Annotated in this window: 212 protein-coding genes, 1 tRNA gene, 1 pseudogene and 1 riboswitch (1 of these 215 running past the window's edge); of the genes and pseudogenes, 132 read left to right on the top strand and 82 right to left on the bottom strand. The window is 38.8% G+C overall.

Annotation, left to right across the window (positions count from 1 at the left end; all coding sequences use genetic code 11):
• Positions 1 to 471: 471 nt before the first annotated feature.
• Complete coding sequence (locus tag LT090_RS13465; RefSeq protein ID WP_068545949.1) at positions 472 to 690, bottom strand: EF-hand domain-containing protein; 219 nt, start codon at positions 688 to 690, stop codon at positions 472 to 474.
• A 197-nt stretch (positions 691 to 887) separates the two neighbouring features.
• On the opposite strand from LT090_RS13465, the gene LT090_RS13460 reads away from it, so the two are divergent.
• The 6 genes from LT090_RS13460 to LT090_RS13435 all read left to right on the top strand — a co-directional run bounded on the left by LT090_RS13460 (position 888) and on the right by LT090_RS13435 (position 5,139).
• Positions 888 to 2,927: a GGDEF domain-containing protein gene (locus LT090_RS13460; protein WP_068545950.1), complete on the top strand. Its 2,040-nt coding sequence runs from the start codon at positions 888 to 890 to the stop codon at positions 2,925 to 2,927.
• Positions 2,928 to 3,024: 97 nt separating this feature from the next.
• Entirely contained in the window at positions 3,025 to 3,375 is a 351-nt protein-coding gene (locus LT090_RS13455; RefSeq protein WP_068545951.1) for a DUF6249 domain-containing protein, read from the top strand.
• An 11-nt stretch (positions 3,376 to 3,386) separates the two neighbouring features.
• Positions 3,387 to 3,905, top strand: a complete 519-nt coding sequence (locus LT090_RS13450) for an RNA polymerase sigma factor (RefSeq protein ID WP_068545952.1) — start codon at positions 3,387 to 3,389, stop codon at positions 3,903 to 3,905.
• Positions 3,905 to 4,231: a hypothetical protein gene (locus tag LT090_RS13445; RefSeq protein ID WP_068545953.1), complete on the top strand. Its 327-nt coding sequence runs from the start codon at positions 3,905 to 3,907 to the stop codon at positions 4,229 to 4,231. The genes LT090_RS13450 and LT090_RS13445 overlap by 1 nt, the downstream gene beginning before the upstream one ends.
• Before the next feature lie 106 nt (positions 4,232 to 4,337).
• A complete protein-coding gene (locus LT090_RS13440; RefSeq protein WP_068545954.1) occupies positions 4,338 to 4,727 on the top strand; it encodes a hypothetical protein in 390 nt (129 codons plus the stop codon).
• Positions 4,720 to 5,139, top strand: coding sequence for a hypothetical protein (locus LT090_RS13435; protein ID WP_068545955.1), 420 nt, complete (start codon positions 4,720 to 4,722; stop codon positions 5,137 to 5,139). Before LT090_RS13440 ends, LT090_RS13435 begins: the two co-directional genes overlap by 8 nt.
• A 125-nt stretch (positions 5,140 to 5,264) precedes the next feature.
• Here LT090_RS13435 and LT090_RS13430 read toward each other — a convergent pair whose 3' ends face one another.
• Both LT090_RS13430 and LT090_RS13425 read right to left on the bottom strand, forming a co-directional pair.
• Entirely contained in the window at positions 5,265 to 6,206 is a 942-nt protein-coding gene (locus tag LT090_RS13430; RefSeq protein ID WP_068545956.1) for a dihydroorotate oxidase, read from the bottom strand.
• A 139-nt stretch (positions 6,207 to 6,345) separates the two neighbouring features.
• Positions 6,346 to 6,696: a DUF2750 domain-containing protein gene (locus LT090_RS13425; protein ID WP_068545957.1), complete on the bottom strand. Its 351-nt coding sequence runs from the start codon at positions 6,694 to 6,696 to the stop codon at positions 6,346 to 6,348.
• Between the two features lie 173 nt (positions 6,697 to 6,869).
• Here LT090_RS13425 and LT090_RS13420 point away from each other — a divergent pair, with 173 nt between their 5' ends.
• The 3 genes from LT090_RS13420 (at position 6,870) to LT090_RS13410 (ending at position 8,724) form a co-directional block, all read left to right on the top strand.
• Positions 6,870 to 7,196 (top strand): hypothetical protein, encoded by a 327-nt coding sequence (locus tag LT090_RS13420; protein WP_068545958.1) that lies wholly within the window; start codon positions 6,870 to 6,872, stop codon positions 7,194 to 7,196.
• 48 nt (positions 7,197 to 7,244) lie between these two features.
• The gene (locus LT090_RS13415; RefSeq protein WP_068545959.1) at positions 7,245 to 7,736 is read left to right on the top strand and encodes an LURP-one-related/scramblase family protein; all 492 of its coding nucleotides are present in this window, start codon (positions 7,245 to 7,247) and stop codon (positions 7,734 to 7,736) included.
• A 139-nt stretch (positions 7,737 to 7,875) separates the two neighbouring features.
• Positions 7,876 to 8,724, top strand: coding sequence for a tetratricopeptide repeat protein (locus tag LT090_RS13410; protein WP_068545960.1), 849 nt, complete (start codon positions 7,876 to 7,878; stop codon positions 8,722 to 8,724).
• A gap of 43 nt (positions 8,725 to 8,767) precedes the next feature.
• Here the strand turns inward: LT090_RS13410 and msrA are convergent, their stop codons facing one another.
• The gene (msrA, locus tag LT090_RS13405) at positions 8,768 to 9,307 is read right to left on the bottom strand and encodes a peptide-methionine (S)-S-oxide reductase MsrA (RefSeq protein ID WP_068545961.1); all 540 of its coding nucleotides are present in this window, start codon (positions 9,305 to 9,307) and stop codon (positions 8,768 to 8,770) included.
• A 94-nt stretch (positions 9,308 to 9,401) separates the two neighbouring features.
• Here msrA and LT090_RS13400 point away from each other — a divergent pair, with 94 nt between their 5' ends.
• Both LT090_RS13400 and rmf read left to right on the top strand, forming a co-directional pair.
• A complete protein-coding gene (locus LT090_RS13400) occupies positions 9,402 to 9,620 on the top strand; it encodes a DUF3820 family protein (RefSeq protein ID WP_068545962.1) in 219 nt (72 codons plus the stop codon).
• A 405-nt stretch (positions 9,621 to 10,025) separates the two neighbouring features.
• On the top strand, positions 10,026 to 10,199 hold the full coding sequence (rmf, locus tag LT090_RS13395) for a ribosome modulation factor (RefSeq protein ID WP_068545963.1): 174 nt from the start codon (positions 10,026 to 10,028) through the stop codon (positions 10,197 to 10,199).
• A gap of 121 nt (positions 10,200 to 10,320) precedes the next feature.
• On the opposite strand, the gene LT090_RS13390 is transcribed toward rmf, so the two are convergent.
• The 11 genes from LT090_RS13390 to LT090_RS13340 form a co-directional block, all read right to left on the bottom strand.
• Positions 10,321 to 11,070, bottom strand: coding sequence for a HesA/MoeB/ThiF family protein (locus LT090_RS13390; RefSeq protein WP_068545964.1), 750 nt, complete (start codon positions 11,068 to 11,070; stop codon positions 10,321 to 10,323).
• 37 nt (positions 11,071 to 11,107) lie between these two features.
• A complete protein-coding gene (gene modC, locus LT090_RS13385) occupies positions 11,108 to 12,193 on the bottom strand; it encodes a molybdenum ABC transporter ATP-binding protein (protein ID WP_068545965.1) in 1,086 nt (361 codons plus the stop codon).
• Positions 12,193 to 12,885 (bottom strand): molybdate ABC transporter permease subunit, encoded by a 693-nt coding sequence (modB, locus tag LT090_RS13380; RefSeq protein ID WP_068545966.1) that lies wholly within the window; start codon positions 12,883 to 12,885, stop codon positions 12,193 to 12,195. The genes modC and modB overlap by 1 nt, the downstream gene beginning before the upstream one ends.
• Positions 12,872 to 13,750, bottom strand: coding sequence for a molybdate ABC transporter substrate-binding protein (gene modA, locus LT090_RS13375; RefSeq protein WP_068545967.1), 879 nt, complete (start codon positions 13,748 to 13,750; stop codon positions 12,872 to 12,874). The genes modB and modA overlap by 14 nt, the downstream gene beginning before the upstream one ends.
• Positions 13,744 to 14,196, bottom strand: coding sequence for a molybdopterin synthase catalytic subunit MoaE (gene moaE, locus LT090_RS13370; protein WP_068545968.1), 453 nt, complete (start codon positions 14,194 to 14,196; stop codon positions 13,744 to 13,746). The genes modA and moaE overlap by 7 nt, the downstream gene beginning before the upstream one ends.
• Before the next feature lie 3 nt (positions 14,197 to 14,199).
• A complete protein-coding gene (gene moaD / locus LT090_RS13365) occupies positions 14,200 to 14,448 on the bottom strand; it encodes a molybdopterin converting factor subunit 1 (RefSeq protein WP_068545969.1) in 249 nt (82 codons plus the stop codon).
• Positions 14,449 to 14,454: 6 nt separating this feature from the next.
• Positions 14,455 to 14,931 (bottom strand): cyclic pyranopterin monophosphate synthase MoaC, encoded by a 477-nt coding sequence (gene moaC / locus LT090_RS13360; protein WP_068545970.1) that lies wholly within the window; start codon positions 14,929 to 14,931, stop codon positions 14,455 to 14,457.
• A 13-nt stretch (positions 14,932 to 14,944) separates the two neighbouring features.
• The gene (moaB, locus tag LT090_RS13355) at positions 14,945 to 15,496 is read right to left on the bottom strand and encodes a molybdenum cofactor biosynthesis protein B (RefSeq protein ID WP_068545971.1); all 552 of its coding nucleotides are present in this window, start codon (positions 15,494 to 15,496) and stop codon (positions 14,945 to 14,947) included.
• 1 nt (position 15,497) lies between these two features.
• Positions 15,498 to 16,100: a molybdenum cofactor guanylyltransferase gene (mobA, locus tag LT090_RS13350; protein WP_082897124.1), complete on the bottom strand. Its 603-nt coding sequence runs from the start codon at positions 16,098 to 16,100 to the stop codon at positions 15,498 to 15,500.
• Positions 16,101 to 16,111: 11 nt separating this feature from the next.
• A complete protein-coding gene (gene moaA, locus LT090_RS13345) occupies positions 16,112 to 17,083 on the bottom strand; it encodes a GTP 3',8-cyclase MoaA (RefSeq protein ID WP_068545973.1) in 972 nt (323 codons plus the stop codon).
• A riboswitch (molybdenum cofactor riboswitch) is annotated at positions 17,071 to 17,261 on the bottom strand. Its footprint overlaps the gene before it by 13 nt.
• Positions 17,262 to 17,316: 55 nt before the next feature.
• Positions 17,317 to 18,525, bottom strand: a complete 1,209-nt coding sequence (locus LT090_RS13340; protein ID WP_068545974.1) for a porin — start codon at positions 18,523 to 18,525, stop codon at positions 17,317 to 17,319.
• 344 nt (positions 18,526 to 18,869) lie between these two features.
• On the opposite strand from LT090_RS13340, the gene moeA reads away from it, so the two are divergent.
• The 5 genes from moeA to LT090_RS13315 all read left to right on the top strand — a co-directional run bounded on the left by moeA (position 18,870) and on the right by LT090_RS13315 (position 22,498).
• Positions 18,870 to 20,114 carry a molybdopterin molybdotransferase MoeA gene (gene moeA, locus LT090_RS13335; protein WP_068545975.1) on the top strand — a complete coding sequence of 415 codons (1,245 nt, stop codon included), beginning with the start codon at positions 18,870 to 18,872 and terminating at the stop codon, positions 20,112 to 20,114.
• A gap of 33 nt (positions 20,115 to 20,147) precedes the next feature.
• Positions 20,148 to 20,666, top strand: coding sequence for a class I SAM-dependent methyltransferase (locus LT090_RS13330; protein ID WP_068545976.1), 519 nt, complete (start codon positions 20,148 to 20,150; stop codon positions 20,664 to 20,666).
• A gap of 101 nt (positions 20,667 to 20,767) precedes the next feature.
• Positions 20,768 to 21,037 carry a hypothetical protein gene (locus tag LT090_RS13325; RefSeq protein WP_068545977.1) on the top strand — a complete coding sequence of 90 codons (270 nt, stop codon included), beginning with the start codon at positions 20,768 to 20,770 and terminating at the stop codon, positions 21,035 to 21,037.
• A gap of 266 nt (positions 21,038 to 21,303) precedes the next feature.
• The gene (locus LT090_RS13320; RefSeq protein WP_193408704.1) at positions 21,304 to 21,792 is read left to right on the top strand and encodes a hypothetical protein; all 489 of its coding nucleotides are present in this window, start codon (positions 21,304 to 21,306) and stop codon (positions 21,790 to 21,792) included.
• Between the two features lie 43 nt (positions 21,793 to 21,835).
• The gene (locus LT090_RS13315) at positions 21,836 to 22,498 is read left to right on the top strand and encodes a DsbA family oxidoreductase (protein ID WP_226996484.1); all 663 of its coding nucleotides are present in this window, start codon (positions 21,836 to 21,838) and stop codon (positions 22,496 to 22,498) included.
• Between the two features lie 125 nt (positions 22,499 to 22,623).
• Here the strand turns inward: LT090_RS13315 and LT090_RS13310 are convergent, their stop codons facing one another.
• From LT090_RS13310 to napE, 6 genes are read right to left on the bottom strand one after another with little or no spacing between them, the layout of a single operon-like run.
• A complete protein-coding gene (locus LT090_RS13310) occupies positions 22,624 to 23,211 on the bottom strand; it encodes a cytochrome c3 family protein (RefSeq protein ID WP_068545979.1) in 588 nt (195 codons plus the stop codon).
• Between the two features lie 9 nt (positions 23,212 to 23,220).
• Positions 23,221 to 23,694, bottom strand: a complete 474-nt coding sequence (locus LT090_RS13305; RefSeq protein WP_068545980.1) for a nitrate reductase cytochrome c-type subunit — start codon at positions 23,692 to 23,694, stop codon at positions 23,221 to 23,223.
• A gap of 11 nt (positions 23,695 to 23,705) precedes the next feature.
• Positions 23,706 to 26,207: a nitrate reductase catalytic subunit NapA gene (napA, locus tag LT090_RS13300; protein WP_068545981.1), complete on the bottom strand. Its 2,502-nt coding sequence runs from the start codon at positions 26,205 to 26,207 to the stop codon at positions 23,706 to 23,708.
• 12 nt (positions 26,208 to 26,219) lie between these two features.
• The gene (locus LT090_RS13295) at positions 26,220 to 26,480 is read right to left on the bottom strand and encodes a chaperone NapD (RefSeq protein ID WP_068545982.1); all 261 of its coding nucleotides are present in this window, start codon (positions 26,478 to 26,480) and stop codon (positions 26,220 to 26,222) included.
• Entirely contained in the window at positions 26,458 to 26,982 is a 525-nt protein-coding gene (napF, locus tag LT090_RS13290; RefSeq protein ID WP_068545983.1) for a ferredoxin-type protein NapF, read from the bottom strand. Before napF ends, LT090_RS13295 begins: the two co-directional genes overlap by 23 nt.
• Before the next feature lie 6 nt (positions 26,983 to 26,988).
• A complete protein-coding gene (gene napE, locus LT090_RS13285; protein ID WP_068545984.1) occupies positions 26,989 to 27,150 on the bottom strand; it encodes a periplasmic nitrate reductase, NapE protein in 162 nt (53 codons plus the stop codon).
• A 271-nt stretch (positions 27,151 to 27,421) separates the two neighbouring features.
• Here napE and LT090_RS13280 point away from each other — a divergent pair, with 271 nt between their 5' ends.
• Genes LT090_RS13280 through LT090_RS13270 form a run of 3 tightly spaced genes read left to right on the top strand, consistent with a single transcriptional unit; the run spans position 27,422 to position 31,457 of the window.
• The gene (locus tag LT090_RS13280; protein WP_157726611.1) at positions 27,422 to 29,545 is read left to right on the top strand and encodes a tRNA(Met) cytidine acetyltransferase TmcA; all 2,124 of its coding nucleotides are present in this window, start codon (positions 27,422 to 27,424) and stop codon (positions 29,543 to 29,545) included.
• 19 nt (positions 29,546 to 29,564) lie between these two features.
• Positions 29,565 to 30,440 carry an ABC transporter ATP-binding protein gene (locus tag LT090_RS13275; protein ID WP_068545986.1) on the top strand — a complete coding sequence of 292 codons (876 nt, stop codon included), beginning with the start codon at positions 29,565 to 29,567 and terminating at the stop codon, positions 30,438 to 30,440.
• A gap of 9 nt (positions 30,441 to 30,449) precedes the next feature.
• Positions 30,450 to 31,457: an ABC transporter permease gene (locus LT090_RS13270; RefSeq protein ID WP_068545987.1), complete on the top strand. Its 1,008-nt coding sequence runs from the start codon at positions 30,450 to 30,452 to the stop codon at positions 31,455 to 31,457.
• 63 nt (positions 31,458 to 31,520) lie between these two features.
• Here the strand turns inward: LT090_RS13270 and LT090_RS13265 are convergent, their stop codons facing one another.
• Positions 31,521 to 32,057, bottom strand: a complete 537-nt coding sequence (locus tag LT090_RS13265; RefSeq protein ID WP_068545988.1) for an NADPH-dependent FMN reductase — start codon at positions 32,055 to 32,057, stop codon at positions 31,521 to 31,523.
• Positions 32,058 to 32,217: 160 nt separating this feature from the next.
• On the opposite strand from LT090_RS13265, the gene LT090_RS13260 reads away from it, so the two are divergent.
• Positions 32,218 to 33,123, top strand: a complete 906-nt coding sequence (locus LT090_RS13260; RefSeq protein ID WP_068545989.1) for a LysR family transcriptional regulator — start codon at positions 32,218 to 32,220, stop codon at positions 33,121 to 33,123.
• Positions 33,124 to 33,131: 8 nt separating this feature from the next.
• Here the strand turns inward: LT090_RS13260 and LT090_RS13255 are convergent, their stop codons facing one another.
• The 4 genes from LT090_RS13255 to tal all read right to left on the bottom strand — a co-directional run bounded on the left by LT090_RS13255 (position 33,132) and on the right by tal (position 36,884).
• Positions 33,132 to 34,211, bottom strand: a complete 1,080-nt coding sequence (locus LT090_RS13255; protein WP_068545990.1) for a ketoacyl-ACP synthase III — start codon at positions 34,209 to 34,211, stop codon at positions 33,132 to 33,134.
• Positions 34,212 to 34,342: 131 nt separating this feature from the next.
• Positions 34,343 to 34,996, bottom strand: coding sequence for a PAQR family membrane homeostasis protein TrhA (trhA, locus tag LT090_RS13250; protein WP_068546010.1), 654 nt, complete (start codon positions 34,994 to 34,996; stop codon positions 34,343 to 34,345).
• A gap of 589 nt (positions 34,997 to 35,585) precedes the next feature.
• Positions 35,586 to 35,753 carry a DUF3545 family protein gene (locus LT090_RS16850; RefSeq protein ID WP_082897277.1) on the bottom strand — a complete coding sequence of 56 codons (168 nt, stop codon included), beginning with the start codon at positions 35,751 to 35,753 and terminating at the stop codon, positions 35,586 to 35,588.
• A gap of 177 nt (positions 35,754 to 35,930) precedes the next feature.
• Positions 35,931 to 36,884 carry a transaldolase gene (gene tal, locus LT090_RS13240; protein WP_068547814.1) on the bottom strand — a complete coding sequence of 318 codons (954 nt, stop codon included), beginning with the start codon at positions 36,882 to 36,884 and terminating at the stop codon, positions 35,931 to 35,933.
• Positions 36,885 to 37,100: 216 nt separating this feature from the next.
• Here tal and yaaA point away from each other — a divergent pair, with 216 nt between their 5' ends.
• From yaaA to LT090_RS13225, 3 genes are all read left to right on the top strand, one after another.
• Positions 37,101 to 37,874, top strand: coding sequence for a peroxide stress protein YaaA (yaaA, locus tag LT090_RS13235; protein ID WP_068547815.1), 774 nt, complete (start codon positions 37,101 to 37,103; stop codon positions 37,872 to 37,874).
• Between the two features lie 116 nt (positions 37,875 to 37,990).
• Positions 37,991 to 38,506: a TIGR03546 family protein gene (locus LT090_RS13230; RefSeq protein WP_068547816.1), complete on the top strand. Its 516-nt coding sequence runs from the start codon at positions 37,991 to 37,993 to the stop codon at positions 38,504 to 38,506.
• A gap of 2 nt (positions 38,507 to 38,508) precedes the next feature.
• Positions 38,509 to 40,320, top strand: coding sequence for a TIGR03545 family protein (locus tag LT090_RS13225; protein WP_068547817.1), 1,812 nt, complete (start codon positions 38,509 to 38,511; stop codon positions 40,318 to 40,320).
• Positions 40,321 to 40,510: 190 nt separating this feature from the next.
• Here the strand turns inward: LT090_RS13225 and LT090_RS13220 are convergent, their stop codons facing one another.
• From LT090_RS13220 to fldB, 4 genes are all read right to left on the bottom strand, one after another.
• A complete protein-coding gene (locus LT090_RS13220) occupies positions 40,511 to 41,584 on the bottom strand; it encodes a DUF1254 domain-containing protein (RefSeq protein WP_068547818.1) in 1,074 nt (357 codons plus the stop codon).
• 299 nt (positions 41,585 to 41,883) lie between these two features.
• Complete coding sequence (locus tag LT090_RS13215; protein WP_068547819.1) at positions 41,884 to 42,912, bottom strand: S1C family serine protease; 1,029 nt, start codon at positions 42,910 to 42,912, stop codon at positions 41,884 to 41,886.
• Positions 42,913 to 43,128: 216 nt separating this feature from the next.
• Positions 43,129 to 44,397, bottom strand: coding sequence for an ATP-dependent RNA helicase SrmB (gene srmB / locus LT090_RS13210; RefSeq protein ID WP_068547820.1), 1,269 nt, complete (start codon positions 44,395 to 44,397; stop codon positions 43,129 to 43,131).
• 140 nt (positions 44,398 to 44,537) lie between these two features.
• Positions 44,538 to 45,062, bottom strand: coding sequence for a flavodoxin FldB (gene fldB, locus LT090_RS13205; protein WP_068547821.1), 525 nt, complete (start codon positions 45,060 to 45,062; stop codon positions 44,538 to 44,540).
• Between the two features lie 255 nt (positions 45,063 to 45,317).
• Here fldB and dsbC point away from each other — a divergent pair, with 255 nt between their 5' ends.
• The 10 genes from dsbC to LT090_RS13155 all read left to right on the top strand — a co-directional run bounded on the left by dsbC (position 45,318) and on the right by LT090_RS13155 (position 60,423).
• Positions 45,318 to 46,109, top strand: coding sequence for a bifunctional protein-disulfide isomerase/oxidoreductase DsbC (gene dsbC, locus LT090_RS13200; RefSeq protein WP_068547822.1), 792 nt, complete (start codon positions 45,318 to 45,320; stop codon positions 46,107 to 46,109).
• Positions 46,110 to 46,311: 202 nt separating this feature from the next.
• Positions 46,312 to 48,036 (top strand): single-stranded-DNA-specific exonuclease RecJ, encoded by a 1,725-nt coding sequence (recJ, locus tag LT090_RS13195; protein WP_068547823.1) that lies wholly within the window; start codon positions 46,312 to 46,314, stop codon positions 48,034 to 48,036.
• A gap of 126 nt (positions 48,037 to 48,162) precedes the next feature.
• Positions 48,163 to 49,260, top strand: a complete 1,098-nt coding sequence (prfB, locus tag LT090_RS13190) for a peptide chain release factor 2 (protein WP_068547824.1) — start codon at positions 48,163 to 48,165, stop codon at positions 49,258 to 49,260.
• Positions 49,261 to 49,309: 49 nt separating this feature from the next.
• Positions 49,310 to 50,848, top strand: a complete 1,539-nt coding sequence (gene lysS / locus LT090_RS13185; protein WP_068547825.1) for a lysine--tRNA ligase — start codon at positions 49,310 to 49,312, stop codon at positions 50,846 to 50,848.
• Positions 50,849 to 51,060: 212 nt separating this feature from the next.
• Positions 51,061 to 51,969 (top strand): 4-hydroxy-tetrahydrodipicolinate synthase, encoded by a 909-nt coding sequence (gene dapA, locus LT090_RS13180; RefSeq protein WP_082897278.1) that lies wholly within the window; start codon positions 51,061 to 51,063, stop codon positions 51,967 to 51,969.
• 417 nt (positions 51,970 to 52,386) lie between these two features.
• A complete protein-coding gene (locus LT090_RS13175) occupies positions 52,387 to 54,171 on the top strand; it encodes an LVIVD repeat-containing protein (RefSeq protein ID WP_198360709.1) in 1,785 nt (594 codons plus the stop codon).
• Positions 54,172 to 54,494: 323 nt separating this feature from the next.
• Positions 54,495 to 55,733, top strand: a complete 1,239-nt coding sequence (gene kynU, locus LT090_RS13170) for a kynureninase (RefSeq protein ID WP_068547826.1) — start codon at positions 54,495 to 54,497, stop codon at positions 55,731 to 55,733.
• Between the two features lie 53 nt (positions 55,734 to 55,786).
• The gene (locus tag LT090_RS13165) at positions 55,787 to 57,151 is read left to right on the top strand and encodes a sodium-dependent transporter (RefSeq protein ID WP_068547827.1); all 1,365 of its coding nucleotides are present in this window, start codon (positions 55,787 to 55,789) and stop codon (positions 57,149 to 57,151) included.
• Positions 57,152 to 57,570: 419 nt separating this feature from the next.
• Complete coding sequence (locus tag LT090_RS13160; protein WP_068547828.1) at positions 57,571 to 59,916, top strand: TonB-dependent receptor; 2,346 nt, start codon at positions 57,571 to 57,573, stop codon at positions 59,914 to 59,916.
• 75 nt (positions 59,917 to 59,991) lie between these two features.
• Complete coding sequence (locus LT090_RS13155; protein WP_068547829.1) at positions 59,992 to 60,423, top strand: hypothetical protein; 432 nt, start codon at positions 59,992 to 59,994, stop codon at positions 60,421 to 60,423.
• A gap of 447 nt (positions 60,424 to 60,870) precedes the next feature.
• Here the strand turns inward: LT090_RS13155 and LT090_RS13150 are convergent, their stop codons facing one another.
• Complete coding sequence (locus LT090_RS13150; protein WP_068547830.1) at positions 60,871 to 61,701, bottom strand: LysR family transcriptional regulator; 831 nt, start codon at positions 61,699 to 61,701, stop codon at positions 60,871 to 60,873.
• Positions 61,702 to 61,826: 125 nt separating this feature from the next.
• Here LT090_RS13150 and LT090_RS13145 point away from each other — a divergent pair, with 125 nt between their 5' ends.
• From LT090_RS13145 to LT090_RS13105, 7 genes are all read left to right on the top strand, one after another.
• A complete protein-coding gene (locus tag LT090_RS13145; RefSeq protein ID WP_068547831.1) occupies positions 61,827 to 62,105 on the top strand; it encodes a hypothetical protein in 279 nt (92 codons plus the stop codon).
• Position 62,106: 1 nt separating this feature from the next.
• Positions 62,107 to 62,442: a MaoP family protein gene (locus LT090_RS13140; RefSeq protein WP_068547832.1), complete on the top strand. Its 336-nt coding sequence runs from the start codon at positions 62,107 to 62,109 to the stop codon at positions 62,440 to 62,442.
• 164 nt (positions 62,443 to 62,606) lie between these two features.
• Positions 62,607 to 63,653 (top strand): glutathione synthase, encoded by a 1,047-nt coding sequence (gene gshB, locus LT090_RS13135; protein WP_068547833.1) that lies wholly within the window; start codon positions 62,607 to 62,609, stop codon positions 63,651 to 63,653.
• A complete protein-coding gene (locus LT090_RS13130; RefSeq protein ID WP_068547834.1) occupies positions 63,637 to 65,625 on the top strand; it encodes a flavohemoglobin expression-modulating QEGLA motif protein in 1,989 nt (662 codons plus the stop codon). The genes gshB and LT090_RS13130 overlap by 17 nt, the downstream gene beginning before the upstream one ends.
• Positions 65,626 to 65,747: 122 nt before the next feature.
• Entirely contained in the window at positions 65,748 to 66,239 is a 492-nt protein-coding gene (locus LT090_RS13125; RefSeq protein ID WP_068547835.1) for a gamma-glutamylcyclotransferase family protein, read from the top strand.
• A 162-nt stretch (positions 66,240 to 66,401) separates the two neighbouring features.
• The gene (locus tag LT090_RS13120) at positions 66,402 to 67,073 is read left to right on the top strand and encodes a hypothetical protein (RefSeq protein WP_068547836.1); all 672 of its coding nucleotides are present in this window, start codon (positions 66,402 to 66,404) and stop codon (positions 67,071 to 67,073) included.
• A gap of 1,020 nt (positions 67,074 to 68,093) precedes the next feature.
• Entirely contained in the window at positions 68,094 to 68,471 is a 378-nt protein-coding gene (locus tag LT090_RS13105) for a hypothetical protein (protein WP_068547207.1), read from the top strand.
• 124 nt (positions 68,472 to 68,595) lie between these two features.
• On the opposite strand, the gene LT090_RS13100 is transcribed toward LT090_RS13105, so the two are convergent.
• The 3 genes from LT090_RS13100 to LT090_RS13090 form a co-directional block, all read right to left on the bottom strand.
• Positions 68,596 to 69,126, bottom strand: a complete 531-nt coding sequence (locus LT090_RS13100; protein ID WP_068547206.1) for a hypothetical protein — start codon at positions 69,124 to 69,126, stop codon at positions 68,596 to 68,598.
• A 154-nt stretch (positions 69,127 to 69,280) separates the two neighbouring features.
• The gene (locus LT090_RS13095; RefSeq protein ID WP_068547205.1) at positions 69,281 to 70,243 is read right to left on the bottom strand and encodes a LysR substrate-binding domain-containing protein; all 963 of its coding nucleotides are present in this window, start codon (positions 70,241 to 70,243) and stop codon (positions 69,281 to 69,283) included.
• A 98-nt stretch (positions 70,244 to 70,341) separates the two neighbouring features.
• Positions 70,342 to 71,013, bottom strand: coding sequence for a malonic semialdehyde reductase (locus LT090_RS13090; RefSeq protein ID WP_082897229.1), 672 nt, complete (start codon positions 71,011 to 71,013; stop codon positions 70,342 to 70,344).
• Between the two features lie 181 nt (positions 71,014 to 71,194).
• Between LT090_RS13090 and LT090_RS13085 the strand changes: the two genes are divergently transcribed.
• The 7 genes from LT090_RS13085 to LT090_RS13055 all read left to right on the top strand — a co-directional run bounded on the left by LT090_RS13085 (position 71,195) and on the right by LT090_RS13055 (position 78,669).
• Positions 71,195 to 72,019 (top strand): sulfite exporter TauE/SafE family protein, encoded by an 825-nt coding sequence (locus LT090_RS13085; RefSeq protein WP_068547204.1) that lies wholly within the window; start codon positions 71,195 to 71,197, stop codon positions 72,017 to 72,019.
• A gap of 317 nt (positions 72,020 to 72,336) precedes the next feature.
• Entirely contained in the window at positions 72,337 to 73,269 is a 933-nt protein-coding gene (locus LT090_RS13080) for a fumarylacetoacetate hydrolase family protein (protein ID WP_068547203.1), read from the top strand.
• Positions 73,270 to 73,287: 18 nt separating this feature from the next.
• Positions 73,288 to 73,824, top strand: a complete 537-nt coding sequence (locus LT090_RS13075; RefSeq protein WP_068547213.1) for a VOC family protein — start codon at positions 73,288 to 73,290, stop codon at positions 73,822 to 73,824.
• Between the two features lie 62 nt (positions 73,825 to 73,886).
• Entirely contained in the window at positions 73,887 to 74,708 is an 822-nt protein-coding gene (locus tag LT090_RS13070) for an alpha/beta fold hydrolase (RefSeq protein WP_068547202.1), read from the top strand.
• 87 nt (positions 74,709 to 74,795) lie between these two features.
• Entirely contained in the window at positions 74,796 to 76,421 is a 1,626-nt protein-coding gene (locus LT090_RS13065; protein ID WP_068547201.1) for a thiamine pyrophosphate-binding protein, read from the top strand.
• Between the two features lies 1 nt (position 76,422).
• A complete protein-coding gene (locus LT090_RS13060; RefSeq protein ID WP_193408703.1) occupies positions 76,423 to 77,898 on the top strand; it encodes an aldehyde dehydrogenase family protein in 1,476 nt (491 codons plus the stop codon).
• A gap of 120 nt (positions 77,899 to 78,018) precedes the next feature.
• Complete coding sequence (locus LT090_RS13055) at positions 78,019 to 78,669, top strand: GntR family transcriptional regulator (protein WP_068547200.1); 651 nt, start codon at positions 78,019 to 78,021, stop codon at positions 78,667 to 78,669.
• 37 nt (positions 78,670 to 78,706) lie between these two features.
• Here the strand turns inward: LT090_RS13055 and LT090_RS13050 are convergent, their stop codons facing one another.
• From LT090_RS13050 to LT090_RS13030, 5 genes are all read right to left on the bottom strand, one after another.
• Complete coding sequence (locus LT090_RS13050; RefSeq protein ID WP_068547199.1) at positions 78,707 to 79,015, bottom strand: 2Fe-2S iron-sulfur cluster-binding protein; 309 nt, start codon at positions 79,013 to 79,015, stop codon at positions 78,707 to 78,709.
• Between the two features lie 8 nt (positions 79,016 to 79,023).
• Positions 79,024 to 79,752 carry a sulfite exporter TauE/SafE family protein gene (locus LT090_RS13045; protein ID WP_068547198.1) on the bottom strand — a complete coding sequence of 243 codons (729 nt, stop codon included), beginning with the start codon at positions 79,750 to 79,752 and terminating at the stop codon, positions 79,024 to 79,026.
• 31 nt (positions 79,753 to 79,783) lie between these two features.
• Complete coding sequence (locus tag LT090_RS13040; protein WP_068547197.1) at positions 79,784 to 80,227, bottom strand: VOC family protein; 444 nt, start codon at positions 80,225 to 80,227, stop codon at positions 79,784 to 79,786.
• 23 nt (positions 80,228 to 80,250) lie between these two features.
• Positions 80,251 to 81,063 (bottom strand): aspartate dehydrogenase, encoded by an 813-nt coding sequence (locus tag LT090_RS13035; protein ID WP_068547196.1) that lies wholly within the window; start codon positions 81,061 to 81,063, stop codon positions 80,251 to 80,253.
• 124 nt (positions 81,064 to 81,187) lie between these two features.
• Positions 81,188 to 82,471 carry an MFS transporter gene (locus tag LT090_RS13030; protein WP_157726647.1) on the bottom strand — a complete coding sequence of 428 codons (1,284 nt, stop codon included), beginning with the start codon at positions 82,469 to 82,471 and terminating at the stop codon, positions 81,188 to 81,190.
• 477 nt (positions 82,472 to 82,948) lie between these two features.
• On the opposite strand from LT090_RS13030, the gene LT090_RS13025 reads away from it, so the two are divergent.
• From LT090_RS13025 to LT090_RS12980, 10 genes are all read left to right on the top strand, one after another.
• Positions 82,949 to 84,427 carry a 2-hydroxymuconic semialdehyde dehydrogenase gene (locus LT090_RS13025; protein WP_068547194.1) on the top strand — a complete coding sequence of 493 codons (1,479 nt, stop codon included), beginning with the start codon at positions 82,949 to 82,951 and terminating at the stop codon, positions 84,425 to 84,427.
• Between the two features lie 68 nt (positions 84,428 to 84,495).
• Positions 84,496 to 85,323 carry a 2-keto-4-pentenoate hydratase gene (locus LT090_RS13020; RefSeq protein ID WP_068547193.1) on the top strand — a complete coding sequence of 276 codons (828 nt, stop codon included), beginning with the start codon at positions 84,496 to 84,498 and terminating at the stop codon, positions 85,321 to 85,323.
• A gap of 1 nt (position 85,324) precedes the next feature.
• On the top strand, positions 85,325 to 86,323 hold the full coding sequence (locus LT090_RS13015; protein ID WP_068547192.1) for an acetaldehyde dehydrogenase (acetylating): 999 nt from the start codon (positions 85,325 to 85,327) through the stop codon (positions 86,321 to 86,323).
• A gap of 10 nt (positions 86,324 to 86,333) precedes the next feature.
• Positions 86,334 to 87,380, top strand: coding sequence for a 4-hydroxy-2-oxovalerate aldolase (dmpG, locus tag LT090_RS13010; RefSeq protein ID WP_068547191.1), 1,047 nt, complete (start codon positions 86,334 to 86,336; stop codon positions 87,378 to 87,380).
• Positions 87,381 to 87,382: 2 nt separating this feature from the next.
• Positions 87,383 to 88,174, top strand: coding sequence for a 2-keto-4-pentenoate hydratase (locus tag LT090_RS13005; protein WP_068547190.1), 792 nt, complete (start codon positions 87,383 to 87,385; stop codon positions 88,172 to 88,174).
• A 29-nt stretch (positions 88,175 to 88,203) separates the two neighbouring features.
• Positions 88,204 to 88,635: a RidA family protein gene (locus LT090_RS13000; protein ID WP_068547189.1), complete on the top strand. Its 432-nt coding sequence runs from the start codon at positions 88,204 to 88,206 to the stop codon at positions 88,633 to 88,635.
• A 41-nt stretch (positions 88,636 to 88,676) separates the two neighbouring features.
• Positions 88,677 to 89,213 carry a 3-hydroxyanthranilate 3,4-dioxygenase gene (locus LT090_RS12995; protein ID WP_068547188.1) on the top strand — a complete coding sequence of 179 codons (537 nt, stop codon included), beginning with the start codon at positions 88,677 to 88,679 and terminating at the stop codon, positions 89,211 to 89,213.
• Between the two features lie 62 nt (positions 89,214 to 89,275).
• The gene (locus LT090_RS12990; protein ID WP_068547187.1) at positions 89,276 to 90,280 is read left to right on the top strand and encodes an amidohydrolase family protein; all 1,005 of its coding nucleotides are present in this window, start codon (positions 89,276 to 89,278) and stop codon (positions 90,278 to 90,280) included.
• 97 nt (positions 90,281 to 90,377) lie between these two features.
• Positions 90,378 to 91,001 (top strand): fumarylacetoacetate hydrolase family protein, encoded by a 624-nt coding sequence (locus LT090_RS12985; protein ID WP_068547186.1) that lies wholly within the window; start codon positions 90,378 to 90,380, stop codon positions 90,999 to 91,001.
• A gap of 45 nt (positions 91,002 to 91,046) precedes the next feature.
• Positions 91,047 to 92,354 carry an MFS transporter gene (locus tag LT090_RS12980; RefSeq protein ID WP_068547185.1) on the top strand — a complete coding sequence of 436 codons (1,308 nt, stop codon included), beginning with the start codon at positions 91,047 to 91,049 and terminating at the stop codon, positions 92,352 to 92,354.
• Positions 92,355 to 92,396: 42 nt separating this feature from the next.
• Here the strand turns inward: LT090_RS12980 and yciH are convergent, their stop codons facing one another.
• The 3 genes from yciH to LT090_RS12965 all read right to left on the bottom strand — a co-directional run bounded on the left by yciH (position 92,397) and on the right by LT090_RS12965 (position 94,511).
• Entirely contained in the window at positions 92,397 to 92,732 is a 336-nt protein-coding gene (yciH, locus tag LT090_RS12975) for a stress response translation initiation inhibitor YciH (protein WP_068547184.1), read from the bottom strand.
• Between the two features lie 103 nt (positions 92,733 to 92,835).
• Entirely contained in the window at positions 92,836 to 93,762 is a 927-nt protein-coding gene (locus LT090_RS12970) for an electron transfer flavoprotein subunit alpha/FixB family protein (protein ID WP_068547183.1), read from the bottom strand.
• Positions 93,762 to 94,511 carry an electron transfer flavoprotein subunit beta/FixA family protein gene (locus LT090_RS12965; RefSeq protein ID WP_068547182.1) on the bottom strand — a complete coding sequence of 250 codons (750 nt, stop codon included), beginning with the start codon at positions 94,509 to 94,511 and terminating at the stop codon, positions 93,762 to 93,764. Before LT090_RS12965 ends, LT090_RS12970 begins: the two co-directional genes overlap by 1 nt.
• A 377-nt stretch (positions 94,512 to 94,888) precedes the next feature.
• On the opposite strand from LT090_RS12965, the gene LT090_RS12960 reads away from it, so the two are divergent.
• The 3 genes from LT090_RS12960 to nqrM all read left to right on the top strand — a co-directional run bounded on the left by LT090_RS12960 (position 94,889) and on the right by nqrM (position 98,072).
• Positions 94,889 to 96,523: an electron transfer flavoprotein-ubiquinone oxidoreductase gene (locus LT090_RS12960; protein WP_068547211.1), complete on the top strand. Its 1,635-nt coding sequence runs from the start codon at positions 94,889 to 94,891 to the stop codon at positions 96,521 to 96,523.
• A gap of 262 nt (positions 96,524 to 96,785) precedes the next feature.
• Entirely contained in the window at positions 96,786 to 97,835 is a 1,050-nt protein-coding gene (locus LT090_RS12955; RefSeq protein WP_068547181.1) for an FAD:protein FMN transferase, read from the top strand.
• Positions 97,836 to 97,850: 15 nt separating this feature from the next.
• Positions 97,851 to 98,072 (top strand): (Na+)-NQR maturation NqrM, encoded by a 222-nt coding sequence (gene nqrM / locus LT090_RS12950; RefSeq protein WP_068547180.1) that lies wholly within the window; start codon positions 97,851 to 97,853, stop codon positions 98,070 to 98,072.
• A 73-nt stretch (positions 98,073 to 98,145) separates the two neighbouring features.
• On the opposite strand, the gene LT090_RS12945 is transcribed toward nqrM, so the two are convergent.
• Positions 98,146 to 98,718, bottom strand: coding sequence for a DUF4136 domain-containing protein (locus LT090_RS12945; RefSeq protein WP_082897226.1), 573 nt, complete (start codon positions 98,716 to 98,718; stop codon positions 98,146 to 98,148).
• A gap of 134 nt (positions 98,719 to 98,852) precedes the next feature.
• Complete coding sequence (locus LT090_RS12940; protein ID WP_068547178.1) at positions 98,853 to 99,656, bottom strand: MaoC/PaaZ C-terminal domain-containing protein; 804 nt, start codon at positions 99,654 to 99,656, stop codon at positions 98,853 to 98,855.
• Between the two features lie 134 nt (positions 99,657 to 99,790).
• Between LT090_RS12940 and dinB the strand changes: the two genes are divergently transcribed.
• The 3 genes from dinB (at position 99,791) to LT090_RS12925 (ending at position 102,378) form a co-directional block, all read left to right on the top strand.
• Positions 99,791 to 100,915: a DNA polymerase IV gene (gene dinB, locus LT090_RS12935; RefSeq protein WP_082897224.1), complete on the top strand. Its 1,125-nt coding sequence runs from the start codon at positions 99,791 to 99,793 to the stop codon at positions 100,913 to 100,915.
• A 139-nt stretch (positions 100,916 to 101,054) separates the two neighbouring features.
• Positions 101,055 to 101,915, top strand: a complete 861-nt coding sequence (locus tag LT090_RS12930; protein WP_068547176.1) for an MBL fold metallo-hydrolase — start codon at positions 101,055 to 101,057, stop codon at positions 101,913 to 101,915.
• Between the two features lie 25 nt (positions 101,916 to 101,940).
• The gene (locus LT090_RS12925) at positions 101,941 to 102,378 is read left to right on the top strand and encodes a MoaF-related domain-containing protein (RefSeq protein WP_068547175.1); all 438 of its coding nucleotides are present in this window, start codon (positions 101,941 to 101,943) and stop codon (positions 102,376 to 102,378) included.
• 82 nt (positions 102,379 to 102,460) lie between these two features.
• Here the strand turns inward: LT090_RS12925 and LT090_RS12920 are convergent, their stop codons facing one another.
• From LT090_RS12920 to serB, 3 genes are all read right to left on the bottom strand, one after another.
• A complete protein-coding gene (locus tag LT090_RS12920; protein WP_082897223.1) occupies positions 102,461 to 104,749 on the bottom strand; it encodes a S9 family peptidase in 2,289 nt (762 codons plus the stop codon).
• Between the two features lie 159 nt (positions 104,750 to 104,908).
• Entirely contained in the window at positions 104,909 to 106,291 is a 1,383-nt protein-coding gene (gene radA / locus LT090_RS12915) for a DNA repair protein RadA (RefSeq protein ID WP_068547174.1), read from the bottom strand.
• A 60-nt stretch (positions 106,292 to 106,351) separates the two neighbouring features.
• A complete protein-coding gene (gene serB, locus LT090_RS12910) occupies positions 106,352 to 107,395 on the bottom strand; it encodes a phosphoserine phosphatase SerB (protein WP_226996483.1) in 1,044 nt (347 codons plus the stop codon).
• A gap of 114 nt (positions 107,396 to 107,509) precedes the next feature.
• Between serB and LT090_RS12905 the strand changes: the two genes are divergently transcribed.
• Positions 107,510 to 108,124 (top strand): AhpA/YtjB family protein, encoded by a 615-nt coding sequence (locus tag LT090_RS12905; protein ID WP_068547173.1) that lies wholly within the window; start codon positions 107,510 to 107,512, stop codon positions 108,122 to 108,124.
• 51 nt (positions 108,125 to 108,175) lie between these two features.
• Here LT090_RS12905 and LT090_RS12900 read toward each other — a convergent pair whose 3' ends face one another.
• From LT090_RS12900 to LT090_RS12855, 10 genes are all read right to left on the bottom strand, one after another.
• Complete coding sequence (locus LT090_RS12900) at positions 108,176 to 108,808, bottom strand: 3D domain-containing protein (protein WP_068547172.1); 633 nt, start codon at positions 108,806 to 108,808, stop codon at positions 108,176 to 108,178.
• 33 nt (positions 108,809 to 108,841) lie between these two features.
• Entirely contained in the window at positions 108,842 to 110,344 is a 1,503-nt protein-coding gene (cysG, locus tag LT090_RS12895; RefSeq protein WP_068547171.1) for a siroheme synthase CysG, read from the bottom strand.
• The gene (locus tag LT090_RS12890; protein WP_226996482.1) at positions 110,344 to 111,207 is read right to left on the bottom strand and encodes a phosphoadenylyl-sulfate reductase; all 864 of its coding nucleotides are present in this window, start codon (positions 111,205 to 111,207) and stop codon (positions 110,344 to 110,346) included. Before LT090_RS12890 ends, cysG begins: the two co-directional genes overlap by 1 nt.
• 16 nt (positions 111,208 to 111,223) lie before the next feature.
• Positions 111,224 to 112,963, bottom strand: a complete 1,740-nt coding sequence (gene cysI, locus LT090_RS12885) for an assimilatory sulfite reductase (NADPH) hemoprotein subunit (RefSeq protein WP_068547170.1) — start codon at positions 112,961 to 112,963, stop codon at positions 111,224 to 111,226.
• Positions 112,963 to 114,816: an assimilatory sulfite reductase (NADPH) flavoprotein subunit gene (locus tag LT090_RS12880; RefSeq protein ID WP_068547169.1), complete on the bottom strand. Its 1,854-nt coding sequence runs from the start codon at positions 114,814 to 114,816 to the stop codon at positions 112,963 to 112,965. Before LT090_RS12880 ends, cysI begins: the two co-directional genes overlap by 1 nt.
• 282 nt (positions 114,817 to 115,098) lie before the next feature.
• On the bottom strand, positions 115,099 to 115,890 hold the full coding sequence (locus LT090_RS12875; protein WP_068547168.1) for a TatD family hydrolase: 792 nt from the start codon (positions 115,888 to 115,890) through the stop codon (positions 115,099 to 115,101).
• A 90-nt stretch (positions 115,891 to 115,980) separates the two neighbouring features.
• On the bottom strand, positions 115,981 to 117,720 hold the full coding sequence (gene argS / locus LT090_RS12870) for an arginine--tRNA ligase (RefSeq protein WP_068547167.1): 1,740 nt from the start codon (positions 117,718 to 117,720) through the stop codon (positions 115,981 to 115,983).
• 45 nt (positions 117,721 to 117,765) lie between these two features.
• On the bottom strand, positions 117,766 to 119,346 hold the full coding sequence (gene prfC, locus LT090_RS12865) for a peptide chain release factor 3 (RefSeq protein ID WP_068547166.1): 1,581 nt from the start codon (positions 119,344 to 119,346) through the stop codon (positions 117,766 to 117,768).
• A gap of 331 nt (positions 119,347 to 119,677) precedes the next feature.
• A complete protein-coding gene (rimI, locus tag LT090_RS12860; RefSeq protein WP_068547165.1) occupies positions 119,678 to 120,121 on the bottom strand; it encodes a ribosomal protein S18-alanine N-acetyltransferase in 444 nt (147 codons plus the stop codon).
• A 39-nt stretch (positions 120,122 to 120,160) separates the two neighbouring features.
• Complete coding sequence (locus LT090_RS12855) at positions 120,161 to 120,724, bottom strand: DNA polymerase III subunit psi (protein WP_068547164.1); 564 nt, start codon at positions 120,722 to 120,724, stop codon at positions 120,161 to 120,163.
• A gap of 260 nt (positions 120,725 to 120,984) precedes the next feature.
• Between LT090_RS12855 and purU the strand changes: the two genes are divergently transcribed.
• On the top strand, positions 120,985 to 121,854 hold the full coding sequence (gene purU, locus LT090_RS12850) for a formyltetrahydrofolate deformylase (RefSeq protein ID WP_068547163.1): 870 nt from the start codon (positions 120,985 to 120,987) through the stop codon (positions 121,852 to 121,854).
• A gap of 93 nt (positions 121,855 to 121,947) precedes the next feature.
• Here purU and LT090_RS12845 read toward each other — a convergent pair.
• Positions 121,948 to 122,024 (bottom strand) — tRNA-Trp (locus LT090_RS12845).
• A 249-nt stretch (positions 122,025 to 122,273) separates the two neighbouring features.
• On the opposite strand from LT090_RS12845, the gene LT090_RS12840 reads away from it, so the two are divergent.
• The 6 genes from LT090_RS12840 to secF all read left to right on the top strand — a co-directional run bounded on the left by LT090_RS12840 (position 122,274) and on the right by secF (position 128,222).
• On the top strand, positions 122,274 to 122,462 hold the full coding sequence (locus LT090_RS12840) for a hypothetical protein (RefSeq protein ID WP_157726646.1): 189 nt from the start codon (positions 122,274 to 122,276) through the stop codon (positions 122,460 to 122,462).
• 241 nt (positions 122,463 to 122,703) lie between these two features.
• Positions 122,704 to 123,753, top strand: coding sequence for a tRNA preQ1(34) S-adenosylmethionine ribosyltransferase-isomerase QueA (gene queA / locus LT090_RS12835; protein WP_068547161.1), 1,050 nt, complete (start codon positions 122,704 to 122,706; stop codon positions 123,751 to 123,753).
• 114 nt (positions 123,754 to 123,867) lie between these two features.
• Positions 123,868 to 125,004, top strand: a complete 1,137-nt coding sequence (gene tgt, locus LT090_RS12830; protein ID WP_068547160.1) for a tRNA guanosine(34) transglycosylase Tgt — start codon at positions 123,868 to 123,870, stop codon at positions 125,002 to 125,004.
• Between the two features lie 60 nt (positions 125,005 to 125,064).
• On the top strand, positions 125,065 to 125,400 hold the full coding sequence (gene yajC / locus LT090_RS12825) for a preprotein translocase subunit YajC (protein WP_068547159.1): 336 nt from the start codon (positions 125,065 to 125,067) through the stop codon (positions 125,398 to 125,400).
• A 9-nt stretch (positions 125,401 to 125,409) separates the two neighbouring features.
• The gene (secD, locus tag LT090_RS12820; protein WP_068547158.1) at positions 125,410 to 127,260 is read left to right on the top strand and encodes a protein translocase subunit SecD; all 1,851 of its coding nucleotides are present in this window, start codon (positions 125,410 to 125,412) and stop codon (positions 127,258 to 127,260) included.
• Positions 127,261 to 127,274: 14 nt separating this feature from the next.
• Positions 127,275 to 128,222, top strand: coding sequence for a protein translocase subunit SecF (secF, locus tag LT090_RS12815; RefSeq protein ID WP_068547157.1), 948 nt, complete (start codon positions 127,275 to 127,277; stop codon positions 128,220 to 128,222).
• 30 nt (positions 128,223 to 128,252) lie between these two features.
• On the opposite strand, the gene LT090_RS17215 is transcribed toward secF, so the two are convergent.
• Both LT090_RS17215 and suhB read right to left on the bottom strand, forming a co-directional pair.
• Positions 128,253 to 128,384 carry a hypothetical protein gene (locus tag LT090_RS17215; protein ID WP_257785270.1) on the bottom strand — a complete coding sequence of 44 codons (132 nt, stop codon included), beginning with the start codon at positions 128,382 to 128,384 and terminating at the stop codon, positions 128,253 to 128,255.
• Positions 128,385 to 129,976: 1,592 nt separating this feature from the next.
• On the bottom strand, positions 129,977 to 130,780 hold the full coding sequence (suhB, locus tag LT090_RS12800; RefSeq protein ID WP_068545587.1) for an inositol-1-monophosphatase: 804 nt from the start codon (positions 130,778 to 130,780) through the stop codon (positions 129,977 to 129,979).
• A gap of 349 nt (positions 130,781 to 131,129) precedes the next feature.
• On the opposite strand from suhB, the gene trmJ reads away from it, so the two are divergent.
• From trmJ to ribBA, 13 genes are all read left to right on the top strand, one after another.
• Entirely contained in the window at positions 131,130 to 131,885 is a 756-nt protein-coding gene (gene trmJ / locus LT090_RS12795; protein WP_068545588.1) for a tRNA (cytosine(32)/uridine(32)-2'-O)-methyltransferase TrmJ, read from the top strand.
• A gap of 231 nt (positions 131,886 to 132,116) precedes the next feature.
• The gene (iscR, locus tag LT090_RS12790) at positions 132,117 to 132,626 is read left to right on the top strand and encodes a Fe-S cluster assembly transcriptional regulator IscR (protein ID WP_068545589.1); all 510 of its coding nucleotides are present in this window, start codon (positions 132,117 to 132,119) and stop codon (positions 132,624 to 132,626) included.
• A gap of 33 nt (positions 132,627 to 132,659) precedes the next feature.
• A complete protein-coding gene (locus LT090_RS12785) occupies positions 132,660 to 133,874 on the top strand; it encodes an IscS subfamily cysteine desulfurase (protein WP_068545590.1) in 1,215 nt (404 codons plus the stop codon).
• A 46-nt stretch (positions 133,875 to 133,920) separates the two neighbouring features.
• Positions 133,921 to 134,304 (top strand): Fe-S cluster assembly scaffold IscU, encoded by a 384-nt coding sequence (gene iscU / locus LT090_RS12780; protein WP_068545591.1) that lies wholly within the window; start codon positions 133,921 to 133,923, stop codon positions 134,302 to 134,304.
• A 9-nt stretch (positions 134,305 to 134,313) separates the two neighbouring features.
• A complete protein-coding gene (iscA, locus tag LT090_RS12775; protein WP_068545592.1) occupies positions 134,314 to 134,637 on the top strand; it encodes an iron-sulfur cluster assembly protein IscA in 324 nt (107 codons plus the stop codon).
• 49 nt (positions 134,638 to 134,686) lie between these two features.
• On the top strand, positions 134,687 to 135,211 hold the full coding sequence (hscB, locus tag LT090_RS12770) for a co-chaperone HscB (RefSeq protein WP_068545593.1): 525 nt from the start codon (positions 134,687 to 134,689) through the stop codon (positions 135,209 to 135,211).
• Positions 135,212 to 135,263: 52 nt separating this feature from the next.
• Positions 135,264 to 137,129 carry a Fe-S protein assembly chaperone HscA gene (gene hscA, locus LT090_RS12765; RefSeq protein ID WP_068545594.1) on the top strand — a complete coding sequence of 622 codons (1,866 nt, stop codon included), beginning with the start codon at positions 135,264 to 135,266 and terminating at the stop codon, positions 137,127 to 137,129.
• 2 nt (positions 137,130 to 137,131) lie between these two features.
• Positions 137,132 to 137,470 carry an ISC system 2Fe-2S type ferredoxin gene (gene fdx, locus LT090_RS12760; RefSeq protein WP_068545595.1) on the top strand — a complete coding sequence of 113 codons (339 nt, stop codon included), beginning with the start codon at positions 137,132 to 137,134 and terminating at the stop codon, positions 137,468 to 137,470.
• Between the two features lie 209 nt (positions 137,471 to 137,679).
• Positions 137,680 to 138,936, top strand: a complete 1,257-nt coding sequence (glyA, locus tag LT090_RS12755) for a serine hydroxymethyltransferase (protein WP_068545596.1) — start codon at positions 137,680 to 137,682, stop codon at positions 138,934 to 138,936.
• A 99-nt stretch (positions 138,937 to 139,035) separates the two neighbouring features.
• A complete protein-coding gene (gene nrdR, locus LT090_RS12750; RefSeq protein ID WP_068545597.1) occupies positions 139,036 to 139,488 on the top strand; it encodes a transcriptional regulator NrdR in 453 nt (150 codons plus the stop codon).
• A 109-nt stretch (positions 139,489 to 139,597) separates the two neighbouring features.
• Positions 139,598 to 140,707, top strand: a complete 1,110-nt coding sequence (gene ribD / locus LT090_RS12745) for a bifunctional diaminohydroxyphosphoribosylaminopyrimidine deaminase/5-amino-6-(5-phosphoribosylamino)uracil reductase RibD (protein ID WP_068545793.1) — start codon at positions 139,598 to 139,600, stop codon at positions 140,705 to 140,707.
• Positions 140,708 to 140,752: 45 nt separating this feature from the next.
• A complete protein-coding gene (locus LT090_RS12740) occupies positions 140,753 to 141,412 on the top strand; it encodes a riboflavin synthase (RefSeq protein ID WP_068545598.1) in 660 nt (219 codons plus the stop codon).
• A 90-nt stretch (positions 141,413 to 141,502) separates the two neighbouring features.
• Entirely contained in the window at positions 141,503 to 142,612 is a 1,110-nt protein-coding gene (ribBA, locus tag LT090_RS12735; protein ID WP_068545599.1) for a bifunctional 3,4-dihydroxy-2-butanone-4-phosphate synthase/GTP cyclohydrolase II, read from the top strand.
• A gap of 230 nt (positions 142,613 to 142,842) precedes the next feature.
• Here ribBA and LT090_RS12730 read toward each other — a convergent pair whose 3' ends face one another.
• From LT090_RS12730 to LT090_RS12715, 4 genes are all read right to left on the bottom strand, one after another.
• Positions 142,843 to 143,769 carry a DUF808 domain-containing protein gene (locus LT090_RS12730; RefSeq protein ID WP_068545600.1) on the bottom strand — a complete coding sequence of 309 codons (927 nt, stop codon included), beginning with the start codon at positions 143,767 to 143,769 and terminating at the stop codon, positions 142,843 to 142,845.
• A gap of 118 nt (positions 143,770 to 143,887) precedes the next feature.
• Positions 143,888 to 145,753, bottom strand: coding sequence for a 1-deoxy-D-xylulose-5-phosphate synthase (gene dxs, locus LT090_RS12725; RefSeq protein ID WP_068545601.1), 1,866 nt, complete (start codon positions 145,751 to 145,753; stop codon positions 143,888 to 143,890).
• A 14-nt stretch (positions 145,754 to 145,767) separates the two neighbouring features.
• Positions 145,768 to 146,658: a (2E,6E)-farnesyl diphosphate synthase gene (gene ispA, locus LT090_RS12720; RefSeq protein ID WP_198360668.1), complete on the bottom strand. Its 891-nt coding sequence runs from the start codon at positions 146,656 to 146,658 to the stop codon at positions 145,768 to 145,770.
• Positions 146,655 to 146,903, bottom strand: a complete 249-nt coding sequence (locus LT090_RS12715; protein ID WP_068545795.1) for an exodeoxyribonuclease VII small subunit — start codon at positions 146,901 to 146,903, stop codon at positions 146,655 to 146,657. The genes ispA and LT090_RS12715 overlap by 4 nt, the downstream gene beginning before the upstream one ends.
• Before the next feature lie 223 nt (positions 146,904 to 147,126).
• Here LT090_RS12715 and thiI point away from each other — a divergent pair, with 223 nt between their 5' ends.
• On the top strand, positions 147,127 to 148,590 hold the full coding sequence (gene thiI, locus LT090_RS12710) for a tRNA uracil 4-sulfurtransferase ThiI (protein ID WP_068545602.1): 1,464 nt from the start codon (positions 147,127 to 147,129) through the stop codon (positions 148,588 to 148,590).
• Positions 148,591 to 148,769: 179 nt separating this feature from the next.
• Positions 148,770 to 149,975, top strand: coding sequence for a DUF4382 domain-containing protein (locus LT090_RS12705; RefSeq protein ID WP_068545603.1), 1,206 nt, complete (start codon positions 148,770 to 148,772; stop codon positions 149,973 to 149,975).
• A 160-nt stretch (positions 149,976 to 150,135) separates the two neighbouring features.
• On the opposite strand, the gene LT090_RS12700 is transcribed toward LT090_RS12705, so the two are convergent.
• The gene (locus tag LT090_RS12700) at positions 150,136 to 151,785 is read right to left on the bottom strand and encodes a dipeptidyl-peptidase 3 family protein (protein ID WP_068545604.1); all 1,650 of its coding nucleotides are present in this window, start codon (positions 151,783 to 151,785) and stop codon (positions 150,136 to 150,138) included.
• A gap of 257 nt (positions 151,786 to 152,042) precedes the next feature.
• Here LT090_RS12700 and LT090_RS12695 point away from each other — a divergent pair, with 257 nt between their 5' ends.
• The 4 genes from LT090_RS12695 to phoR all read left to right on the top strand — a co-directional run bounded on the left by LT090_RS12695 (position 152,043) and on the right by phoR (position 155,887).
• Positions 152,043 to 152,540 carry a glycine cleavage system transcriptional repressor gene (locus LT090_RS12695; RefSeq protein ID WP_068545605.1) on the top strand — a complete coding sequence of 166 codons (498 nt, stop codon included), beginning with the start codon at positions 152,043 to 152,045 and terminating at the stop codon, positions 152,538 to 152,540.
• 231 nt (positions 152,541 to 152,771) lie between these two features.
• Entirely contained in the window at positions 152,772 to 153,695 is a 924-nt protein-coding gene (locus LT090_RS12690; protein WP_068545606.1) for a porin, read from the top strand.
• Between the two features lie 156 nt (positions 153,696 to 153,851).
• Complete coding sequence (gene phoB / locus LT090_RS12685) at positions 153,852 to 154,544, top strand: phosphate regulon transcriptional regulator PhoB (protein WP_068545607.1); 693 nt, start codon at positions 153,852 to 153,854, stop codon at positions 154,542 to 154,544.
• Positions 154,545 to 154,594: 50 nt separating this feature from the next.
• Positions 154,595 to 155,887, top strand: coding sequence for a phosphate regulon sensor histidine kinase PhoR (gene phoR / locus LT090_RS12680; RefSeq protein ID WP_068545608.1), 1,293 nt, complete (start codon positions 154,595 to 154,597; stop codon positions 155,885 to 155,887).
• A gap of 42 nt (positions 155,888 to 155,929) precedes the next feature.
• On the opposite strand, the gene LT090_RS12675 is transcribed toward phoR, so the two are convergent.
• Positions 155,930 to 156,259 (bottom strand): phage holin family protein, encoded by a 330-nt coding sequence (locus LT090_RS12675; protein WP_068545609.1) that lies wholly within the window; start codon positions 156,257 to 156,259, stop codon positions 155,930 to 155,932.
• 67 nt (positions 156,260 to 156,326) lie between these two features.
• Between LT090_RS12675 and rdgC the strand changes: the two genes are divergently transcribed.
• The 4 genes from rdgC (at position 156,327) to LT090_RS12655 (ending at position 159,568) form a co-directional block, all read left to right on the top strand.
• Entirely contained in the window at positions 156,327 to 157,244 is a 918-nt protein-coding gene (rdgC, locus tag LT090_RS12670; RefSeq protein WP_068545610.1) for a recombination-associated protein RdgC, read from the top strand.
• A gap of 158 nt (positions 157,245 to 157,402) precedes the next feature.
• Positions 157,403 to 158,833, top strand: coding sequence for a prephenate-dependent tRNA uridine(34) hydroxylase TrhP (gene trhP, locus LT090_RS12665; RefSeq protein WP_068545611.1), 1,431 nt, complete (start codon positions 157,403 to 157,405; stop codon positions 158,831 to 158,833).
• Positions 158,834 to 158,858: 25 nt separating this feature from the next.
• Positions 158,859 to 159,116: a YfhL family 4Fe-4S dicluster ferredoxin gene (locus LT090_RS12660; RefSeq protein WP_068545612.1), complete on the top strand. Its 258-nt coding sequence runs from the start codon at positions 158,859 to 158,861 to the stop codon at positions 159,114 to 159,116.
• Between the two features lie 80 nt (positions 159,117 to 159,196).
• On the top strand, positions 159,197 to 159,568 hold the full coding sequence (locus LT090_RS12655) for a ribosome recycling factor family protein (RefSeq protein ID WP_068545613.1): 372 nt from the start codon (positions 159,197 to 159,199) through the stop codon (positions 159,566 to 159,568).
• Between the two features lie 263 nt (positions 159,569 to 159,831).
• Here LT090_RS12655 and LT090_RS12650 read toward each other — a convergent pair whose 3' ends face one another.
• Genes LT090_RS12650 through LT090_RS12640 form a run of 3 tightly spaced genes read right to left on the bottom strand, consistent with a single transcriptional unit; the run spans position 159,832 to position 163,912 of the window.
• Positions 159,832 to 161,346 carry a sulfatase gene (locus tag LT090_RS12650; protein ID WP_068545614.1) on the bottom strand — a complete coding sequence of 505 codons (1,515 nt, stop codon included), beginning with the start codon at positions 161,344 to 161,346 and terminating at the stop codon, positions 159,832 to 159,834.
• A 20-nt stretch (positions 161,347 to 161,366) separates the two neighbouring features.
• Positions 161,367 to 162,863 carry a sulfatase gene (locus tag LT090_RS12645; protein ID WP_068545615.1) on the bottom strand — a complete coding sequence of 499 codons (1,497 nt, stop codon included), beginning with the start codon at positions 162,861 to 162,863 and terminating at the stop codon, positions 161,367 to 161,369.
• Between the two features lie 32 nt (positions 162,864 to 162,895).
• On the bottom strand, positions 162,896 to 163,912 hold the full coding sequence (locus tag LT090_RS12640) for an aldose epimerase family protein (protein WP_082897093.1): 1,017 nt from the start codon (positions 163,910 to 163,912) through the stop codon (positions 162,896 to 162,898).
• A gap of 554 nt (positions 163,913 to 164,466) precedes the next feature.
• Here LT090_RS12640 and LT090_RS12635 point away from each other — a divergent pair.
• The 5 genes from LT090_RS12635 to LT090_RS12615 all read left to right on the top strand — a co-directional run bounded on the left by LT090_RS12635 (position 164,467) and on the right by LT090_RS12615 (position 173,886).
• A complete protein-coding gene (locus LT090_RS12635) occupies positions 164,467 to 167,085 on the top strand; it encodes a TonB-dependent receptor (protein ID WP_068545617.1) in 2,619 nt (872 codons plus the stop codon).
• A gap of 110 nt (positions 167,086 to 167,195) precedes the next feature.
• A complete protein-coding gene (locus LT090_RS12630) occupies positions 167,196 to 168,212 on the top strand; it encodes a LacI family DNA-binding transcriptional regulator (RefSeq protein WP_068545618.1) in 1,017 nt (338 codons plus the stop codon).
• 31 nt (positions 168,213 to 168,243) lie between these two features.
• Complete coding sequence (locus LT090_RS12625) at positions 168,244 to 170,514, top strand: glycoside hydrolase family 3 N-terminal domain-containing protein (protein WP_068545619.1); 2,271 nt, start codon at positions 168,244 to 168,246, stop codon at positions 170,512 to 170,514.
• A 58-nt stretch (positions 170,515 to 170,572) separates the two neighbouring features.
• Positions 170,573 to 172,027 carry a sulfatase family protein gene (locus LT090_RS12620; protein ID WP_068545620.1) on the top strand — a complete coding sequence of 485 codons (1,455 nt, stop codon included), beginning with the start codon at positions 170,573 to 170,575 and terminating at the stop codon, positions 172,025 to 172,027.
• Positions 172,028 to 172,080: 53 nt separating this feature from the next.
• On the top strand, positions 172,081 to 173,886 hold the full coding sequence (locus tag LT090_RS12615; RefSeq protein ID WP_226996481.1) for a sodium:solute symporter family protein: 1,806 nt from the start codon (positions 172,081 to 172,083) through the stop codon (positions 173,884 to 173,886).
• A 253-nt stretch (positions 173,887 to 174,139) separates the two neighbouring features.
• Here the strand turns inward: LT090_RS12615 and LT090_RS12610 are convergent, their stop codons facing one another.
• Positions 174,140 to 176,173, bottom strand: a complete 2,034-nt coding sequence (locus tag LT090_RS12610) for a M13 family metallopeptidase (RefSeq protein ID WP_068545622.1) — start codon at positions 176,171 to 176,173, stop codon at positions 174,140 to 174,142.
• 158 nt (positions 176,174 to 176,331) lie between these two features.
• Between LT090_RS12610 and LT090_RS12605 the strand changes: the two genes are divergently transcribed.
• Complete coding sequence (locus tag LT090_RS12605; RefSeq protein WP_068545623.1) at positions 176,332 to 177,129, top strand: enoyl-CoA hydratase-related protein; 798 nt, start codon at positions 176,332 to 176,334, stop codon at positions 177,127 to 177,129.
• Between the two features lie 79 nt (positions 177,130 to 177,208).
• Here LT090_RS12605 and ettA read toward each other — a convergent pair whose 3' ends face one another.
• Complete coding sequence (gene ettA, locus LT090_RS12600) at positions 177,209 to 178,885, bottom strand: energy-dependent translational throttle protein EttA (protein WP_068545624.1); 1,677 nt, start codon at positions 178,883 to 178,885, stop codon at positions 177,209 to 177,211.
• A 224-nt stretch (positions 178,886 to 179,109) separates the two neighbouring features.
• Between ettA and LT090_RS12595 the strand changes: the two genes are divergently transcribed.
• Together LT090_RS12595 and LT090_RS12590 are read left to right on the top strand one after the other, a co-directional pair.
• On the top strand, positions 179,110 to 180,549 hold the full coding sequence (locus tag LT090_RS12595) for a tetratricopeptide repeat protein (RefSeq protein ID WP_068545625.1): 1,440 nt from the start codon (positions 179,110 to 179,112) through the stop codon (positions 180,547 to 180,549).
• A gap of 285 nt (positions 180,550 to 180,834) precedes the next feature.
• Positions 180,835 to 183,165 carry a hypothetical protein gene (locus tag LT090_RS12590; RefSeq protein ID WP_068545626.1) on the top strand — a complete coding sequence of 777 codons (2,331 nt, stop codon included), beginning with the start codon at positions 180,835 to 180,837 and terminating at the stop codon, positions 183,163 to 183,165.
• A gap of 87 nt (positions 183,166 to 183,252) precedes the next feature.
• Here LT090_RS12590 and LT090_RS12585 read toward each other — a convergent pair whose 3' ends face one another.
• Both LT090_RS12585 and LT090_RS12580 read right to left on the bottom strand, forming a co-directional pair.
• Positions 183,253 to 185,412, bottom strand: a complete 2,160-nt coding sequence (locus LT090_RS12585) for a M3 family metallopeptidase (protein WP_068545627.1) — start codon at positions 185,410 to 185,412, stop codon at positions 183,253 to 183,255.
• 209 nt (positions 185,413 to 185,621) lie between these two features.
• Positions 185,622 to 185,867, bottom strand: coding sequence for a hypothetical protein (locus LT090_RS12580; RefSeq protein ID WP_068545628.1), 246 nt, complete (start codon positions 185,865 to 185,867; stop codon positions 185,622 to 185,624).
• A gap of 493 nt (positions 185,868 to 186,360) precedes the next feature.
• Here LT090_RS12580 and LT090_RS12575 point away from each other — a divergent pair, with 493 nt between their 5' ends.
• The 7 genes from LT090_RS12575 (at position 186,361) to LT090_RS12545 (ending at position 192,116) form a co-directional block, all read left to right on the top strand.
• Entirely contained in the window at positions 186,361 to 187,038 is a 678-nt protein-coding gene (locus tag LT090_RS12575; protein ID WP_068545629.1) for a TIGR00153 family protein, read from the top strand.
• 11 nt (positions 187,039 to 187,049) lie between these two features.
• Positions 187,050 to 188,315, top strand: coding sequence for an inorganic phosphate transporter (locus tag LT090_RS12570; protein WP_068545630.1), 1,266 nt, complete (start codon positions 187,050 to 187,052; stop codon positions 188,313 to 188,315).
• Between the two features lie 189 nt (positions 188,316 to 188,504).
• Positions 188,505 to 188,750, top strand: a complete 246-nt coding sequence (locus LT090_RS12565) for a DUF1161 domain-containing protein (RefSeq protein WP_068545631.1) — start codon at positions 188,505 to 188,507, stop codon at positions 188,748 to 188,750.
• A gap of 200 nt (positions 188,751 to 188,950) precedes the next feature.
• A complete protein-coding gene (locus LT090_RS12560) occupies positions 188,951 to 189,862 on the top strand; it encodes a LysR substrate-binding domain-containing protein (protein ID WP_068545632.1) in 912 nt (303 codons plus the stop codon).
• A gap of 99 nt (positions 189,863 to 189,961) precedes the next feature.
• Positions 189,962 to 190,510, top strand: a complete 549-nt coding sequence (locus tag LT090_RS12555; RefSeq protein ID WP_068545633.1) for an RNA polymerase sigma factor — start codon at positions 189,962 to 189,964, stop codon at positions 190,508 to 190,510.
• The gene (locus tag LT090_RS12550) at positions 190,503 to 191,192 is read left to right on the top strand and encodes an anti-sigma factor family protein (RefSeq protein WP_068545634.1); all 690 of its coding nucleotides are present in this window, start codon (positions 190,503 to 190,505) and stop codon (positions 191,190 to 191,192) included. The genes LT090_RS12555 and LT090_RS12550 overlap by 8 nt, the downstream gene beginning before the upstream one ends.
• 3 nt (positions 191,193 to 191,195) lie before the next feature.
• Complete coding sequence (locus tag LT090_RS12545) at positions 191,196 to 192,116, top strand: coiled-coil domain-containing protein (protein ID WP_068545635.1); 921 nt, start codon at positions 191,196 to 191,198, stop codon at positions 192,114 to 192,116.
• A gap of 144 nt (positions 192,117 to 192,260) precedes the next feature.
• Here LT090_RS12545 and LT090_RS12540 read toward each other — a convergent pair whose 3' ends face one another.
• The 3 genes from LT090_RS12540 to nadK form a co-directional block, all read right to left on the bottom strand.
• Positions 192,261 to 192,599: an outer membrane protein assembly factor BamE gene (locus LT090_RS12540; RefSeq protein WP_068545636.1), complete on the bottom strand. Its 339-nt coding sequence runs from the start codon at positions 192,597 to 192,599 to the stop codon at positions 192,261 to 192,263.
• A gap of 155 nt (positions 192,600 to 192,754) precedes the next feature.
• Positions 192,755 to 194,425, bottom strand: a complete 1,671-nt coding sequence (recN, locus tag LT090_RS12535) for a DNA repair protein RecN (protein WP_068545637.1) — start codon at positions 194,423 to 194,425, stop codon at positions 192,755 to 192,757.
• 216 nt (positions 194,426 to 194,641) lie between these two features.
• The gene (gene nadK / locus LT090_RS12530) at positions 194,642 to 195,523 is read right to left on the bottom strand and encodes an NAD(+) kinase (RefSeq protein ID WP_068545638.1); all 882 of its coding nucleotides are present in this window, start codon (positions 195,521 to 195,523) and stop codon (positions 194,642 to 194,644) included.
• Between the two features lie 173 nt (positions 195,524 to 195,696).
• Between nadK and grpE the strand changes: the two genes are divergently transcribed.
• Positions 195,697 to 196,335 carry a nucleotide exchange factor GrpE gene (gene grpE / locus LT090_RS12525; RefSeq protein ID WP_068545639.1) on the top strand — a complete coding sequence of 213 codons (639 nt, stop codon included), beginning with the start codon at positions 195,697 to 195,699 and terminating at the stop codon, positions 196,333 to 196,335.
• A 238-nt stretch (positions 196,336 to 196,573) separates the two neighbouring features.
• On the opposite strand, the gene LT090_RS12520 is transcribed toward grpE, so the two are convergent.
• On the bottom strand, positions 196,574 to 197,464 hold the full coding sequence (locus tag LT090_RS12520; protein WP_068545640.1) for a response regulator: 891 nt from the start codon (positions 197,462 to 197,464) through the stop codon (positions 196,574 to 196,576).
• Between the two features lie 122 nt (positions 197,465 to 197,586).
• Between LT090_RS12520 and LT090_RS12515 the strand changes: the two genes are divergently transcribed.
• The 5 genes from LT090_RS12515 (at position 197,587) to LT090_RS12495 (ending at position 208,072) form a co-directional block, all read left to right on the top strand.
• Positions 197,587 to 202,668 (top strand): response regulator, encoded by a 5,082-nt coding sequence (locus LT090_RS12515; protein WP_068545641.1) that lies wholly within the window; start codon positions 197,587 to 197,589, stop codon positions 202,666 to 202,668.
• Positions 202,661 to 203,725, top strand: a complete 1,065-nt coding sequence (locus LT090_RS12510) for an HD domain-containing phosphohydrolase (protein ID WP_068545642.1) — start codon at positions 202,661 to 202,663, stop codon at positions 203,723 to 203,725. Before LT090_RS12515 ends, LT090_RS12510 begins: the two co-directional genes overlap by 8 nt.
• A 148-nt stretch (positions 203,726 to 203,873) precedes the next feature.
• A complete protein-coding gene (gene dnaK / locus LT090_RS12505; RefSeq protein ID WP_068545643.1) occupies positions 203,874 to 205,796 on the top strand; it encodes a molecular chaperone DnaK in 1,923 nt (640 codons plus the stop codon).
• Between the two features lie 131 nt (positions 205,797 to 205,927).
• Positions 205,928 to 207,064: a molecular chaperone DnaJ gene (gene dnaJ / locus LT090_RS12500; RefSeq protein WP_068545644.1), complete on the top strand. Its 1,137-nt coding sequence runs from the start codon at positions 205,928 to 205,930 to the stop codon at positions 207,062 to 207,064.
• Positions 207,065 to 207,268: 204 nt separating this feature from the next.
• Complete coding sequence (locus LT090_RS12495) at positions 207,269 to 208,072, top strand: hypothetical protein (protein WP_157726601.1); 804 nt, start codon at positions 207,269 to 207,271, stop codon at positions 208,070 to 208,072.
• Positions 208,073 to 208,199: 127 nt separating this feature from the next.
• Here LT090_RS12495 and LT090_RS12490 read toward each other — a convergent pair whose 3' ends face one another.
• Positions 208,200 to 208,886, bottom strand: a complete 687-nt coding sequence (locus LT090_RS12490; protein WP_068545646.1) for a DUF3299 domain-containing protein — start codon at positions 208,884 to 208,886, stop codon at positions 208,200 to 208,202.
• 169 nt (positions 208,887 to 209,055) lie between these two features.
• Positions 209,056 to 210,516, bottom strand: a complete 1,461-nt coding sequence (locus tag LT090_RS12485) for a metal-dependent hydrolase family protein (RefSeq protein ID WP_082897095.1) — start codon at positions 210,514 to 210,516, stop codon at positions 209,056 to 209,058.
• A gap of 212 nt (positions 210,517 to 210,728) precedes the next feature.
• Here LT090_RS12485 and LT090_RS12480 point away from each other — a divergent pair, with 212 nt between their 5' ends.
• The 3 genes from LT090_RS12480 to LT090_RS12470 all read left to right on the top strand — a co-directional run bounded on the left by LT090_RS12480 (position 210,729) and on the right by LT090_RS12470 (position 212,815).
• Positions 210,729 to 211,451 (top strand): Crp/Fnr family transcriptional regulator, encoded by a 723-nt coding sequence (locus LT090_RS12480; protein ID WP_068545647.1) that lies wholly within the window; start codon positions 210,729 to 210,731, stop codon positions 211,449 to 211,451.
• Positions 211,452 to 211,482: 31 nt separating this feature from the next.
• Complete coding sequence (locus tag LT090_RS12475) at positions 211,483 to 211,944, top strand: RNA methyltransferase (RefSeq protein WP_068545648.1); 462 nt, start codon at positions 211,483 to 211,485, stop codon at positions 211,942 to 211,944.
• Between the two features lie 142 nt (positions 211,945 to 212,086).
• Complete coding sequence (locus LT090_RS12470; RefSeq protein WP_068545649.1) at positions 212,087 to 212,815, top strand: tetratricopeptide repeat protein; 729 nt, start codon at positions 212,087 to 212,089, stop codon at positions 212,813 to 212,815.
• A 111-nt stretch (positions 212,816 to 212,926) separates the two neighbouring features.
• Here the strand turns inward: LT090_RS12470 and LT090_RS12465 are convergent, their stop codons facing one another.
• Positions 212,927 to 213,394: an Lrp/AsnC family transcriptional regulator gene (locus LT090_RS12465; RefSeq protein WP_068545650.1), complete on the bottom strand. Its 468-nt coding sequence runs from the start codon at positions 213,392 to 213,394 to the stop codon at positions 212,927 to 212,929.
• Between the two features lie 111 nt (positions 213,395 to 213,505).
• On the opposite strand from LT090_RS12465, the gene LT090_RS12460 reads away from it, so the two are divergent.
• The 4 genes and pseudogenes from LT090_RS12460 to LT090_RS16845 form a co-directional block, all read left to right on the top strand.
• Positions 213,506 to 214,081: an elongation factor P hydroxylase gene (locus tag LT090_RS12460; RefSeq protein WP_068545651.1), complete on the top strand. Its 576-nt coding sequence runs from the start codon at positions 213,506 to 213,508 to the stop codon at positions 214,079 to 214,081.
• Positions 214,078 to 215,214, top strand: coding sequence for an ATP-NAD kinase family protein (locus tag LT090_RS12455; RefSeq protein ID WP_068545652.1), 1,137 nt, complete (start codon positions 214,078 to 214,080; stop codon positions 215,212 to 215,214). Before LT090_RS12460 ends, LT090_RS12455 begins: the two co-directional genes overlap by 4 nt.
• 36 nt (positions 215,215 to 215,250) lie before the next feature.
• Positions 215,251 to 215,535 (top strand): YfcL family protein, encoded by a 285-nt coding sequence (locus LT090_RS12450; RefSeq protein WP_068545653.1) that lies wholly within the window; start codon positions 215,251 to 215,253, stop codon positions 215,533 to 215,535.
• A gap of 332 nt (positions 215,536 to 215,867) precedes the next feature.
• Positions 215,868 to 215,999: pseudogene (locus LT090_RS16845) on the top strand (Txe/YoeB family addiction module toxin); the annotation flags it as partial.
• 104 nt (positions 216,000 to 216,103) lie between these two features.
• Here LT090_RS16845 and mnmC read toward each other — a convergent pair.
• On the bottom strand, positions 216,104 to 218,098 hold the full coding sequence (mnmC, locus tag LT090_RS12445) for a bifunctional tRNA (5-methylaminomethyl-2-thiouridine)(34)-methyltransferase MnmC2/FAD-dependent 5-carboxymethylaminomethyl-2-thiouridine(34) oxidoreductase MnmC1 (protein ID WP_157726603.1): 1,995 nt from the start codon (positions 218,096 to 218,098) through the stop codon (positions 216,104 to 216,106).
• A 219-nt stretch (positions 218,099 to 218,317) separates the two neighbouring features.
• Between mnmC and fabB the strand changes: the two genes are divergently transcribed.
• The 10 genes from fabB (at position 218,318) to purF (ending at position 230,373) form a co-directional block, all read left to right on the top strand.
• A complete protein-coding gene (gene fabB, locus LT090_RS12440) occupies positions 218,318 to 219,529 on the top strand; it encodes a beta-ketoacyl-ACP synthase I (protein ID WP_068545800.1) in 1,212 nt (403 codons plus the stop codon).
• Positions 219,530 to 219,676: 147 nt separating this feature from the next.
• Positions 219,677 to 220,858 carry a 4-phosphoerythronate dehydrogenase gene (locus LT090_RS12435; RefSeq protein WP_068545654.1) on the top strand — a complete coding sequence of 394 codons (1,182 nt, stop codon included), beginning with the start codon at positions 219,677 to 219,679 and terminating at the stop codon, positions 220,856 to 220,858.
• 22 nt (positions 220,859 to 220,880) lie between these two features.
• Entirely contained in the window at positions 220,881 to 221,897 is a 1,017-nt protein-coding gene (locus LT090_RS12430; protein ID WP_068545655.1) for an aspartate-semialdehyde dehydrogenase, read from the top strand.
• 146 nt (positions 221,898 to 222,043) lie between these two features.
• The gene (locus LT090_RS12425; protein ID WP_068545656.1) at positions 222,044 to 224,224 is read left to right on the top strand and encodes a FimV/HubP family polar landmark protein; all 2,181 of its coding nucleotides are present in this window, start codon (positions 222,044 to 222,046) and stop codon (positions 224,222 to 224,224) included.
• A gap of 148 nt (positions 224,225 to 224,372) precedes the next feature.
• A complete protein-coding gene (gene truA / locus LT090_RS12420; RefSeq protein ID WP_068545657.1) occupies positions 224,373 to 225,155 on the top strand; it encodes a tRNA pseudouridine(38-40) synthase TruA in 783 nt (260 codons plus the stop codon).
• A 261-nt stretch (positions 225,156 to 225,416) separates the two neighbouring features.
• Positions 225,417 to 226,280, top strand: coding sequence for an acetyl-CoA carboxylase, carboxyltransferase subunit beta (gene accD / locus LT090_RS12415; RefSeq protein ID WP_068545658.1), 864 nt, complete (start codon positions 225,417 to 225,419; stop codon positions 226,278 to 226,280).
• Between the two features lie 36 nt (positions 226,281 to 226,316).
• Positions 226,317 to 227,576, top strand: coding sequence for a bifunctional tetrahydrofolate synthase/dihydrofolate synthase (gene folC, locus LT090_RS12410; protein ID WP_068545659.1), 1,260 nt, complete (start codon positions 226,317 to 226,319; stop codon positions 227,574 to 227,576).
• Positions 227,577 to 227,585: 9 nt separating this feature from the next.
• A complete protein-coding gene (locus LT090_RS12405) occupies positions 227,586 to 228,224 on the top strand; it encodes an SPOR domain-containing protein (protein ID WP_068545660.1) in 639 nt (212 codons plus the stop codon).
• A gap of 91 nt (positions 228,225 to 228,315) precedes the next feature.
• Positions 228,316 to 228,798 (top strand): CvpA family protein, encoded by a 483-nt coding sequence (locus LT090_RS12400; RefSeq protein ID WP_068545661.1) that lies wholly within the window; start codon positions 228,316 to 228,318, stop codon positions 228,796 to 228,798.
• Positions 228,799 to 228,855: 57 nt separating this feature from the next.
• Positions 228,856 to 230,373 (top strand): amidophosphoribosyltransferase, encoded by a 1,518-nt coding sequence (gene purF, locus LT090_RS12395; protein ID WP_068545662.1) that lies wholly within the window; start codon positions 228,856 to 228,858, stop codon positions 230,371 to 230,373.
• Positions 230,374 to 230,510: 137 nt separating this feature from the next.
• On the opposite strand, the gene LT090_RS12390 is transcribed toward purF, so the two are convergent.
• Positions 230,511 to 230,686: the final stretch of a Yip1 family protein gene (locus LT090_RS12390; protein ID WP_068545663.1), read on the bottom strand. The gene runs 424 nt beyond the window's last position; the window shows 176 of its 600 coding nt (coding positions 425-600); its start codon lies beyond the right edge, outside the window; the stop codon is at positions 230,511 to 230,513.

Genomic DNA, 230,686 nt, shown 5'->3' with positions numbered 1-230,686 from the left:
TTGTTGTTAATGCGTTTATTGTTTACTTATAGGAGAATTTTGCCTAAATTAAATGTATTAGGTTTATTTAATAAGGTTCTAGTTTGCGGTCTACGCTTATTGTCTTTGGTTTATTTCTGTTGGCGCTAGCTGGCGGGTACTTTGCTATCTTTCACCCTGTATTTATTTTGCTAGCTACGCCTTTTTGTTATCAGGTTTATTATCTTGTTTTGAATTTGGTATCGCGCTTACTCGTTCGCAAAACATTAATAGTTCCGATACCAGGATTATCTAAACAAAGCCATAATTTTACTGATTGGATTTTTTTATTGGTGTTGATTGTACTGGGTGTTTACACGTGGGCAGCACTTGCCGAAACAGCAAATTGCTTAGCGGGAAGAGGATATTTTTATACATGGTACTATTTTTGTAATACTTAAATGCCAGTTTCTAAGTGGCTGGCATTAAAAATAATTACGTCGAGATTTGCAGTTAAAGAGCTAGCTCTATCATCATTTCAGTCAGTTCTTCTTTAGAAATACCATTGTCATGATTTTTATCAAATTGATGAAAAATACTTTCACACATTTTTATTCCGCGTTCGCGTAACAAACAATCGATTAATTCAACAAATTCACTGCGATTTAGTACACCGTCTTTGTTTTCATCAAATATCTCAAATAGCTCATCTACCCATTCTTTAAGTTGCATTTTTCTATCCTTAAATAATTAATTTTCGACTCAATATGATGTCAGCTTAATATGTCAGTTTGATGAAAGGAAGCGATTTAATGTAACCAGAGTTTTTTTGCCGTTTATTTCAACAAAACTCGGATTTTAGCCAAGGCTTAATATTCGATCAACATGGTGATAGACTGAAGTTTAAATATAAGAAAAATAAGCGCTTTATGACATTTAATATCGCTAAAAAGTATACTGAGCAATTAAAAGCACTGTTTGTTGTGCTGTTGCTTTCTACATTAGGGTATTTACTGAATTTATACCCAATTCCGTTATTTTCAGAGATGCATCTGATTATAGGTAACTTCGCGTTTGTAATTGTTGCAATGCGATTTGGCGTATTGTACTCGTTATTGTCGGCAATGATTATTGCCTCTTCTTTTGTTATTTCATTTGGTCATCCATTTGGCTATATCCTTTACGGTGCAGAAGCTGTTTTTATCGCTTTATTGCGTCAGCGTGGTTGGTATGTATTGTATGCAGATATGATTTTTTGGGTACTTATCGGCATGCCGATCACTGCTTTAGTCGTGTACTTTATGGTTGACTCGCATCAGCTATATACCTTGGCCATCATTAAACAGGCAATAAATGGCTTACTTTATTCTTGTTTTGCTGGAATGATTCTTTATTTTTTCCCTAAAACATTTGCCTTTAAGTTTCGCCAACAACCTAGATTTTTGCGTCCGTTTAAGGTGCAATTGGTTTACGCTACTTCATTGATCATTTTGTTTTCAGTTATGACGATAACGTTGTTGCTTGGAAGAAGTCTAATTAACAATCAACAGTTGCAAATAGAGCATACGATTGTTGAACAAAACCAATATATAACTCAGGCAATAGAGCAATACACAAGCACATACAAAAAAGCGCTGAGTAATGCTGCGGAAACGATTTCTTTGCTTGAAGATAAAAACGATGTAGAGCAAGTAATACTAACTTATAAAGAAAACTATAAGGATTTTTACCAAATTTGGATTAGCTCGCCGGAAACTGATTATAGAAAAGGGACTGTTGTCATCGCTGATGGCTCTTCAACGGTTACATTAACAGTGCCATTAACAGGGAAACTCGCTCAACCGCAATTATTACAAGCTAATATTAAACTTGACTCTTTGTTACGCTTTATTCCTCATAATAATTGGCAAAATATCGAAGCAGTGATTTTAAACGCAGGGCAGGTTGTTATTGCAACTCCTAGCTTAGAGTTGGAATTGAATAATGATTTACGTATTGTCAACAATCCCGACTTAAACCATTTAGTTCGTTTGGGTCAAAACGACAGAATGAATGAACAAAAATATTACTATGAAAAAAGTAAGCTCAGCAATGACTGGGATTTATATGTGCTGCTTAACGCTGATGAAGCAACCGAGATATTGGAACAGGAGTATATATATTTATTTGCAATGCTGGGCTTGGCATTTTTAATTACCATAGCCTTAACAGAGCGTGTTGGTTTGCAAATCACTAAACCATTGCGCTTTATTTTGAAACAACTGGATCGCTCTGAAGGTGATCGTAAGTTTAATTTTCCACCATTATACGAAAATTCAGCTACTGAGATTTCAGCTCTATACGAACAACTTCAACAACGAAAAAATGAGTTAAACAAATATTATGTGAACCTAGAATCTGAAGTTGCTACACGCACCGAAGAGTTAAAGCTGGCTAATGAAAAATTAACCAAGTTGGCGCAAAAAGACAAACTCACCGGTTTGTATAATCGCCATTATTTTGATGAACAATTTAAGCTTTTTCAAAAATTGGCGTTTAGAAATAACAGTAATTTGGCAGTGGTTTTACTAGACTTAGACCACTTTAAAGAAGTGAATGACACATACGGTCATTTAACAGGAGATAGATGTTTAAAGGTTTTTAGTCGTACATTAAGGCGAGAATTTTCTCGTTCTACCGATTTAATCGCTCGATTTGGCGGTGAAGAATTTATAATTCTAATCCATGATATTTCGGAGACCAATTTAGCTCACAAACTCGAAAAGCTAAGACAAAATATTGAGCAACTAAGCTTCAATAGTGAAAATAAAGAGACCTATAAAATTACTGTTAGTATGGGAGTATTGCATAGTTGCGCGTCATATAGTGGCGATGTAAATGATTGGATTAAAGTTGCCGATGACTGTTTATATATCGCTAAAAACTCGGGACGCAACAAAGTTGAAATGCAAATATTAGATAAAAGTTAAAATTTATTTTTATTTACTGCATCTAAAATTGGTTTAGAGGCGCTCTTACATAATGAAAGCAAAAAATTATTAATCAATATTATTTAAGGAATTTATTATGGATGGCGAAATGATCCCAATTGTTATGTTTATTATGATCGGATTTGTAGGTTTTGCGTACCTTCACTTTTCAAATAAGAACAAAGCAGAATTACAACGTACAATTCAATTGGCTATTGAAAAAGGCCAATCAATTAACCCGGAAACTATTGAGCAATTAATGCTGTCACAACGTCCTGTACGTAATGACTTTCCAAAAGCGGTTATCTTTACTGGTTTAGCAATTGCTGTTGCCTTATACGCTTGGATTGCGCACGATAGCGACCCTGATTTAATGGGCTTATCGGTTTTCCCATTAGTGATTGGCATTGGCTACTTTATTGTTCATAAATATAACCCAGTAAAATAGTCAGACTATTTATGCTAAACAAGCTAATCTCAGCGTTTAAACAAAACCCTGACAGCAAAGGCTTTAATGACATCGTTAAAGCCTGTCAGTCAGATTTACGGGGCTATTGCCGTCGTCTAACCGCCGGTGACTACGCTTTAGCTGATGATGTTGCGCAAGAGAGTTTAATAACTGCCTATCAGCAACTAGGTAAGCTTGAGAATATTGATGCTTTTAAAGGCTGGTTATATCGCATCGCTTATCGCAACTTTTTAAAACAAATTTCAAAAGTAAAAGAACTTGGCGAAGACCATATTGTCGAATTACAAACCGTTCAAGCTGATGATAATGAAGAGTTCATTATTCAATTAATGGCTTTTTTAAATGAACAACAGCGAGCCGTGCTATCTTTGCATATCACCTTAGGCTATAACCATGAAGAGATTTCAAATATATTGAATATGCCAATCGGCACGGTTAAATCTCATTGCAAACGTGGTAAAGATAAATTGATTGGTATTGGTCAAAAATTACAGTTAGGAGCAGCGTAATGTGTCCTTTTGATGAACAACAATTAGATCAGATGTTGGCAAAATCAATGCCGAAACTTTCGGCTGAAGAGTTTACCCAACACACCGTTGAGCGTTTGAATAAGATTGACGCTTGGCGCAAGAAAGTTTTACAAACAACGATAGTATTAGCGACATTAGTCTTGGCTTTCTTTATTCCAGGTAAGGAAGTTGTGCTTGAGCTGTTTAGTTTTAATGTGTTTGATATTTACGAAATTAATTTCAATCAAGTAAACAGCGTAATGCTTATTATCAGTCAGTTGATGTTAGCAGCAATGTTGGTATTTATTTTTAAAGATGAAATATAAAAGCCAATCATAATTCATCACTTTTTATCTTGTTAAAGCCCGCTTCTGTCGGGCTTTTTGTCATTTATTTATTGTGTAATGAACTCATAACTTTTGGAGACTTGTTATGACTTTACCCAATCAAAATAATAAACCATTTCCTAAATCTACAATATCGACCACATTGTGTTGGCTGTTATATCTGTGTTGCGGTAGTTTTTTGGTCAATTCATTTGTCGCTAATGCCGGCATATTGTTTGAGCAAGCACCGATTAAAGCAATCGAATATCAAAGCCTTGAAAAGCATGAAGGTATATTGGATACGCCGCAATTGACCGAAACAAATTATCAATCAACTGCGCTTTCACGTGCGTTTAATAGTGAACAAGTGAAGGTCGGTATTGTTGCATTGTTAATACTTGGCTTATGGGGGCTTGCCATCCATACGAGAAAGCAATATCAGCAACTTATCCAAACCGAAGCTGATGCTAACAAGAAGGATAATAGAGATGGTTAATATCGTTAAGAATACTAAGTTGGATTACATACCCATCGTTGACATTCGTAATTATAACGACACGTTCAAAGTTGAAAAGCGAGTCATGGGAGTATTAAAAAGAACACATTTTGTCGCTATTTTGTTGGTATTAAGCGTAATACTCATAGGAGGCAGTATTGGTGCTTATCTTTATTATAAACACAGTGGTAGCGTTAGTATTGCTGATAAAGAAAAACCGATCATGTGGTCAGGTAATGAGAAAAAGCTACCTGTTGAATATCAGAGTAAAGCTTTTGAACTTGCGAGCAATAGCGAACAACCTATTTTACTTTTAGAAACGGTTACTTCGCTAAATACCAAAAAACTTTCTTCGACAAAACAAATTGACCAATCTAAGCAATATTTAGCGAAACAAAATTATACATTCTGAAAATTCATATTGTTAAGGTATATGCCTTTTAAGACTTATATCTGTTTTGAGAAAACACTAACAAAAAATGCGCTAGTAAAGGTGATAATCTATACCTGCGCATAATTATTGATTAGAAAAGTCGACTAAATTGTTTGTAATTTTCCTTTCACTTCATTGATGTCTTTGTAGCCTTTACTGGCAAGTATTGTACTTAATTCGTTATTAAGGCGAGTAAAGCATTCGCTACCTTGTTCTTGATAACAGGTAGCTACTTGCACCGCATCAGCACCAGCTAATAAATACTCGAAAGCATCGATACCTGTGTATACGCCGCCGACACCAAAAATACAAATTTCTTTCGGCAACAGAGATCTAAAGGTTCGCACATTGGCTAAACCAATAGGCTTGATATAACTACCACATAAGCCACCTAATCCTGAGTTTGGCTTAATAATTGTTGATTCTGTATCGGCATCAATGACTAAGGTATTACCAATTGAATTTATTGAACTAATGAACTTTATTGGGAATTTTTTCAATATATTGGCCACTGTTTCAAAGTGATTCATATCAAAATAGGCGGGCAGTTTAATACCAAGCGGCTTATCGCCTAATTTGGTGATCGCCGCTAATGCTTTTTCTGTTTGTTCAAAATCATAGCCTAACTGCGGTTTACCCGGCACGTTTGGACATGAAAAATTCACCTCTAATAAGTCTGCTTCAGATTGCTGAAATTTACTTACCATTTCTACGTTATCACTGATGCTCAATCCTGAAATACTGACGATTACCGGTTTGTTGTATTGTTTAAGTCGAGGCAGCATATCTAAATAGGCTTGATAGCCTAAGTTGGGTAATCCCATAGATTGAACTGAACCATGCTCTAATGTTTGATATCTTGGCTCAGGATTACCAGAACGCGGTAACAAGGTGCATGATTTAGTCATGATTGCAGCAGAATCTGATTGTGCTAAATTGATCAGTTCGTCTTCAGTTGTGCAGCGTGGTCCAGAAGCATTGATTATATAGTTACTCAAATTGACTTCGGCGATTGTAGAGGATGTGTTTATTTGTTGTAGAGTCATTTTGCCGCCTAATTTGAAATTTAAAAATAAATTAATTTATTTTATCGTCATTAGGGCGGCAAAACCGTTTCGAATCGTTATTTTGAGGTAACTATTTGTTTAGCGAGAAATCGTAATACTTTAATTTTTAAATCTTTAATTACAAGGCTTTAACTAATAGTTTTGCGTATTCAATGGCATCCATTTCAACGCCATCTTGATCTAATTGCCAGTCGATACCAATAAGCACACCATCACTATGAAAATCAGAAATCCACTCTTCTAAAAGATCATCTAATTGAATGCTTGCGACTTTGTACTCTTGCCATTCATCAATACAAAATGCTTGTGCATCTTGCTTATTTGCCCAAAGCGGAAAAACATCGGCTTCTTCAAAATCGGCTGAATCACATACTACCCATTCACCGTCAGAATTTTGTAACGCATAGAGTGTTTCTTCTTCATTAATCGTGTCGATATACGAAGCGTATTGTTGTGCTAAATTAGACATAAAATTTCCTAAATGGGGTATTCAATAATAATGCTGATACTATAGTTTGTTCTTGTCTATTTTGCATTAACTACTGGTTAAATCCTTGATACAAAATCACAAATTTACTTGTTGAAGAAGAAATTGTTGCTAGAGTTAGTTATATAGAGATTTAGATTAATGAGTGCAATTAAATGAGTAAGCAGTTCTTAGTATTCTCAGCGTTTTTGTTAACTACGCAACTCGGCTGTGCAAACGCCACAGCTAATCAGCAAGTGCAGTTAGCGGAGCAAGTCGAGTTGGCTCTTGAGCCATGTTCTCCAGCATGGAATAGCTATGTCGAGGATATCTTGACTTCAGGCGATGACCAAGGTCACGGACCTGATATTGGCTCAGATGAGTGGAAGTCGGTAATAGAATTTAAACTCGATGTTCGTGGTAATAAAGAAGTTCCAAGTCGAAATAGCAAGGCTTGGTGTAGCTATATTGATAATCAAATTAAATCAAAATCTAAACCATAACCCTAAGCATAATCCTAAGCATAACCATAAGAGTAGTTGGAAGATTAAATGCAACGATATAAATTAAAGCAGCGGTTTTTATCTTTAACTGAAAAATTTGAAATAAAAAATGATCATGATGAAATTGTTTATCAAGTAGATGGTAAATTCTTCAGCATTGGCAAAACATTTCATTTGTTTGATCACGTTGGCGAACAACTAGCAACGATTAAACAGAAGCTTTTTACCTTAAGGCCAACATTTCATATCACTTTTACTAATGGCACCAAGGCGAAGGTGGTTAAAACTTTTTTACCTTTGTTTAGTAGCCGTTTTATTCTAACTTCATCGGGCAGAAAAATTACCGTTAGCGGCAATTTTCTGTCACATGAATTTGAATTTAATGAAGGCAATGCTGTAACTGCCACAGTAAGTAAACAGTGGTTTTCATTAACGGATACTTATGGCTTGGAGGTTGCAGACGCTGATTTTAGCGAACTGGCATTGTGTACGTTAATTGTTATTGATGCTATTCATCACGGCAGTGGTGATAATCAGTAATCACTATTATCAATCGCTATCACATTGTATACATAACCTTCATTGGGTCTATTTAATTATAGCTACCCCTTGTTTATTCATCTTTATGCCCATATACCATATACAAGTAAGCAACCTCATACCTTATTCGGAAATTTAAATGTCAGATAATATTATCGCCATTACCCCAGAAAACTTTCAACAAATCATCTTAGAACAATCAAAGACTAAATTAGTATTAGTGGATTTTTGGGCTGAACAAATGAGTGAAAGTGTCGAGTTACGCGATAAGTTGGCACTAAGGTTACAAGGGGCGCAAGATTTCATCATCTTAGCGACTGTTGATTGCATGACACAAAATGCTATAGCTCAACAGTTTGGCATTCAATCATTACCAACAGCGGTTATAGTCAAAGATGGTCAACCAATAGACGGTTTAGCTGGGCCGCAAACCGATCAAGCAATCGATGAATTTCTATCGAAATATTTACCAAAAGCTGAAGACACTTTGTTAGCGCAAGCACAGCAACTCGTTGTTGAAAAACAATTCGCTAACGCATTTCCACTGCTAGAACAGGCGCATCAAATAGATATTGAACGTGCCGATATTAAATTGATGCTGGCAGATGTATATATTGAGCTTGGTAAAGTTGAAAATGCCAAACAACTTTTAGCAACGATATTAATGGTCGATCAAGATTCAAACTATCATTCACTTATGGCTAAAGTTGAACTTGCAGAGCAAGCAAGCAATTCACCTGAAATACAAGCATTAGAGCGACAACTTAGTGAAAATCCCAATGATGTTGAACTGCGCCGTAACCTTGCAGTTCAATATTCACAAGTAAATCGTCAAGAAGAAGCGTTGGCGCTATTTTATCAACTGCTGCTTGAAAACAGTGGTGATAGTGACAGTAAAAAGTTATTGCTAGACGTACTTTCGGCATTGCCAGACGGCGATAAACTGGCGAGTACGTATCGCCGCAAGCTTTTTTCATTGATGTACTAATCTAAGTCAGATCTTAATCCTGTCAATTAATCGTTTCAGTGTGTCAATACTTTAGTAATGCGACATACTTTTCACGTAAAGCTTGAAGTTTTGGTTCAATGATAATTTGGCAATATGGTTGATAAGGATTTTTTTGGTAATAATTTTGGTGATGTTCATCGGCAAGATAAAATCTTTGAACAGCTTCTAAGCTAGTGACTATTTTGTCGGTGAAATACTGCTGAGCGTTTTTTATTGCCTGTTCGGCGAGTTGTTTCTCTTCATTGTTGGCGTAAAAAATCGCTGAGCGATATTGCGTACCTTTGTCATAGCCTTGTTGGTTTAATTGAGTTGGGTTGTGCAATAAGAAGAATACTTCCAATATTTGAAGGTAACTAACAATCTCTGCATCATAAGTGATGACCACGACTTCGGCATGGCCAGTTAAACCACTACAAATTTGCTGGTAGCTTGGGTTATCTACATCTCCACCCATGTAACCGCTAACCACATCGTGTACACCATTTATTTGCCTAAACGGAGCGTCTAAACACCAAAAACAACCTCCAGCGATGACTGCCTGTGCAAGTTTGCTTGAATTCAAAAATATCGCCTCTATAGCTATTAATCGTTAAAACATAGGTTTAGTATAAAACTAAATCGTTCTTTATATATTTAAATATTATTTTTTTGGACTTATGGATCAACAACAACTAATAATTGCAGTAAATCAGGTGATGCCATTTGGTAAATATGCTGGCAGAAAACTCATCTTTTTACCGGAGCCATATTTAGTATGGTTTAACAAAACTGGTTTTCCGAAAGGGAAGCTCGGCGAGCAATTAGCGCTCATCTACGAAGTAAAACTCAATGGTTTAGAAAAAATGCTGTTACCCTTAGTTATAGATGAAAAATAAAAATCGACAGTCAACAAAGCCCCAAAAAGTAGGCTAAAAATTGGAATTTATTTTTAGATTGATAATGAATATATTAATCTAAAAAATAAATCAACTTAAATACCTATATTCCGCAAACAGTAATCTAAATATAAACAAGGGATAATTTTAAGATGATGTTTTTATTACAATAAAAATAGCGGTTCAAACGTTGAGTGTTTTTCGTACAATCATTCACTTTCCTAAGAAAATATATGCATAAAAATATTTCCCTAAGAAAATTGAAAAATTGTGCAACTTAGTTACAAAAAATCATTTGCATCCCTGAGAAAATTGATCTTAAATAAATTGTCGACTTAAGATTTTTCGACCACCTCACATGGTAAGTTTTTGACTTACACATCTAACAATATAGAGGAGTCTTCAATGAAGAGACAAAAACGCGATCGTTTAGGCAGAGCACATTCTAACGGCTATCAAGCTGGTCTTAGTGGAAAACATAAAGAAAATTGTCCGTATCAAAATTTAGACGCAAAGTCAGAGTGGCTTGGTGGTTGGCGAGAAGCCATGGACGCCAGGAACATGGGATTATTTAAATAATTAATTAGTGAATTTGTATAATGAGAACGCCCGATAAATCGGGCGTTTTTTTTGTGATTTTTTAAATGGTCTATCACTGAGGTTGCATATAAAGTGAATAATTATTCACTCACGTTTCTTGCTAATTATTGTTTGAACAAACGCAATTTTGCTTTTTTGTGATATTAAATCGTTGCCATTGCATCGTCATACCGTCAAATATCATCACCTTATTATCGAGTGTCCGTTTAGCGGTTAAATGCTTTATTGCTAGCAGTGCTTGCATACTACCTATGATGCCAAGAACAGGTGCAATTACCCCTGCTGTTGAGCAATTTAAACTTGGTTCGCCTTTAGACTTAGGATAAAAGCATTGGTAACAACTAAAGTTATCGAGGTTTGGATTTACCATCATGACCTGACCTTCCGCTCGAATAGCCGCGCCGCTTATCAATACCGTAGAATGGGCAATACAATAATCATTGAGTAAATAGCGCGTATTTAAGTTATCTGTACAATCTAAGACAACATCGACCATAGGTAAGTAGTAGTCCAAAAATTCAGCATCGACCATATCATCAACGGCTTCAACGTCGATATCACTGTTAAGGCTGGTTAAGTGCGCAGCCATTACTTCAGCTTTACTTTGGTTGATGCTCTGTTCAGTAAATACTACTTGTCGTTGCAGGTTTGATAGCTCTACGTGATCGCCATCGGCAATAATTAGGCGGCCGATCCCTGATGATGCTAAATAGAGACTGGCTGGATTGCCTAAACCACCACAACCGACAATTAACACGGTTGCGTTTTTAAGCATTAACTGTTGTTCTTCACTAAAACCTTTTACCAGCATTTGTCGTGAGTAACGAATTTGTTCTTTATCACTTAACATATTGTTTTATTTAATTATAGTTGATAATGGCTAGGCTTTAGTATGTGCGAATAGCACTCGCTTTAAATTGTAAATATACTGGCTGTTCAAGAGTCAGTCGTAAGCGCTCTACAGAATAACGAGTAATGTTTACCATAAATGTATGGTCGAAAACTTGTACACACACTTGCGCTAAGTTTCTATTTAAACGTCTTATTTCAGTGATCTTGCCCGGCAAAATATTGTTTACCGAGGTATCTTCAGCTTTATTTAGCGAGATACCTATATCGCTGGCTAGGATATAACAGCGGACGTCTTCGTTAATTTTTCGCTGAATAAGGTTAGAAAACAAGCTTAGTTTGTGCTGTTTTTGGCCAACAAATCCAAGTTGCGTTAAGCCAAAATTAACTAACTGTTGTTTTACCTTTAACGTCAATGAGGTTTGCGCGATGTATTCATTGCTAATACTGCTATCTAAATGATTAATAACTTGATGCACGTGACCTTGCTGAATGATGCTACCGTCTTTCATCACAAGCACTTGATCTGCTAATTGTTGGATTTCTGTCACTGAATGACTTACATAAATCATCGGTAGATTTAATCGTTGATGTATCTGTCTTAATATCAGTACCATCTCGCCGCGGGCTTTATTATCTAAAGCACTCAAAGGTTCGTCGAGGAGCAATAAACCTGGCTCTGCAAGCAATGATCTTGCCAGTGCTACTCGCTGCTTTTCACCTGCTGATAAGTCGGTAACTTTGCGATCAAGCAGATGCTCCATCCGTGTGAGTTCAATGACTTCATCGATGGTTAATTTACTTTGAAGGCAACGAGAGCTAGCGAACTCTAAATTGCCTCTAACACCAAGGTGTGGGAATAATCGAGCGTCTTGAAAGACAAAGCCGATATTACGTTTAGCCGGCAGTATAAATTGGCTTTCATCGCTGTCCTGCAATTTATACCCTGCAAGTTCAACTTGACCATTTGCTTTATCGTTTAAACCAGCAATGATGCGTAATAGACTGGTTTTTCCAGAGCCAGAATGGCCTAAAATACCGGTAATACCGTTAAGCTCAATGTTATTTAAACAAGAGAGCTTAAAGCTACCATAATCGAGATGGATATTAAGGTGCAGGTTCATTAGTGCTCTCTCACCTTAATCGCTTTTTCAGACTTAAAATTCATTAAATATATCAGTGCTAACAATAATATTGAACCAACGAGTAAACTGCCAGCAAGATAGTGCGCGGTTTCATAATTCAATGCTTCAACATGGTCGAATAGGGCAATGGATAACACTCTGGTCTCACCAGGGATATTGCCACCGATCATTAAGACCACGCCAAACTCACCCACCGTATGAGCAAAGCCAAGACTTGCTGCGGTGATAAAACTAGCTTTTGTTAATGGCATAGTGATATTAAAGAAGCGGTCTAAGGGCCCGGCGCTGAGCATCGCTCCAGCTTCATTGTATTGATTGCCTAATTGCTCAAAAGCTTTTTGTAGAGGCTGCACAACAAAGGGTAAGGAATAAATAACCGAGCCAATTAAAATACCGGTAAAACTAAACGCCAAAGATGAGCCGAATGCATCTTGGAATAATTTTCCTGGACCATTCATTGGTGAAAACAATAAAAGCAAGTAAAAACCTAATACCGTTGGCGGCAGTACTAATGGTAATGCAACTAATGCTTCAATTAACACCTTGAAACGGCTCTCTAATCGGCTTAAGTACCATGCTAGGGGCGTACCGATAATGAGTAAGATAATGGTGGTAATTGCAGCAAGTTTTAGTGTTGTTGCTAAGGCTAGCCATTCATTATAATTTTCCATTGGCTACGTCCATTGGCGCTTTTTCTTTTTGTTTTTTTAGTTCTTCTCTATCGATACTTTGTTCTGTTGCTCTAGGTATATTAGGTGCTCGTTCATAGCCTTGCGTTGAAATTAGATGTTGTGCCTCATCGGTCAGTAAATAATTAAAAAAGCTCGTCGCTAATTCGATGTTCTCGGCGTTCTTTAATACCACCATTTGCTGTTCTAATGGTTTGTGCAATTTGCTATCAATAACTGTCCCAAAACCATGTTTTGAATCAAGCAGTTGACTGTGAGAAATAAATCCATAGCGAACGGCCCCAGTTAAAATTTGCTGATAGGTCTGATTAATGTTGTTGCCAGTAATGAGTTGGCGATGAAATTTGCTCCATAAATCCATTTTAATCAATGATTGCTTCGCAGCTAGACCATAAGGAGCAATATGTGGAGCAGCTAAAGCGATTCTGCCGTCATAGTGTTTTAAGTTTTCTAAAGAAACTGGTTCTTCCGCAATTGCTGACCAAATTGCAATTTGGCCTATCGCATAGGTATTGCGATAGTTTTCGAGGATCAAACCTTGTTCTTCTAGTAATTGCGGTCGACGTAAATCCGCGGATAAGAAAAGATCAAATGGGGCACCATGGCGAATTTGCTGATAAAGAACACCACTAGATGCTGATGAAATTTGAATTTTATGAGGATGAGTTTTATTAAACTCCGCCGATAAACGTTCAATCGGTTTTGCAAAATTCGATGCAACAGCGACGCGCAATGTTTCTGCTTGAGCCGTTGCACTTATGAGAGTTACAAATAGAATAAAAGCAATATTGATAATATTGCTTTGTTTATTGCCAAAATGAAATGAGAAGGGCGTTACTGCTACCACTTACTAGCCTCTTTATTATCTTTTTCTTTAGCGCTTACCCAACGTTCTCCGTGTTCTGTAAGTTCTTTTTTCCAAAATGGCGCTTGCACTTTCAAATAATCCATAATGAATTCTGCAGCTTGAAACGCATCTTGTCGATGTTTACTGGTAACACCCACAAACACAATTTTTTCACCGAGAGTTAGAGTGCCAAAGCGATGAATAACACTGATGTTGCCTAATTGCCACTTTTCTCGTGCTTGCTCGGTTATCTTGGTTAAACATTTTTCAGTCATCCCAGCATAGTGTTCAAGATGTAAATGTTCTACTTGGCACCCATCATTTTGGTTGCGCACACGGCCAACAAAAGTCACCAATGCGCCATCACTGATGTTTTCTTTTTCTAAGGTATCAACTTCCTTTGCAAAATCAAAGTCTTCAAGTTGAACTTTAATACTGTTAATCATTGTTTAGCCGCCAGTTACTGGAGGAAAGAAGGCGACCGTATCATTGGCTGACAATGGCGCGGTGTCTTCTGCCATATCTTGATTTAATGCGGCAAGTAGGGTGCTGTCTTGAAAAACTTGCTGCCAATCCTTGCCTTTAGTCGCCAACTGTTGCTTTAGGTCAGCGATGGTCTCTATATGTTCACTTTTGATTTCTAACTGTTCGCAATCCAGTTGTTCTCTAATGGCAGCGAAAAATAATACATTAATCATACCTGCTTAGCCTCTAGTCCAATGGCCAGATTTACCACCTTGCTTTTCTAATACTTTTATACCACCAATTTCCATTGCTGGATCGACTGCCTTACACATATCAAATAATGTTAACGCAGTAACGGATGCTGCCGTCAAAGCTTCCATTTCCACGCCAGTTTGACCGGCGAGACGGCACATGGTGATGATACGTACTCGATTGTTTTCACTGTCGATCTCAAAATCTACTTGCACTTTTGAAAGCATTAAAGGGTGGCATAATGGGATAAGGTCACTACATTTTTTAGCGGCCTGAATACCAGCAATACGAGCAACCGCGAAGACATCGCCTTTCGCGTGTTCACCACTTTTAATGAGTGACAGTGTTTTTTCGCTCATTGTAATAAAGGCTTCAGCCCATGCCGTGCGTGCAGTGATTTCTTTGGCACTGACATCAACCATGTTTGCTTCGCCTTTGGCATTTAAATGGGTTAAATCATTCATCTTACAAATCCTATTAGCCGCGACTGTTACATTTTTCTGCTAGGCCTAAATGAGGCACAAAATTACACGGTCGATGACTGGCATCTAATTGTTCTTTGATGGCCTTATCCCATGCAGTTTTACAGGCATTGGTAGAACCTGGAACACAAAATATAACGGTTTGATTTGCCATTCCTGCAAATGCTCTTGATTGCATAGTTGAGGTGCCAATTTCATCATAAGAAATTGCTCTAAATACTTCCCCAAAGCCTTCAACTTGTTTGTCGAACAATGGCAATATTGCTTCAGGGGTATTGTCTCTCGCAGTAAAGCCTGTGCCACCGGTTGAGATAACAGCATCAATATTGTTGTCTGCTATCCACTTCGACATAATTGCTCTAAGTTGATAAACATCATCGATGACGATGGCTTTGTCAGCTAAGTTGTGACCGCTTTCAACTAATCGTTCGACCAACGCTTTACCGGAGGTATCATTTTCTTCGGTTCGGGTATCGCTTACGGTAAGAACAGCAATGTTTAATGGTACGAATTCAGCACCGCTTAAATGAGAAGAAACCTTGGACATACTATAAATTGCCTTTTTTAAAATTTTGTTGAGTTAACTTAATCGCTTGTTGCCACTGTTCAGGAGTATTGGTGTTAAACAGAGCTTGCTTGTTGTCAATCGTTAAGGTTAAAGCATTGGTCATTTTAAACACTTGCTTAAACGATGGACCTCGATTGGTCGCGACAAAATTGTCGCTGGTAAATTGTTGTTGTAAAAAGTCAGTCAAAAATGCGTTTACAGGGATAAATGCGGGTAATGAACTGTCATTGTAGTGCGCACTGCGCGCTGATAAAGAGCCTTTTAATTTTAGTTCCAGCAAGTGCTTGTGGTGAATAAAAGGCATATCTATCGGTAGTACTAAAATCGATTTCGGATTGTATTTTTTAATGATGGAATAGATGCCTGCTAACGGGCCACCTTCGTTAACTAAATCAGCGACACCGCCGTTATTTTCGCCTGAAATGACGACGCGTTGTAGGTGGCAGTGTTTTAGAAGTTGCTGACAATGTTCCAACATAGTGCTGTCGTTGAAGGTAAGTTGCGCTTTATTTTCACCCATTCGTGATGATTGGCCGCCGGCAAGTATAATGCCTAAGCAATCTATTGGTGCTGTGTTCATCATTACTGCCTTTGTTATCCGCCAAGCATCGCTAAGTGTTTGGTTCCACCGGTTATACCTTCTTGTAAATAATGACTTAGTTTCTTGTCAGTCATCATATGAGAGATACAATCTTTAAGCCCTTGGCTATCATCCGTCTGTAAATGTTCACGCAGAGACAAACCGTTTTCGGTAAATAAACATAAATGAAGTTTACCTAACGAACTCACTCGCAATCGGTTACATGTAGCGCAAAAATCTTTTGAGTAAGGCATGATCAATCCAATCGTGCCTTGATAGTCTGGGTGTGAAAACACTTCTGCTGGCCCCGCATCTTTCTTGCGGATCACTGGCATCCAGCCACTTTCAAGTAACATCGCCTTAATATTGGCACCGCTGACATGTTGCTTCTCAAAAAACTCTTGGTTGTCACCTGTTTGCATGAGTTCGATAAAACGCAAACTAATTGGCGTGTGTTTGACCCAATCAAGAAACTGTTTCATTTCATGATGATTGTACTCACGCATCAAAACTGTATTGACCTTGATATTGTTAAAACCACGTTTTTGCGCTTTTTCAATACCATCTAAAATAGTTTGTAATTTGTCTTTTCCGGTTATAGCCTGAAATTGTCTTGGATCTAAGCTATCAATGCTTAAATTTAACGAATCGAGTCCAGCATCAATCCAATCGTCAATGTGTTCAGTTAATTTAAAGCCATTACTCGTCATAGCAACGGTTTTTATACCCGCTGTTTGTTTGACGGTACGGATGATTTCAGGAAGGTCTTTACGTAAACTCGGCTCACCGCCGGTGATACGAATTTTTTCGGTGCCCATTTGGGCAAAGGCATTAGCGATACGTTTTATTTCATTGACTTTTAGAAAGTCACGATCGTGATCGCACTCGTAACCGTCAGGCAAGCAATAATTACAACGGAAGTTGCAAACGTCAGTAATAGAGAGGCGCAAATAATAAAATTTGCGGCCGAAGTTATCTTGTAGCATGTTCACCTTTCCAAAGTCGGGAGGCTAGAAAGTTTCCTTGCTAGCCCTGGTGGCTATAACCGCAATTGACATTAATGTCACATTTGGAGTCATTGCCACGGCTTAGTATTCATAAATTATTCGACTAATGATTAGCTGAACAATACTTAGAAACCTAAGCTCGGCGATATAAGTTTGTTTATTAAGACTACCACTAATTTAGCATATCACCAATAAATGGGAGTCATCTTTTATTAAAAGTTTGCAGTAACCATAAACCATAGCTTGGTTGTATCTGTGGCAAAGTCATCAGCAGAGTAGCTGGCGGCTTTCACTAAACCAGATACTTGTTTGTTAAATTTGTATGCTGCGGCAATATTTGCTTCCGTACCATACTCTGCGTTACCTTCATCCGCTTCATACATATGGTAAGCCGCAGATAACCCTACACCACCTATTTTTGTTGACCCTTTAACGTAAGTATCAACAATACCTGTCTTAGGTGTATTTAAGAATATATCGGCAAAACCTTGGAACATATGCAAAGTCGCTAATGGCGTGCTAAAACCTACGTCATTATCACTACCTAGTGTCTCAATACCACCACCAACACTGAAACGTTTAAAGTTAGCCATTACTTCTAATACTGAATAGCTTGCTTCAAATGTTGTTGGGTTGTCACCGGCATCTTCTTGATTAGCAAAGCCAGCTTTAACAGCAAGGCCAGTGCCTCCTAGCTTGAACTTACCGTTATAAGTAGCCCCCATGGTGTTCGTTGAAGTGCCTGCAGCAGCGCCATCAAATTCTAAAGAATAATTATAAAGCGATACTGAATGTTGCTTATTTATCGCATATTTTGCATTTAATAGGATCAAATCGCCGCTTAGGTCTGACTTATCACTATCTTCGCCAAAAATTCGGTTTACATTGAAAACATAACTTGCGTCTAACGTTAATGCGTCTAATGGCTTAACTTGTAAACGGTAACCATCAAACGTTTGTTCGTTTTGACGCCATGCGACACCGCCGATAAAACGTTGATCATCTAAATTAATACGTTGACGACCTGCGGTTGCAGTGAATATGTTACCGCTGTATTGCAAGTAGGCTTGATTAATTTCGCTACCTTCAGGATCTGCAACTACTGGGTAAGTGCCTTTGCCGTTTACTGTCGAGTTGAAACTGTCGTTTCCGATAAAGCTGACATTGTCCGCTTCAACTTTTGCGCTTAAATTAAATACTTTTCCTGTACTAATTGTAATGCGGCTTTTCAAAGTCGAAGCTAGTGCGTCTTCATTTGTACCATCTTGATCCACTGTTTCTGCGCGATAACGCAAAGAAACATCGACTTTCGAATCTTTTACCGCTTTTGAGATATCATCTGTTATTGCAGCAGAAGAGTTAAATGCAGCGCCAACACCCAGTGCAAGAATACTTGCTTTAAAGAAATTACTGTTTTTCATTTTTTTCTCCGTTGATATTTTATTATTATTATCAATTACGCAATTATTGAACCATTATTATTTGTGGCGACATCAAAAATTGATAAATTTACAAACAAAATGAGTTACCTAGATTTTGATGGTTAAAGTAGCGCTTAGTTGTTAACGTGATGTTGATTTGCATCAACAAGTTAACGAATTGTTTCTAATTGTATACTCTTATACTAGACAAAATTTGCTAAATACCGCTAAATAGCTATTAATTCTCATTTAGAACATTGCAGATTGTTGCTGAGCACTCCAATGTCGCTATTTTTTTCACCTTACGTGTGGTCACGTAAATTAATTAAACCATAGAGATTGTTATGTCCGATTGTTGTTCTGCGCCAGGCCTAATGGCTTTTGAAGTAGCTTTAAGCCAATTATTAGATAACGTTTATACTACCAACAGTATTAAATCTATTTCAATAGAGAATGCCCTAGGTAAAGTGTTGGCTGATACCGTAACGTCACCTGTGTCTGTGCCACCGCACAATAACTCTGCGATGGACGGATACGCGTTTAAGTATAGTTCGCTAGAACAAATTGCAGCAGGAGGCGGATTACAACTAGCGGGTCGTTCTTTTGCAGGAGAACCATTTACAGGTGTGACCCAAAGCGGTCAATGTATTCGCATCATGACAGGCGCAAAATTACCAGATTGCTGTGATACCGTAGTGATGCAAGAAAATACACGTGTAGATAAAGATACCGTAGTACTTACCAAATCGCCGAGTGAAAAAGGCAATGTAAGATATAAAGGTGAAGATATAGCCCAAGGCGTGACGGTATTTGAAAAGGGCCATAAATTATCTGCGGTAGATATTGGAATGATCGCATCTTTAGGCATTGCCAAAGTAAAAGTTTTTGGCGATATAAACGTAGCCATATTGTCAACTGGCGATGAACTTCGTTTACCTGGCGAAGAATTAGCGGAAGGTGATATCTATGAAAGTAATCGCTTCGTACTTCGACCGTTATTGCAAAAACTTGGCGTTAATATATTGGATTTTGGCATCATTAGAGATGACAAGGAAGCGATTCGACAAGCTTTTACAAAAGCGGATCAACTTGCAGATGTGGTCATATCAAGTGGCGGCGTTTCGGTTGGTGAGGCTGACTACACAAAGGAAGTTTTATCAGAAATTGGTGAAATTAACTTTTGGAAAATTGCGATGAAACCGGGCAAGCCGTTTGCGTTTGGTAAGTTATCAAATAGTGTGTTTTTTGGTTTACCAGGAAATCCTGTATCAGCACTTGTTACTTTTTACCAACTGGGTGTGCCAGGCATTGAAAAGATGCAAGGCTTGAATGCAAAAGCGAAAACGCGTTTTAAAGCCGCCACCACTACTAAGCTAAAAAAATCTCCGGGCAGAATGGATTTTCAACGTGCAGTGCTTAGCTATGATGAGCAAGGGATGCCAATTGTCACCAGCACTGGCTCACAAGGTTCTGGCATATTAACTAGCTTAGGTAGAGCCAATAGCTTTATTGTCTTAGATAAAGACCAGGGCACTGTTGAAGCGGGTGAGTCTGTTTGGGTAGAACCATTCAGTCACTTGTTAATGTAGCCAATTACTATTCTTTTAAAGGAAAACCTAATATTGGCTCATTCATCATTATTAAAAGATTATCTAATTGAGTTGGCAGTTGCTGAAAAGTTAGCTCCGAGCCTTGATCTTGCTTGTGGTAATGGCCGAAATGGTCGCTATCTGGTTAGCCAAGGGCTTGATGTTGTGTTTGCAGATATCAAGCCTAGTGAGGACCCATTGCCATTAGATAAGGCAACATTTTGGCAGGTCGATTTTGAGCAGCCGTCAACCTCGCCACTTACAGGTAAATCATTTTCTTCAATTCTTGTGTTTAACTATTTGCATAGACCATTGATGGCGAGTATTAAACAAGCAATCCAGCCGGGTGGCTTAATAGTTTATGAAACATTCACAACCGAACAACCACAATTTGGTCGCCCAACCAATCCCAAGTTTTTATTAAAACCTAAAGAGCTATTAGAACATTTTGATGATTGGCAGGTATTGCATTATTTTGAAGGAATTGTTGATAAAGAAGACAGCTCAAACAAAAAGGCAATAGCGCAAATTGTTGCTCGTAAACCGCTTTAATATCGACTTCCTTTAGATTAATCATTATTGATCTAAATTAATATTTAACTGCCAGAAATATGCTTTAATCAACATTAGCCCATTTGTAAACACAGAGCAATATGAAACCGACGACAACCGAAGCGATGACAACATTGCTTAACCAAATTAATAAAGCATTACCGTTTGGCATGGCCGAAGCGGAAATTTGTGCTGGAAAATGTATCGGTTGTCCTAAAAAGTTAATGGAATATATGTCGATGGAAGTCGACTATTGGCAATGTCGTTTAGAACAAGATGATGCGCCAGATTTAGCTGAATTCACTAATTTTGCAAACCGAAGCAAACGGATTTATAAATCATTATCAAAAAATGGGTTAGTAAATCTTTAAATCGATAGCTCTGGCCTCTGTTGAGCAAATGATCCGATATCTTTTGTACCTTTACATTTGCTACTTGCATAAAAACTGAACTGTAAAATAAGCTGTTGCAGTTTTTCTCTTTCTTTACCAAACTATGTCTTATATCTAGAACATTAGACAGGCTTCATATGGTACACATAAAAACTTTCTTGTTAGTCATTTCATTTTCATTATTTGGTTGTACGAGCAGCAACCACACAAGTAACACGGCTAAATCGAATAACTCTAGCGTCGAAATGGAACGGATAAATATCTCTGATAAACAAGCAGTGCTTGATCCTAAGTTAGCCGTGTTTAGCAAGTTTGTCGGTACATGGGAATCTGTCTTCGAATGGGATGGTGATAAGCCAGAAGTACTTGATGTAAGCAAGAATGAAGTCGCATTAAATGGTAAAGCACTTCGCACTCTTCACTCTATTAATCAAGGTATGTACGGCGGTGAGTCACTTATATTTTGGGATAAAGCGCAACAAAAAATTATATTTTATTATTTCACTACTGCTGACTTTTATACTTCAGGCTATATAGAAGTTGTCGATGACAATCAATTTGTTGCGTTTGAAGATGTGGTTGGCAATGAGAATGGCATTACCAAAGTTAAATCAACGAGCACGTATAAAGACAATACGATTAAAGTAAGCACCGCTTATTTCAAAAACGGTGAATGGACTAAGCCTGAAAGTAGAACCTACACAGCGAGTGATAAGGCTGTAGTATTTAAATAATAGTGTCTAAATAAAATGTTCAAGTAAGAACGTTTAAGTGAGAATGATGAACAAGAAAGTCACCATAGAGTATTATTCCGATGTTCTTTGTATTTGGGCTTGGATTGCGCAACGTCGGTTGGACGAACTAAATCAACAACTTGGCGATAGAATTGAAATTCGTTATCGCTATATGAATATTTTCGGCGATGTATATCACAAAATTAACACCCAATGGCAAGAGCGCGGTGGTTTCCCCGGTTTTGCACAACACGTAAAGCACTCCGCCGAGCCATACGAAGATGCAATAGTGCACAATAATATTTGGCAGTCGACCCAGCCATCCACCTCTGCTAATGCACATCTGTTTTTAAAGGCGATAGAACTAGTTGCTGGTAGTAAATTAAGTGGTGAATTAGCTCGCCAAGTTCGTAAAGCCTTTTATTGTGACTGCCAGGATATATCTAACTTTTCGGTGTTAAATTCGCTAATCGAACCCTTTGATGTTGATAACGATTCTGTTTCACAGCTAATAAATAATGGTCAGGCAATGGCGGCATTAATGAACGATTATAAAGCAGCAAACGATCATATGTTAAAAGGCAGCCCGTCTTATATTATCGATAACGGTCGTCAGGTATTGTTCGGTAATGTAGGGTATCGAATATTACTTGCTAATGTTGAGGAGCAACTTAAAAATCCAGATAGTGAAGCAAGTTGGTGCTGATAATTTAGTAGAAATGTAATAAAAAATTGTACCGTTGTTCAATTGAAGTTAAGTAAAAAAACCGAATCAATAATAGATTCGGTTTTTTATTTTAATATCTAGCTTAGCGCTATATTAAAGCCAATTTACCAGCCTTCAACACCTTCCATATCAGGAAGTTGGTGAGCGATACCTTTATGACAATCGATACAGGTTTTTTCGCCACTTGCCAATGATGTTGAATGTTGTTCTTCTGCACGAATACTTTGTGCAGTAAAGTCCATATAATCAAAGTTATGACAGTTACGACATTCCAACGAGTCATTAGCTTTTAATCTTGTCCATTCGTTTTCAGCTAAATGTCGGCGTTTGGCTTCAAACTTTTCTGGAGTATTAATTGTACCAAAAATCTTGCCCCAAACTTCCTTAGAAGCTTGCATCTTGCGAGCAATCTTATCGGTCCAATTATGAGGCACATGACAGTCAGGACATGTTGCTCGAACACCAGAGCGGTTAGTGAAATGAATCGTTGTTTTTAACTCTTCATATGGATTGTTTTCCATCTCGTGACAACTGATACAAAACTCTTCAGTGTTACTCAGTTCCAACGCTGTGTTAAAACCACCCCAAAAGATGATACCTGCGACAAAGCCTCCAATGACTAAAAATCCTAAACTGTAATGAACGCTAGGGCGTCGAATGGTTTGCCATAATTTAATAATTAAACTTTTCATAGCGAGGCCTTATTCGTTTTCGTCTTGGTTAGCTTGCTTCTCTTTCATCATTGTATCCATGTCTACAAACGTGTTCTCAACCAGCGGTTTAGCATCGAGTTGAGGAACATGACATTGATTACAGAAGTAGCGTCTAGGAGATACTTCAGCTAAAAAATTACCGTCTCTATCCATATAGTGAGTCACACTAACCATCGGTGCTTGAGACTCTTCAGTGCGTTTTCTTGAATGACAAGACATACACGTATTAGCTTTTAGGTCGACTTGATAATTTCTCACTTTATGCGGGATCAACGGCGGCTGCATTGGATATGCACGGCTTTTCTTAATATCCGTGTTTGTCACATCTGGCATCTTATCCGGCGTTTTTTGCGTTTCAATACTTGTATTGTCACGCAAGGTTGCAATTTCATTAGCAAAGCTAAATAAGGCAACAGAGCAAAGAGCAACTGTTGAGATCAAAGTGATTATTGATTTTTTCATTGTTATTCTCCTTACACTTTCTCAATTCGAACTGCACATTTCTTGAAGTCCGTCTCTTTCGAAAGCGGGTCGGTAGCATCTAAGGTCACTTTATTTACTAAGCGAGACGCATCAAACCATGGCATAAATACTAATCCACGTGGTGGCTTGTTTCGGCCTCTGGTTTCAACTCGAGTTTGAACTTCACCACGACGAGACACTATTTTAATCAAATCGCCACGTCTTAAACCGCGATTCTTAGCATCGTCTGGATTCATATAAACAACGGCATCCGGCATTGCTTTATGAATTTCTGGTACTCGTCCAGTCATTGAACCTGAATGCCAATGCTCTAACACACGCCCCGTCGATAACCATAAATCGTATTCAGCATCAGGGAATTCTGCAGCCGGCTCATATGGCAAGGCGAAAATTACCGCTTTGCCATCAGGCTTACCATAAAAGTCGAAATCTGAACCTGGTTTACAGTATGGATCTGAGCCTTCTTTAAAGCGCCATAAGGTTTCTTTGCCATCCACAACAGGCCAGCGCAAGCCACGCTCTTGGTGATAACGGTCATATGGTGCTAAATCATGTGCTTTACCGCGACCAAAGGTTGCATACTCTTCGAATAAACCTTTTTGAATATAGAAACCAAAGTCACGAGACTCTTGGTTTAAACGATCATCTGGAATTTCATCGAGTTTGTATTTATTAACGTTACCGTTTTCGTATAGAACATTAAATAAAGTTTTACCACGATACTCGGGCTTCTTAGCTAACAACTCTTCTGGCCATACATCTTCCATGGCGAAGCGTTTTGAAAACTCAACCAATTGCCACATATCCGAGAATGCACCTTCTGGCGCACTAACTTGTTGATACCATGATTGTGTTCTCCGCTCAGCGTTACCGTAAACACCTTCTTTTTCTACCCACATTGCGGTAGGTAAAATAAGATCGGCTGCTTGTGCGGTTACGGTTGGGTAAGGATCTGAAACAACGATGAAGTTTTTCGGGTTGCGATAACCAGGGTAACCTTCCTCATTCATGTTTGCCGCCGCTTGCATGTTGTTATTACATTGCACCCAGTAGAAATTCAATTCACCGTCTTTTAATTTACGGTTTTGCAGTACTGCATGATAACCAGGTTTGGCAGGAATGGTGCCATCAGGTAGTTTCCATATTTTTTCGGCGTACTTTCTGTGATCCGGGTTATCAACCACCATATCTGCAGGTAAGCGGTGTGAGAATGTACCTACTTCACGAGCGGTACCACAAGCAGATGGTTGGCCTGTTAATGAAAACGGGCTATTACCTGGTGTTGAGATTTTACCGGTTAATAAATGAATGTTGTAAACTAAGTTATTCGCCCAAACGCCACGGGTGTGTTGGTTAAAGCCCATGGTCCATAGAGACATAACTTTAGTTTTTGGATCAGCATAAAGTTCAGCTAATGCTTTTAGTTTATTTTCTGGGACACCAGATAGTTTTGATGTGTACTCAACTGTATATGTACTCACAAACTTAGCGTATTCTTCAAAGCTCATTGGTGTTGAACCACCGGCTTTGCTTGCATCGCTATTTTTGGCTTTCTTCTCAAGAGGATGCTCTGGACGCAATCCATAACCAATATCAGCATTACCTAGTCTGAAATTTGTATGCTTGTTAACAAAATCTTTGTTTACACGATCAGTTTGGATAATATAGTTAGCAATGTAGTTTAAAATTGCTAAATCAGTTTGTGGCGTGAAGATCATGCCATTATCAGCTAAGTCGAAACTACGATGTTCAAATGTTGAAAGTACCGCAACTTTAACGTGAGGGTTACTTAAACGACGGTCAGTAATACGAGTCCATAATATTGGATGCATTTCAGCCATATTAGAACCCCAAAGCACAAATGCATCGGCATGTTCCATATCGTCATAACAACCCATAGGCTCATCGATACCAAAGGTACGCATAAAACCACCAACGGCTGAGGCCATGCAGTGACGAGCATTTGGGTCAATATTGTTAGAGCGGAAACCAGCTTTATAAAGTTTTACTGCGGCATAACCTTCTTGAACTGTCCATTGGCCTGAACCAAACATACCGACACCAGATGGACCTTTTTCTTTAAGCGTTGCTTTGGCTTTTTCCGCCATAATGTCAAAAGCTTGGTCCCAAGTAATAGGTGTAAAATCACCGTTTTTATCAAACTTGCCATCTTTCATGCGCAATAAAGGCGAGGTTAATCGGTCTTTACCGTACATAATTTTTGATAGGAAATAACCTTTGATACAGTTAAGGCCTTTGTTTACTGGTGAGTTAATATCACCATGAGTAGCCACAACTTTATTGTCCATGGTGGCGACGTTAACACTGCAACCTGTGCCACAAAAACGACAAGGCGCTTTGTCCCATTTTAATTTTGTCATATCACTTGAAGTGATAATATTTGAAGCAGCAGCCGGTACTGCAACACCAGCGGCCGTTGCCGCTACCGCGACAGCATTAGCTTTTATAAATTCACGTCGGTTCAATTTCATTAGTGTTCCCCGTTATTCTTCTAAATATTGATGATAGACAGGTGCAAGTGTGAATATGCCAGCCTGGTCCCTAACAATGTCTGCGTATTTGCCAATTTTTTTCTGGTTGTCAGCTTCAATGGTAAATACGATTTTTCCGGTATCTGAAGTCGCGTGAATTTCAGCGCCCGGAGTCGATAATATGCTTTCTTCTACCGCTTTTTTTTGCGAAATATCAATTTGTGCAATGAAGCTTGCGACATGATATTCGTTAGTTTTTACTGGTTGTTCCATTAAATGCTTCCTTCAGTACAAGCTCAGTTGAATTGCTCGGACAAACACTGATGCATGCGCCACAACTGGTACATGCGTCTTGGTCTATCACTGGTTTTGGTATGGCGTTATCGATAAACTTAAATGCGATTGCACGTGGTTCGCAAACATCTTTACAACTTTGGCAATATATTTGTTGTTTTGCTAAACAATCGTCTTTGATATTGAGATGAGCTGGCCATGCAGAGTGTTGCTTAGCCTCTACAAATAAATCTTGCTCACAGCTATCAATGCATTTTTCACAAAAAGTACACTCATCAATTGAGAAATCTACTTTCGGAAATCCATCGTCTGCTTTAATAATAATGTTTTGTGCGCAGTCTGAAATACAGTCGCCACATTGAGTGCAACCGTCAATAAAGGCTTGTTCTGATTTTATCCACGGTAAACGTATTTCTACCTTTTTTGGTAGCTTACGGCCACGTAGAAAATTGCGTTTGGATTTATCGATAACAACTTCCATGAATTATCAAACGCCTGGAGGGCCCATTATTAATTGACTAATCCAAATGGTAAATCCATAAGCGGCAACAATCGCAACCGCTAATATTGGACCTAAAAATACAGCGAGGAAAATAAAGGTATTACGTTCATCTTTTTTTTGCTCACCCGAGTTTGTTATTTCAGTCATGGCATCTCTCGTTTTTAAATATTATTAAGATATAAAGTTGCTGTTAATGTTTTGTTAATTGACTATATAAGATTATAGGCGTTAATTTGAATTAATTCGTAAAAATAATAGGTTTATTATTGATCTAGATTAAGTAAAGTCAATCTAAATTGTCGGCTGTTCAATAATTGAACAGATGTAAAGGGCGTTATATTTACTGTTAACTCTGGTACACTTATAAAATATCCATAATAATTAACTGTTTAGTGTCAATATAGCGGTGAGTGTCGATTTGAATAATTACCTTGAATATTTTTCTAAAAGCCATGTTGAATTTAGCGCCCAGCGTCTTCGTGGAACCTTGCTGATACAAGGCGACGAAACTTGGCTAAAGGAGCAACTTGCCGAAGTGTTTTTGGCCTTAAAAACGCGGACAATATTGCACTTTAGCAACAGTGAAAGTAATGGAAATATTGAGGCTGATAACCGAAACTTTAAACAGTTTTTAGGGCAAGAACACGACGTATTAGTGTTTGAAGCAGAGCAGCATTTTAATGTCGATGCGTTCGCCGCGCTTTCTGGCACCTTAGTTGCTGGTGGACATGCAATTGTTGTTTTACCCGAGCCATTGATTTCTAGCAGTTTATTTTGTCAGCGCTTTATTCAAATCGCGAAAACTTACGACAACGTTGATTTTGTTTGTCCTCAGTCGCCATTATCTTTACAACGATTGCCCAACACCAAAAAAAATGAACCAATTGCAATTAATCAATTAAAGCAAGTCATCCAAGACCAGTTTAGTGACGACTTTAAATCAAATTGTGTTACTGCTGAACAAGCCGTAGCTGTTGAGAAAATAATACAAGTGTTGACAGGCCATCGTGACCGACCTTTGATACTCACCGCTGATCGAGGTCGCGGTAAATCTAGTGCCCTCGCTATAGCCGTGGTAGAGCTATTAAAAAAGCAGGACAAGCGTATCATCATCAGCGCGCCGCATCCTGATAGTCTCAGTGTGTTTTTTAACCAAATTCAGCACTTTATGCCAAACTCTAAACGCACAGGCAATCAAGTATTTTATGGCTCTAGTGTCGTTGAATTTATTGCCATTGACGCCTTAGTTAAACATCAACCAAGTTGTCATCTTTTATTAATTGATGAAGCGGCCGGTATCCCATTGCCGCAGTTAAGACAATTGTTGGGCCACTATCATCGACAGGTTTTTGTTTCTACCGTCCATGGCTATGAAGGGGCCGGGCGAGGATTTAGTACTAAGTTTGTCAATGAAGTTAAACATACAAGGCCGAATGCTAATTTGCTGCATATTAAACAACCAATTCGTTGGGCTGAAAATGATCCGCTAGAGCGTTTTAGTTTTGACGCTTTGTTGTTAAATGCCAAGTTAGCAGATGCGAAGCAGGCGCAGTTAAGCATTCAGTCTATAAATGACATTGATCACCAGTATATTAGTGCTCAGCAATTATCTAGTGATGAGCCGCTATTGAGACGGGTTTTTGCCTTGTTGGTTACCGCTCACTATCAAACTAAGCCGAGCGACCTTATGATGTTGCTCGATAACCCGAAAGTGAGTTTAATTGTGCAATCGACTGAACAGCAACTTGTAGGCGTTGCATTATTGCTAGCTGAAGGGCAAATAGACGATGAATTGTCTGGCAAAGTAAAGCAATCAGTTCGACGCATTAAGGGACATTTAATTCCACAATCTTTATTAGTTCATAGTGGCATTGAGGATGCGTTTGAATATAGTTACCAACGAATTGTTAGAATAGCCATTCATCCTCAGTTACAAGGACAATCACTGGGTCATCAATTATTAGAGTATTGTCACAGCTATAGCCAGCGTTTAGGTTGTGATTTTGTCGCATCGAGCTTTGGTGCCAATAAACAACTATTAAAGTTTTGGTTAGATAATCAATTTTCAACCTGCCGTATTGGCTTTACCAAAGATAATGCTAGTGGCGAACATTCTGCTATCGTTTTACGTGCTATTTCCGATAAAGCTAGGCAGTTACAGGCGGTTATCAGCAAGCGCTTTTATAACGATCTAATTTATTATTTAGCCGATGAATATCAACATTTGGCCACAGGTTTGGTTGCTTTGATTTTAACAAATCAATCTAGCTCATCACACTTAGATGAGAATGACATTGAGGCTGTACATAGTTTTCAAGCGGGATTTCGTGTGTTTTCAAGTTGCGCTCCAGCATTACAGCGTTGGTTGCTAGCAACCATAGTAAATAAAGGCCCAGATTGGCTTGATAATAAGGTTGTCGAAATGATGATTGCTAAATTGTTACAAAAACATGATTGGCAGACGCTAGCAAACGACTATAGTTATACAGGTAAAAAGACCATTCATACGGCAATGAAACGATTCGTTAGCGAGCACGTATAAATTAGGGCAAAAATCATTAATGCAAATATTACAAGTCGAAGACCTTTGTAAACATTATAAGGATGTAAAAGCCGTTGATGGCGTTAGCTTTACTGTAAATAAAGGTCAATGTTTTGGACTGCTTGGTCCCAATGGCGCAGGAAAAACTACCACCATTGAGATAATGGAAGGAATTATCAAACAGACTTCTGGCGCGGTTAATTATGAAACCGAAAGTGGCGCCGATATCAGCCAAAAAATTGGCATACAGTTTCAAAATACTGCGCTGCAAGATTATTTAACCGTTACTGAAACTCTGCAATTGTTTGCCAGTTTTTATCAACAATCAGTCGCTATCGATACATTGATTGAACTTTGTGATCTTGGCGAGTTTACCGACCGAGATAACCGTTTGTTATCAGGTGGACAAAGACAGCGTCTATTGCTGGCGTTGGCACTGATAAATGATCCTGAAATTATTTTTCTTGATGAGCCGACCACTGGTTTAGATCCACAATCCCGTCGTCATTTTTGGCAGCTTATTGAGAATATTAAAGCTCAAGGTAAAACCATTATTTTAACGACCCATTATATGGATGAGGCTGAGCAGCTTTGCGACCAAATAGTTATTATGGATAAGGGCAAAGTGATAGAGCAGGGAACACCTAAGCAATTGCTATCAAAGCACTTTAGCCAGGTTTTCATCTATCTTCCGATAGCTAATATTCCTCAAGAATTAGTGATAGAGCAGGACTGGAACACGAGTCAGGAGCATGTAGAAATTAAAACTGATAATGTCGAAATGACAATGAAACAGCTTATAGATTTATCGCTGCCACTCACCGGTTTACATATAAAGTCGGCTAATTTGGATGATTTATTTTTGAAGTTAACCGGCCATAGTTTAAGAGGGTAACGATAATATATGTTTAGTTTGTCGCGTTTCTATGCAGTTGCCAAAGCTCGAAATATTGAATTTTTTAGGGACAAATCATCACTGGCTTGGAATATCCTTTTTCCAGTTTTGCTATTGGTTATTTTTTCCTTTGTCTTTTCTGGTGATGGTCGTGCCGTATATAAAATCGGTGTACTTGATCTTGAAAATTCGAAACACTCTTTTTTGCAAACTAAATATATCGACCACGTCAATTATGTCGACATTGATAAGGCACTAATAAAACTCAACCTTCATGAAATTGATTTAATTATTGATGATCAAAAACAGCATTATTGGGTTAATGAACTATCACCGAAAAGTTACATGGTAGAGCAAGTATTTTTAAGTCAAAGTGATGGTTATAAAAGACAGCAAACTTCCGGTAAATCGATTCGTTATATCGACTGGGTAATGCCAGGCATATTTGCCATGAATATGATGTTTAGTTGTTTGTTTGGTGTTGGTTATGTCATTGTTCGTTATCGTAAAAATTCAGTGTTAAAGCGACTAAAAGCAACACCTTTATCGGCGCTAGAGTTTGTCAGTGCACAACTGTTATCTCGTCTGTTTATTGTTTTATTTATGATCACCGTTGTTTACGTTGGTTGTAATATGTTTTTCGATTTCTTAATGCTTGGCAGTTATGTTGACTTAATTCTAGTAACAATTATCGGTGCGATGAGTTTGATAAGTTTAGGCTTGCTTATTGCAACGCGGAGTAAGTCGGAAGAACTCGTAGGCGGCTTATTAAATATGGCAACTTGGCCAATGATGCTGTTATCGGGGATTTGGTTTTCGTTAGAAGGCGCACCAGAAATGGTCAAACTTGTTGCAGAAATATTCCCGTTAACTCATTTGGTAACTGCGGCGAGAAGTATTATTACCGAAGGGGCAACGCTTGCTGATATCAGTTATCATTTGACCGTGTTGGTTTCGATGACTGTCGTATTTTTATTGATCAGTGCGAAATTATTTAGCTGGGATAGCGAGCGCTGATCCCTGCTTTATAATGATGTACTTTTATCAATAATCTTAGACTAACTAAAAAACAGCTAGGAACTAGCGAAGCAACGCTACCGCTTGCTCGATTTTGTCGTTGATATCGGCATCGTTTATTGTCGATGATCCCATATCAAAATTATCATAAAAGCTTGGTACTGAGATGCTTGCTTTAACGTCTGCCGCAAAAAATGGCGCTGATCCTGTCGCCGCCGCCAATACGCTTGAAGCGCCACCAGGTCCTGGTGATGTTGCTAGCATAATCATTGGTTTGTTCTGAAATACTTTCATATCAATGCGAGACGTCCAATCAAATAAGTTTTTGTAGGCCGCAGTATATGAACCATTATGTTCAGCAAAAGACACAACAATCGCATCTGCCTCGCCAAGCTTATTGTAAAATGCTTGCGCTAATTCTGGCTTACCGAGTTCTGCTTCACGGTCTTCACTAAATAATGGCAGTTCATAATCGTTGATATCAACAATTTCAACACTGGCATTTTCAACGCCGTTAGCGGCGATATTAGCAACATGTGTTGCTAGCGTTTTATTGATTGATTTACGAGAGCTTGATGCTGCAAATGCGATAATTTTCATGTTCATATCCTTTTTCATTAAACAATAGTTCCCTATTTGGAGGCACTAATTGTATAGGTATTCGTTCTAAAGACGCTAAGTCATTGTTGATTAATTGGGATTAGTATATATTTATTCCAATTGAATTATAATAGTTAAATTAAAATAGGACTTTTTCCAAATGGGTGGTAATTCACAGTTGTTAGATGGCATGGTTGTATTCGTCACTGTTGCGGAAACGCTGAGTTTTACTAAAGCCGCTCAAGTTCTCTCTCATTCACCTTCCTATATAAGTAAAGAGATGAATCAACTTGAACAGCGAATGGCGGTTCAATTGTTACATCGCACCACAAGATCTATAAGTTTAACCGAAGAAGGCCATCAATATTATTTGCGCTGTCGACAGATAGTCGATGATGCGAATCTTGCCCAAGCGTCGTTGAGCAGAGCTCAACACAAGCCTTCAGGTTTGCTTCGAATTAATGCACCTGAGATTATTGCCGAAAGTCACTTAAACGATTTAATAGGCGAATTTCTTAATCAATATGAAGATATCAATGTCGTTATCGATCTAAGTGATGAATTGGTAAATATTGTTGAAGAGTCTTACGATTTAGCCATTCGAATTGGTAAATTAAAGGATTCAAATTTAATCGCCAAAAAGTTAATGGATACAAGGCTAGTGACGGTTGCGTCGCCAAGTTACCTAAAACGTTATGGCAAACCAATAAAGCACAGCGAGTTGAATAACCACAAATGTATCAGTTACCGTTACCAGCCTAACCCTAAGGTTTGGAGTTACACAATTGCAAATGGTAAAGAGGTGTCGATACCAGTAACACCTAGAGTGGTTTGTAATAATGCGAGTTTACAATTATCGATAAGTAAAATGGATGCAGGGATTGTTAGAATGCCATTATTTTACTGTCAGCAAGCCATTGATAATGGTGAGCTTGAATTGATCTTTGATGATTATCCAAGCGCTGAAATAGGAGTATATGCGGTATACCCCCACAAACAGTTTTTAGCGACTAAAGTTAAGGTGTTTATCGACTTTATGGCTAATGCGTTAGCAGCAGATTACTAAGCAGATTACTAAGCAGGTTTTTGGGTACAATGCTTAATTGCCGTTGCGAGCAATTCTAGCGCTGTTTTTTCTGACGTTTGTTCTTGTTGAACATAGTCATTTACTGGGGTTACTCTGTTTCCCCATTTAATAAAGCCCGCACCCCATGTTAAACCCGCACCAAAAGCGGCGCTGATGATGTTATCACCGGGTTTTACTCTACCGCTCTCAAGAGCTTCACAAATGGCAATCGGTACGGTAGCTGCAGATGTATTACCGTAATTTTGAATATTAACCATAACTTGCTCGTCCTTTAACTTCAATTTTTGAGCGATGGTTTCGATAATACGTACATTAGCCTGATGTGGTATCAATAGATCGATATCTTCGACATTTAATTTAGCTTCTGACATTACTGTCTCAGTTGCTCCGCCCATACCACGCACAGCACGTTTGAATATTTCAGGACCAATAAAGTCTAGAGTTAATGGCCCTGGAGGGTTTTCATATCGATCCATATCGGTACCAAAATTCGATACACTTAAAATATCACGAGCTTTAGAATCACAGCCAAGTTTCGCATTTAATAAACCACATTCGATGTCGCTTGCCTCGACAATTACAGCCCCTGCGCCATCACCAAATAATACAGCAGAACTTCGCTCACTCCAGTTAACAAACCAGCTCATGCGTTCAGCAGCGACAACAAGTACCTTCTTCGCCATTCCTGAACGAATTTGAGCTGTTGCGTTTTGCAATGCATACAAAAAACCGGTACATGCGGAACTTAAATCGAAACAAGCAGCTTGGTTAGTACCCAGTAATTCTTGAACTTTCGATGCGGTATTTGGCACTAGCGTATCAGGGCAGCACGTTGCAACAATAATTAAATCTAAATCATCTGCTGTAAGACCCGCGCGAGCTAATGCTTGCTTGCTAGCAAGCGTAGCCATCTGTGCAGTATTGATATGTGATATACGACGCTGTCTGATACCTGAGCGTGATGAAATCCATTCATCAGAGGTATCCATGAATGTAGTTAATTCGTCATTGGTTAATACAGCTGGTGGAATATATTTTCCCCAACCCGTAATGTCTGCATAGATCATATTATTCGAGCTCTACTTATGTATTTGTTATTTTTTATATTCTATTACTATCTTCTACTTTAGTTTAGTAGCGTTGTAAATTGTAGAAATTTATTGATTGCACAAAAATAAACCTAAAAATTAGTTAGGTATCAGTCAATCACGTAAAGGTAAATGGCAAGGAAATGACATATGCTACCAGCCAATACAAAGACATGCCAAATAGCATGATTGAATGGAATTTTTTTAATCGCGTAAAAAACAGCACCTAAAGTATAAGCAGCGCCACCAGAAGCCAATAAAATTAGACCACCGGTTGAAACATTAGCAATCATTTGTGGAGCGGCGATTACGATCAGCCAGCCCATTGCTAAATAGGTAATAAGTGACACTTTTTTAAATTTATTGGTATGAAATAATTTAAAATAGATACCAACGATAGCCATTGTCCATACTACGGATAAGATTGAATAACCCCAAGCCCCTTTGATACTAATTAACATGAATGGTGTATAAGTACCGGCGATCAATAAGTATATGGCGCAATGATCAAGTAGTTTAAATACTTTCTTAAGAGGGGCATGGGTAAAGCTGTGGTAAAGCGTTGAAGCTAAGAATAACGCGATCATGCTAGTGCCATAGATAATAGCGCTAGTCATTTCAAAGGCATCATTTGCAACCACAACCATCAATGTCAGTGCCACTACACTTAGTAGCGCACCAATTCCGTGGGTAACGGAATTAACAACTTCTTCGGCTACTGAGTAACCTTGAGAAATTTTGTTCTTAATCGATTCTGTGCTCATAATGCTGCCGGTAAATTTATTTTGTTGAAACGCCAACTAGTATGACCAGTTGTAGAGCTAATTACAAATATAAAATGTATGTTTTTTGTACTGATGAGTGTTTTGTTATTAAACAACAGCATACTGCAGGAGGTTCCACATCTCGCTACGCTCGTGTGGAATGACGTGCATGGATGTATGAGATAAAAAAATGTCTGGAATATTTTTTCTTTGCGAAGCAGTCCGAAGGACCGAATACATGGATGTATGAAATAAAAAAATGTCTGGAATATTTTTTCTTTGCGAAGCAGTCCGAAGGACCGAATACATGGATGTATGAAATAAAAAAATGTCTGGAATATTTTTTCTTTGCGAAGCAGTCCGAAGGACCGAATAGATGAATGTATGAAATAAAAAAATGTCTGGAACATTTTTTCTTTGCGAAGCAGTCCGAAGCAGTCCGAAGGACCGAATAGATGAATGTATGAAATAAAAAAATGTCTGGAACATTTTTTCTTTGCGAAGCAGTCCGAAGGACCGAATACATGGATGTATGAGATAAAAAAGCCGCTAATAAAAGCGGCTTTTGCGTTGTGAATGTTATTAGCGTTTAAACATCTTCTAAGAGATGTTCAAAAGAGCCATCAAAAAACTCAATTTCTTTTTCTAATGCAAGCTTTTCTTTGAGTTGTTCGATTTCTCGCCATTTTCTTTTTTGTTTTGTTTTGGCTTTCGACTTACCTTCAATTAATTCAACTAAGCTATCAATTGGATCCATAGTAAAACTCCTTCTATTTACAACGTCATCTTTTTAATATCATAGTGATTTCAGAAAATAAACAATTTATTTACAAAAACACAATAAAAAAGTCGCGTTCGGCGACTTTTTGTTCAACTGTTATCTTTTGTTGTAAAATTATGCTGATTTGGTAGCAATAAAAAACAAACTTAGCTGCTAAAATAAACTTACAAGTAAGTCTTCAAGTTTTATTTGATCAGCGGTAAATCCTCTAATACCTTCTGCAAGCTTTTCAGTTGCCATAGCATCTTCGTTCATTTGCCATCTAAATTCACTCTCAGTGAGTGGAGCAGGGCGTTCTTGACTCGATACTTTAGGTGTAAGCTTTTGCTCAACCGGCTCATTGCTGCTTTCTAATTCAGCTAATAGTTGCGGGCTAATAGTTAAGCGATCACAACCGGCTAGTTCTAAAATTTCACCGACGTTACGGAAACTTGCACCCATTACAACGGTTTTATAATCAAAGCTCTTGTAGTAGTTGTATATCTTAGTTACAGAAAGAACCCCTGGATCTTCATTAGCAAGGTAACTATCTTTGCCTGTGGACTTTTTGTACCAATCTAAAATACGACCAACAAATGGTGAAATTAAAAATACGTTAGCTTCAGCACATGCTTGCGCTTGCGCAAAACCAAATAGTAAAGTTAAGTTACAGTTAATGCCTTGCTTTTCTAATTCTTCTGCTGCTCTAATACCTTCCCAAGTAGACGCCATTTTTATTAGAATTTGATCTTTATTGATCCCGTGTTGTTGGTATAAATCTATTAGTTTTTGTGCTTTTTCAATGGTAGCTTTGCTGTCAAAAGAAAGTCTTGAATCTACTTCTGTAGAAATTCGTCCAGGTACTACCTTTAATATCTCAACACCAATAAGCACAGAAAACATATCTGATGCGTCGATAACTTGTTGGTTTTTGTCATTTGATTGTTGCTTTGCCCAAGTTACAGACTTAGCTAATAATGATTGGTAACTATCTAGTTGTGCAGCTTTTAACAATAACGATGGATTCGTTGTTGCGTCATAGGGCTTATATTTTGCTATTGCATCTACATCGCCGGTATCAGCAACAACAGTTGTCATGGATTTTAATTGGGATAATTGGTCAGTCATAGGCGCCTCAGAACACGTATATCGAATAAAGTATTATTAATTTAGTGTTATAAGTAACAAAACTGTGAAAATTAGCAATAGCTTAATCGGTAAAATGGCAAATAATTGATAAAAAATCATCTAGATCCTTAAATTTCCCATTAGAGCCATTGTTTAAGCCACTTTTTTAGGTAGTATAGGTTCATTATTTTAAAACAATTATTTTAGTTTATTATTATGCTTATAGTCGTATCTCCTGCAAAAAATTTAGATTATGAATCAACGCCAGTCACTGACAAATTTACTCAACCTGAGTTACTTGAACATAGTGCTGAGTTGATAAAACGTTGTGTAAAACTCACCCCTGCTGGCATTTCATCGTTAATGGGCGTTAGTGATAAAATAGCGGGCTTAAATGCAGCACGTTTTGCCGAGTGGAAAATACCATTTAACAATGAAAACGCTCGACAAGCGGTGTTGGCATTTAATGGCGATGTATACACTGGTTTAGATGCTAGTTCTTTTACTGATAAAGACTTTGATTACGCTCAACAACATTTACGTATTTTGTCAGGTCTTTATGGACTATTAAAACCATTAGATCTGATGCAAGCTTATCGTTTAGAAATGGGGACTAAACTTGAAAATGATAAAGGCACTAATCTCTATCAATTCTGGGGTAGCATTATTACTGATAAAGTAAATACAGCGCTTGCAGAGCAAGGTGATGATATCTTAATCAACTTAGCATCGAACGAGTATTTTAAATCAGTTAAGAAGAAAGAACTCAAGGCTACGGTAATTACACCGGCATTCAAAGATTGGAAAAACGATCAATATAAGATGATCAGCTTCTTTGCTAAAAAGGCTCGCGGTCTAATGGCGCGTTTTATTATTGAAAATCAAATTAATGACATTGAACAATTAAAGTCCTTTGATGTTGATGGCTATAGTTATAATGAAGCATTATCAACGGATGCTGTTCCAGTATTTACTCGCAAGCAACTGTAACATCAAAGATAATTAATCTTGGCCAATTAATGCCGATTAAAGTTCTACAGCAGAAAATTTTGGTATATGCTTAATAGATAATGTTAATTTATTGTTAAGTATGTACCGGAGTTATTTTGTTAACCCTTCTTGCCAAATTATTTAAAGCGTTAAATTCGGAAAGTTCACCACGACAAATTGCCTTTGCCATTGCGTTAGGCATGATTGTAGGATTAACACCAACTTTTAGTCTGCATAATTTATTGGTGTTGTTTATCGCATTTATTCTGCGAATAAACTTAAGCGCATTCTTCTTGGGTTTCGCTGTATTTTCCCTGTTATCAATACCGTTTGCATCTACTTTTGCTGGCATTGGCGAGCAATTACTAACAAACGAAAGCTTACAAGCTTTGTGGCAATCTCTCTATCAATCGAGTTTACTTAAATTAGCTCATTTCCATAATACCCTTACTTTAGGCGCTTTAATTGTGTCGCTTGTGCTGCTTATTCCTGTCACCATATTGGGACAAGTCTTAGTCGTACGATACCGACATCACGTTAAAACCTTTATTGAAAAATTTAAAATTGTGCAGCTTATAAAAGGTTCTAAGTTTTACAAAATATATCAAAGCTTAACGGGGACGGGAGTATAACCATGAAAAAATATTTCCGTTGGCAAGGTATTGCTGGTTTCTTGATAACGACAGCATTGGTTTTAGCTTTACTTATGTTGTTATTACCAAGTTTAATTAAAATTGGCATCGAGCAAAGTGGGCGATGGTATATGGGGGCAGAGGTTAATGTTGATAATGTCGATGTTGGATACTCACCATTTGCAATTACGGTTGAAGGGTTTCAAGCAACTGACAATGCCAAGCCAAGCCACAATGTCATCCAATTTGATCGTGCAACAGCAGGTGTTGATATATGGCAATACTTATTTGGTAAAGTGTTAATTGACGAACTTGCCATCTCTGGTGTGAAACTCGACAGAGAAAGACAAAGTCTAGGTGAGGTTTATCGCGACGAAAATACCTCGTTATCTGAAGCAACTGGCGAGTCAATTAGCAAGCAATTGCCGGCGATTGAAAATAGCTTACCTGATGTTGAAGATATCCTAAATGATAGTGATTTACTCAGCGTTAAGGCATCCAAGCAACTTGAGCAAAGTTATAAAGCTGAAAAAGCGAAATTAAAAAAATTAAAGAGTGAAATACCGTCGAAGCAAACCCTAAAAAATTATGAAGCAGAGATTAAAAAGTTAACTAAAACCAAGATTAAAAGTTTGGGAGATATCAGTGCATTAGAAAAAAAATTATCTGCTCTAAATAAAAAATTTAAGCAAGATAAAGCGATTGTTAAACAGGCTAAGACACAACTGAAAAATAGTAAAAACATTCTCTCTAAAGCGGTAAAAGATACTAAGGAAGCACCAACTAAAGATTGGAATAACCTCAAAACTAAATACCAGTTAGACAAGGTAGATAATGCCGATTTTGCCCATATCTTATTTGGTGAAAAGGCAAGGGGCTATTATCAAAGTGCGGAAAAGCTGTACTTAAAAGTGAAGCCTTTAATAGAAAGTAGTAAAGCCGATAAAGAACAGAAAAGTAAATTGGTTGCGGAAGCAAAAGCACATGGTAGATTCATTCATTTTAAAGATGAAAACCCTTTGCCTCCTTGGTTAGTCAAGCAAGCTAATTTTGATATTGAGTTGGAAGCGGGAACATTTGCATTTCAGTTAAGTGAAGTTACGGCCGAACATTGGCATAGAAACAAGCCTACTATTGTTAAGGTCGGCAGCGATAACCTGCTTAAAGGTGGCAGTGGCAAGTTAACCTCTGAAATATTCAATAACAATGAGCAACTTTCTACAAAAGGAAAATGGCAGTTCAGTGGTTTACCTGTGAGTAATGCCAAAATAAGAAATAAGCCAAATTTAACTTTGAATCTAGATTCAGCAGCGATAACGGGCGTTGGACAATTTTCGACGTTAGATCAAGAACTGATCAGTGTCAGCGAATTTAGCGTTGAAGAAACTAAGTTTGTTGGTAGCTCGGATTCGAGTGTCGGTCGCTCTTTAGTTGATGTAATGGCGTCAATAGATAGTTTTTCATTAGCAGCTAATATTGATGGTGAGGTGACATCGCCTAATATGTCTATTTCATCTGATTTAGACAACTTGATTAATAAAGCAATTGCTCAACAATTAAAGAAAAAGCTAAATCAGTTCCAATCTAGATTACAGAAAGGCTTGAATGATAAAGTTGCTAAAGCGTTGAAAATTTCAAACAATGACGCCGCAGAAATTGCTGATGTGGAAGCGTTATTAGAAAACACTGATCAAGCCATAAATAAGTTACTAAGCTCTGACGTTGTGAAAAAGAAAAAGAAAGAATTTGAAGATAAAAAGAAAAAAGAGCTTGAAGATAAGTTGAAGAAAAAATTGGGTAAGTTAATCGGGTGATCTAGTTAGCTCTCCCCTGAGTGAATATCGATTTACTAAACGAGTGTTGGAGCTATTAGGGGAACGCTCGTAACTAGTGTTACGTGCCTATCTAGTCACAAGGGGTTATGTCTCAAGTTCAATAAAACAAAGCTCACAACCAATAATTTGGTTGTGAGCTTTTATACTCGATATCTCGATCAGAGAGTAACTATTTAATACCTTTAATGATGATATCAAACTTACTATCAATTACTTTTTGCGTAGCGCCGTAGTGACGTGTTGTGATAGTAAAGTCTTTACCATACGCTGAGGTATCAATATTATTAATTGCATCGTCACCACAGTTAAAAGATATCGTCACACTATTGTCAGGATTTACTTCCCAAGAGTACGAATTAATTGCTACTGCGCCTTCAATTAAATATTTTTCTGAGTCATATGCTGTTACAGATGTGAAGAACTTATTTTGTGGGTCTTCAAACGTTGTTGTTTTACATGTACTACCATCGATGAATGGTGAATTCACATATTTATTACCTTCAAGAGCTACAGGTGAAGCACCGCCCCAACCGGCAGCATTTTCTAAGTTCCATTGTTGTAGATCTGTAATTTCAGCAGGAGTTCTCGGGAACGTATATGTGAAAACACCATCACGCTCTACTATTTGGTCAACAACCCTTTTGCGCTTGTCAACTTCAGCATCTACTTGGGTGAAATCGTAGTTTGGTAGCTCGTAATTAGTTGCGAAGTTAAATTTAGATGTATCCACTTTCTTTAACTGTGTTAATGCATTTTTAATACCTTCTTCAGGGTTCGAACCAATTTCCACACCTGAGCGGTAAATTAAAAATGCTGTTTTTGTATCTGTTACCGATAAAGTATGTACACCGTCTTCAACAATTAGATATTCACCATGACCATTTTCAGTCACAACTTGAACTGAGAAATAGTTATTTGTTTCAGGGATGTCGAAAGTAACTTTGCCATCAACTGCTTTAATAATCGCTACACCGTATAAAGTGTCATCATTCATTTGAACGGTTGGCGCTTTATCGCCACGAGGCGGTAACGTCGGTAACATAGCAAATTGCTGATTAGCTTTACCACCAGCAATCCAGTTACGGTACATACGCGATGTTTCAGCGTGAGAAAAGTTTTCTTTTGTTACTGAAATAGTCGTTGGCTCAGCTGACGCTTCTTCACTGGTATTAAGTTTAGTGGTTGAGCAAGCAGTTACTGTAAAAGCCAAAACAATTGATAAAGCAAGTATTGATTTTTTCATGGTAGATCCTTTAATCGTAAAGATTAGTAAAATTAAAATTTATTTATATAAGCAGAGAAAAAGCTCTTTGCTAAAACTTGAAATAATAATAGCAACCACTCGTCATGAAAGCTAATGACTTAAAATCCTGTTAAATATGAATTTGGTTCATGGTTGTAAGTATGGAAATAGCGTTAATAGGCCGGTTAATCCTATCAATTAATGCTCAATGACTTAGGCGTTATTCTGAATGCTCAAACTAAAAAGCACCAAGCTAGTCGAATAGTTTGGTGCTTTTATTTGTCAGGATTAGGTGTTTGTTAGTCTACGTTCCAAACCAACTCTTTAAGCTTTCCATCACGTAAAAACTTGAATTTAACTTTATCGCCTTTTTTGTAATCACTAAATTTACGGTGAATTTCAAGGGCTTCTTTTACAGTTTTTAATTTAATACCGTCGACTTCTATTACGATATCTCCACCAAGTAGCACTGGTGTGCGACCCACAGTGACATTTAAATAACCACCTCTAAAACCAAGCTTATGGGCAAGAGTTGCTGGTACCACATGCTGAATCAACATACCGTAACCATATTGGTTGTTTATCGCCTTTGCTTGAACTTCGTTCAACAAGTGTGGGATAAAACCGATAAAAGCACTTGGCTCTGACTCCATTATATCTACGATTGTATCAACAGAAACAACGAAGCCTAAACCGTTGCTACCGCCTGATTTTGATAAGATGTGACTTACAATACCGATAATTTCGCCGTCTAAATTAAATAAAGGGCCGCCTGAGTTACCTTGGTTAATCGATGCATCAGTTTGCAAGAAACGTGGCGTAATATCCGTACCAGGGATTTGACCTCTATCACGTACGCCACTTAAGTAACCTACGGATAAACTGTGACTCACACCATAAGGCGCACCAATAGCGATAACTTGTTCACCAATTGTGTAGCTACCAGGTTTTGCTAACGTTAAAGGTTCAATTTTTTCAGGTACATTACGGGCTCGAATTAGTGCAAGGTCGATTAAATTATCTACCCAAACAACATGACCAGAAGTCTTGCTACCGTCAGTAAAAATGACTTCTATTTGAGTTGCTCGATTAACAACATGAGCAGCTGTTAGTATGTCGCCATTTTTATTAATGATTGCCCCTGAACCAAGTGAACCTTCTTGCGTTGTTTTATAAGTAACTTGGCCTGGTTTAGGTGCTGCAATGGCTTTAACATGAAGCTCAACAACTCCGTCATTTACTTTCTTAAAAAGTTGTTTTACTGAGCTATTTGCGCTTGTCGAAAAGCTCGCAATAATAAAGGCGCAAAGGATAATTTTTCTGATCATAGGGGTTCCAAAAAAGGTAACAATTAGTTGCAGTGTACTGATCTAAGAGAAAAAAGAAATCAATACTTTAAAAAGCGTGTAATGTTTTTGGAAGATTTTTGTAAAGTAGTTGCTCGAGGCAAGTTTAAATAATTCGGATAGACAATAAAAAAGCCCCAACTAACATATAGTTGAGGCTTAGCTGAGGCAGATTCATAGATTGCGCTTAGCTAGCATCTAAGAATTTGATTTCTTTTTCGCTTTCTTGGCTTTCTTAGCCTTTTTCGCCGCTTTTGCTTTTCTGCTTAAGCCAGCGTTTTTCTTAATCGCTTTGGTTTTGTTTTTCTTCACAGGTACACGCGCTTCTTTATGTTGCGGACGAAGCTCTTCGATTACTCGACGACGTAAACGCTCATCAATATAACGCTCAATCTTGCCAAGCGATAACATATCATGTGCTTCAACTAATGATACTGCTGTACCTTTTTTACCCGCACGGCCCGTGCGTCCGATGCGGTGTACATATACATCCGCTTTGCGTGGCATATCAAAGTTAATTACGTGAGTAATATCATCGATATCCAAACCACGTGCAGCAACATCGGTTGCTACCAAAATATTAACGCTGCCATTTTTAACTCGTTCAACGGCGCTGTTTCGTTTGTCTTGTGGCATCTCACCTTCAAGCCAAGCGTTCGATAATTCTTCCGATTGTAAAACCCCAGCGAGCATTTGCACAGTTTCGCGTTTATTGGCGAATACTACCGCACGTTTTACATCATCTTGTTTAAGAATGTTGACTAACAATTTTAGTTTATGCGCTTTGTCATCGGCTAAATGGATCCACTGATGAGTTTTTGCTTTTTCTTTACGTGAAGGATCTGATTCTAGGAATACCGGTTCATTTAATACGTCTTTAGAAAAACGAATAATACCGGCTCCGGCCAAGGTTGCTGAAAACAACATTGTTTGTTTACGCCATCTAGCTTCACCAGCAATTCTGCCAATCGTATCGTCAAAGCCCATGTCTAGCATGCGATCAGCTTCATCAAAAACTAATATTTCAATCTCACGAGCATCAAACTGTTCATTTTCAATGTAGTCTAACAAACGACCTGGCGTAGCAATCAGCATATCAGTAGTTTGCGTCAAAATTTCTTTGTGAGAGCCGTAATTAACACCACCAGTGATTAAACCAATTTTGATATCAGTCAGTTGAGTTAATAACTGTGCTTGTTCAAATATTTGCGATGCTAACTCTCTAGTAGGAGCAAGAATTAATACGCGAGGAAAGCCTGGTTGAGTTCTCGGATAATCCAATAAATGTTGTGCACAAGGCAAAATAAAAGCCGCTGTTTTACCGGTACCGGTTGGCGCAGAAGCTAATACATCTTTACCGGCCATCGCTTCAGGCAACACTAGTTGCTGAATAGATGTGGGCTTTTTGAAACCGGCTTTTGCACAGCCGCCTACAAGTTCATCATCAAGATCAAACTGATTAAACATGAATAGATTTTACCTTAGGAGTTTTTTTGTTAGTACGCCAAAGTGGATTATTTTCGCCGCTTTGTTGAATGTCTTGCGTAATTATATCGTATATTTTTCAAACAAGTTGAATTATTACGCTTTTTTACAGTTAATTGAATTTACTCGCTGAGTAACTCGGTTATTTCTTCTAGGATTTGTTCACACCATTGTTCGACACGAGTATCTGTTAGGTCATATTGAGTTTCGTCATCGAGAGATAGACCGACAAAGAAATCGCCATCTTCGGTTAATGCTTTTGATTCTTCAAATTCATAACCCTGATTTGGCCAATAACCTATTACGTTAGCGCCTTGAGGAATGATCTCATCGTGCAACATACCTAGAGCATCTTGGAACCATTGGCCATAACCTTGTTGATCACCTAAACCATATAAAGCAATTATTTTACCGCTTAGATCGAGTTGGTTAATATCATCCCATTTTGACTCCCAATCTTCTTGCAACTCACCAAAGTCCCAAGTGGAAATGCCAAAAATCAGAATGTCATATTGTTCACAATCAGCTAATGGCACATCTTTAATATTAAAAATGTCGATCAACTCTTCCCCTAATGCTGCCTGAATTTTTTCAGCCGCCATTTCGGTGTAACAAGTTGTAGAGCCGTAAAACAAGCCTATTTTCATTTTTAATCTGTCCAACAGTTAATTCAATCGCTAAATATCGGCGCGATTTTATCAGAAAATTATCAGTACGCTAAGAGGAATATCACCGAACATGCTTTAATTAAGTTAATAAAAGGTTAATAGTTGTCAAATTGAGGGAATTAATTGATGTTAACCGGGGTTTATCTTGCTTTTTTAACAATAAATGAGTAATTTTACCGCCCCTTGACCGGTCACTATATATTGAGTGACCGCATGAGTTTCAGGAACTGAATTATGATTAAAAAATTAATGAGTACAGCTGTTGTTGCAATGTTATTGATTGCCACCACCGCTTGTAACGAAGAAAAAAGTACAAAAGCTAATACAAACCAAGTGGCAAGTGATACTGCTCCTGGTGAGTATAATGATGCTGATATTAGAAACGCATTCGCTAAATTAGGCTTAGACGTTGAAACTATAACGCCATCAAAAATGGCCAATGTCTATGAAGTATTTACCGCTCAAGGCATGTTTTATAGCAGTGCCGATGGTACGTATGTTATCCAAGGTAAAATCTATGAAATTCAAGCCAACGGCGTAAGCAGCTTGACCGAAGACTCGCTTGCGAAAGTTCGCGTTCAAGGTATGAATGAGTTTAACGACTCTATGATTGTTTTCCCTGCTGACGATGAAAAATATCAGATGACTGTGTTTACTGATTTAACTTGTGGATACTGTCGTAAGCTTCATGATGATATGGAAGCGTTCAACAACATGGGTATTACCGTTCGTTATTTAGCATTCCCACGTGGCGGTGTTGCAAGTAAAGGGTATGAAGATATTCGCAGTGTATGGTGCAGTGCAGATCAGCAATCAGCAATGACGGCAGCGAAAGGTGGTGCTCAACTTGAACAGAAGATTTGTTCACAACCGGTTGCTGAACAATATAATTTTGGTCGTAAAATTGGTGTCTCTGGCACACCAGCAATTATGCTTGATGACGGTATGATGCTACCTGGTTATAAAACACCAGCACAAATGCAGCAAATCTTTCAAAACATCGAAGCGAGAAAAAAAACGAGTTAGTCACTTATTAGCTGGTTAAATCAGGCCGACTATAACGAAAAAAACGGATTTAAATAATCCGTTTTTTTATATCTTACTTTTGTCTAAAACGTTGTGCTGCACGCTATCTCAATCCCTGCTTCATTAGTTATTTCAATTGCTATCTTGCTGCGGTAGTATTTAACCCATCAATGCCACTTTCTAAAGCGCTACAGCCAAAAATATGCATAAACAAATAGCTCGACGAGAAGTCGCAAACATTTCTCAATTATCCGATCAGCTTCACCCTATATTAAGCGCTATTTATTCTGCGCGCGGAATTACCGGTGCAGAGCAATTACTGCAATCTGCCGATAAAATGCATAAACCTCAACAATTAAAAGGGTTAGACGAAGCATGCCAATTGCTGTTTTCGGCAATTAAAGATAATAAACGCATTATAGTCGTCGGTGATTTTGATGCTGATGGCGCAACATCGACGGCGTTAATGATGGACGGTTTAAAGCTTTTAGGCTCGACCAATCATGATTTTTTGGTGCCGAATCGATTTGAATTTGGTTACGGCTTAACACCACAAATTAGCGAAATGGCGGTGACACAAAAAGCTGCTGAAGTACTTGTGACTGTTGATAATGGCATTAGTTGTATTGCTGGCGTCGATAAAGCTAAGGAATTGGGCTGTACCGTTATTGTCACAGACCACCATTTGCCAGGGCAGTCTACCCCGAATGCAGATGCCATTGTAAACCCTAATCAACATGGCTGTACTTTCCCAAGTAAAGCCTTAGCAGGTGTAGGTGTTGCCTTTTATGTGATGGTTGCTCTGAGACAAGAAATGCGGGCAAATAATTGGTTTGAACAACGACAAATAGCTGAACCAAACCTTGCACAATTGCTCGATATCGTCGCCTTAGGTACAGTCGCTGATGTGGTCAGTTTGGACCAGAATAATCGCATATTGGTGGCTCAAGGATTAAAACGAATTCGCGCTGGCGCTACGCGCCCTGGTATTCAGGCACTAATTGAAATATCAGGTAAAAACCAGAAAAAACTTACCGCCAGTGACTTTGGTTTCGGTTTGGGACCGAGAATAAATGCCGCCGGGCGACTAGATGATATGAGTTTAGGTATAAAGTGTTTATTGGCTGATGATTTGTATCAAGCACGAATGATCGCCGCTGAACTCGATGATTTAAACAAGACTCGCCGGGAAATAGAGCAAGGCATGCAATCTGAAGCGGAAAATGTGTTGAAACAATTAAATGTCAATCAAGACAATTTACCGCCGGCGTTTGCATTGTATCATCAAGATTGGCATCAAGGTGTAATTGGTATTGTTGCTGGTCGTTTAAAAGAAAAATTTCACCGACCAACAATAGTTTTTGCTGCTGGTGATAATGGTGAAATAAAAGGGTCGGCCCGTTCAATACCTGGTCTCCATATTCGAGACTTATTGGAAAATATTGATTCCCAGCACCCAGGCCTTATTTTAAAGTTTGGTGGTCATGCAATGGCGGCAGGATTAAGCATCCAACACACTGATTTTGAACGTTTTCAACAATTATTTTCTGAGATGGCCGAGCAATGGTTAACTGCTGATATGCTCGAAAATGTTGTCCTTTCTGATGGTGAGTTAACCAACTCAGAGTTCAATCTCGATTTTACTCAATTACTAAAGGACTCAGGCCCTTGGGGGCAAAATTTCCCAGAGCCAGTGTTTGATAATCACTTTCAATTAATCCAACAACGCATCGTTGGAGAAAAGCATTTGAAAATGGTGGTTCAACATGGTGATTTAGCGATTGACGCTATTGCATTTAATGTTGATTTATCGAAATGGCCGAATCCAAATTGCCAACATGTGCATCTTGCTTACAAACTTGATATTAACGAGTTTCGTGGTCGCCAATCACTGCAATTATTGGTTGATTATATTCAAGCGGATTAGTTTTCAACAAAATTAACACAATTTCACCGTTTATTTTGTCTTCTTTGCCGGTTAAATCTATATTCTATTGTGCATTTAAGTTACAATGCGCGACTATTTTTATTTATAGAATTTTTGTATTTTTTGATGTTTGAAGTCAATCCATTAATAAACCAAATTAAAGATATCCGAGAACGTACCGATATATTGCGTACTTACTTAGATTATGAGTTAAAAGTTGAACGTCTTGTTGAAGTAAGTCGTGAACTTGAAGATCCGGAAGTTTGGAACGAACCAGATAAAGCGCAAGCCTTAGGTAAAGAGCGTTCGGCGTTAGAGTTGGTAGTGAAAACTATCGATGATATGGACAGTGGTTGTGAAGACGTTGATGGCTTAATTGAACTAGCCGTTGAAGAAGAAGACGAAGATACTTTAGTTGATGCTCAAGCAGAAATTGATGGTTTAGAAGCACAATTGGCTAAACTTGAGTTTCGCCGCATGTTTAGTGGCCCTCAAGATGAAAACAACTGTTATCTTGATATTCAATCAGGCTCTGGTGGTACCGAAGCACAAGATTGGGCACAAATGATCCAACGTATGTTTTTGCGTTGGGGTGATAGCCACGGCTTTAAAACTGAAATACTTGAAGAAACCGACGGTGATGTTGCCGGTATTAAAGGTTGTACCATTAAATTCACTGGTGAATATGCATACGGTTGGTTAAAAACAGAAACCGGTGTTCATCGATTGGTGCGTAAATCACCATTTGATTCCAGTGGTAAACGCCATACATCGTTTGCGTCTGCGTTTATCTACCCAGAAATTGACGATAATATAGAAATAGATATTAATCCTGCTGATTTGCGGACAGATACTTTTAGAGCATCGGGTGCCGGTGGTCAGCACGTTAACAAAACAGATTCAGCAATTCGTATTACCCACATCCCAACCGGGGCCGTAGTACAGTGTCAAAGTGATCGCTCGCAACATAAGAACCGTGCAGCAGCAATGAAATTGCTTAAAGCCAAATTGTTTGAATTAGAAATGCAAAAGCAAAATGAAGATAAGCAAGCCCTTGAAGATGGCAAATCAGATATTGGTTGGGGCAGCCAAATTCGTTCATACGTGCTAGATGATAGCCGTATAAAAGATTTAAGAACTGGTGTTGAGTCGCGTAATACGCAGCAAGTACTCGATGGCGGTTTAGATATGTTTATTGAAGCAAGCCTTAAATCAGGCTTGTAACAAAGAATCGTAAAAATTAGCAATATTAAAGTAATACTGAGAAATTAAAATGACAGAACAAGCTAAAGACGAAAACAAGTTAATCGCAGAACGTCGCGGTAAGCTCGAAAATATTCGTGAAAATTGCCCTGCAAATGGTCACCCGAACGATTTCGACCGTGAACATTATGCTGCAGATATTCAAGCTGAGCACGGTGAAAAAACCAAAGAAGAGCTAGAAGAGTTACAAGTAACTTATGCTGTTGCTGGTCGAGTTATGGCTAAGCGTGGTCCGTTCTTAGTATTACAAGATATGTCTGGTCGTATCCAAGCATATGCCGAAAAAGCAGTACAAAAAGACATTAAAGCTCGCTGGGGCATGTTAGATATCGGCGACATCATTGGTGTTAAAGGTATTTTACATAAGTCAGGTAAAGGCGATTTATATGTGAATATGGAAGAGTATTCACTATTAACTAAATCATTACGCCCATTACCAGAAAAATTCCACGGTTTATCTGATCAAGAAACTAAATATCGTCAACGTTATGTTGATTTGATCATTAACCAAGATACTCGTGATACGTTCCAAGTTCGTTCACAAATTGTTAGTGGAATTCGTAACTTCTTAGCACAGCGCAACTTCATGGAAGTTGAAACGCCAATGCTACAAGTTATTCCAGGTGGCGCAACAGCTAAGCCATTTGAAACGTTCCATAATGCATTAGATATCGATATGTTCTTACGTATTGCTCCTGAGCTTTATTTAAAGCGTTTAGTGGTTGGTGGTTTCGAACGTGTTTTCGAAATTAACCGTAACTTCCGTAACGAAGGTTTGTCGACTCGTCATAACCCAGAGTTTACTATGATTGAGTTCTACCAAGCTTACGCGACGTACGAAGACTTAATGAACCTTACTGAAGAAATGCTCCGTACTCTTGCACAAGACGTTATGGGCACAACTGTTATTCGTAATACCGTTAAAAATAGCGATGGTGAAGTGACTGAAGAGAAATTCTACGATTTCGGTCAGCCGTTTGAGCGTTTATCAATGATGGATGCTGTTATTAAACACGCACCACATCTAGATGCTGACGTGATTAAAGATCCTGAAGGTCGTTTTGACGAACTGAAAGCAATTGCAAAACAAGTTGGCGTTAAAGAGCCTGAAGGCACAAACGTTTGGGGGCCTGGTAAGTACCTTTGTGAAATCTTTGAAGAAGTAGCTGAGCACATGCTTGACCAACCAACATTCATCACAGAGTACCCATGGGAAGTATCTCCATTAGCGCGTCGTAACGATGAAAATTCATTCATTACTGACCGTTTCGAGTTCTTCGTTGGTGGTCGTGAGTTAGCCAATGGTTTCTCTGAGCTTAATGATGCAGAAGACCAAGCAGCTCGTTTTAAAAAGCAAGTTGAAGAGAAAGATGCTGGCGATGATGAAGCAATGCATTTTGATGAAGATTACATTACTGCACTAGAATATGGTTTACCGCCAACAGCTGGTGAAGGTATTGGTATCGATCGTTTAGTTATGTTGTTTACTGACTCACCAACAATTAAAGACGTTATTTTGTTTCCTCATATGCGTCCGTTGGCAGAATAAACTCACTTTGAGTGTTTGTTAAAAAGATAATAAAACCACCTTTTAAGGTGGTTTTTTGTTTTTACGGAACAAGCATAATTAAAAAGCATAAAATATTTACAATTATTAGCATCTTGTGGTCAAAGCGGTATTTAACCTAAGCGCAGTTGTTGTTAATATTGAGCCTATTAAAATATGTTACTAACCCCGCATTGATGCGATTTGAGAAGAATATGAAACGATTAAAGTCAGCTAGCTTAATTACTGCCATTAAAACACCATACAATCAGGACGGTGATATTGATTTAGCGACCTACGACACACTTGTGGAGCAACAAATTTCCGCGGGTGTAGATGGTATTATTGTTGGTGGAACAACAGGTGAAGGGCATTTACTTAACTGGGAAGAGCACTTAATGCTTATCGCCCACAGTGTTCATAAATATTCTGACAAACTGATTATTGTTGGTAATACTGGCAGTAACAATACTCGAGAAGCCGTTAATGCAACGCAGAAAGGCTTTGCATCAGGTATGGATGCCGCTTTACAAATCAACCCTTACTACGGCCGTACATCAACGGCTGGTGTTATCGACCATTTCAATCGTGCTTTAGATGTCGGACCGGCCTTTATTTATAACGTGCCTGGCAGAACAGGGCAGGATTTAACGCCTGATATTATCGAAGCAATTGCGTCACACCAAAACTTTATCGGTGTAAAAGAATGTGCCGGTAATGAGCGTATCGATTACTATGAAAAACAAGGCATTGCTTGTTGGTCTGGTAACGATGATGAATGTTTTGACGGTCGCCACAAATTTAACTCGCACGGCGTTATCTCGGTAACGTCTAATATTATCCCAGGCTTAATGCGTAAGTTAATGGATGACAATAATCCCGAGCTTAATCAAGAGCTGCAAGGCTTAATGGGTTGGTTATTCTGTGAGCCAAATCCTATCGCAATTAACACCGCTTTAATGATGACTAATGCCGTAGAAAAGATTTTCCGCGTTCCTTATCGTGCACTGACATTAGAGCAGCGCCAACAAGGCTTTGATTTATTATCAAAACTAAATCAACAAGATATTATTGGTAATAAATTAGAATTGTTAAGCGACAACGACTTTATATATAAGGTCTAGCTGACAACGCTATAATTGAATTTTTGAATAACTCCTTAAAAGCCATCTACTTCTAGATGGTTTTTTTGTACTTGTGTTCCATCCTGAAATAAGTTGATCTTGTAGGCCGATCAATTTGTACATTTTAAAAAACATCAGTTATTGTAATTTTTAAGACAACACTATTACTAACCGATTGAAGCTCTTGATATAAAAACTGTTCTCCTAGATTCCATAGGTAAACAATGAAAATAGTGAGATTAAAAATATCTTATCGTTTATTTAAAATTAAACTTAATTACGCCTTGGATATATAAAATTAATTATAACTGTAGTGTTTATTGTTATTATCTTGTTATATTTAGGTTGCTTAGTATAGAACCAAGTTTTATTAATATGTCTTTAAATAAGTGTCTGCTTATTTAATTGTGAGGATTTATGAACAAAAAAATCAAACTATGGCAAGGCTCTTTTAAACCTGTCTTACTTACTACAGTTATCGCCATCGCATGTTCAAGTGTAGGTTGCGCTGAAAAAGAAACGCAACATCACCAGCAAGAGAACAGCATTCAAGATAAATGGGTACAGCGTGCGGATAGCTTAAGTATTGATAAAACGCCTGCCGATCCAATTAAAGGTAGTTATGGTTTAGATCCTAAAACAGGTATTTTTACTCACCCTGTAGCGACTCGAGACAGCCATAGTAATGTGACATTTGAGGGTGAACTTGATTATTGGGATACCGAACAATACATTAAAAATATGACGGTAGAAGCGTATTACCCAATTACAGTTGAACCGTTTCATACCTGGCAAAATATTGTTGATTTTGATGGTCGTCGTTATTTATACCAATATGTTCGCCGAGATTTAAAAATATTCGATATTACTAACCCAAAAGATGCCAAGTTACTGTTAACTCGAGGCCATACTTGGGGCGCAAATGGCGCTGATGAGGTTGATCAAAATCCTTATGATGAAGGTGACATGTTTGGCGCTGCGTCTATTCAATATAATGAAACCTTAGGCAAATATGTCATGGTTCAAGCATTTGAGGTTCGTCGCTTCGGTTTGCTTAAAAATAAACGTACCCAGCCTGATAAGGTGGAAGCGATTCGCAATTCAAAACACTTAAAGGGCTTTAAGGTTTATGAAATGAACGGTCCTTTACCTAAAGATTGGAAGCTTCTGGCGGAGCGCACAACTGACGTTGAGCATCCTGATGCACCAATCGGTACGCAGCAAGGATCTGGGGTACGGGATCTACCCGCATACTTTGGTGGCGACACTATGTATGTTGCCGCAGCGCCTGATGCGAGTTACTCATTAACTGAATATCCTAATGATCTATACTCGGCAGGTTATCAGTCTTGGGATATGTCAGATCCAAGTAATCCTATATTTCTCGATCAATTAACTGTGCCAGGTCAAATCGCTTTTGATGAAGAGCACGAAGCAGCCTATAAAGAAAATCCACGTGCCGGTAATCGTACATCATGGATGGGGGCACGTATGTCGTTATTTATTCCTACGCCAGTTGAAGAAGGTGGAAAATACGGCTACGCAGCGATGGGCGGTTTAGGGTTTTATGTCGTTGATATTACCGACAGCAAAGATTTAAAGGTGGTAAGTCACTTAAACTTTGCTCCAAGCGTTGCTGGAACTGAAGGCGATTTTATTGATGTTTCGCAAGTAGAGAAAACAGGCATCGTTTACTTTAGTGGTTATCCGTTAAATGAAGATTGTTGGGAACCATACAAAGATGTTCACATGATTGACGTAAGCAATCCTGAAAAGCCGTTTAAAGTCGGCGTTTTACCACGACCAAAACCACCTGCAGAGGCTAAGTTCCAAGATTATTGCCAACGCCGAGGTAGCTTTGGCCCTAAACGCACAGGTTATTACACACAACCTGGTACACCTAAAGATAATATTTTACCATACGCATTTTATAATGCAGGTCTACAAGTGTTTGACGTAAGTGACATTAAAAATCCTGAGATTACAGCGTATTTTGTGCCACCGTTTAATTCTGAAAGAGTGGTTGAATATGCCCGCGGCAATCTATCGCATGGCGTTTATATTGAATACGACCGTAATTTATTCTGGTTATTTACGAATCATGGAATTTACGTATTGTCTAGCCCTGTGCTTGGTGAACCTAGCTTTACGGCGCCAACGGTACCGTGGCCAAAACGAAATATTAAATCTAGTAAGCCATAAGGTTAATATAGGCATTATTTATAGTTACCTATCATCAGAAAAGGCCCGGTTTACACCGGGCTTTTTGATCGCCGTTTCACTGCTTATTATTTCACATTAAACGCAATTAATTATTCCTTGCAGGAATATTTTCTCCACTTGGCTATAAGTTTTTGTATATACCAGTTGCTCTTTATATTATTTTTAAGTTATTTCTAGGCGCTATATGATGACGATATTAGTTATTGTGTATAGCCACGCAGATCGCGCAGTTAACGCTTAGCAGTCAAACTTAAATACTGGCAATACATAAAGATTTAAAATCGAGATAAGAGTAGTTCACTATGATCACCAGAGAAAGTTGTATAGAACGAGACAAGCAAGACGAAATAGCCTGTTTCAGAGATGAGTTTAGTTTGCCCGAGCATGACATATACATGAGCGGCAACTCGTTAGGCGCTATGCCGAAAAAAGCGATGGCGAAAGCAGAGCAAGTGATCCTTGATCAATGGGGAACTAGTTTAATTAAGAGTTGGAATATTCATGGCTGGTTTACTTTAAGTCAAACCATTGGCGACACGCTTGCTACGACAATTGGTGCTGACGCAGGTGAAGTCGTGGTGACAGATGCAACTGGTATCAATATTTTTAAAGTGCTCGCGGCCGCTTTAACATTAAACCCAACGCGTAAGAAGATCGTTATGGAAGGCAGTAACTTCCCTACTGATAACTACACAGCGCAAGGGTTAGTTAAGCTCTTAGGTGATAAGCATGAAATCGTGTTTGCCGAAACTGAACAAGGTATTCTTGACGCTATTGATGATTCGGTTGCCGTCGTATGTTTGACACAGGTTCATTATAAGTCGGGTCGTTTACTTGATATGAAAACGATTACCGAGAAAACGCAACAGTGCGGCGCTATTTCTGTTTGGGATTTGTGTCATAGTGGTGGGGCGTTGCCAATTGATTTAAATGCTTGCAATGTCGATTTCGCCATTGGTTGCACATATAAATACTACAACGGCGGGCCGGGTAGTCCAGCATTTGTATTTTGCGCTAAACGTCATCAAGGTAAGGCTTTGCAGCCATTGACTGGATGGTATTCTCATCAAGCGCCATTTGCATTCGAACGGGATTACCGTCCAGCCGATAACATTAATCAAATGCTTTCTGGTACACAAGCGATTGTGAGCTTAGCTATGTCGGAAATTGGAATTGATATTTCAGCGCGTGCAGACATTTACAAACTTCGTGAAAAGTCATTAAACCTCTCTGACTTATTTATCGAATTAATCGCGCAAGAATGTGCAGATTTTAATTTCAATGTGATCACTCCTAAACAACGCGAACGCCGCGGCAGTCAAGTTGCGATGAGTCATGAAAATGGCTATGAAATCGTTCAAGCTCTTATTAAAGCAGGAGTAATGGGGGATTTCAGAGCTCCAGATACGCTTCGATTTGGCCTCACTCCACTGTATTTACGATATGTTGATGTTTATGACGCGGTTGCTCGTTTGAAAAATATCATGCAAAACGAAACCTATAAACAGGCTGAGTTTAATCAAAGACAAGCGGTAACCTAAGTTAATTTTCGCTCCTATAAAAATCAAATAGTTATGTATAAGGGATAATTAATATGTCAGTGGGAAAATCTATTGTTTGGTCATCGAAAGCGAGCTTTTTGTTAGCCACTATTGGTATCGCGGTAGGGTTAGGCAATATTTGGCGTTTTCCATATGTTGTTGGTAGCAACGGTGGCGCCGCGTTTGTAATGGTATATATATTGACTCTACTGTTATTTGCAGCGCCAATCATGGTGGCAGAGTTAATGATTGGTCGTCAGGGCCAAAAAGACCCGTTCAGTACGATGCGAGTTCTTAGAGAAAAGTTTTCAGCCAACCCCGCTTGGCAGTTAATTGGCTGGTTAAGCTTGCTTATACCGTTTATCGCTTTAGCTTATTACAGTGTTGTTGCAGGTTGGACAGTAGATTATACCGCCAAGTCAGCATTAAATAGTTTTGCAGGCATCGATGGTGAGTCGTCAAAATCGATGTTTCAAGCGTTAGCGGGATCACCAATTAAAAGCACGGGTTTATTTTTAGGCTTTTTGCTGCTTAGCATGTTCATTATTTCTAAAGGCCTGAAAGATGGACTAGAAAAATGCGTTAAATATCTAATGCCAATGTTGTTCGTCATTTTGATTTTGCTTGTCGTTTACGCTGCTATTGCCGGCGATTTTGCTAAAGGGTTTAGCTATTTGTTTTCACCGGATTTAAGTAAAATTAATGCGGATGTTGTTTTAGCGGCAATGGGACAAGCATTTTTCTCTCTAGGTGTTGGCGCTGGTAGTGTAATGGCTTACGGTGGTTATTTAAGTAAAGATATTTCTATTCCGAAATCGGTCATCACTGTCGCTTTTGCAGATACCTTAGTTGCGTTACTCGCAGGGATGGCAATATTTCCATTTGTGTTTGCTTATGGGCTAGAACCAGCGAGTGGACCGGGGTTAATTTTTGAAACTCTGCCTGTCGCTTTTGGCCAGTTGCCTGGCGGTCAATTTATCGGGTTGCTATTTTTCTTTCTACTGGCAGGCGCAGCGTTAACAACCGCCTTATCTATGCTTGAATGTTTGGTGAGGTTTATCATTGAGCAATACCATTTAAGTCGCGGTCGAGCAACGATATACATCGGCAGTGCTACAGCGGTTTTAGGGTTAGGTGCGGCGCTGTCATTTAATACACTTTCAAACTTCACACCATTGGCGTTTTTTGATGCTTTTGCTGGCAAAACATTATTCGACATTATGGATTATTTAGTGGCAAACATTATGATCCCGTTTAATGCGTTACTGATAGTGCTTTTTTGCAGCTGGGTTATGCCACACAATACGGTTAAAAGGGAGTTTTCGGCATCACCATCTAGATGGTTTGCTCCGTGGTTAACGACAATGCGCTTTATCGCCCCTGTTGGCGTTATTGCAATATTAATTATTGGCTTGTAGTTAAAGTACTAAATAGAGAAAAAGAAGGCAGCTTAAAGCTGCCTTTTTTATTTCGCTAAATTTAATGGTTATAAATAAACAAAATAAAAAAAAACTATGAAATTATTTACAAGGTATTAACATGGGATTGAGTCAAATATTTGTCTAGATTAAATTATATATTTTGACTCTAATTAGTCCGTTAATCTAATTAAGTTATTGTATAATAAGGTTAATTATAGTTTTGTTAAGCGCTTTTTAAAATGGCTTGGTATATAAAAAAAACTATAACAACCTCAAAATAAATTATTTTTATTATATGGTTTGGTGCTTTAGTGTGATAACAGATGAGTAAAAACTAAACAAAGTACTCACTAACTTAAATTCACTCATAAAAATTATAAAAAATAAAATCCCTTTGAAAGGGAGGAGAACTAAAGATGAGCTTGCAACAATTATCAACACTAACAACCATGCGCAAACCTATCGCTTTAGGTGTTGCTCTTGCTTTAAGTATGTCGAGTGTATCGGCATTTGCCGAAGAGGCAGCAGCAACAGACGCCGAAGTAGACAAATTAGAAATTGAGCATGTAACAGTTACAGCTCGTCATAAAGTAGAAAGTTTACAATCAACTCCTGTCGCTGTTTCAGCTTTTGGTGCAGACCAGATTAAGGAAGAGCGTATAAATGGCTTAGAAGACATTTCAAGTCGAGTACCAGGCTTTCAAATGAACGCCTATAACTCTGCTGAACCTGAACTGTTTATGCGTGGTATTGGTAGTGATATTGAATCGGCTGGTGCCGCTGCTGCAATTGGTATGTATATAGATGGTGTTTACATTTCACGTGGTACAAGTGCAGTAATGGACTTATACGACTTACAAAGTGTTGAAGTATTGCGTGGCCCACAAGGGACGCTTTACGGTAAAAACGTTGTAGGTGGTGCGGTTAACTTTATTACCAAACGTCCTGTTGATGGTGATATGGAAGGCAGCGCAGAAGTGACTGTAGGTGATTATGGCCAGCTAGAAGCTAAAGGTTATGTAACTGGCTCAATTACTGATAACGTTGCAGGTAAAATATCAGTCGTAAGCAAAACTAGAGATGGTTACGGTAAAAATACTTATACAGGAAATGATGCCGACGTGGCAGAAAGTACTTCGGCTCGTGCACAGATTTTATATACTGCAAGTGATGATTTAGAAGTGTTATTTACTGCAGCAACATCAACAGCAGATGGTGTACCTAAAATTAAACATATTGGCTATAGTGCAGGTCGTAACGAGCCATTCATTAGTGAAGATCCACGTGAAGATTTAAGTAGTGTTGATAATGATGAAGAGTCAGATAGTAATACTTTTGCAGTGCAAGTAGATTACACCTCAAGTATTGGTCATTTAACGTCGATTACAGCTTATCGAGATAACGATTATACTATTTATGAAAATGCTGCCGCCGGTTTAGTTGACTCAACACAGAAATTTGAGTGGTGTGGTGATTGGAGCACGGGTAACGTTTTTCCGTGTGAAGACAACACCGTAGAAAATCAAGATGAACTTGCCTTAATTCAGCCAGATGATGAGTGGTTGTCCTTAAAAGCTGAAGAGTCAGAACAGTTCTCACAAGAATTTCGTTTAGCTGATGTTAGTGATGGCCCATTAGGCTGGTTAGTTGGTGTATTTTACATGACTGAAGATATTGATCGTAATGAATCGGTTGATTATTGGTTTGATACGCAATGGGGCACAACAACAGGTAATATTTACAATACAACGGTAAACGAAACTACCAGTTATGCGGTTTTTGGTCAAACAAGCTATGAGTTTACTGACAAGCTGTCTGCAACAGCGGGCTTACGTTGGTCTCGTGATGAAAAAGACTTCTCTGGTACTGCTGGTGGTCGTCGCTTTGATAACTGTTGTGGTCATCATTATGACTTAGATGGCAATTGGGTTTTTGATGAATATGCTTTCGAAACAAGTGATTCTTGGGATGAGTGGACTCCGAGCTTTAACCTAGATTACCAAGCATCAGACGATGCCTTCTATTATCTATCGGTTGCTAAGGGATATAAAGCAGGTGGTTTTAACGGTGAAGGTATGGAAAAAGCAGAAGAGGCAATTATTGCATTCAAACCAGAAACTGCTTGGAACTATGAAGTTGGTTTTAAACTTCAAGGATTGGAAGATCGCTTACAAGTAAACGGTGCCGTATTCTTTACCGAATACACTGATATTCAAACAACGGTTTGGGTTGAAACCGGTGAAACAACACCAGATAACCTACAAGTATTTAATGGTACCGGTGAAGTATCAGGTCTTGAACTAGAGATGATTGCACTAGTTACTGAAGGGTTAACGTTGAGAGCATCATACGGTTTCCTTGATTCAGAATTTACTGAAGACTTTGAAGTTGATGGCGAAAACTTAAAAGGTAATAAGATGCGCCGTACCCCAGAGAACACCTATAGCTTAAATGCTAAATATGAATGGGGAATGGGTGATTTTGCTGAAGCAAGCTTGAGCGTTAGCTATCAATATCAAGACGAGTATTTCTTCGATAATTCAAATGACCCACTTACTCAAGTCGATTCAGAAACGAATTTAGATGCGGTATTTATGTTACGTAGTTTCGAAGACACTTGGTCTGTACAAGTCTGGGCTAAGAACTTAACAGACGAGTTAAATATTGCTTCAACTACTTTGTATGCAGCGATGGATGATACCGTATATAACTCATACAAAGCACCACGCACTTACGGTGTAACGTTTGGTTATAACTTCTAATTTAATCTACCTAAAAACATAGAAACTAAGCCCTAAAATCGACTGGTTTTAGGGCTTTTTATTTTAAGGAATATTATGAATATTATTAAGTCACTTTTGATCGCTGTCGTTGTAATCGTTAGTTTAAATCAAGCATTGACCAAGCAAGCGCATGCGGTTGCCGATCCAAACGCTATTTATACAATCACCGTCTGGAAAATTCATCCTGGTAAACATGTTGAATTTATAAAATACATGAAAGAGTGGGAAGAAGTATTTAAAGAGATAAACGAGCCACCAATGAAATGGTATCGTAAAATTTCTGGCGACAGTTACGACTTTGTCAGCATTAGCCCACCATTTAACTATGAAGCCGAAAAAGCAATGGAGGCGGCTGGGAAAAAGCGCGGCTTGCCAATTGGTTATAATTACACCCTTAAGCTAAACGAATTTGCAGATAGCTATACCAGTACCATTGTTGAAGGGCCGCAATCAATGGCTGATTTACTTGAACAGGTTAATCAGTAAGTACTTGATGTGAGCAACATAATGTTGACCTAAATAGTTGAAAAGCATAAGGCCTGTTAGGAGCGAATTGCCACCCTCGGTGACCGACCGTTTTGTGTCATTCAGAGACAGTCACAATATCAGAAAAAGAGCACCAAAGAAGCCCGCACACAATAAGAAAAAGTACAACGTCATTGTGGCGAACGACTGCATGGATGCAGGAGGTAGAGCGAAGCAGGATGCCAGAGCCGAGGCCACAACCTCCTCAAGCGCAATGAGAGTATAAGTTCGACTTCCTGAACTTGTTTCAGGATCTGTTTTGGTTCTGCTGTGACCGGCTAAAAAGTGCCAGGAGGTGCCATACAATATTAAAAAAATGCACCGTCCTCCCACCATGCTTTTGGGTGGGTTCTCCTCCAGTTTTAAGGTGACTATGGACGGCAAGCTTGTGCAAGCGGCCGTTCATGTTTATTGAATCGTGGCGAAGAGCTTTCTGAACTCCTGAAGTAACTCTTCATTAGATGTGTTTTTTCTATAAACCATATAAATAGGTCGTTTTATTTGTAGAGGTGATTCGATCAAGAATATACTTTCCTCCTCTAATAGAGGAGCGATAAGCTCTGATGGTAAATAAGCAAAGCCACCTTTCGATTGAATTACTTCAAGGGCAATCATTGCGGTACTGGTTTTAAAACTCGGTGTCACCTTGTGGTGAAACGCGTGCTCTTTTTGGAAAGTAATACCCCAGTCCACCCATATATAGTCTTCAACATTTGCGTCAAAGGTTGAGCGACTACCTACTAATGCCAAATCAAAGTGTCCAATTAGCTCATTTGAAAAGTCATCTTCTTTTATAGGGTCAGTTAACAAACCAACATCAATGCTTCTATCATCAAGTTTGCGCTGTATTGCTTCTCGAACTGATATTTCTGTGCCTAAAGCCAGATTCTCAAAAAGATCTAGTGCATCATGAATTCGGTTACTAAAAAAAGCGTCCCAAACATTAGGCGTTGCCGCGATATTAAAAGAGAGCTTTTGCTGATTGGCAATGGAAATAGCTACTTTAGACTGCTCCATTTGGCTAACCATTAGATAAGCATGAGCAAGTAATGACTCTCCAGGTGGTGTCAATCGTAAATTATTTTTATCACGGATAATTAGCTGTGTCCCGTAATATTCTTCCAATTGCTTTATACGCGCACTAACCGCAGCCTGCGTGATATACAGCGTTTCTGATGCTCGGCCAAAATGTTTGTTCTCAGCAACTGCTATGAAGGTTTTAAAAACTCTGATATCCATCTAAATATCCCATTTAGGTACGGCACGAATATAAATTAATCTTGTCCTATCGACAAATATTTTTTGATTTTTTTTATTGACAGAATCTCATAAATTTAGTCAAAAGTTTCCTTTTGAGAAAGATTATGAAAAAAACACCACTAAAAACCTTGGCTTTATTGCTTAGCTTAACTACTCCTCCAACATTTGCAGAGGATAACGACTTTGAAGTAACTCAACCAGATGTTAGCTATGTGTCTGCCATTTTAGACAACTGCACTTATGTCACGGATACACCTGAAGCGACTAATAGCGAGCAAGCCATCTTGGCTTGTGTAAACAGCGAACTAAAATTGTCTGCATACTCAACATTTAGCAGCTATAAAAAATTAATTGAATTTATTACGCCAAAGGAAAGTAGTTAATATGAATACCAAGATACGCAAAAGCAATAAACGCTTTTATGGTGATACGATGTTTGCAAGAGGATTATCACGAAGCGGTTTTTTTAGTAAAAGAGAATCACTTGAGCTTGAAGAGTATGGCGTTACTTTTGTTGGATTGGCGGATGGAACACTGACTCCAGAAAACGAAGATGAAGAATTATTTATTAGAGAGATAACAGCTAATCAACCAAGTCAGTTTTACCCAGCAAAACTTTGGCAAAAATATTTGAATACGCTTGCTAAGAGTAAGGTACATCACGGCTTTGCTAAAAGTAGTGGCAAAACGAGTCAAATTGAAGATTTAGCAACAGATTAACGTGAATTCATACCTCCCCTTCTAAAACATTTATTTAAAGGGAGGTATATAAAAATTAATTTCCTGTACGACAAAAATTTTTTACAAGCATAATTCTCTACTATTATTTATTCTACGCAAAAATTGACAATGGTTGTCGAATTTACTTTTTAGAGATATAGCAAATGAAGATTTGTTTTATTATGTACCCTTGGGAACGTATCGAAGCTGAGACAGACTCAACCTTACGTTTGATTCATGAATGCGTAAAACGTGGGCATACTGTTGCACTTGCAACGGTTAATAACCTTACCATTCGAGATAGTGTTGCCAGTGCTTTTTGTGATGTTTTTTTAAAAAAAGTTAAGGCTTCAGATAATATCCCAAGTTTTTATAAAAATGCTCAGTTTAAACGCGCTCAACTACCTTTAGCAGGTTTTGATGCCATCATTATGCGAGCGAATCCGCCTCTCGATACCTTAGCCTTAAATTTTTTAGACTCTGTTCGCGGCGATACATTTATAATGAACGATCTTGATGGTTTGCGAATCGCAAATAACAAGGTCTATACAGCATCTTTTCAAGACACCGAAAGTGAGTTTATTCCAGCCACTCATGTATCTAAAAATCGAGATTATTTAGAACGTATTTTTAAAGAGTCGGGCAGCGATAAAATGATCTTAAAACCACTTGATGGCTATGGTGGCCGTGGTGTGATTGTTTTAGAAAAAAGTGCACAACAGAGTTTCCGCTCACTCCTTGACTTTTATATCGGCGGTGATGAAAACGGCAAAGGCAGCAACTACGTTATTTTACAAGAATATGTCGAAGGAGCTCATGAAGGTGACGTTCGTATATTAATGTTAAATGGCGAGCCAATTGGCGCTATGAAACGTATCCCTGCTTCAGATGACGTTCGTTCAAATGTTCATGCAGGCGGTGCGGTTGTAAAACATAGACTTACTGCACAAGAGAAAAAGCTATGTAAATACATAGGGCCAAAACTTGTGCGTGACGGGCTGTACTTCACGGGTATTGATGTTATCGGCGGAAAGCTTATTGAAGTAAACGTATTAAGCCCTGGTGGTATTGTCCGTATCAACAAACTTAATCGAGTAAAACTGCAAGCTCAAGTTATCGACTTTGTTGAAAGTGTTGTTCATGCCAAAGAACTCGTTATGAACCGAAAAAGTGAATTCAGACAGGTAATTGAAGATGCTAACGCTGTCTGAGCAAGAGTGTATTGCTAAAATTAGAAAGCAAGAATGTTTTCATGCAGAAGTTGCTGATGGCTCTTTTATCATAAAAATTGAAGAATATTCACCAATTATTTGTGCGGCAATTCACAATGGCCATAAACTGAGAAAAGAACTAGAAAAGTCATTTCTTTTATCCAAAGAAGAACGATTTTTTGAAGAAGATCCTTACACCGATGAGCTGATCTCATCATTCCCAATTCAGCTTATCGGTAATGACTCTCGCTTTGAGTACGATTTAAATCGTGCAAAAACGTTGTCAACGTACTTTAAAACCGCATGGAATAAGCAAGTTTGGCAAAAGCCGCTTACACCTAAGCAGCGTTCTATCAGTCATGCTAAACATCAAGCATTTTATCATGTCTTAGAAGCTATTATCACGGTGGTGGAACAAGAGTTTCGTAATGCTATTGTCTTTGATATTCACTCATACAACTATAAGCGTATTGAAAAAGATTCACCTACTTTCAACATTGGTGCAGGCCAAATAGATGTTGAACGATGGGGGAATATTGTTAGTCAATTTGAACGCCAACTCAATAAAATTATTCTACCTAACCTTGATGTAAGAGCTGCGACAGACGAAGTTTTTCATGGGCGCGGTTATCTAATTTCTCATGTTAACGCTCATTTCGATAATACCTTAGTGTTACCCACTGAAGTGAAAAAAGTCTTTATGGATGAGAGTACAGGTGAGGTTTACCCTCTTGTGCTAGAGGAATTAAAAACTGGTTTTAAAGATGCTATTAGTGAAACTGCGGCTTTTTTTGTTCGTAGATACGGTAAAAAGAAGCGAACGCAAAAAGCGGACATACTTTCATCAAACATCAGTCCAGAAATCATCACGTTAGACAAAAAATTATTCTCACTTTGTAAAAATATTGAAACGCTGAATTTTATTAATCCGATTAATTTGGGGGCAGAGCGTACTCGCTTCTTAAAGCGTAATAGTTATATAGCACCTAGCTTCAATTACAAACAATTGAACATCAACCCTTATCAGTTTCGAGAAAACCTTTATAAACTGCCCGTTGATAATGTCAATGATGTCGGTATCCAGCAATTATATCGCCATGTAGTTGATAATTTGGCCTGTAAAATAGATTTACTAACTTCTGTTGGTACTGAAGACTTTATGTATAACTCTTTGAAGTATTATGGCGAGCCAAGTAAAACAGATATTGCTAATGCCAGATTTTTACTCCATTTAAACGATGACGAGTTTGAAGAGGAAGCTTTACTCAGTGCAGAACATGCGATTGATTACTTCAAATACCAAGCAAATGAGTGGGGGTTAAATTGCCGTATTGAAAAATCGAGCAAGATTGTCGCTAAGGCTATGGTAAATAACGAGAAAGCATTATTGCTTATCAATAAAGATGCATTATTTACTGAAAAAGAACTACACGCTTTTGCCTATCATGAATTAGGCATTCATATGTTAACGACCTTAAATGCGAAAAAGCATCAGCTTAAAGTCTTCAGCTTAGGACTAACGGGGAATACACATACCCAAGAAGGTATCGCGCTGTATAGTGAATATTGCTCAGGTAGTCTGACAATAGAAAGATTAAAGACAATAGCATTGAGGGTAATAGCGGTTCACTATATGCTCAAGCATGGCGACTTTGTTAAAACTTACCATGCACTAATGAATGAATTTGAACTTGATAAACAGGTTGCTTTTACCATCACTACTCGTGTTTATCGTGGAGGTGGATTTACAAAAGACTATCTGTATTTGAAAGGATTTAGGGATATTCTCACGATAGCGAAAGGGCAGATGATAGATAATCTATTGGTAGGAAAAACGGGGTTGTTAGACTTTGACGTAATATCAGAAATGGTTGAGCGTGGTTTACTTAATAAACCCGAACCACTGTTCGATATTTCTTACACCTCATCTGGCGATAAGGTGCTAGATTATATTGTGAATTCAATTAAATGATTTCAAACGCTCATACACTCGCTAGGGGATTTGAGCGTTTAATTTTCTTATCTAAAACCTTTTCAATTATTAATTTTTTTCGGTAGCCTAATACAACTCCCTAATAATGTAGAGGTGTTAAAGTGAAGTATTTTGCATACGGCTCCAATATGTCGATTCGCAGGTTATCCGCACGCGTACCAACAGTAGAGCGCCTTGGTACTTATCGATTAGTTCAACATCAATTACGTTTTCATAAAAAAAGTGCCGATGGCTCAGGTAAATGTGATGCCTTTTTCACTGGCAATAGCAATGACACCATTATTGGTGCACTTTATGAGATCAATTACGAAGAAAAGCATATGCTTGATACGATTGAAGGGTTAGGTAAAGGTTATGATGAAAAAATTGTCATTGTGGCTAATGAAAATGGCGAACAGTATGAGGCTATAACATATTACGCAACTGACATAGACACAAGACTACTACCTTATACATGGTATTTAAATCACGTCATTATTGGTGCTAAGGAAATTAACGCTCCAATTCATTACCTCAACGGCATTACATCGACTAATTCATCAATAGATCAAAATAAAGAAAGAAGCCTTAGGGAGTTTAATATTCATAGGTGAAGATGATAACTTCCGTTATTCGCTCAAACCCGCCGTTGGCAATGTTTAAAAATTGTAAATACACAATACATGATGTTATTGTACAAAAACAAGGTTTTTGATGGTCGTGACCGACCGTTAAGAGCGAAAAGCCGCCATTGGTAAATGATAAAGGATATGTGAATGAAGTTAATACTTTTACCAGGCATGGATGGTACTGGTGACCTTTTCAAGTCTTTGCTAGACGTATTACCCGCCCACATAATCTATAAAGTCATACCGTTATCGCAAGAGTGTTTAAATTATACTGAACACGCATCTCTAGTTGCCGACCAAATTGGAACTGATGAAGTCATCATCTTTGCTGAATCGTTTTCGGGTAAAATTGCTTATGAATTGTGTAAACTGAATTTGAATATCAAGCACATAATCTTCGCATCTAGCTTTATAAATCGACCTTCTTCAATCAGCAAATTTGCGAACCTATTACCAGTAAACTTAATAAAGAAAAAATTAATACCCAACCAGATATTGAGCAAGATATTTTTTGATTCATATAATATGTCCAATAAAGTATTGGAAGTCTTTGAGTCGTTAAAGAAGGTAAACAATAGAACACTGAGCAGTCGTCTAGATTTGATTTCGTCCTTAGATGAAGCAAGTGATAGCTTTGATATAGAGGCTTCGTATATCAAACCAAATAATGATTTATTTGTTATGGCTGAATCCATTAAACCTTTTCAAAGTGCATTTCGAAATCTAGAAGTGATAAACGTCATTGGTGGGCACTTTATAGTGCAGTCTAATCCAGAAAAATGTGGTGAAATAATACAAGCCAAATTTGATATATGTTGACCTAACTATCTGATATGGTTAAGGTCTGTTAAGAGCGAATAGCGGAAATCGGCAGAATAAGGAATTAGTTATGTATGTGATAAGGAATGTTGGAATTAGCTTTCTAATTTGCTTTTTTATGATTGGCTGCGTTGCTTTGCCAAAAGAAGACAAGGCACATATCGATACTTGTGATCTTGATAGCAAACGAAAAAGGGTTGAAATAGTTGGATTAGGTAAGAATCTTGGGCACGCTAGCGATTCAGGTTCCCTTATACTAATTGGCCCTATCACGAGCGTATTCACTACTATTTATGTGGGAGTCAACAATACCTATCATTACGGTGAAGAACTATTGAAGTGCAGTGAGACGTAACAACCTCAAGGCGTTAACAGCAGAGAATGTCGTATTTGCTTCGGTCATGAATCTAGCGTAAATTATTGATTAATAAATGCAGAGGCGAGCGACCGCTGCGAGCGATAACCAGCCTCTTAACTATGATAATTTAACGGATTAAAATGACTGAATACTTGTTAGGTTTAATACTCTTCTCGGTTGTATTACAAATGTATGTATATTTCTCCTTAAAGAATAAGTTACCTAGTTTGTACAAAGATATATTTGATGGAGCGTTTGCAAAGTCAGACATCAACCACACGAAGAAAGTATTCTTTTTTTATTACAATCCATTGAATTTAATGAAGACCTTTACAGAAATAAGTATTGTAAGCTTAAAGCTAGTTTTAGCACTAAACTGTATCCTTTTTTACTTGATAGTTGGCATTGTTTTAACTTCGTAGGCAAAGATAAAAGTTTAACCAACAGCAGTCCCAAATTCTTTATTAAATTTCTCTTATATTAGAGGTTGCTAACGGGCAGCTAATGGCACATTTGCGTCATACGAGAAATTAACGTAAGTTAAATCAAAAGCCTAACGGCTGAAAAGAGCGATAACCAGCCGTTTCCGAGCTAAAAATCACCTACTCTTAGCTAGATGAACCAATTAGCTGTTTAATGATATAAGTGAATCGAGGTGCGAATTGAAGTTATTCTTTATATTATTATCTATTATCGTACTTAATGGATGTGCAGTTGGTCATGAAGACTTTATTAATTTTAGAAATGACTCTATTGGTACTAAAGAAATAAATACTAAGCCATATAAGTGGGAAAATTCTGGTGAGCTTATTAGAGCAGACTTTTTAATATCTGGACAAGGGCTTACTGATATCTCAGAAGATGAAGAAGGGAACTTTATTTATCATTACAGTGAGCAAGAAGTTCTTTCTAACGCACCAAATAAAGAATGGATTGGTAAGTGTTTATTTTATTATGTAGTAGACCCTAAGACTTTAATCATCAAATCATGGGCATTTGATGAAGGAGGCAACCCCTTAAGTTGTAGAACTTGGCCATAACGAATAATTTAGCTTCAAAATACTCCTTATTACTAATTTTACGACTGTCTCTGATTGGCACAAAAGCGACGGTCGAGCACTCTCGAATCTGGAAGATCCCATCTGCCAGAGATGAGATAGCTATTTATAGTGGTTTATATGACAGGCCGATGTAGGCTTGTCCTTTCCATGTGTTGAGTACAAAACTGATATTTGAGTTGTCGGTAGTCCACTTGCTCTCAAGTTGATATACACCATCTGCGGCATGTTTACACAACTGTTCTTTTGGCGTATTGGTCAAATCAGTGTAGGTATTGCTTGCAGTTTCAACTTTACCGTATTGCTGTTCTACTAATTTCTTTATGCTTTCGTAGTCGTCGACGCAAGTGCTATTATCTTTGCTGATGCCTTTGTAAAACAAAACATTTTTTAATTTACCTTGGTCGTCGAAAAGGAATTCTTGGTGAAATTCAATATCAAATAGTTCACTTTTGTAGGTCAATCGATTGGCCAATTCATCTTCAGGTTGCTGTGATTGGTCCTGCTTAACTTGGTTTAGGTTTTGTAGCCAGTTAACTTTTGCAAGCGGTTGTTGTCTCTCTGTTGCCTGCGTTAAAGTTGAGGTAAACATTGTCGCTATCAGCGTCGTTATAATAGATGCATTCACAGTTTTCATCTTCTATCCCAATTGTCATGTTAGTTGATATTGATAGTTACATAGCCAAGGATGGGAGTCTTATAAGTAATTACAGTATTGTTAGCTCATTTTCGTTATAGCCAAAAAAAAGCTGCACTAGGCAGCTGTTTTTGATGTTTTATTTTCTTACAGATTAATATAAATCTTTATATCGTGCGGTGAGTTTAGCGGCTTCCTCACGCAACGAGTCGAGCAAATAATCTGCAGCAGGAGGTAACTGTCGATGGGCTCGTAGTGTAACCCCAATTGGACCAGGCTCTATAATTAACGGCATATCTAATCGTTTCAGTAGCCCAATTTCTTCATAAGTTAATACAACTTGCAGTGGTAGGGCGGTGATCATGTCTGAGTTCTTTAATAAAGTACGGTTGGTCAAGATCGACACTGATTCGATCGGGTTGACCGGCACATCTAAACCGTCACGATGAAAGGCCATATCGATTTCCTTTCTTAACATTGTTTCTCTTGGCGGTAATATCCATTGTTGGTCTACTAAATCAGCTAGCGCTAAATTCTTTTTGCCCTGTAGTGGGTGATCAGCACGGGTAACAATTACAACTGGCTCATGATACAAAATCTCATTAGTGAGGCCGTCTTCATCTGGGACTTCTGGAATACGACCCACCATGATATCTAAATCGTCAATTTTCAACGCGTTAAGTAACTTATCCCCTGTACCTTCCATTAAGGAAACAGATACATTTGGACGGTTTTTCTTCAAGCGATTAATCGCATTAGGTAATAACGTCGCACTAGCAGCTAATAAACTACCAACGGTAACTCGGCCTGATAATCCACCGTGTAATGATGATAATTCTTCACTAGCATGTTTTACTTGCGAAAGGATGAGCTTGGCATGCTTAATTAAAACCTCACCATAAAGCGTCGGGGTTACCCCTCGAGATGAACGGTCAAATAATTCGATATTAAGAGCAGATTCGATATCTCTAATAATTTTGGTTGCCGCAGGTTGTGCCATGTTATGTATTTGTGCGGCTTTAAATATATTGCGTTGCTCGCCGACAGTCACCAATAATTGTAAGTATTTAAACTTAAGGCGTGATACCAAATGGTGCTCTAATATATTCGGATTCATTTAATCTCCTCTACAACTTGTTTGCTATTTTTATTAATTCTTGCGCTTATTTAACTTAATATAGCAAATTGGTTGTTTATAGCAAAAAGGTTATATCATTAAATGAGTTCACATACTTCATCAAACTCAAATCGTGGTAATCGCTGAAATATTTTACTGGTATCACCATAACCTAAGCTGCATAAAAAATTACTTTTTATATTGGTACCGGCAAAGAACGCTTCATCTGCTGCTGCATTATTAAAACCTGACATGGGTCCTATATCTAAGCCTAATGCTCTAGCGGCAATCATTAAATAGCCACCTTGTAGTGTGCCGTTGCGAAATGCCGTATCAAGAGTTAGCTTCTCATTGTTTGCAAATAACGATTGTGCATTTGGATTATGTGCAAAAAGTTTAGGCATATGTTGGGCAAAATCTAAATCATAGCCAATGATAACGGTAACGGGAGCAGCCAACACCTTATCCACGTTGAGTGGCGCTAAACATTTTTTCAAACGTTGCTTGCCTTGCTCGCTGCGTATAAAAATAAAACGAGCTGGGCAGGTATTCATGCTGGTCGAGCCCATTTTGACAATATCGTAAAGCTGCTTAAGTAAGTCATCACTTACGTCTTTTTTTAACCAGCCATTATGACTACGTGCTTCTCTGATAATTAAATCAAGCGCATGCTCATCTAGGGTAGTGTTGCCTTGTTTTAGTTCAGAGGCGAGTTTTTGCGCCGACTCGATTGCTGCTAGTTGCGCATTAGTAAACTTAGGTGTTGTCATAATCTGTCTCTATTACTCTTTTCGATTAACCCATTCTCTAGGTTTTTAAGTCAAAAGAAAATTAAATTAAATTGGCTTAGGTATAATTTTTTTATTATGTCAGTGGGTGTTTTTATAGCGTTGTATAGATATTGACGGTTAAGTATACTGTGTTCAAATGATGTTACGTGAGGATTCGTTAATGGAATTAGTTATGGATATATTACCATTTGCTCTAATGATGCTAGCAACTGGTGTGGTAGCCGGAATTTTAGCTGGCTTACTCGGTGTTGGTGGCGGTATTGTTATCGTACCGGTTTTAGATACTGCGCTTGGTATTTATGGCGTTGATTCAGCCATCCGTATGCATATTGCTGTAGCAACTTCTCTAGCTTGTATTATCTTTACCTCGATATCCTCCTCAAAAGCACACCATGCTAAAGGAGCGGTCGACATAGATTTAACAAAAATTTGGGGGCCAGCTGTTTTTATTGGTGCATTTATCGGAGCGCTGGTAGCAAGTTCAGTAAATAGCCAAGTGTTATCTGCTATTTTCGGTATTGTTGCCTTGCTTGTTGCCATTAAAATGGTTATGCCTTTCGATGATGTGGCAATTACGCAAGATGTCCCTCGTGGTGCGATAGCGCCGGTTACCCCACTAATGATAGGTGGATTGTCATCAATGATGGGAATTGGCGGTGGCACTTTAAGTGTGCCAACGTTAACGTTAATGAATCAACCTATTCATCGTGCAGTCGGTACTGCTGCGTTTCTTGGTTTATTAATAAGTATCCCAGGTGCCTTAGGTTTTGTTATCTCAGGAATAGGCGATAGTCGCTTGCCACCAGGCAGTGTTGGATATGTTAATTTAATCGGCTTTATTCTAATTACACCAATTACCGTATTAACAGCTCCTATCGGTGTGAAAATCGCCCATAGCCTAGATAAACGAGTGTTAAGTAGTGTATTTGGTGGTTTCTTATTTATCGTTGCTTGTCGGATGATTTATCGAACATTTGTTGGCTAGTGTCTTGGTTAGTATTGTCTAAGTTTCTCAACCTTAAAACTTAATATAGATTTTTAGCTCTATTGAGTAAATAAACGGCGTTAATCACTTGTTGATTAACGCCGTTTTTTATTTTCAATTCTCTATTTCTTAACTTTAGCCACTAGCTTTGCCGCTTGTGCGTCCAATATATGGCTATATCGCAATAAATAGCAGGGGGGAAATAGGTATAACTAAATGTGTATATCTGGAGCAAAATTATTTAGTCGATTTGTATATCAAAAAGTCGCACATTATATCTATCGAAATTAAATCAAACCTTATTGGAGAATGTAGCAATGACAAATTATGGTTTAGCTACTTATGAACTCAATAACGATCGCAAAAGCGCATTAGTTATTGGTGATTCTTTTTATGACTTAGCAACCGCTTACAAAGCGTTGAACAACACAGATAATGAATTACCACAGTGGGTTCATTGTAACACTGCAGCCATAACCCAATGGCAAGAACATAAAGATGCGATTGAAGCATTCTTAGAGACTGCTGTTAACCAGCAACAGTCGTTGCAATCTTTACCGAATGAAATAAAGGTTTTAGCGCCATTCAATCCTACAACCATTTTTGGCACGGCATCGAATTATCATGAACATGCCGAAGAAATGGAAACCGAGCTGGCAGCGAAAGTCGATAGCTCACCGTATGTCTTTATGAAAGCGGTCACTAGTGTAGTGGGAACTAATGATTTTGTTGTATTACCGCCAGAGACCAAAAATCTTGATTGGGAAGTCGAATTAGCGGTGGTTATTGGTAAGCCGGCTCGTCGAGTAAAAGCTGAGCAAGCAATCGATTATATTGCAGGATTTACTGTGGTAAACGACATATCTGCAAGAGATTTAAACCGCCGTAATGATTACCCATTTAAACATGATTGGTTTAGAGGGAAAAGCTGGGATACGTTCTGCCCATTAGGACCCGCTTTTGTGCCTAAATCGGCAATCGAAGATTTACATAACGTTAAGCTGTCATTGTTTTTAAATGGTAAACAAATGCAAGACGGTAATACCAGTGAGTTAATCTGGGATGTATTCGAGCAAATTGAATATATATCAAGCATGTTAACACTTCGTCCTGGTGATGTGATCATGACCGGAACACCGGCAGGTGTGGGCAAGGGCATCGGTCTATTTCTCAAAGATGGCGACGAGCTTGTTGCCTCTGCTGAAGGAATAGGAAGCATTAAAAACACGGTTCAAGCGGAACAGGTTTAAGGCGCAGAGGGAATGAAAATGTATACACCAAAACCAAAAAAGTTAGGCCATCTAGTGTTAAAAGTTAACGATATTCATGAATCAGTAAAGTTTTATCAAGAAGTGGTCGGTTTACAAGTATCTGACTGGATTGATCAGCACATGGTGTTTCTTCGTGCATCAAAAGATCACCATGATCTAGCGTTATTGCAGCTACCAAAAGATGCTATTAGTGAACACGATCCTGCTAAATCACGAGTGGAACATTTTTCTTATCAAGTTGAAGATATTGAAGAAATTCGCCAGATAACAGCGATGTTAATTGAGCGAGGTATTGAAATAGATCGTGGTATTGGTCGTCATGGGCCTGGCGACAATACATTCATCGTGTTTAAAGATCCCGACGGCAATAATGTTGAATTCTATTCCGACATGGTGCAAATCGATGAACAGCATCCGTATACCGCTTCAGTATGGAAAAGTGATGTATTAGAAACATTTGACCAGTGGCAACTTAATGACTTTGTTGTTGAGCCACCAGCGAGAATAACCGCTATTTTGAAAAAAGACGAATAAACCTAACTAGTTACATAAAAACTATCTAACCGAGTTAATGCAAGAATAGTACAGGAAAAGCTATGCCGATTTTAAACATTAAATCAGAACAATTTTATTATCAAATTCACGGTGAAGGGGAGGTTGTCGTACTTGCCCATGGTATGGGAGGCAACCATGCAACTTGGTATAAACAAGTTAGTGTTTTAGCGAAAGCATATAAAGTCATTACCTTTGATCACCGTGGTTTTGGACTATCAACTGATAATGAACAGTCAGGTCGCGCTGGTTTTGTCAGCGATTTGTTGGCATTGCTTGATCATTTAAATATTGAAAAAGCTGCGTTAGTCGGCCAGTCGATGGGCGGTGGTACAGTGATAAACTTTGCACATCAATACCCTCAACGAGTATCTGGTTTAGTTATCTGTGATTCGTTGCATGGCCTAGTAGAGTCAAACGATATCGCAGAAATAATGGATAAAGCGCGTCTTGAAACTAAAGGTTTAAGTCAGTTAGAAAGGGTATTAGGTTTAAGTTTTCAAACAAAACAGCCAGAGCAAGCGTTACTTTATCAGCAAATAAACAGTTTTAATAAAACCGATAAAAGTAACTTATCAGGCAATTATGCCGATGAAAAAGTATCTGCTGAGCAGTTAGCTAATCTAAATGTGCCTATTATGTTTGTTAGCGGTCAAGACGATATTCTCTTCCCAATTGAGGCGGTACGTTTAATGCAAGAACAAGTAATCGGCTCGTTCATCGTTGAATTTGACAATTGTGGTCACTCGGCATTTTTTGAAAAGCCAGAAGAATTCAACGATAGCATTCTTAGCTTCTTGCAAATGGCGGGTTTAAATCCAAGCCAAAGTGTACACAGTAATGCCAGTGGTTACGTAGCCCAGTAACCTTTTAAAAATACGAGAAATAGTTAAGCCATTAGCTTAATAAATTGTCTTAATGAAATTTAACCTTAAATTTAGTTGGTAATTCAAATGAGTAAAAAATTAGTCGCGCAACAAGTTGTCGATGCCTTAAAAGACTTGGGCGTTAAACATGTTTTTGGTGTACCTAGCGGTGGCTGGGTAGACTATATGGAAGCTATGCGTAAAACCGATGGCATTGACTTCATTCTTGCAACCCATGAAGGGGGCGCAGGATTTATGGCTGATGTTTGTGGCCGGGTAACTGGCGTTCCTGGTGTTTGTTTTGGTACTTTTGGACCAGGCGCAACTAATCTAGCAACGGGAGTTGGTAGTGCTTATTTAGATAGGTCACCTATGATCGCTTTAACTGATGAAATGGCGCCGAATAAGCGCGATCGCATTGTGCAAATGAACGTTGACCATCAAGCATTATTCGCCCCAATTACTAAAAAAACCACGCGTTTAGAAGCAGATAAAGTTAGAGAAATAATTTTTGACGCGGCCAAGGTTGCATTAGAAGGCGTACCAGGACCCGTTCATGTTGGCTTACCTGCTGGTATGAGTGCTGAATTAACCGAAGAGCAAGATATTAAGCCTTATCCAGTTCCTGGTGCCAACAAAGCCGATAAAGCATTAATTAAACAGATGCAGCTATTATTTGCAGAGTCGAAAAAGCCTGTCATTGCATTAGGCATGCGCGCAGTAACAAGTGGTATTGATGAGCAAATTATAAATTTCGCTGAAAAATACAAAGTACCTATGGTGATAAGCCCGATGGCAAAAGGTATGATCCCCGAGTCTCACCCATGCTATACCGGCGTACTATTTCATGCATTAAGTGATGTTGTTGGTCAAACGCATCAGCAAGCCGATTTAGTGTTAAGTATTGGCTATGATGAAATCGAATTTAATTATGAAGATTGGATCCCGAATGTGCCATTGGTTAGTGTTGATATTGTCGCTACAGACTTAGACACCAATGAATACACCTTAGCTTGTGATGTAATTGGTGATATCAAGTACTCGATTGATCAACTGGTTAAAGGTAAATTTAACGAAAAACACTGGGATTTACCGGCCATTGCAATTCGAAAAGCTGATATGTTTGCGCAAATGACTTCGCAAAAAGGGGCATTTGGACCATGTGCTGCGTTAGATATCTTACGAGACAAATGTCCACAAGATGGCATTATGACGTGTGATGTTGGTGCTCATATCCACTTAATTGGTCAGAAATGGCCGACACCAGCATTTGGCAAACAAATTATGACCAACGGTTGGTCGGCGATGGGCTTTGCAATTCCTTCTGCAATTGCAGTGAAATTAAATAATCCAGATACCGAAGTGTGTTCAGTTGTTGGCGATGGCGGATTTTTAATGACCGCCGGTGAGCTTGCTGTTGCTGTTCGTGAAAACCTTAAGATTGTATTTGTGTTGTTTACCGATAATGACTTGGCGTTAATACGCATTAAACAAGAAAAGAAAAGTAACCCAATTTATGGTACTCCAATTAGAGAGCGTGGCACTATTGGTGGTGACAATATTTTCGGCGTGCCAGTTGTTAAAGCCTTTACACCTGATGAGTTTGATCAGGCATTAACATCTGCCTTTGATCGGGACGGCCCAATTATCGTAGAAGCAATATTAAACTCTCGTGAATATGATGACTTAGTTCTGAGAAAGGATAAACCTTAATATGCAAGCTTTAGTCACGTCTTTGAACGAAAAACAAAACTGTCTTAGTTACTCTAGTGATACCATTTTAATTGATGGCGTGTGGCAAGGTGCCAAACGCACCATGGACATAACTAACGCCTTCGATGGTGAATTAATTCAACGTGTGGCTTGTGCTGACGTTAATCATGTAGAGTTAGCTATTTCTAGCGCATGCAAAGCGTTTAAAGCAAATCAAAACCAGGCAAGTCATGAGCGCGCTTTGTTATTAAAAACTGCGGCATCGAAAATAACAGCACGTCTTGAAGAGTTTGCATTAACCATTGCGGTTGAAACAGGCAAGCCAATTGTTGCCGCTCGCAAAGAAGTGACCCGTTGTGTAAATACACTTAATTTGTCAGCAGAAGAAGCAACGCGTTTAACTGGCGAAACAGTTAAATTTGATAGTTTTAGTGGCGGAGAAAACCGAATTGGTTATTACGAACATGTCCCTTTAGGGGTTATTGTTGCAATCACTCCCTTTAACGACCCATTAAATTTGGCAGCGCATAAGCTTGGACCTGCGCTTGCTGCGGGTAACTCAGTTATATTAAAACCTTCGCAGCAAGCACCATTATCTGCTTTGAAATTGGTTGAAGTACTCATTGAAAGTGGCTTGCCAACAGGGCAAGTGAATGTGTTAACCGGTTATGCCAAAGATTTTGGTGACCAATTGGTGGCAAGTAAACATGTGGCAATGGTCACTTATACAGGCGGTGAAGCTTCTGCAGAAATCATTGCTAAAAATGCCGGCATTAAAAAGTTAGCAATGGAGTTGGGCGCAAACTCTCCTGTTATTGTTATGGACGATTGTGATTTAGATAAAGCTGTTGAAAGTTGTGTTTCTGGCTCCTATTGGGCGGTAGGTCAAAACTGTATCGGCGTACAACGTATCTATATCGAACAAGGAATTTACCAGCAATTTAAACGCAAATTTATCGAGCAAACCGAGCGGCTTAAGGTTGGTGATCAATGTCTTGATAAAACCGATGTCGGGCCTATGATCAATGAAAATGAAGCAATACGTATCGAAAATTGGGTAAATGAAGCGGTTAAAAATGGCGCTAATTTACTTGTTGGCGGCAAGCGCGAAGGGGCTTGTTATCACCCTAGCGCCCTTGATAATGTTGCTATCGATGAAAAGCTCGTATGCCAAGAAGCATTTGGTCCTGTGGTGAGTTTATTTCCCTTTAGCAATCTTGAGCAAACAATTGCACAAGCTAATGATGTCGATTTCTCCATTCATGGAGCCATATTTACTAGCAATATCAATACCGCTATGCAGGTCTCTAAGCAATTAGACGTTGCAGGTGTAATGGTTAATGATTCTAGCGATTATCGATTGGATGCGATGCCATTTGGTGGTGCAAAACGCGGCAGTATGGGCAGAGAAGGCGTAAAATTTGCGATTAAAGAAATGACGCAAACAAAAGTATTTTGTATGAACTTAGATAGTTAACCCAAAACCCTACCCTTATAGCAAGCGTTGTATGCAATATGCAACGTTTGTATTTTTCTCTTGCATGTTAGTTAGGTTTTCGTAAACTAGCTTATATCTCTAATAATCATGGCTTTTCTGATGGCTGGTATCACCATATCTGACAAAATATATAATCAACTTTGTAGTGCGATAATCTCTGGCGAGATTAAACCTGGACAGCGTTTAGAAGAACAGGATATTGCTGATAAATACGGTGCTTCACGAACCCCGATCAGAGAAGCGTTTAGGTTACTACATAATAGCGGATTAGTAGAGTCAAAAGCACATAAAGGCGTCACTGTTATTGAGCTTAATATAGAGCAGCTGGCTGATATGTATGAAGCACTTGCTGAGTTAGAAGCTCTTTGTGCTGGGCTAAGCGCCACTCGTATGAGTGTTGTTGAGCGTAAGCAATTACAACGGTTGCATGAACAATCTAAATTAGCAGTAGAAGTGGAAGATATCGAAACGTTTGCATCAATTAATAATCAAATTCACTCAGCAATTCATATGGGCTCTCGCAACACAACGCTAGAGCAATCTATTTCCACCTTAAGAAAGCGCTTAAGTTTGTATCGTCAACCTTGGTTATTCAAGAAAAGAGATAGATTAGAAACGTCTTTTGCAGAACATCAACAACTGGTTGATGCGGTAATTAGTGGAAACCAAGAACAAGCAACTTTGGCAATGAAAAACCACATCTCCAACACCAGTATGGGGACTTTAGATTACTTAATGGCGCAAAAATAAAGCAAGTTTTCAAGCCGCGAATGGATTAATGTTAACGTTAGTTAACGGATACTTTCATGCCATTTAAATCCTCTTTAACAATGACTTGGCAAGCTAGACGGTGTTGTGGTTGTTGTTTATTCAATTTACTTAGAACCTGCTCTTCGCCTGAATACTTTGTCGATGTATGCGCGATAAAACGGTTTTCAATCGATACTAAACAAGTACCGCAACTACAACAGCCATTGCAAATTGCTTGAATACCTTTAACGTTATTTTCAACGGCAGCCACCATTAAACTTAAGCCTGCTTCGGCATTTACCACTTTTTCACTGCCATCGGCTTCAATAAAGGTTATTTTAATCATAAGTTTCCTTAATAAAGTGCTATCAGCGATTTGCCGATGATAATCAATGCAAGAATAGTCAGTATTGATTTTAGTAACACCATGAAATAGTCGTTGTTAATCTTGTTTCGAAGTTTATTACCAATCAAAGAACCCAAGGTTGCGCCCAAAATAGAGGCTAAGATGAGTGTCCAGTAATCGCTAAATATAAAACCAATAAACAGATAAACTAGCACCTTATTTAAGTTTGTTATCGCCATCAGCAATGACGCTGTCGCAATAATCTGCTCTTTATCGGTTAAATTTTTATAAAGTAAGGTTACTGTGATTGGCCCTGGTGCGCCAACAAGTAAACCAAAACCGGCTTGAAATGCCCCCGCCATATACATATTTTCAAATTTGCTAATTACGTTTTGTATTGGTTTAAACCACAAAGACAATAATAAATAACAAGCGATAAACAAGGGCAGAAATTGGCTCGATAAGTTTATTAAAAGTGCGCTAAAAATTGCGGTACCAAACACTGCTCCAATAACAAATTGACTGACATATGGCCAACAAATCGCACTGAAGCAAAATATTAACCTTGAGCTATTACTGGCAAATTGAGCGATTCCATGAATTGGAATGATTGCGCTAGCCGGTACGAAAAATGGCAGTACTAACACTAAGATCATTCCACCTCCCATAGCGCATATGGCTGCTAAGGTCGATGTTAATGTGCTAATAATAAATAAGCTTATCTCTGTCGTTAGCATGCCAAAATTCTAGTGCCCAATCGATAATATATTACAATGTTTTGTATGTTTCAGTGCCAACCCAGCCACGTTCAGAAATATCGATCATAATATTTTCCGGGCCGTTCATTTTATATTCGGCATTATCTTTAGCCGGATTTTTGCCTAAACCTTGCGCTAAATTAACGTCGTGTCTCGGTTGATAACCATTGTCTTGGAAGTCTACAACCATTTGCTCGATGTCATCACATTGGAAGCCAATATGGTGTAGACCGACATAGCCTTGTGGAAACTCTTTACCTGCGGCAGGACCATTTTTAAAATTTAAAATCGCTAAATTAACATTACCGTCGGTAACGTAATAACCGTTAGCATTTCTGCTTGCAACAACGCCAGCTACTGACCAGCCTAAAACGTTAACAAAGAAATCTCTGCTTTTATCTGGATCTTGTGATGCCATCGCAAGGTGTTTTAGTTTAATTACTTTTTTCGTCATGTTTTTCTCCAAAATTAAATTTTTTAACTACCAACTCTAATTGACGAGGTAATGGCTCTTACCGCTGCAATAACGCTTAATGCAGTAATTTTACCGGTACCTGGATTTTCCAGAGTTGGTACATTTTCAATAGTTAAAGCAAAGCTGGCGCTATCGGCGTCAACATTGATGTAATGGGTGTTTCTGGTTTTTGTCGGATCAGCCCAAATTTCCAATTGAGTTTTGTCAGCACCTACGCCAGCTAAACCAAGAGCGGCAGCAACATTTACATTAGAAGGGAATTTTTCCGCACCTTCACGAGCACTGCCTTTAAATACTTGTAAAGGCTCCTGCAAGTTAGATAAGTCGATATTTTTTTCAACAATATATTTAGCTGTTTTTAACGAAGTTGGCGGCTTTCGCGTGACCATGTTGACCGAGTGAATTGTACTTTCTGCTGCCGCACGCACGGCGTCGAGCCCTAACAGTGCACCAGTCGCAAGAATAATTTGGCCTCCATTTTGTTTGGCAATATCGATGATTTCAGGGTGTTGTAAAATTGCCGCTCCACTAACCGTAACTAAGGTTTTACCTTGTTCTAAAGTTGGTTTGGCAATATTCATGAATGCCGAAGTTGGTGCGCATTCGATAACAATGTCGACGTTTTCAACCATTTTGGCAGAACTTATTACATCTGCACTTGAGTTTATAGTAGTTAAATTTTGTTTTGCTTTATCTAAGTTTCCAGACGTGACTGCGGTTAATTTTAAGCCGTCGATACCGTCTTCTAGGGCTTTTGCTACGACTAATCCGATAGTACCTAATCCAGCAATTCCTACATTTAATGTTTTGTTCATTGTCTTTACTTTGTTGGTTTACTTTTAATGTACGCAAAATGAAGGTTTTGTATACATGCCAAAATGGCGGATCAATAACAATAAGGCTGCGTTATTGATCCTGGGAGTTTAGATTGATTAAAATTTAGGTTTTTTCGATAGTGCGTTTTGGTAATTGTGGATATTTACCCATCATTAAAATACAGACACAAGCGATGATCATAGTGGCAGACATTGCCCAAAGTACTTCGGTATAGCGACCATTTACATCATATGCGATACCCATAATTAATGGGCCAATACTCGCACCAAGTTTAAAGCCTGAGTAGCCATAGCCATAAATAACACCAAAACTTCGTTGACCAAAATAGCGACTGGTAAAGTAGGCCATAACGTCAAATTCAGCACCAATGGCAATACCAATTAATCCAGTACATAGTGCCGCTGCTTCACCAGTAGCCCCCATTGCAAATGCCGCTAATCCGATTACTGGGCCAAACATAAAGACTACCACCACAAATGGTGCGAAAAACTTGTCCATTAGATAACCAGCAAGTAAGCGACCACCGATAATAGACATTCCTAAGTAAGCAAAGGTACCGACAGCTTGTTTTAGTGTTAATCCTTGGTCCATCATCATAGGTACCAAATGTACTAACAAGGTTGAGGTTGTTAAACCGGTAATAACAAAAGATGCGAACATTAACCAAAATGTTTTTTGTTTTAATGCTTCCTTGGCGGTGAAACCAATTTTAACGTTTTTATCTTTCGCATTATCATTTGCATTTTTAAGTGCTTGCTGCTCAACTTCTGCCGCTGAATCGCCATCAGGATGTAGTCCGAGATCGCTAGGCTGTTCTTTAAACACCCATTTTACAATAGGAAAGGCGAGACAAAGTATTAGCACGCCAATTGCAATATATGCCTCACGCCATGTATAAAGTTCGATAAACTTCGACGCAATAATCGGTACTAACGTGGTACCGAGTCCAACACCAGCAAGACCTATACCTAATGCAAGACCGCGTTTTTTATCAAACCAGCTTACCAATAATTTTGAATAGGTGAGTGGGGCAGTACCTGCGCCAAGAAGTGGGATTAAAATACACATTGCATATAAATGCCAGATAGAGGCGGTAAGCAATGACATTGAAGCAATGGTAAAAGCAAATAGAAAGGTAGAAGGGATCATCACCTTCTTCACCCCATACTTATCGACTAACGTGCCGACATAAGGAAAAAACAAAATAGCGGTAATACCAATAATGGTAGAGCCGAAAGATATTTGACCACGACTCCATCCAAATGACGTTTCAAATTCTTTTATAAATGTGCCGAAAGACATAGCGATAACACTATAGCCCAAAGATATACCTATAATACAGCCTAGAACTATCCACCAACCGTAAAATATATTTTTTGTTTTCATTGTTTTATCCGTGTTGTGTGTATTAGATGATTCGATAGATCCTGTTGACATAATCGCCTCTCTCAAATTTATGTATGCAATAAAATCTAATTGTATACAATCTGACTGTCAAGCATCTAATTTTACAAAAACATAATTTTAGAAATTTATGAGCTTAATAAATTAACGATAAAACCTCTGTTTTAATTTCAATCCAATGCCTATTTGGCGCCTAATTAATATCATGGTTAAAAAATACAATAACCATAATACTTTATATATAACAGGTGCTTAGGTTTTATTTTTGCAGCTTGAATGTCTAATTTTAGCGTTTATGTATTAACTTTACTTGCTCTAGAGTAACGTAATTTTAACAACTTAGATAATGTTTCAGTTATAACTAAATTATTATAAATGAGTGATTAAATATTATTTTTATATTATGCCTTGGTTGCATAAAGTGTGGATATCGAAACATGCTCCTATTGAGAACATTATATGAATACTCCAATCCCCCACGCAGATGCTGTACTGAGAAACTATATAAACGGTGAGTTTATTAGTTCTGCCATGTTGTTTGATAACATTAACCCGGTCGATGGCAGCATAATTAATCAAGTTGCTGAAGCTGACAAAACCATGGTTGATGATGCGGTAATGTCGGCTAAAAGGGCACTAAAAGGTGAATGGGGACAACTTTCTGTTGACCAACGTTGTGCACTTTTGCATAAAGTAGCTGATGGAATAGAAGCTCGCTTTGATGAATTTGTCGCAGCTGAAATGGCTGACACCGGTAAATCCTTTTTTCAAGCAACTACAATCGATATTCCACGCGGTGCCGCAAATTTTAGAATTTTTGCGGATTTAGCAAAATCTCAATCAACCGAATGTTTTCACACCCATACGCAAGATGGTAGTAAAGCGTTAAATTACGCAGTTAATAAACCGCTTGGAGTGGTTGCCGTGATTGCACCATGGAATTTACCGTTATTACTAATGACTTGGAAGTTAGCGCCAGCGATGGCCGCTGGCAATGTCATTGTTGCTAAACCATCGGAGGAAACTCCAGCAACGGCTACGTTGCTTGCCGAAGTAATGCACGATGCTGGAATTCCTAAAGGTGTGTTTAATTTATTGCATGGCTTTGGTCATCAGTCGGCTGGCGAGTTTCTAACTCAACATGAGCATGTCGACGCGGTTACCTTTACTGGCGAATCTAGAACAGGCTCGGCCATTATGAAAGCCTCGGCGGATGGCGTAAAAGCATTGTCGTTTGAATTAGGTGGCAAAAATGCGGGAATAATTTTTGAGGATTGCGATTTTGATGAGGCTGTTGCGGGTACTGCTCGTTCGGTTTTTACTAATGGCGGTCAAGTTTGTTTATGTACCGAACGTTTGTATGTACATCGCTCAATATTCGATAAGTTTGTTGCTGCATTAAAAGATAAAGCTGAACAATTAAAAATTGGTTGGCCGTTAGATCAAAGCACAGATATGGGGCCGGTAATTTCCCATAAACATCGTGACAAAGTTGTTGCTTACTATGAAAGTGCGATTAGTGATGGGGCGACAGTTGTCACCGGCGGCGGTGTTCCTAAGTTTGGTGACGCTCGTGACAATGGTGCATTTGTTGAACCAACCATTTTTACTGGTTTAAGTGAACAAAGCAAAATTGTAAAAGAAGAAGTGTTTGGCCCTGTTTGTCACATAACACCGTTTGATGATGAAGATGAAGCGATCAATATGGCAAATGACAGTCGCTATGGTTTAGCTGCAACGGTTTGGACGACAAATTTACAACGTGCCCACCGCGTTGCTGAGCAAATGGATGTCGGTATTTGTTGGGTTAACGCATGGTATCTTCGTGATCTACGCACGCCATTTGGCGGAATGAAGCTTTCTGGTGTTGGCCGTGAAGGTGGCGTTCATTCGCTCAATTTCTACAGTGAACCAACCAACATTTGTATCAAGCTTTAAGTGAGCCGAACTCGCCTTGAGCTAACGTGAATCGTCAAAACAATAGATTAACAAGTCAGGAAATCATCATGACAGACAAGATTAAACAATTAAGCGAGCGTGAAGACATAATTAACGCTGCGAAAAATATTAGAACGGCTTATCAACAGGGCGTGCCTTGTGAGCCGGTACGAGATTTATTACCCGAACAGTGTCTGGATTCTGCCTACGCAGTGCAGTACATCAATAGTCAATATTGGCAAAAAGCAGGGCGCCGAACTGTTGGGGTTAAGGCTGGGCTAACGTCTAAAAGCGTACAAAAGCAATTAGGTGTAGAGCAACCAGATTTTGGTGTGCTTTATGCGGATATGTTTATTGGTGATGGTGAAACGGTTGCACTTGATGCAATTATGCAGCCTAAAGTTGAAGCCGAAATTGCCTTGGTACTTAAAGCAGATATTGATGTTAACAACCCAACGGTTGTCGACATTATTAATGCCACCGCTTACGCCTTACCTGCAATTGAAATTGTCGGCAGCCGCATTGCTGATTGGAATATTAATATTGTCGATACGATTGCTGATAATGCGTCATCTGGGTTGTTTGTGCTGGGCAGTAAACCTGTTGCATTAGACGATTTAGATTTGCGTTTATGCGGCATGGTTATGGAAAGACGTGGTGAGCAAATATCGACGGGTGCTGGTCAAGCGTGTTTGGGTAACCCCCTAAATGCCGCGGTATGGTTAGCTAAAACCTTCGTTGAAAACGGTGCGCCTTTAAAAGCCGGTGATATTTTATTGACCGGTGCGTTAGGCCCTATGGTGGCGGTGCAGCCAGGTGACACTATCGAAACTCGCATCTCTGGTTTAGGTACAGTTCGCGTAGCGTTCGCGGCAGACAATAGCAAGGATAATTAAAATGACAGTAGCAACCAATACAACCAAGGCAACTGAAAAAGTAAAAGTTGCGATTATCGGTTCAGGAAATATTGGCACTGATTTAATGATCAAAATAATACGCACATCTCAAAACTTAGAGATGGCGGCAATGGTTGGCATAGACGCTGATTCCGATGGTCTTGCAAGAGCGAAGCGACTTGGCGTAGCCACAACCCACCAGGGGATCGATGGCTTAATCAACTTGCCAGAATTTGAAGACATTAAGATAGTTTTTGATGCAACTTCTGCCTATGCCCATAAGCATCACAATGATGTTCTGCAAAAGCACAACAAACAAGTCATCGATTTAACGCCGGCTGCAATCGGCCCTTATACGGTACCGGTAGTAAATATTGAAGATAACCTGGAGCAAGGCAACGTTAATATGGTCACCTGTGGTGGCCAAGCAACAATCCCAATGGTTGCTGCTATTAGTCAACTTAGTAAAGTTCATTACGCAGAGATCATAGCATCAATCTCATCTAAATCAGCCGGTCCAGGAACACGAGCGAATATTGATGAATTTACACAAACAACTTCGCGTGCCATTGAACAGGTAGGCGGCGCAGTAAAAGGTAAGGCCATTATCATTATGAATCCGGCAGAGCCGCCAATGATGATGCGCGATACGGTATTGGTGTTAAGTGAACTACCTGAAGAGAGCGGTACGACTGAAGCCGAAATTGCTAAATCAATCGAAGCAATGACCGAAAAAGTACAATCATATGTACCCGGCTATCGATTAAAACAACAAGTGCAATTTGAGCGATTTGAAAAAGATGCACCACTGCATATTCCAGGTTATGGCGATTTCTCTGGTTTAAAGTCGTCGATATTTTTAGAGGTTGAAGGTGCTGCTCACTATTTACCAGCTTACGCAGGAAATCTCGACATTATGACTTCGGCGGCACAGGGCACAGCAGAACGTATTGCGCAGTGTAAATATAGTACCGAGCAAAGCAACTTCGTTATAGCGTAAGGACTTAATTATGGCTAACAAAACAAATGATACAAGCAATGACACGGCTAAAAAACTTTATATACAAGACGTGACATTAAGGGACGGTATGCATGCGATACGTCACAATTATTCCATTGAACACGTGCAAAATATTGCCAAGGCTTTAGATCGCGCCGGTGTTGATGCAATTGAAGTTGCCCATGGTGATGGCTTAGGTGGTTCAAGCTTTAACTATGGTTTTGGCGCGCATACGGATAAAGAGTGGATTGAAGCGGTTGCGGATGTGATTGAGTCATCGAAATTAACCACTTTGATCTTGCCCGGTATTGCAGTGAAAGAAGATTTGAAATGGGCATGGGATAGCGGCGTTCGATCTGTGCGTGTTGCTACTCATTGTACCGAAGCTGATGTTGCCAAACAGCACATTGAATATGCTCGTGAACTTGGCATGGATACGTGTGGTTTTTTGATGATGTCACATATGAGTGAACCAGAGGCTCTAGCACAGCAAGCTAAATTAATGGAGTCGTATGGAGCCCAGTGTGTGTATATAACGGATTCCGGTGGGGCAATGAATATGGATGATATTGCCGCTCGAGCAAGAGCTTATAAAGAGGTGTTAAAACCGGAAACTGAGCTAGGTATTCATGCTCATCATAATTTATCTCTTGGTGTTGCCAACTCAATTGTTGCGGCTCAGCATGGTGTTACTCGTATTGATGCATCACTTGCTGGTATGGGCGCCGGTGCTGGCAATGCACCTCTTGAAGTGTTTATCGCCGCCGCGGCTCGCCTTGGTTGGGACCATGGAACAGATTTATATACCTTAATGGATGCGGCAGACGAACTAGTGCGCCCATTACAAGACAGACCGGTACAGGTTGACCGTGAAACTTTGTCACTAGGCTATGCAGGAGTGTATTCAAGCTTTTTACGCCATGCTGAGCAGGCAGCGAAACATTACGGACTAGATACCCGAGAAATATTAGTAGAGCTTGGGCAACGAAAAATGGTAGGTGGACAAGAAGATATGATTGTTGATGTCGCCTTAGATTTAATAAAGCAAAGAGCATAATTATGACTGACATTACAACGAATGAAAAACTTTCAAAATTAGCTAAGCAGGTTGATGATGCCGCTTTTAATGCCGTCGCCATTGAGCAGCTTTCTAGTCAAGGTGAGCAATTATCACTTACGCAAGCTTATTTGGTGCAGGATATGTCGTTGCAGCGTCGTCTTGATCGAGGCGAGCAGCAAGTCGGCATAAAAATGGGTTTTACTAGTCGCGCTAAAATGATCCAAATGGGGGTTGATGATCTTATTTGGGGGCCACTAACCGATGAAATGTTTATCGAAGAAGGTGGTGAAGTAGCGTTTGATAAATTCATCCATGCTCGAGTGGAACCAGAAATCGCATTTTTACTGAAAAAACCGTTATCAGGGAATGTCACCATGACAGAAGTGATGGCTGCAGTTGAAGCGGTCGCACCAGCATTAGAGATTATTGATTCTCGTTACAATAATTTCAAATTTTCATTAGAAGATGTGGTTGCTGACAATTGTTCTTCTTCAGGTTTTACCATTGGTGCATGGCAACAAGTAACGACTGATATTTCTAACTTAGGTATGGTTATGGAATTTGATGGAGAAGCGGTTGAAATAGGTTCTACTGCCGCTATTTTAGGGAATCCCTATCGTTCTTTAGCTGCCGCGGCGAGAGTTGCTGGCGAAGCTGGAAAAGTGTTACCTGCCGGTTCAATCGTATTAGCCGGTGCGGCAACAGCAGCGCAACCGATTAAACCTGGTGTTCATGTCAAACTTCATTGTGAAAAACTTGGCGTTGCGGAATTTACTGTTACTGCCGGTTAATAAAGTAAACAATTTTAAAGGTTCTATGTATGACCAAGATAACAAAACCAAACGATAGCCAAGTGATTTCAGGCAAGGCTAAACCAAGAGGTCGCTTTCCACACTTTAAACGAGCAGGGGATTTCATTTACGTATCGGGTACTAGTTCGAGACGACCTGATAATAGCTTTATTGGTGTTGAAGTTGATGAAATGGGAGCGACCAATCTGTCGATCACCGAACAAACACGTGCAGTGATCGATAATATAAATGAAATATTGAAAGCAGCAGGCGCTGATTTATCGAATGTTGTTGAAGTAAGCAGTTACTTGGTAAACATGAACGACTTTGCTGGCTATAACAAAGTATATGGTGAATATTTTGATGAAACAGGACCGGCAAGAACGACGGTTGCAGTGCACCAATTGCCGCATCCACATCTTTTAATCGAGATAAAAGTAGTTGCCTATAAACCTTTATAGGTTTTATAGAAATAAATAATTGATCAAATAAGGAAACACCGATGAGTAATGAGTTAATCGACAACGTCAGTAGTTTACGTGGCTTTAATTTTCAGCAATGGCTTAGAGAACACGAGCATTTATTGAAACCGCCAGTCAATAATGCGTTGATTTGGGAAGATGCCGATTTAATGGTTACTGTTGTTGGCGGTCCTAATGAGCGTTATGACTATCATGTTGATCCGGTTGAAGAGTTCTTTTATCAATTTAAAGGCAATGCATTTTTACGAATTATGACGGCAAATGGACCTGAAGAGGTGCATTTAAAAGAAGGCGACGTGTTTCTTCTTCCTCCGTTTGTTCGCCACTCTCCGCAGCGTCCGGAAGAAGGAAGTTTATGTTTAGTGATCGAACCAAAACGCCCTGCAGGTGCAAAGGACGCTTTCGAATGGTATTGCCAAGAGTGTAATCATTTGGTGCACCGAGCAGAAATGATTTTGAAAAATATTTCGAAAGATTTACAACCGGTTTTTAAGGCATTTAAAGAAGACGAAAGCTTACGCAAATGTCCAAATTGCTCGGCAATACATCCTGCCTAGCAAAGGTGTACGAAAAGTAGAAAACACAAACCATACGTTCAAATAAAATAATAGGAATTATCATGCCTGTAGTTGATATGCATACTCACTTTCTGCCAAAACAATGGCCAGATCTAGCAGCAAAGTTTAGCGCTGAACCTAGCTCGAATCCTTGGCCTTCGATGCGCCATACAGAACCAGGTAAAGCAATGTTGATGCTTGGCGATAAAGATTTTCGACCTGTCTATGAGGCTTGTTGGGATCCTGCTGTTCGTCTTGCAGAAATGGATAGAGATAATATTGATATTCAAATTATGAGTGCCACTCCTATTTTATTTGCCTATGCAAAGAAAGCTGAGCAAGCTCACTATTGTGCGCAATTATTTAACGACTTAGCATTAGATATATGTAGCCATGATAGCAATCGCTTAAAAGCACTTGCGCAAGTACCATTACAAGATATAGATAAGTCTTGTGAAGAAGTCAGCAGAGCGGCTAAAAACGGCCATGTTGGCGTGCAAATCGGCAATCATGTTGGTGATAAAAACCTAGATGACGAAGGGCTCGTAACCTTTTTACAACATTGTGCGAGTGAAAATATTTCAGTACTAGTGCATCCCTGGGATATGCTTGGTGGTGACCGCATGCCAAAATACATGCTGCAATGGTTAGTGGCAATGCCTGCTGAAACCCAGCTTTCTATTTTGTCGTTGATCTTGTCAGGTGCCTTCGAGCGAATTTCCAAAGATTTGAAAATTTGTTTTGCTCATGGTGGTGGTAGCTTTGCCTTTCAATTAGGCCGTGTAGATAATGCATGGAAGCATAGAGATATTGTTCGCCAAGACTGTCCGAATATTCCATCATCTTATTGCGATCGGTTTTATGTTGATTCTGCTGTTTTTAGTGATGATTCATTACAACTTCTTACTAATGTAATGGGCGAAGATAGAGTTTTACTAGGCTCAGATTCACCATTCCCGTTAGGTGAGCAGCGAGTTGGTACCTTAGTTCGTGAAAATAAGGTATTAAGTGAGCAAGCGAAAACAAAAATATTAGGTGCTAATTCGATGTCATTCTTTAATTTATAAGCAGGCTGTGTATTATAGTGGCAGTTTAGTATTGCCAGTTATAACCTAGTGTCGCAGGTTTAATGTGTGGCACGGGCATAAATTTACCGAGCGAATAATGAATACAGTTAACTTTGAAAATCAAAAAATCACACCGTCAAAAGTACTTTGCGTTGGTCGCAATTATGTTGCTCACATTGAAGAATTAGGCAATGAAATTCCAACCGATATGGTAGTGTTTTCAAAACCTAATTCAGCAATATCTAGTACGTTAAATTCGTTTCATCAAGAAGCACTTCATTATGAAGGTGAGCTGTGTTTTTTGTACCGACAAGGTAAGTTTGTGGCTGTAGGCTTTGGCTTAGATTTGACTAAGCGCGAACTGCAATCAACATTGAAAGCAAAAGGTTTACCGTGGGAGCGAGCCAAAGCATTTGATGGTGCCGCGGTGCTGAGTCACTTTGTCGCTATTGATAATATTGAACAGCAATTAGTTCAGCAATTAACGTTGCAATTAAGCATTGATGGCAAACTAACACAGCAAGGTGGTGTTGAGCTAATGATGTATAAACCCGATGATATTCTTGCTGAATTACAAAGTTTTACCACCTTAGAAGATGGCGATATCGTCATGACTGGCACGCCTAAAGGGGTTGGTATTGTTAAATCGGGCGCGGTATTTGAAGGTAAAGTTTTCTTAGGTGAAAAATTATTATTAGCCAAATCTTGGCATGCGGTATAAAGTAGCTAGCCATACTTTTTACATTCAAATTCTCTTTCTCGTTTTATGCAAAGTGATGTTTCTATCAAACGCTTAAAACAATTTCCACGGCTGATGTGGATTTTGTTATTTGGCTCATTTATTACCCGTGGTAGTTACTACATGGTATGGCCTTTTCTGGCCGTAATTCTTTATGAAAAATTCGCACTAAGCGCTACTGAGATTGGGCTCATCCTCACCAATGCAGCAATCATTTCTGTATTAGTAAGCTTTGTTGGTAGTCTGCTATCCGATCGCATTGGTCGCAAAAAGCTGATGTATTTGAGCGGCGTTCTTTACATTATTTCATTTTCTCTATTAGCCGAAGTTACCACCGTTACTGGCTATGTTGTGGTGATGACCTTGTGTTCAATCGCTACAGCACTTTGGCGGCCGCTAGTTTCGGCACTTATTGGCGACATCATTGATGAAACAGAGACGCGAGAATTAGCAATGCAGTCGCTATATTTTGCCGTCAATGTCGGTTGTGCTATTGGGCCTATGGTCGGGGTTTGGATGGGCTTAACGGGAGAGCAATCCAGTTTCTATTTAACTGCTGGGGCGTTTGCGTTTTTACTCGTCCTACTTTGCTGGGGTTTTAACCATCATCAAAAACTCGCTTTAGATAATGAGCAAGCTCGACTAGACAAAGAACAAGCTTTACTCAGCAATACATCTAACGATGTTAATGATAAAGATGGTGAACAAGCATCACCTAAAACAAGTTTTCATCAGACTATGCGGGTACTGATGCATGACAAGTTGCTGCAAGTTCTGATCATCGCCAATATCTTGTGTATGTTTATCTATGCACAAATGGATAGCTCATTAATTCAGTACCTAACTCGTGCTGAAGTACCAAAGCTAATTGAATTAATCTCTTCTATGATATTTGCAAATGCTTTAGTGATCATTTCGACACAGTTTTTACTATTAAAACTGATGGCAAATATGACACTGATAAAACGCATTCAGTTGAGTTTGATTTTATTGATGGTTTCACAAGTTTGGCTGGCGCTAAACCCGCTTGATTGGTTCTGGGGCTTTATTAGTGCCATCATTGTGATGAGTCTGGCGGAAGCGATATTATTCCCAACCATGAATGTTCATATTGATAGGTTGGCACCGCAAAATCTTCGCGGCGCATACTTTGGTGCCGCTTCGTTTTACGAAATCGGTTATGCGTTTGCCCCGCTAGGCGGAGGCATAATATTAGATTTGTTTGGAGGATTCTGGTTGTTTATGGTCGCGGCAGCAATGGCGTTAATTGTATTTTACTTGTATGCCAATCTTGAGAAAATGCCGAGACCGGATTTTGACAATTTGAAGATTTAGTTCTTAGCTTTAACGCAAATGTTTATTTAAAGAAAGTGACGTTTATCCACCGATAAATTTCACTTTGAAGCCTTCTTTTTCTAGAACTGTTTTAATTAGATCTCGTTTATCACCTTGGATCTCGATCACTTCATCGATCACCGTACCACCACTGCCACAGGTTGTTTTAAGCTTTTTCGCTAACGCTTTTAATTCTTTAGGAGCTAAACCTAAGCCTGTAATGGTGATAACACCTTTGCCTTTACGACCTTTTGTTTCTCTTCGAACTTTGGCAAAGCCATCGCTTTTGGTGACTGTTGGTTCAGCTTTCTCTTCTTTAATTCGACCACCGTCGGTTGAATAAACGAGCGCCGATAATTGATCTTGTAATGATGACATAATGATTTCCGAGTTATTTCAAATTGATTATACAAAAAAACCAGCAACTAGGCTGGTTTTTTTATTCATCCTGAACTTATTCAGGACATCATTTAAACTTTGATTAAAGCTTAGCTTCTAGTTCTGGAAGTGCGTCAAACAAGTCTGCAACTAAACCGTAGTCAGCAACTTGGAAGATTGGCGCTTCAGCATCTTTGTTGATAGCAACAATGATTTTAGAGTCTTTCATACCAGCTAAATGTTGAATAGCACCAGAAATACCCACTGCGATGTATAGGTCTGGAGCAACGATTTTACCGGTTTGACCTACTTGCATATCGTTAGGTACAAATCCAGCATCAACAGCTGCACGTGATGCACCAATTGCTGCGCCTAGCTTATCAGCAATACCTTCAAGCATTGAGAAGTTTTCGCCATTTTGCATGCCACGACCACCAGAGATAACAACACTTGCTGCACCAAGGTCAGGACGTTCTGAAACAGTTAACTCTGCGTTTACGAAGCTAGAAGTACCTGCATCTGTTGCATTATCAAGAACAACAACGTCAGCAGAACCTGTAGTTTCTACAGCATCAAAACCTGTAGGGCGTACAGTAATTACTTTTGTTGAATCTAGTGATTGAACAGTCGCAATGGCATTACCTGCGTAGATAGGGCGAACGAATGTATCAGCACTTTCAACAGCGATGATATCTGAAATTTGAGCGACATCTAATAATGCAGCAACGCGAGGCATAAAGTTTTTACCTGTTGTTGAAGCCGGCGCTAAGATGTGGCTATAGTCGCCTGCAATCTCAGCAACTAGTGCAGAAACGTTTTCTGCTAATTGATGTTCATAAGCTGCATTGTTTGCAACTAATACTTTGCTAACCCCTGTCGCTTTTGCTGCTTCAGCAGCGACAGCGTCACAGTTATTACCGGCAACTAATACGTTAATGTCACCACCAATTGCCGCTGCTGCAGCAATTGTTTTAAGAGTGTCAGCATTAAGGCTTTCATTGTTATGTTCTGCAATTACTAAAATAGACATTAGATCACCTTCGCTTCATTTTTTAATTTTTCTACTAACTCGTCAATTGACTCAACTATGATACCAGCTTGACGCTCGGCAGGAGGAGTAACCTTAATTAAGGTAGTACGAGGGCTTAAATCGATACCAAAATCAGCAGCTGATTTAACATCTAAAGGCTTACGTTTAGCTTTCATGATGTTAGGAAGAGATGCGTAACGCGGTTCGTTTAAACGTAAGTCAGTAGTTACGATAGCTGGTAAGTTTAATGCAACAGTTTGTAGGCCGCCGTCAACTTCACGAGTAACGTTAACTTTATCGCCTTCAACTTTAACGATTGAAGCGAATGTACCTTGTGGCATACCTGTTAGAGCACCTAACATTTGACCAGTTTGGTTGTTATCTGAATCGATTGCTTGCTTACCAAGCATTACGATTTGTGGTTGTTCTTCTTCAACAACTTTTTGTAATAGTTTAGCCACATTGATTGAATCAAGGCTCTCTGCCGTGTCAATTTGAATCGCACGGTCTGCACCAAGTGCTAATGCGGTACGAAGCTGTTCTTGGCAAGACTTGTCGCCAATTGAGACAGCAACGATTTCAGTAGCAACGCCAGCTTCTTTTAAACGAACTGCTTCTTCTACTGCAATTTCACAAAATGGGTTTATTGCCATTTTAACGTTTGTTAAATCAACGTTTGAATTGTCTGGCTTAACACGTACTTTGACGTTGTAGTCAATAACGCGTTTGATAGGTACAAGTATTTTCATAGCAACCTCTAGATGGATTAAAACAATAAATTTTCGCTTTATTGTGCTTTATATAAATATTTTTGTTTATTTATATCCTGATTTGTAGATAATAGTCAAACGCTTGTTTGAAACTTTCGTTTGAATGCACTAAAAGCAGGATAATGTAATTTGGCTCGAAAGACTACTAAGTCAGTTACAAAAGGTCAATGATAAATGCTAGAATATGTGACTTTTGGCAAATATAATGCCTAAATTGCATAGGTTTGCTGCCAAGAAAATGCTATAAAAGTGTAAATATTAAAATTACTCATTATCGTGAATTTGTGGATTTTAGATATTGAGTACAAAATTTAAAGAAAATAAATTGTAAGGGGAAGCACGTGGAACGTGAGTCTATGGAATTTGATGTCGTAATCGTCGGCGCCGGCCCATCAGGATTATCTACAGCTTGTAAGTTAATGCAGATGGCACAAGAAAAAGATCAAGAATTAATGGTCTGTGTTGTTGAAAAAGGCTCTGAAGTTGGCGCCCACATCTTGTCGGGTGCAGTTTTAGAACCTCGTTCTTTAACTGAATTATTTCCAGACTGGAAAGAGCGTGGTGCACCGCTAAATACCGCAGTAACTGGCGATGATATCTATTTATTAAATAGCGCTGAAAAAGGCATTAAATTGCCTGGGTTCTCTGTACCAAAAACTATGCACAATGACGGTAATTACATTGTCTCTATGGGTAATGTATGTCGTTGGTTAGCTGAGCAAGCTGAATCAATGGGCGTAGAAATATTCCCTGGCTTCCCTGCCCAAGACGTTATATACGAAGATGGTAAAGTTGCAGGTATCATTACTGGCGATATGGGTTTAGATGCCGAAGGTAATCAAAAAGATTCTTTCATGCCAGGTATGGAACTTCGTGCTAAATACACAGTGTTTGCAGAGGGTTGTCGTGGTCACTTAGGTAAAGAACTTATTAGTAAGTTCAACCTAGATGAAGGCAAGCAGCCGCAACATTACGGTATTGGCTTTAAAGAGATTTGGGATATCGATCCAGCTAAGCACCAAGAAGGTTTAGTGGTTCATTCTGCAGGTTGGCCGTTAGAAAGCGATACAACAGGTGGTGGCTACTTATATCACGCCGAAAACAATCAAGTGTTTGTCGGTTTAATTATCGATCTTAATTATTCAAATCCGCACTTAAGCCCATTTGATGAATTCCAACGTCTAAAACATCATCCGAAATATGCTCAATACCTTGAAGGTGGCAAGCGCGTATCATACGGTGCTCGAGCAATCGCAAAAGGTGGCTTCAACTCTCTTCCTAAAATGACGATGCCTGGTGCGGTTATGGTAGGTTGTGATGCAGGTACCATTAACTTTGCCAAAATCAAAGGTAATCACACAGCGATGAAGTCTGGTATGTTAGCAGCGGAAACTATTTTCGACGCGCTAGTTAGCGGTGATGAAGGTGGTAATGATTTAACCGCATTTACTGATAACTTTAAATCAAGCTGGTTATATGAGGAGTTATACAATACTCGTAACTTTGGCGCAGCAATGCACAAATTAGGCACATTTTTAGGTGGCGCTTACAATACGATTGATCAAAATTTCTTTGGTGGTAAATTACCATTCAATTTTGCAGACAATAGTTTTGATCATGAGACTCTGAAGTTGGCTTCTGAAAGTACTGTAATTAACTACCCTAAGCCTGATGGCGTGATAAGTTTTGATAAACTAAGCTCGGTATTCTTATCTAATACTAACCATGAAGAAGAACAGCCGTGTCACTTGAAACTTGCTGATGCGTCAGTTCCTGTTGCTGTTAATTACGCGAAATGGGCAGAGCCTGCGCAACGTTATTGTCCAGCAGGCGTTTATGAGATAGAAGAAGCAGAAGACGGAGATAAGAAATTTGTGATCAATTCGCAAAACTGTATTCACTGTAAAACCTGTGATATTAAAGACCCAAGCCAAAATATTACTTGGGTAACACCAGAAGGTACTGGTGGACCAAATTACCCGAACATGTAATTTGCATAGTGAATTTAAAAAAGGCGCCTAGATGGCGTCTTTCTTGTCTCTAACACTTTATTTATTGCTCACCATATCGATGATTATAGAAAGCCGTAAATGTACTGCACTAATATTTTTTGGAGCATCACATATACTTACGACCGATTATCAATGGGCTAGAACGATTGTTAACACAAGGGATGAATTAACCCGATATTTTGTTTATAATGCGCCGACTTTTTAGCCTGTGCTTGTTCAGTACTAATGTGAGAATCACTTGATGCCAATTTTCAAACACGTATTTGTTTTTTCCCTATTGTTTTTATTAATCGCTTGTGGCGATCAAAAGGTTGCAGAGCAGGACACTCAAGATGAGTTAATGTTAAGCGGTTATACCATGGGACCTATTGTTTATTCAGTGAAACTCATGGGTGAAAAAACTGAAGTTGAAAAATTACAGTTGGCCAAACAAGTGGATGACCTGTTGGTTAAAATTAACAGACAAATGTCGACCTACGATAAAACTTCTGAATTGTCTTTATTCAATCAACATCAAGGTCAAGATAGCCGTTCGGTGTCGAAAGAGCTAGAGCAGGTGCTTGCAGAATCGATTCGTCTAGCACAAGTGAGTGAAGGCGCTTTAGATGTTACCGTTGGGCCTTTAGTTAATTTATGGAGTTTTGGCCCTGAGAATCGCGCCGAAACAGTGCCATCTGCAGAATTGATTGCTCAGAAAAAAGCGCAAATAGGCATTGAAAAAATTCGTTTAATTGACGGCCAATTGTCAAAAATGCAAGACAATGTGTATGTTGATTTATCGGCAATTGCTAAAGGTTTTGCTGTCGATAAAGTTGCTGAATTATTAGAAGCTAATGGATTTCATCACTATCTTGTTGATATTGGTGGAGAAATGCGACTCAAAGGCAGTAAGGCAAATGGACAAAGTTGGGTAGTTGCTGTTGAAAAACCAATTGCTGGTACTCGTGCCGTACAAAAGGTTATAATACCGGGCGATAACGCGGTGGCTACATCGGGTGATTATCGTAATTATTTTGAAGAGAATGGCGTACGTTATTCTCATACCATAGACCCGAAATCTGGATGGCCAATCAACCATCGTTTAGTTTCTGTGACTGTGATTCATCCTTCTGCAATGACTGCCGATGGCTTGGCAACGGCGATTGAGGTGATGGGACCTGAAAAAGGTTATGAATTTGCTACAGCAAACGCTTTAGCGGTGTATTTGATCACTAAAACGGATGATGGCTTTAGTGAACAGGCTACTGAACAGTTTAATCAGTATTTTGCCAAGTCGCAAAATGAGCAGTAATTAAAGAGAACTAACATGACTATATTTTATTTAACCTTCGGCTTTTTCGTTGTAATGTTTTTGGCAATGGCTGTCGGTTATATTATCCAACAAAAAACATTAGCAGGTAGTTGTGGCGGTTTAGGCAGTCTCGGTATTGATAAAGCCTGTAACTGCGATAATCCGTGTGAGAAACGTAAAGAGCGAGAGCGCAAAGCTGCGCTAAGTGAAAACTCGATAGACGTTAAAAACATATAATCTATACAAACAAAACTGGGGTCAGAGTCAAGTTATTTAATAACTTGACTCTGACCCCAGTTTTGTTTGCGATTTATTTTTTCGGCGGGTAGTTTGCCATAATGTTGGCTACCGTCGCGTTAATTTCTTTCTCTCTTTCTTGTGGTGTTACATCAGAATCAGTTTCATAACTGTCAATCCCTCGCCAAATCAACTTATCTTGATGATAGATATCAATGGTTATTTGGGTAATGGTTGAGGTGTCAGAACTTATCGGTACCGAAGTTCCAACGCCAACCCCTGTTGAAGTGTTACCACCAATTTTTGCTCCGCCAATTCTAATACCTAGAGACGACTTATTTTCTTTTTGCTCTGTTGCGGTAAAATAACTCACTTGCAACTCAGCTTCTGCATCCATTTTTGTTAATGCTTTTGCTTTGAGTTGTGACTCGATAGCAGAACTGATTCTATCAGCTGTCATTTGATCCATTGGAGGTTGCTTCTTATTGGTTGGTTGTTTCGAAGTAACCATTTGATAGTGTTTAAATTGATTGAAATTGGTATCTGTATCGTAGTCAACTGTAGAGCTCGTACTTTTACAGGCGCTGATTATCATGGTGCTAAACAGCAGAGTGATTAATGTTCTTGTTCTAGTGGTATTTTGCATACGAAGCCTTAGTCATTATATTGTTATTAATGTATCTGTGATTGCTTAACATATAGTAGTTAAGTGTTTAAAAATCCACGTTATAAAGAAAAATATTAGTAGGATTTATTGCCTGTAATTTTCCGCATTTAGTATTAACTACAAACCAGCTCTAAATGAAGGTTGTCCGGCAATGAATATACCTGAAAGGTTTTGTACTTTTCAGTATTGGCGTCGATATCGGTGGCTTCATCGCTATTAGTTAAAATGCCTATTTGGGTTGGTAAAAAGCAAGGTTTTTTAAACTTAATTTCAACCTGCTTTGCTTTCACATCATTATTAATTAAAACTAAATGACCAAGGTACATACCGTGCATAATTGCATCTTGCATTCCAAATAGCTTCGCTAACCAACTACTTATATGAATTGGGTTATAGTCGTCGCTTACTTTTGCATATTGTCGAGCAAGTGTTTTATCAACCAATAGTGAGCATTTGCCATCAAAGTGAGGAAGTTCTTTGCGAGTGGATTTTTGAGTTTTAGTTTTTTTCAACATGGTATTGGTATTGATTAAGCACTCTTTATCATTTTGAAAAAAATGTGACGTCACCGTAATAATGTGGCCCAATGGATGTATTCCACTTTGGTCAACTTTAAACCTTATCGCAAAAGGTTGTGAGTAATCTAATTTCGAATTAAGACTAAAATTGGCGCTAATATGAATGAGTCCTAGCGGTGAAAAAGCAAATTTCTTATCGGACAGCACTTTCATCAATGGCTTAAATGACGCGATAAAAGCATAGCTTATTGGCAGCTCTTCACCACGCGCAATATTAAACAGGTTTCGAAAACGATCGATTTTCTGCTCTGCAATAGCATTAACATTAAAGATTAACTCAAAGCTATCTTGCCAAGTTTTACGTTCTCGCTTTGCCAGTAGTTTTAAATATTGAAACATGGTGTTTAACAGTGTTATCGACTTATCTAGGTTTATATAATTTATACAATAGCAAAGATTGCATTGCATTAATGCTTCACTTAAACTGTTTATATATACAGTGTTTGGTTGCCTGTGAGAGATCACTTTACGTTATGAGAAAAATTATTCACATAGATATGGACTGCTTTTATGCAGCTGTAGAGATGAGAGATAATCCAGAACTTGCTGATAAACCAATCGCGGTTGGTGGCAGGCTTGCGCGCAGTGTTGTTGCCACATGTAACTATCAGGCAAGAGCGTATGGCGTTCGATCAGCTATGCCCGTTTCTAAAGCTTTAAAATTGTGCCCGCAATTAGTGCTAGTGCCTGGCCGGATGGACGTTTATAAAGCAGTATCGAAGAAAATCAGTGAAATATTTTCCCGCTATACAGATAAAATCGAGCCCTTGTCTTTAGATGAGGCGTTTTTAGATGTGAGTGATTGCCAGCAATGTTCAGGTAGTGCCACCTTGATTGCTGAAAAAATTCGCAGTGAAATTCATAATGAACTTAATCTAACGGCCTCAGCAGGAGTTGCACCAAATAAGTTCTTAGCAAAAGTAGCTAGTGATGAAAATAAACCTAATGGTCAGTGTGTTATTCCCCCCGACAAAGTATCAGATTTTGTCGAAAATTTGCCGTTAAAGAAAATCCCTGGCGTTGGACCAAAAACCATGGCGCGTTTACAAGCGAAAGGTTTTTATACTTGTGCCGACGTGCGCAGCAGCAATCTCACAACCATGCAAAAATATTTTGGTAAGTTTGGCCCTTCGTTATTTAATTTATCGTTCGGCAAAGATGAGCGAGAAGTAGTCAGTACAAGAGTGAGAAAATCACTAGCCATTGAAACCACCTTAATGGAAGACATAGAAACAGAAGAGCAATGCTTAGAAGTAATCGACAATTTATTGCCGAAATTTGAACAGCGATTAGAAAAAGTTAGAAACCTTAAAGTGATAAAACAAGGCATTAAAATTAAGTTTGCAGACTTTACTCAGACTACGGTCGAAAATTCACAAAAGGGCGTTGATAATCAATTGTTTGCCAAATTACTGCCGCAAGCGCTGGCACGTGGCGAGGGTAAAAAGGTAAGGCTAATAGGAATTAGTGTTGGCTTTGCTGAATTGGAAGATTCACTCAATAAAATAGAAAATAATGATGATAGCGACAATCAGCTGCATGAGCCGCAGTTAAGCTTTGATTTAGGTTTTGATTTAAACCTAGATGAGAATAACTAGCTCTTAGTGTCACTGGTAAATTACAAGATGTTTGTTAGGCTTGTATCTATAGGTGTTTAGCGTTCAGTTAAATAACTAAAACTAAATAAAAAATTAAATAAGAAGCTAAATAATAATTTAAAAGAATGCGGAGAATAAAATGCGAATAGCTTTATCAGGTTTTATGGCAGCTTTGTCCTTGGTTATGTCGATGAGTTGTATGGCTGCCCGAGATTTCTCAGACGCTGAAATTAAAGCGGAAAATGTAGCGGGGGATGTTTATGTTTTAACTGGCCCTGGTGGAAATATCGGTGTTTTAGCAACTGATGCCGGTTTACTTTTGGTGGATGATAAATTTGCGCCATTGGCAGAAAAAATCGAAGCGGCAATGAAAACATTAAATAAAGCTGAGCTTAAATACATTATAAATACGCATTACCATGGTGATCATACTGGCAGTAATGGCTATTTTGGCAAGCAAGCGCCGATTTTTGCTCACGAAAATGTCCGCACTCGTGTCAAAGAAGACAATAAGCAAGCTGACGCAGATTTACCGGTTGTGACCTATGAGCAAGGTATCACCATTCATTTACACAATGAAGAAGTCAAAATAGTACATTTTCCTCATGGTCATACTGATGGTGACAGTATTGTTTATTTTAAAAACACTAATGTTTTACATATGGGCGACTTATTCTTTCAGGGGCGATTCCCTTATATTGATTTAGACCATGGCGGCTCAGTTAAAGGTTATTTAGCTAACGTTAAAAAGGTCACAGAATCGTACCCAAGCGATGTGGTTATTATTCCTGGTCACGGTGACATTACTGATTTAAAAGGATTACAACAAGTTGTAGCCATGCTTGAGTATTCAATTGAGCGAGTGAGCTCAGCTTTAGCTGCTGGTAAAAGTAGTGAACAGATTTTGAAAGACGGTATAGGTGAAAAATATAAAGATTGGAGTTGGGGTTTTATCAATGAAGAGCGTTGGTTAAAAACGCTCATTAAAGACCTAGGTTAAAAGCTTGGATTAAAGGCAAATAATTATGAACAAAGTAATATATCTTTATTTCACGCTCGCTATAGCCGCATTAATTTCCGCTCCGCTGCAGGCGTCAACAGATGCATCCGATAAATACGCCGTAGCAGAGCACTTGCTAGACGGCGTTAGCTTTGAGTATTTTTATCAAACCGGTGGAGGACTCAAGATTAGTTTTGATGACGGCTTATTAGGTTACGAATGGATTAGTGGGCAGCGTAAAGGCAATAAGGCAAGTAATATACCTTACCAATCTAGAAAAATCGGCGAGCGTTTGTTCATCGTCAATTGGCAAGAAAAAGACAAACCTGATTTTGTAACACTAGTCATCGACTTAAAGCACAACACAATGTATTCATCTGCAATATTACGTTATGGAACAGAGCAAGAAGTTATACATTTCAACGGCGCGATTATCGAACGACTTGAAGTAGACTCTAAATAGAGTTGTCCAGAAAAATAGTGCAACAATGCTTAATTAAAGTGGATAGCTCAAATCATTTTTCAATGAATTGAGCTATCCACTATTATTTCTTTAGCTGGTTGTCGAAAAACTTTTCAATAGTACTATAAAGGTGCATTTTCACCTTTTTACCACGCATCGAATGTTTACTACCAGGGTAGGTCATCAATTCAAATTGTTTGTTATTGTTTTGCAAAGCTTTAATAAGTTTGGTGGTGTTAGTAAACAATACATTATCATCGGCCATACCGTGATAAATGAGTAACCCTCTATCGTCATTAAAGTTTGCCACATAAGGAAATACCGAGCTGTTTGTGTAGCCGTCAGCGTTGTTTTGTGGATGGCTTAAGTATCGCTCGGTGTAATGTGTATCATACAACAACCAATCTGTTACGGGTGCGCCACTTACCCCTGCTTTAAAATACTCACTACCATTAAACATTGCCATTAACGCCATATAGCCACCATAACTGTGGCCATAAACACCAATATTGTTCTTATCGACAAAAGGTAAAGTGCGAAGATATTTTACGCCGCTGATTTGATCGCGTAACTCAACAGCACCAAGTTTATCTTTAATAATAAACTCGAACTCGGTACCTCGATAGTTCGAACCGCGATTATCCAATTGAAAAATCACATAGCCTCTATTGGCCATATACTGGTTAAAGCCAATGTCTACCCATTTGTTATTCACTCGTTGAGCGTGCGGTCCGCCATAAACACTTACAATTACAGGGTAGCGCTTTCCTGGTTGCTTATTCGTTGGTTTGTAGAGACGGTAAAACAGTTTTGTTTTGCCATCATCTGCTATTAAAGAGCCGAATTCAGGCGTCACTAAGTTATCTTTATATGTAAACAAAGGATGTTCTTCGTCAACTTTGTTTTCTAATAAATAGTCAAGATGGGCACCGCTGACATTATGTAAACTTAATTGCCACGGCGTATTGATGTTTGAGTAATTATCAATATATGTTTGCTTATCCGCAGCGAACGTTATCTGATGAAAACCGCCTCGTTTTGTCAAAGGGATCACATGCTCTGGCGCTTTACCGTCAAGCGTTGTTTTATAAAGGTGCTTTTCCATCGGCGTATCAGCGCGGCCGGTAAAATATACTAAACCTTTACTCTCATCTACAGCGACTAATTTGTCTACCACCCATTCACCTTTGGTCAATTGAGTGATCATTTCACCATTGTTTTTATAAAGGTATAAATGCTTAAAACCGTCTCGCTCTGAAGCCCATATAAATTGCTCGCCGTTGGATAAAAATTTTAAATCATCGTTTATATTAATCCAGTAATCAGAACTCTCGGTTAAGATCGTTTTTGTTTTTTTAGAATTGAGGTTATGAAACCTTAATTCTAACTTTTTCTGACTGCGATCTTGCCACTGATAACTAACCGTTTTCGAATCGGGCAGCCATTTTACCCGGGCAATATATATATCCTTCTCAGTACCTAAGTTGAGTTTTTTAATACTGCCATCGCTTACTCGGACAGTGCGCAAAGATATGTCGACATTGTTGCTGCCGGCACTAGGATATCGTTGCTCTATCAGTTTAATGCTGTCCGCATAAATTTCATTACGAATCACCGTAGGTACGGGCGATTCGTCTACTCGTAAAAATGCTATGTATTTTTCATTCGGCGACCACCAATAGCCGCTCATTCGGTCCATCTCTTCTTGCGCGACAAACTCCGCCATACCATTTTTGATGGTACCACTGCCGTCTGTGGTCAGTGCTTGTACTGTCTTTTCATCTAAATCAATAATGTAGATATTTTGTTGCTTAATAAATGAAACAAAATTACCTTTTGGCGAAAATTTAATATCGGTCTCAAAATCATCGTCGTCGGTAAGGCGAGAAGTTTTCTTTGTATCAAAAGTATAAAGATATAAATCACCATTGATTGGGAAAACAACTTTATTGCTGTCTGCTGATAAGAAGTATTCGATAATTCCGCTTCCACGCAGACGTAAACGTTCGCGGCGATATTTTTCTTCCTCGCTTAACACCTCAATACCTGAAAAAATCGAGTCAGCATCAACAATTAAACTATGTTGAGCTGTTGCAATATCGTACTGCCACAAGTCATAACGACTTCGATTTTCTTGCTTGGTTTTTAAATAAGTAATTTTTTTGCTGTCTGCGGTGTACTTTAATTTAATAACCTTTTCACCAGCTAATGCCGGTGAAGAATACATACGTTCAAGTGTTAACGGCTCATTAACTTCGTTGCTTGAAGTGGCATCCGCTAAGGAAGATTGAGCATTTACAAGCGAAGAGAAAGTGATTGCAAAAGTAAGACTAGATATAAATGTAAATATCTTAAAAAACGAGTACGGCATGGTTAGTAATGATCTTATCTGAGTAATTTAAACATGTGCAAAAAAGCGGCTATTCTACCTTTGACTGCTCGACCTGTCGAAGGAAATAACAAATTAGATTGCATATCAGCATATTTCAAGCCAAATTATTCGCGGTAATGATAAAGATTGCTCTGTTCTTTAACTGATCAGGGTCATTAATTCATGGATAGTTTTGACCGGAACAATTCGTGCCCCCAATCCTTCCATAGATTTATGATAATTTCGATGAGGAATATATATTTCAGTGAAACCATGCTGTGCGGCTTCTTTGACTCTTGGAACACCGCTATCAATTGGTCTGACATCGCCGTTTAAACTTAACTCGCCCATAATGCAGGTGCTACGCGGCATGATAAATTCATTTAAGCTACTCAATAGAGCAGTGACTAATGCCAAGTCGATACAAGTTTCAGACTCGTCAATTTTTAAACCACCTACAATATTAAAAAACGTGTCATGGTAAATTTTCGTCTTAGTATGTTTACGCAATATGCCGGTAAGCATTTTGATACGGTTCATATTAAGACCAACACAAACACGTTGTGGAAATTCTGCTTCTGTTTCTGTGGTTAAACACTGAATTTCAAGTAACAGATTGCGATTTCCTTTACGAATACAGGTGATTGTGGAACCTGGAGATTCAGTCGATGAACCGGATAAAAATATTTCACTTGGATTGTCGACGCTAGTCATACCGCGTTCAGTCATTTTGAAGATACCAACCGTATCAATATCGCCAAAACGGTTTTTATTAGCGCGTAAGGTCCGTACCTGACCGTCGTTGGTGTCAATATGCAATAACGCATCGACGATATGAACAAGGGTTTGAGGGCCAGCTATTTCATTGTTCTTATTGACGTGGGCAATAAGAAACATGGTGACATCATTTTGCTTACAGTATTGAGTTAATGCTTGAGCAGCGCTTTTTACTTGCGAAGGCGAGCCAGGACTTCCATTGGCGTTATCAGTAACAACCGCTTGAATTGAATCGATAACGGCAAATTTAATCTGATTAGATTCAAGTTCTTCGATAATCGCTTCGACACTAGTTTCAGATAATAAAAATAAGTTATCTTGATTGTAATCTAGCTTTAAACGGTCAACTCGATTTTTAAACTGAGATAATGATTCTTCGGCAGTACAATATAATGACGCAGTATCTGCAGACATGCGAGCGACAAGATCGGATAATAATGTGGTTTTACCAGCGCCAGGGTCGCCAGAGATAATATTTACTGAACCTTTAGTGACACCGCCACAAAGGACGCGATCAAGCTCACCAATACCACTTGCTCTTTTTTCAGCATCTAACGACTCAATTTCGTTAATCTTTTTCGAGCCGCCACCAATGCCACCAGCATAACCAGATAAGCTTTTGTTATTGGCTGCTTTCGCCTTGCTTGGCGAAATTTTCATTTCAACTAAGGTATTCCATGCTTTACAATCGGTACATTGTCCCATCCAGCGCGGAAAGTCCGAGCCACAGTCATTACAAACAAAAGTGATTTTTGGTTTAGCCATTTATGTTCTAGCCACTAGCAATTAGATTGATAAATATTTTTAGTGTATAAATATACAGTGTTACTTTAGCCAGTGCAACATGCAATCAAGACCTGAGAAGTTTATCGCACAGCTCGCTTGTTTTAATACCACAGGCTTGGCTTCAAATGCGATGCCTAAGTTTGCCGCTTGCATCATAGTTAAATCATTAGCGCCATCGCCCATCGCCACAGTTTGTTGATTGCTGATGCCATATTCAGACGACAATTTGGTCAAGGTATCTGCCTTTACTTGTGCATCGGTAATACTGCCCAAAACTTTGCCGGTTAGTTTACCATCGACAATTTCTAAATCGTTTGCTTGCGTTGCGTCTAAGCCTAACTGCGCTCTAAGAATTTCGGTGTAATAAGTAAACCCTCCGGAAGCAACGGCAACTTTCCAATTGTGTTGTTTAAGGATTTTTAATAACACTTCTAAACCGTGCATAAGCGGCAAATTATCTGCAACCTGTTGTAAAATAGATTCCGGCGCATCTTTTAAAGTTGCTACACGAGCACGAAGACTTTCGGCAAAATCAAGCTCTCCTTGCATTGCTAATTCGGTCACTTTACTGACTTCTTCGCCGACACCTGCAAGTTTTGCAATTTCATCGATACATTCTATTCGAATCGTCGTTGAGTCCATGTCCATGACTAATAGACCAGGTTCGTTTAACGATGGCGCGTTTTTTACTAACGCTAATTCAAAGTTATTTTTGAGTGCATATTCATCGAGTGCCGACTTTATCTGTTCAACATTATTTAACCCGGTATCAAAGCGATAACTTACTTTGTCAGCGCGAGAATTGATTGCATTAAGTATCATCGAATCAATGTTTAGCAGCGACATTATTGATTTTAAGTGGGCTATGTTGGTATCGCCAAACAAAACCAGTTCGTAGCATTCGTTAGCGCCGGTCGTACTGTTCTCCATAGCTGATAGTTGTGCGTTAGCTACAAGGTTAAAACTATTTGCTGATAGTGTTAGCGATACAGGTAAGTTTTCTGCTTGCTCATTAAACATGGAAGCAAGTTGAAGTTCATTGTTGGTGATCGAATAAGAGCTTGAAAATGTTGGCGACGTCATAATTTAATTAAACTTTGGTTATACCACTAAAAAGTGATTCTATAATCGCAAAAATCCCTCTATAGTGTATATATCTTTTTTAACTTTTTTATTACTTATTAAGTTGTATTGCTGATGACAGATACAAATGAAATAATTTACCCACAAGTAACGTCAATCTATAACAAGTTGATGCAAATTGGTGTCGCAATTATTTTATTGCTCATGATTTTACATTTATCAGTAACGGGTGTCAGTGACAGTGAAGACGGGCTAGATAAACACGTAAGTGAGGTGTCGACCCAATTTTTACAGCAAGCAGTCAATAGCGCGGCTGTGATATTAAATACTGGAAATAAAAAGCAAATCCGTCAATTTGTAGAATCATTGGCCAATAGTGATTTGGTCTTATCGGCAAGATTGTATGATAAAAATGGGCAAGTCATTGCTGAATCAGAACTGGCAACACCGGTAAAAGAGTTATACGGCATTGAAGGCGGCAGTACTGATGAGAGTGATCAATACTCACCTTTTATCGCCGAAATACGTAACGATAACTTAGTCGGCTATTTACGTTTAACTTTGGTGGAAGATACTTTAACCAATACCATGGAAAAACAAATACGCGGTCAATTTGAATTATTTAGAATTATGTTGTTAGTGGCGGTGCTTGCGGGGTTCTTATTCACCCGAGGCTTCAGTCGTTTTTCTCGTCAAGGATTGAGGTTAGGTAAAAAGGTCGCAAGTTAGTTTTTTATGTAAAACTTTACATTAAACGGCAATGATAAACACTTGCGCTGTCTATAACGAAATCACTGGTGCAGGACTTAAACTATTGAAACAGACTTGGTGGTTACCTGTTACCGCATAAGTTTTTTGTTTCGCGCTTAAACCTTCGCCGGTATAAACATCAATTCGCTTTTGTTTAATCGCACTGCCTACATCAACAGCAACAAATTGGTCGATATTAAGTATCGATTCTAATCCTTGGATTTTGACCACGCTATCTTTAGCAATTAAGTTTTTATCTACGGCAATTGCACCTTTCGTTAACGCGCGACCATAAGCATTTAAAGGTTTTGATTGTTTGTGCCAAGTTTTGCCGTAATATCCGAGATACCAACCAAATTTGGTTTTCCCCCAACCTTCAATTTTTACCGCGTTGACAAAGTCTTCATTCAGCATATAACTTTGCGTTGATGAAATACGAATAAGACGTGTTTGCTTTGATTTGAAGTCGAGCTCTATCGGCGTGTAATAACCAGTGATCTTCCAATTATTTTCGCAGTATTCAGCGGAACGTGAATTTAAGTTTGAACAACTAAATACTGTAAATAACGCTAAACTATAGACACCTATTCTACATAGGGTTTGCGCAGTTTGGTAAAAATTAGCTGTAAATGATTTTAAGTGCATGTTGGTAAAATAAAACATGCACCTAATATTGCAAGCTTTTTTAAGCGAATTTTATGCAGCTGGATTAACTAATGAAATTGTATTTTCAGCGCCCACAATACCATTGATGTCAAAGTCTGCATCTAAACTTCCTTTGTATAACTCTCTATGCAGGGATACTACTTCACCGATAATGGTTAGGGCAGGAGAGCCTATATTGTGCTCTTCAACAAGAATATCCAACATATCCAATGTTCCTGTTATAACACGCTGATCGGCGCGAGTACCTTTTTCAATGATGGCAACAGGGGTGTGTGGATCACGGCCATATTTAATCAGTTGCGTTTTAATATTGGTACTGCGCATTACCCCCATATAGATGACCAGGGTATTATTACTTAGCGCTAACGACTTCCAATTCACTTCTTGATTGTCATTCCCTTGATTAGCGGAATTACTAATTTGTTTTGCATGACCAGTAACAAACTGAACCGATTGCGAATAATCTCTATGAGTTAAAGGGATACCGGTTGAGGCTGAACATGCTGCTGCTGCCGTAATTCCTGGAATAACTTCAAACGGTACGCGATTATCTGCTAATAGTTGTGCTTCTTCACCACCACGACCAAAAATGTAAGGGTCGCCGCCTTTAAGACGACAAACGATTTTACCTTGTTTTGCTAAATCGACTAAAAGCTGATTAATGTTTTCCTGAACCATAATATGATTACCAGCTTGTTTGCCAACTAAAATCATTTCCGCATCTTTGCGACAAAGCGCCAATACTTCTGGCGAAATCAACGAATCGTAGACAATCACGTCGGCAATTTGCATGCTTTGTAATGCTTTTATGGTTAATAAATCCGGATTTCCTGGACCACCACCAGTAAGGAAAACTTGTCCCATATTAGGACGTTTTTGTTTATCTTCAGTGCGCTGTTGTTTCACCGAATTTTTTAATTCTGCTTTGCAGTAAGCGTCGACTTTTTTCCAATTCCCCATCGCCGCTGCTTGACTTGCTTTACCTCTAAAAACTGATTCCCAAAAATGTCTACGTGATTGGAAGCTGGTAATTTTTTCTTTCACTTCAGCTCTATATTGCGCTGCGACAGTGGCCAACTTCCCAGTCCAACGAGGAATAGACTTTTCTAGTTGTTCTTTCCACAAACGCGCTAATACTGGTGCTTTACCATTACTACCAATAGCAATCATTAATGGGCTACGATCAATGACCGCGCCAAAAGTGAATTCGCATAAATCGCTTTGATCGACAACATTTACCCATATGTCGGCAGCTTCGGCTTGGTCGTGGATCAAAGTGTTTACTGCTAAATCATTCGTCGCGGCAATAACTAATCGCTGGTTTTGTAAAAATGATTGTTGATATTCGCTAATAACAATCTTTAAATTAGGCTCTTTAATCGAAAGTAACTGCTCACATACTTTGGTTGCAACTACGGTTACCATTGCATTTGCGTTTACTAAGCTTTGCACTTTTCTTAACGCAACATCGCCACCACCAACAACCAATACTGGCTTGTTAGTTAGTTTAAGAAATAATGGTAACGTTTCCATTAAATACCACCTCCGTCATTGTATTCATGTAATCCACATTCACGAGCTAAACCAAAGAATCGAGTTTCTTCTTCACTCATGCCTGCTTCTAATTTTTTCGTTGTCTGCTTATCACCAACAGAAACATAACCTTCTTCCCATAATGGGTGATAAGGTAAATTATGCTTTTGTAAGTACTGGTATATATCACGGTTAGTCCATTCAAGGATTGGGTGCAACTTGATTGCGGCTTGTTGCTCACCCTTGATGAAACTGTATTCTGCAATTGATTTATTTGCTCGTGATTGTGACTGGCCTTGGCGTATGCCACTAAACCAAGTATTAACTTGCAAGTCGTTTAACGCACGACGCATCGGTTCTACTTTGTTTATTTGATTGTATTGCTTAATACCATCTAAGCCATTTTCCCATAACTTACCAAAACGTGCTTCCTGCCATGCCGGTGAAATATTGGCTTGGTAAATCTTCAAGTTCAGTTTTAATCGTTCGGTTAGTTGGTCTATAAATTGGTATGTTTCGTCAAATAAATAGCCACTATCAATTAAAATAATAGGTAAATCAGGCTGTTGCTGAGTCACTAGATGTAACATTACCGCAGATTGAATACCAAAGCTAGACGACAATACCGCTTGACCAGGTAAATTTTCTAAGGCCCAGGCGACACGTTGTTCAGCAGTTAGATTAACAAGTTCTGAATTTACTTTTTCTAAATCGAAATTTGCTGTTAACGATGACGCACTTTTGAGTACTTTATCGTCAATTCGTTCATCGTTAACCAGCTCTTTGTTAACCAGCTCTTCGTTAACCAGCTCTTTGTTAACTACTAGGGTGTTAGTACCGTTCGCGCTCATAATGTCATTCATCTAAAGATTTTCACCATTATTGGTGAAAGTCTTTTCCTTCAATCGTTGCTTTGATAACGCCATAACGAACAACAAAATCACCAAATCGTTCTGCTTCCAATCTATGCTCTGCAAACAATGAAAATAAGCGATCTAATTCAGCTAAAATATCGTCTTCACCAATATTTTCTAAATGTAATTTGTTTAAGCGAGTACCTAAGCCATCGGCTCCTAGGTACATGTTGTATTTACCAGGCCCTTTACCAACAAAGGCGATTTCTGCGGCAAATGGACGAGCACAGCCGTTTGGACAACCTGTCATTCTTAACACGATATCTTGTTCGCTAATATTGTGTTTAGCGGCTAAACCATCAACCTTATCGATTAAAGTTGGCAGGTAACGCTCTGCTTCGGCCATTGCTAAAGCACAAGTTGGCAACGCGACACAAGCCATTGAGTTGCCACGGATAGGACTAACGCCACCTTCGTTAAATGTGCGGTATAAGCCGTATTGTTTGGCCATGCCTTCAATCATTACTTTTTCATCTTCAGGAACATTAGCGATGATAACGTTTTGATTTGCCGTCATACGGAAATCGCCTTTATGAACTTTTGCGATTTCTTTCATGCCAGTTTTTAATTGACGAGTATCGGTATCAATAATACGACCGTTTTCGACAAACAGAGTTAAGTGCCAGTTATTATCAACACCCTTAACCCAGCCTAAGCGATCACCTTGTAAGGTGAACTTAACCGGTTTTGAAGGTTGCATCTTAAAGCCCGCGTGCGCTTCAACAGCGTCACGAAATGCATCAAGACCAATGCGATCAACGGTATACTTTAAGCGAGCATTTTTTCGAACCACTCGGTTACCTAGATCACGCTGAGATTTTAACACCGCTTCCGATACTTTGATTGCATCTTTAACTTCAACAAAACCTAGCTCTGACGCCAAACGAGGATATGTTTCTACATCGCCATGAGTTGAACCCATACCGCCACCAACAGTGATGTTGTAACCGATGATTTTGGCTGTTTCGCCTTCACCTTCAGTAATAGCTACTAATCCAAGATCGTTGGTATATACATCAACATCGTTGTGCGGAGGCACTGCGACTGCAATTTTGAATTTACGCGGTAAATAAGTTTCACCATAAATAGGCTCTACTTCTTCAGCTGGCACGTCGTTCAGATCTTGTTTCTTACCGTCTAACCAAATCTCACTATAGGCTTTGGTTTGCGGTAGTAAGTGCTCTGAAATACCTCGAGCCATCTCAAACGCTTCTTGGTGCAGATGCGATTGAACTGGGTTAGTGTTACAGGTAACGTTACGGTTTACATCACCACATGCGGCTAAAGAATCTAAGCCAATATCATCCAAACCTTGGATCACATTTTTAATGTTTGGTTTTAACATGCCGTGATACTGGAAAGTATTACGAGTTGTTAAGCGCAATGAACCATAAATGGTGTAATTATCAGCCATGCTATCAATTGCTAGCCATTGCTCTGGCGTAGCAACACCACCTGGTACACGCGCACGCAACATAAAACTAAATAGTGGTTCTAGTTTTTGTTCGCTGCGTTCTTGACGAAGATCACGATCGTCTTGTTGATAAAAACCGTGAAATTTAGTTAATTGGGTGTCATCTTCCGCTAAACTACCGGTAACTGCATCTTGTAAACCTTCGCTAATAGTACCGCGCAAAAAATTACTTTTGGTTTTAATGCCTTCATTAACGGCAAGTTTTTGTGTTTTCGTGTCAGTACTGCTCATTAGTACACGTCCTTTTGGTATTTGCGTTGTTCGCGTAGGTTATCTAAAAATTCTTCTGCTTGTTCAATTGACTGTTTACCGTGTTCGCAAACCACACTAATTAGTGCTTGATGAACATCCTTTGCCATACGATTGCCATCGCCACAGATATAAAGATGAGCGCCCGAAGATAACCATTGAAATAGCTCTTCACCTTGCTCTTTAATACGATCTTGAACATAAACTTTTTGTTCTTGATCTCTTGAAAATGCAACATCAAGACGTGTTAATAAACCGGAATCACGATAGCTAATAAGCTCTGATTGATATAAGAAATCATCAATAAAGTGTTGGTTACCAAAGAATAACCAATTTTTACCTTCAGCTTCGTTTGCTTCTCGTTGTTGTAAAAATGCTCTAAATGGCGCGATACCAGTACCAGGGCCAATCATGATAACGTTAGTGTCGTTATCTTGAGGTAATCTAAAGTTTGAGTTTTCTTCGACATAAATATTAATGCCGGTGATACTCTCGTCGTCTGCTCGGTGTGCTAAGAAACCTGAAGCGCCGCCTAAGTGACGTTCGCCATAAGCTTCATATTCCACTACTGCTACTGTTAAATGTACTTCTTCTTCAACTTCCGCTTGGGCACTGGCAATTGAATAAAGACGTGGGCTAATTTTTCTCAGTGATGCAACCAATTGCTCGGCAGTAATACTCGAATCTTTAGCTACTGGGTATTGACTAACAACGTCAATAACTTGTCGCTCAGTAACAAAACTGCGCAACGCCGCTTTGTCAGCTAATAACGCTGCCAATTCGTCGTTGGCGTTAAATTGTGCGTACTTCTCAATAAAACCAGGGTGCAATTGGGTGAGTTCAAAGTGCTTCACCAATGCAGTTTTAATTGAAATTTGTTGGCCTTCAAAATCAACCGTTTGGCTTTCTTCAATTGACAGCAGCGCCAATAATTTATCAACCAATTGTGGATCGTTATCAAACCAAACACCTAAAGCATCACCGGCTTGGTAGCTGATATCACTATCTTCAAGAGATAGTTCGATATGACGAACATCCTTTGATGAATTACGAGAGGTAATTTTTTGGTTGGCTAACAACTCAGCACTAAAAGGCGTATTACGAGAATAGGCTGAGCTTGATGCAGCAGCATTCGCCGCAAGACCGGTAAATGGTACAACCGGTGACTGACTGTTATTGGCATCGCCATTAATTTGTTTTAATTGTTCATCAAAAAGCGCTAAAGATGCATCTACCCATGCATCTGCACTTTCTTCAAAATCAACATCACATTCAACAATGTCAGATAATCGACTTGCGCCTAACTCTGCTAGTCGTTGGTCAAAATCGTGACCTGTTTTACAGTAAAACTCGTAACTTGAATCACCAAGTGCTAATACCGAATATTTTAAGCCATCTAACTTAGGTGCCTTTTTACCGTATAAAAATTTATGCAAAGTAATCGCATCGTCTGGTGCATCACCTTCACCATGGGTACTCACTACGATGGCAACAAACTGCTCTTTCTTAAGTTTCGCTGGCTTGTAGTCAGACATATTGACTAATTTGACCGCTAACCCATGGCTGCTTGCTTGTTCATGTAATTTAGTCGCGATAGATTTTGCATTACCAGTTTGTGAACCAACTAAAATTGTAAGTTCCGCTTGCGCAGTAGGCTCTGCTGCAGTCGGTAAGCTTAATGTGTTTGATTGCGATATAGCCGACAAGTATCCACTAACCCAAGCTTGTTGAATTGGCGTAAGTTGATCGACTAATTGTGATAACGCAGCATTTTGCTGAGTTGATAACGGTGATGCCGTCTGAATTGCTTGTTGCACTAGTTGCGCTGAAGTCATAATCTTTATTTCGGTAGAGTGATTGTTAACGGGATGTTAGTGGTGTTTATAAAGCAATAAAAGGACTGTTATAAACAAACTTATTCCAATTTGTTATATACACCTTGTTTTTTCACTCAATATCGATAATCCCCTTTTAAAACAAGGGATTGATGTTTTTACTTGGTATGAAAGTGGATTTAGTGCAATTTGTTATTTCTTATAGGTAAAAGCTCTTAAATTGCATTTTTAGTATTGTTTGTAAGAAATTTAGCTGTCTGTTATAGGAAATTTATTTTTGTTTTATTCGCACTTTATTTGAATTTTATTAAATAAGCTTTCGATATTTTGCTCTATTTTTTGTTTTATTTCTGCCACAGATTCTTGGCGAATTTTACAAAGCTGCTCGAATATTATTGGTATGTTAATTGGCGAGTTATGCTGGCCTTGAAAACCATTAAGTGGCATCGCTGGCGCATCGGTTTCTAAGACAATGTGTTCAAGAGGGATCCGACTGACCGCTTTCAGTGTTTTTATTGCTCGCGGATAAGTAATGGTACCGCCGATGCCAAGCTTAAAGCCCAAATCGATATAACTTTTTGCTTGGTGATAACTGCCAGAGAATGCGTGGATGACCCCGCCCTGTTTAAGTGCTGTTTTTTGCAGGTGCGGGATTATTAAATGATGGCTTTTGCGATGGTGAACAATAACAGGTAAATTATGCTGTTTAGCAATATTGAGTTGTTGGACAAAGTATTGGCTTTGTTTTGCTATGTCTTGTTCGCCTTTATTCAGACCTCCATCAATACCTATTTCACCGACGGCAACAATGGTGTTTTTGTGTTTATCTAATAGTTTCTCAAGCAGCAGCAAATCTTCAGGCGTCGCTTTATCTATCCACCAAGGGTGTAAACCAAGGCTCGGTAACGCTGCTTTATAAGTGCTGCATAACTGCAATACCCTCGGCCATGTGTTAGCCGTTATACCTGGCACGATAAAACGATGAATATCGGCTTTTGCACATTGCTCGATGAGCTCGTCACGATGTGCGTCGAACTCTTTAAAATCTAAATGGCAATGACTATCAGTAAACATCTATTGACTGTATCTTAGATTGCTAATTTTATAAACAAAAAAGGCCTGCATTGCAGACCTTTTATTGGCTTCATATTTTTAAAGCTAGAATTACATTCTATCCATTACTTCAATACCGAGAACATCTAAACCGCTATATAATGTGCGAGCAACAACATTACATAAACGTAGACGTGACAGCTTAGTTTCTTCTTCAATGCCTTCTTTCAGAATTGGACAGGCTTCGTAGAAACTCATATAAAGTGACGCTAATTCATATAAGTAATTACACAGTAAGTTTGGTGTACACTCACTGATCACAGCATCTAATACTTCTTCAAATTGTAGCAACTTAACTGCTAATGCTTTTTCTTGCGGTTCGTTAACTAAGATATCATTAGTTAGCGTTTGTTGATTAATACCCGCTTTTTTGAAGATACTTTGTACACGCGTATAGGCATATTGCAGGTACGGCGCCGTTGCACCTTCAAAACTTAACATTGTTTCCCAATTAAAGATGTAATCAGAAGTTCTGTTTTTAGATAAGTCTGCAAACTTAACCGCACCAATACCAACTTTGCGCGCGATTTCGCTGCGCTCTTGCTCAGAGAAATCAGCAATTTTATCTGCCATTAAATCCGTTGCGCGACTAACTGCTTCTTCAAGTAATTCAGCTAATTTTACCGTGCCACCAGTACGAGTTTTAAATGGCTTACCGTCATTACCCATCATCATTCCAAATGGACAATGATCATAAGCGGTTGTACTTGGTAAGAAGCCAGCTTTACGTGCAGTAATTTCTACTTGTTTAAAATGTAGTGCTTGACGTGCATCTGTGAAGATAATGATGCGATCGGCACCTAACTCACCGCTACGGTAGCGACATGCGGATAAATCCGTTGTTGCATATAAGAAACCGCCACCTGATTTTTGTACGATAAATACTGAAGGCTCACCATCTTTGTTGGCCATTTCTTCAATAAATACAACTTTAGCGCCTTGGTCTTCAACGGCAATGTTTTTTGCCATTAACTCATCAATAACTACTGGTAAGTCAGGGTTGTATGCGCTTTCGCCCATGATGTCATCACGAGTTAAGGTAACATTTAGTTTATCGTAAATTTCTTCAGAATGATGAATTGAGATATCGATGAATTGCTGCCACAACACTAAACAATCACTGTCGCCGCCTTGCAAACGAACAACGTAATCGCGGGCACGATCAGCGAAACCATCTTCTTCATCGAAACGAATTTTTGCTTCACGATAAAAGTTTTCTAGATCAGCTAGGGCAGTTTCAGCCACTTCATTACTGGCTAATTTATCACTCAAATGAGCGAGCAACATACCAAACTGTGTACCCCAATCGCCCATATGGTTTTGACGGATAACCTTTTCACCGCGAAACTCTAATGCACGAACTACTGCGTCACCAATAATGGTAGAGCGTAAGTGACCAACGTGCATTTCTTTTGCAAGGTTAGGTGCTGAGTAATCGACAACGACGGTTTGCGGTTGAGCATTTTGACTCACATTTAAATGTTCATCATTGCTTGCTGCAACTAATTGGTTTGCAAGCCAAACTTTATTCAAGTGGATGTTGATGAAACCAGGGCCCGCCAATTCAATATTGTCAGCAATATCGTCAAGTTCAAGACACTCAACAACTTTGGTCGCTAATTCACGTGGGTTAGTTTTAAGTTTCTTCGCTGCACCCATAACACCATTGGCTTGGTAATCACCAAACTGCGGTCGGTTTGAAATGCTAACCGCTGGATTAGTATCTTCAGGAAGACCTGCTGCAATCATTGCAGCTTTAACTTTTTCATTTAAAAGTTGACGAATATTCATATTTTATAAAATCTCTGTTTCGCGTTTGCAATTACCAATTGGTATTTAGTGTTCACGGGTTTTATGGAATGTTACTTCTGGGTAACGTTCCATATTTAAATTTAAGTTTACCATTGTTGGTGCGATATAAGTTAAGTTATCACCACCATCAAGGGCTAAGTTGTCGTAGGCTTTCTTCTCGAATGTCGCCATGATTTTTTCATCATCACAACTTACCCAACGAGCAGTCGCTACTGAAATTGGTTCATATAACGCATCGACGTTATATTCAGTTTTCAAGCGATGAACAACAACTTCAAACTGAAGCACACCAACGGCACCTACAATCATGTCATTGTTTGATAACGGTCTAAATACTTGCACCGCACCTTCTTCTGAAAGTTGAATTAAGCCCTTCTGTAACTGCTTAGCTTTTAGTGGATCACGAAGACGAATGCGACGGAACATTTCAGGAGCGAAATTTGGAATACCGGCAAATTTCATTTCTTCACCTGAAGTAAAAGTATCACCAATTTGAATCGAACCATGGTTATGTAAACCTATGATGTCACCCGCGTATGCTTGTTCTACGTTTGAGCGATCACCTGCCATAAAGGTAACTGCGTCAGCAATTTTGACGTCTTTGCCAATACGCACTTGGCGCATCTTCATGCCTTTGCTGTAATTACCCGAACAGATACGCATAAAGGCAATACGGTCACGATGTTTAGGGTCCATGTTTGCTTGGATTTTAAATACAAAGCCAGTGAATTTTTCTTCATTTGCCTGTACTTCACGAGTATCTGTTAAACGAGATTGTGGCGTCGGTGCCCACTTCGTTAAACCGTCAAGCATATGGTCAACACCAAAGTTACCAAGTGCAGTACCAAAGTATACTGGCGTTAATTCACCAGCTAAAAATTCTTCCAAATTAAACTCATGACAAGCACCTTGTACAAGCTCTAATTCTTCACGGAAATCTTCGGCAAAATGACCAATCGCGGCATCAAGTTCAGGATTATGCAAACCTTTGATAACGACTTTATCTTGAATGGTATGGCCTTGACCTGTGGCATATAAGATAACTTCGTCTTCAAGCAGGTTATATACACCTTTAAATTCTTTACCCATACCTATTGGCCAAGTGATTGGGGCACACTTGATTTTCAAGATATCTTCGACTTCGTCCATCACTTCAATCGGATCACGTACATCACGATCCATCTTGTTCATAAAAGTAATGATTGGCGTATCACGTAAACGAGTAACTTCCATTAATTTAATGGTACGATCCTCTACACCTTTTGCCGTATCGATAACCATCAAACAGGAATCTACCGCTGTTAAAGTACGGTAAGTATCTTCTGAGAAATCTTCGTGACCTGGAGTATCTAATAGATTTACCAAACAATCAGCATAGGGAAATTGCATTACCGAGGTTGTAATTGAAATACCACGATCTTTTTCCATTTCCATCCAGTCAGATTTTGCATGCTGACCTGACTTTTTACCTTTTACTGTACCTGCTTGTTGGATCGCTTGACCGAACAATAGTACTTTTTCAGTAATGGTTGTCTTACCCGCATCCGGGTGAGAAATAATGGCAAACGTTCTACGTTTGTCTACTTCTTGCTGTTGAATTGACATTGGTTACAATTACTCGCTGTGTTTGGCTTACAAATATCAATTTTAGCGGGCCAAAATTGATATTAAAAATTTATTGTTAGTCTGTATTTATGAGAAAAACGTTATTAAACCGTTTATTAACAAACTGCTTAGTAAAAAGTAAAAGCAGTTAAATACATCGAAAGTTTAATGATTAAAAATCATACAGACATAAAAGCGCAACATTATACCGAAAAGGTGAGGGAAGAGCAGTAGTTGAATGGCCAAAAATGCTGTTTTTTTGTATTTATTAATGCGAATTTGAGCAATTGCTAGTTTTTGAGGTGATTTAAGTCACATAAATTTAGAATATTTAAAGACTAAGAGTCATTACTAGCGCATCTTCATAGCCAATGGCAGCTGGGTAGTAGCCAGTGCGACGATGCACTTGAATAAAGCCGTTTTTCATATACATCATTTGCGCTGCGATATTTTTTGCGCGAACCTCTAAGTGGCAGGTAACGACATTTTTTGCTCGCGCAGTTGCAATAAAATCATTCATTAAAACTTGCCCTAAGCCTTTACCTTGAAAGTCCGGATGAACACATATCTCCATGAGGGTGAACTCATCAATGACTAAGTCGCCAACATAAAAACCAACAACGCTTCCATCGACACTGACTTGTTTAGTGATGTATCGGCCGCCAATACAGCTAAGCAGTGTTTTCTTGGTCCATGGGAATGGATTACTTGCCGTTTCGATGGCATAAATTTGTTCAGCATCTTGCTTGTCAAAAGTACTAATTTTGTGAATCATTATGGACCGTTTATCTTTTAGAGTATCAGTAAACTGCAGCTATTGTGTTTCTGCGGGTTTGCTATTTAGGTATTGGCTTAGGCATAACCAAAGCGCACGTTTTAATTCAGCATTGTTGCTAAAGTCTTCAATAGCAGGCGTTGTTAAAAGGTTTTGCTCAAGTTCACAATGTTCACTTTGGCCGATCTGCCAGCTTAGCCCATCAAGGTCAAGTCCAAAGGCATTTAAACTGATTTGAGCAATATTTACGTTTAAGGCAATAGCAACATCATTGACAATACTTTGCTTTAATAAATTATCACTAAAGGTAATTTTGACTTCTTCGGTAGTTACTAATGTTTCCGTTTCCTTTTCTGCAGCAGTGTCGGTTAGCCTCTCCGTTAGCTTGTCATTTGGGTCAGCGGAGGTTTGAGCTGTTAACGGTACATCAGTTGCATTGTCTTTACATGCATTATCACTGCTGTCGGTCGGAGTACTTTTGGTTTTACTATTATCGGCCTTAACACTCTCGTCTTCAACATTAACAAAAACACCGCTACGAGATTGCCATAAGCTCACTCCCATCGTTTGTAATTGTTTAAATTGACGCTCGTTGATATTCATTTTATCCGACTGTGACTCGATATTTAAATAAGCTTTTAAAGCACAAATGGCTTTATAAAAAAGTATTCATAGTTGGTCAATTATGATGACAGATCGAAAGCGCCAATACAACGACATCAGCGAAATATCACCCGTTAACGGTGGCTAAATTATTGCCGAACAAAGAAAAAGTTGAGCAACAGCATAAGCTAGCGTTGATATTTACAGCAATGACAAGTAACGTGTAGCGAAAGCATGAGTAAATATAATTAGAGTAGAGTATGACTAGCGCGAAAAATCTCCTTACCATTTGTTCAGTAATATCTTGTCCTGATGGCGTCGGTATCGTCGCTGCGGTGACCCAGCATTACGCCGATATGGGTGGTTCGCTTATTGAGTCCAATCATCATACCGATGTTGAAAATAAATGGTTTTATATGCGTAATGTCATTGTTATTGATGCCGACAAGTATGATCTTCAAAGTATTCGAAACTCGTTTTCGCCATTAGCAGAAAAATTTTCGATGAAATGGCATATTCGCGATTTTGAATCACGTCAGAAAATGGTAATTTTGGCGAGTCATGCGTCCCATTGTTTAGCGGATTTACTATATCGTTGGCAAACCAAAGAACTGCCATGCGAGATTTCGTGTGTGATTTCAAACCATGAAAATTTACGCAGCATGGTTGAATGGCATGGCATTCCATTTCACTACGTACCAATTGACAAAAATAATAAACAGGCAGGGTTTGATAAAACGTCTGAGATTATTGAAAGGCACAATGCACAAAGCATTGTACTGGCACGTTATATGCAAATTCTACCGGCTCAAATGTGCGAGCAATATCGCGGTAAGTTAATTAATATTCACCATAGCTTTTTACCTTCTTTTATTGGCGCCGACCCTTATGCGAAAGCCTTTGAGAGAGGAGTTAAGCTTATTGGTGCAACCAGTCATTATGTGACAGAAGACTTAGATGAAGGGCCAATTATTGAGCAAGATGTTATTCGTGTAAATCACAGTTGTACATTAGAAGATATGAAACGTTTAGGTCGTGACGTTGAAAAAGCGGTGCTTGCTCGAGGTCTCAGATATCATCTAGAAGATAGAGTTATTGTCAAAGGAAATAAAACGGTAATATTTGAATAGCTAAATACGCTGTTATTAAACACTAATTTAAATAATTAGTTTATTTGATTTTACTTTAACTGGTTGAGTTTAATTTGATTTAAAAAGAAGAGATGGCAGGGGTGGAGAGACTCGAACTCCCAACCGTCGGTTTTGGAGACCGCCGTTCTACCAATTGGAACTACACCCCTGCAATGGCTTCGCATTATACTTATGCTTTTCAGGCTGTAAAGGGAAATTTTAATAAATTTGTTCAAGCGCTTAATTAATCGCCAACAAAAGTACTTTGAAGCAGAAAATTAAAAATGCCATAGTTGAATTTGCATAATTGAAAATAGCGACTAAGCTGAGACTTCGAAACAAATTTTAATGTCTGCGCTAACTATAACTAAGTTCATTATAAAATGACTTATACAAACCAACTTAAAGGGAGCTTAAGTTTGAAAATCCTAGATCTACTCGGTAAAATCATTGGCCGCAGTAAATTAACAAAACCCAAAACCGCCAAAAACAGTGTTGTGAAGGTCGAAATAGACTATATTCAAAGCGATTATGAACCAGACCGATTCTTCGGTGTTCAATCTTCAATTCAAAACAAACAAACTACAACCGCTAAAAACAACGATTAAAATGCGCTTTAGGCCCCCAACTAAAGCGGCTATTAATTACACCGAACAACAACATTGTTGCACTTTTTCAAGATAACTTTTCCTTGCTTTTAAGCCTTGTCAGCACTACACTGACGCGTTTTTTATTAGTTTAATTTTGTGCCTGTCTAATTACAGAGTTTTTAAACCTATTTTGTTGTCATTCAAAACAAGGATTTAGAGAAATTTATGACGGTAATTTAGATAAGGTTTGGTGTGATTTATGCGAGTTTCTGATTTTTCTTTCGAACTTCCTAACGAGTTAATTGCTCGTTATCCGCAGGCTGAGCGAAGTGCATCGAAATTGATGTCTGTTGATGGCAATAGCGGCGACTTAGAACATTTAAGTTTCGATCAAATTATTGATCAATTAAATGCCGGTGACTTATTGGTTTTCAATAATACTCGTGTGATCCCTGCTCGTGTATTCGGTACCAAGGCCAGCGGTGGAAAATTTGAAATGTTGGTTGAGCGTGTACTCGATCAACATCGCGTACTTGCCCATGTTCGTTGTAGTAAGTCACCTAAACCTGGCAATGAATTATTACTTGAAGGCAAAGTAAAAGCGACCATGGTTGCCCGCCATGATGCCTTGTTCGAGATTGAATTTTCAGGTGAAGAAAGTGTATTCGATATTTTAGAAGATATCGGTCATATGCCGCTGCCTCCGTATATCGATCGCCCAGATGAAAACTCGGACAAAGAACGTTATCAAACGGTTTACAATGAAAAGCCAGGCGCGGTAGCGGCGCCAACTGCCGGATTACATTTTGAGAATCAGTTACTAGATAGATTAAAAGAAAAAGGCGTTCAACTAGCATTTATTACTTTGCATGTAGGTGCAGGAACTTTTCAGCCAGTGCGAGTAGACAAAATTGAAGATCACGTAATGCATTCTGAATATGTTGAAGTGAGCCAAGAGGTTGTTGAAGCAATCAATGCCACTAAAGCAGCAGGAAATCGAGTAGTAGCAGTTGGTACTACATCGGTTCGTTCATTGGAAAGCGCAGCGCAATTTGCATTACAAAACGATAAGCCGTTAGCTGAATTTTATGGTGATACCGATATTTTTATCACCCCAGGTTATGAATTTCAGCTAATTGATGCGCTGATCACAAATTTTCATCTGTCAGAGTCAACACTATTAATGTTAGTCAGTGCCTTTGCCGGATATGAGCATATGATGAATGCCTATAAAGTCGCGATTGAGGAAAAGTATCGTTTCTTTAGCTACGGTGACGCTATGTTTTTAACGCGCCAACAGGCGAAATAGATAAAACTAGTTAATAATTAGACTCGCTAATTATTAATAAAACGGCAATTTAGAAACTAGCTAAATTGTTAAAACAAACCTGTGGCCTGTTTCGCTACATGGTAAGGAAAAAAAATGAAATATGATTTAATCAAAAAAGATGGTAAAGCTCGTCGTGGTCGCTTGACGTTTGACCGAGGTGTTGTTGAAACACCTGCATTTATGCCCGTCGGTACATACGGTACTGTTAAAGGTATGAAAACCGAAGAAGTAAAAGCAACTGGCGCTCATATCATTCTCGGCAATACTTTCCATTTAATGTTGCGTCCTGGGACTGACATTATCGAACAGCATGGCGGTCTTCATGGCTTTATGAATTGGGATAAGCCGATCTTAACCGATTCAGGTGGTTTCCAAGTATTTAGTCTTGGCCAAATGCGTAAAATTACGGAAAAAGGGGTAGAGTTTCGCTCGCCAGTGAACGGTGAGAAGATCATGCTTACTCCAGAGCGTTCGATGGAAGTTCAACGTAGCCTTGGTTCAGATGTAGTGATGATTTTTGATGAATGTACGCCGTACCCTGCAACGCATCAAGAAGCTAAAGATTCAATGGAGCTTTCGCTTCGTTGGGCTAAACGCTCAAAGTCAGCTCACGGTGATAATAAATCGGCTTTGTTTGGTATTGTTCAAGGCGGCATGTATGAAGACTTGCGTGAAGTGAGTGCTGCCGGACTATTGGATATTGATTTTGACGGTTATGCTATCGGTGGTTTATCGGTAGGTGAGCCAAAAGAAGAGATGATCAAAATATTAGATCATACGCCAGACTTGATTCCTGAAAATAAGCCCCGATATCTAATGGGAGTGGGCAAGCCTGAAGACTTAGTTGAAGGTGTGCGACGCGGTATCGATATGTTCGACTGCGTAATGCCTACACGTAACGCTCGTAATGGACACTTATTCGTTAGTACGGGTGTGATAAAAATCAGGAATGCGGTTAATAAAACACATACTGGACCATTAGATCCTGAGTGTGATTGCTATACCTGTAAAAATTATTCGCGTGCCTATTTACATCATTTAGATAAGTGTAATGAGATATTAGGTTCGCAATTGAATACCATGCACAATTTGCATTTTTATCAAAAAGTAATGCAAGGATTGCGCGATGCTATCGAGCAAGGTAAATTAGACGAATTTGTTGCAGAATTTTATGCCCAAAGAGGGCTTGAAGTTCCACCATTGAAGTCAAATACAAACGAAGAAAAATAATAACGATAAAGTTTGTTTTTCATTATTAAAATTTAATTAAAATAGAAGTTAGAGGATCATATGGATTTATTTATTAGCAAAGCTTATGCAGCCGGCGAACCAGCACAACAAGGCGGTGGCATGGAAATGTTGCTTATGTTGTTAGTGTTTGGTGTGGTATTTTATTTCATGATTTACCGCCCACAAGCAAAGCGTGTTAAAGAGCACAAAAACTTAATGGCAGCAATTGCTAAAGGCGATGAAGTACTAACTCAAGGTGGCGTTGTTGGTAAAGTATCAAAAGTATCAGACGAAAAAGACTTTATTAAAGTAACTGTTGCTGAAGGTATTGAGCTAACAGTACAAAAAGGTGCAGTTTCTGCAGTATTACCAAAAGGGACTATGAAGTCTCTGTAAGGAAAAATTGTGTTAAACAAATACCCATTGTGGAAGTCGTTAATGGTGGTGATTATCATCGCCCTTGGCTCGCTTTACGCATTACCCAACTATTATGGTGAAGATCCAGCTGTACAGATTTCTGGTACAAAAGGTGTAAAAGCTGACTTAGCAACACTTGATTTAGTGAAAGCTGAGCTCGATTCATCACAAACAACATATCAAAGTGCTGCACTTAAAAACGGCCAAGTTATGGTTACGTTTAGTGACTATGAAGCACAGCAAGCAGCGAAAAAGTTGATATCTAAAAAATTAGGTAATGAATATTCAGTTGCTTTAAATTTAACTCCAGCAACACCTGACTGGCTAGCTAGTCTTGGTGGTGTGCCAATGAAACTTGGTCTCGATTTATCTGGTGGTGTTCACTTCTTAATGGAAGTAGACATGAAAACAGCAATGAATCGTGTGCAAGAAGACATGGTTGGCGATTTTCGTACTCAATTACGAAATGCAAAAATTCGCTATCGTGGTGTAAAAGAGTTTGGCAACGGCGTTGAAGTTATATTTAAAGACACGGCAGACTTAAGCAGTGGTGAAGACGTTTTAAAACGCACCTATGGCGACTATTTATTTGTTGATAACGAAGATAATCTTTCGTTACGAGTAACAATGACTGATGCCAAGTTAAAAGAAACTCGTGAATATGCTCTACAGCAAAACATTACCATTATACGTAATCGTGTAAATGAGCTAGGTGTTGCTGAACCTTTAGTTCAACGTCAAGGTGCAAAGCATATTGTTGTTGAATTACCGGGTATCCAAGATACTGCATTAGCGAAAGAGATTTTAGGTGCAACTGCAACCTTACAATTTCATATGGTTGACCAAGAGCACGATGTTTATGACGCTGTAAACGGTCGAGTTCCTCCAGGTTCATTTTTAGTTTATGAACAAGATGGTCGTCCTCAGTTATTGAAAAAGCGCATCATGTTACGTGGTGAGCACATCATAGGTGCAACATCATCACTTGATCAACAAACTAGCCAACCGCAAGTTAATATCGATTTAGATAACAAAGGTGGTAGCTTATTCTCAAATGCGACCAAAGATAATATCGGTAAGCCAATGGCGACGGTATTTATTGAATCAAAAGCAACTGGCGAGAAAAATGCCGATGGCAGCTTGAAGTTTACTCAACATCAAGAAGTTATCAGTGTTGCAACTATTCAAGCTCGTCTTGGTAAGAGCTTCCGCATTACTGGTCAAGACTCACCTGCAGCGGCTCACAACTTGGCACTTTTACTTCGTGCTGGTGCCTTGATTGCACCAATTGCGATTGTAGAAGAGCGAACAGTTGGTCCTTCACTTGGTGCTGAAAACGTTGAGCTAGGTATGCAAGCCATCTTATGGGGCTTTGCTTTAGTATTATTATTTATGATGGTTTACTACCGTAAATTTGGTGTTATTGCTAACTTAGCACTTGCAGCAAACTTGGTATTAATCGTTGGTATTATGTCATTAATTCCAGGAGCGACTTTAACGCTACCAGGTATGGCAGGTATCGTTCTTACTGTTGGTATGGCGGTCGATGCGAACGTCCTTATCTTTGAGCGGATACGAGAAGAAATCAGGGCAGGAAAAACTGTTCAGCAGTCGATTCATCAAGGTTATGACTCTGCGTTCTCGACAATTTTTGACGCCAATATTACAACGCTAATTGCTGCTTTAATCCTATTTGCTGTAGGTACTGGCCCAATTAAAGGTTTCGCCGTAACTCTTTCAATCGGTATTATTACTTCAATGTTTACCTCAATTATAGGTACACGAGCGTGTGTGAACGCGCTATGGGGTGGTAAGAAAATTGATAAGCTTTCAATTTAGGCTAGGAATTAATTATGCAATTATTAAAAATTAAAGACACATTAGCCTTTATGTCATACAGAAAGGTAGCTTCAATAATAAGTATTCTCTTAGTTATTGGCTCACTTGCCTCGTTGGCAACCAATAAATTAAATTGGGGCTTAGATTTTACTGGTGGTACGTTACTTGAAGTTGGTTTTGAGCAACCTGCCGACCTTGGTAAGATCCGAGCGGTAATGGAAAGTGGCGGTTACGATGATGCGATTGTTCAACTTTTCGGTAACGCAAATGATGTATTGATTCGATTAGGTCAACGAGACGGCGTTAAAGCTGAAATGTTAGGTAATCAGATCTTAAGCATTCTAGAGCAAGGTACTGGTGATAACATCACTATGCGTCGTATTGAGTTTGTAGGTGCTGGTGTTGGTGATGAACTAACTGAGCAGGGCGGTTTAGCAATGCTAACAGCACTTATCTGTATCTTAGTGTATGTTGCGTTTCGATTTGAATGGCGCTTTGCATTAGGTTCAGTAACGGCACTTGCACACGATGTTATTTTAACTCTCGGCTTGTTCTCAGTATTGGGTTTAGAGTTTGACTTAACAGTATTAGCCGCGGTACTTGCGGTAATAGGTTACTCGCTCAACGATACAATTGTTGTATCTGACCGTATTCGTGAGAACTTCAGAAAAGTACGTAAAGGTTCGCCGGAAGAAATCATTAATATTTCTTTAACGCAAACGCTTAGTCGTACCATGATCACCTCTTTAACGACATTCCTAGTATTGCTAGCATTGTTCTTTAAAGGTGGCGCCCTAATTCACGGTTTCTCAACAGCATTATTGTTCGGTATTATCATTGGTACATACTCGTCAATCTATGTTGCTTCAACGGTAGCATTAGGTTTAGGTATCTCGAAAGAAGATCTTATCCCTGAAGAAGTTGAAAAAGAAGGTGTCGATCAAGAAGGTTTCCCTCTATAACGGGTGAAAACAGATAATGATAAGGCAGCGTTAGCTGCCTTTTTTTTGGGTACAGGATGTACCTACATCGAATTCATCAGGGATGATGGTTTGTTCGTGTGCCTTACCCGAACCAGTCGCCGTTCCTTCACATCCATGTGACCACGGCACTAGTGAATCCATTCAAGTCAGCGACGCTCTCTATTATTTCCTAATTATGAAGGTATGCCAAAACACCAGGGATGGTATCGTTTCGGCGCTTCAGTTTGATTCTGGGAGCAAGTCGACCCTGTGCGCAAATTTTATGTTTTATATTGTGGGTTTACATCCTCATAATTTTCACTAGGATAGAGTTAAGTAAAGCGGAGGTTCTGCTTCCAGTTAGAGCGATTAGACGAGCTAAAAAATATCCGATAAAGAGCGCCAAAGAAGCGCGCTCAGAATAAGAAAGTGCGCACCGTCATTGCGTTGCAGAACGCAACCTCCTCCAGTAATAGCGAGCCGTTAAAAGCGCATATAATAAAGCCACTTCGAACCTGAAAGGGGTTACGGCCTGCGCCGTAATGACGGTATAATTTTTCTGAATATGCATACGCTGCTTTGGCGTTTTTTAACCGGTTTATTGACCGTCTCACAATGGCACATTTGCGTCGTACTAGAAAATAACGTAAGTTAAATCAAAAGCCCAAGGGCTATAATGAGCGATAAGCGGAAGTAAAATAAAGCTTAACCTAAACTCTTTTAATGCCAATAATAAAAATCACTAGAATAATAAATAATGTCTAAATCACCTGAAAAATCCAAAACTCACTGTCTTGTTTGTGACAGGCATATCACATTAGTAGATAGGATTTCTTATATGAATGGATTTGGGGTTGAATGTCGAACTTGCCAGTCAATTTTAAAAATTAATTATAGCGATATGTATCCCGCTTGGGCTGTATGTGCAGTCACCGTTTTAATACTAATTTTAAAGCAAGATATTATCTACTACTCAAACTGGTGGGTGTTTTACATACTTTTATGTATCTCTAATATTATAGCTTTATCCTTGTACTATAAGGCTCCATTCTACCTGCATTGGCAAAACCCACGTTGGAAGAGAGATAACGATAACAAGTTAGCCAAAGTTGAATGACGGCAAGTGGCACATTTGCGTCGGTCTAGAATCTAGCGTAAGTTATTGATTAATAAATGCAGTGGCGAGCGACCGCTGCGAGCGATAACCAGCCTCTTAACTATGATAATTTAACGGATTAAAATGACTGAATACTTGTTAGGTTTAATACTCTTCTCGGTTGTATTACAAATGTATGTATATTTCTCCTTAAAGAATAAGTTACCTAGTTTGTACAAAGATATATTTGATGGAGCGTTTGCAAAGTCAGACATCAACCACACGAAGAAAGTATTCTTTTTTTATTACAATCCATTGAATTTAATGAAGACCTTTACAGAAATAAGTATTGTAAGCTTAAAGCTAGTTTTAGCACTAAACTGTATCCTTTTTTACTTGATAGTTGGCATTGTTTTAACTTCGTAGGCAAAGATAAAAGTTTAACCAACAGCAGTCCCAAATTCTTTATTAAATTTCTCTTATATTAGAGGTTGCTAACGGGCAGCTAATGGCACAAAGCAGAAGTAGAACCGAAAACTCTTATAAGAAATCTTTCTCAAAATAAAAAGCCTAGATGCATACAACATCTAGGCTTTAGAGTACCAAATTAACTACTTAAGCGTTAGACGCTTTAATAGTTATAATTCAATTATTGTTACTACAGTTTCATCGCTGGCGATAAATGAGGGCGCATAACCGTTAACATTTCTTTTGTTAAACGCGGGCTTGCAGCAACGATATTACCAGATTTAGAATGATTGTGACCGCCAGTAAAGTCTGTTACCAAACCACCAGCTTCAATTGCCATTAATTCACCGGCAGCAGTATTCCAAGGTTTAGTACCCATTTGGAAGTAACCGTCAACACGACCTGAAGCTACGTAAGCTAAGTCTAACGAAGGGCAACTGCCACTGCGAACATCAGCAGCTTTTAAGAATAAGTCTTTGAACATACCCATGTATGCGTCAGTACTTGCTTTTTGTTTATGTGGGAAACTTGTTGCTAAGATTGTACCGGCTAATTCTTTATGAGCTTTAACACGCACACGGGCATTGTTAAATTGTGCACCGTTACCGCGGCTTGCAGTAAATAATTCGCCACGAATTGGATCATAAATAACAGCTTGGTCTAATTTGCCTTTTACTTTTAAAGCAATAGATACAGCGAAGTGAGGAATGCCTTTAACAAAATTTGTTGTACCATCGATAGGGTCGATGATCCATTGGTAGTCATTATCTTCACCAGTAATGATGCCACATTCTTCACCAATGATGGTGTGCTTTGGATACGACTTTTGAATCGTATAAATAATTGTTTGTTCAGCGTCTTTGTCTACGTTTGTAACAAAGTCGTTGCTGCCTTTTGCTTCTACTTCCACTTTATCAGCGTTTTCGAAAGCGCGTGCAATTAAACTACCGGCTCCACGCGCAGCGCGCACGGCGATATTTAGCATCGGATGCATATTCAGACTACCCTATTTTTATAAAGAACAATTTCAATACCAACTCATTCGTCAGTATTTTGCGGCGCGCATTATAACAAATAAAAATTTAATAAGCGAATCGCAAGTGAAATTGCAAAGATGATGATTATTTATAGTCGATAAATGCAGGTTTTGCTCAAAAACATAAGTGAAACAGTAGGTTTACTTATATTAAACATTTTTAAAATATTGATTTTACGGTTGATTAAGCGAATAAAAAATTTGTTCTAATTTGTAATCAATTTCGCTAATTTTTGCTAACAATCGAGTGTAATTGTGATAAAATCGCCGCCAAATTGAACAACCCATTAAAATTAAGATTGCTGCTATGTTAGAGAATGTTCGCATTGTCCTTGTAAATACTTCCGATTGCCGAAATATAGGTAGTGCCGCCCGCGCCATGAAAACCATGGGCTTAAAGAACTTGGTTTTAGTTGACCCGATCGAATTGCCTAACGGTCAAGCGCAAGCATTAGCGGCAGGTGCAACTGATGTATTAGCGAACGCCAAAGTTGTTGCGACAATGGAAGAAGCGATAACGGATTGTGGTTTAGTTGTTGGTACTAGCGCTCGCTCTCGTACGCTTCCTTGGCCGATGTTAGAGCCAAGAAGTTGTGGACAGAAGTTCGTCGAAGAAGGTCAGAAATATCCTGTTGCTTTAGTGTTTGGCCGTGAAAGCTCGGGTTTGACTAACGAAGAATTGCAGCTTTGTCATTATCACGTAGCAATTCCGGCAAACCCAGAATACAGTTCGCTTAATTTAGCTATGGCGGTACAAACCCTTAGCTATGAAATTCGTATGAATTTCTTAGAAGCAGAGCAAGCACAATTCGAAAAGAAAGAGTCAGATGTTGTTGCAGAAGAAGAAAGTGAATATCCGTTAGTAGAAGAAACTGAGCGTTTTTATGAGCATTTTGAATCTGCGATGAAGAAAACTGGTTTTGTGCAACCAAAGCACCCTGGCATGATAATGACAAAAGTTCGTCGACTATTTAACCGTGCCCGACCTGATGGTAAAGAATTAAAAATGCTACGTGGCATTCTCGCGTCAATTGATCGAACTGCTGAGGCAAGAAATAAATAATTGTTTATAGCCAATTCATCTAACCCATTTCGTAATTAATATTGCCAATCAAGGAATACCTGAGTAAAATGGTTGGGTATTTACTTGACTAATTTACTTGGTTATGTAAAATGCGCGCTACATCCCTTGTTATTGCTCGAAAATTTAGGGATTTAGAAAAACGAAAAAATGAAATTTATTAGTTAATAAACTGCTTTTTTTACACGAATTGTAGAAAGTCAGGGTGAAAAAATGAAACTTACATCTAAAGGCCGTTATGCGGTTACAGCAATGCTTGACGTGGCTATCCACGCTGAAAGTGGTCCTGTACCTTTAGCAGATATTTCTGAGCGCCAAGGTATTTCATTGTCTTACTTAGAGCAATTGTTTTCACGATTACGTAAGAATGGCCTAGTCAATAGTGTACGTGGACCAGGCGGTGGTTACCGTCTTGGACGCTGTAGCGCTGCAATTGCAGTCGCAGATGTAATTAGTGCGGTCGATGAAAGCGTGGATGCAACTCGCTGTCAAGGTAAAGGCAATTGCCAAGCCGGTCAGCAATGTTTAACCCATAACTTATGGCACGGTTTAAGCGAACGTATCGCTGATTTTTTAAGTAGCATTACCTTGAGTGATTTAGTCAATCAAGGTGACGTTCAAAAAGTATCAAGTCGCCAAGATGCGGAGCACGAGAGTACAGCTCATGCCACTAAAGGCTTAAATACTTTAATATCAACACGAAATATTATTAACGAGTGGTAATAAAACCACCGTTTAGTTGGAGAAAAACAATCCATGAAATTACCAATTTATCTTGATTATTCAGCAACAACACCTGTAGATAAGCGTGTTGCCGAAAAGATGATGCAATATATGACGAATGATGGTTTCTTTGGTAACCCAGCATCTCGTTCGCATAAGTTCGGCTGGCAAGCGGAAGAAGCTGTTGATATCGCTCGTAACGATATTGCAGATCTTATCAACGCTGATCCTCGTGAAATCGTTTTTACATCAGGTGCAACTGAATCAGATAACCTTGCTATCAAAGGTGCTGCCCATTTTTACCATAAACGTGGTAAGCACATCATTACGTCAAAAACAGAACATAAAGCGGTTTTAGATACTTGTCGTGAATTAGAACGTCAAGGTTTCGAAGTTACCTATTTAGATCCAGCAGCAGATGGCCTTATTAGCGTTGAAATGCTAGAAGCAGCAATGCGTGATGATACGGTTTTGGTAAGTATCATGCATGTAAACAATGAAATTGGTGTTGTTCAAGATATCGAAGCAATTGGTGAGCTTTGTCGTTCTCGTAAGATTATTTTCCATGTAGATGCGGCTCAATCAGTAGGTAAAATTCCTGTTGATATGCAAGCAGCCAAAGTAGATTTATTGTCTATTTCAGCTCATAAAATGTACGGCCCTAAAGGGATAGGTGCACTTTATGTTCGTCGTAAACCTCGTATCCGTTTAGAAGCTCAAATGCACGGTGGTGGTCATGAACGTGGTATGCGTAGCGGCACGTTAGCAACACATCAAATTGTAGGTTTCGGTGAAGCTGCTCGTCTAGCTAAAGCGGAAATGACACAAGATTTAGAGCATGTAACTGCAATGCGTGACCGTTTATGGAACGGCATTAAAGACATGGAACAAGTATTCGTAAACGGTGATTTCGACCAACGTTATCAAGGTAACTTGAACGTGAGCTTCAACTTCGTTGAGGGCGAATCATTGATTATGTCTCTGAAAGATTTAGCGGTTTCTTCAGGCTCTGCATGTACATCTGCAAGTCTTGAACCTTCATACGTATTACGTGCGTTAGGTTTAAATGATGAAATGGCGCACAGTTCAATTCGTTTTAGTTTCGGTCGTTTTACCACAACTGAAGAAATAGATTACGCAATTGAATTAATTAAAAAAGCAATTGGTCACCTACGTGATATGTCACCTCTTTGGGAAATGTTCCAAGATGGTATCGATTTAGACACAGTAGAGTGGGCTGGTCACTAATCTTGCTCGCAGCGATTAGTGCAACAATATAAATTAGGGGTAAATTATGGCTTATAGTGAAAAAGTAATCGATCATTATGAAAATCCACGTAACGTGGGTTCATTTGACAAAAACGATCCATCAGTAGCAACCGGTATGGTTGGCGCACCAGCTTGTGGTGACGTAATGAAGTTACAATTAAAAATTGATGACGAAGGCATTATCGAAGATGCTAAATTTAAAACTTACGGTTGTGGTAGTGCTATCGCCTCAAGTTCTTTAGTAACTGAGTGGGTTAAAGGTAAATCTATTGAAGAAGCTGGCGAAATTAAAAACACTGATATTTCAGAAGAATTAGCCCTTCCTCCAGTGAAAATTCACTGTTCGATTTTAGCGGAAGATGCAATCAAAGCTGCAATTGAAGATTACAAAGCGAAACAAGAAGGCTAGGTAGTAAACATGGCTATTACAATGACGCCAGCGGCAAGTGAACGAGTACGTTCGTTTCTTGCTAATCGCGGTAAAGGTTTAGGATTACGTCTTGGTATAAAAACCACTGGCTGTTCTGGACTTGCCTATGTACTTGAGTTCGTCGACGACTTAAATGCTGACGACGAAGTATTTACTATTGATAATGTGAACATCATTGTTGATGGAAAATCATTAGTACACATCGATGGTACCGAACTCGATTTTGTTAAAGAAGGCTTAAATGAAGGCTTCAAATTCACCAATCCAAACGCCAAAGGCGAATGTGGTTGCGGTGAGAGCTTTAACGTATAACGTTGAATGGCTAGAGATTTATTCTAGCTATTTTTTTGGGAATTAAAGTTTGAATTATTTTCAGTTATTTGGCATTGAAGCCAAATTTAGCGTTGATTTAACTGAGTTGTCTGCAACATATCAAGCGTTACAAAAAACGGTCCACCCCGACCGTTTTGCGCATTCTTCGGCTCAAGAACAGCTTCTTGCTGTGCAAAAATCCGCTCAAATTAACGATGCATATCAAACGATAAAATTACCTATCGCTCGTGGTGAATATTTACTTAAATTAAGAGATACCCAGTTACCTTCTGAACAAGAAACAGTGGGTGATGTGAGCTTCTTAATGGAGCAAATGGAACTGCGCGAAATGCTGGCCGATATTAGTGACGCGTCTGATAGTGATGCAGCGTTATTTGCAGCACAAGAAACGTTAGATGTGCAGTCTCAGCATTTATGGCAACAATTTGAACAGCTTATTCTTATTGATGAAAAAGAAAGTAATGAAAAAGCGGGCGGACTGCTGCGTAAACTGAAGTTTTATCAAAAGCTGCAAATTGAACTTGAGCGAATTGAAGATAGCCTGTTTGACTAAACAGTCCCTGAAGTAAATAAAGAACAAGCAAATAAAGAACTAAGAACACACTATGGCATTATTACAAATTGCAGAGCCGGGACAAAGTACCGTTCCTCATCAACATCGCTTAGCAGCGGGCATCGATTTAGGTACGACTAACTCTTTGGTTGCTAGTGTTAAAAGTGGCCTTCCGGAAACATTAGTTGATGAAAGTGGTAATGATATTCTACCGTCAATTGTTAGCTATCAAGCTGAACAAGTTTTAGTTGGTAATGCTGCTAAAGAATTGTCTATTGAAGATCCTGCTAATACTATCGTATCGGTAAAACGTTTAATTGGCCGTTCAAAAGCAGATATCGAAAGTAAATATCCAGCGTTGCCTTATGTGTTTGCTGGCGATGATAATCACCCAACGATTAGCACTCGTGCTGGTGAAATTAATCCAGTGCAAGTATCAGCACAAATCCTGTCTAATCTTGTTGAACGTGCCAAAGCGGCTTTAGGTGGCGACTTAGAAGGTGTCGTTATTACCGTACCTGCATATTTTGATGATGCACAACGTCAAAGTACTAAAGATGCTGCAACGCTTGCTGGTGTCAATGTTTTACGATTATTGAATGAACCAACAGCTGCCGCTGTTGCTTATGGTTTAGATAGCGGTCAAGAAGGTGTGATTGCGGTTTATGACTTAGGCGGTGGTACATTCGATATCTCAATATTAAGACTGTCTAAAGGGGTCTTTGAAGTATTGGCGACCGGTGGTGATTCTGCCTTAGGTGGTGATGATTTTGATATCGCCTTAGTCGACCATATTTTGTCGAATACCTCTTTAGAAAGACCACTAAATGCTTCTATGGAACGCCAAGTTCTGCACACTGCTTGCCAAGTTAAAGAGCAGTTAAGTAATAAAGATAGCGCCCAATATACGTTAGTCGATGAAGACGGTGCTGAGCACTCAGGTACGGTAAGTCGCACTGAGTTTGATGCATTGATTAAGCCATTAGTTGCTAAAACATTGCGTGCCTGTCGCCGCTCATTAAAAGATGCAGGCGTTAGCGCTGACGAGGTGCAAGAAGTTGTCATGGTTGGCGGTTCTACTCGAGTGCCATTAGTACGAACTGAAGTAGGCAGCTATTTCAAACGCCAGCCATTAACGTCAATTGATCCTGATAAAGTTGTGGCCATAGGCGCAGCGATTCAAGCAGATGTTTTAGCTGGAAATAAACCTGACAGTGAAATGTTATTACTTGATGTCATTCCATTGTCGCTTGGTTTAGAAACCATGGGTGGATTGGTTGAAAAAGTAATCGATCGAAATACCACAATCCCTGTCGCTAAAGCGCAAGAATTTACCACCTTTAAAGATGGTCAAACAGCGATGGCAATTCATGTATTGCAGGGCGAACGTGAACTTGTTGAAGATTGTCGTTCGTTAGCGCGCTTCGAATTACGTGGTATTCCTGCAATGACAGCTGGAGCCGCTCATATACGAGTTACTTTCAAAGTGGATGCGGATGGCTTACTAAGCGTTACTGCCATGGAAAAATCGACAGGTGTTGAATCATCAATTGAAGTCAAACCGTCGTTTGGTTTAGGCGAAACTGATATTATCACCATGCTTAAAGATTCGATGACTAATGCTAAAGAAGATATGGCTGCTCGAATGTTAAAAGAGCAGCAAGTAGAAGCGGCACGAGTATTTGAAAGTGTTACAGCAGCATTAGCTGTTGATGGAAAAAATTTATTAACTGAAGAAGAATTAACAACCATCAATCATGAGTTGGCTAATATGAATTCGGTTTCACAATTAGACGATATTGCTGCCATTGAGGAAGCAATTGAAAAAGTAGATAAAATTACCGCGACTTTTGCTGAGCGTCGTATGGATTCTTCAATCCGCACCGCATTAGCAGGTCACTCGGTTGACGAGGTTTAATCATGCCACAAATTATTTTTCTTCCTAATGAAGAGTTGTGCCCTGACGGGTTAGTAGTAGAAGCGGATACTGGTGAAACAGTTTTAGACGTCGCTTTAAAGAACAATATTGGTGTAGAACATGCTTGTGAAAAAGTATGTGCTTGTACTACTTGCCATATGATCGTGCGTGAAGGTTTTGATTCGCTTGAAGAAAGTGATGAACTTGAAGATGATATGCTAGATAAAGCCTGGGGTTTAGAACCTGAATCTCGTTTAGGTTGTCAGGCGATTATTGCTGATGAAGATCTGGTCGTTGAAATTCCAAAGTATACGGTAAATATGGTGTCTGAAAACCACTAATTGTTACTGTACTAAAAGTAAATCGTAACGTTTTTAAGGGGCCTTTAGGCTCCTTATTTATTATCGGAATATGATAGTCATTAGACCTCAGTAGAAAGTCATATACAAGCGCTTTACGATCGGGCAAAATACCCGCCTAAATAAATTACACTTTTAATGCTTAAATGATCACTTAAGCGTTGATAAATAATTAAACCAGAGGAAATCCCATGCTAACTCGTGATATGAATATTGCTGATTTCGATGCAGAATTACATCAAGCAATGACTAATGAAGCTGAACGTCAAGAACACCACATTGAACTTATTGCTTCAGAAAACTACTGTAGCGCTCGTGTACTTGAAGCTCAAGGTTCGCAATTAACTAACAAATACGCAGAAGGTTACCCTGGTAAGCGTTATTACGGTGGTTGTGAGTTCGTTGATATTGCAGAGCAATTGGCAATCGATCGTGCAAAAGAGTTATTCGGTGCAACTTATGCAAACGTTCAACCTCACGCAGGTTCACAAGCAAACGCAGCGGTTTTCCAAGCACTTGTTAAGCCAGGCGGAAAAGTACTAGGTATGAGCCTAGCGCACGGTGGACATTTAACTCACGGTTCTCATGTAAACTTTTCTGGTAAGTCATACGAAGCATTTCAATATGGTCTTCATCCTGAAACAGGTGATATCGACTATGAAGAACTTGAGCGTCTAGCATTAGAGCACAAGCCTGAAATGATCATTGGTGGTTTCTCAGCATTCTCTGGTGTTGTAGATTGGGCAAGAATGCGTGAAATCGCTGATAAAGTAGACGCTTACTTTATGGTTGATATGGCACACGTTGCCGGTCTTATTGCTGCGGGTCTTTACCCTAACCCTGTACCACACGCACACGTTGTAACAACAACGACTCATAAAACTTTAGCGGGCCCTCGTGGTGGTTTAATTATTTCTGGTTGTAATGATGAAGCAATTGAGAAGAAATTAAATTCTGCAGTTTTTCCTGGTGGTCAAGGTGGTCCTTTAATGCACATCATCGCTGCTAAAGCGGTTGCATTTAAAGAAGCTTTACAACCTGAGTTTAAAGTTTACCAGCAAAACGTATTAGATAACGCCAAAGCAATGGTTGCTGTACTACAAGAGCGTGGCTACAAAGTTGTATCTAACGGCACAGAAAACCACTTATTATTATTAGATTTAATTGATAAAGATATTACTGGTAAAGATGCTGATGCAGCATTAGGTCGTGCTTACATCACAGTAAACAAAAACTCAGTTCCAAACGATCCACGTTCTCCGTTTGTAACATCTGGTCTTCGTTTAGGTACGCCAGCGATTACTCGTCGTGGTTTTGGTACTGCTGAAACAAAAGAATTAACAGGTTGGATTTGTGATATTTTAGATGATATCAACAACGAAGATACAATCAATTCGGTACGTGAAAACGTGAAAGAATTGTGTTCTCGATTCCCTGTTTATGCTTAATGCAAACTAAGCTAAATTAGATTAGAATGGTCGCTATTAGCGGCCATTTTTTTTAATAAATTTTGGTCATATACAACAAGTAGATACAACAGGAATTTTATGCATTGTCCATTTTGTGCAGCGGTAGATACCAAAGTAATAGATTCTCGTTTGGTATCAGACGGGCATCAGGTTCGTCGTCGTCGCGAATGCCTTGATTGTCGTGAACGTTATACAACGTTTGAGTCAGCTGAATTAGTTATGCCTCGTTTAATTAAACGTGATGGCTCTCGTGAACCATTTAACGAAGAAAAAATGCGAAATGGTTTATTACGAGCATTAGAAAAACGCCCAGTGAGCATCGAAAGTATTGAACTGGCAATCAATCATTTGAAATCAAAATTGAGAGCAACTGGCGAGCGTGAGATCTCAAGTGAGATTTTAGGTAACCTAATTATGGATGAACTCAAAGTTTTAGATAAAGTGGCTTATGTGCGCTTTGCATCAGTCTATCGTTCATTTGAAGATATCAAAGAGTTTGGCGAAGAAATTGCCCGACTTGGTGATGACTAACAATACATTTTGTTTATTTTATACATTCATGGCATAACGATGGATAGTGAGAGTTTTATCTGTGAACACTGAGCAAATAGCTAGCAAAAAATTAACCAACGAATCTTATATGCAGCGTGCCGTTGAACTGGCAAAGCGTGGCCAATATACGACGTCACCAAACCCGAATGTTGGTTGTGTGCTGGTTAAAAATAATCAAGTGATAGGTGAAGGGTGGCATAGAAAGGCTGGTGAAGGCCATGCCGAAGTTAACGCTATCGCTAATGCTAAAGAATTAGGTCATGACATCAATGGTGCTACTGCCTATGTAACGCTCGAACCGTGTAGCCACTTTGGTCGAACACCGCCATGTGCTCAAGGTTTGATTGATGCAGGCATTAAGCATGTGGTTATTGGCATGGTCGATCCTAACCCTTTAGTTTCTGGCCGTGGCGTTACTATGCTACAGAATGCTGGCATTAGCACAGAATCAGGCGTATTAGAGTCTGCGTGTCGCACCTTGAATCCCGGATTTATCAAACGTATGAGTCAAGGCAAGCCATTACTTCGTTGTAAAATGGCGGCAAGCCTTGATGGCAAAACTGCCATGCAAAGTGGTGAAAGTAAATGGATAACAGGAAGTAAAGCAAGACAAGATGTGCAAAGGTTTCGCGCAAAAAGTTGTGCCATTATAAGTGGTGCAGATACGGTTTTAGTGGATGACGCAACGCTTAATGTGCGTTATCAAGAACTAGGGTTTGCTAAAGATTCTATTGAACAGACAAATCTGCGACAACCGACACGAGTGATTATTGATAGTCAAAATAGGTTAACCCCAGTTTTATTATTAACATTAGCGCTATTCAAACAACAATCATCAATAATATTAGTACGCACGTCACTTGAAAAAACCGCCGAGTGGCCTCACTTTGTAAGTGAACTTAATGTTAGCGAGATTAACGGTAAAGCGAACCTAACCGAACTTATGTCAAAGTTAGGCGAAATTGGTTTTAATGAGTTGTGGTTAGAGTCTGGTGCTCGACTTTCTGGTGCGTTTATTGGTGCCGGATTGGTTGATGAATTGATACTCTACCAAGCGCCGAAGTTAATGGCTGAAAATAGTTTTGGATTATTTGATATACCAACGCTCACTTTGCTAAAAGATGCTGTACAATTGTCGTTTAAAGATGTTCGTATGGTCGGTGATGATTTAAGAATTATCGCTGACATTTGTAGCTAAAAACTATAGTTAATATTACTCAACGTAATTTGCGGAAAGGAATTAATGTTTACCGGAATTGTAGAAGCCGTTGGCAAAATCAACGCAATTAATTTAAACGCAGCTGGTGCGCGTGTCGTTGTCGATAGTTCAACCCTTGATATGTCAGATGTAAATCTTGGCGACTCAATTGCAACCAATGGCATCTGCTTGACTGTCGTTGCATTTGACTGCAATAGCTATAGCGCCGACGTCTCAAATGAAACATTAACTCGTACTGGCTTTGCTAACTATAAACCTGGGCAAATGGTTAATCTGGAAAAAGCGATGTTACCAACGACACGCTTTGGTGGCCACATGGTTAGTGGTCACGTTGATGCGATTGGTAAAATTGAAGCGATTAAACATAACGGCAACTCGATAGATTATTGGTTAGAGCTGCCAGAGCAAATCAAACAATACGTTGCTGAGAAAGGCTCTATTACTATTGATGGTGTTAGTTTAACGGTAAATAGTGTTGAAAATAACCGTTTTCGTTTAACGATTGTGCCACATACGACAGAACAAACTATCATTAGTAGTTATAAAGTGGGACAGCTGGTTAATCTAGAAGTAGATTTAATCGCCCGCTACATTGAAAGATTATTATTTTGTAAGCAGCAAGATCAAGCTCCTGCTGCTGGTGTTACAGAAGAGCTGCTATTAAAAAGCGGTTATATTAAGTAAGCATTAATTTAATTCAGTTTAACTCAATTTAATTCCGTTTAATTTAATGCAAAACGTGCCAATGTGCATACGTATAAAGGTTTATAAGATATGAATTTACACACCCCACAAGAAATCATTGCAGACATTAAAGCCGGTAAAATGGTTATCTTGATGGATGATGAAGATCGTGAGAACGAAGGCGATTTCATCATGGCAGCAGAAAAAGTTACGCCAGAAGCAATCAACTTTATGGCCACTCATGGTCGTGGTTTGATTTGTATGCCAATGTCTCGTGAAAAGTGTGAGAAGTTAGATTTACCATTAATGGTTGATAAAAACGACGCGCAATTTACCACAAACTTTACTGTTTCAATCGAAGCTGCTCGTGGTGTCACAACTGGTATTTCAGCTGCAGATCGCGCAACAACAGTATTAGCTGCCTGTGACGCCAATGCCGATAAGCGCTCTATCGTGCAACCAGGTCATATCTTCCCATTAATTGCTAAAGATGGTGGTGTCCTAAACCGTGCTGGACATACTGAAGCCGGTGTTGATTTGGCTCGTATGGCAGGTTGTGAACCAGCAGCTGTTATTGTTGAGATCCTTAACGAAGACGGCACCATGGCAAGACGTCCAGATTTAGAAGTGATTGCAGAAAAGCATGGTGTGAAAATGGGGACCATTGCTGATTTAATCGAATATCGAAACGAGACCGAAACCACAATTACACGCGTTAGCGAATGTAAATTACCAACACAGTTTGGTGAGTTTGATTTAGTTGCATTTACCGACACCATTGATGGTCAAACACACTTTGCCTTAACTAAAGGTGAAATTAAACCGGATCAGCCAACACTCGTTCGTGTGCATTTAGAAAACACATTCCGTGATTTATTATTCTCGACACGTGATAGCAAAAATACTTGGCCGATTGGCAATGCTTTAGAGCGCATTGGTAAAGAAGGCGGCGTATTGGTATTACTAGGCAAGCACGAATCACCTCAGCAGCTAATTAAGCAGGTTGAAAAGTACGCACAACAAGATGCCGGTATCGAAGTGAATGAGATTCAAAAACACGTTGGCTCACGCAACGTCGGCGTTGGTTCGCAAATTCTTGCTAACCTTGGCGTTCACAAAATGCGCCTATTAAGCTCACAAACCAAATACCATTCATTAGGTGGCTTTGGTTTAGAAATTGTTGAGTATATTTCTGAATAATAGTGCCCATTTAAACATAGATAAAAACCTGCTCTTGCAGGTTTTTTTATGTTTGATTTTTAGTGTGCTAGGACTGTGCTAGGACTGTGCTAGGACTGTGTTAGTGCAGGAACAAACAGTACGGAGGATGTAGAATATTCAGTCAGCCGATCGTTTCTTTTCACGGTACACTGAAAGGGGCCATCCAGAAGCACTATGGAATGATGGGCTCTTTTCTATTTTCGTGCATATTAAGGCTTAAATATTGTCGCTATTTTACTTACTGCTTTAAACAGCAATAAAGCTATAGTGCCTGCAATAATACCCGTCACTGCATTAAATGCTGGTGCTGCAAACCAAGCTGCGACAGTTGATTGAATTCCAGCTTCGATATCAACCAACATATGATGAGCAAAAGGTAATCCATGAACTAAGATACCACCGCCAACTAAAAACATTGCAGCGGTACCAACAATCGCTAACGTTCTCATTAATTTAGGAGCAAAGCTAAGTAGGAAGTTTCCTGTGGCTTTTGCCATTTTGCTGGCATTTTCTTTAGCGACTAAGTAAAGCCCCAAGTCATCGAGTTTAACGATTGCTGCAACTAAGCCATAAACACCAACAGTCATTAATAATGCAATCAAGGTAACAACGCTTGTTTGTTCGAGAATCCCTTTATCCTGTACGGTACCAAGTGCAATAACGATAATTTCTGCAGATAGAATAAAGTCTGTTTTGATTGCACCTTTTATCTTGTCCTGCTCATACTCGAGCATATCGATATTTTCATCAACTAGCGCCTGAATATCATGTTGATGCTCTTCTTCTTTTTCAGCCTTTGAGCGAAACAGGCTATGGGTAATTTTCTCAACACCTTCAAAACAAAGATATAAGCCACCAATCATCAGCAATGGGGTTATCAGTACTGGAATAAAAGCACTGATCAGCAAGGCACTTGGTACTAAGATGACTTTATTGATAAATGAGCCCTTAGCAACGGCCCATACAACTGGCAGCTCTCTATCTGCCCTAACACCTTGAACTTGTTGCGCATTGAGTGCTAAATCATCTCCTAACACCCCCGCAGTTTTCTTAGCAGCGACCTTAGTCATTAGTGCGACGTCATCAAGAACAACGGCAATCTTATCAATTAAAGCGATGAGGCTAGTACCAGCCATAATATTTCCTTTATAGGGGAGCTAATTTTTCGAAGGTATTCACTTTAATATAGCGAAAAAAGCCTGATGTTAAAACATCAGGCTTTGTAGATGTGTATCAAATTGTCAGTGATGGCAATTATTTAGCGATAAATTCGCTAATTTTAGCTTCGATACCGGCAGCGTCTAGACCTAACTCTTGATGAATTTCTTGCTGCGTACCATGCTTGATAAAGGTATCAGGTAAGCCGATATTTAATGTTTCGATACTAAGTTTTTGTGACGCTAAATATTCATTAATTGCCGAACCTGCGCCACCGGCAATCGCATTGTCTTCGACAGTAACAAAACACTTATGTGATTTCGCTAGCTCGTTAATAAGCTCAATATCAAGCGGTTTCACAAAACGCATATCTACGACTGTGGCATTTAGTTGTTCTGCAGCAGTGTTTGCTTCTGTAAGCATTGTTCCGAAGTTTAAGATAGCAATATCTTTGCCGTCTCTAACCTTTAAACCTTTACCAATTTCGATGGTTTGATCAACGTTTGGTAGTTCAACACCGATACCGTTGCCACGAGGATAACGCACCGCTGCCGGACCGTTATGCTTATGGCCTGTGGTAAGCATTAAACGACATTCTGCTTCGTTTGCTGGCGTCATTATGATTAAGTTTGGTATACAACGCATAAACGATAAATCAAATGAGCCTTGATGAGTAGGGCCATCAGCACCAACAATACCCGCTCTATCAATAGCAAATAATACTGGTAAGTTTTGAATACACACATCGTGGATCATTTGATCGTAAGCTCGTTGTAAAAAGCTCGAATAAATAGCCACGATGGCGTTATTACCACCAATTGCCAGACCTGCAGCAAATGTCACTGCGTGCTGTTCAGCAATAGCAACATCAAAGTATTGATCTTTATAGCGTTGGCTAAATTCAACCATGCCAGAACCTTCTCGCATTGCTGGCGTAATTGCCATTAGCTTTTCATCATTTTCAGCAGTTTCACATAACCAATCACCAAATATCTTAGAGTAAGTTGGTAAACTTGGCGGTGATTTAGGAAGCTGTTGTTCACTAGGATCAAATTTAGGAACCGCATGATACTTAATAGGATCTTGCTCTGCTTGCTCGTAACCTTTACCTTTTGTGGTGATCACGTGCAATATTTGCGGGCCTTTTAAGCTGCGCATATTACGCATGGTATCAACTAGGCCATTAACATCATGACCGTCAATTGGACCAATGTAATTAAAGCCTAACTCTTCAAAGAACGTTGATGGTACAACCATACCTTTTAAATGTTCTTCTGCTTTAGAGGCTAATTCTTTAATTGGCGGAATTGACCCTAGAATACGTTTAGAGCTTTCTCTTAAACCGGTATAAAGACTACCTGATAATAATTTTGCTAAATGGTTATTCAACGCACCAACATTTTCAGAAATACTCATCTCATTATCATTGAGTACAATCAGCATATCTTTTTTGATATCACCACCGTGGTTTAATGCTTCAAAAGCCATACCAGCGGTCATTGCTCCGTCACCAATTACGGCAACAGTTTTGCGATCTTTATTTTCTTTTTCTGCGGCAACGGCTAAGCCTAATGCGGCAGAAATTGATGTACTTGAATGACCAACGCTTAATACGTCATATTTACTTTCTTCGCGCCATGGAAATGGGTGTAACCCATCTTTTTGTCGAATACTGTGTAATTGATCACGACGACCGGTAAGAATTTTATGAGGATATGCCTGATGACCAACATCCCAAATTAGATTATCAACCGGTGTGTTATACACATAATGCAGTGCAACAGTTAGCTCTATTGCACCTAAGCCAGACGCAAAATGACCACTACTTTTACTTACCGAGTTAAGTAGGTAGCTGCGTAATTCATCACTGATTTGTTGTAATTGATCTTGCGAGTATTCACGCAATTGCTCAGGCGAATCAATTGTTGACAGTAATGGGTAATGTGACAAATCTATGGTCATAAATAATCTATATTCTAATGGGCACGTTCAATAATAAACGTCGAAAAGTTCGATAAATTGCGTGTATTGTAGGGCAAAGTATCCAAAGTCGAAAGTGCTTGTTTAAATAACTGCTGTTCTTTTTCCATTGCACCTTCTAATCCAAGCAGTGCAGGGTAAGTTGATTTATTACTTTCTAAGTCTGAGCCAGCAGGCTTTCCTAGTGTTTCTTCATTGCTAGTAATGTCGATAATATCATCGTGCACTTGATAGGCTAAACCTATGTCTTCAGCAAATTGCTTTAAATTATTAAACGTCTCTGTAGATAAATCTTCACGACATAATGCTGGCATTAATATCGACGCTTTCAATAATGCACCGGTTTTTAATTTATGAATAAACTGCAACTGTTCTAGCGCAACATGTTTATCCGTCGCAGCCAAATCCATCGCTTGTCCGCCACACATACCATTATAGCCAGCAGCATTACTTAACATTTTGAATAACTGAATGTGACTTTGAGCACTAATAGACTTAAATTGGTGATTTGATAAAATTTCAAACGCTAAGGTTTGTAGACTATCACCTGCCAATATAGCTGTGGCTTCATCGAATTTCTTGTGGCATGTTAGTTGCCCGCGACGCAGATCATCATCATCCATTGCCGGTAAATCATCGTGTAATAATGAATAAGCATGGATACATTCAATTGCCGCCGCAATAGGATCAATATCATCTAGTTCAAGATCAAGCATTTCAGCGGTAGCATAGGCTAAATATGGTCGCATGCGCTTTCCGCCAATTAGCAAACCGTAAGCCATTGCATCATACAGGCGCTGATCGTTCACTTCGATGTTCGCCAGTTGTGCTTTTAAGTAATCATTAATGCGTTGTTGATAAACAGCAAGGTTCTCAAGATTGATCACAATTCTTCGGCCTCACCGTCAAACGGTTCAAGAGTCTGATCATTATTTTTATCGAGCAAAATTTGAATCTTCTGCTCAGCATTGTTGAGTTTGGTTTGGCTAGCTTGCGATAAACCTAGACCGCGCTCGAACAAAGCCATCGACTGCTCTAGAGATAAATCGCCTTGTTCTAGGCTATCAACAATCCCTTCGAGTTCTTGCATTGATTCTTCAAAGCTTTGATTTTCAGGTTTTTTCACAGTCACCGTCCAGAAGGCTTCGCCTTCATTAAGATCTTTATATTTGTAGCGTTTCATCAAGCACTACATCAATTAAGAATTTATAAAGTTATTACATATAGTTCTATTTTAACCTGTAATTCAACTAAGATTAAAGCAGTCATTGCAATATAATTGTGTCGAAATAATTTTCTGTTTCGCTTTATCGTTGTGTATAATGCGCGCAATTCTAAAATAGTTGGTTTTATTAATGAAATTTATCATCAAATTACAGCCGGAAATAACCATTAAGTCACGTCCGGTACGCAAGCGTTTTACTAAAATATTGGATTCAAACGTACGAAATGTATTACGTCGAATTGATGAAAATGTTCGCAGTAAAATGAACTGGGACAATATTGAAGTTACCAGTACTGATCACAGTGAAGAAAATCGTCAGCGCTTAATACAAGGTATTAAATGCATCCCAGGGATCACTCATTTCCTTGAAGTTCAAGAGTTTGAATTCACCGATCTTCACGATATCTTTGAAAAAACGTTATCAGTACACGGAAAAAACATTGAAAATAAAACCTTCTGTGTTCGAGCTAAGCGTGTTGGCGAACATGAGTTTACGTCAATCAAGTTAGAGCAATACGTTGGTGGCGGCTTAAATCAAAGTGTTGAATCAGCAAAAGTTCAACTGAAAAAGCCTGACGTGACGATTCGCCTTGAAGTAAATAAAGAAAAATTATTTATTGTTACAGAGCGCCATAAAGCATTGGGTGGTTTCCCGATCCCAACACAAGAAGATGTGCTATCGCTTATGTCTGGCGGTTTTGATTCAGCAGTATCAAGCTACCAAATGATCAAAAAGGGCGCACGTACGCACTTTTGTTTCTTTAACTTAGGCGGCTCTGCTCATGAGGTTGGTGTTAAACAAGTGAGCTATTACTTGTGGAATAAATTTGGCGCATCACATCGTATCAAATTTTTCGCGGTTGATTTTGAACCGGTAGTCGCTGAAATTTTAGAAAAAGTTGAAAATGGTCAAATGGGCGTCGTGCTAAAACGTATGATGATGCGTGCTGCAGCACAAGTCGCTGACAAAATGGGTATCCAAGCCTTGGTGACAGGTGAAGCGTTAGGTCAGGTTTCAAGTCAAACATTAACCAACTTAAATGTGATTGACCGAGTAACTGAAAAGCTGATCTTACGACCACTAACGGTTTACGATAAGCAAGATATTATTGATATTGCTCGCGAAATTGGCACCGAAGATTTCTCGAAAACTATTCCTGAATATTGCGGCGTAATTTCGAAAAAACCAACGGTAAAAGCAGTTCTATCGAAAATCGAAGCAGAAGAAGCGAACTTCAATTTTGATATTCTAGATAAAGTTGTTGCCGAAACCCGTGTTATGGATGTACGTGACATTGGTAAAGAAACTGAAGAAGAAGTATCAACGGTAAGTGCGGTAGAAACTGTCGACAGCGCGGGTCATGACCAAGTTGTTATTGATATCCGCAGCCCTGAAGAAGAAGATGCTGCGCCACTTGAAATTGATAACATCGAAGTTAAACATATTCCATTTTACAAACTAGCCACTCAGTTTGGCGATTTAGCATCAGACAAGACCTATTTATTGTATTGTGATCGCGGAGTAATGAGTAAATTACAAGCGTTGTACTTACATGATAACGGTTTTGACAACGTCAAGGTTTATCGCCCTTAAGCATTAGAATATCTGCAAAACGTTATCAATATTCTGAAAAATCCCGAATATTCTATTCGGGATTTTTATTTTTATTGTGGTCTTTCTATTTATCTAGATTACAAGTCAAGGTTTCAAGCGAATAGTTCGCGATTATACTAAACTTTACTATACACAAATCATTTTGTAGGAGTTCAATCATGATTCATTCCAAACTTACAACAGTTGCTGTCGCCGTATCTCTTACTCTTGGCCTTAGCCATTGTGGTGGTAGCAGTAATGATGAAGAACTTGCCGAGATTGACGTGCCGTTTTCGCTAGGGATCTCCGATGCCTTTGTTGATGACGCGATGCACGTTGTGATCACTATTGATGAGATTCGGTTAATTCCAGTCAATGATTCTGACGATGACGATGACGATGACGATGATTCAGATGACGATGACTCTCGTGAGACTATCATTATAGATAGTTTCTCTGGTGGAGAAACAGTGTCTATTGACTTGCTGCAATATACTGGTAGTGACCAGTTAACCGTTATTAGTGAAGATGACGATATTGAAGTACCTCTAGGTGCATACCGAATGGAACTTGTTGTGGTAGATGAAAGCTCTTATGTGGTTTTGAAAAACGATGCAAATAACTGTGATGTAGGCGATGATATTTCATTTGCAGAAGGACCAGGCTGTTATGATATTAAGGTGCCAAGCTCGCGTTTACGCTTAGGTAGTTTTGATGTTGTACTTGGTGCAAGTGAAACAGCATCAGGACCTGCTTATACCGTTGAATTCGACTTAACACAGTCGTTAGTCCTGCGCGGCAATGAACCGGCAAAAAATGGTTTTATAATCAAACCACACGGTGTAAGAATTACCGGTAGTACCAGCAGCGGTCACATAGAAGGTGATGTCGACTTAGCGGCTATCTTGGCGTTATCAACCGATTTAGACCCGTTATGTACCGGTGATGTCCATACCGTGTATTTATACCAAGGTGATCAAAGTGAAAATGCCGAAAACTTAGTTGATAACTATGATCCAGATGATGTTGATTTTGATGACTCATTAATGCCTGTTCCTGCAAATGCTGTCGCACCATTTGCTAGTACTTTAGTGGTTATGGATGACGACGATGACGATGATGACGAACAGGATTCTGAGTATGAATATGAGTTTGGTTTTGTCCCTAACGGTGATAGTTTTGATGAACAAGTCGATCCTGAAGATGCAATTTATACTGTAGTATTTGCTTGTAACGTTGGCGATTTATCTCTAAAAGATAACCCGGTGCAATATGATGGCTTGGTTATTCCTAATCCGAAAGAGCAGATGGCTGTTGTTGAAGTGATTACAGGTGAAGAGGTCGAGCAAGATTTCCCTGTCGGAGAAAAGGACGATGATGATTAATCATTGAAGTTATTATTAGTCATTACTGAAGTGATAAGTTGAAACGATAAGTTTAAATAATAAGTTGAATCTATAAATATGAAAGCGCCACTATTTGAGTGTTCCCGAATAAAGGCGCTTTTTAGTTTTTTTAGTTTCTTAGATGTTGTAATTTATTAGATTACAAATCTAAAACCATTTTTCCTTGTTTAAAGACAATATCTACCGGAATATTGGCGCTTTCTAGTTTCGCTAAGTCATCGGCTAAATCTTGACGAACAATCCCCATATCGGCGACTAATTTGTCCACACGTTGGTAATCACCATCACCTTGAATGGTCAGAATTAATTCTGATAGAGAGTCGATGGCCGCAGTCATTTTTTCCATATCAACTTTATAAAAACCTTGCTCGTCTTTAGTAAATGCACCGTTGTCGGCAAAATAATTAAAGCGAACCATATTGGCTTTACCGTGGGCACTTGTTGCACCAAAACGTACTGAGCGGAAAATACCGGTCATAAACGTGGTGTAATAGTCTTTTAACTGACCTTCAGTGATTTCACCTTTTTTCAGTAATTGACGCACCATATAAAGCCCTAAAATATCAGCTTTACCTTCTTCTAATGCTGATGCATGTTCTTTCAATGATTGGCGTACCGTACCTTTGTCATTGATGGTGTTTTTAATACCTAAGCCATGGGCGACTTCGTGAAACATAGTATTGGCAAAAAAGGCAGTAAAGGTAACGTGCTTGCGATCTTCTTCACTAATTAGTTGCTCTGCAATTGGCAACATAATGGTATCGAATTTCGCTCGCATAGCATTTTTTAACTGTAATCTACGAGTACCTTTTTCAAGCTGTACTTGTTCATCATTAGGCAAATTGATTGCAATTGTTTTACTACCGGCATTACTGTGACCAGCGTAATAGATAACATCGTAAGCGTTTAAATCGGCATCAGAGCCTGGCACTTCTTTTTTATATTTTTTCGCTACAGGCAGTTCTTTTTGCAACTCAGGTAAGAAAGCCGCATATTTTGCTAAACGCTCACTCCAGTTTAAATCTTTGATCAGCACATAAGATTCAAAGCCTGAACGGTAACCAAATAACAAGTCTTCATAGGTTTCAATTGGACCGATAACCACATCAATTGGATTAGTCTTTATGTCCATCCAAGCAAAATCAGATGCTTGGTAATCGTCATTGCGCATAGCTTTAGCACGCATATTTAAATAGTTGCCAAACTCTTTATGATCGGCAAAGGTTGCCGCCTTTTCTAATAATAATGCAGCTCGTTCGATTTCTTCACTGAATATTTCGGAATAAGGAATCGAATAAAGCTCACCTTTTTCGTTTCGTCGTACGACTGTGTATAGTGATCTTTTGCCTTCAAAGTCAGCCGCTTCAAATTCTTCTTTGGTCATGTCCGCCGGGTAAAATTGCGCACCATGTGGTTTGTCGTCGACACCTGTTAATAAAGGCTTATCACTATTAAGTCGATCCCAAGGACCGTAATTTATTTCGACAAAACGTCGTGTTTGAGGGTCTTTGATGCTGGCTAAAAATTGTTTTTTATTGTCGCCATAGGCTTGTCGCCAAAACAAATTGTCCATAATTTTTGATGCATCAATTAGTAATGAAAGCATTTGTTTTTGATTATCACTTAAGTGGCTTAGGTCAGCATCTAGAGTGACTTCTTTATATATGCCTAAACGAGGCTGAGCATCAGCAAGTAATTTTGGTTCTTCATTTGCTGTTTTATTGTCGCCACATGCAGTTAGTAGTGAGGTAGCCAGAACGATACCGGCGGCTATTTTGGTAAATTTCATAATTATATATTCATTGTTGTTTATGGTATTGCACAGCGATTCGCTATGGTTGAATAATTTTTCTGTATATCTGTGCAAAAGAGTAGATAATTTTACAGGTGACTGCAAATGATTAATTTTATCAATAAACCGCTAAAAGTCTTTGCGCAATAGTAATTGGTCTGTTATTACTTAAGTAAGTGATTGAAAACACTAGTTGAAGATTAGCGTTCATAACTAGTTTGTCGCAATGTTTAGAATTTGAAAGAGGATGATTTATGAGACACGTAGTAATTTCGATTTTGGGTAAAGATCGTCCTGGTATTGTAGAAAACCTTGCTGGAATTGTTAAGGATCATCATGGTAATTGGCAAACAAGTAGCCTTCGTCATATGTCGGATATTTTTGCCGGTATCGTAGAAATTGCGGTAAGTGATGAACATGCCGAGAAGATGGTGGCAGAGTTAACCGCGATTGATAACCTCAATGTTCAAGTTGAAGTTAGCCAACCAAACGAGCGAGCAGACAATGTGGTTACCCTCGATGTAACCGCGAATGACAGACCAAGTATCGTTGCTGAAATATCTGCCATAATCCATAAAAATGGTGGCAATTTAGTTAAGTTAGTGTCGACGCAAGTATCTGCAGCCGATTCTGCTCAGCTTTTATTTAAAGCCCACGCAAAGATTGCAGTGGAAAATAGCGAACAAGTTGATGTGTTGGTCGAAGCCTTGGAGACGATTTCAGACGATCTGATGGTAGATATTGAAACTTAGGGTAAATCTTCACAGATATCGATATAGAAATACACAAAATAAGCGACCTATTTAGGTCGTTTTTTTTGAATAAATTACAAGAATTCTCTTTTCTGCTAGGCTCTAAATTGACGTTAAACATTTAAGTTAACGAAAATAACAAAAAAAATTTACTTGTCATAAAACTGTAATACTTTACTGGCAGACTAGCGTCAACTTAAATACTTATTATAAATTTACAGGGTAAATACTATGAACTTAGTTAAAACTTCAATTGCACTTTCTATGGTTGCGGCATTTTCTGCACCAGTAATGGCAAATGACGAAATCAATTTTTACGGTAAAGCAAATGTTGGTATTCAAATTGCTGATGAAGGCGATGGCGCTTTCTCTGAAGTAAAATCTAATGCATCTCGCTTAGGTGCTGCTGGTGGTTTAAAAGTTGATGACTCACTTTCAGTTGTTTATAAAGTTGAAGTGCAAATCGATATGGATGGCGAAAGTGACGACAACGTTACTGCTCGTAATCAATATGTAGGACTAAAAGGCAATTTTGGTGAAGTACTACTTGGTAAAAACGATAGCGTAATGAAGCAGTCGTCATCAAAACTAGACATTTTCAACGATTATGAAGCCGACCTTAAGGTTCTTTGGAAAGGTGAAAACCGTGTTGATGAATCAATAACATATAAATCACCTAAGTTTAATAACTTCCAACTTGGTGTTACTTACGCAACAGAAAGTGATGCTGACCAAGATGCAGGTATTTCTACAGCATTAACTTGGGGCGATCAGAAACTATCAAAATCTAAGTATTACGCGGCAATTGCAGCTGATAGTGAAATGAATGGTTATGATGCTGTACGATTTACCGCTGGTGCTAAATTTGGTGACTTGAAATTAGGTGCGATGGTTCACACTCAAGAAAATGTTGATACCGGTGAAGAACTTGACGGTTTCTTTGTAAGTGCAGCATACAAAATCAATGACTTCACTATCAAAGGCCAAGTGCAAACTGGTGAAGTAGATGGCGGCGATGAGAATACTGGTGTTAGCGGTGGTGTTGATTATGCTTTAGCAAAGAACGCAACAATTTTTGCTTTCTATACAGCATTTGATTTCGATACTAACGGCGAAAAAGATTACTTTGCAACGGGTATTGAATACAAGTTCTAAGTAATTGATAGAAATAAAATAAAACAGGCTGCTATCTTTAGCAGCCTGTTTTGTTTATGGTATTTAAAAATGCATTTATTATGGTTATTGTCATTAAACTGTCACATTGTTTGGGCATCATAACCATGAATATTTCACCATGAGTCGGAAATTAAGATGAATCGACAAATTTTAGTCGTTGAAGACGAAGCACCCATTCGAGAAATGATAGCTTTTGTACTTGAGCAAAATGGCTTTAATGTAATTGAAGCTGAAGATTTTGAGCAAGCTAAAGAAAAGCTTGTTGATCCTCTGCCTGATCTTGTATTACTAGATTGGATGTTACCTGGTGGCAGCGGTATTCAAATTGCGAAAGAAATTAAACGCCAAGAGTATACTAAAAATATCCCTATCATTATGTTGACGGCTCGCGCGGATGAAGACGATAAAGTAAAAGGTTTTGAAGTTGGCGTCGATGATTACGTGACTAAACCATTTTCACCTAAAGAGTTAATCGCCCGCATCAAAGCTGTGATTAGACGAGTGGTACCTACTGCACTAGAAGAAGTGATTGAGTGTAAAGGCATGGCCTTAGATCCACAATCACATCGTGTCAGTATTGACGATGTTGCTTTGGATTTAGGACCGACCGAATTTAAGATGTTACATTTCTTTTTAACACATCAAGATCGAGTTTATTCACGCGAACAATTGCTCGATAATGTTTGGGGACGCAATGTTTATGTGGAAGATAGAACTGTCGATGTGCATATCAGACGTTTAAGAAAAGCAATTGCTGGTAAAGGTCATGAAGAGTTTGTGCAAACGGTTCGTGGCGCTGGCTATCGCTTTTCTACGAAAACAGCATAGTAATCAACTAATTCACAATAGCTAATACCATTAACTAATTTTATAAAACTATGACCAATCAATTAACTAAATCGATATATATTCAATTTATAGCGATTATCATAAGTGCCTTAATCGGTGTTTATTTTGATCTACTATGGATGTGCTTAGCGGCTACGTCATTGATTTTATTGGTTGGTAATTTAAACCAATTGTTGCAATTAAGTACCTGGTTGCAGAATAAAAGGTTGCCAAGCCCACCGTCAGTTAATAGTGCATGGCAAACAATTTATGATGGTTTTTTTAAACGCGTAGAGCGCCATAGGGAAAAGCGTAAAGAACTCAATTTTCATATTCGAAAATTCCGTGAAGGTGCCGAATCTTTACCTGATGCCACGGTAGTACTAGGTCCTGAGTTTCGTATTGAATGGTCAAATACTAATGCCAAATTATTGTTAGGTATTTCGTGGCCAAAAGATAGTGGTAAAAAACTAATTAAGGCGATAAATAGCCCTGAGTTACAGGAGTTTTTATTAACATCGACGTTTTCCGAAGTGCCAAGTATTTTTGTTTACTCAACTGAGCATCAAGAATTGGAAATGCGTTTTACCACCTACGGTGAAAAACAGTTTTTGCTCATGGTTCGTGATGTGAGTCAATTAAAGCGTATTGAAAAAATGCGTAGAGACTTTGTTGCTAACGTTTCCCATGAATTGAAAACGCCGCTCACTGTAATGCGCGGCTATGTTGAGATCCTCAGCGATGATGACGGCTTACCTGAGATTTGGAAAAGTTCTTTCTCTGCGGTGGAACAACAAGTCTCGCGCATGGATCGTTTAGTAGAACAGTTGTTAACTTTGTCGAGAACTGAAATTCACGGTGAGCAGGAGAATCGACAACGCATTAATGTGGCTAAGCTGATCAATCGAATTGTTGAAGAGAATAGTTGGCTGATTAATGAGAAACGACATAATATCGTTGTTGATGTCGACAAGCGAGTATCACTTTGGGGCATTGAAGTTGATATTAAAAGTGCATTTACCAATTTGATAGTTAATGCGGTCAACTATACCCAAGCGAAAGGCAAGATTGTAATCAGTTGGCGAAAAGCTGGTGAGCAATGCATCTTTAGTGTTCAAGATAACGGCTGCGGCATACTCGATAGTGATATTGATCGATTAACCGAGCGTTTTTATCGAGTTGATAAATCACGCTCTCGTAATACTGGTGGTTCGGGTCTTGGCCTTGCTATTGTGAAGCATGTAGCGAATTTGCATAATGCTCGTTTAGTTATCGATAGTGACTATGGCAAAGGCAGTAACTTCCGCCTTATCTTCGACGCAAAAGACAGTTATGTTCAGTAATTGAAACAGTCTTTCAATTAAATGTCTTAATTACCATTAGTGCTAATGAAATATTGCTGTTAGCACAATATTTATCAAAGAAATAATACACGCCGCAATAAAAGTCGTTTTTAAGCTTTTAATCTCAAAATCATCAATAAACTGGTCTGTTAGCCACAACATAAACGCATTTATCACCAGCAAAAATATACCAAAAGTTAATATAATCATTGGCATAGCGAAAAATACTAAGATCCACCATAAAAATAGGTCAACAACCGAATAGACAATGGCAACGACAATAGCGGTGCCAAAGCTTTTTAAACGAATACCATCCATCAATCGAGAAACTAAAAAAATAGATATACTTAACAGTATTAGCTTGGTTATCATAAGCGCCTTAAAAAATTAATTATTATCATCGATAGATACTCTAATCGGTTAGCCAAGGAATTTCACCATGTGGTTTAAAAATTTATATATTTTTGCATTTACCCGCCCATTTACGCAAAACGAAGAAGAGCTTGAAAAGGCATTACAAGAACATGTCTTTGCACCATGTGGTAAAACAGAATTATCACGTTTTGGTTGGAGCACTGCCCTTGGTAAACATGGTGAGCGCTTATTACACCATGCCAACGGATGTTTCTTAATCAACGCTCGTAAAGAAGAGAAAATTTTACCTGCATCAGTGGTTAAAGAACAGTTAGAAGAAAAAATTTCTCAGCTTGAACATGAGCATAGTCGTAAAGCAACAAAGAAAGAAAAAGAACAATTCAAAGAAGACATCACTTTTGAGTTATTACCTCGTGCATTTTCTCGTATCAATGATACCCAAGGCTATATTTGCCCAGAGAAAAATATTATCGTCATTAACACCAGTTCACGCGGCAAAGCAGAAGACTTTTTAGCCTTATTGCGTAAATGTTTAGGTTCATTGCCAGTAACGAGTTTCACCCCAGATGCTGGCGCTGAAACTACGATGACGAATTGGTTATTAGAGCAAACATTGCCTGAGCGTTTCACTATCGGTTTTGAAGGTGAGATTAAAGCGATGGGTGAAGATGCCGCAGTTCTTAAATGTAAAAACCAAGATTTATTATCCGATGAAATCTTAGCGCATTTAGGCGACAAGCAAGTGGTTAAAATTGCCTTCGATTGGGACCAAACATTATCTTGTATCCTAACCGATGAACTTAGTGTAAAACGCGTTAAGTTCCACGACAGCGTATATGAGCAAAACGAAGATATTCCAAAAGACGACATGATGGTAAAAATCGATGCTGACTTTACCTTAATGACCGGTGAAATAAACCGTTTTGTTGACGATATGTTAGCGCAATTCGAATTAGCGACAAATTCTTACCTGGAAAGTTAAAACTTTAAAAATCATAAGTTTTTGATTTTTAAATAGTAAATAAAGTGCATTACACATGGTTACAACTGTTAACTTGATGTGTATTGCACTTTTTTTTTGAACCATTAAAATACCGCAACTTTCAAATATCCTTACAGTTTATAAGGTTGGTACTTATTATGTTTACACCGGAATTATTATCTCCTGCTGGTAGTCTTAAAAACATGCGTTATGCATTCGCCTACGGTGCTGATGCTGTGTATGCCGGACAGCCGCGTTATTCTCTGCGTGTACGTAATAACGAGTTTAACCTTGCCAACTTAGAAATCGGCATCAATGAAGCTCATGAGTTAGGTAAAAAGCTTTATGTAGTGAGCAACATCTCACCTCATAACTCGAAGCTGAAAACCTATTTACGTGATATTGAACCTGTTGTTCAAATGAAACCTGACGCGCTTATTATGAGCGATCCTGGTCTGATCATGATGATCCGTGAAGCTTACCCAGATATGCCTATTCATTTGTCAGTACAAGCGAATGCTGTGAACTGGGCGACAGTAAAATTTTGGCATCAACAAGGGGTAGAACGAGTAATTTTATCTCGCGAATTGTCTTTAGACGAAATTGAAGAAATTCGCATGCGTGTACCGGAAATGGAATTAGAAGTATTTGTTCACGGTGCATTATGTATGGCTTATTCAGGCCGTTGTCTATTATCGGGTTACATTAATAAGCGCGATCCAAACCAAGGTACATGCACGAACTCATGTCGCTGGTCATACAATGCTCACGATGCTAAAGAAAATGAGCATGGTGATATCATTGCAGTACAACCGCAACAACAGATTGTTGGTAGCGAAGAGCCTACTATTTGGACACCAGAAACGCCGCAGCAAGAAGAGTTTAAGCCAACTGACGAAGTGTATCTTTTACAAGAACAAGGTCGTCCTGGTGAGTATATGCCGGCATTTGAAGATGAACATGGCACATACATTATGAACTCAAAAGATTTACGCGCAATTGAGCATGTTGAACGTTTAGTGAAAATGGGTGTGCACTCATTGAAAATCGAAGGTCGTACTAAGTCGTTTTACTACTGTGCACGTACTGCGCAAATTTATAAGCAAGCAATGAAAGATGCCGTCGAAGGACGCAGCTTCAACGAGCGTTTAAAGCTTGATCTTGAACACTTAGCAAGTCGTGGTTATACCGAAGGTTTCCTTTCTCGTCACCGTCACGATGGCTTGCAAAATTTTGACTATGGTTACTCTAAGTCAGATTCTCAGCAATTTGTTGGTGAGGTATTAGGTCGTACGGAAGATGGATTAATTGAAATCGAGGTGAAGAACAAGTTCTTAACTGGCGATTATATTGAATTGATGACACCGAACGGCAATATCAGCTTTACCCTAGATTACATGCAAAACCGTAAAGGTGAAGAAGTCACTGACGCTAAAGGCTCAGGCCATTTTGTGCAAATTAAACTAGATACAGAGCTTGATTTAGAGTTTGGTATTATCATGCGCTATTTAAACGACGGTGAGAATACCCGACATCCGTTTGCGCAAAACCAAACTGCAGATAAAACAGATAGCAAAGCAAACGTTTAACCTTGGCTTTACGGAATAATTTATCATGGCTTTGAAAATATTAGACACTTGCATCAACTGCGATATGTGTGATCCTGAATGCCCAAATGAAGCAATTTATATGGGCGATGAGATCTATGAAATTGATGCCGATAAATGTACTGAGTGTGTCGGTCATTATGAAAAGCCACAATGTGTCATTGCCTGTCCAATCGATTGTATTAAGCCTGATCCTAATCATGTCGAGTCAGAAGAAGACTTACTGGTTAAATGCTACGAAATGCATGGCATTCCGCAGGGCTAATTTAAGCCCTAAAAGCCAATAATTGAGTCACTCAGTTTATTTGATATACTAACTACTTTCATTTTTAATCGAGCTAATTGATGTTGAAAGTCCATCACATTTTATTGCCTTCATTTTTGCGCAAATCAATGCGTGCCTATGAGCTTAAGGCTTTGATCCGTGAAACCGGTTGTGAGCTAAGCCGGATAGGGCGTTCACGTAATTGGCGATTAAGCGCGACTCGTGATCAAATGACCGAAATTATTAGCGGTCTTGAACAAGTATCAGAGCCCACATGGGCATGGCTTATCAAATTGATTGAACAACAACGTGGTCAGTTTACCGAAAAAGAAATTTATGCATTTGTTGTTCGTAACCCTAGCATCAGTGTCAATGAACTAGTGAAGTTAGCAAATTGCACAATAGCTGAAGCGCGAAAGGCAATAGATGAATATGAATGGCACGACGATTAAGTATTAAAAATTGATTTCTTGAACTAGTTTTAAGAGCTGTAAGGGCGTCTTATAACTGCCATTTTTCGTCAGATACTTAAGTAGTAATAGAAAAAATTAACCACGTCAATTCGGCTAACATCTGCATGAATATATAGAAGGTAGAGTGAAGCAGGATACCAAAACCAAGGTCACTGCTAGACTCTTATTGATACTATGTAGATTTGGGCTGCAGGAAATCTAGCCCAAACCATATTGAAAAGTACTTTATGAAAAGCTGGAAATTACCATTTAAATTTACCGTCAGTATTTTCTAACTTTTCTCCTGCTTTGGGAATATCCCATTTCATCTTATCACCGGGCTTACGATATTGTGCGTTTGCATCAATTAACCAGCTATTTAATTGCTTAGACAATGTTTTTACTTTTTCTGGGTGTTTATCAGCAAGGTTTACCAGTTCTTCTTTATCTGAAACTAAATGAAATAATTCAAATAAATTTTCATCGTACCAGTGGATAAGCTTCCATTCACCGTCGATAATAGCAGAGCTATTTCTATCACCGGTGGCTCCTGGACGTGCTATTGGAGAATGAAAATACATCGCCGGTCGTTTCACCTCTTTTCCTTTTAGAGCGTTCATATAGCTGACGCCATCTAAATGGTCTTGTGGACTTAAAGGTAGACTGCCCATTTCAAGCATTGTAGGGAAGTGATCAGAATTCATTACCTGTGTTTGGCTAACTGAACCAGCTTTGATTTTTCCCGGCCATTTTATTATGAAAGGCACTCTAATACCACCGTCATATAGCCAGCCTTTTCCTTGTCTATAAGGTAGATTAGAAGTGGCTAATTCTCTTGTATTTGGTCCTCTAGATGATAGGCCACCATGATCAGAAGTAAACATAATAATGGTATTATCAGTTAATTTTAAACTTTCTAATTTTTTTAATACTTTACCAACACTTTTGTCGACAGATCCAACCATTGCAGCATAGACTGGATGGTTCTGTTTTGTTTTGTATTGTGAAATACCATCGCCGCTGTCAATAATGTCATATGTTTCTTTTTTACTTGCAGCCTTTACCCCCATATTGTCTAGCTTATTTTTATAATATTCGACATCTTTTGGGTGGGCTTGTATAGGGGTATGTACTGAGTAGTGCGAAAGTACCATTAAAAAAGGTTTATCTTTATTACGTTCAAGAAAAGACTCTGCTTCTTGAGCCAATCGATCAGTTATATATTCACCTTTTGTTCCTTTAATATGAGCAAAAGTTTCTTTACCATTTTTTGATCTAGCGCCCCAAGGGTAAAAATAATTGTCAGGCGCACCGGCAGAGCCTGCAAGCATATTTTCTTCAAAGCCTTGGTGTTCTGGCCAGCCGCCATCTGATTTTCCTAAGTGCCATTTACCAATATATCCGGTGTGATATCCAGCATTTTGGAAATGCTCAGCAAATGTTACGTTTTCAGGAGGTAAAAAATGTTTACGATTTATTAATTCACTTCCTAGTCTTGTTGGCGCCATTCCGCTTAGCAATGCTATTCGTGAAGGAACGCAGCGTGGGTGGGCAACATAAGCATTATCGAATCGCATCCCTTCCATTGCGAGTTGATCAATATTGGGAGTTTCATATAGCTTACTGCCATATAATGAAAGATCTTGGCGCCCCATATCATCGGAAATAATCATTATGATATTTGGTTTTGTTTCTATGCTTAAATCATTTGCTTTACTATAAGCAAAAATTGCAGTACCAATCACCATTAATAGGCTGACTGCAGATAGTAATTTCATTTTGAACCCCATATTATTTATTATTCCAATTCTTTAATGCGAGTTTGAGCTTTTTTAACAGCATCATCTAGCTTCCACTTTAAATTAATTCTTATTCCTTCAAGGGGAACTTTGTCAGCAAGGTTGTTTAATTCCTCAGGATCATTTTCATGATCGTAAAGCTCTGCCCCGAAAAGACCATTACCCCACTCGGTATAACGATAACGTGTTGTTCGAATGGAGTGGCCGCGTATTTTTTTATAAGAAAACTCCCTGTTCTCTCCTTTGACCCTACTGAGTATTGCGGAATAAGCACTGTTTCTCACGCTAATAGAAACATCATCTAAACTCGGAGTTAGATCTAAGCCTTGTAAGTACTGCGGAGCATTTAGTTTGGCAAGCTTCGTTAAAGTAGGGTAAAGGTCCACTAGTTCTACTGGAGTCTCAACTGTACCGCCGTTATCTTGTGCATTTGGGGCGTAAATTATTAATGGTGTACGAGCCGAACCTTCAAATAAACTGCCTTTTTGCCATAAATCATGTTGACCTAATTCATAACCGTGATCAGATAAAAATACTACAATAGTGTTGTCCGATAAACCTTGCTGTTCTAGAGCATCAATAACCCTACCAATTTGAGCATCAACATATGATATTGCAGCGTAATAGCCTTGGATAATTTTCTTTCTTTGCTGCAGTGTAAGTGTTTTTTGATATGGACGGTCAGTTAACGCGATTTTAGGAATGTCATTACGATCATTTTTAGGTGCAATGTAAGGCGTAATTTTATCTAATGGATAAAGATCGAAATACTTTTTCGGAGCGACAAATGGGGTATGAGGACGATAAAAACCCACACCTAAAAAGAAAGGTTTTCCAGTTTTGTTAGGGTGATGCTTAGATATTAAATCTATGGCAGCACTAGCAACTTTGCCATCGGTATGCTCTTCATCTTCGCTCTTTATTGATAAAAAGCTTAAAACACCACCAAATGATTGCCTTGCTAAAGCGTCTGGATTGAAAGCTTGTATTTTATCTTCTACAAATTTATCTAGCCCTATTGGGTTGATAACTTTGTCCCAAGATATTGCATCGTCAGCGCCATCAGTACCTATTTGATTAGGTACACCTTGATGATAAATTTTCCCCACTCTTGCTGAAAAATATCCCTGTTCTTTAAATAACTGAGGCAAAGTAACTACGTTAGGAATATGATCTCGAAAGTTAGATGTTAAACGCGTATGAGAGGCATGAGCAATAACACCTGTTTGATCAGGGTAAAGACCGGTCATAAAACTTGCACGACTGGGTGTACACATTGGTGATTGGCTATATGCCTTGTTAAATAACACTCCTTTTTTCGCGATGGAGTCAATATTAGGGCTTATCACCAATGGGTGACCGTATGCTCCTAAGTCGTTATTCATATCATCTACAGTAATAAACAAAATATTGGGTTTGATAGCTTCTTTGGCTATAGATGAAAAACAAATAGCTAACATAAAAATGCCCACTAATAGAAACTGGATAAACTGCATTATATTTCCTGAATACTTAATAAATATAAGTTCTAATTTTCGTTGATATCAATCTTTATTGACCATTGCCATTGCTCGCCAGGCAACAGTTCTATAAGCCCATAACGGGAATTCAACGAGTTTTGTGCACCTACCCATGGTTCAGGAGAAATAAACCCGAATGCTTCACTAGCCCACATGTTGTATTCAATTACAGGTTGTTTCGGCCAGTGTGTGGCAAAGTGAGAAATATCAACATTTAAACCACTTGAATCTAAAAGTGTGACTTTTTTGTCATCACCACAGTCTGTTAATGAAATAGACTTCCTTTCTGGAAGATCTTTCATTGATTTAATGCCTATTAATTGGTTCGAGGTTAGATTTCCTGTTGGGAACCCCTGACTATTTCGTTCGACTCTTTGCTGGCACGGCGTTGAAAATTTAAAGTCATTTATAGACGAAGTATTTAATAGAGGGGCATTAAATGTAATATGGTTGCCTATTGAAAAAGGCATTGATGATGTATTCGCTGCTTTTGCAAATATATTATACTGAATCAAAAGCTGTCGATCTCTTAATTCATACTTAACATCCACCTTAAAACCAAAAGGAAATTGTTTTTGGGTTTCAGCAGTGTCTTCTATACTGAGTGCAATGCTATTATGATTTTTGTTCAGCAATCGCCAATGTAAATTTTGGGCAAAGCCATGAAATGGCATGCTATAGATATGTTTATTAACTTTATATTGACCGCGTTTAACTCCTTTTTTGGAAAGCCCATCTAGCGTCGTAGCCCCCGTCGCAGGCCACAACAAAGGAGCTTTTCCACGCCAGCCTTTTTTCGGGATATAGTCTTTACCTTTATAAAGCAATTCATGCCATTCATTTAAATGCTTTACTTCAATGCTTGCTAGTTCCCCCCCCGCTTTTGGAGACACTGCAATAGATACGTTTTCGTTTGATAAACTTAATAAGTCAGATTGATATGAATAAGATGTATTCGCATGTAATGCTCCCCATGAAAGCATACCAATTGTGCATAATTGCTTTATCTTCCCTTTAGAAAACATGACTAGTTATCAACCTTTTTATAATAAACAGAATAATACTGTAGCAATCCAGACTAAAAATGTAAACGTTATATGTTTTGATTTTTTTGGTTGTTTTGTGCTGGTTTTGAGCTGTTCTTGTAAGTTATTTATAGATGTAAACGTTCTTTTGTGTTTGTTGGTTTGACTGTTTCAAATGATAGCGATGAAAACACTAACAAATAACTTAAAAGTATTAAGTTATTAATAATAATACTGCATTAAAGTGGACTGTTAATCTTAAGTTATACGCAGAAATTAGTTCAGATATAGGCCAGAAATAATTGTATTAATAAACTTTCGCTATTTATTGTAAACGTTTACATAAAAATAAATTAGCATCTTCTTTGTCTTTGTAAGTTGTTGATTATTATGCTTAAAATGGTTGTCTGTGTGCCTTGTTTTATTGTAAACGTTATAATTGGGAGTTGACTTTAGCTTTTGTTGCTTATAATTTAACCGTCTAGTAACAATAATGTTACATAAAAATAATAAAAATAATCATATAAAAGAAGAAACAAACAATAGGGGATAGCATGAAAACTGTTTTTACAACAAGAACATTGTTAAATGTAAGTATTATGGCTGTTTTATACGGCACCACTTCTTTTGCTGTTAAAGCTGAAGAGAACAGTGCTGAAAAGGTAGCTGACGGTATCGAAGTTATTGAAGTGTCAGGTACAAGAGCAAGCTTGAAACGCGCTTTGAATGCAAAACGTTTTTCTGATCAAGTTATGGATGGCATATCAGCTGAAGATATCGGTAAACTGCCGGACAACAATGTAGCAGAAGCTTTATCACGCGTAAGTGGCGTTTCATTAAATAGAGCCGATGGAGAAGGAGAATTCGTAAGTATACGTGGCATGGCGCCAGGGTTAAACTTAGTAACTTTAAATGGACAGACTATGTCTTCTTCAAGTAATGGTAGCGGTAATCCCGGAGATTTTGGTGGCAGTAGAGGTTTTGACTTAAATGCGATTGGATCTGAAATGGTCAGTGCATTAGAGGTATTTAAAAGTCCAACAGCGAGCATGATTGAAGGTGCAATTGGTGGCACAGTTAACCTTAAAACTCGTCGAGCTATTGAGGTAGGTGATAAGCTTAATATTGCAGTTAAAGGTACTTATGATGATACTGCCGATGAATATGGTTCTGGCGCTAGTGCTTTTTTAGGAACAGTTAATAGCAGTGAAACATTTGGAGTTTTAGCTTCTTTAAACTATTTTGATCGTACAACACAGCGTAATAGCTGGGAAAGTCGCGGTTGGACTCAAAAGCCTCTTTCTACTTATGTTGACGGCCTTGATCCTAATGCTGATGAAGATGTTTGGTTAATTGAAGATATTCGTTCAAATTTTCGTAATGATGATCGTGAGCGATTAAGTGGTAATGTAAGTTTTCAATGGCTGCCAGCAGAAAATATTGACGTTAATTTAGGTGGCTTCTTTTCTAATCAAGAAAGGACATTCATGTCAACTAACTGGGATGTAGATATAGGTAAGTCGAATCCTAAGTTTGCCGCAGACTCAGTGGTTGTTGATAATGGAAATTTAGTTTCTGGCCAGTTCACCTCTAAAGCAAAATTTGAAGAAAGTGGTTTTGAGCGTTTATATGATGATAAATCATCAGCAATAAATTTAACCGTGGATATTGAGCAAGGTAACTGGATGTTCACACCTGCCGCTGGATTTAGCTCGTCAGAAAGTCAACTCGATTGGTTATGGGGAATTTTTCGCTCTAACTTAACTCAAGGAGCAGTTGGATTCGAACTTCCTAATGGTAGTTATAGTCCTGTAGTAAACTATGATCAAAATGAGCCTAATATATTGCCCGAAAATATGGCTATGAACCAGGTTCAGTTCCGTCATATGCTAGTTGAAGAAGATAAAAACTTTGCTCAATTTGATGTGGATTATGACCTAGAACATGACTTCTTTAGCAGTATTGAGTTAGGTGTTCGTGTCAGTAGTGCTGAGCGTTCGCTTGATTATCAAAATACAAAATATAAAGCTAAGCCTGCGCCAAGTTATAGCGATTACCACATTCCAGTGAGTGTTGACGGAATGTTAAGCGAAGCGCCGGTAAGTTCTTGGGATAGACCTGACTTTGATAAACTTGAAGCTGATTTTAGCCAGTATGACACAAAAACTGTAGATCCATCAAAAGAATGGTCAATAGAAGAAGATATCCTTGCATTCTATGTTCAAGCTAACTTTAACGGAGAGCTTTTTGGTAAAGCCGTAACGGGTAATATTGGTGTGCGCCAAGTAGAAACTAACAATGATATAATGGGGTATCAATTACCTGAATCAGGAGAGGTGTTAGCTCGTAAAGTATCTAATGATTACAACGATACCCTACCAAGCGCTAACTTCAATATCACGATGTCGGAAGACGTTATAGTCCGTCTTGCCGCAGCCAAAGTAATGTCTAGACCTGACTATGCAAAACTTTCACCGACTCTCAAAGAAGACGTTAACTCTCCAGGTGATTTTAATGGAGGAAATCCTGAGCTAGAACCATATCGAGCAAATACTTTTGATGTAAGTGCTGAGTGGTACTTTAATCCTGAAGGACTATTGTCACTGGGCTTATTTTATAAAGATGTTGAGTCATTTGTTACTACGGCGACAGAGGATGGATTAATAGATCCTGACGTAAATGATGGCCAGCCATACTCGTTAAAGCAACCAATTAATGGTGAAGGTGCGACCGTAGAAGGCTTTGAATTTAGCTACCAACAGGCATTTAATAACGGCTTTGGTGTTGTATTGAACTACACATATAACGATAGTGACTCTACAGATATTAACCCAGACACTGGTGAAACATTACCTTTACTTGGTTTATCGGAAGATACCTATAATATCATTGCCTATTATGACAAGGCAGGTATAAATTTCCGCTTAGCATATAACTATCGTAGCGCATATTATGATAAGTTTGCTGCAACGAGTGAAGCTCACTTTATTGATGACTTTGGTCAACTAGACTTTGGTGCTAGCTATGTTATTTTAGATAACCTAACAGTATCATTTAATGCGACTAATATAACGGATGAAGTATCAGAAGAGTATGTAGGTAATTCTTCTCGTGGTTATGCCGTTAGACAAAATGGCAGTCGTTATGAACTAGGAATGGCGTATAAGTTTTAAAAGTATGACTTCTCAGGTGCATTTGTTATGTACCTGAGAAGTAGAGTACTATATTCGAAGTTTAGAATTGTTCATTACGTTGAATTAGCGTAGGTATATAGAGTTTACACATGGAAAAAGTAAATATTAAAAGTGTTGCGATTAAGTCTGGAGTATCAATCGCGACAGTTTCACGCGTATTAAACAATAAAGCTAATGTAAAGGAGGAAATAAAACAAAGAGTTTTAAATACAATTGAAGAAACAGGATATCAACGCAATTTTCAGGCAAGTGGTTTGCGAGCAAACCAATCTTTTAGTTTTACATTATTATATTCTGATCCAAGCCCTAGTTACGTTACTCAATTACAAAAAGGAGCTTTAGCTGAGTGCGAACGACAACATTATAGTTTGACCATATATCCTTGCGATCATCGACAAGATGATTTTTTAAAGAAGATTCACAGGTTAGTCTGCCATACAAAAAGCGATGGGCTGATCATTGCCCCACCTATTTGTGATAACCAAGACGTTATCAATTTGCTTGATGAAAAAAAAATACCTTACGCAAGAATTTCTCCATTTCAAGTCCAATCTGACCTGCCAAGTGTTTTGTGTGATGATTTTTCGGCCGCTTATAAAATGGCTAGTTACTTGATCTCTCTTGGCCATGAACGAATCGCTTTTATAAGAGGTACTGAAGGGCATAGTGCAAGCTTGAATCGTTTGAATGGATATCTAAAAGCGTTGAAGGAAAATGGTATTCCTGCAAACGATGATTATATCGAGCAGGGCGCTTTTTCTTTTGAGTCAGGAGAGCAATGTACACGTCGATTATTGCGTAAAAAAAATCGGCCTACTGCGATATTTGCTTGTAATGATGAAATGGCAGCAGGGGTAATGAAAGTTGCTCGTCAAATGAACATAGAAATACCCGTTGATTTGTCTGTTGCAGGTTTTGATGACGATCCCATTGCTCGCCATATGTGGCCAGCGTTAACCACAATTAAACAGCCTATCTCAGCTCTAGCTTCGGAAGCTGTCCGGATGTTAATTAATCATAACACTGAACTATCAGAGAAGAGTTCACAGTCAGATTTTGACTGTGAGTTAGTAATAAGAGAGTCGACATCAACTTGTCGAAGATAAAAATTTCCAATAAATAATTAGGCATAAAACTATGTATTATAAACTGAAAACATTCAGTGTTGGCCTTATTTTGCTTGCATTTCAAGCTAATGCCAATACAGACGTTGACAAAAGAATTCAAAAATTACTTAACTCTATGACAATAGAAGAAAAAGTAGGGCAAATGACTCAGTTAGATGTGCGTCAGGTAACCAACACTAGCCCTGAAGGCTTTGCAGTTTTAGATAAAGAAAAGCTATCTACTATCATTCACAAGTATAAAACAGGCTCTATTTTAAATGCGGCGGGTAAGCCCATGTCGATTTCACAGTGGCATACGCTGATTAGTGGCATTCAAGATGAAGCTTTAACAACATCTAATAAAATACCTGTGCTTTACGGTATCGATGCTATTCATGGTGTTACATATACCACAGGTTCAACTTTATTCCCTCACAATATTGGTATTGCCGCCAGTATGAATAATCAGTTAGGAGAAGACATTGCTCGTGCAACTGCAATGGAAACTCGCGCATCTGGTATTCGCTGGAACTTTGATCCGGTATTAGATTTGGCTCGCCAACCTTTGTGGTCTCGATTTGAAGAAACCTTTGGCGAAGATCCTTATGTTACCCAAGAAATGGGAGTAGGGATGATTAAAGCATATGAAGAAGGCGGCTTAGATAAACCTACCGCTGTTGCATCTACAATGAAACATTTTGTTGGTTACTCTGCTCCGACAAATGGTAAAGACCGTACACCAGCCATTATTTCAGATAAAGACTTGTGGGAATATTATTTACCACAATTTGAAGCGGCGATAGAAGCTGGCTCTTCAACTATTATGATTAACTCAGCATCTATTAACGGTGTGCCAGTGCATGCAAGTAAGCACCTTTTAGATACCGTACTAAGGAAAAAGCTAGGATTTGAAGGCTTAGTCTTAACTGACTGGGAGGATATTATCCGTTTACATACTCGCCATAAAGTCGCTAAAACTCCTCGCGAGGCAGTAAAAATTGCGATTAATGCTGGTATTGATATGAGTATGGTACCGAATGAAATGTCATTTTTTGAGCATTTAACTGATTTAGTTAAATCGGGTGAAATTTCTGAGCAACGAATAGATAAATCAGTTGCCATTATATTACGACTGAAGTTCCGTCTAGGTTTATTTGAAAATCCTTACCCTGAAAAAGAAGCAATTAAAAATTTTGCAAAGCCAGAATTTAAGCAATTAGCATTAGAGGCCGCTCGAGACAGTATGACACTGTTGAAAAATGAAAGCTTGGTAAAAAATGGAGCAGCTACTTTGCCATTAAGTATCGATAGCAAAGTACTTGTTGCAGGTCCAGGTGCTCATAATTTAGGACCTTTACACGGTTCTTGGTCATATTCATGGCAAGGCAGTAATGAAGAGCGCTATCCAGAAAGCACTAAAACGTTAATTGAAGCATTTGCTGATCGAGTAGGCGCAGATAACCTTTCCACTTTTGCTTTTGAAGGGTACAACAACTTAGCAAATTATGATGTCGATGGGCTCGCTAAAGCGGCTCAGTCTGTAGATTATATTATTCTTGCTTTAGGTGAACGTTCATATGCTGAATCTCCAGGTGCTCTAGATGATTTAACATTAGATAAAAATCAAATAAAACTAGCACAAGCCGCTATATTAACCGGTAAGCCTGTTATTTTGGTTCTGATTGAAGGTCGACCTCGTATTATTCGAGAAATAGAACCTGGCATGAAAGCGATATTAAATGCTTACCGACCTGGTAGCGAGGGTGCTCAAGCAATTGTTGAGACGCTTTATGGTGATAATAACCCTGCAGGCGTTTTACCTTTCTCTTATCCCCAGTTTACAGGAGATTATAGTCCATATGACCGTAACTTCTTAACGGATGTGCAGCAGCTTCAAGTCACTGGTGAAAGCTATAACGGCTATAAACCTCAATGGCCGTTTGGTCATGGTTTGAGTTATAGCACCTTTGAATATTCTGATTTAACACTAAGCGATGATAATGTGGCTATTGACGATGATCTGTTAGTTTCTGTCAATATTAAAAATACCAGTAAAGTTGCTGGCGAACATGTTGTGCAATTATATGTTAGTGACTTATATGCAAGTGAAAGCCCTGCCGTAAAACGCTTAAAGCGTTACCAGCGAATTTCATTAAAGCCAGGAGAGTCGAAAAAAGTCTCTTTTACATTAGACACTGATGATTTACGTTTTGTAAATAGCTCATTAGAAAGAGTTGTTGAAGCCGGTGATTTTGAAGTGATGTTAGGTACATTAAAGAAAAAGTTTACTTTCGTTGATTAATTAACCCTAGGTAGGCTATTTCAATGTAGGGATAGCCACCTAATAGGTATCACTTATTATGAATAAATATAAAATTTTAACACCGTGTTTGGTGTTTGCCCTTTTACTGGTAAACAATATAGCGATTTCAGCAGAAGAGTCAGAAGTATCACGTCCTAATATTGTGATGATTGTTGCAGACGATCATGGTTTAGATGCCATTGGCGCTTACGGAAATAAAGTTATAAAAACTCCCAACTTAGATGCTTTAGCTGCCAATGGAGTTCGCTTTAATAAAGCATTCGCTACGGTTTCTAGTTGTAGTTCAAGTCGCTCAGTAATGTTAACTGGCTTGCAAAATCATGCAAATGGTATGTATGGTCTGCAACATGAAAAACATCACTTTAGTTCTCTTGATACTGTAAAGTCATTGCCTGTATTACTAAGTAATGGTGGCTATAAAACAGCGCGTATCGGTAAGTACCATTTAGCTCCGGAGCACGTTTATAGATTTGATACTGTGTTATCAAAAGGGGCTGCAAATGATATGGCTTCAATTGCACGAAGCCCAGTTGAAATGGCGAACATAAGTAAGAGTTTTATAAAAGACACTCAACAGCCATTTTTTTTATTTTATGCTAGTGACGATCCTCATAGGGCTTATCCATTTGAAACATTTCCTGAACCAAATGGTTTCGGTAATAGAAAGCAGGGGTACCCTGGTATCACCGAAGTGTTGTATACACCTGAAGAGGTTATAGTTCCTCCTTATTTACCTGACACTTTGGCTGCAAGAAAAGAAATTGCACAGTATTATCAGTCGGTATCTCGCTTAGATCAAGGCGTTGGCAGGTTGATTGAAGTACTTAAGGAAACAGGTAAGTATGACAATACAATTATTTTATATTTATCTGATAATGGAATTGCCTTTCCTGGGGCAAAAACAAACTTGTATGATCCCGGTATTCAATTACCACTTATAGTTAAAGCTCCAAAAAATAATAAAATAGGTAAGTCGCTTAATGAAATGATTTCTTGGACCGATTTAACCCCTACTTTATTAGACTATGCTGGCCTATTAACAAGTACAGATAAATATCATGGCAAATCTTTTAGGCCTTTAATAGAAAAATCAGCAATAGATAGCAGTGAATGGAATGAAGTTTATGCTTCTCATACCTTTCATGAAGTTATGATGTACTACCCAATAAGAATGGTGCGTACACAACAATATAAACTGTTATGGAATATTGCATATAAGCTAGATTACCCATCAACGCATGATTTACAAGAGTCTTTAATTTGGCAAGAAACCATGCGTAGCAATCAAACACAATATGGGCCGCGTAGTCTAGATGACTTCTTTCATCGTGCTGAATTTGAACTTTATGATGTGGTGAATGACCCACTAGAATTGACCAATCTAGCTAATGAAGAAGAACATCAACAAATTCTAGAGCGGTTAATTAATAAAATTAAATCTTTTCAAAAAAATACCGATGACCCATGGGTAAGAAAGTGGCGTTATAAATAAATAACATGCACTTATCGGCGCTCGATTTAACTATTATTGCTAGCTACCTATCGGTGCTAATTTTTACTGGTTTTTACCTTAAACGTAAAGCCAGTAAAAATATCAATGCTTACTTTATGGGAGAACGAAAGCTACCCTGGTATGCATTAAGTCTGTCGAATGCTTCTGGTATGTTTGATATTTCTGGAACCATGTGGTTGGTAACCTTAACTTTTGTATATGGACTAAAAAGTATATGGATCCCATGGTTATGGCCTGTCTTTAATCAAATTTTTTTAATGGTATTTTTATCCCTGTGGTTACGCCGTTCTAATGTTATGACAGGGGCTGAATGGATCACTTTCCGTTTTGGTGACCGTTTTGGTGGCAAGCTATCATTTAATATTGTGGTGATTTTTGCCATTGTTAGCGTTTTAGGCTTTTTAACGTATGGCTTCATTGGTTTAGGTAAATTTACTGAGATATTTATTCCTTGGAGTGTAATCGATGAATATGTACCTTTTACCATTGCTTCCGACCAAGTAGCCTATTTTTATGGTGCAGTACTAACGATAGTAATGACCTCGTATGTTTTAATGGGAGGGATGCTAGGTATAGTGTGGGCTGATGTAATTCAGTTTTTTCTGATGCTTGTTGCAACCATCATCATTGCAATAACTGCAATGAATTCTATCTCTCCTGAAATGTTAGCGGCAGTTGTACCTGATGGCTGGGATTCTCCATGGTTTTCTTGGCAGTTGTCGCTGGATTGGCAAGAGTCCATCCCACAGGTTAATCAAAAAATTGCTGAAGATGGTTATGAGCTCTTTGGGATATTTTTTATTTTAATGTTATTTAAAGGATATTTAGTTAGCGCAGCTGGCCCAGCCCCAAATAAAGATATGCAAAAAATATTATCAGCTAGATCGCCAAAAGAAGCCGCGTTAATGAGTGGGTTTGTTTCGGTAGTGTTAATGCCTATACGTTATATATTAATTACCTCCTTTGCGATCTTGGCTATTGTTTTCTTTGAACAGTTACCACTACATTCAAATGCAGGCATTGATTTTGAAAATATTTTGCCCGCCGCGATTATAGAGTTTACTCCAATAGGTTTGCTTGGTTTAGTTGTTGCAAGTTTGATCGCCGCTTTTATCTCTACGTTTGCTGGTTCGGTAAACGCAGCAGTTGCTTATATGGTTAATGATATTTATAAGCGCCAGATAAACCCTGCTGCAAGTGAAAGAAGGTTAGTGAACTTATCTTATTTGAGTGTTTGTTTGATTGTGCTTGTTAGTATTGTTATCGGTTGCTTTGTTGAAAATATTAATAATGTTATGCAATGGATTGTTTCTGGGCTGTGGGGGGGCTATGTGGTTACAAATATTTTGAAATGGTATTGGTGGCGACTAAATGGTTACGGCTATTTCTGGGGAATGCTTGCTGGTATGCTTGGTGCTCTTATATTACCCCTTATTATAGAAGGTGTTGATTTTGGCGTGGCGAAAGCGATTGTACCTTTATATCTATTTCCAGCTTTGTTGATATTTTCAGGCGCCATCTGTATAGCGGTGAGCTTATCTACCCCACCTGTTGACTCGAAGGTATTAATCAATTTTTATAAAAAAACACGACCTTGGGGCTTTTGGAAGCCAATAAAGGATTTGGTACTAGAACAGGAACCTACCTTTAAGGTAAATACTAATTTTTATCGAGATATGTTTAATGTTGTTCTCGGTATTATTTTTCAAACCTGTTTAGTTTTAATGGCTATACAGCTAGTGGTCAAACAATTTTCGATGATATGGATAACAGGGGGGATACTCATTATTAGCTGTATCGGGTTAAAGAAATTTTGGTATAACAACTTAGAAAATTAAATATTTAGGTAACTAAATTAATCAACTCAAAAGAGGAAGCTTGAACCTGTCGGTAATAGATACTTTGGTATTTGTCGTTTATGACGTTGTATTTTTGCTATTATTTGTGCGCTTCTTTGGCTATTTTTAATTGGTTATATTTATTTTGCTCCTGACACTAACGGCAGTTAATAGTCACAAAAAGAAAGAGGATTATGATAATCCCCTTGCTTTTTTAGCTAAGTTGAAACCTTTACTTTTGATTTCCTTTCGCTTACCAAATTTTAACGCGCTTCTCTGGTGCTAAATAAAGTTTGTTATCTTCGTTAACTGAAAACGCTTGGTAAAATTCATTTACATTTCTTACTGTGCCGTTAACGCGGAACATACCTGGTGAATGTGGGTCTGTCGCGATTAACTGGCGAAGAAACTCTTCACGGTAAACACCGCGCCATATTTGGCCAAAGCCAATTAACAATCGTTGTTCGCCAGTAAAGCCATCGATAACTGGAGAGTCATTTCCATTTAACGACAGTTTATAAGCTTTCATGCCAATGCTTAATCCGCCAAGATCACCGATGTTCTCGCCAAGGGTGAATGTCCCATTAACGTTAAGATCAGGAAAAACTTGGTATGTATCGTATTGCGCAATGAGTGCACCAGTACGAGCTTTAAATTCGCTTAAATCTTTATCTGTCCACCAATTTCTAAGTACGCCATCGCCGTCAAACGTTGCACCTGAATCATCGAAACCGTGACCGATTTCATGACCGATCACTGCGCCAATTCCGCCATAGTTAACCGCATCATCTGCGTTCATATCAAAAAATGGCGGTTGTAAAATACCAGCAGGGAATACAATTTCATTTAAAGGTGGGTTGTAATAAGCATTTATCGTTTGTGGGTTCATGCTCCATTCAGTTTTATCAACTGGCTTACTTTGACGTTCAAGTTGTAATTCGTATTGTGCTAGCGCTGCACGTTCGATATTACCAAAATAGTCATCAGCTTTGATGGTTAACTTAGAGTAATCTTTCCATTTGTCTGGGTAACCAATTTTCGGTGTAAACTTAGATAATTTATCTAACGCTTGCACCTTAGTTTCTTCAGTCATCCAGTCTAGGTTTTCGATACTTTCTTTATAAGCTAGGATTAGGTTTTGCACCAAGCTTTCCATTTTAGCTTTCGCTTGCGGTGGAAAATGCTTTGATACATAAACCTTGCCAACGACTTCGCCTAATGTGCTATTAACAACATTAACGCTGCGACGCCACATTGGTTGTTGCTCTTGTGTACCCCACAAGGTTTTACTGTAGAAATTAAATTTTTCTTGATCAATTGCTGACGTTAAACGTGAACCGTTTGCACTTAATGCATGCCAACGAAAATAAGTCTTCCAATCATCAATTTTCACCGATGTTAAGGTGTCCGCTAGACTTGCCATATAACTTGGTTGGGTAACAATAATTTGCTTAATGTCACTTACACCACTAATTTGTAGGTATCTTTGCCAATCAAAGCCTGCTGTAACACTGGCAACATCACTAAGTGGTACCGGGTTATAGAGTGCGACCATATCACGAGTTTTTTCTTTGGTTATATGGTGGGTGGCGAGCTTTTTCTCTATTGCATAGATAGTATTCGCCGCTTGTTCACTTTCATTAAACCCGGCAAGGGCAAACATATTGGCAATGTGTTGCTTATATTTTTCGCGCAATTCTTGATCTATTTCGCCTTCTTTAAAATAGTACTCTCGATCAGGCAAACCTAAGCCGCTTTGCCATGTGTAAATCATATAAGTATTATTGTCTTTAAGGTCTACATATTGGCCTAAAGCAAACGGGGTGGTATATCCTCGTTTATTTGCTTCTGCCATGTAAGCGGCCATATCAGATAGGTTATTGATCGCACTGATCCGCGCAAATTCAGCATCTAAAGGACGCACACTTAGCTTGTTGCGAGTTTCCATATCTAAAAACGAATTGTAAAGGTCGCCAACTTTTTGTTGATCACTGCCATCAGCAAAGTCACCAGTAGCAGATTCTTCGATAATCACTTTTACATTGTCGACAGACGCATCTCTAAGTTCTGACCAAACACCAAATCTTGATTTATCGGCTGGTATAGTTGCTGAATCCATCCATTTGCCGTTGACGTATTGATTGAAGTCATCGCCAGGGGATACTGAAGTATCCATATAACTCAGTTTGATCCCTGATTTTAACTGTTCTTCAGGTTTTGTCGGCGTTTCGCCGCTACAGGCAAGTACTGAACTTAGCAATACTGCGGGGATTAAAATATTCTTCATTTTTCTTCCTGAACTGTTGATTTATCTAATTATTTTTTAAATTTCACGCATAAACTATAGTTCAGTTCAGACAAGGTGCCACTGCCAGAAATATTCAGATACAGTTTTCCAGTAAATATAAGTACTATAGGTTTATTAAACATTGGAATATTTAACTTATGAACAAGCCAAATTTAACAGACTGTACATTGGGATTTAGTAATAAAATCGCCACATTAACCTTTAACCGTGATGACGTTCGCAATGCTTTAACTGGCACTGCAATAACCGATGATATTGCTAATACAATTGAATGGATAAATAGACAAAGCGACGTTGCTGTTTTGGTTTTAACGGCCAATGGCAGCGCGTTTTCGTCAGGCGGTAACATCAAAGATATGGCAACGCGGTCTGGCGACTTTGCTGGTGATGTTAGTGAATTGGAAGAGCGTTATCGACGTGGTATTCAGCGTATTCCGTTAGCGATTCAAAGTTGTGAAGTACCGGTCATCGCAGCGATTAATGGCCCAGCAATTGGTGCAGGATTTGATATTTGTAATATGTGCGATTTACGCATAGCTTCTAATAAGGCTAAATTCGGCGAGACTTTCGTCAATTTAGGTATTATTCCAGGCGATGGCGGTGCCTGGTTTATGCAGCGATTAATTGGCTATCAAAAAGCGGCGGAGCTTACCTTTACGGGGAGAGTGATTACGGCCGTAGAAGCAAAAGAGCTAGGGCTTGTTTTAGATGTGGTAGAGCCTGAAAAACTTATAGCACGAACAATGCAATTAGCGGAAGAAATTGCCAGTAAACCAACCGCGTCTTTACGCTTAACTAAACGTTTGATGAAGATGGCCCAACGTACCGAATTACCTGATTTTCTTGATGTTTGTGCGGTGATGCAAGGCATGTGTCATAACAATCCTGAACACCTAGATGCGGTAAACACTTTATTAGAGAAATTGGCTAAATAGCGGTTGTTCGCTTCAGATCAAAGCGGCCATATAAAAAAGCCCAGAACGTAATGTCTGGGCTTTGTATTTTGTGAAGTTACTATTTAATCATACGCTTGTATTTAATACGATGTGGTTCTGCAGCTTGTGGACCAAGTGTTTTCTTCAACCACTCTTCATATTCAGTAAAGTTACCTTCAAAGAAACTTACCTGACCTTCGTCACGGTAATCGATGATATGAGTTGCGATGCGATCGAGGAACCAGCGGTCATGGGAAATAACCATGGCACAACCTGGGAATTCCAAAATGGCTTCTTCTAAAGCTCGTAACGTTTCGATGTCCAAGTCGTTGGTAGGCTCATCGAGTAATATTACATTACCACCGGTTTTCACAAGTTTCGCTAAATGTACACGATTACGCTCACCACCAGATAAGTCACCAATGTGTTTTTGTTGGTCGTTGCCTTTAAAGTTAAAACGACTGACATAAGCGCGAGATGGAATTTCATAATTATGGATACGGATAATATCCGAGCCTTCTGAAATCTCATCGTAAACAGTATTGGTATCAACCATGTCGTCACGGAATTGATCAACACTTGCCAGTTGTACAGTTTCACCAACCGTTACAGAGCCAGAATCTGGTTGCTCAGCGCCGGAAAGCATTTTAAATAATGTTGATTTACCGGCACCGTTTGGCCCGATAATTCCGACGATCGCACCTTTTGGAATTGAGAAACTTAAATCGTCAATCAAGACACGTTCGCCATATGATTTAGTAATGTTTTCAACATCGATTACTTTGTCACCAAGGCGAGGCCCTGGTGGAATGTATAGTTCGTTAGTTTCATTACGTTTTTGATTTTCTTGGCTTGATAACTCTTCAAAACGTGCCATACGAGCTTTTGATTTAGCTTGACGACCTTTCGGATTCGAACGTACCCACTCTAATTCGTGTTTGATTGTTTTAGCTAATGCATTTTCTTGGCGTTTTTCTTGCTCTAAACGCGCATCTTTTTGCTCTAACCAAGAGGTATAGTTACCTTCATATGGAATACCGTAACCACGGTCAAGCTCAAGGATCCAACCGGCAACATTATCAAGGAAGTATCTATCATGGGTGATAGCCACAACAGTCCCCGGGTAGTCGTGTAAGAAGCGCTCTAACCATGCAACAGATTCAGCATCTAAGTGGTTAGTAGGTTCATCGAGTAACAGCATATCTGGTTTTTCAAGCAATAAACGACAAAGTGCCACACGACGACGTTCACCACCGGAAAGTACTTTAATTTGTTGGTCCCACTCAGGTAAACGTAAGGCGTCAGCTGCTCGTTCTAATACGTTATCAATGTTGTGGCCATCTTGGGTTTCGATAATTGCTTCGAGCTCACCTTGTTCTTTGGCAAGAGCGTCAAAATCAGCACCTTCTTCGGCGTATTCCATATAAACCGCATCAAGACGAGCAAGGGCGTTTTTAACTTCACTAACGGCCTGTTCAACAATTTCTCTAACCGTACTTTCTTCATCAAGTTGCGGCTCTTGCGGTAAGTAACCTACTTTTGTGCCCGATAGTAATTTAGCTTCACCTTCAAATTCGGTATCAACACCGGCCATAATGCGAAGTAATGTTGACTTACCTGCACCGTTTAAACCAAGCACACCTATTTTAGCGCCAGGAAAGAAGGATAATGAAATGTCTTTTAAGATTGTGCGTTTCGGTGGGACAACTTTCGAAACACGGTTCATTGAATAAATAAACTTATCTGGCAACGCCATAGGAAAAACCTTATTGATTAAAATAAAAATTATTATTGCGCCTATTTTAGTTGATGAGGACTAAATTAGGCAACTGCAACTCGGCAGGTTTATCTACTATTTGAAAAATAAATCCTACGCTCAACTATTTTCTGCGTTAATTTTTATAAAACCTATGTTTTTTATAAAAAATTTAGTAGTTTTATAATTAGAAGAAGCATCTGACTTTAAAGAAGCAGGCATGGATGAAACATTTTAAATTTATATCACTGATAGTACTGTATTGCGTATTTGCGGTAAAAAGTAGTTATGCAACGACTACGGTTGCTGATTTTGAAGAGAAGTTTGCCAAAGCAGCTGAAATGGAAAATGCAACTTATGCTTTAAACGCGCTCGAAGAAATATTGTCCTCAGATGAATTAACTACTGAGCAAACGATACAAGTTTTAACCGCAGTGGCTAATCGCTACCACCAACTTAATGATCTAACGTTTGCGATTAGAACTATGGAGAAAGCCTATTCGTTAGCCGACGTATATCAATTGCATCAACTTAGTGCCGATGCGAGTAAATTAATTGGAGTATTCAACTATTTCAAAGGAAACAATGCTAAAGCACTGACTGCCTACCAAACAGCGTACCAATACTATGAAACTGTGGATGAACCATTAAAGCAGGCGCATTTGTTGAATAATATTGGCTTAGCTTATGGGCAAATGAGTGACCAATTACAATCTTTGAGTTTTTTTCAGCAAGCATCAAAACTTTACAAAGAATATGGTAGCGAACAGGATAAAATTGATATCCGTTATAATATCGCGGGGCTGTATATTAATTTAAATCGCTATGATCAAGCATTAGATACGTTAGTTGACTTATTGCCACGTTATGAAGCTGAGGGTAACTATTATGGACTTGCACAAGCATGGACGTATATGGCGATTGTTTACAAAAATATTGAGCAATATGACCAGTCGGAATCATACAGTAAAAAGGCGCTAAGCTATTATCAAGACAATGACCTTAGTTATGAAGAAGCCTCTGAACTTACCAATATTTCATTGCTTTACGCTCGAGTGGGGGATTCTGAACAAGCCATTAGATATGCGCTAGAATGTATTGCGTTAATCCCAAGCACAGAAAATGGTAGAGCTGGCGGTGGTTGTTATCATGCCTTATCTAAGGCTTACATAGAACAGGGACGAATTGACCAAGCATACCAAGCATTAGAAACGGGTAATCAACTTGCCACGGAACAAAATTACCTACCATTGTTAACCAACAACATAGCGTTGTATGCACTAATATTTGCAGCTAATCAGAATACTAGTGAAGCTGTGCATTATATTCAAAAGTATATCGATGAGCGAAATAAAGCGGAAAACAAAGCCTTAAACAGTCAACTTGCTCGTTATGAAGCAGAACAGCTAAGCCAAGAAATCGAAAAATTAAAACAGAACGAAAAAATAGTTAAGTTAGAAATTGAGCAAAAACAACAACAAGAAAATTACGTGATACTGATCGTGGCATTGCTTGCTATCGCCTGTTTCTTTGTCTATCGACGGATAAAAGAAAAACAAGTAAAACGAATACTAGAAAGCAACTTGAGACAGAGAGATATCGAAATTAATATTCTCAACGAGCAGCTAGATATTTATAGAGTTAAATCGAAGCATAATGAGTAAGTATTATCTCAAAGAAAGTTAATCGCAATAAGTTGATTATGTAAATTAAGCAATAATTAATAATGACAGAAAGCCGCTGTAATGAATTGACTTCATAATGCGGTTTTTTGCTTTCTAACGTATTGAAGAGTTAAGTACATGAGACAGTATGATATTGCTTTTTATGTCATCAGATTGCGTTTTTAATTCGATTCAGCAATTTATTATAAGGATAAACTAAGCTCTACACTCTGAAGAACTATCTGCAACACGGTGGTAACGTGCAGAAAACTCAAGGACTAATCGATGAAATTAGCAATGAAATATATACTGTTATCTATCATTACCTGTATAACATTGGCCGCCTGTGATGGAGATGAACCAAGTGAAGAAAACATCGCTAAACATTTAAACCAAGGTGCTAGTAGCGGTTCAACCGATTCGAGTAATGAGCAAGCTACATCTAACGATACTACCGCCGCAGCAACTGTTGAAGACACATTCTCTTTTTCTTTATCTTTGACCAACAGTGCAGGCAATAATACTGTTGATGTTAATACTACCAGCCCTGTGAAGGTAAGCGCAACGTTACTATTAAATGATGAGCCGCAAGCGGGCATTCTTATCGAATTTAGTTCGCAATTCGGCCTAGTGAATATTGATCCTGTTATTGGCACTGCATTAACAGATGCAGAGGGGGTTGCATCAATTATTATTACAGCCGGTGAGCAAGCTGGTGCTGATACAATATGGGCAGTTACTGATGATTTAGATGCTAGCATCAATGTATCGGTCAGCACTCAAAGTACCTCTGTTTCAATGTCTGCAGCACAAGCATTACCTAGCACCATTAGCGCCACAGGAACCACCGTTGTTTCGGTATCTATAGAAGATAATGATAATGGTGGTTTATATACTGCTCCGGTTAGTGTCAGCTTTACATCGGCATGTGTAGAAGCAGGCCTCGCTGAAATTGAATCTCCAATCGTTACATTAAATGGCAGTGCACAATCAACATACAAAGATATTGGTTGCGGACAGCAGGATACTATTGAAGTGAATGCACAAGTAGGGGCACAGTTATTAGCAAGTTCCGCTGTTGTTGATGTACAAGATGCAACCGCTGGAAGTATAAATTTCATCTCAGCAACTAGTGAATTTATCGCATTACAAGGTACAGGTGGAAGTGGAGGAGGGATCGGTCGCAGCGAAACTTCAGTTCTTACTTTTCAGGTAATGGATATAACAGGTAACCCTGCAGCATTTGAAGACGTTATGTTTGAGCTTTCTACTACGGCGGGTGAAATAACGTTAAACTACAGCAATGCGCAAACTGATAGTAAAGGCATGGTGTCCGTGATAGTTCAATCAGGAAACGTTGCCACGTCGGTGCGAGTAATCGCTAGTTTGACGAGTAATAATACTCTTTCAACCATTTCAGATTTGCTTGTAGTTTCCTCCGGTGTAGCGGATCAAAATAGCTTTAGTTTATCGGTATCAAATTTCAACCCTGAAGCTTGGCTTATTGATGGTGCACAAGTGCAAGTTAATGCTTACGTTGCCGATCACTTTAATAACCCTGTACCTGATGGAACCGCAATTGCTTTTTCAACCGAGTTTGGACAAGTTGATCCGTCGTGCACAACTGAAGACGGGCATTGTAGTGTCAATTGGACCAGCAGTGCGCCAAGAGTACCTAATCCTCCATTTAGGGATGCCAATACGCGTACGCGATATATAGGGGACAATGGTGCTTGTTTAAGCCCTCTTGGATTAAACACTGGGTTAAATGCGGCAGGTTACCCATGCTTTTATGATAATGCTTCAGCGGCAACTGCTTTAGCTGCCGCTATGCCAGGAGGACTGGGACAAGTTTATGGCAATCGAGTCACAATCTTTGCTCATCTGATTGGAGAAGAGAGCTTTTCTGACACCAATGGTAATGGTGAGTATGATAGTGGTGAAGCGTTTACTGATATTCCGGCTGAAGTATTTAGAGATGAAAATGAGGACGGTGTATTTTCGGGGCAATATGGCGATGGTAGCTTAGCAGGCGGGGCACAAGCTGCAATCGATGCTTGCTTGATGGATACTGGTGTTGTTTGTTTACAACAAGGTGGTGATAACGAAGAGTATGTCGACTTCAATAATGATGGCATTTTTAATGGTATTGGAAATGGTCAATATAATGGTGTGCTGTGTAAAGATGAAAGCAACGGTTGTAGCAATGACTTAGTTCCAATTAGTCAAAATATCACTATTTTACAATCGGGATCATGGGCAAATATTTCTATTATAGAACAAGGGTTATCACGCAATGTTGTCGCTAATTATTTTTTAACAGTAAATATTACTGGTGGCGCTAAAACCATAATTAGCTATGTTGCGGACTTGCATAATGGGCGTATGCCTTCCGGTACTAAAATTGAGTACAGCACTTCTGTTGGCGAGATTGTTGGGCCTAGTTCATGTACGGTTTTAAACTCTAGCACGTTAGGATTTGAACAATGTTCTGTCGTAGTAAAACCTATTGACGATATAGATGCTAGTGAGCAGGGGCCATTAACTGTGAAAGTAACATCACCATCAGGAGCGGTAACCGAAAGGACCATCCAACTTGAACAATTGGTGCCTTAAGGTCACAGTTTAATACTATCACCTTAAAAAGACGCAACCACAAAAAAGCCCCTTTCGGGGCTTTTTAATATTTAGAAAAAATTCTAATTAGTCTTCGCTCACTAAACCACGTTTCTTAAGTAAGTAAATCGGGTCTGGTTCTTGACCGCGGAAACGTTTGTACATGATCATTGGGTCTTCAGTACCACCTGACTCAAGTACGTTTTTACGGTAGCTATTTGCTGTTTCTGGATCAAAAATGCCTTTTTGAGTGAACACGTTGTAAGTGTCAGCATCAAAGATGTTAGACCAAATATATCCGTAATAACCTGACGAATAACCACCAGCAAAGATATGTGAGAAGTATGTTGAACGGTAACGAGGAACGATTTCGTTAATTAAACCGATTTCTTTCATCGCATCAGCTTCAAACTTATCAGCTTCTTGTAGCTCTGCGGTTTCAAGCGTGTGCCATTTAAGATCAAGAAGTGTTGCAGCCATATACTCAGTTGTTGCAAAACCTTGGTTGAACTTACCTGACGCTTGGATTTTCTCAACGATTTCTGCTGGAATCACTTCGCCAGTTTTGTAGTGCTTAGCAAATACAGCTAATACTTCTGGTTCGGTCATCCAGTTTTCCATTACTTGTGAAGGATATTCAACGTAATCACGTGGTAATGAAGTACCAGTTAATGAACGGTAGTAACCATCAGACAATAAACCTTGAATCGCATGACCAAATTCGTGGAATAACGTTGATGCTTGATCGAACGTTAATAATACTGGCTCATTGTTTACTGGAGCTGGGTAGTTTAATACGTTGTAGATAATTGGCTGAACATTTTCACCATACATTTTGTATTGCTTTCTGAAAGAGCTCATCCATGCACCGCCGCGCTTAGAAGCACGTACATAGAAGTCAGTCATGTAAACACCAATTACAGAACCATCTTTGTCAGTAACTTCATAAGTAGTTACATCAGGGTGGTACTTAGGTAAGTCATCACGTTGAGTGAATTTAACGCCCCAAAGTTTATTGGCAGTATAGAAAACACCTTGCATTGTATTGTTTAATTCAAAGTAAGGTTTTGTAATTGACTCGTCTAGGTCGTATTTTGCTTTACGAACTTTCTCAGAGTAATACCACCAATCCCATGCTTCTAATTTAAAGTCAGCACCTTGTGAATTTGCAAACTCTTGCATATCAGCAACTTCTTGCTTAGCACGATTAAGAGACGGCTCCCAAACACGGTCTAACAGGCCATAAACGTTTTCTGGTGTTTTAGCCATGTTGTTTTCAAGCACGTAATGAGCGTGAGTTTTATAACCTAACACTTGCGCACGTTGGTAACGTAATGATGCTAATTCAGAAGCAATTGCTTTGTTGTCGTTTGCATTATCGTTGTCACCACGGTGAGTGTAGGCGTAGTTTAATTGCTCACGTAATTTACGGTTTGTAGAGTAAGTTAAGAACGGATAAAAGCTTGGACGGTGTGTAGTAAATACCCACTTACCGTCATGGCCACGTTCAGTAGCTGTTGCCGCTGCAGCTGCAATAATGCTGTCAGGTAAACCATCTAAATCTTTTTCGTTATCAATAACTAATTCAAAGCTATTTGTTTCATTCAATAGGTTTTCACCAAATTGAATGTTTAATTTTGAAATTTTTGCATTGAAAGAACGTAATGTTTCTTTATCTGCTTCGTTTAAGTTAGCACCTGAACGAACAAAACCTTTGTAAGACTTTTCTAATAAAGTTGTTTGTTCAGTATTTAGGTTTAAGCTATCTTTTTGCTCGTAAACAGCTTTAACACGTTTGAATAAATCTTCGTTTAAGTTGATGTCATCAGACATTGCTGAGAATTTAGGTGACATTTCTTTCGAAATAGCTTGCATCTCAGGAGTCGACATTGAACCAATTAAACCATAGAAAACATTGGTAGTTTTATCGAGAAGATCGCCGCCTTTTTCCATTGCTTCAATAGTGTTTTCAAATGTTGGAGCATCTGGGTTATTAGTAATCGTAGCGATTTGTTCTTTAACTTGTTCAATACCTTTTTCCATTGCTGGTTTGTAATGCTCAAGTTTGATTTGTTCAAATGGCGGCATGCCAAATGGAGTGTCCCATTCTTGGTAAAAAGGGTTTGTAACTTCAACGCTTACTGACTGTTCTACTTTAGTCGTGTCGTTAGCGTTAGTGTTGCTACCTTCACTACAACCGGCTAAGGCAACAACCAAAGCGATAGGGGTAAGGATACTTACTTTCATTTAATCTTCCCGTTTTTCTAATTTCGGCAGCATAATTGCTATACGAAATTATTGTTAATAAATTTTCGACACCCGTTTTTATAACAAAGTGGCAAGGATGTAAAACTTTTCTGTGCATCTATCATAGTTAAATTGTAACGAAATGCTGCTATTCGTTACGAATTAATTACAAAAGTGTCTACTGAACCGCGAGTTACTCGTCTTGTGTGTTAACTATTATCTAGGTGATTGTCTTGAGTGTTTTCACGTTTAACTAATAAAAAGGTGAGGTACATCTTTGTTGGTAGGGAGAATATTAACCCGAATGCTACGCAGCCAGCACCAATCGCCATACCTGCTGGTCCCATGGTTTCAGGAATACCACTATAAGAGATTACATAGTGACCAAGAAGAAGTAAGCCAATACCAATACCGATACATATTTTTAAAATTAGAATTAATTTTTCGTCATCCATCAATGCACTCCCTATATTTCTTTTTAAATTAACGAATAAGTCGCTCTATAGACAATATAGCCTTGTTTTATATAGGTTAACTTGATGTTAATCAATTTTACTGGTGGTTATATTTCGCTACTGCACAAGTGAATTAAGTCGCTACTTCCCCTTTAAAATGATTTGTTTATACCGTCTTTTGTAATTCTTTTTAGCACTGTAACAAAACTGTCATATTAGCACTTTATAATAGCCGGCGTTTACTAGGGAAACTGATTCTGTTGAAGCTTTAATAGAGAAAAAGAGTAATAAATACTATTAAAGAATGTTCAATAATTCAGCTGGTATGTCGCACTTTTTATATAAAAAGTAGGTTAATTTAATAGTTGTAGTTTAGTTTTTACTTTGACGTTTAAAGACTAAATATTGATATAACGGCCTAATGGCCAGCATGTAAGTATAAATATTACTTACAAAATTTAATCAAGCAGTCTAAATACTGCAGGAAGATAATATGAGTGGAAATTCAATTCTAGGTGTATTTGCAAAATCGCCGTTAAAACCTTTAGAGTTACATATTCGCAAAGTAAATGAATGTGCAGCACTATTACCTTCTTTCTTGGTTGCTACTGAACAGTCTGACTGGGATGAAGCTTCAAATATTCGTACGAACATTTCAACATTGGAAAAAGAAGCCGATGCATTGAAACGTGAAATCCGTAGCGACTTACCTGGTGGGATTTTCATGCCAGTAGAGCGTACCGATGTATTAGAGCTTGTATCGCAGCAAGATAAAATTGCTAACAAGACTAAGGACATTGCGGGCCGAATCTTTGGTCGTCAGCTTGTCATCCCTGCTGCATTGTCGAGTGAATTTAATGCTTATGTAGAACGTTGTCTTGATGCGATCAAACAAGCTGCAGAGGCAATCTACGAATTAGACGATTTATTAGAAACCGGTTTTAGAGGTCGCGAAGTTGATCTTGTTGAAAAAATGATCGTTGAATTAGCGTTAATAGAAGATGACACTGATCGCATGCAAATTACATTGCGTCGCAATTTAATGGCAATAGAAAAAGACATGAATCCAGTTGATGTTATGTTCTTATATCAAATCATTGAGTGGGTTGGTGACTTAGCCGACTTAGCTGAGCGCGTAGGTGCTCGTCTCGAAATCATGCTAGCAAGATAAGGTATTAAGTAATGGATATTTTAGCGAATTACGGCAGCACCTTAGTTATTTTTGCTGCGATTGTTGGTTTTATTATGGCCTGGGGTATTGGTGCAAATGATGTTGCTAATGCGATGGGTACTTCTGTTGGTTCAAAAGCGTTAACCATCAAACAGGCAATCTTAATTGCCATGGTCTTTGAGTTTGCTGGTGCATACCTTGCGGGTGGTGAAGTAACTTCAACCATTCGAAAAGGTATCATTGACGCAAGTTTCTATGTAGATATACCGGAGCAACTTGTATTCGGTATGATTTCAGCACTTCTAGCTGCTGGTGTTTGGCTATTAATTGCTTCTTACATGGGCTGGCCAGTTTCTACTACTCACTCAATTGTTGGTGCCATCATCGGTTTCTCAGCGATAGGTGTTAGTGTAGATACGGTAAACTGGGGCGCTGTACTAGGTATTGTTGGTAGTTGGATTGTCACGCCGTTAATTGCTGGTGTGTTTTCATTCATTATATTTAACAGTGCGCAAAAACTTATCTTTGATACAGATAATCCATTACAGCAAGCGAAAAAGTGGGTACCACTATATATGTTCCTTGCCGGCTTTATCTTGTCTCTTGTTACTATCAAGAAAGGTCTAAAACATGTTGGTCTAGAGCTAGGTGCTGTTGAAGGTTACTTATGGGCAATTGGTGTTGCGATTGTTGTTGCGATAGTAGGTAAGATATTTATTTCTCGCTTGAACTTTAAAGAAAGTAAAAATCGTCGTGCTAACTATATAAACGTTGAAAAAGTATTTGCAGTGTTAATGGTTATCACAGCTTGTTGTATGGCCTTTGCTCACGGTTCAAATGACGTGGCGAACGCAATTGGTCCACTAGCTGCAGTTGTTTCAATTGTTGGTTCAGACGGCGAGATTGCATCTAAAGCGGCTCTTGCATGGTGGATATTACCTCTAGGTGGTTTTGGTATCGTAGCGGGTCTTGCGTTGTTCGGTCATCGCGTTATGGCAACGATTGGTACTGGTATTACTCACCTAACGCCAAGTCGTGGTTTTGCGGCAGAATTAGCGGCGGCATGTACGGTAGTTGTAGCATCTGGTACTGGTCTTCCTATTTCAACGACTCAAACATTAGTTGGTGCTGTTTTAGGTGTAGGTATGGCGCGTGGTATCGCGGCTATCAACTTAGGTGTTGTTCGTAACATCGTTGTTTCATGGGTTGTTACATTACCTGTAGGCGCAGCATTATCAATTATGTTCTTCTGGATGATTAAAGGGGCGTTTAGCTAACCTATAATTCAGAATAAACCTTAATAACCAAGCCGGACACAAAACAGTGTCCGGCTTTTTTATGAGTACTGCTAAAGTTGTTCTCGAGCTTGGAGTTTACAATTTTATAACAAAGTTCCAACACTTCTTTGCAGTTTAATAATTTAGAGGCGTTATTATAGATGCATCTAAACAATTAAGGATTTACCAATGAAAAAACTTATCTCATTATTTACTGCTGCACTTTTATTCTCTGTTTCTGCTCAAGCTGAAGTTAAAGATTGTGATGAATTAGAAGATGAAATTCATACTAAAATTTCGAATAACGGTGTTGAAAATTTTGATTTGATGGTTGTTGACAATGATGAAGTTGACGAGCACGAAGGTTATAAAGTCGTTGGTAGCTGTGAAGCTGGTTCTCAAAAAATCTTATACAAAAACCTATACAAAGGTTAATCACAAGGTTAATCCAAAGGTTAAGAATTTAGTTCGCTAAATTTACCACCACGAATAACAAACCCCAGCATCATGCTGGGGTTTTTGTTTATAGGATTTAATTGCTCACTAACTAATAAAAAAACACTATGAAAATTGGCTTTTATTCAATTTTAGATTAAATTAATTAAACCATAATTAATTACTGATTGAATTTATCGATGAACACCCATTTGCCAAACCTAAAACATTTACAATATCTATTGGCATTAAACGAGCACCAACATTTCCATAAAGCAGCTGAAGCATGCTTTGTCAGTCAGTCAACCTTAAGTAGTGCCATCATTAAGCTCGAGCAATTGTTAGATTGCCAGCTTATTGAGCGCGATCATAAAAGCTTTGTTTTTACCGCTCACGGTAAAGCGGTGGTTAATTTGGCAGAGAAATTGATTTTGGACGCTACCAATTTAGTGGAATTTTCTAAATCTGGTGGTATTGCCAGTAAAGGTCAGATCCACCTTGGCTCAATTCCAACCATCGCGCCTTTTCTGCTAACAGACGTTGTTTCTTTGGCAAGTGAAAAATTACCAGACATTGAGCTTTTTATCACTGAAGCACCCACCGAAACTTTGCTGCAGCAATTAGCCAACGGAGATATTGATGTCGCTATACTTGCGCTGCCTATTGAAGCAAAATATGCAAATCAGTTTAAAGAAACTATGCTGGGACAAGATGCAATTGAATTGGTTGGCGATAAAGTCATTGTCGATTCTGTGCTTGAAAGCGGCAACTTTAAATCATTAGTTAATGGAAGTGTATTCCTGTTATCTGATGAACATTGTTTAAAAGAGCATGCACTGTCAGCATGTAAGCTTGTTGATCAGAAAAAAATCAATCCATTCTTTTCCACCTCAATTGCCACTTTATTGCAAATGACCATCCACCACAAAGGTCTTACTTTTTTACCTAAAATGGCAATAGATAAAGGTATTGCCAGTAATGAGTTTCTATCTGTCGCTCAAATGCCAAATCCTGCCTATAGACAAATCGCAATGCTTGAACGAAAAGGCAGTTTACGTTCTGAAACGTTTACTTTGATTGCCGATTTGATTCAAAATTTGTTTGAAAAATAAATTATTAATCTTTTCAAACTATTTTGAAACTTGTCTCGACTATACCTACAAAGAGACAACAAAAAGCAATGTTGATGAGAATAATAATTAGGAGCCATTTTGTTTGAGCGCAGTGATGAAAAATTAATAGCCAAAGCAATTAAAGGTAATAAAACTGCCTGGATGGAACTGCTTAAACGCTATGAATCACAAATCTATAACTACGCTCTGAGAATGGTTGGTGATAGGGATGATGCCTTAGATTTATTGCAAGATATTTTTGTCGCAGTATTTCGAAACCTTTCTTCTTTTCGCGGTGAAAGTAAATTCAAAACCTGGTTGTTTCGAATAGCACATTACCGTTGCATTGAATACTATCGTCGCAAAAAACCATGGCAAGCACTGGATGACGAACCAGAGCAAGTTGCCGATGAGAAAGATTCTTGTCCGCAATCAGAGTTGATGCAATCACAGCAAGCAGAAAGTTTAATACGTAGTTTACAAATATTACCGGTGAATCAGCGGTTAGTTGTAGAAATGAAATTCTTTCAACAATTTACCTTTGATGAAATAGCAACACAATTAGGTGTTTCTTCTAATACCGTTAAATCACGATTATATAGTGCCTTAGATAAGTTAAAGGTAGAGTTGGAGCTCGATTATGTCTAATTCAGAAAAACAGTTTCAGTTATGGCTCGATGGTAAATTGGATGCAGAACAAGCAGTACAGTTCGAGCAAAGTATTGAAGACAATGCAGAGTTAAAGCAGCGCCTAGCGATGGCAAGGTACCTCGAACAACAGGTTCATTGTATTGCACAAGAGGACGTCCCTGCATGGGATCGAGAGTCTACATTCAGTACTGATAAGAGCCCGTGGTGGCAATGGCAAGGTTTACCAGTATTGTCATTCACATCGTCAGTATTTGCGATTATGTTGGTGATTTTTAATGTGCAGTTCATCTCTACAGAACAAGGCTATGCGGTTAATTTTGGTCATCAAGAACAGCAGACAGCAAAAGATGTAAATACGCTAATAGAACAACAGTTAGGCGACTTTGCTAAAGAGCAGCAAGTGGTAATGACCAATTTCGTCAGCGACTTAAAACAAAGTCAGACGGACAATAATTTAAAACTCGCAAGCTATTTAATGTCCACAACTAGGCAAGAGCGCCAACAGGACATTTCAGCTGTAGTTAAGTTTGTTAACGAGCAAAGAGATGATGACTTGTTAGATCAAAAATTACGGTTACAAAAGCTTGAATATAATCTTCAGACTCAGTCATTTAACACTATGACTAGCCCTGTAACATTACAAAATACTAATTACCCGATAGATAACTCAAAGGAGTAAATAATGAATAATTTTAAGGTAAATACGTTTAAAAATAATTTCTCTAAAGTAGTCGCAACGTCAGTTGCAATAGCTGCAATGATACCTTTTTTGAGTCAAGCACAACAGTTTGAGGATATTCATAAACAGCTCGATATTATGAGTGATATTGTAAAAACATCTGTCGCTAAAAAGGTTACACCACATGGACCATGGTTAAGTAATGTTGAACATACATATCTAGCAGGTCAAGGCGCTGTGTTTACCATGACTAGCCGCGGTTCGATGCGCTCAATTAGCCCTAATATGCCAGTCATGCCAAGAACGCCAGTCGTACCGGTTGCACCCAAAGGTATGGAAGGTTTGTTTGATGAAGAGTTTCAAGCCGAATTAGAAGCGGCGATGGCAGAAGCTGAAGTTGCAATGGAGTTAGCTTATCAGGAGGCTGATATGCAACGTGAACTAAGAGAACAAGAGCGTGAATTAGCATATAAACAACGCGACTTAGCTCGTGCTGAACGTGACTTAAGTTATGAAAAACGACATGCTGAAAAAGAAGAGCTCGCTGAGTATGATAAAAAAATTGAAAAACTTAAGCTAATGCAAAAAGAGATCAAAAAAGAAAGTGAAAAACTTCGTACTAAGAATGCTCAAATGGCAAAAAAGGCGAAGCAAACTAAAGCTGAATTGGAAGCCAAGCAAAAACAATACTTTGCTGATATGGAAACCGATACCACAAGAGTTCTTTGTGACTACGGTGTGAGCTTAAAAGCAATTCCTGATGATGAATATGTAACCTTTATTTTTGTTGGTGGTGGCGAAAAAATGAATAGTCGTGCCACAGACAAAGTGTTAGTTTTTCATAAGTCTGATGTGAAAAGCTGCGCATTAGAAAAAATTGATAGCGCACAATTATTAACAAAAGCAAATGGCTATTATTTTTAATACTGCATTACGCCTTGGCTGTCCAAAGGGCCAGGAAGTATAGAAAAATAAATAAATGACGAAAGCTTAGAAAACAAAAAACCAGCACTATGCTGGTTTTTTTATGTTTGTCCTGGCCATTAGTTGACCTAACAGCAGGTGACTTTATTGAATTGGAATATAGAAACCTTCTTTAATTTCAAAATCACCTTCAGCACTTGCTAGGACTTCTTGCTCAAATCTAAGTGTGAGTCTTTTACGTTTATCAAACTCTTCACCCTTTCCTGATAAAAATTCGTAAACATAATACCAAGTGTCATTATTGAAACTATCTCTGATCACTGGGTTTCCAAGAATATACTTTACTTGTTCTTTAGTCATACCGACTTGTAATTTATCAATTTCTTTTTGTTCCAGGTAATTACCTTGTGGAACATCAATTTTATAAACACAAGCTGAAGTTAAGCTTAGAGCTAATGTTAATATTACTGCGCGAGTTAACATCTCATGATTCCTTTAAATCTAGTTCAAGGATAATAACTAAGCGTTGCACTAGATTAAAGTGTTTTATTGTCTATATGACAAAAATTTTACTAAAACTCGCTTTCTTTGAATCAAAGTGAACTAACTTTGACTCTTTACAGTCTAAAACCTTCGGTTTAAGCCGTTTTTGCGAGTAACTCTTTGGCATTTGCTAAACTGCTTTGGCTAATTTGATCACCAGCTAATAATCTCGCCACTTCGTTTTCACGAGCAACTGCTGATAAATGGCTTACTTGAGTCTGAGTTTGTTTACCGTCGATTAGTTTAGAGACAAACAATTGTTGGTCACCTTTTGCTGCGACTTGCGGTAAGTGAGTAACACAAATTACTTGTGTATTTTGGCCAAGACGCTGCAATTGTTGACCAACTTTCGCCGCTGTTGGGCCGCTAATACCAACATCCACTTCATCAAAAATAAGTACCGGTGTATCGACTTTTTCGGCCAAAATTACTTGAATCGCTAAACTGATGCGAGAAAGCTCTCCACCAGAGGCAACTTTTGCCATTGACTCAAGCGACTGACCAGGGTTCATAGCAACAACAAACTCGATGTTATCTAAACCATACATGGCTGGTTCGCTGCTTTCATTTGTTGTTAACTGCAACTCAAATTTTGCATCTGGCATATTTAATTCATGCATCGCCGATGAGATTTTCTGCGCCAATAGTTTCGCTTGCTTTTGTCTCGATGCGCTAAGTTTAGTTGCTAGTTGTTGGTACTGATGCAGACAATCTTGCAGCTCATTATCAATGTGCTCTAGTCTCATGTCATCATTGGCGATACTGGCTAACTGTGCCGCTAAACCTTTATGGTGTTCGAGCAAATTTTCAGGTTCGATATGATGCTTTCGCGCAAGATTTATTGCAGTAGAGTATCGTTCTTCAATCAACGCGTATTGTTCAGGGTTTATTTCAATACTTTGTTGGTAATGATTTAGATCATTACATGCTTCTTCTAAACTAATTTTTGCTTCTTCTACTAAGCTAGTGATTGCCTTAGCGTTACTATCTATTTCGCTTAATTGTGACAAGCTGTCTAATGATTGCTGTAACGCGCTAATCGCGTTCATCTGTTCATCGTTTGCTAACGTTTGCAGGCTTTGCTCCGATAATATCATCAGTTTTTGAGCATTAGCATGTCGTTTAAAGTCGTTTTCTAATTGGGTAAATTCACCATCTTGGATATTGAATTCATCAAGCTCTTGAACCTGATAGTGCAATAACTGCTGTTCAGCTTGACGTTGTTGTTTTTGTTGTTGAAGAGTCGCTAACTCATTGTTGAGATGACGCCATTGCTTTTGTGCACTTTGTAGCTTAGCTAACATAGGTTGGTGATTTGCATAAGCATCAAGCAAGCGGCGTTGTTCTGTCGATTTTAATAACAATTGGTGATCATGCTGACCATGAATATTGATTAACTTCTCGCCAAGTGTTTTTAGCTGATTTAGTGGCACTGAGTTACCGTTGATATAAGCTCGGGAGCGGCCCTCACAACTAATGACTCGTCGAATAATACATTCATCGTCATTCTGTAGGTCATGGGCATCAAGCCATTGACGAGCGCTTTTGTTATCGGTTACATCAAAGCTTGCGCAAAGTTCTGCCTTGTCACTGCCAGGTCTAACGGTATTAGTTAATGCACGCTCGCCTAAGCAAAGTCCTAACGCATCAATCGCTATCGATTTTCCTGCGCCAGTTTCACCGGTAATTGTCGTCATTCCTTTTTGCCAGTCAACTTCAACGTAACTGACGATAGCGAAATTTTTAATCGTTAAATTAAGTAACATGCACACAACCTTTTGATATACCCATTAGTGGAATAGAAAATACTGTAAATATAACCACTGTTAAAATATACAGTAAAGTTACCAGTGTTATTCAGCTAATGCAAGTTTAATCTTTGCACGGAAAGTGAGTGGCGAAATTAATGGTGTTAAGGTGCTAGCAATACTTAAGTATTCGTGGATGTTATAGAATGTTGTGTGGTGACCAGCAATAAGATTTTAGTAAATCTTATTGCCCCAACTTAATTTATTACGTAACACTTTAAAGTAATTGTGATCGGTTGGGTGGATTAGTCGTAATGTATATTTACTTTTCTTAATAATAATTTCGTCACCTGGCATAACCGCGAGAATGACATGGCCGTCACAACTGACTTGCAGTTCCTCATGGTTTTCTGCTGCGACAACAAGTTTCAATACCGAGTCGCCATCAACGACAATAGGTCTTGACGTTAGTGTGTGGGGAAACATCGGAACCAATGACAAGGCATTCAGTTTTGGCGTCATGATTGGGCCGCCCGCTGACATAGAATAAGCGGTCGAACCGGTAGGTGTTGCTACAATCAAGCCATCAGAGCGTTGAGAAAACATAAAATCATCGTCAATGTATACTTCAAATTCCATCATACTGGCAACTTTACCAGGGTGAAGTACCGCTTCGTTCATCGCACTATTTGAGCTTTTTAGTTGGCCATGGCGATATACTTCAGCAGTGATTAAAAATCGATGTTCAGTTTTATAGTGACCGGCAAGTATCGCTTCTAATGGCTCAATTAAGTTATCCGGAGATAAATCAGTAAGAAAACCCAAGTTGCCACGGTTAACGCCGATAACGCCAATGTCATAGCAAGAAAGCACTCGTGCCGCGCCAAGCATATAACCGTCGCCACCGACGACAATGGCAAGATCTGCTTGTTCGCCAATAGCGGTGATTTCATTACCATAGTGTTCGGCTTTATTTAGAACTTTGGCAACTTTCGCTTCTATCAAAACATGATAGTTATTATCTTCCAAAAAATGATGCAACGCTGCAATGGTCGCAAGTGCGCCATCGTGATCAGGTTTTCCAATTAGGCCTATGGTTTTATACGTTTGCGTCATTTATTGTGCACTAAGTAGTTGATTGTTTTTTATTAATTATGGCAGTTTTACTGTTATTTTACCTATTGTAAAGAGCACTTTTGCGAAATAGTTTAATTTTCTGCTTGAAACCTAGCTTTAAGACCCCATAATTACCACAATTAGAGAATTTAACGTATCTTTTGGAGTTATCAATGACAACTGAGTCAACTAATACAGACAAGCCAACTAATGATGAGAATATAGAACAAAATCAGGCAGACATTAATGCTGAGAGTCAGGCTGTTGAAGGTGAAGTAGTTGATTCTGCTGAATCTAATGAGTCAGCAGAGCAGGAACAACCGACTTTAAGTCCAGAGCAAGAGAAAATTGCTGAGTTAGAGCAGGCGCTTGCTGCGGCACAAGCAACTATTGATGGCAACAAAGATGCCGTAATCCGTGCTAAAGCTGAAGTAGATAATATGCGTCGTCGTAGTGCTCAAGAAGTCGACAAAGCTAAGAAGTTCGCATTAGAGAAATTTGCCGTTGAAATGTTAACAGTTGTTGATAACCTCGAACGTGGATTAGCAACAATTGACGCAGAAGCTGAAGAGCAAAAAGCGATATTTGAAGGTGTTAACTTAACATTGCAAGGCTTAATTTCTGGTTTGGAAAAATTCGCAGTAACTGCGATTGATCCACAAGATCAGCCATTTAACCCTGAATTACATCAAGCAATGTCGATGCAGGAAGTCGAAGGTGTTGCTGCTAATACTGTTATCGCGGTAATGCAAAAAGGTTATGAATTAAATGGTCGTTTGATTCGTCCTGCTATGGTTATGGTTTCTAAGTAATAGCTTTTAAGTAATAGGGCCAAATCTATAACGCCCAGCTCGGGTGTTAACCTCAATACAAAACCCAATTAATTAACCACCATAACAGAGTAATGTTTTGGTGGTTTTTTCTTATTGGAACATTGCTAAAACCTTTCATTGAAATGGGGCAGGTCAACGATTGCTGATACGGAAGGGTAAGTTATATGCCTAGTATTGAGAAATGTTGAAAATCTGGTTATCACTTGGCTTTGTGAGATTAGCGCTGGGCATTGTCTAACATTAAATCAATTTGCGCTTGCAACGCTCGACGCTGAATAATCAGCTTACTGTGAACATCGATTCTTGCTAATAAAATCTCTGGAATTATTGGTTTTGGAATATAATCTACAGCGCCAAGTTTCAAGCCTCTGACCACATCATCAGTGGAGGTTAATGCGCTAGTGAATATCACCCGAATATCCTGAGTTAATGGATTTGCGGCTAATTGTTTGCAAAAAGTTAACCCATCAATACCTGGCATCATAATATCAAGTAATACTAATTCAGGCGGCGAATCTGACAAACACACTTTCATCGCTTGGGCCGCATTCTTAGCAGCTTTTACTTTGTATGAACCACCGATAACACCGGTAATAATCTCAATATTATCACTAATATCATCGACAACTAAAACACATAAATCACTTATATTTTTTTGGGTGAATGTTCGTGCAGGATTAACAATCATATTAGTTTGATGATTTCTTATAGGATATTCAATCGCATGAATAAAACGGGTCATCAATACTTGCTGATTTAGTGGTGGCACTATGTATTCAGTCACCCCCGCAACAACAATCGAATTCACCCAATTTGGTTCTATAATTGTAGATATAATAACAATCGGAAGTTTAAAAGTAGCCCTTTGGTTTCGTAATTCAGAAGTAATGCTAAAAGCATCTTTATTGTCTGGGTTATTAATAAAAAATATAATTAAATCATATTGTTTAGCTTTTATGTAATTATCAAGTTGCTGCTTGTTTGTTGCCAAATTGCTGTTAAAGTTAAAGTGTTCAATAAGAGTTAATATCTGCTCGGTTGCTGAATTTTCAAAGTTCATAAGCAATACAGATTTTTGTTCTAATTTGCTGAGAGAATTATCGTTCATGAAAGTCTTATTGATTGTTGTAATTACGAAAGAATTAAAAGTTGCTAATTAAGCTATCGTTTACGCTCTACATTAGCTACCTTTAATTATACTAGAATAAAATTGGAAGTTTTTTTAATTTAATGAAAATATTAATAAATATCGTTGCACTATTGGTTATACAGTTTTCTGCAAATGTTAGCGCTGCAGAACTACCTGAAAACTTAAAGCGATGGGCGAACGATAATCCTCAAATTAATATTGCCATTGACGCTGGTGTTGCACCGTTAGATTACCTTGATGAACAAGGTAACCCGGCTGGGATTGGGGTGTTATATCGACAAAAGCTGAATGAAATTTTACCGCTAACATTAACTGTCACATCCGCAACAACCTTTAAAAATGAGTACGATAAAGTTAAAAATCATCAAATCGATGCGCTTTCCTTGTGTTCTTATAGTCCGGCAAGAGAAAAAGAAGTATTGATCACTGAGCCGATGTTAAAACGTACTTCTATTTTGGCGCTTCCAATTGATTCATCGATTAAAGATATTGGCCAATTAAGCAAAGACGCCACTATAGGTGTGGTTAATGGTTACGTTAATTTAGAGCATGCTATAGCTTTAGTTGGTGAGAAAAACTCCATTGAAGTGGACAGCTTAGAGAAAGGCTTAGAGCAAGTTAGTAAAGGCAAGATAACCGGATTTATAACCAGTGCGGTCAGTTTACTTTATAGTGAAAGAAACCGAAATAAGGCGCGCTTTAAAAGCATCCCGTTAGATCATTTACCCACATTTAATTTAGGTTTTTGTGTCGACAAAAATAAACCAGAACTTGCTGAAATATTAAATTGGGGCATTTCTCAATTAGGTGAGGCCCATTGGATAGACAGTCAATTACAGTGGACAGACTCTCTTGAAGAACAAGGTTTAATAGAATCAGTACAAGCGAATTATACCAGCTATGTTTATATTTTAATTGCCATCCTTACCGGACTATTATTAGTTCGTTATGGCATAAAACACTCCGACGAGCTTGCTCTAAAGTTCGGCACCTCAAGGTTTAAGATCATTTACTTTTTAACTAACACGCTGATCTTAGCTGTGCTGTTTTCAATCGTTAATTGGTATTTAACCGATTATAAACAACAAGCAGAAGAGGATATTAAACACTTTATTGATTTAGACCAATCGTTGATTACTAGCGACCTAGATACTTGGTATTCATCAAGAAAGGATCTCATTGAAGAAATAAGTCTTTTGCCGGAATTTATAGATTTAGTTAGCCAATTAAATACATATAACCAAGCAACTGATGACCAGCAAAGGCAAATTAATAAAGATTTAGCACACTTTTTCAAGATAAGGCCTTCGACAACAATTAATTCACGTGGATTCCATATCATCGATAACGATGGCAGAAATTTATATAATAGTGAAGATTTAGTGATAGGGCAAAAAAGTGAATTAGCACTGCAAAGGGTTGCTGTTTTCAATGAGGTACTCGAAGGTCGCACTTTGTTTGTTCCTGCGGTGGATGTGTCAGGCAAAAAAGCATACACCAGTGATGCCTTGGTCTTTATCGCAACACCTGTTAAAGATGAATCAGGAGAGGTGATAGCTATTTTTGCTCTTAGTTTTGACCCAGTAAAGAGTTTTTCATCGCTCTTTGCAAAATCAGGACTAGGTGATTCATTTGATGCGTATGCTATCGATACCAGCGGTAGTATGATTTCGGCAACACGCTTTAAGAATGATTTAATTAATAACGGCACGATAACGACAAATCAATCAAGTATTTTAAATGTAAAACTGCCAGAGGTTGAAAAAAATCCAATTGTACAAAGCACGCAACTTGGATTGAATGGCAGCAATTTTGAAGGGTATTTAAATTATAAAAATGATTTAGTAGTCGGCAGTTGGACTTGGGTGTCGAAATACAACTTAACTATTGTTACTGAAATTCATAAAACTGAATATGATGAAAACTATCTGAAATTACGAGATTTAATCTTAGTGGTGACCTTAATCACTGTACTGATCATCATATCACTTTCTGCCTTTTTATTTATTATCGCAAGACGTTCAAACGAACTTGCAAACCGTTCGAAAGAGCAACTGGAATCTATAGTCCTTGAGCGTACCGCTGAACTTGAAGTTTCAGAACGAAAATCGCGAACAGTCTTGGCTTCTGTTGCCGATGGAATTTTTGGTATAGATAACCAAGGGCGATGCGTGTTCTTGAATAAATCGGCTGAAAAATTACTTAATTTGAGCGAGCAACAGGCGATAGGTCAAAGTCATTTAGAGTTATTTCATCATCATGACAATGAGGGAGAGGAACGTACTCGAGAAACTAGCCCGATTTTGCAAGCGTTAACGCTTAACAAAACCATGAACGTCAACTTTGATGTGTTTTGGCGAGACCATAATGATAAGGTTTTTGTCGAATATTCTGTGACACCTCTTGGTGACAATGAAAATAACCTTTCAGCGGTGATTGCATTTAAAGACATTGGCGATCGACTAAAAGAACGAGAGCGCATTAATTTAATTCTTGAGTATGCGCCAATTACCATGATGCTGGTTAATGAACATGACATCATTGTCCAAGCAAATGCGACAACCCAGCGTATGCTTGGTTTTAAACCAGCAGACCTTGTCGGTCAGTCATTAGAGTGCATTATTCCTGAGCATAGACGCGCGGAGCATCGCACGTTTACCCAAGATTACTGGTTAGATCCAATTATTCATAGCAGTGGCATTGATGACGTCGCTTTAGATATATTAAAAAGCGATAACTCGGTGGTGGAAGTTGAAAGTGTATACACGCCGTTTTCAATTGATAAAGAACGGTTTGTAATTGTGTCTTTGCGCGATATTACCCAAGAAAATTTAGCCAAAAATGCGCTGCTCGATGCCAAACAATTAGCTGATGAAGCCTCAAAAGCAAAATCTGATTTCTTAGCCAACATGAGCCACGAGATCCGAACTCCGATGAATGCAATCATAGGTATGTCTCATTTAGCGCTTGAATATGACTTAGAGAATAAACCACGAAACTACATTCAAAAAGTCCATAAAGCGGCGGAGTCTTTACTTGGTATTATTAATGATATTCTCGACTTCTCCAAGATTGAGGCCGGCAAGTTAGATTTAGAATGTATTGATTTTCACTTAGAAGATGTAATGCATGATTTATCGAATATTCTTGGTGTGCAAACACATGAAAAGAGTTTAGAACTGCTATTTAATATAGAGCCTAATGTGCCTGTGCATGTTAAAGGTGATCCGCTGCGTTTAAATCAAGTTTTAATTAACCTAGCTACCAACGCGATTAAGTTTACCGAGCATGGACAGGTCGTCATTTCGATCAAAATGGCTGAACGTACAGAAAACAAAATTAAGCTTCGTTTTGCAGTACAAGACTCTGGTATTGGTATGAGTCCCGAGCAACAACAAAAATTATTCCAATCGTTTAGCCAAGCGGATACATCAACAACACGCAAATATGGCGGCACAGGTTTAGGACTGACTATTTGTAAAAAAATTGTCAGCTTAATGCAAGGCGATATTTGGGTTGAAAGTGAAGTCGGTAAAGGCAGTTGTTTTTTCTTTGATGCGATTCTTGAAGCCCCTAAAGGAGAACAACAACAAAAATTCAGTGAAGAGCAAATTGGTTTATTGGCAGATAAGCGAGTGCTTCTAGTTGATGATAATCCGTTAGCGCTTAATGTGTTAAGTAATATCATGGAGTCATTTTCTTGTCAGGTGACAAAAGCAAGTAATGGACTCGATGCAATTTCAACGGTAATACAAAGCGAAGATGAATTTGATTTTGTTATGATTGACTGGAAAATGCCTGGCCTAGATGGTTTGCAAACTGTAGAGAAGTTAAAACAACTGGTCGGTGAAAAAACCAAACATTTTATTATGGTTACCGCCCATGGTCGTGAAGAGATAAAACAGTACGCCAAAGAAATTGTCAGTGAACATGTTGATAGTTTTCTGGCAAAACCGGTCACCGCCTCGTCTGTTTTCGATGAGATGATGCGACTTATGGGGGAATCTTATATCGCCACCACGCGAGGTGCGTTGCAAGATGAAAAAATTCGTACCGCGCAATTGTCTCTCGCTGGCGCTAAAATTTTACTGGTTGAGGATAATGAGCTAAATCAAGAGTTAGCATTGGAGTTATTACGTCAAGGCGATATGATTGTTGATCTTGCCGAAAATGGCGAACAAGCGGTGCAAATGGTAAATACTAATCATTACGACGGTGTTTTAATGGATTTACAAATGCCTATCATGGATGGTTATACGGCAACATCGATTATCCGCCAAGACTTTGCCGATTTGCCGATAATTGCGATGACAGCCAATGCTATGGCAGGTGACAAAGAAAAAGTTATTAGCGCAGGCATGAACGATCACATTGGTAAACCGATTATAGTTAAAGACATGTTTGCCACTATGCACCATTGGATCAAGCCTTCAGGTTTATCAGCAACACAAATTAAAACAACCGTCGAAAAAATTGAAAAAATAGATGAAGCAAAACCGACCAAAGCTTATGGGGATATTGATTTATCGATAGCAAGTTTTAGCTCAATTAATATCGCATTTGGCTTGCAAACCTGTAATGGTGATCAAGCGCTTTATGCTCGATTGTTGAAGAAATTTATTTCCAATCAAAGTGATTTTTATCTAACGTTTTCAGAGAGTTGGGCTGAGCAAGATTTACAACAAGCTTCTTTAATTGCCCACACTTTAAAGGGAACAGCAGCAAACATTGGGGCGAATGCTTTGCAGGCAGAAGCGGAAGAGCTTGAAAATGCGTGTAATAAAAATGCCGAAACTGAAGTGATTAGCAGTCACTTTCAACAATGCAGTAAGAAGCTACAATTAGTGATGACTGAATTGGTAGATTTCTTTGACAAACAAGCAAGTACATCAGAAAACGATAAAGAAGAGTCTTTTGAAGCCAATGAAGTAACTCTTGATTCGATGGCTGAGAAAATAAAGCAGCTGCAACAGATGGTCGATAATTTTGAAACGGATGCGCTCGACTTAGCAGAACAAATTTTGGCTAAGATAAATAAAAGCTCAATTCAACAAGAGTTTAAAATGATCAGCCAAAACATTGAGAATTATGACTTTGACCAAGCAAGCGAGTTACTCTCATTGTTCATAACACATTATAAATTGGATACAAGAAATGACTGAACAAGCAATAATACTTGTTGTAGATGACAATGCCGATAATATTGACGTATTGAATGGCATTTTACGTGAAAAGTATAAGGTCAAAGCTGCCTTAAATGGCGAACTGGCGCTGAAAATCGCGCAAGCAAAACAAAAGCCTGATTTGATCTTACTCGATGTAATGATGCCCGGTATGGACGGCCATGAGGTGTGTCGGCAGCTTAAAGCCAATCCTGTAACATCGAATATCCCAGTAATATTTGTTACAGCAAAAAGTGAAATTGAAGATGAGCGAGTTGGTTTTGAGCTCGGCGCTGTTGACTATATCGCTAAACCGGTAAGCGTTCCTATTGTACTTGCTCGTGTAAAGACACAGCTTGCATTATACGATCAACAGCGCGAACTCGAGCGCAAAGTACTCAAACGCACCGAAGAGTTAGAACAAACTCGTGCACAAATTATTCGACGACTTGGCCGAGCTGCGGAGTTTAAAGATAACGAAACCGGGATGCATGTTATCCGCATGAGTTGGTATTCCCGTTATCTCGCCGAGGCAATCAATGCCGACGAAAATTGGGTTGATTTGCTGTTTAATGCTGCTCCTATGCATGATATTGGAAAAATAGGTATTCGCGACGATATCTTAAAAAAGAAAGATAAACTCAATGATGAAGAGTGGCAAGAAATGCAGCGCCATGTGATTTACGGAGCGGAAATACTTGGTAGTAATGATTCGCCATTGTTAATGTTGGCTAAAGAAGTTTGTTTGTATCATCACGAAAAATTTGATGGCAGCGGCTATCCGCATAACTTAGCGGGTGAAGACATTCCCCTAAGTGCACGCATTGTTGCAATCGCCGATGTCTTTGATGCATTAACATCGGAGCGTCCTTACAAAAAAGCATGGAGCGTAGAAAAAGCCATGGCGTTTTTAGAGGAGCAGGCCGGTAAACATTTTGATCCGGTGTTAGTGACTCACTTTAAATCCTGCTTAGATAAAGTAGAAAACATTCGTAACGAATACTCCGATGAAAAAGAATTACAAACCTTTGGTAACCTATACTCCCCCAATTCATAGTGAAATATAGCCAGTTCATCATAAAAACTTTAAAAAATTTTTAATTTTTTAAAGTTTTTTTGTTTTTTCTATTGAAAAGCAATCTATCCCTCCCCACATACTTAACTATCAAAGAATTGTTGAATTATATTTAATTGGAGTATCTCAAATGGGCAAAATAATTGGTATTGACCTAGGGACCACAAACTCATGTGTTGCTGTACTAGATGGCGACACTGTACGTGTTATTGAAAATGCAGAAGGCGATCGTACGACTCCGTCAATCATCGCATATACAGCGGAAGGCGAAACGTTAGTTGGTCAACCAGCTAAACGTCAATCAGTAACTAACCCAGAAAACACATTATTTGCTATCAAGCGTTTAATCGGTCGTCGTTTTGAAGATAAAGAAGTTCAACGCGATATCGAAATCATGCCATTTGCTATTAAGAAAGCAGACAATGGTGATGCTTGGGTAGAAGCGAAAGGCGAAACTATTGCGCCACCACAAGTTTCTGCTGAAGTACTTAAGAAAATGAAGAAAACGGCTGAAGACTTCTTAGGTGAAGAAGTTACTGAAGCGGTTATCACAGTACCTGCATACTTTAACGACTCACAACGTCAAGCAACGAAAGATGCTGGTCGTATTGCTGGTCTTGATGTTAAACGTATTATCAACGAACCAACTGCTGCTGCACTTGCATACGGCATGGACAAAAAAGAAGGCGACCGTGTTGTTGCTGTTTATGACCTTGGTGGTGGTACATTCGATATCTCTATCATCGAAATCGATGAAGTTGAAGGCGAGCACACGTTTGAAGTATTAGCGACAAATGGTGACACTCACTTAGGTGGTGAAGATTTTGACAACCGTCTAATCAACTACCTAGTAGAAGAATTTAAGAAAGACCAAGGTATGGACTTAACGTCTGACCCACTTGCGATGCAACGTTTGAAAGAAGCGGCAGAGAAAGCAAAATGTGAACTTTCTTCAGCACAACAAACTGATGTTAACTTACCTTACATCACGGCAGATGCGTCTGGTCCTAAGCACATGAACATTAAAGTGACACGTGCAAAACTAGAATCATTAGTTGAAGATATGGTTAAAGCGACTCTTAATCCATTAAAAACAGCATTAGCAGATGCAGACCTTTCAACGTCTGACATTACTGATGTAATTTTAGTTGGTGGTCAAACTCGTATGCCACTAGTACAAAGCACTGTTACTGAGTTCTTTGGTAAAGAACCACGTAAAGACGTAAACCCTGATGAAGCGGTAGCTTCTGGTGCTGCGGTACAAGCTGGTGTTCTTTCTGGTGACGTTACTGACGTATTATTATTAGACGTTACTCCATTATCTCTTGGTATTGAAACCATGGGTGGCGTAATGACGAAAGTTATCGACAAGAACACAACGATTCCTACTAAGCAATCGCAAACGTTCTCAACGGCTGAAGATAACCAATCTGCGGTAACTGTACATGTTGTTCAAGGTGAGCGTAAGCAAGCATCTTTAAACAAATCTCTTGGTCAATTCAACCTTGAAGGTATTGATGCAGCACCACGTGGCACACCACAAATCGAAGTTACTTTCGATATCGATGCTGATGGTATCTTGCATGTAACAGCAAAAGATAAGAACACAGGTAAAGAACAGAAGATCACTATCAAAGCATCTTCAGGTTTATCTGACGACGAAGTAGAACAAATGGTACGTGATGCTGAAGCAAACGCTGACGCTGATGCTAAGTTCGAAGAACTAGTTACTGCTCGTAACCAAGCTGATGGTATGGTGCATGCAACACGCACTCAAATCACAGAAGCTGGTGATGATCTTCCTGCTGAAGACAAAGAGAAAATTGAAGCAGCATTAACTGAACTTGAAGAAGCTATCAAAGGCGACGACAAAGAAGCGATTGATGCAAAATCTCAAGCGGTTATCGAAGCGTCTGCAAAATTAATGGAAATCGCACAGGCGAAAGCCCAAGCTCAAGGCGGCGCTCCAGAAGGTCAAGCTGAACAAGCGCAACCTGCTGGCGATGACGTTGTTGATGCTGAGTTCGAAGAAGTTAAAGACGACAAAAAATAATAGCTACTAGTAATAGAGTTTATTATTAAAATGAATAAAGCGCTGCTGCCTTAGGTTATGCCAGCGCTTTATTGTTTATAACAGCTAGCTAAAAAATTAGCAGTTTAGCTAAATGATAAGTAAAGATATTTATGTCAAAACGCGATTATTATGAAGTTCTTGGTATCTCAAAAGATGCTGGTGAACGTGAAATTAAAAAAGCTTATAAACGCTTAGCGATGAAATTTCACCCGGATAGAACCAAGGGTGATAAAAGCAAAGAAGAGCAGTTTAAAGAAGTTAAAGAAGCGTACGAAATTCTAAACGATAGTCAAAAGCGTGCGGCTTATGATCAATATGGTCACGCAGCATTTGAGCAAGGCGGTCATGGTGGACATGGCGGTTTTGGCGGTGGTGGCTTTGGCGACTCTTTTGGCGATATCTTTGGTGATATCTTTGGTGGTGGCGGTCGTGGTGGTCAATCTCGCAATCGACGCGGTTCAGATTTACGTTATAACTTAGACATGACGTTAGAAGAAGCGGTTAAGGGTAAGACAGTAGAATTAAAAGTTCCTACTTACGTTAACTGTGATCCTTGTGATGGTAGTGGTGCTAAGAAAGGTTCGTCTGCATCGACATGTCAAACCTGTCATGGCCATGGTCAAGTACAAATGCGCCAAGGACTATTTGCGGTTCAACAAACCTGTCCAACATGTTCTGGTCGCGGTAAGGTGATCAAAGAACCATGTACATCATGTCGCGGTCAAGGTCGTGTTGAAAAGACTAAAACGTTATCGGCTAAAATCCCTGCAGGTGTTGATACTGGCGATAGAATTCGTTTATCAGGCGAAGGTGAAGCCGGTGAAATGGGCGCTCCAGCAGGTGACTTATACGTACAAGTTAATGTTCGTGATCATGACATTTTTGTTCGTGATGAAAATAACTTGTATTGTGAAGTGCCAATTAGTTTTACTACAGCAGCACTTGGCGGTGAAATTGAAGTACCAACCTTAGATGGTAAAGTTAAGCTCAAGATCCCAAGCGAAACGCAAACCGGTAAAATGTTCCGCATGCGCGGCAAGGGCGTTAAATCAGTTCGTAGTTCTATGACCGGTGATTTAATGTGCAAGGTTGTGATTGAAACACCAGTGAACCTTAAGTCAGAACAGATTGAGTTACTGGAACAATTACAAGCGAGTATGGGTGAAGGAAAAGAAGCGGCTAAATACCGACCAAAGGAGCAAGGCTTCTTTGATGGAGTGAAGAAGTTTTTCGATTCGCTTACCTAATTCTTACACAAGAGTTAAATCTATATCTAAAAGGCTGCATCCGCAGCCTTTTCTATTTCTGAGAAAGTCCTAGAAACATAGCCGGTATCACTATTTAATACCTTTTAGTAACTAAAGTGATACTTTTCCTGTTTCAGTATTATCAAATAATTTTCCTTGCTAGCATCTCTTTCAATTAATTCGATAAGAAAGTAACAGGGGAAAATGATGAAACATTCTTTATATTTATTAATGCTATTGGCTTTATTAGCCCTAGGTGGCTGCAGCGATGATGTGAGTTCTGATGAACTTGAACAAGATACGCATTTCAAACTTAACGTAAAAGCAGAGACACTGTTCGAAGAAGTTGATAGCGAAGAAGAAACAATAAGCTTTAAGTTTGTCATTCGCTTATATGCCAAGGTTGGTACAGATTATAAGTTTGTAAAAGTTTCCGAAAATGATAAATTTCGATTGATTCTAAATGGAAAACGCTATGATTTACGTGACTATTATGATGAAACTACCAGCTCGAATGATAGTGATTACACCATAATAATTGAGAACGTTGAACGTACCTTGTACGAAGTAGAATTTGAAACTGAAATCAACTATCAAAATAGCTTTGCGCGTTATTATGTACCGGTTGAGTTAACGGTAAACAACGCTACCAAATACCTGGAAGACTTTAATCCACGTATTGATAATATCGATTTATCATGGGATTCTGACTTACCATTGACTAAGTTGGTAGTTGACCAAGATGTATATTCTCAAGGGGAAGTAGACCCTTGTGAACGTGACACATTTAAACGCGATATTCCGCTAGGGGTTACTAATTATACAGTTCATGCCCAGTCGATAAGTTCAGGTTGTGAGTCTGAAGCCCAATATGCCGATGAGATAGTGACGTTAGTTTCGTTAAAACATGACCATATAGATATTGCCGATGATTACAGTGAATTTGCTAGTGAGAGCTTTAAGATTGAGCAGTCTTACCAATGGGTACATAATTGGTTTAAAGAATAACTTCCAATGCAATGACTACCTATATCTAATATCTGAAGAAACAAGATTCTTACACAAAAAAAAACAGCGACTTAAAGTCGCTGTTTTCTATCTTGTTTAAATTTTTTGTGAAAAACTTGCCTTAAACTTATTGCATATCTGTCGTTAATACCTCTGCAGCCTCTAGCTTGTAAGAAGCCGCATAGTCAACATCATAACCATCAATTGCAATGACTGTTTTGTTGACGCTAGTTGGTGTCAGCACCCCTGTTAACGACACTGCTTTATCGAGTGCTTTTATAGATAATTTTTTGTCGCTTTCTATCCAAATTGTTTGGTTGGCATCGGGCGATGTGTGTTGATGTCCGATTATAATATAAGGTGAGTTTTGTCGTAAAAAGAAGCCATTTAATTTTGGTTCGTTGGCATTAAGTGGCACGATATAGCCGGTTACTGTTATTTCCTTACCAATAGCTAATGGATTAGTATTGGTTGCATTTTCTGTGCGCAATTTAATAATTTCTTGGCGTTGCATTAATAACAAGTCCACATCCATTTTCTCAGACTTAAACCAGCTTTCAAGCTCGTCTTTTTTTTGCATAAGCGAAACCAACTTGTCATCTTTTGGTGCGTCAGTGTTTTGTTGCTGCAAATACTTCACCAATCCTAGGTAATAACCTAACTTGTCTAATTGCATCGGACTTAATTGGGCAAACGGATCAATAACCTCTTGTTGCTCTGGCTGTAAAGTAGCCCAATTAAAAGAATTTTCTGCATACGCTGATTGGAAAACACTTATACTCAAAATTAAAAATAGGGATAGAAGTTGTTTCATCACTTTAACTCTTTTTAGATTTAGTTGTAGGAAAATCATATTTAAAATATAAACTGTGAAGTATAGAGTAAACCAATTGTATTGTAATGGTATTAGCAAATTTCTAAAAATTTAAAAAAAGTACTTATTAAAAGGGCTAGCAAACGCTAGCCCTGGTACGAACTTATAATTAAAGGTCGTTGCGGTAGATAACACCTTCTTTCATTACCATATCTATTGTTTCGATTGGCGTTTCACTTGGTGCTGGCTGAGAGTACCATTCAGTGTAACCACCGTTAAGTACACCGATATCTTCTAGTGGATTACCGTCGATAAGTAAAATATCTGCGGTAGCACCAACTTCAATTACACCTAGCTTACCTGGTGCAGGGTTACGAGGACCTGACATTGCTAGCATTTCACCTGGCACTGATGTTAATGATTTCAATGTTTCGAAGTTACCATTGTAATCGCCTTTACCAAGCATTTGTGAGCTTGCGTAAATTTCATAACGACGTGCACGAGAGCCGTCATCAACTGTTCCTAAGTAATCAGATTGGAAAGCAATTTTAACACCCGCATCTAACATAACTTTACCAACATCCGCATACTTTTTAAGTAGTTGCTTAACTAATGGCAGTTTATCAGCAGGCATATTAGGGTTTTCTAATAACGCTGGAGATAAAGCCCAAAATTGTGGAACAACATAAGCGCCTTCTTTAGCCATACGCTCATAAGTTTCTTTTGAGGCGAAAAAACCATGTTCAAAGGTTTTAACACCACAATCTAAACTACGATTAATCGCACGGTCAGTAAAAATATGCGCACCAACGTAGGTGTTCCAATCTTTAGTGGTTTCAACAATGGCACAAGTCTCTTCGACTGAGAATTGAGTAACATCAAGTGGATCGTATTTTGATGAACCACCGCCACCTGCCATGATTTTAATTTGAGTTGCACCATTTCGTAAGTTAGTGCGGGTCGCACGTAATGCCTCTGGAACACCATCAACTACTGCACCAAAACCCAAGTTTTCAAAATTTGAATTATCATTTGCATTTTTAGGGGTGAATGCAACATCAGAGCGGTCGCGAAAATCGCCATGACCAGATGTTTGAGATAAGAACGCACCAGATGGATAAATACGAGGACCAACTAACGTGCCGTTATTAACGGCACGAGCCATACCAAATACAGGCCCGCCCATATCACGTACAGAAGTAAAGCCGTCTTCCAATGTGTTTTCTAGAATTGGAACGCCACGGTACGCAATATCATAATGATCTGAATTTTGCTCTAAGTCTGAAAATAAGCTGTTGATTGCTAAATGCACGTGCGAGTCAATCATACCTGGCATTAATGTGCGGCCTTCACCATCAATAAGAACAACATCAGACCCTACAGCAGGTTTTGTTTTGCTGATGCTTTTGATTATTTTGCCTTCAACTAGAACATTTAAGTTTTTGTATAACTTGTTTTCCGTGCCGTTAAATACATTAACATTAGTAAAAAGAGTTGTGCCTGCAATTGGCGCTTTTGATACTACTGGCGCAGCAGCACCAGCGGCCACTGCCGAAGGTAAAACCGTTGCAGTTGATAGAAATACCGCAGAGATAACAGCAGCAAGTTTAGTGACATTATTTACTTTCATCGCTAGTTCCTTTTTAAAACTAATTTAAAGTAGTTCAATGTTTAACTAGATGTTGAAACACTGAGTAATTAATTGATGACGCTATTATTGCGAACTAATTTGCATAGTTTTGTCCTTTTGAGGACATTTTTGATTATTAATCTGCTATAACTTGTTTGACAGTGTAATCGTTTGTAAAAAATCAAAATTTATTAAGTGTTTAAGGGGATGTTTTGTCGTTATCGAATATAAAAGTTCACGAATTAGAACAACAAATTCAATGGCCTTGCGAATTATCAAGTGAATTTAAACGAGCATTTTTGCAGTACGGGGTATTACAAACCCATCAACAAGGCTACGAGTTTAAAAATACCGAGGATACTAAGGAAGGCATGTTTTATCTGCTTAATGGCAGTTTGATTATTTCGATGCGAACCAAGGATTTTGATCATTTTACCTATCATCTCATCGGGCAAAATGAATTTCTTTATTATGGTGATTTGATGGGGTATCGCTTGCAAGAATCGATATCGGTTGAGTTTCTACAAGACAGTCAATATTTAAAGATACCGGAACAGCAAATGCAGGTTTTAAAAGAGCAGCAGCCAGAATTCTATAAATTTATGTTTGAGCACCTGAAAAAGAAAAGTTTACCATTAATTCAACGCGGTTTTTTTAATAGTAAATTTTCTATTGATTTGAAAGTTGCTTTTACATTATTAGACTTGATTAATAAGCAACGCGGTATAAAAGGCGCGGTATCTTATTTAAGTATTACTCAACAGCAACTGGCTGATTTATCCGATGTGACTCGCCAACGCGTTAATGCGGTATTAAAGAAGTTTGAAAAGCAGGGCATACTTGCCATAGAACGCGGTAAAATATTTCTCCATGATAAAGCTAAATTGAAACAATTATTAGAAAATGAAAACTTAACCTTTAATTCTTTTGACTAACGCAAAGAACAATTAAATATGAGCAGTAATAATGGCTAGATTAAAGCAGACTTATCCTACCGACGGTTTTTTTGGTATTGGAATTTATAACAATAAAGAACAGGTTAACATTGGTACCTTATGGCGCAGTGCCTACATTATGGGGGCATCGTTTATATTCACTGTCGGTGATAGGTATAAAAAACAAACCCAAGATGTGGTTAATGCATGGCAAAAAATCCCGTTGTATAACTACCATGATATTGATGATCTTATTGCTCATTTGCCATACGACACGCGTTTAGTCGGGGTAGAACTTGATAAAAAGTCTGTGATGATTGGTGAATATCAACATCCACATCGCTGCGTTTATCTGCTTGGCAATGAACAGTCGGGATTGCCACGCGAGACAATCGATAAATGCCATAATCTGATCCAATTACCTGGCGATTACAGTTTAAATGTTGCCGTCGCTGGCTCGATTGTTTTGTACGACCGACTAGCTAAATCATAATGTTTTAAAATGATATTTTTAACAGTTAAATGTACAAAAAGAGAAATTTGCATATCTAATTTCTCTAATTAAATACTATAATGAGACCATTATCACAAAAGGTAAATACCTTTTTAATTTCAGATACTTGATAGGAGGCGAAATGCCTTTATTTAAAAAACTTATCGTCGCTTTAATTACTGTTACGGTATCAAGTACAGCCGTTGCTGATTATAACGACGCAGTCAAAATGATTAATCGTGGCGATTTTGTCGGGGCCAATGAAGAACTTAAACCTTTAGTTGAGCTTGGTTATCCGCAAGCTTTGTATCAGCAAGCTGGGCTATATGAGAATGGTCAAGGTGTGAGCAAGGATTATGTTAAAGCCTTTGAGTTGTATCAACGTGCTGCTGGTCGTGGCATTGCTGAAGCGCAATTTGCTTTAGCGCAAATGTATATAGAAGGCCGCGGCACGGTAAAAAATAAACGTCAAGGTTTTGAATACACCCGCAGAGCCGCTGATAAAGGGCTAGCTGCCGCTCAATATAATTTAGGAGTGATGTATCAAACGGGTGATGGTGCTACGCAAAGCTATAGTAAAGCTGCAATTTGGTATCGTGATTCAGCCATGCAAAATTATGCTTTGGCACAATTTAATTTGGCATTGCTCTATTTTGATGGTCTTGGGGTGACAAAAAGTATTGAAGAGTCATACATATGGAACCGTGTGGCAGCATTTAATGGTTACGAGCCGGCAGAAAAAAGTATGGAAATGGACTCTAAAAAGCTGTCTCGCGATCAAATTAAACGTTGTCGTCAACGTGCTGATGAGCTTTATTTAAAAATCGCTCCAGAAACAGATGACTACAAGCCTTATAGTTGGGACCAATAAACTTACATTGAGTCTGAGTATACTGCTAAGTTGAGCAATAATTATTATTGTTGCTCAATTTGGCGATTAAGTTTAAAGACTGAGTTTAAATACTGATTTTAAAGGCTAAGTTTAGCGGTTAAAAAGCGGAATACTCGGACTTCTACTGTGCTCAAATACCAAAGCGGTCTCGACATTTGTTACTTCATCTCTTGAGGTAATCGCTTCAAAAACAAAACGTCTTAAGTGTTCAGTGTCTTTCACTGACATATGAATATAAAAATCAAACGCTCCTCCCATATGAAACATACTAATAATTTCAGCTTTTGGAAGTAAGTCATTTTTTAGTGCGTCAACAATTTGTTCTGAATATGGTTGCAATACAATGGCTGCTATCGCTTGAATATTACCGCCTATGGTATTGTAATTGACGTCGATATAACTGCCTTTAATAACCCCTGCGGACTTCATTCGTTTTACCCGCTCAAGACAAGTCGAAGGCGCAATACTGACTTTTTGCGCAAGTTCCTTATTGGTAATATCTGCATCATTAAACAGTTGCGTTAAAATTTTTAAATCAACATCGTCTAGTTTTTTCATGGTGGTTAATCGTTTATTATTTTTGAACCAATACTATAGCGCAAAATAAAGATTAAATTTAGCCCTCAATTTCGTTAAAATGCACAACATAATCTTAATTTACGATTAAATATGAATCATCACTATCAAGACTTAATCACAATTTTTAACGAACAATTTGCTATAAGCGAAAACACACGCCTGTTAAAAGGCGAAAGTGAGCCTGTGTATTTACCTGCGGATAATAGTGCGAGCTACCATCGTATTATTTTTGCCCATGGCTTTTATGCTAGTGCATTTCATGAAATAGCTCATTGGTGCATTGCCGGCAAAGAGCGCCGGTTATTAGAAGATTATGGTTATTGGTATGCGCCCGATGGTCGTAACGAACAACAGCAAAGCGAATTTGAAAAAGTTGAGATTAAGCCGCAGGCGATTGAATGGGCACTTTGTGTTGCAAGTGCCTTTAAGTTTAATGTCTCGGTAGATAACTTGGCAATTGATGTCGATCGTTTTGCCTTTCAAAGTCAAGTATATCAACAATTGCTCGAATACTTAGAACATGGTTTTCCAGTCCGCGCGCAGCAATTTATTGATGCACTTATCGCTTTTTATCAGCCAGGATTAGAGCTTAGCCCTGAGCTCTTTGATTTTGTCCACCCGTTAACCGGGATAAAATATTCACAACCAGAATTAATAAACTTATGAAACAGTTCAAACTTGGGTTTTTAGTGAACCCTATTGCAGGGATAGGCGGCAGTGTTGCTTTAAAAGGCAGTGATGGCATTGATACCGCGCAAAAGGCGTTGGCCTTAGGTGCTGAGCCAAAAGCTAATTTACGAGCAAAGCTAGCACTTGAAGTGCTCATTCCTTATCAATCGCAAATTACCATTTATACCGCGGGTAATGATATGGGCGAGAATATTGCTCTTGAGCTTGGTTTTAATGTTGAAGTTGTTTATCAATATCAAGGTGAACACTCTAGTTTTTCAGACAGTGAAAACTTGGTCGATATATTACAGCAGCAACATATGGACTTATTACTGTTTGCTGGTGGTGATGGCACTGCGAGAAATGTATGCGCCAAAGTTGCCGGTTATTTTCCGGTATTAGGGATTCCTGCTGGCTGTAAAATCCATTCTGGTGTTTATGCCTTAACGCCAAGTGCAGCTGGCCGAGTTGTCGAACAAATGATTAATAATGAAATTGTATCTTTTGTTGATGCCGATGTAATGGATATTGATGAAGACGCGTTTCGCCAAGGCACTGTGCGCGCACGTCGCTATGGTGAAATGCAAATTCCAAGTGAGTTGCAGTATATTCAAGCGGTAAAATCTGGTGGCAAAGAAACCGATGAACTGGTTCTTATGGATATTGCGGCCCATGTGATTGAGCTAATGGATGACGAATTGTTTGTTATTGGCTCTGGCTCAACGGTTGCGACGGTAATGGACGAACTAGCCATCGATAACACTTTGTTAGGCGTAGATCTTTTGTTAGAACAAGAACTCGTGGCAAATGATGTCATAGAAAGCCAGTTATATGAACAAGTCACATCGTCTAAACATGGCGTCAAATTGGTGATCACTGTCATTGGTGGTCAAGGCCATATCTTTGGTCGCGGTAACCAACAGCTAAGCCCTCGTATTATCCGCGCTATCGGTAAAGAAAATATTATTGTTGTTGCCACTAAAACCAAACTTCAGGCCTTAAATCAACGACCATTAATTGTTGATACCGGCGATGCAACTTTGGATAAAGAATTGTCTGGTTTTATTCCAGTGGTTACTGGTTTTCACGATCAAGTTTTATACCCTGTAGCAAGCCCAGGTTTGTTATAAGTAGCTAGCTATATAAATAAAAGAGAAAGAATTTTAATGTTAAACTTTTCGATTTCAAAAGACATAACAACACTAGAACATTTAAATATGTTTTTTGATTCGCTAATAGAGTTAGACGATGACGATATCTTATTTGCCAGCTCCTATATCCGTGGTTTCGTTGAAGTGGCTGCTGTGGATTTTGGTGATGAAGAGCAAGTGTTAAGTCAGCCACTATATGATTTAGTAACTAACCAACTCATCATTGCAAAAGGTGAATTGTCAAAGCAAGACGCTGAAATTGTTGACAGTTTTTGGCAAAAAATCAAAGTGATTTTTTGATTCTTAGAACGTTATCTAATATTTATTGAAGCAGAAATTTTGACTGACATGTTTGCGCTAGTCGATGAATTAACGTAAGTTAAATCAAAAGCCCACGGGCTGTAATGAGCGATTAGGCGACCTAAATAATATCCGATAAAGAGCATCAAAGATGTGCGCACATAATAAGAAAGTGCGCACCGTCATTGCGTTGCAGAACGCAACCTCCTCCAGTAATAGCGTGCCGTTAAAAGCGTATATTATAAAGCCACTTCGAATCTGAAGGGGGTCTCGGCCTTCGCCGCAATGACGTGGTTAATTGTTTCTATTATTGCTTAAGGTAACTGGCGGAGATTGGCAAACCAGAGCCTTTAAAAGAAAACCTTTCAGGTTTTTGGTCAAGACGCATAGATGATACAATCAGGTTGGTTTATGCTGTTGACGAAAATGCATTAACTATCATCTCATGTAAGTATCATTACTAAAAGCTTCAGATCTCGATTGACCGCCAATGGCAAAACTCAACTGAAGATACTTGTCGTTAATTTATATATGGATCAATAGCGAGACTTCAAAGAGCGCACTTTCTCTATTTTCGTTTGATCATATCTCGAATAACAAATCGGTTTGTTGATAAGTTAAATAACATTTCTTCATCAACTATTTGCTCGTCATTACATAGCTCTGCGGCTAGTATTTCTGCTAAAAGCGGCGCTGAACATAAGCCACGAGCTCCTAACCCAGATAAGATATATAAACCTGGTTTAAACGGTGCGGGTTCTTTAAAGTGCCAGTTTTTATCTTTACTCAGGTGTTGATAATACTCTTTATGCAACTCTATTTCTGGCAGTCTGCCAACAACGGGTAAATGATCGGGAGTGCAACAACGTAGTCGGGCCTTACCACCTTTGACGTCTTTGAGCTGCCAGCCGGCAATATCGCCTAAGCATTTATCTAGCATATTCAAATTATATTCATCGTCTTGCTGGCGATAAGATAAGTCAACATCGTCTTTATCAAAGGTTGCGCCAATACAATGCATGCCATTATTGGCCGGGGTTAGATAACCTTTATGACACAGCACAGTTTTTAAGTTATTAATGGTTGCGTTGGTTTGCATTTGCGTTACTTGGCCGCGCACAGCGCTTAAAGGCAAGTCGCCTAATATGTCGATATCTAAACTGTCTGCGCCAGTGCAAAAAATGACATTTTGAACTTGTTTTTGTTCTTTGTTGGTAGTGATTAACCAGCGATTTTTGGCAACTTGTTTTACCGATTCTAATTTTCGTTTTAGTTTAACTTTTACATTACCGGTGTCATTTGCAGCTTTCATTATTGCCTTGACTAATTCAGGTGGGCAAACCCAACCAGCTCGTGGCATAAACAGTCCCGGTTTATCAACATTAATCCCTGAAATTTCATTAGTTTGTTCAGCGCTAATTGGGTGAATTAAATCATTAGGCCAAGCGTTAAGCTCAGCGAACTTTTGTTGTCGCTGGACTAATGCGTGTTTAAAACTTACTTCTATTAAGCCATCAAAGCCGTGACTGAATTGATAGCCTTCGGCTAAAAGTTGCTGAAATAGCTTGAGCGAGTGTTCAAAACCGAGTTGATAAAATTCACTAATAGTATCTTTTTGTTGGTGCAGCAGTGGGTATATCGCACCAATAGCGTTACTCGATGCGCCCATGGCAATTTCATCGTCTTGGCATAATACTGTTACTTTGATATTGCGTTTAGCAAGTGCCAGTGCGGTACAAGCAGCAGCTAAGCCACCACCAATAATAGTGGCGTGTTGCGAGCTTTCTACTTTTGAGCGTATTTTAAATCCGGTTAATGGCTTTTGTTTACTGACGCCCACAAATCGCCCTTTGGTTGACTCGCTCTTATAGGCGTCATCATTGTGCTCATGCTTTTCAAGTTTAAAACCAACCGCTTCTAAACCACGGCGCACGAAACCGGCGACAGTGAATGTGCCTATAGTAGCCCCTTTTCTCGCCAGTAACGCTAATTGTGCAAACAAGTCATCATTCCACATATCGCGATTGCGACTTGGCGCAAAACCATCAAGATAAAAGGCATCAATATGTTGTGCGTTATCAGAGCTCAGCTTGCTTAAACTTTCTGTCGCATCATCAAAGTATATGGTCAACCTTATGCTTAATTCGTCAAAGCATATGTCTAGGCTGTTTTGTAGCGGATCGTAGTGTTGTAATAAACGCGACGATAAATCACTATATTGCGGCCAAAGTGCCATTACTTTGGCAAAGTCATCTTTGTTTAATGGGTATTTATCGCAACTAATAAAATGCAGCGACAGTGGCGAGTTATTGCTTTGTTTGAATTGAATGAATTTTGCCGCGGTAATGAAAAAATTTAATCCGCTACCAAAACCAGTTTCTACAATACTGAATTTATCCCCTCGAAACGTGTGCCAAACTTTCGGAATATGGTTGTTGTCAAGAAACACTTGTTCACTTTGTGAGCTGCCATGTTGGTGATCAAAATAAATATCATCAAAGTCAGCAGAGTACGGCTCACCATGTTCGTTAAACTTTATGTTTGCGGTTTTATTCAATGGCACAGCGCTGAAACCTTTCTTTTTCAAGTGATTAGATAACAATAAGTGTTACTGCAAAACGAATTTTACCTTGTCGTTTAAATGAAAACCAGCGCTGATTTAGAACAAGATATTCACACCTTTTTTAAAATCAGTGTACACGCGTACACTGGACAGACCAGTTTCTTGAAAAATCGTAGTATCATACGCACAGTTAAATCAATCAACTTAGGTTTATTAAGAATGAAACGTGTAGTTATTACAGGTATGGGTATTGTATCGTCTATCGGTAACAATGCTGAAGAAGTATTAGAATCTTTAAAGACAGGTCGCTCTGGTATCACTCGCTCTGAAAGCTTTGAAGAGATGGGTTTGCGTTCAAATGTTTGGGGTAAGCCAAACATGGAACCAAAAGAACATATTGATCGTAAAGTTTTCCGTTTTATGGGTGATGCTGCGGGTTACGCATACATTGCTATGGAAGAAGCGATTAAAGATGCAAAATTAACTGACGAGCAAGTATCTAACTACCGTACAGGCTTAATTGCCGGTTCAGGTGGTGCTTCATCGTTAAACGTAGTTAATTCTGCAGATACATTACGTAATCGTGGTGTTAAGCGTGTTGGTCCTTACGCAGTTCCTAAAACAATGTCGTCTACATGTTCTGCATGTTTAGCAACACCTTTTAAAATTTTAGGTAATAACTACTCAATCAGTTCAGCTTGTGCAACTTCAGCACACTGTATTGGTCATGCTGCTGAATTGATTCAATTAGGCAAGCAAGACATCGTTTTCGCCGGTGGTGGTGAAGAGGTTGATTGGTCATTAGCAATGATGTTTGATGGCATGGGTGCATTATCAACAAAGTATAATGATACGCCTGAAAAAGCGTCTCGTACTTATGATGCAAACCGCGATGGTTTTGTTATCTCTGGCGGTGGCGGTATGGTTGTTGTTGAAGAACTTGAACACGCTCTAGCTCGTGGTGCACATATCTACGCTGAAGTTGTTGGTTACGGCGCAACATCTGACGGATATGACATGGTTGCTCCTAGTGGTGAAGGTGCGGTTCGTTGTATGCAACAAGCAATGGAAGGTGTTGAAGGTGAAATTGATTACTTAAACACTCACGGTACATCAACACCTGTTGGTGATGTGAAAGAGCTTGGTGCGATTCAAGAAGTGTTTGGTGGTAAATCACCAGCGATTTCTGCAACGAAAGCAATGACTGGTCACGCATTAGGTGCTGCTGGTGTACACGAAGCAATTTATACTATGATGATGATGGAAAATAATTTCATCGCACCATCAGTAAACGTTGAAGAACTAGATGAAAAGGCTGAAGGCCTAAATATCGTTACAGAAGCTAAAGAAGCGAACATTGAACTTGCAATGTCTAACAGCTTTGGTTTTGGTGGTACAAACTCAACGTTAGTATTGAAAAAATATAAATAAGAAGAATTTATTCTTATTATTTAGCGATAATATCAAGAGCTGGGTTTTACCCGGCTCTTTTTGTTTGTAATATTCACAACAATTGCAAATTGCAAATTGCAAATTGCAAAATGCAAAATTTGAATAGCTGATTTAAGGTTTTCCCGATTGAAAATATTTATTGACGAAAATATCCCTTTCGCCGAAGAATTCTTTGCTGATCTAGGTGACGTAATTCGTTTTCCTGGAAGAGAAATTAGCGCAGAGCAATTAATTGATGCAGATGTATTATTAGTTCGCAGCATTACCCAAGTAGATGAGCAGTTACTTTCGTTAAATAACAAAATTAAGTTTGTTGGCACGGCAACGATAGGCGTCGATCATATCGACCAAACCTATTTGCAGCAACGTGGTATTGCTTTTAGTAGTGCTCCTGGTTGCAATGCTGTATCTGTCGCCGAGTACGTATTGAGTGCGATGTTGGTGTTATCACAGCGTTTAGATTTTGATTTACGTGATAAAACCGTTGGCATAGTTGGTGGTGGTAATACCGGTAGTCAATTAGCGAAAAAACTTGATGCTGTTGGCGTGAAATATTCATTGTGCGATCCATTGTTACAACAAAGCGGTGATACCCGAACCTTTGTTGAACTGCCAGAGATTATGCAATGCGATATTATTTCGCTGCATGTGCCAATCACTAGAGATGGTGACAGTCCAACATTTCATATGTTTGATGACACTGAGTTATCGCGTCTGTCCAGTGCTCAAATACTGATTAATGCTTGTCGTGGTGAAGTGATTAACAATCACGCGTTGTTAGCCATAAAAAAACAAAATAAAGGACCACATATAGTTCTTGATGTATGGGAGTCAGAGCCGGACATATTGACTGAGCTTATTGATTACTGTCAGCTAGCGACAGCACATATTGCAGGCTATTCATTAGAGGGTAAATCGCGGGGAACCGAAATGCTTTACCATGCATTTTTGCAAGAAAATGCAGGGATAGTGAAAAATAATTCAGAAATGGTGGATAAAACCCTGTCTGCGTATTTACCTGAGCATGATTTTATGCGAGATTCAGAGGGTAAACTTGAAGCTGTTGATACTTGCATTGGTGAAGGTTTTAGTGAAGGCTTTAAAGAAGTGATAAATCACGTGTTACGAGTTTATGATGTGAGACGTGATGATAAGATTTTTCGCACTCAGTTAGGTGATAAAACATTTGACTATTTAAGAAAAAATTATCCTGTAAGAAGAGAGTTTAGTGCGTTAGAATTGACGCCACAAAACATGAGTAATGTCATGATATTGCAAAATCTTGGCTTTACCATAAAACATTTATAAGAAATCGATAACGAGAATCAAAATGACCCAAAAATTTGATGTAGTTGTATTAGGTGCAACTGGTTTGGTTGGCAAACATATGATGGAAATTTTAGAAGAAAGAAAATTTCCAATTAATAATTTATACCCATTAGCAAGTGCGCGCTCTGCTGGCGAAGTAGTTGAATTTAATGGTAAGAGTATTGAAGTTATTGATGCTGATACTTTTGATTTCTCACAAGCACAAATCGGTTTTTTCTCAGCCGGCGGCGCTACGTCAGCTAAGTTTGCTCCAATTGCTGCAGATGCAGGCTGTATTGTTATTGATAACACCTCTGAGTTTCGTTACGACGATGATATTCCGTTAGTGGTACCAGAAGTAAATCCAGAAGCGTTAGTGGATTACCGTAACCGCAATATTATCGCCAACCCAAATTGTTCTACTATTCAAATGATGGTTGCGTTGAAACCAATTTATGATGCCGTTGGTATCGAACGTATAAACGTTTCAACCTATCAATCAGTTTCAGGTGCAGGTAAAGAAGCGATTGAAGAATTAGCAAAACAATGTGCTGATTTATTATCTGGTAAGCCAGTAAAAGTAGAAGCGTTTTCTCGTCAAATCGCCTTTAACGTGATACCTCAGATTGATAGCTTCGAAGACAATGGTTATACCCGTGAAGAAATGAAGATGGTGTGGGAAACTAAGAAAATTCTTGGTAATCAAGAAATTTTGGTAAATCCAACAGCAGTGCGTGTTCCGGTGTTTTATGGTCATGGTGAAGCATTGCACATTGAAACGACACAACAAACTTCTGCCGATGAAGTTAAAGCTTTGTTAGCGCAAGCACAAGGCGTTGTATTGTGTGAAAACGATGAAGACTTCCCTACGCAAGTAAGCAGCTGTTCAGGCAAAGATGAAACGTTTGTAGGTCGCATTCGCGAAGATATTTCACATCCAAATGGAATCAACATGTGGATTGTTGCTGATAACGTTCGTAAAGGTGCCGCAACTAACTCAGTACAGATTGCAGAAGTATTGGTTCGCGATTACTTATAATTACTGGTAATACCACTGAAAGCCGCTGAGGATTTTTAATAGAATCCCAGCGGTTTCTGTTATATAGTGGTTTATTAATTGAATGTTAATCGATTAATATATTCGCGAATTAATAATAAAGTGCCCTTAAAAGGAAGGATCTTTTCATGGCAGCCAATAACGCAAGAACATCACGCCATAATATTCTACTGACATTTTTCGTTGGTATTTCTGTTGCGCTTAGTACATCATCTTTTGCTGAACAGCAAACTATTGCTGACAACACTGATAGCGACTTTGTTGAAGAAAACAAGAAAACCTACGGACCAATCCAATCATCGGACACGTTATGGAAGATAGCGGTTGCCCACCGCCCAGATACTAGCGTATCTAATTACCAGGTGATGATGGCGCTATTTAAAACTAACCCTAACGCATTCTTGCGAGATGATATTAATACTATGGTTGAGGGACAGTATCTTAGGATCCCAACGATAGAACAAATACGTGAAATACCGCCATTCCCATATGGCAAATCCGAAGCGGATCAACAGCAAGCGTTGGAGTCAGTTGCTGAACAAGATCAAATCAATGTGGCTGACAATGGCAGTGAAGATGCCGCTGATATTGAAATCGCCAGTACTGAAAGCGTTAGTGTTGAAAACAGCGAAGTTGAGCAAGAAGTAATTGTTGCAGAAGTATCAAGCGATGTTGAAGTAACTGAACTAGAGCAGGAGAATTCTCAACCCCAAGTAGCGGTTGCTGAAGCAGCAGTTCAAGAAAATACTTATACCGAACTACAACAAGAAAATAATGAATTAAAAGAGAGTTTATCTTCTGTAGATGATCAACTTTCTTATTTGCAATATGAAGTGGCTAAAGCCAATGAAATGCAATTAAAGCTCGACGAACAATTAGAGCAACAAAATAAATTATTGCAACAAGCTAAGTTACGTGAGCAACGCTTGTTAGCACAACAGAAAAAACTATCAGAACAAGGCCTTTTAGCTAATCCAATTGCTTACTGGTCGGTTAATGCTATCTTGGCCATTTTGGTTATCGTCCTATTCGTAAAAGTTTCTCGCCGTAAAGCGGCTGAACAAGCATCGCAAAAAAATACCACGACGAGCAAAGAATCTGCTGCAAATGAAAGTAAGAAATCTGATAAAAACAAGAATACCAATAAAGATGAAGCGGTAAGTCTTAGTAATGAAAGCGTACCGTTAATAACTGATGATGTGTCGAAAACGGAAGCAGACGTTGTTGCTGAATCAAAACCGGATATTACAGACGTAGCTGAAGTGCAGCCTGTCGAGCAATCCCAAGTAAAATCAGAAATTCGTGCTGAAACTGATGCACAACAAGACAATACTCAAATTGTTGATCCTAAAACTGAATCTTTTACCATAGATGAAAACCCTAATGTAAGCTCTGCATTTTCATCGATGGACTTTACCCCGGTAGAAGAAGACAGCAGCTTGTTGGATGAAAAAGCGTTACTTGATAATTTAGTTGCCGATCTTGAAAAACAACAAAAAGAACAACGCGAGCAAGATAATAAGGAAGTTGAAATCCAAGCTAATGCTGATGATCTAGATATTGATCAAATTATCGATGGAATGCTTGAAGATGAATCAAGACCAAGAAAACTGCGCAGTGCGAAATCAGAACCAGACAATGAAGATAGTAAGGTTGAAGAGAACTTTGTGAATGAAGAGTTCGTTGACGAAGAATTTGCCAGCGAGACTATTCCTGAAATCAATGATTATGATGATGTTGAGTTTGATAAACTTCTTGCTGAAATATCAACTCAATCTGAACCAGAAACTGATACCAACAGTAAACCCACTGCTAAAGCCAGCAGCAATGTAACTCCTTTGCGTCCGCAGAAAAAAGCAGTAGAGAAAGAGATAACTCAACAGGAAAATAAAGACACTAGCGAAGAGCAAGTAAGTGCTGAGAACGTAAATACAGCAACTGCCTCTGATGATAAAGACAGTGCTAGTGATGCAGCGAACACGGCTAAAAGTTCAGATAAGAAATCAGACGAGTTCATTGAAATAGATGAGCTTATTGAAGAATACTCTGTTCATGAAGAAGAGTCTGAAGTATACAAAGCCGATAGCATCGATGTAGGTCTTAATGAATTCCCTGAATTTGCTAACAATGTTAATCACGTTAATGTAGATGATGACAAACACGGTGTTAAGGCAAAGCTGGATTTAGCTCAGGTTTATATTGAAATTGGCGATTTGGATAATGCCGCTGTTATCTTAAAAAATGTCATGAAGTTAGGTAATTCAGCACAGCAACAACAAGCTCAAGATTTACTTTACTCAATGAAATAGAACCAATTTACTATCAATTATAAGACGCCGGTTTGCCGGCGTTTTTGTTTTCTAAATCGTCATTACCGCTTTAACTAATATTTTCTTATATTTAACCCAAAGATAATATTTGCTATATTAGCGCAAAATTTTTATTGGATAAGTAATCATGCGTTTTGCTCTTGGAATTGAGTATGACGGTAGCAACTATTGTGGTTGGCAACGTCAAAATCACGTAAACAGTGTTCAACAAGAGCTTGAACGGGCTTTATCGAAAGTGGTTAATCAACCGACTGAAGTGATCTGTGCGGGCCGCACGGATACTGGCGTGCATGGCACCAACCAAGTGATTCATTTTGATGCCCCTGTCGATAGAGGGGAGCGTGCTTGGACAATGGGCATTAATACTAATTTACCGAAAGACATTTCTGTGCGCTGGGGAATGCGAGTTGCTGACGATTTTCATGCTCGTTTTAGCGCGACTGCACGTCGCTATAAGTACGTAATTTATAACAGTCCTTTAAGACCCGCTATCTTTCACAAGGGCCTTAGCCATTGTTACGAACATTTAGACGAAGTATTGATGCATGAAGCTGCACAACAGTTAGTTGGTAAACATGACTTTACCTCGTATCGAACCGTACATTGTCAGGCGAGTTCACCTGAGCGTACGGTATTACATCTTAATGTGACGCGACAAGGTAATTATGTCGTTATTGATATTAAAGCGAATGCATTTTTGCATCATATGGTACGAAATATTGCCGGTAGCTTAATTCGCGTTGGTCGTAAACAAGAAACTGTCGCATGGATTGGTGATGTATTATCAATGAAAAACCGTTGTAAAGCAGGAATGACTGCACCATCTGGTGGTCTTTATTTTGTTGGTGTGGATTTTCCTGAACATTTTAATATTCCACAACAAAATGCTGGCCCATTATTTTTGTTATAGATGATAAAATCGTAAAAATCGGTTAAAAGTTAGGCAAAAGTATAGAAGTTGGGTTAAAATGCGACAAAACAGACCAGTTTTTACTGTGAATTGATAGTGGAAATGTGGTTAAATTAGCGCAATTTTATTTTATGGTTTGCTCGTGTTTAAATAATAACCACTAGCGGACTTACATTTAATGACTTTAATGGCTAGGTAGTTTCTAATTAAGATACAATCAGCGGTTAAAGTTTCATGAGCAGAGAATAGGTATACTCAATTATGAGCTGGATTGAAAAAATTCTACCAAAAGCAAAATCTACACCTGTTAGTAAGCATAATATTCCTGAAGGTGTTTGGAGTAAGTGTACAGCATGTGGTGCCGTACTATATAAAGCTGAGCTAGAACGTCAGTTAGGAGTTTGTCCTAAATGTGACCATCACATGCGTTTAAATGCTCGTACTCGTTTAGATTCATTCCTAGATAAAAGCGAAAAAGTAGAAATCGGTGCAGAATTAGAGCCTCAAGATAAATTGAAGTTTAAAGATTCTAAACGTTACAAGGACCGAATCGCTGCAGCACAAAAAGCGACTGGCGAAAAAGACGCATTAGTTGCTTTACGTGGTGAATTAAATGGTATCCCGGTCGTTGCGGTAGCATTTGAATTTTCATTCTTAGGCGGTTCAATGGCATCTGTGGTTGGTGCAAGATTTGTTAAAGCTGCTGAAGAATGTTTAAAGCATGATCTGCCGCTTGTATGTTTCTCTGCCAGTGGTGGAGCGCGTATGCAAGAAGCACTAATGTCATTAATGCAAATGGCTAAAACAAGTGCGGCGCTAGCTAAAATGAGCGAAAAAGGCTTGCCGTTTATTTCGGTATTAACTGACCCTACAATGGGCGGTGTATCTGCAAGTTTAGCAATGTTAGGTGATATCAACGTTGGTGAGCCTAAAGCACTAATCGGTTTTGCTGGCCCTCGTGTTATTGAGCAGACTGTTCGTGAGAAGTTACCAGAAGGCTTCCAACGTTCTGAATTCTTATTAGAGCATGGTGCAATTGATATGATCGTTGATCGTCGAGAAATGCGCTCTACGCTGTCTCGCATGATTGCTAAATTTATGGGACATCCAGAGCCAACTATCTAATTATTAGTTGATTACTCAATAGTCGAATAAATAGCTATGAACACAAACAAATGCCACTCATTTTCTAGTTTAGATGAGTGGCTTTTTTATTTAGAATCAATCCATCCTAGTGAAATTGATATGGGACTAACACGTATCCGAGAAGTCGGGCAGCGTCTTAATATTGATTTAACTAATTCAAAAATCATCACCGTGGCGGGTACTAATGGCAAAGGCACAACCTGTGCGTTTATTGAAAACGCTCTTTTGTCATTGGGTCACAGTGTTGCGGTATATAGCAGTCCTCATATCGAAACATTCAATGAGCGTTTGCGATTTAATAAAGCGTTAGTAGACGATAAGTCGTTAATTGATGCCTTTGCGCAAATTGAAACTGCCCGTGCTGAAATTACCTTAACCTATTACGAGTACACCACGTTAGCCGCTCTAATGATCGCTAGTGATAAAAAAACAAGCTTTCTTATTTTAGAAGTTGGTTTAGGTGGGCGATTAGACGCAACTAATATGATTGATTGCGATGTTGCAGTGATCACTAGTATTGATTTAGATCATCAAAGTTACTTAGGTGATACAAGAGAACTCATTGGTTATGAAAAAGCTGGTATAGCTCGCGCTGATAAACCTATTATTATCGGTGATACCGATATTCCAATCAGCGTTATTGAACACTGCCAGTTACTCAATTGCCAAATGTATAAACGCGGCGCTGAATTTAATATTACCGGTGATCGCCTGTTACAGCCTTGGGACCTCACTATTGAAAGCGAGTCTTTTAAATCATTAGCGGCAACGAATATTCCAAGAGATAATGTCGCGACAGCATTAATGACGCTTAGCGTCCTTGGCATGTCATTAAAAACAGATGATATTAACCAATGGATCAGTGATACCTGTGTTGAGGGACGAACAGAGGTTGTTCAAAATGAGCCAATGATTGTACTCGATGTTGGACATAATCCACATGCCGCGAGGTATTTGAATAAATTTGTAAAAAGTAATAATAAACCACAAGTGCATGCCGTATGCGCCATGCTCGCCGATAAAGATATTGAATCTACGCTAACTGAAATGCTCGATTGTATTGACCATTGGTATGTAGGAAATCTTGATGTATCGCGCGGAGCGAAAGCTGAAAAGCTGGAAAAAATACTGCAACAATCAGCTAATTCTGTGAATAGCTTTGACAATGTCAATGATGCCTATAGAATAGCTGTAAAGAATGCAAATAATAACGACATGATTTTGGTCTTTGGCTCTTTCTATACAGTAGCCAGTATTAAAAAGGCCATATTTTAAGGAGCCGTTTTGTCGACCCCGTTTCAAAACCGAATAGTTGGTACAATCATTGTTGCAGCCGCAGCTATCATTTTCCTACCGAATTTTTTCGATGGTGAAAAACAACAGTATCAAGCCCAGTTTGAATCTATTCCTGCTGGTGAAGAGCCAGTCACTCAAATAGAAATCAAAGATTTCCCCAATGAAGATTTTGAAGATATATCAGATCAACAACCAATAGTTGATGAAGAGCCGAGTGATTCACAATTGATTGCTCAAACCGAACAAAATTCAGCGTTAAATAAACCGCCGATTAAAGAAGCGGTGATTGAAGAAACCAAACAAGCCACTCCAAAGCAAACTACGACAAAAAAAGAAAAGCCAAAAGTTGTTAATGTGACGCCGCCAAGCGTTAATAAACAACAAGCTTATGTGATTCAGCTTGGTAGCTTTAGTGATAAAAACAATGTTGATAAGCTTTTAAAAGAATTAAAAGCTGCGGGTTACACAACCTTTACCAAACCAATCAGAACTTCTGCCGGAAAAAATTTAACCAAAGTATTTATTGGACCAGAGATAAGTAAAGCATCTTTGGAACGTAAGTTACCGAAATTAAAGAAGATGACAGGCGTGCAAGGAAGAATTGCTAAGTTTCAACCAGTTGATTAATTGCTTAACTGTGATTTTTAGTACAAATAATTAGTAAAACAGCGGGCGATTCTGTTAAAATGCGCCCCGTAAAAAGTAGGAAGACTTTAATATGGTTTGGATCGATTATGCCATCCTAATAATAATAGGCATATCAACGTTGATCAGCTTAGTCAGAGGCTTTGTAAAAGAAGCGGTTTCACTGATTATATGGATATCTGCTTTTTTCGTTGCAAGTGGTTTCTATCAAGACCTTGCAGCATATTTGACCAATATTACTGACCCAATGTTGCGTAATGCTGCGGCGATCGCAATTTTATTTATTCTGACATTGATTATCGGTGCAGTAATAAACTATTTAATTGGTCAATTGGTTTCAAAAACAGGGCTGTCGGGAACCGACAGAGTACTGGGTTTAGCGTTCGGCGCTCTTAGAGGAGCGCTCGTTGTAAGTGCCATACTATTTTTTATGGATGCTTTTACACCAGCTAAGGAAAGTGATTGGTGGCAACAGGCTAAACTTATCCCTGAGTTCAAAATAATAATCGAGTGGTTTTTTGAATATATAAAAAACACTTCAAGTTTTCTAACTTAATGTTATTTAAAGTAATTTAGCGTTTAAAATTTAAGTTTTCTTGCGGAGAGAAATTTCATGTGTGGTATTGTTGGCATAGTAGGTTCAACACCAGTTGGACAAGCTTTATATGATGGTTTAACAGTAATTCAACATCGCGGTCAGGATGCTGCTGGTATCGTTACAATAAGTGACAACAAATTTAGATTACGTAAAGGAAATGGCCTAGTAAAGGATGTATTCCATACTAGACACATGTTGCGCTTACAAGGTGACATTGGTATTGGTCACGTACGTTATCCTACAGCCGGGACGTCTAGCTCGTCTGAAGCTCAACCATTTTTCGCAAATTCACCGTACGGTATTTCATTAGCCCATAACGGTAATTTAACTAACGCTGATCAACTGGCAGATTGGTTATACAATAATGCTCGTCGTCATGTAAATACGACATCTGACTCTGAGTTATTATTGAACGTATTTGCTCACGAATTGCAAAAAACCGATAACCTTGATTTAACTCCAGAAGATATTTTTAAAGCGGTGACTAATGTTCATCGTCATGTACGTGGCGCTTATGCGACTGTGGCCTTGATTGTTGGTCATGGTATGGTTGCATTTCGTGACCCGCACGGCATCCGCCCGTTAGTATTTGGTAAACGTGAAACTGAATCAGGTACTGAATACATGGTAGCGTCAGAATCTGTTGCACTAGATGCGTGTGATTTTGAATTTATCCGCGACGTTGCACCTGGTGAAGCAATTTACGTTACATTAGACGGTAAATTACATTCACAACAATGTGCGCAAAACCCAACGTACAATCCTTGTATTTTTGAGTTCGTATATTTTGCTCGTCCTGATTCAACTATCGATAAAATGTCGGTATATGGATCTCGTGTTGAAATGGGGACTTTGTTAGGTAAGAAAATTTCTCGTGAATGGGAAGATGACGATATTGATGTTGTTATTCCAATTCCAGAAACATCATGTGACATCGCCTTACAAATCGCACAAAAATTAGATATTCCATATCGCCAAGGTTTTGTTAAAAACCGCTATGTTGGTCGTACGTTTATTATGCCTGGTCAAGCAGAGCGTAAGAAATCAGTGCGTCGTAAGTTGAACCCAATTGCGCGTGAATTTAAAGGCAAAAACGTATTACTAGTAGATGATTCGATTGTACGTGGTACAACGTCAGGTCAAATCATTGAAATGGCTCGCGCAGCGGGCGCAAAGAAAGTTTACTTTGCTTCTGCAGCACCTGAAGTTCGTTTCCCTAACGTATATGGTATTGATATGCCAAGCGCGAATGAATTGATTGCCCATGGTCGTGAACTAGATGATATCTGTGAATTAATTGGCGCAGACAAGTTAATATTCCAAGATCTTGATGATCTAATTACAGCGGTAGGTACTGGCAACCCTGATATTAAGCAATTTGAAACATCTGTATTTGATGGTCGTTACATTACGCAAGATATCGATAATGATTACCTTGAGCAATTAAACGCATTACGTAATAACGAAACCAAAGAAGAAACAGATAAAGAAGCTGATTCTATTCTTGAGATGTACAACGAAGGTTCAGATTAAACCTCGAACAATAATTGGTATAAGTTTTTGAATAGCTATATCAAGAAGCTTTAAAAAATCTATCCAATAAAAAAGGCGCTTAATAATAGCGCCTTTTTTGATCAATTTAATATCTGTTTTTGGTAAAAGGTTAATGGTTAACCCATAAATTCAGGGCCAAAACCTAACGTCCAAATCATCGCGGTACTTGCTAGCACGCACACCAACAATACTAAACCAACGGTGACCACAGAACTGGCATAGATAAAGCCTTTTTCTTCTGGAATATGCATCATGATTGGTACGCCAGAATAAAGTAAATAGACTGAGTAAG

Origin of the sequence: Thalassotalea crassostreae (assembly GCF_001831495.1) — a bacterium.
GTDB lineage: Bacteria > Pseudomonadota > Gammaproteobacteria > Enterobacterales > Alteromonadaceae > Thalassotalea_A > Thalassotalea_A crassostreae.
Note: the sequence above shows the minus strand (reverse complement) of the source record. Positions and strands in the feature narration are given on the sequence as shown.

Excerpts from the sequence above, each read along its gene's own strand:
- LT090_RS13465 (WP_068545949.1), bottom strand. The coding sequence starts at position 690 with ATGCAACTTAAAGAATGGGTAGATGAGCTATTTGAGATATTTGATGAA.
- LT090_RS13460 (WP_068545950.1), top strand. The coding sequence starts at position 888 with ATGACATTTAATATCGCTAAAAAGTATACTGAGCAATTAAAAGCACTG.
- LT090_RS13455 (WP_068545951.1), top strand. The coding sequence starts at position 3,025 with ATGGATGGCGAAATGATCCCAATTGTTATGTTTATTATGATCGGATTT.
- LT090_RS13450 (WP_068545952.1), top strand. The coding sequence starts at position 3,387 with ATGCTAAACAAGCTAATCTCAGCGTTTAAACAAAACCCTGACAGCAAA.
- LT090_RS13445 (WP_068545953.1), top strand. The coding sequence starts at position 3,905 with ATGTGTCCTTTTGATGAACAACAATTAGATCAGATGTTGGCAAAATCA.
- LT090_RS13440 (WP_068545954.1), top strand. The coding sequence starts at position 4,338 with ATGACTTTACCCAATCAAAATAATAAACCATTTCCTAAATCTACAATA.
- LT090_RS13435 (WP_068545955.1), top strand. The coding sequence starts at position 4,720 with ATGGTTAATATCGTTAAGAATACTAAGTTGGATTACATACCCATCGTT.
- LT090_RS13430 (WP_068545956.1), bottom strand. The coding sequence starts at position 6,206 with ATGACTCTACAACAAATAAACACATCCTCTACAATCGCCGAAGTCAAT.
- LT090_RS13425 (WP_068545957.1), bottom strand. The coding sequence starts at position 6,696 with ATGTCTAATTTAGCACAACAATACGCTTCGTATATCGACACGATTAAT.
- LT090_RS13420 (WP_068545958.1), top strand. The coding sequence starts at position 6,870 with ATGAGTAAGCAGTTCTTAGTATTCTCAGCGTTTTTGTTAACTACGCAA.
- LT090_RS13415 (WP_068545959.1), top strand. The coding sequence starts at position 7,245 with ATGCAACGATATAAATTAAAGCAGCGGTTTTTATCTTTAACTGAAAAA.
- LT090_RS13410 (WP_068545960.1), top strand. The coding sequence starts at position 7,876 with ATGTCAGATAATATTATCGCCATTACCCCAGAAAACTTTCAACAAATC.
- LT090_RS13400 (WP_068545962.1), top strand. The coding sequence starts at position 9,402 with ATGGATCAACAACAACTAATAATTGCAGTAAATCAGGTGATGCCATTT.
- rmf (WP_068545963.1), top strand. The coding sequence starts at position 10,026 with ATGAAGAGACAAAAACGCGATCGTTTAGGCAGAGCACATTCTAACGGC.
- LT090_RS13390 (WP_068545964.1), bottom strand. The coding sequence starts at position 11,070 with ATGTTAAGTGATAAAGAACAAATTCGTTACTCACGACAAATGCTGGTA.
- modC (WP_068545965.1), bottom strand. The coding sequence starts at position 12,193 with ATGAACCTGCACCTTAATATCCATCTCGATTATGGTAGCTTTAAGCTC.
- modB (WP_068545966.1), bottom strand. The coding sequence starts at position 12,885 with ATGGAAAATTATAATGAATGGCTAGCCTTAGCAACAACACTAAAACTT.
- moaE (WP_068545968.1), bottom strand. The coding sequence starts at position 14,196 with ATGATTAACAGTATTAAAGTTCAACTTGAAGACTTTGATTTTGCAAAG.
- moaD (WP_068545969.1), bottom strand. The coding sequence starts at position 14,448 with ATGATTAATGTATTATTTTTCGCTGCCATTAGAGAACAACTGGATTGC.
- moaC (WP_068545970.1), bottom strand. The coding sequence starts at position 14,931 with ATGAATGATTTAACCCATTTAAATGCCAAAGGCGAAGCAAACATGGTT.
- moaB (WP_068545971.1), bottom strand. The coding sequence starts at position 15,496 with ATGTCCAAGGTTTCTTCTCATTTAAGCGGTGCTGAATTCGTACCATTA.
- mobA (WP_082897124.1), bottom strand. The coding sequence starts at position 16,100 with ATGATGAACACAGCACCAATAGATTGCTTAGGCATTATACTTGCCGGC.
- moaA (WP_068545973.1), bottom strand. The coding sequence starts at position 17,083 with ATGCTACAAGATAACTTCGGCCGCAAATTTTATTATTTGCGCCTCTCT.
- LT090_RS13340 (WP_068545974.1), bottom strand. The coding sequence starts at position 18,525 with ATGAAAAACAGTAATTTCTTTAAAGCAAGTATTCTTGCACTGGGTGTT.
- moeA (WP_068545975.1), top strand. The coding sequence starts at position 18,870 with ATGTCCGATTGTTGTTCTGCGCCAGGCCTAATGGCTTTTGAAGTAGCT.
- LT090_RS13325 (WP_068545977.1), top strand. The coding sequence starts at position 20,768 with ATGAAACCGACGACAACCGAAGCGATGACAACATTGCTTAACCAAATT.
- LT090_RS13320 (WP_193408704.1), top strand. The coding sequence starts at position 21,304 with ATGGAACGGATAAATATCTCTGATAAACAAGCAGTGCTTGATCCTAAG.
- LT090_RS13315 (WP_226996484.1), top strand. The coding sequence starts at position 21,836 with ATGATGAACAAGAAAGTCACCATAGAGTATTATTCCGATGTTCTTTGT.
- LT090_RS13310 (WP_068545979.1), bottom strand. The coding sequence starts at position 23,211 with ATGAAAAGTTTAATTATTAAATTATGGCAAACCATTCGACGCCCTAGC.
- LT090_RS13305 (WP_068545980.1), bottom strand. The coding sequence starts at position 23,694 with ATGAAAAAATCAATAATCACTTTGATCTCAACAGTTGCTCTTTGCTCT.
- napA (WP_068545981.1), bottom strand. The coding sequence starts at position 26,207 with ATGAAATTGAACCGACGTGAATTTATAAAAGCTAATGCTGTCGCGGTA.
- LT090_RS13295 (WP_068545982.1), bottom strand. The coding sequence starts at position 26,480 with ATGGAACAACCAGTAAAAACTAACGAATATCATGTCGCAAGCTTCATT.
- napF (WP_068545983.1), bottom strand. The coding sequence starts at position 26,982 with ATGGAAGTTGTTATCGATAAATCCAAACGCAATTTTCTACGTGGCCGT.
- napE (WP_068545984.1), bottom strand. The coding sequence starts at position 27,150 with ATGACTGAAATAACAAACTCGGGTGAGCAAAAAAAAGATGAACGTAAT.
- LT090_RS13275 (WP_068545986.1), top strand. The coding sequence starts at position 29,565 with ATGCAAATATTACAAGTCGAAGACCTTTGTAAACATTATAAGGATGTA.
- LT090_RS13270 (WP_068545987.1), top strand. The coding sequence starts at position 30,450 with ATGTTTAGTTTGTCGCGTTTCTATGCAGTTGCCAAAGCTCGAAATATT.
- LT090_RS13265 (WP_068545988.1), bottom strand. The coding sequence starts at position 32,057 with ATGAAAATTATCGCATTTGCAGCATCAAGCTCTCGTAAATCAATCAAT.
- LT090_RS13260 (WP_068545989.1), top strand. The coding sequence starts at position 32,218 with ATGGGTGGTAATTCACAGTTGTTAGATGGCATGGTTGTATTCGTCACT.
- LT090_RS13255 (WP_068545990.1), bottom strand. The coding sequence starts at position 34,211 with ATGATCTATGCAGACATTACGGGTTGGGGAAAATATATTCCACCAGCT.
- trhA (WP_068546010.1), bottom strand. The coding sequence starts at position 34,996 with ATGAGCACAGAATCGATTAAGAACAAAATTTCTCAAGGTTACTCAGTA.
- LT090_RS16850 (WP_082897277.1), bottom strand. The coding sequence starts at position 35,753 with ATGGATCCAATTGATAGCTTAGTTGAATTAATTGAAGGTAAGTCGAAA.
- tal (WP_068547814.1), bottom strand. The coding sequence starts at position 36,884 with ATGACTGACCAATTATCCCAATTAAAATCCATGACAACTGTTGTTGCT.
- yaaA (WP_068547815.1), top strand. The coding sequence starts at position 37,101 with ATGCTTATAGTCGTATCTCCTGCAAAAAATTTAGATTATGAATCAACG.
- LT090_RS13225 (WP_068547817.1), top strand. The coding sequence starts at position 38,509 with ATGAAAAAATATTTCCGTTGGCAAGGTATTGCTGGTTTCTTGATAACG.
- LT090_RS13220 (WP_068547818.1), bottom strand. The coding sequence starts at position 41,584 with ATGAAAAAATCAATACTTGCTTTATCAATTGTTTTGGCTTTTACAGTA.
- LT090_RS13215 (WP_068547819.1), bottom strand. The coding sequence starts at position 42,912 with ATGATCAGAAAAATTATCCTTTGCGCCTTTATTATTGCGAGCTTTTCG.
- srmB (WP_068547820.1), bottom strand. The coding sequence starts at position 44,397 with ATGTTTAATCAGTTTGATCTTGATGATGAACTTGTAGGCGGCTGTGCA.
- fldB (WP_068547821.1), bottom strand. The coding sequence starts at position 45,062 with ATGAAAATAGGCTTGTTTTACGGCTCTACAACTTGTTACACCGAAATG.
- dsbC (WP_068547822.1), top strand. The coding sequence starts at position 45,318 with ATGATTAAAAAATTAATGAGTACAGCTGTTGTTGCAATGTTATTGATT.
- recJ (WP_068547823.1), top strand. The coding sequence starts at position 46,312 with ATGCATAAACAAATAGCTCGACGAGAAGTCGCAAACATTTCTCAATTA.
- prfB (WP_068547824.1), top strand. The coding sequence starts at position 48,163 with ATGTTTGAAGTCAATCCATTAATAAACCAAATTAAAGATATCCGAGAA.
- lysS (WP_068547825.1), top strand. The coding sequence starts at position 49,310 with ATGACAGAACAAGCTAAAGACGAAAACAAGTTAATCGCAGAACGTCGC.
- dapA (WP_082897278.1), top strand. The coding sequence starts at position 51,061 with ATGAAACGATTAAAGTCAGCTAGCTTAATTACTGCCATTAAAACACCA.
- LT090_RS13175 (WP_198360709.1), top strand. The coding sequence starts at position 52,387 with ATGAACAAAAAAATCAAACTATGGCAAGGCTCTTTTAAACCTGTCTTA.
- kynU (WP_068547826.1), top strand. The coding sequence starts at position 54,495 with ATGATCACCAGAGAAAGTTGTATAGAACGAGACAAGCAAGACGAAATA.
- LT090_RS13165 (WP_068547827.1), top strand. The coding sequence starts at position 55,787 with ATGTCAGTGGGAAAATCTATTGTTTGGTCATCGAAAGCGAGCTTTTTG.
- LT090_RS13160 (WP_068547828.1), top strand. The coding sequence starts at position 57,571 with ATGAGCTTGCAACAATTATCAACACTAACAACCATGCGCAAACCTATC.
- LT090_RS13155 (WP_068547829.1), top strand. The coding sequence starts at position 59,992 with ATGAATATTATTAAGTCACTTTTGATCGCTGTCGTTGTAATCGTTAGT.
- LT090_RS13150 (WP_068547830.1), bottom strand. The coding sequence starts at position 61,701 with ATGGATATCAGAGTTTTTAAAACCTTCATAGCAGTTGCTGAGAACAAA.
- LT090_RS13145 (WP_068547831.1), top strand. The coding sequence starts at position 61,827 with ATGAAAAAAACACCACTAAAAACCTTGGCTTTATTGCTTAGCTTAACT.
- LT090_RS13140 (WP_068547832.1), top strand. The coding sequence starts at position 62,107 with ATGAATACCAAGATACGCAAAAGCAATAAACGCTTTTATGGTGATACG.
- gshB (WP_068547833.1), top strand. The coding sequence starts at position 62,607 with ATGAAGATTTGTTTTATTATGTACCCTTGGGAACGTATCGAAGCTGAG.
- LT090_RS13130 (WP_068547834.1), top strand. The coding sequence starts at position 63,637 with ATGCTAACGCTGTCTGAGCAAGAGTGTATTGCTAAAATTAGAAAGCAA.
- LT090_RS13120 (WP_068547836.1), top strand. The coding sequence starts at position 66,402 with ATGAAGTTAATACTTTTACCAGGCATGGATGGTACTGGTGACCTTTTC.
- LT090_RS13100 (WP_068547206.1), bottom strand. The coding sequence starts at position 69,126 with ATGAAAACTGTGAATGCATCTATTATAACGACGCTGATAGCGACAATG.
- LT090_RS13095 (WP_068547205.1), bottom strand. The coding sequence starts at position 70,243 with ATGAATCCGAATATATTAGAGCACCATTTGGTATCACGCCTTAAGTTT.
- LT090_RS13090 (WP_082897229.1), bottom strand. The coding sequence starts at position 71,013 with ATGACAACACCTAAGTTTACTAATGCGCAACTAGCAGCAATCGAGTCG.
- LT090_RS13085 (WP_068547204.1), top strand. The coding sequence starts at position 71,195 with ATGGAATTAGTTATGGATATATTACCATTTGCTCTAATGATGCTAGCA.
- LT090_RS13080 (WP_068547203.1), top strand. The coding sequence starts at position 72,337 with ATGACAAATTATGGTTTAGCTACTTATGAACTCAATAACGATCGCAAA.
- LT090_RS13075 (WP_068547213.1), top strand. The coding sequence starts at position 73,288 with ATGTATACACCAAAACCAAAAAAGTTAGGCCATCTAGTGTTAAAAGTT.
- LT090_RS13070 (WP_068547202.1), top strand. The coding sequence starts at position 73,887 with ATGCCGATTTTAAACATTAAATCAGAACAATTTTATTATCAAATTCAC.
- LT090_RS13065 (WP_068547201.1), top strand. The coding sequence starts at position 74,796 with ATGAGTAAAAAATTAGTCGCGCAACAAGTTGTCGATGCCTTAAAAGAC.
- LT090_RS13060 (WP_193408703.1), top strand. The coding sequence starts at position 76,423 with ATGCAAGCTTTAGTCACGTCTTTGAACGAAAAACAAAACTGTCTTAGT.
- LT090_RS13055 (WP_068547200.1), top strand. The coding sequence starts at position 78,019 with ATGGCTGGTATCACCATATCTGACAAAATATATAATCAACTTTGTAGT.
- LT090_RS13050 (WP_068547199.1), bottom strand. The coding sequence starts at position 79,015 with ATGATTAAAATAACCTTTATTGAAGCCGATGGCAGTGAAAAAGTGGTA.
- LT090_RS13045 (WP_068547198.1), bottom strand. The coding sequence starts at position 79,752 with ATGCTAACGACAGAGATAAGCTTATTTATTATTAGCACATTAACATCG.
- LT090_RS13040 (WP_068547197.1), bottom strand. The coding sequence starts at position 80,227 with ATGACGAAAAAAGTAATTAAACTAAAACACCTTGCGATGGCATCACAA.
- LT090_RS13035 (WP_068547196.1), bottom strand. The coding sequence starts at position 81,063 with ATGAACAAAACATTAAATGTAGGAATTGCTGGATTAGGTACTATCGGA.
- LT090_RS13030 (WP_157726647.1), bottom strand. The coding sequence starts at position 82,471 with ATGAAAACAAAAAATATATTTTACGGTTGGTGGATAGTTCTAGGCTGT.
- LT090_RS13025 (WP_068547194.1), top strand. The coding sequence starts at position 82,949 with ATGAATACTCCAATCCCCCACGCAGATGCTGTACTGAGAAACTATATA.
- LT090_RS13020 (WP_068547193.1), top strand. The coding sequence starts at position 84,496 with ATGACAGACAAGATTAAACAATTAAGCGAGCGTGAAGACATAATTAAC.
- LT090_RS13015 (WP_068547192.1), top strand. The coding sequence starts at position 85,325 with ATGACAGTAGCAACCAATACAACCAAGGCAACTGAAAAAGTAAAAGTT.
- dmpG (WP_068547191.1), top strand. The coding sequence starts at position 86,334 with ATGGCTAACAAAACAAATGATACAAGCAATGACACGGCTAAAAAACTT.
- LT090_RS13005 (WP_068547190.1), top strand. The coding sequence starts at position 87,383 with ATGACTGACATTACAACGAATGAAAAACTTTCAAAATTAGCTAAGCAG.
- LT090_RS13000 (WP_068547189.1), top strand. The coding sequence starts at position 88,204 with ATGACCAAGATAACAAAACCAAACGATAGCCAAGTGATTTCAGGCAAG.
- LT090_RS12995 (WP_068547188.1), top strand. The coding sequence starts at position 88,677 with ATGAGTAATGAGTTAATCGACAACGTCAGTAGTTTACGTGGCTTTAAT.
- LT090_RS12990 (WP_068547187.1), top strand. The coding sequence starts at position 89,276 with ATGCCTGTAGTTGATATGCATACTCACTTTCTGCCAAAACAATGGCCA.
- LT090_RS12985 (WP_068547186.1), top strand. The coding sequence starts at position 90,378 with ATGAATACAGTTAACTTTGAAAATCAAAAAATCACACCGTCAAAAGTA.
- LT090_RS12980 (WP_068547185.1), top strand. The coding sequence starts at position 91,047 with ATGCAAAGTGATGTTTCTATCAAACGCTTAAAACAATTTCCACGGCTG.
- yciH (WP_068547184.1), bottom strand. The coding sequence starts at position 92,732 with ATGTCATCATTACAAGATCAATTATCGGCGCTCGTTTATTCAACCGAC.
- LT090_RS12970 (WP_068547183.1), bottom strand. The coding sequence starts at position 93,762 with ATGTCTATTTTAGTAATTGCAGAACATAACAATGAAAGCCTTAATGCT.
- LT090_RS12965 (WP_068547182.1), bottom strand. The coding sequence starts at position 94,511 with ATGAAAATACTTGTACCTATCAAACGCGTTATTGACTACAACGTCAAA.
- LT090_RS12960 (WP_068547211.1), top strand. The coding sequence starts at position 94,889 with ATGGAATTTGATGTCGTAATCGTCGGCGCCGGCCCATCAGGATTATCT.
- LT090_RS12955 (WP_068547181.1), top strand. The coding sequence starts at position 96,786 with ATGCCAATTTTCAAACACGTATTTGTTTTTTCCCTATTGTTTTTATTA.
- nqrM (WP_068547180.1), top strand. The coding sequence starts at position 97,851 with ATGACTATATTTTATTTAACCTTCGGCTTTTTCGTTGTAATGTTTTTG.
- LT090_RS12945 (WP_082897226.1), bottom strand. The coding sequence starts at position 98,718 with ATGCAAAATACCACTAGAACAAGAACATTAATCACTCTGCTGTTTAGC.
- LT090_RS12940 (WP_068547178.1), bottom strand. The coding sequence starts at position 99,656 with ATGTTTCAATATTTAAAACTACTGGCAAAGCGAGAACGTAAAACTTGG.
- dinB (WP_082897224.1), top strand. The coding sequence starts at position 99,791 with ATGAGAAAAATTATTCACATAGATATGGACTGCTTTTATGCAGCTGTA.
- LT090_RS12930 (WP_068547176.1), top strand. The coding sequence starts at position 101,055 with ATGCGAATAGCTTTATCAGGTTTTATGGCAGCTTTGTCCTTGGTTATG.
- LT090_RS12925 (WP_068547175.1), top strand. The coding sequence starts at position 101,941 with ATGAACAAAGTAATATATCTTTATTTCACGCTCGCTATAGCCGCATTA.
- LT090_RS12920 (WP_082897223.1), bottom strand. The coding sequence starts at position 104,749 with ATGCCGTACTCGTTTTTTAAGATATTTACATTTATATCTAGTCTTACT.
- radA (WP_068547174.1), bottom strand. The coding sequence starts at position 106,291 with ATGGCTAAACCAAAAATCACTTTTGTTTGTAATGACTGTGGCTCGGAC.
- serB (WP_226996483.1), bottom strand. The coding sequence starts at position 107,395 with ATGACGTCGCCAACATTTTCAAGCTCTTATTCGATCACCAACAATGAA.
- LT090_RS12905 (WP_068547173.1), top strand. The coding sequence starts at position 107,510 with ATGACAGATACAAATGAAATAATTTACCCACAAGTAACGTCAATCTAT.
- LT090_RS12900 (WP_068547172.1), bottom strand. The coding sequence starts at position 108,808 with ATGTTTTATTTTACCAACATGCACTTAAAATCATTTACAGCTAATTTT.
- cysG (WP_068547171.1), bottom strand. The coding sequence starts at position 110,344 with ATGGAAACGTTACCATTATTTCTTAAACTAACTAACAAGCCAGTATTG.
- LT090_RS12890 (WP_226996482.1), bottom strand. The coding sequence starts at position 111,207 with ATGAATGACATTATGAGCGCGAACGGTACTAACACCCTAGTAGTTAAC.
- cysI (WP_068547170.1), bottom strand. The coding sequence starts at position 112,963 with ATGAGCAGTACTGACACGAAAACACAAAAACTTGCCGTTAATGAAGGC.
- LT090_RS12880 (WP_068547169.1), bottom strand. The coding sequence starts at position 114,816 with ATGACTTCAGCGCAACTAGTGCAACAAGCAATTCAGACGGCATCACCG.
- LT090_RS12875 (WP_068547168.1), bottom strand. The coding sequence starts at position 115,890 with ATGTTTACTGATAGTCATTGCCATTTAGATTTTAAAGAGTTCGACGCA.
- argS (WP_068547167.1), bottom strand. The coding sequence starts at position 117,720 with ATGAATATTCGTCAACTTTTAAATGAAAAAGTTAAAGCTGCAATGATT.
- prfC (WP_068547166.1), bottom strand. The coding sequence starts at position 119,346 with ATGTCAATTCAACAGCAAGAAGTAGACAAACGTAGAACGTTTGCCATT.
- rimI (WP_068547165.1), bottom strand. The coding sequence starts at position 120,121 with ATGATTCACAAAATTAGTACTTTTGACAAGCAAGATGCTGAACAAATT.
- LT090_RS12855 (WP_068547164.1), bottom strand. The coding sequence starts at position 120,724 with ATGAATATCAACGAGCGTCAATTTAAACAATTACAAACGATGGGAGTG.
- purU (WP_068547163.1), top strand. The coding sequence starts at position 120,985 with ATGACTAGCGCGAAAAATCTCCTTACCATTTGTTCAGTAATATCTTGT.
- queA (WP_068547161.1), top strand. The coding sequence starts at position 122,704 with ATGCGAGTTTCTGATTTTTCTTTCGAACTTCCTAACGAGTTAATTGCT.
- tgt (WP_068547160.1), top strand. The coding sequence starts at position 123,868 with ATGAAATATGATTTAATCAAAAAAGATGGTAAAGCTCGTCGTGGTCGC.
- yajC (WP_068547159.1), top strand. The coding sequence starts at position 125,065 with ATGGATTTATTTATTAGCAAAGCTTATGCAGCCGGCGAACCAGCACAA.
- secF (WP_068547157.1), top strand. The coding sequence starts at position 127,275 with ATGCAATTATTAAAAATTAAAGACACATTAGCCTTTATGTCATACAGA.
- LT090_RS17215 (WP_257785270.1), bottom strand. The coding sequence starts at position 128,384 with ATGGATTCACTAGTGCCGTGGTCACATGGATGTGAAGGAACGGCGACT.
- suhB (WP_068545587.1), bottom strand. The coding sequence starts at position 130,780 with ATGCATCCGATGCTAAATATCGCCGTGCGCGCTGCGCGTGGAGCCGGT.
- trmJ (WP_068545588.1), top strand. The coding sequence starts at position 131,130 with ATGTTAGAGAATGTTCGCATTGTCCTTGTAAATACTTCCGATTGCCGA.
- iscR (WP_068545589.1), top strand. The coding sequence starts at position 132,117 with ATGAAACTTACATCTAAAGGCCGTTATGCGGTTACAGCAATGCTTGAC.
- LT090_RS12785 (WP_068545590.1), top strand. The coding sequence starts at position 132,660 with ATGAAATTACCAATTTATCTTGATTATTCAGCAACAACACCTGTAGAT.
- iscU (WP_068545591.1), top strand. The coding sequence starts at position 133,921 with ATGGCTTATAGTGAAAAAGTAATCGATCATTATGAAAATCCACGTAAC.
- iscA (WP_068545592.1), top strand. The coding sequence starts at position 134,314 with ATGGCTATTACAATGACGCCAGCGGCAAGTGAACGAGTACGTTCGTTT.
- hscA (WP_068545594.1), top strand. The coding sequence starts at position 135,264 with ATGGCATTATTACAAATTGCAGAGCCGGGACAAAGTACCGTTCCTCAT.
- fdx (WP_068545595.1), top strand. The coding sequence starts at position 137,132 with ATGCCACAAATTATTTTTCTTCCTAATGAAGAGTTGTGCCCTGACGGG.
- glyA (WP_068545596.1), top strand. The coding sequence starts at position 137,680 with ATGCTAACTCGTGATATGAATATTGCTGATTTCGATGCAGAATTACAT.
- nrdR (WP_068545597.1), top strand. The coding sequence starts at position 139,036 with ATGCATTGTCCATTTTGTGCAGCGGTAGATACCAAAGTAATAGATTCT.
- ribD (WP_068545793.1), top strand. The coding sequence starts at position 139,598 with ATGCAGCGTGCCGTTGAACTGGCAAAGCGTGGCCAATATACGACGTCA.
- LT090_RS12740 (WP_068545598.1), top strand. The coding sequence starts at position 140,753 with ATGTTTACCGGAATTGTAGAAGCCGTTGGCAAAATCAACGCAATTAAT.
- ribBA (WP_068545599.1), top strand. The coding sequence starts at position 141,503 with ATGAATTTACACACCCCACAAGAAATCATTGCAGACATTAAAGCCGGT.
- LT090_RS12730 (WP_068545600.1), bottom strand. The coding sequence starts at position 143,769 with ATGGCTGGTACTAGCCTCATCGCTTTAATTGATAAGATTGCCGTTGTT.
- dxs (WP_068545601.1), bottom strand. The coding sequence starts at position 145,753 with ATGACCATAGATTTGTCACATTACCCATTACTGTCAACAATTGATTCG.
- thiI (WP_068545602.1), top strand. The coding sequence starts at position 147,127 with ATGAAATTTATCATCAAATTACAGCCGGAAATAACCATTAAGTCACGT.
- LT090_RS12705 (WP_068545603.1), top strand. The coding sequence starts at position 148,770 with ATGATTCATTCCAAACTTACAACAGTTGCTGTCGCCGTATCTCTTACT.
- LT090_RS12700 (WP_068545604.1), bottom strand. The coding sequence starts at position 151,785 with ATGAAATTTACCAAAATAGCCGCCGGTATCGTTCTGGCTACCTCACTA.
- LT090_RS12695 (WP_068545605.1), top strand. The coding sequence starts at position 152,043 with ATGAGACACGTAGTAATTTCGATTTTGGGTAAAGATCGTCCTGGTATT.
- LT090_RS12690 (WP_068545606.1), top strand. The coding sequence starts at position 152,772 with ATGAACTTAGTTAAAACTTCAATTGCACTTTCTATGGTTGCGGCATTT.
- phoB (WP_068545607.1), top strand. The coding sequence starts at position 153,852 with ATGAATCGACAAATTTTAGTCGTTGAAGACGAAGCACCCATTCGAGAA.
- phoR (WP_068545608.1), top strand. The coding sequence starts at position 154,595 with ATGACCAATCAATTAACTAAATCGATATATATTCAATTTATAGCGATT.
- LT090_RS12675 (WP_068545609.1), bottom strand. The coding sequence starts at position 156,259 with ATGATAACCAAGCTAATACTGTTAAGTATATCTATTTTTTTAGTTTCT.
- rdgC (WP_068545610.1), top strand. The coding sequence starts at position 156,327 with ATGTGGTTTAAAAATTTATATATTTTTGCATTTACCCGCCCATTTACG.
- trhP (WP_068545611.1), top strand. The coding sequence starts at position 157,403 with ATGTTTACACCGGAATTATTATCTCCTGCTGGTAGTCTTAAAAACATG.
- LT090_RS12660 (WP_068545612.1), top strand. The coding sequence starts at position 158,859 with ATGGCTTTGAAAATATTAGACACTTGCATCAACTGCGATATGTGTGAT.
- LT090_RS12655 (WP_068545613.1), top strand. The coding sequence starts at position 159,197 with ATGTTGAAAGTCCATCACATTTTATTGCCTTCATTTTTGCGCAAATCA.
- LT090_RS12650 (WP_068545614.1), bottom strand. The coding sequence starts at position 161,346 with ATGAAATTACTATCTGCAGTCAGCCTATTAATGGTGATTGGTACTGCA.
- LT090_RS12645 (WP_068545615.1), bottom strand. The coding sequence starts at position 162,863 with ATGCAGTTTATCCAGTTTCTATTAGTGGGCATTTTTATGTTAGCTATT.
- LT090_RS12640 (WP_082897093.1), bottom strand. The coding sequence starts at position 163,912 with ATGTTTTCTAAAGGGAAGATAAAGCAATTATGCACAATTGGTATGCTT.
- LT090_RS12635 (WP_068545617.1), top strand. The coding sequence starts at position 164,467 with ATGAAAACTGTTTTTACAACAAGAACATTGTTAAATGTAAGTATTATG.
- LT090_RS12630 (WP_068545618.1), top strand. The coding sequence starts at position 167,196 with ATGGAAAAAGTAAATATTAAAAGTGTTGCGATTAAGTCTGGAGTATCA.
- LT090_RS12625 (WP_068545619.1), top strand. The coding sequence starts at position 168,244 with ATGTATTATAAACTGAAAACATTCAGTGTTGGCCTTATTTTGCTTGCA.
- LT090_RS12620 (WP_068545620.1), top strand. The coding sequence starts at position 170,573 with ATGAATAAATATAAAATTTTAACACCGTGTTTGGTGTTTGCCCTTTTA.
- LT090_RS12610 (WP_068545622.1), bottom strand. The coding sequence starts at position 176,173 with ATGAAGAATATTTTAATCCCCGCAGTATTGCTAAGTTCAGTACTTGCC.
- LT090_RS12605 (WP_068545623.1), top strand. The coding sequence starts at position 176,332 with ATGAACAAGCCAAATTTAACAGACTGTACATTGGGATTTAGTAATAAA.
- ettA (WP_068545624.1), bottom strand. The coding sequence starts at position 178,885 with ATGGCGTTGCCAGATAAGTTTATTTATTCAATGAACCGTGTTTCGAAA.
- LT090_RS12595 (WP_068545625.1), top strand. The coding sequence starts at position 179,110 with ATGAAACATTTTAAATTTATATCACTGATAGTACTGTATTGCGTATTT.
- LT090_RS12590 (WP_068545626.1), top strand. The coding sequence starts at position 180,835 with ATGAAATTAGCAATGAAATATATACTGTTATCTATCATTACCTGTATA.
- LT090_RS12585 (WP_068545627.1), bottom strand. The coding sequence starts at position 185,412 with ATGAAAGTAAGTATCCTTACCCCTATCGCTTTGGTTGTTGCCTTAGCC.
- LT090_RS12580 (WP_068545628.1), bottom strand. The coding sequence starts at position 185,867 with ATGGATGACGAAAAATTAATTCTAATTTTAAAAATATGTATCGGTATT.
- LT090_RS12575 (WP_068545629.1), top strand. The coding sequence starts at position 186,361 with ATGAGTGGAAATTCAATTCTAGGTGTATTTGCAAAATCGCCGTTAAAA.
- LT090_RS12570 (WP_068545630.1), top strand. The coding sequence starts at position 187,050 with ATGGATATTTTAGCGAATTACGGCAGCACCTTAGTTATTTTTGCTGCG.
- LT090_RS12565 (WP_068545631.1), top strand. The coding sequence starts at position 188,505 with ATGAAAAAACTTATCTCATTATTTACTGCTGCACTTTTATTCTCTGTT.
- LT090_RS12560 (WP_068545632.1), top strand. The coding sequence starts at position 188,951 with ATGAACACCCATTTGCCAAACCTAAAACATTTACAATATCTATTGGCA.
- LT090_RS12550 (WP_068545634.1), top strand. The coding sequence starts at position 190,503 with ATGTCTAATTCAGAAAAACAGTTTCAGTTATGGCTCGATGGTAAATTG.
- LT090_RS12545 (WP_068545635.1), top strand. The coding sequence starts at position 191,196 with ATGAATAATTTTAAGGTAAATACGTTTAAAAATAATTTCTCTAAAGTA.
- LT090_RS12540 (WP_068545636.1), bottom strand. The coding sequence starts at position 192,599 with ATGTTAACTCGCGCAGTAATATTAACATTAGCTCTAAGCTTAACTTCA.
- recN (WP_068545637.1), bottom strand. The coding sequence starts at position 194,425 with ATGTTACTTAATTTAACGATTAAAAATTTCGCTATCGTCAGTTACGTT.
- nadK (WP_068545638.1), bottom strand. The coding sequence starts at position 195,523 with ATGACGCAAACGTATAAAACCATAGGCCTAATTGGAAAACCTGATCAC.
- grpE (WP_068545639.1), top strand. The coding sequence starts at position 195,697 with ATGACAACTGAGTCAACTAATACAGACAAGCCAACTAATGATGAGAAT.
- LT090_RS12520 (WP_068545640.1), bottom strand. The coding sequence starts at position 197,464 with ATGAACGATAATTCTCTCAGCAAATTAGAACAAAAATCTGTATTGCTT.
- LT090_RS12515 (WP_068545641.1), top strand. The coding sequence starts at position 197,587 with ATGAAAATATTAATAAATATCGTTGCACTATTGGTTATACAGTTTTCT.
- LT090_RS12510 (WP_068545642.1), top strand. The coding sequence starts at position 202,661 with ATGACTGAACAAGCAATAATACTTGTTGTAGATGACAATGCCGATAAT.
- dnaK (WP_068545643.1), top strand. The coding sequence starts at position 203,874 with ATGGGCAAAATAATTGGTATTGACCTAGGGACCACAAACTCATGTGTT.
- dnaJ (WP_068545644.1), top strand. The coding sequence starts at position 205,928 with ATGTCAAAACGCGATTATTATGAAGTTCTTGGTATCTCAAAAGATGCT.
- LT090_RS12495 (WP_157726601.1), top strand. The coding sequence starts at position 207,269 with ATGATGAAACATTCTTTATATTTATTAATGCTATTGGCTTTATTAGCC.
- LT090_RS12490 (WP_068545646.1), bottom strand. The coding sequence starts at position 208,886 with ATGAAACAACTTCTATCCCTATTTTTAATTTTGAGTATAAGTGTTTTC.
- LT090_RS12485 (WP_082897095.1), bottom strand. The coding sequence starts at position 210,516 with ATGAAAGTAAATAATGTCACTAAACTTGCTGCTGTTATCTCTGCGGTA.
- LT090_RS12475 (WP_068545648.1), top strand. The coding sequence starts at position 211,483 with ATGGCTAGATTAAAGCAGACTTATCCTACCGACGGTTTTTTTGGTATT.
- LT090_RS12470 (WP_068545649.1), top strand. The coding sequence starts at position 212,087 with ATGCCTTTATTTAAAAAACTTATCGTCGCTTTAATTACTGTTACGGTA.
- LT090_RS12465 (WP_068545650.1), bottom strand. The coding sequence starts at position 213,394 with ATGAAAAAACTAGACGATGTTGATTTAAAAATTTTAACGCAACTGTTT.
- LT090_RS12460 (WP_068545651.1), top strand. The coding sequence starts at position 213,506 with ATGAATCATCACTATCAAGACTTAATCACAATTTTTAACGAACAATTT.
- LT090_RS12455 (WP_068545652.1), top strand. The coding sequence starts at position 214,078 with ATGAAACAGTTCAAACTTGGGTTTTTAGTGAACCCTATTGCAGGGATA.
- LT090_RS12450 (WP_068545653.1), top strand. The coding sequence starts at position 215,251 with ATGTTAAACTTTTCGATTTCAAAAGACATAACAACACTAGAACATTTA.
- fabB (WP_068545800.1), top strand. The coding sequence starts at position 218,318 with ATGAAACGTGTAGTTATTACAGGTATGGGTATTGTATCGTCTATCGGT.
- LT090_RS12430 (WP_068545655.1), top strand. The coding sequence starts at position 220,881 with ATGACCCAAAAATTTGATGTAGTTGTATTAGGTGCAACTGGTTTGGTT.
- LT090_RS12425 (WP_068545656.1), top strand. The coding sequence starts at position 222,044 with ATGGCAGCCAATAACGCAAGAACATCACGCCATAATATTCTACTGACA.
- truA (WP_068545657.1), top strand. The coding sequence starts at position 224,373 with ATGCGTTTTGCTCTTGGAATTGAGTATGACGGTAGCAACTATTGTGGT.
- accD (WP_068545658.1), top strand. The coding sequence starts at position 225,417 with ATGAGCTGGATTGAAAAAATTCTACCAAAAGCAAAATCTACACCTGTT.
- folC (WP_068545659.1), top strand. The coding sequence starts at position 226,317 with ATGAACACAAACAAATGCCACTCATTTTCTAGTTTAGATGAGTGGCTT.
- LT090_RS12400 (WP_068545661.1), top strand. The coding sequence starts at position 228,316 with ATGGTTTGGATCGATTATGCCATCCTAATAATAATAGGCATATCAACG.
- purF (WP_068545662.1), top strand. The coding sequence starts at position 228,856 with ATGTGTGGTATTGTTGGCATAGTAGGTTCAACACCAGTTGGACAAGCT.